Below are 230,686 nucleotides of genomic sequence, written 5' to 3'. Positions count from 1 at the left end.
GGACCACCCCGTCCGCCCCCGCCAGGAAGACGGGCGTACCGGACCCGCCCAGGTCCCGCACGGCGGCCAGGTCCTCGGCGCACAGCGCCTCCGCGCCGGAGACGACCGCCGCCGCCTCCAGGGACTCCGCCCCGGACGCCACCGCCATCGCCACGGCCGTACGCAGGGCGGAGAGCTCGAGGGAGGCGAGGGACACGGTCCCCGCGACATACGTACGGCCCGTCTCGTCGCGTACCGCCGCACCCTCGGGCACCCCGTTGCGGGCACGCGCCGAACGGGCGAGGGTGACGATCTTCTGGTCCTCGGGAGCGAGGTCGGTGCGCTCAGTCATGGCACGAGCATAAGGAGCCGCCCCGGACGCGCGCCCGGCGGCCACCCCGCGCACAGCCGACGCGCGGCCGGCGGCGGAGTCACGCCGCGTCCCCCTCCTCGGGGCCCGAGCCGGAGGCCCGCACCGGCTCCACGAGAACGGTGACGATCTTGTTGCGCCGCCCGGCCGCCGCCTCCGCCGTGAGCTTCAGGGCACGCCCGTCCGGCAGGTCCACCACGGCCGCCGCCCCGGCGATGGGCACCCGCCCGAGCGCCTTGGCGAGCAGTCCGCCGACGGTCTCGACGTCCTCGTCGTCGTAGGCCTCGAGGCCGTAGAGATCGCCGAGGTCGCCGATGTCGAGGCGGGCCGTGACGCGGTGGCAGCCGTTGTCGAGCTCCTCGACGGGCGGCAGCTCACGGTCGTACTCGTCGGTGATCTCGCCGACGATCTCTTCGAGGATGTCCTCGATGGTGACGATGCCGGCCGTGCCGCCGTACTCGTCGATGACGACGGCGACGTGGTTGCGCTCCTGCTGCATCTCCCGCAGCAGATCACCCGCGTTCTTCGTGTCGGGCACGAACGCCGCGGGCCGCATGGCCGTCGACACCAGTTCGTTCTCGGCGTCGCGGTTGATGTGGGTCCTGCGGACGAGGTCCTTCAGATACACGATCCCGACGACGTCGTCCTCGCTCTCGCCGGTCACGGGTATCCGTGAGAAGCCGGAGCGCAGGGCGAGGGTGAGGGCCTGGCGGATGGTCTTGAAGCGTTCGATGGAGACCAGGTCCGTGCGCGGCACCATGACCTCGCGGACCAGGGTGTCGCCCAGCTCGAAGACGGAGTGCACCATGCGGCGCTCCTCGTCCTCGATCAGGGACTCCTTCTCGGCGAGGTCGACCATCGCCCGCAGCTCGGCCTCGGAGGCGAAGGGTCCGCGCCGGAAGCCCTTGCCGGGCGTGAGGGCGTTGCCGATGAGGATCAGGAGGGCGGGCACGGGGCCCATGACGCGGGCCAGCGGCAGCAGGACGTACGCCGCGGCGGTCGCCGTGTTCAGCGGGTGCTGGCGGCCGATGGTGCGCGGCGAGACGCCGACGGCGACATAGCTGACGAGCACCATCACGCCGATGGCGATGGCGAGCGCCTCCCAGGTGACGTCGACGGCCTGGAGGCAGGCGTACGTCACCAGGGCCGCGGAGGCCATCTCGCACGCCACGCGCACGAGCAGGGCGACGTTCAGATAGCGGGTGGGGTCGGCGGCGACCTGCGCGAGCTTCGCGCTGCCGCGCCGCCCGGAGCGCACGGACTCCTCGGCGCGGAAGCTGGAGACACGGGCGATGCCCGCCTCGGCGCAGGCGGCGAGCCAGGCCACCACGACCAGGGCGACGGCCCCGGCGATCAGTTGGAGGGACATGGCGTCAGGAGACGGTCGGCGCCGGGGACGGGCCGGTCAGGCCCCGCTCCGCGCGCCAGCCGTCGACGATCGCCGCCTGCAATCCGAACATCTCCGCCTTCTCGTCCGGTTCCTCGTGGTCGTACCCGAGCAGGTGCAGCACTCCGTGGACGGTGAGGAGCTGGAGCTCCTCGTCCATGGAGTGCTGCGTGGGGGCCTCCTGGCCCTGCTTCAGGGCGACCTCGGGGCACAGCACGATGTCCCCGAGGAGGCCCTGCGGCGGCTCGTCGTCGTCCTTCATGGGCGGGCGCAGCTCGTCCATCGGGAAGGACATCACGTCCGTGGGGCCCGGCAGGTCCATCCACTGGATGTGCAGCTGCTCCATGGCGGCGGCGTCCACGACGATCACCGAGAGCTCGGAGAGCGGGTGGATCCGCATCCGCGCCAGTGCGTGGCGGGCGATGTCGAGGATCGCCTGCTCGTCGACCTCGGTTCCGGATTCGTTGTTGACGTCGATCGACATGGTGCTGTTCCGCTACTTCCCTCTGGACCGGCCGCGGCTGGCGTGCGAGCCGTTCTCCGTGCCGTTCTCGTTGTCGTACTTCTCGTACGCGTCGACGATACGGCCGACGAGCTTGTGCCGTACGACATCGGAGGACGTGAGCCGCGAGAAGTGCACGTCGGGTACGCCGTCCAGGATGTCCTGGACCTGACGCAGGCCCGACTTCGTGCCGTTCGGCAGGTCGATCTGCGTGACGTCGCCCGTGATCACGATCTTCGATTCGAAGCCGAGGCGGGTGAGGAACATCTTCATCTGCTCGGCGTTCGTGTTCTGCGCCTCGTCCAGGATGATGAACGCGTCGTTCAGCGTCCGGCCGCGCATGTACGCGAGCGGGGCGACCTCGATGGTGCCCGCGGCCATCAGGCGCGGGATGGAGTCGGGGTCGAGCATGTCGTGCAGCGCGTCGTACAACGGGCGGAGGTAGGGGTCGATCTTCTCGTAGAGCGTGCCGGGCAGGAAGCCGAGGCGCTCGCCCGCCTCCACCGCCGGGCGGGTCAGGATGATCCGGTTGACCTGCTTGGACTGTAGGGCCTGGACCGCCTTGGCCATGGCCAGATACGTCTTGCCCGTACCGGCGGGGCCGATGCCGAACACGATCGTGTGCTTGTCGATCGCGTCGACGTACCGCTTCTGGTTGAGGGTCTTGGGGCGGATGGTGCGGCCGCGCGAGGAGAGGATGTTCTGGGTCAGGACCTCGGCCGGGGTCTCCTCGCCGTCGGCCTCTCCGCTGTCGTCCGCCCGGAGCATGGCGATCGAGCGTTCCACTGCGTCCTCCGTCATCGGCTGTCCGGTGCGGAGCACCAGCATCATCTCGTCGAACAGGCGCTGGACGAGGGCGACTTCGTGGGCGTCTCCGACCGCGCTGATCTCGTTGCCCCGGACGTGGATGTCGGCCGCCGGGAAGGCCGTCTCGATCACGCGGAGGAGCGCGTCCCCGGAGCCCAGGACCGTCACCATGGGGTGCTTGGCGGGGACGGTGAAGTGGGCCCTGGCGGACTGGGGCGCGGTCGGCTGCGCGGGGGTCTGAGCTGTCGGTGTCTGCGTCATGGGCCGGCTCTGAAGGCCTGCTCATCCTCCTCGTCACGGGGCTCGCCGGGAAGCGGCGTCCTGCACTGCCCAGGGTACGACGGGCCACTGACAAGCCCTAAGCCCTTTTCCCGGTCCCGCTCGAGGCCGCCGCATCCGCCCGGGCGGGGAACCGGTCCCGGCCGGGCCCTGTCCCGGCCCCGGACCCTTTCCCGGCCCCAGCCCCTGCCGGGGCCCGCGCCCTACAGGGACCTGCCGAACCCGATCGTGGGCACCGCCCTGCGCAGTGGCCAGGGGCGGGACGTCTCGGGCAGCAGGGCCTCCAGGAAGGCGTAGCGGCGCAGGGCGACCGGGTCCTGCTCGTCGACCTCGCACACGCGCCGCCACCACGCGGCGACCTCCGACCAGCCGGGCGCCGAGAGGGACCCGCCGAACTCCTGCACGGACAGCGCGGAGGTCAGGCCGGCGAAGGCGATCCGGTCGGCGAGGGACCACCCGGCGAGGGTGCCGGTCACGAAGCCCGCCACGAACACGTCGCCCGCGCCGGTGGGGTCGAGCGCCGCCACCTCGATGGCGGGCACGGAGGCGGTCTCGCCGGTGCGCCCGTCCACCGCGTACGCCCCTTCGGCCCCGAGGGTCACCACGGCCACCGGGACGTGCGCGGTCAGCGCGTGCGCCGCGGCCCGCGGGCACTTCGTGCCGGTGTACCGCATGGCCTCCTGGGCGTTCGGCAGGAACGCCTCGCAGTGCGCCAGGTCGGGCAGGGCCGCGAGGTCCCAGCGCCCGGAGTCGTCCCAGCCCACGTCGGCGAAGATCCGGGTGCCGCGGGCCGCCGCCGCCGCGATCCACGGCGCCCGCGCGCCCGGTTCGAGGGAGACCACGGCGGCACGCGCGCGGGGCGGGCAGCTGGGCGCGCCGCCGTCGGGCAGGGCGGTGTCGAAGGGCGGCTCGTGCCCGTGGCTGATCATGGTCCGTTCGCCCTCGTACGCCATGGAGACCGTCACCGGGGAGTGCCAGCCGGGAACGGTCCGTGACGAGGACAGGTCGATGCCCTCGCCGTGTTCGAGGGCGTCCCAGCAGTACTCCCCGTAGTGGTCGTCCCCGAAGGCCGCGGCCAGTGAGGTGTGCAGGCCGAGCCGGGCGAGGGCGGTGGCCATGTTGGCCACGCCGCCGGGGCTCGACCCCATGCCGCGCGCCCAGGACTCGGTGCCGCGCACCGGTGCCGAGTCCAGGCCGGTGAAGATGATGTCGAGGAAGACCGTCCCGGTGAGGTACACGTCGCACGGCGGGTCGCCCGCCCTGCGCGCCGACTTCAGTGGATCGACGAGGGTCTCCGTGCCCGCGGCGGAGGTGTGATGGGGTGCGCCTGGTGGTACAGCCATGAAGGCAACGTAACCCAGGCCTGTGACAGGACCGAGCCGCTACCAGCGCGGCACGAGCGGAGTTGTCCACTCCGGATCGAGTCATCGCGGCGAGGCTGATGCCCAGACGGGTGTTGGAGTGCATGGGCCGTCGCGCACCTTGCCGCCGAGCAGCGCGTGCACGGGCAGGCCGAGCGACTTGCCGAGGGCGTCGAGGCAGGCGACCTCGAAGCCGGACACCACGGTGAGCCGCAGCTTGTCGGCGGTCCGGGCGCCGCGCAGGCCGCCGACGCCGACGGCGGTGTCGACACGGGTTCGCGCCCGCCTCCCCGTACGCCTTCGCACCCGCCTGCCCGCACACCCCCGACCGGCTACGGGAACTCGTACGCCGCGACCTCCGCCAGATACCGCGCCCGCAGCGCCTCCTCCTCGGGGCCGCCGTCCAGGAACGCCGCCTCGAAGGAGTTCCTCGCCAGCTCCCGCAGCGCCTCGTGGTCCAGGCCCAGGGCGTCGCGCACGGCGCGGAAGTTGTCGCCCGCGTAGCCGCCGAAGTAGGCCGGGTCGTCGGAGTTGACGGTGCAGACAAGACCGGCGGCCATCATCCGCGGCAGCGGGTGCTCCGCGAGGACGTCGACGGCGCGCAGGCGCACGTTCGACAGCGGGCACAGCGTGAGCGGCACCCGCTCCCGCACCAGGCGCTCCACCAGATCGGGGTCCTCCATGCAGCGGAGCCCGTGGTCGACGCGTTCGACGCCGAGCACGTCCAGGGCCTCCCGCACATAGGCGGCCGGGCCCTCCTCGCCCGCGTGCGCCACCTTGCGCAGGCCGAGCGCCCCCGCGGCCTCGTACACGGCCGCGAACTTGGCCGGGGGGTGGCCCACTTCGGCCGAGTCGAGGCCGACGCCGGTGATCCGGTGCAGATGCGGCTTCGCGGCCTCCAGGGTCGCCATGGCCGAGTCGGCGGACTGGTCGCGCAGGAAGCACATGATGAGGCGGGTGCTGACGCCGTGCCGCTCCTCGCTGCGGTCGAGGGCGCGGCCGAGGCCCTCGACGACCGTGGCGAAGGGGACGCCGCGCGCGGTGTGGGCCTGCGGGTCGAAGAAGATCTCGGCGTGCCGCACGCCCTGGGCCGCGGCCCGCGCGAGGTAGGCGTCCGCGAGCTCCTCGAAGTCGGCCTCGGTGCGCAGCACGGCCATCAGGCCGTAGTAGAGGTCGAGGAAGGACTGGAGGTCGTCGAAGAGATAGGCCCTGCGGAGCTCCTCGGTGTCGGCGTACGCGAGGGAGATGCCGTTGCGCGCGGCGAGCGCGAAGGCCAGCTCGGGTTCGAGGGTGCCTTCGATGTGCAGGTGCAGTTCGGCTTTGGGAAGGGGCATGTGGTGCTTCTGTTCTGTGTTCGGGCCCGAACCGGGGGTCGGTTCAGGCGTTGCGCCTGGGCAGCGGGATCCGGTCCAGGTCCCGGGCCACGGTCAGCTCGCCGGTGAACCCGGCGGCGCGCGCCTGCTGTGCGAAGACGGCGGGGTCGGCGTACCGCTGGCTGAAGTGCGTGAGCACCAGGTGCCGGACACCGGCGTCCCGGGCCGCGGCGGCGGCCTGTCCCGCGGTGAGGTGGCCGTGGTCGGAGGCGAGCCGGTGGTCCTCGTCCAGGAAGGTCGACTCGATGACGAGCATGTCGCAGCCCTCGGCGAGGGCGTGCACGCCCTCGCACATCCGGGTGTCCATCACGAACGCGAACCGCTGCCCGCGCCGCACCTCGCTCACCTGGTCGAGGGTGATGCCGCGCAGGCTGCCCCCGCGCTGGAGCAGGCCGACATCGGGGCCCCTGACGCCGTGCTCGGCGAGCAGCGCGGGCAGGATGCGCCGCCCGTCGGGCTCGACCAGGCGGTACCCGAACGACTCCACGGGGTGGGAGAGCCGCGCCGTCTCCAGGCGGTAGGACGGCGTGGCCGCGACGACGCCGTCGGCGGCCACCGGCGCCTGCACCAGGTCGACCGTCTCGCGGTAGGCGGTGGCGTACCGCAGGCGGTCGAAGAAGCGCTGCCCGGAAGCCGGGTAGTGGGCGGTCACGGGGTGCGGCACCCGGTCGAGGTTGACGCGCTGGATGACGCCCGCGAGGCCCAGGCTGTGGTCCCCGTGGAAGTGGGTGACGCAGATGCGGTTCAGGTCGTGCGCGGCCACGGAGGCACGCAGCATCTGCCGCTGCGTGCCCTCGCCCGGGTCGAAGAGGATGCCCTCGCCGTCCCAGAGCAGGACGTACCCGTTGTGGTTGCGCTGCCGGGTCGGGACCTGGCTCGCGGTGCCGAGCACCACCAGTTCACGTACGGACAAAGGAGACTGTCCCGGTCAGCCGGGCGGCCACTGGAGGCCGCGGCCGCCAAGGACGTGGGCGTGCGCGTGGAAGACGGTCTGCCCGGCGCCCGCGCCGGTGTTGAAGACGATGCGGTAGCTCTCCGACCCCTCCTTGGCGGCGACCTCGCCCGCCTCGCGCAGCACGTCGGCGGCGATCCCCGGCTCGGCGGCGGCGAGCGCGGCGGCGTCCGGGTGGTGCGCCTTGGGGATCACCAGGACGTGCGTCGGCGCCTGCGGGTTGATGTCGCGGAAGGCGAGGGTGGTCTCCGTCTCCCGTACGACGGTCGCCGGCACCTCACCGGCGACGATCTTGCAGAACAGGCAGTCGGCCTGCGGTTCTCCCGTCATGGGGGCACCCTCCCGGGTCACTGGTCGTTGCTCTTGGACCGGTCACTGATCAATACCGTCGCATGCTATCGGGGCGCCGTCCTCACGCCCGCGCCCCGCCGCCCCCGGACGGTCGGCCCCGGTCGGTGCCGGGCAGCGCGGGCGGGGTCTTCGCCGGGGACTCCTCCAGGGCGGCGACGGCGACCCGTACCGCCTCGTCGAGCTGGGGGTCGCGGCCGGCCGCGTGGTCGTCGGGGGTGGCCACGACCTCGATGTCGGGGTCGACGCCGTAGTTTTCCACCCCCCACCCCACGCCCTCCATCCAGAACGCGTACTTGGGCTGGGTCACCAGGGTGCCGTCGACCAGGTGGTAGCGGCTGTCGATACCGACGACGCCGCCCCAGGTGCGGGTGCCGACCACGGGCCCGAGGCCGAGCGCCTTGATCGCGGCGTTCACGATGTCGCCGTCGGAGCCGGAGAACTCGTTGGCCACGGCGACGACGGGGCCCCGCGGCGCGTCCCCAGGATAGCTGAGCGGACCCGAGCCGCGCGGCAGGTCCCAGCCGACGATGCGGCGCGCCAGCTTCTCCACGACGAGCTGCGACGTGTGCCCGCCGCGGTTCTCCCTGACGTCCACGACCAGGCCCTCGCGCGTCACCTCGACCCGCAGGTCGCGGTGGATCTGCGCCCATCCGGGCGCCTGCATGTCCGGCACGTGCAGATAGCCGATCCTGCCGCCGGAGCGCTCGTGGACGTAGGCCCGCCGGTCGGCGACCCACGCGTGGTAGCGCAGCGGCTCCTCGTCGTCCACGGGGACGACGACGGCGTGCCGGAGGTCACCGCCGCCCGCCGGGGACACGGTGAGTTCCACGGGCTTGTCCGCGGTGCCGACCAGGAGCGGCCCGGGCCCCGTCACCGGGTCGACGGGCCGCCCGCCCACGGCGAGGATCGCGTCGCCCGCCCGCACGGCGACACCGGGCGCCGCGAGGGGCGAGCGCGCTGCCGGGTCGGACGTCTCGGACGGCAGGACCCGGTCGACGCGCCACAGGCCGTCGTCGCCGCGCGAGAGGTCCGCGCCGAGGAGCCCCTGCCGGGTGCTTGCGACGCTCCAGTTGCCGCGCGGGAAGACGTAGGCGTGCGAGGTACCCAGCTCGCCCTGCACCTCCCACAGCAGGTCCACCAGGTCGTCGTGGGTGGCGATGCGGGCGAGCACGGGGCGGTAGCGCTCCAGGACGCCGTCCCAGTCGACGCCGCCCATGTCGGGCCGCCAGAAGTTGTCCCGCATGAGGCGGCCCGCCTCGTCGTACATCTGCCGCCACTCCGCTGCCGGGTCGACGTACTGGCGTACGCGGCCGAGGTCGACGGTGATGTTCGAGTCGCTGTCCTCGTCGGCCGAGGCACGGCGGTCGCTCGGCACCACCTTCAGCTTGCCGCCCGCCCACAGCAGCACCCGCTTGCCGTCGCCGGTGACCGCGAAGTGGTCGGCGTCGCCGCAGAGTTCGTCGACGCGGTGCTGGGTGAAGTCGTAGCGCTCGAGCTCCGAGCTGGGGTCGGGGTCCGCCGGGGTGGCGCGGGACGCGCCGAGAACGCCGCGCAGGGGGTGGCGCAGCCAGAGGAGGCCGTCCTTGGCTGCCCTCAGCGTGGAGTAGCGGGCGCCCTCCACGGGGAACGGCACGACGCGCTCGGCGAGGCCGTCCAGGTCGACGCGGGTGGAAGGGGTGCCCTCGCTGTCGGGGGTCTCGGCGTGCCCGCCCCCCGACAGTTCGGAGGCGTCGAAGGGCTTGCCGTGGCGCTGCGGGCCGAACGGCGAGGGGGTGGTGGCCGCGAGCGTGATGAGGTGCGGCCGGGCGCCGCCGACGAAGGCGAGGTCGAAGACGTGGTCGTCGTAGACGGGGTCGAAGGCCCGCGCGGACAGGAACGCCAGGTGCTTGCCGTCGAGCGTGAACGCCGGGCTGTAGTCACGGAAGCGGAGCCGGGTGGCCTCCGACACCGTGAGGTCGGCGGTGTTGGCGAGCTTGAGCTGGCGCAGCGGGCGCGGCCCCGGGTGCGACCAGGCGAGCCAGGCGGAGTCGGGCGAGAAGACGAGCCCGGTGGCCTCGCCGTGCTCGGCGCGGTCCACCTCGCGCACCTCGCCGCTCTCCCGCTCCACGATCAGGACCCGCCCGTCGTGCGCGGCGACGGCGGCGCGGCTGCCGTCGGGCGCCATGGCGAGCGTGAGGACCCGGCCGAGCTGTCCGGCCGCGAGCCGCCGGGGTGTCGCACCGGGGGCGAGGCCGGTGGCGGGCGCGAACTCCAGGGCGTCGTCGCCCTCCGCGTCCGTCACCCACACCACGTGCTCCTCGCCGTCCACGCGGAACGTGCGGGGCAGTCGCGCCCGGACGCCGGGTTCGGCCGCGAGCACACGGGCAGGGCCCTCGCGGTGCGTGACCCAGTGCACGGCGCCCCGCACGGCGACGGCGCTGCCGCGCCCGGTGTGGTCGGGCGCGGCGGCACCGAACCAGCGGGCGGCGTTCACGGGATACGGTTGCAGGTCGGCGCGCTGGCCGCCGAGGGCGACGTCGAGGGGGCGCGGCGCGGCGTCCACTAGGTCGTCGAGGACGTGGAGTCCACCGGCGGACGCATACGTCACGCGGGTGCCGTCGGTGGCCGCGTGCCGGGCGTAGAAGCCGTCGAGGGGGGTGTGGCGGCGCAGGTCGGTGCCGTCGGGCAGCGAGGAGTACACGGCGCCGACGTCCTCGTGGTCGCTGAGGAAGGCGATGCGGTCACCGACCCACAGGGGGCACTCGATGTTCCCGTCGAGGCCCTCGTGGACGCGCGCGAACCCGTCCGTGGCCCCCGTGCCGCGGATCCACAGCTTGCCCGCCGTGCCGCCCCGGTACCGCTTCCACCAGGCGGCCTCGCGTCCCATCGGCGCGGACAGCAACAGGACTTGGCCGTCCGGGCCGTGCGTGACGTCCCCGACCAGGCCGTACGGCAGCAGCTCCGCGGGGCCGCCGTCGAGGGGCACCGCGTACGCCCGGGTCCTGCGGAGCGAGGCCTCGCCGTGCGTGGTGAGGGCGAGCACCCGCCCGTCGGGCGTCCAGTCGCACACCGCGGTCCTCGAACTGCCCCAGTACGTCAGGCGTTTCGCGGGCCCGCCGAGCACGGGCGCCACGTGCACCTCGGGGGCGCCGTCCCGCGTGGACGTCCAGGCGACGGTGGTGCCGTCCGGGGAGACGCGGGGGCGGCGCACGGGGACGTTGTCGGCGCTGACGCGCCAGGCGCGGCCCCCGTCGAGCGGGGCGACCCAGACGTCGTCCTCGGCGGTGAAGGCGAGCAACTCGCCGCTCGGATGCGGAAACCGGAGGTAGGAAGGCTGCGTCACGAGGTCAGCCTAAGCAGGCGCCGCGGGGGGCGGGGGCGCTTTGGATCACTTGCCCGACTCTTGGCCGGGGTGCTCGGTCACCGTGACGGTGGCGGTGGGGGCGGGGTCGGGCTCGGGCCCGTCGTGGTCGACCTGCTCGTCGTGGTCGACCTGCTCGTCCTTCCCGCCGTTCCCGTTCCCGTCACCACGGCCGTCGTCACCGTTCCCGTTCCGGTTCCCGTCACCCTGGCCGCCGCTGTCGTGCTGGTCGCCGTCGTTCCGGTCGCCGCGGTCGCAGTCGCCCAGGACGTCCGCGCGGAACCACTCCTCCTTGCCGACCTTCGCGGTCAGGTTCCCACGTACGCAGGCGCCGTTGGTGACGTCGGTGACCCGGCCCCTGACAGTGACGACCTTGTCGTCGTCGGTCTGGCCCCGGCAGTCGACCTCGGCCTTCCGCTTCTTGTCGGACTCCCCCGCCTCCTTGTCGCCGCCGACGTACGAGGCGTGGCAGGTCAGCCAGTCCACCTCGGCGTGCTGCCGCTCCAGTTCGCGGGTGGCCGTCTTGTCGGTGGTGATCGCCACGGCGGACGTGCTCATGGTGCCCTCGACCGGGTCGCAGCCGGTCAGGCCCGCACCGGCCGCGGCCACGACGCCGAGGGCGAGCAGAGCCCGCCGCGGTGCCGCCGGTAATCGCCTGGATGCGCTCATGGGCGTGAGGGTGCCACTGCGCGCCCCGGTCCGGTAGACCGCGTACGGCCATACCGCTGGGCAGCGTACGGTCACCAGGGGCTCGGGGCCGGGTCAGGACCAGCGTCCCGTCCTGCCGAGGAGCAGGGCCGCCGCCGCGGTGCCCGCGGTCGACGTGCGCAGCACGCTGCGCCCGAGCCGGTAGGGACCGGCGCCCGCCCGCGCGAACGCCGCCAGCTCGTCCGGGGACACGCCGCCCTCGGGGCCGACGACGAGGACGAGGTGCCCCGCGGCGGGCAGCTCGGCGGCGGCCAGCGGTGCGCTGCCCTCCTCGTGCAGGACCGCGGCGAAGTCCGCTTCGGCCAGGAGGGCGGCGACCTGCTTGGTCGTCGCGAGCTCCGCGACCTCGGGGAAGCGCACGCGCCGCGACTGCTTGCCCGCCTCGCGTGCCGTCGCCCGCCACTTGGAGAGCGCCTTCTGGCCGCGCTCCCCCTTCCACCGCGTGATGCAGCGGGCGGCGGCCCACGGCACGACGGCGTCCACACCGGTCTCGGTCATGGTCTCCACGGCCAGCTCACCGCGGTCGCCCTTGGGCAGGGCCTGGACGACGGTGATACGAGGGGCCTCCGCGGGCTCCTCGCGTACGCCGCCGTCGCCGATGGACACGACAAGACGGTCCTTGCCCTCGGTGTCGGCGACGACGCCCCGCGCCCAGCGTCCGGCGCCGTCGGTGAGGACGACGTCCTCGCCCGCCCGCAGCCGCTTCACGGACACGGCGTGCCGTCCCTCGGACCCGTCGAGGACGTACCGGCCTCCCGCGGCCGCGTCCCGGAACTCCTCGACGACGAAGACCGGGGCCGTCACCGCGCACCCCACGCGGCGAACGCCGCCTTCGCCTCGTCCAGCTCGGCCACCAGGACCTCCACCAGCTGCGCCGCGGGCAGCTCCCGCGCGAGGCGGTGCCCCTGGCCCGCCCACAGCGCCATGGCCTGCGGGTCACCGGCCTTGGCCGCGGCCTTGCGCAGCCCGGCCGTCAGGTAGTGGACCTGCGGGTACGCGGCCGGGGCGTACGGGCCGTGCTCGCGCATGAAGCGGTTCACCAGGCCGCGCGCGGGGCGGCCGGAGAAGGCCCGCGTCAGCTCCGTGTGCACGAACAGCGGGTTCGTCATGGCCTGCTTGTGCAGCGGCTGCGCGCCGGACTCGGGGGTGACGAGGAAGGCGGTGCCGAGCTGGGCGAGGTCGGCGCCCGCGGCCAGTACGGCGGCGATCTGGCCGCCGCGCATGAGGCCGCCCGCCGCGATCACGGGCAGCTCGACGGCCTCGCGGACCTGCGCGATCAGGCTGAGCAGGCCGAGCCCCGCGCTGTCCGTCTCCGGGTTGTCGCGGTGCGTGCCCTGGTGGCCGCCGGCCTCGATGCCCTGCACGCAGACGGCATCGGCGCCCGCGAGCTGGGCCGCCTGGGCCTCCTCCGGCGTGGTGACGGTGACGACCGTGCGGGTGCCGACCCGGTCGAAGGCCTGGACGACCTGCCGGGTGGGGCAGCCGAACGTGAAGGACACGAGCGGCACCGGGTCGTCGAGCAGGATCGCCAGCTTGGCGTCGTAGCCGTCGTCCCGCTTGCCGTCGGTGTCGCCGAGCTGCGTCTCGTACCAGGTGGCCTCGCCCGCGAGCTGGTTGCGGTAGACCTCCACCGCGGCGGGGTCGGCGTACTCGGGCTGCGGCATGAACAGGTTCACGCCGAACGGCCGCGCCGTCAGGCCGCGCACCTGTTTGATCTCCTGGTACATGCCGTCGGCGGTTTTGTACCCGGCGGCGAGACACCCGAGCCCCCCGGCCTCGGAGACGGCCGCCACCAGCTGCGGCGTCGAGGCCCCGCCCGCCATCGGGGCCTGCACGATCGGACAGCGACAGAGATCGTTGAACGCGGAGGACATACCGGCATCGTGCCACGTCTGGCGGGGGCGCCTTGTGCGGGGGCTGGCCGGGGGCCCTCTGCGGTTGGGTGCGCCGTGCCGGCGGCGTGCGTACCGCTCCGGCGGCGTGCGTACCGCTCCGGCGGCGTGCGTACCGTCCCGCCGCTTCGCGGCGGGTTCTCCCACCCACCCACCCATGATCCCCGGGGCGGCTTGATCCCGGGGCGGGCGTGATCTCCGGCGCGGGCATGATCCCCGGGGCGGGGGTGATCCCCGGGGCGGGGGTGATCCCGGCGCGGGCGTGATCCCCGGCGCGGGCCCCGACCGCTCTGCCCCCCGGCTGTGGGCAGCTGGTCCGCCAGGGGTGGAACGGTGGGCGCAGCCCACGGTGTACGGGACCGTCAAAGCGGGGGAAAGCGGAACGGCCCGGGGTGAGATCACCCCGGGCCGTCCGCTCAAGGCGTCACCGCCCGTTGAACGCGTCCTTCAGGCGCGAGAACAACCCCTGCTGCCCGGGCTGGAACTGCCCGGTGGGCCGTTCCTCCCCGCGCAGCTGCGCGAGCTCCCGCAGCAACCGCTCCTGCTCGGGATCGAGCTTGCTCGGCGTGAGCACCTCGACGTGCACGATTAGGTCACCGCGCCCGCCACCGCGCAAGTGCGTCACACCCCGCCCGTGCAACGGGATCGACTGCCCCGACTGCGTACCCGGACGGATGTCCACTTCCTCGGTGCCGTCGAGCGTCTCGAGCGGCACCTTCGTACCGAGCGCCGCAGCCGTCATCGGGAGCGTGACGGTGCAGTGCAGATCGTCCCCGCGCCGCTGGAACGTGGGGTGCGGCAGCTCGTGGATCTCCACGTACAGGTCACCGGCGGGACCACCGCCGGGGCCCACCTCGCCCTCACCGGCGAGCTGGATCCGCGTGCCGTTGTCGACACCGGCGGGGATCTTCACGGTGAGCGTGCGCCGCGACCGCACCCGTCCGTCGCCCGCGCACTCGGGGCACGGCGTGGGCACCACGGTCCCGAAGCCCTGGCACTGCGGACACGGGCGGGAGGTCATGACCTGGCCGAGGAAGGACCGCGTGACCTGGGACACCTCGCCGCGACCGCGGCACATGTCACAGGTCTGGGCGGAGGTACCGGGCGCGGCACCCTCACCGGAACAGGTCGTACAGACCACCGCCGTGTCGACCTGGAGGTCCTTGGTGGTGCCGAAGGCCGCCTCGTCGAGGTCGATCTTCAGGCGGATCATGGCGTCCTGCCCGCGCCGCGTCCGCGACCTCGGGCCGCGCTGCGACGCCGTACCGAAGAACGCGTCCATGATGTCGGAGAAGTTGCCGAAGCCACCCGCTCCGAAGCCGCCTGCCCCGCCGGCACCGCCGGACTGGGACAGCGGGTCGCCGCCGAGGTCGTAGACCTGCTTCTTCTGCGGGTCCGACAACACCTCGTACGCGGCGTTGATCTCCTTGAAGCGCTCCTGCGTCTTCGGATCGGGGTTGACGTCCGGATGCAGCTCGCGGGCGAGCCGCCGGAATGCCTTCTTGATGTCGTCCTGGGAAGCGTCGCGGCGCACGCCGAGTACGGCGTAGTAGTCCGTGGCCACTTACGACTCCGCCAGGATCTGTCCGACGTAACGTGCCACTGCGCGTACTGCTCCCATCGTTCCCGGATAGTCCATGCGGGTCGGTCCGACCACGCCCAGCTTGGCCACTGCCTCGCTCCCCGAACCGTAGCCGACGGAGACCACCGACGTGGAGCTGAGCCCCTCGTGGGCGTTCTCATGCCCGATCTTGACCGTCATGCCCGAATCGGTCGCCTCACCAAGCAACTTGAGGAGGACGACCTGCTCCTCAAGGGCCTCGAGCACCGGCCTGATGGTGAGGGGAAAGTCATGTCCGAAGCGGGTGAGATTGGCCGTACCGCCGATCATCAGCCGCTCCTCGGTCTCCTCGACCAGCGTTTCGAGGAGCGTGGACAGGACCGTGGCCACCGTGCCCCGGTCGTCCTTGTCGAAGGACTCGGTGAGGTCCTGCACCAGCTGCGGCACGTCGGAGAAGCGGCGGCCCGCGACCCGGCTGTTGAGCCGTGCCCGCAGATCGGCGAGCGAGGACTCACCGAACGGCGCCGGGCAGTCGATCATGCGCTGCTCGACCCGTCCCGTGTCCGTGATCAGGACCAGCATCAGCCGGGCGGGAGCCAGTGAGAGCAACTCCACATGCCGCACCGTGGAGCGGGTCAGGGACGGATACTGCACCACCGCGACCTGCCGGGTCAGCTGCGCGAGCAGCCGCACCGTGCGTCCCACCACGTCGTCGAGGTCCACCGCGCCGTCCAGGAAGTTCTGGATCGCGCGGCGCTCCGGCGCCGTCATCGGCTTCACACCGGCGAGGCGGTCCACGAACAGGCGGTAGCCCTTGTCGGTCGGGATGCGTCCGGCACTGGTGTGCGGCTGGGCGATGAACCCTTCCTCCTCGAGCGCGGCCATGTCGTTGCGGACCGTGGCCGGGGAGACGCCGAGGCGGTGGCGCTCGGTGAGCGCCTTGGAGCCGACGGGCTCCTCCGTGCCGACGTAGTCGTGGACGATGGCGCGCAGCACTTCGAGCCTGCGTTCACTGAGCATCGCGCACACCTCCACCTGTCGTCCCGCGCCCTGAGCCCCCGCGGCGGCCCCTCACCCTGGCACTCACCCGCGGGGAGTGCCAGCCTTCGACGAATCAGTGTACGGCCGACGGGTACAGACCCGGCAAGGGCCGACGCCCTGTCGTGCCGGAGGGCGGCCGCCGCGGGGCCCCCGCGGCCCGCCGTGGCCCCTGGCGTTAGCGTCGTGCCATGGACACCTGCCCGCCCGCCCCGGCCGTGACCCCTGCCTGGGCGGAATCCGGCTGGGAACGGCTCACCGCGCGCGTGGGGCGGTGCCGCCTTCCCGTGTGGGACTGCACCGCCGGGCTCGTCGCCGGCACCGACGCCGCCCTGATGATCGAGGCGGGGGCGAGCCTGCGCGAGGGCTCCCGGCTGCGCACCGGGGCCCGGCACCTGCTCGGCGGCGACCGCCGCGTCACCCATCTCGCGCTCACCCACCCCCACTTCGACCACGTCCTCGGCGCGGCGGCGTTCGCGGGCGTCGAGGTGTTCGGTGCCGTCGGCGTCGACACCGTCCTCGGCGCCGGACGCGACGCCCTGCGCGCCGACGCCGTCGCCCACGGCCTCGACCCGGCCGCCGCCGCCGAGGCCGCCGACCTGCTCGTCCGCCCCCGGCACCTGGTCGCCGGGGAGCGGACGCTCGACCTCGGCGGCGGCACCCGGGTGCTGCTCGCCGCCGTCGGCCCCGGGCACACCGCGCACGACCTGGCCGTGCTCGTGCCCGGCGGCCCCGGTGAGCCCGGCGTCGTCTTCTGCGGCGACCTGGTCGAGGAGTCCGGCGAGCCGCAGGCCGGGCCCGACGCCGTGCCCGCGCGGTGGCCCGCCGCCCTGGACCGGCTGCTCGACCTGGGCGGCTCCGACGCCGTGTACGTGCCGGGGCACGGGGCCGTCGTCGACGCCGCCTTCGTCCGCGCCCAACGCGACACCCTCGCCCACCGGTTCGGCGTCGCCTGACGGCATGCCATAACGTCTGGTCCATGCGCAGCTACAACCCGGACCTGACCCCGCCGTGGAAGAAGCCGAAGGCCGTCCCGGAGGTGCCCGCCGAGACCGACCTGGTCGTGGAGGAGGTCGGGACCGGCTTCTGCGGTGCGGTGATCCGCTGCGAGAAGACGGCCGAGGGGCCGACGGTCACCCTGGAGGACCGCTTCGGCAAGCACCGGGTGTTCCCGATGGTGCCGCGCGGGTTCCTTCTGGAGGGGCGCGTCGTCACCCTCGTGCGCCCGTCGGCCGTCGCCGCGCCCCGGACGCCCGCCCGCACCGCCTCCGGTTCGCTCGCCGTGCCCGGCGCGCGGGCGCGCGTGGCCCGCGCGGGGCGCATCTACGTGGAGGGCCGCCACGACGCCGAGCTCGTCGAGAAGGTCTGGGGCGACGACCTGCGCATCGAGGGCGTCGTCGTCGAGTACCTGGAGGGCATCGACGACCTGCCCGCCATCGTGGCCGAGTTCGCCCCGGGCCCCGACGCCCGCCTCGGCGTCCTGGTGGACCACCTCGTACCCGGTACGAAGGAGTCCCGCATCGCCGCCTCCGTCAGCAGCGAGCACGCCCTGGTGGTCGGCCACCCCTACATCGACATCTGGGAGGCCGTGAAGCCGTCCTCGGTGGGCATCACCGCCTGGCCCCGCGTCCCCCACGGCCAGGACTGGAAGACCGGCATCTGCCGGGGCCTCGGCTGGCCGTCCCACACGGGCGCGGCCTGGCAGCACATCCTGGGCTCGGTCCACAGCTACAAGGACCTGGAACCCGCGCTCCTCGGAAGAGTGGAAGAGCTGATCGACTTCGTGACGGCTCCCTGAGCCGGTTCTCGCCGTGGGCAACCGGCCCGCTCCCCCGCCCTCTATGGGCAGCCCCCCCCAGGACCAGGGGGAACGTCAGTCCACGAGGTCCCGCACCACGGCGTCGGCGAGCAACCGCCCCCGCAGGGTGAGCACGGCCCGCCCAGCATCGAAGGGCCGGGCTTCGAGCAACCCCGCAGACCGCGCCCGCAGGGCCGCGTCGAGCCCCGCGGGCTTCAGCAGCGCCAGCGGACACCCCTCCCGGAGGCGCAGCTCGAGGAGGACCCGCTCGACCCGCCGGTCCTCGTCGGCGAGCACCTCACGCCCGGCCCCGGGCGAGCGACCCCCGGCGAGGGCCGCCGCGTACGCACCGGGATGCTTCACGTTCCACCACCGCACGCCCCCCACGTGGCTGTGGGCCCCCGGCCCGGCCCCCCACCAGTCGGCGCCCCGCCAGTACAGCTCGTTGTGCAGACACCGCCCCGCCTCGGAGGTGGCCCAGTTCGACACCTCGTACCAGTCGAACCCGGCACCGCCGAGGACCTCGTCGGCGATCAAGTAGCGGTCCGCGTGCACGTCGTCGTCCGTCATGGGCACCTCCCCGCGCCGGATCCGCCGTGCGAGCTGCGTGCCCTCCTCGACGATCAGGGCGTACGCCGACACGTGGTCGGGCCCCGCCCCGATCGCCGCGTCCAGGGAGGCCCGCCAGTCGGCGTCGGTCTCCCCGGGGGTGCCGTAGATCAGGTCGAGGTTGACGTGGTCGAAGCCCGCCGCGCGCGCCTCGGCCACGCAGGCCTCGGGCCGCCCCGGGGTGTGCGTACGGTCGAGGATCCTCAGGACGTGCTGCTTGGCGCTCTGCATGCCGAAGGAGATCCGGTTGAAGCCGCCCTCGCGCAGGGCGCCCAGATAGGCCGGGTCGACCGACTCGGGGTTGGCCTCCGTCGTGATCTCCGCGTCGTCCGCGAGCCCGAACTCGTCGCGTACGGCCTTCAGCATGCGGACGAGGTCGTCGGCGGCGAGCAGCGTGGGCGTGCCGCCGCCCACGAAGACGGTCCGTACCGGCCGCGGGTCGTCACCGAGGACCTTCCGGGCGAGGCGGACCTCGTCGGCGAGGGTGTCCGCGTAGTTGTCGCGGGAGGCGAGGACGCCGCCGGTGCCGCGCAGCTCCGTCGCGGTGTACGTGTTGAAGTCGCAGTAGCCGCAGCGGGTCGCGCAGTACGGCACGTGCAGGTAGAAGCCGAGCGGTCGCTCGCCCGCTCCGGCGAGGGCGGACGCGGGGAGCGTCCCGTCCTCGGGCATGGGCTCACCGTCGGGCAGTGCGGAAGGCATGTCTGCCATTGTCCCGCACCCCGTGCGTGGGGGGCGCCGTCGATCGCCCTGCCCGGCCGTGGGTGCCGTCGATCGCCCTGCGGGCCCGTCCTGGAACGCCGGACGGTCTGATACCGCACGCGCCGGTCGGGTTGGAGCTGTCGCCCCTGCCGTGTCGAGGCCGTGCGCGTCATCTCGCCTTGAGGACCAGCAGGGCCAGGTCGTCGTCGGGCGGGTGCGTCGCGTACTCGTGGACGAGGCGGCGGATGCGCTCGGCGACGAGGCCCGCGTCCAGGCCCGCGCAGCCCGCGAGGGCCTTCGCGAGGCCGTCGCCGTCGTCGAAGAGGTACCGTCCCGAGCGGCGCTCCGTCACACCGTCCGTGACGCACAGCAGCGTGTCGTCGGCCTTCATGTCGAAGGTCTCGCTGATGTACGTCTCGTCGTCGACGACGCCCAGGAGCATCTGCGGGGAGGCGACGGACCTGACCACCCCGTCGGCGCCGAGCAGCAGCGGCAGCGGGTGCCCGGCGCACGCCACGGTGCAGCGCACACCGCCCTCGTAGGGGACCAGCTCTCCGTAGAGGAGCGAGAGGAAGCGTGAGGTCGGGCCCTCCAGCGGGTCCCCCTGGCCGCCGGCGACGGCGAGGACGGCCGCGGCCGCGTCGGCCGCCTCCGTGGCGTCGTCGAGCAGGAGCTGGTTGAGGCGGTCGAGGACCTCCGCGACGTGGTAGCCCTCACGGGCGAGCAGCCGCAGCCAGGGCCTGGCGAGCCCGATGAGGACCGCCGCCTCGGGGCCCTTGCCCTGGACGTCGCCGAGCGCGAAGCACCAGCGGCCCTGCCCGGCGGGGAACACGTCGTAGAAGTCGCCGCCGGGGCCGCCCTGCTCCCGCGGCTCGTACACGATGCCGCTCTCCACGCCGGGGATCTCCGCGAGGGCGCCCGGCAGCAGACCGCGCTGGAGCACCTTGCTGATGGTGGCCTGGCGCTGGTAGCGGCGGGCCGCGCCGATCGCGAGGGCCACCCTGCGGCTGAAGTCCTCGACGAGGCCCGTGGCCTCGTCGGGGAAGCGCACGAGGCCGGCCCGGCCGATCACCAGGGTGCCCAGCTGCCGCCCGCCTGCCACCAGGCGGTACGCGAGCGCCGCGCCCGCCGACTCGCCGGCGCTCAGCGCCTGACCGGGCCACGGTACGGACACCGCGCCCGAGCCCGCGGCCTCGGTGAGCCGCGGCGGATCCTTCTCCAGGAGCCGGCGCAGTTCCTCCATGCGCTGTTCACTCGTGTGCCAGACGCGCGCGAGGCGTGTGCCGGGCGCGCGGCCATCGAGCGCGCGCCCCGCTCCCTCCGCCTCGTCGTCGAGCCACACCGCGCACCAGTCCGCGAGCCGCGGCACGAGGAGCTGGCCCGTCAGGGCGGCGACCAGGTTCTCGTCGAACTGCCCCGCCAGCAGGTCGGAGGCCTCGGCGAGGAAGGTGAGCGCGCCCCGGTTGATCCAGTCCGTGTCGTGCGGGGCTCTCCTGGGCAACGGCGCCAGTATCTCGGCGGCGCGCAGTTCCCGCCGGGTCGACTCCTCGTCGCCCGCGTCCGGGTCCTGCGCGGCGTCGGCGTCCACGTCGACGGGCAGGCGCGCCCAGACCGTCTTGGTGCCGGAGCGGTAGGTGATGCCCCAGGCCTCGGACAGCAGGGCGACGAGTTGCAGGCCGCGGCCGTACTCCGGGGTGCCTGGCTGGGAAGGGCGCGGTTCGTTGCGGACCGCGCGCGCCGGGTGGTGGTCGGACACCTCGATGACCACCGCGTCGGTGCTCTCGCCCGGCACCCCCGGGTCGAACCGGCACAGGATCTCCACCGCGGTGCCCGCGTGCACCACCGCGTTCGTCGCCAGCTCGCTGACCAGGAGCACCGCGTCGTCGGCGAGGCGGTCCGTGCGGCCGGTGGCCGCGGGCGTGCCCGGCTCGGCCCGGTCGGCGAGGGCTGCGCGCACGAACTTGCGGGCCGCCGCGGGTGCCAGCGGGTTCCCGGGCAGCGACGTGCGCACCACCGACGGCGGCGCGGAGCGGGCCGCGGCCTCGCCGGCAGCGCGGAACGCGGTCTCCGGTTGCATCGGTACGGCCCCCACAGAGTGGCTCCTGAGCAGTTCGGACGAATACGCCTCAGGCGACACGGACAGAGTGACAGACTGGTTGAGCCCGTAAGCACCGAGTCACCGAAGTGGGCCACCATGAGTGAGAACAGTGCTACGCCCCCGCTCGGACGCGGTCAGATTCCGTCAACCGACGCCGCGGCGGGTTCCGCGCCGGTTCCGGCTCGGGGCCCCGCGCCCGGACCGGCCCACCCGCCCCCACCGGCCACCACGGATCCCGCCGCGCGGAACGAGGCCCCGGCGGCGGCTCCGGCGTCCGACGGGTTCCGGCCAGTCGCCACCGGGCAGGTCCACTCGGCCGTGTCGCCCCTGCCGTCCGGGGTTCCTGACAGTCCGTTACCGACAGGCCCGGGGGCATCGGCAGATCCAGCGGCCCCGCCGAGCCCGGCGGTCCCTGCCCCGCGGTCGGCTCCCCGGCGGGCCGCCAAGCCCACGCGAGCGGCCAAGCCCACGCGGGCGGCCGGGTCCACGCGGGCCCCCGAGCCCGGCGTGGCAGCCGGGAGACCGGGCGCGGGGGCGCCCTCTGCGGGGCGCCGCCGGGCGGGTGCGTCCACCGAAACCGGCTCAGGCACGGGCACCGGCACCGGTACCGGATCCGACGCCGATTCCGAGCTGCGTGCCCTGCTCGCCGCCATGCGGGCCGCCCGCGACGGCAACTTCACCAAGGCTCCGCACACCGGCTCCGGCGTGGTCGCGGAGCTGGTCACGGTGTTCAACGAACTGGTGGACCGATCCACCCACTTCGACCACGAGCTGATCCGCGTACGCCGGGAGATGGTCCGCCACGGACGGCTCGACGAGCGGTTCACGGCGAGCCCGGGCCAGGGCAGCTGGGCCACCCGCATCATCGAGGTGAACTCGCTCCTCGACTCCCTGGTCGCGCCCGCCACGAACGCCACCCGGGTGCTCAACGCCGTCGCGGGCGGCGACCTCACCCAGCGCGTCGACCTGCACGACGGCTCCCGCGAGCTGCGCGGCGACCTGCGCCGCCTCGGCCGCGCCGTCAACACGATGGTCGACCAGCTCTCCCTGTTCACGGGCGAGGTCACACGCGTCGCCCGCGAGGTCGGCACCGAGGGGCGGCTCGGCGGGCGCGCCAAGGTCCGCGGCCTGTCCGGGAGCTGGCGGGACGTGACGGAGGCCGTGAACACCATGGCCTCCCGGCTGACCGCGCAGGTGCGTGACATCGCCCTGGTGACCACGGCCGTGGCGCAGGGGGACCTGACCCGCACAGTCACGGTCGAGGCCACCGGTGAGCTGCTCGAACTGAAGCTCACCGTGAACACCATGGTCGAACAGCTGTCGGCGTTCGCGGCGGAAGTGACCAGGGTGGCGCGGGAGGTCGGCACCGAGGGGCGGCTCGGCGGCCGGGCGCAGGCCCGGGGTGTCTCGGGCGTGTGGAAGGACCTCACCGACAACGTCAACTTCATGGCGTCGAACCTCACCTCCCAGGTGCGCAACATCGCCCAGGTCACCACCGCCGTCGCCAACGGCGACCTGAGCCAGAAGATCACGGTCGACGCCCGCGGCGAGATCCTGGAGCTCAAGGACACCGTCAACACGATGGTCGACCAGCTCTCCGCGTTCGCCGACGAGGTGACCCGCGTCGCCCGCGAGGTCGGCACCGAGGGCAACCTCGGCGGCCGTGCCCACGTACGCGGTGTCTCCGGGGTGTGGAAGGACCTCACCGACAACGTCAACTTCATGGCGGACAACCTCACGTCCCAGGTCCGCAACATCGCCCTGGTGTCGACGGCGGTCGCCCAGGGCGATCTGTCGAAGAAGATCACCGTCGAGGCCAAGGGCGAGATCCTGGAGCTGAAATCGACGATCAACACGATGGTCGACCAGCTCTCCGCGTTCGCCGACGAGGTCACCCGCGTGGCCCGCGAGGTCGGCACCGAGGGCAACCTCGGTGGTCAGGCGCAGGTGCGCGGCGTCAGCGGCGTCTGGGAGGAGCTGACGGACAACGTCAACTTCATGGCGTCGAACCTCACCTCCCAGGTGCGCAACATCGCCCAGGTCACCACCGCCGTCGCCAACGGCGACCTCTCCAAGATGATCACGGTGACGGCGCGCGGCGAGATCCTGGAGCTGAAGGACACCGTCAACACGATGGTGGAGCAGCTGCGCGCCTTCGCCGACGAGGTGACCCGCGTGGCCCGCGAGGTGGGCACGGACGGCAGGCTGGGCGGCCGCGCCCAGGTCCTCGGCGTGTCGGGCGTGTGGAAGGACCTCACCGACAACGTCAACTACATGGCGGACAACCTCACCGGGCAGGTCCGCAACATCGCGCAGGTCGCGACGGCGGTGGCGCAGGGCGACCTGTCGAAGAAGATCGACGTGGACGCCCGCGGCGAGATCCTGGAGCTGAAGACCACCATCAACACGATGGTGGACACGCTGTCGTCGTTCTCCTCCGAGGTCACCCGGGTGGCCCGCGAAGTCGGCTCCGAGGGGCAGCTCGGCGGTCAGGCCAGGGTCGAGGGCGTGTACGGCACCTGGAAGCGCCTGACCACGAACGTCAACGAACTGGCGCTGAACCTCACCACCCAGGTCCGCGCGATCGCCGAGGTCGCCTCCGCGGTGGCGCAGGGCGACATGTCCCGCTCCATCACCGTGGAGACGCGCGGCGAGGTCGCCGAGCTCAAGGACAACATCAACCTGATGGTGTCCAACCTCCGCGAGACCACGCGCGCCAAGGACTGGCTGGAGTCGAACCTGGCCAGGCTCGCGGGCCTGATGCAGGGCCACCGGGACCTGATGGAGGTCGCGGACCTGATCCTGCGCGAGCTGACCCCGCTGGTGAACGCCGGGTACGGCGCGTTCTTCCTGGCCGACCCGGATGCCGACGGCACGGTGCCGCTCCAGACCTCGCCCGCCAAGGGCCTCGCCTTCATCGCCGGGTACGGCTCCGCCCAGGACCGCGGCACCGAGGAGGGCTTCCTCGTCGATACCGGGGGCATGCCCGCGCACGGCCTGGTGCGGCAGGCGGCCCTGGAGAAGAAGCGCATCCTCCTCGACGAGGTGCCGCCGGACTACATCAAGATCCACTCAGGTCTCGGGGACGCCTCACCGGCCAGCGTCGTCATCATCCCCATCCTGTTCGAGGACAAGCTGCTCGGCGTCATCGAGCTGGCCACGTTCTCCCGCTTCTCCGACGTCCACCTGGCGTTCTTCGACCAGTTCGTGAACACCATCGGCGTCGCCATCAACACCATCATCGCCAACTCCCGTACGGAGTCGCTGCTCAGCGAGTCCCAGCGGCTCGCCACCCAGTTGCAGGAACGCTCCGACGAGCTCCAGCGCCAGCAGGCGGAACTGCGCCGCTCGAACGCCGAACTGGAGGAGAAGGCGGCCCTGCTCGCCACGTCCTCGCAGTACAAGTCGGAGTTCCTCGCGAACATGTCGCACGAGCTGCGCACGCCGCTGAACTCCCTGCTCATCCTGGCCCGGCTGCTCTCCGACAACCCCGACGGCCACCTCTCCGACCAGGAGGTGCAGTTCGCCACCACCATCCACCGCTCGGGCTCGGACCTGCTCCAGCTGATCAACGACATCCTCGACCTGTCGAAGATCGAGGCGGGCCGCATGGACGTACGCCCCAAGAAGCTGCCGCTGATCAAGGTCCTTGACTATGTGCACGCCACGTTCCGGCCGCTCACGCTCGACCGCGGGCTCGCCTTCGACGTGCACGTCGGCACCGACGTACCGCGGGAGATGTTCACCGACGAGCAGCGCCTCCAGCAGATCCTGCGGAACCTCCTGTCGAACGCGGTGAAGTTCACCGCCAACGGCCGCGTCGAGCTGCGCGTCCAGCACGCCGACCAGTCGTCCGACCCGCTCATGAGCGACCGCGGCGACGTGCTGAGCTTCACCGTCAGGGACACCGGCATCGGCATCCCGCCCGAGCAGCTGCCGGTCATCTTCGAGGCGTTCCAGCAGGTCGACGGCACCACCAACCGCAAGTACGGCGGCACGGGCCTCGGCCTGTCCATCAGCCGCGAGATCGCCGGGCTGCTCGGCGGCCGCATCACCGCGCACAGCAGGCCCGGCGAGGGCTCCACCTTCACGCTGTACGTCCCCGTGGTGCACCCGGGCCACGGCGCGGCGGCCGTGGCGTACGCCTCCTCGCGCACGCTCCCCGCGCCCACGCCCCACCCGCACAGCGTGGCGGACGCCCCGCCCGCGGACACCGTGCCCGAGCCGGAGGACAACTGGCCCGCGCCGACCAAGCTGGAGGCGTGGAAGGAGGGCCGGGCGGGGCAGACCCTGCCGGGCCGCAGGGTGCTGATCGTCGACGACGACATCCGCAACGTCTTCGCCCTGACCCATGTCCTCAGCCGGGTCGGCCTGGTGGTGCTCTACGCCGAGAACGGCCGCGAGGGCATCGAGACCCTGGAGCGCAACCCCGACACCGATCTGATCCTGATGGACATCATGATGCCGGAGATGGACGGCTACGAGACCATCGCCGCCATCCGCCGCACCCCACGCTGGACCGGCCTGCCCATCGTCGCGCTGACCGCCAAGGCCATGCCCGGCGACCGCGAGAAGGCGATCTCGCAGGGCGCCACCGACTACGTACCGAAACCGGTGGACGTGGACCAGCTGCTCACCGTCGTCTGCTCACTCCTCGACCCCGAGGGTGCGGCCGTTTACAAACAGCCCGCTGCCCAGGACGAGCCCGCGGAGCCCGACGCGCCCGCGGAGCCCGCTCCCGCGCTCCCGCCCGCGGTCCTCGACTCCTTCGAGCGCCCGCAGACCCCAGCCGACCCGGAACGGCACGGCGCCCCGGAACAGTACGGCACCCCGGCGGAGCCGGCCGCTCCGCCCACGACCGAGTGAGGCACTTGCCACCATGAGCACAGAGGCGGCGACCGAAAGCCGCGCGAGCATCCTCCTTGTCGACGACATGGAGGACAACCTGATGGCCCTGGAAGCGGTCCTCGGCTCCCTCAACGAACCGCTCGTCCGGGCCAGGTCCGGGGAGGAGGCGATGAAGGCCCTGCTGCGGCAGCGCTTCGCCGTGATCCTCCTCGATGTCCGGATGCCGGGCATGGACGGCTTCGAGACCGCGACCAACATCAAACGGCTCGACCAGACGAAGGACGTGCCCATCATCTTCCTGACGGGCACCGACAACGACTCGGGCTATGCGTTCAGGGGCTATGCGACGGGCGCCGCGGACTATCTCACCAAGCCCTTCGACCCCTGGGTGCTGCGCGCCAAGGTCACCGTCTTCCTCGAACTGCACCGCAAGAACCAGCAGCTCGAACGGATGCTGGCGCGCGAGCAGGCGCAGTTCGACGAGCTGTCCGCGCGGCTCGCCGCGGTCGAACGGCAGCTGGCGGCGAGCAGCCTGAACGACGTACTCGCACTGCGCCACCACGTCACGCACATGGAGGAGCTGCTGCGGGAGATGCGGCGCGGGCGGGCGGGGTGAGCGGCCCGCCCGCGTCCGCGGGCCGGGTCAGGCCTCGCGCGAGCCCGCGTACATCTCCTCGATGAGTTCCTTGTACTCGCGCTCCACGACCGGCCGCTTCAGCTTCAGGCTGGGGGTCAGCTCGCCGTGCTCGACGTCGAGGTCCCGCGGCAGGAGCTGGAACTTCTTGATGGTCTGCCAGCGCTGGAGACCGTCGTTGAGCTGCTTCACATACCCCTCGACCAGCGTGATCGTCGCCGGGTCCGCGACCACCTCGGCGTACGGCTTGCCGCCGAGGCCGTTCTCCTCGGCCCAGGCCATGATGGCCGGTTCGTCGAGGGCGATGAGGGCGGTGCAGAAGTTCCGGTCGGCGCCGTGCACGAGGATGTTGGAGACGTACGGACACACGGCCTTGAACTGGCCCTCGACCTCCGCCGGCGCGATGTACTTGCCGCCGGACGTCTTGATCAGGTCCTTCTTGCGGTCGGTGATCCGCAGATAGCCGTCGACGGACAGCTCACCGATGTCCCCGGTGTGGAACCAGCCGTCGGACTCCAGGACCTCGGCGGTCCTCTCCGGCTGGCCGTGGTAGCCCTCCATGATGCCGGGGCCGCGCAGCAGGATCTCGCCGTCGTCCGCGATCCGCACCTCCAGGCCGGGCAGCGGCTTGCCGACGGTCCCGGTGCGGTAGGCCTCGCCGGGGTTCAGGAAGGACGCGGCGGAGGTCTCGGTGAGGCCGTAGCCCTCCAGGATGTGGATGCCCGCGCCCGCGAAGAAGTACCCGATCTCGGGCGCGAGAGCCGCGGAGCCCGACACTGCCGCCCGCAGCCGGCCGCCGAAGGCCTCGCGCAGCTTGGCGTAGACGAGCTTGTCGGCGACCTTGTGCTTGGCGGCGAGCCCGAACGGCACCGAGGCGACGCCGGTGCGCCGGAAGTTGTCCTGGCTGGTCCTGGCGTACTGCCGTGCGACCTCCGCCGCCCACTGGAAGATCTTGTACTTGGCGCCGCCACCGGCCCGTGCCTTGGCCGCGGCTCCGTTGTAGACCTTCTCGAAGATGCGCGGCACCGCGGCCATGTACGTCGGCTGCACCACCGGCAGATTCTCGATGATCTTGTCGACGCGGCCGTCGACGGCGGTGACGTGCCCGAGCTCGATCTGGCCGCTGGTCAGCACCTTGCCGAAGACATGCGCGAGCGGCAGCCACAGGTACTGCACGTCATCGGGGAAGAGCAGCTCGATGGCCGCGATGGCCTTGGCCATGTACGACCAGTTGTCGTGCGGGAGCCGCACACCCTTGGGGCGGCCCGTGGTCCCCGACGTATAGATGATGGTCGCGAGATGATCGGAACGGATCGCCTCGATGCGCTCCTTGACCGCGACCGGGTTCTTCTCCAGATGCGCGGTGCCGCGGGCCTCCAGGTCGGCGAGCGTGAGGACCCACCCCTCGGGGTCCTCCGCGGCGGGCTCGACGCCCTCGGGGTCGAAGACCACCACGTGCTTCAGCTCGGGCAGGTTCCCCCGCTGCTCGCGCGCCTTCGCCAGCTGCTCGGCGTTGTCGGCGATCAGGACCCGGCTGCCGGAGTCGCCGAGGATGAACGCGGACTCCTCGGCGTTGGTCTGCGGATACACGGTCGTGGTGGCCGCGCCGGCACAGAGGATGCCCAGGTCGGCGAGGATCCACTCGACGCGCGTCGCGGAGGCGAGCGCCACCCGGTCCTCGGGGCGCAGGCCCAGGTCGACGAGGCCGGCCGCGATGGCGAAGACCCGGTCCGCAGTCTGCGCCCAGCTGAGCGACTTCCAGTCGTCGGGCCCCTCGCCCGATGCCGCAGGGACGGGATAGCGGTAGGCCTCGGCGTCGGGTGTGGCCGCCACCCGCTCCAGGAAGACGTGCGCCACGGAGGGCGGTCGGTCATCGATCAAGGTCTGTGTGTCGCTCACGACATCCTCCGGGCCCGCGACGGTGCGTGCGTCTGTTCTCTCTGGCTGGCTGGCTGCCCAATCACTGACTGCGGCTACCACGCTCGCGCGCCTCTTCCGGCGCTTGTTTAACTTGCGAGTAACCTCCGAGCAGTGATCAGAGTAAAGGCCGGGCGGCCGGTGCGTAAGGGGCTGCCGCCTGTCACTTCGTACGGGTTCTTTCTCACAGGGGGCGGGGTGGGGTCGCGCCGGGGGCGCAGGTCGTGGGGCGGGCCGGGGGCGCGGGCCGTGGGGCGGGCGGGGGCGCGGGAAACGGGAAGAGCGCCTGGCCGGGGGCGGGCAGGCGCTCTTCCGTGTGACGGTGCTCGATGAATCCGTGTGACGTGCTCGATGAATCCGTGTGACGGTGCCCGAGGAATCCGTGTGACGGTGCCCGAGGAATCCGTGTGACGGTGCCCGAGGAATCCGTGTGACGGTGCCCGAGGAAAACGGGTCGCCACTCGTGGCTGCGGGTGGCTACTGGTGGCTACTTCTTCTTGGGGGAGCTCTCGTCGCTGGAGAGCACCGCGATGAAGGCCTCCTGCGGGACCTCCACGGAGCCGACCATCTTCATCCGCTTCTTGCCCTCCTTCTGCTTCTCGAGCAGCTTGCGCTTACGCGAGATGTCACCGCCGTAGCACTTGGCGAGGACGTCCTTGCGGATGGCGCGGATGGTCTCGCGGGCGATGACCCGGGAACCGATGGCGGCCTGCACCGGCACCTCGAAGGCCTGCCGCGGGATCAGCTCGCGCAGCTTGGCGACGAGCCGCACCCCGTACGCGTACGCCTGGTCCTTGTGCGTGACCGCCGAGAAGGCGTCGACCTTGTCCCCGTGCAGCAGGATGTCGACCTTGACGAGCTGGGCGGACTGCTCGCCGGTGGGCTCGTAGTCCAGCGAGGCGTACCCCCGCGTCTTGGACTTCAGCTGGTCGAAGAAGTCGAAGACGATCTCGGCGAGCGGCAGCGTGTACCGGATCTCGACGCGGTCCTCGGAGAGGTAGTCCATGCCGAGCATGACCCCGCGCCGGTTCTGGCACAGCTCCATGATCGAGCCGATGAACTCGCTGGGCGCGAGGATCGTGGCGCGCACGACGGGCTCGAAGACCTGGTCGATCTTGCCCTCGGGGAACTCACTCGGGTTGGTGACCGTGTGCTCGGTCCCGTCCTCCATGATCACGCGGTAGACCACGTTGGGGGCGGTCGCGATCAGGTCGAGCCCGAACTCGCGCTCCAGGCGCTCGCGGATCACGTCCAGGTGCAGCAGGCCGAGGAAACCGACGCGGAAGCCGAAGCCGAGCGCGGCGGACGTCTCGGGCTCGTACACGAGCGCGGCATCGTTGAGCTGCAACTTGTCCAGGGCCTCGCGGAGGTCCGGGTACTCCGAGCCGTCCAGCGGATACAGGCCCGAGAACACCATCGGCTTGGGGTCCTTGTAGCCGCCGAGCGCCTCCGTGGCGCCCTTGTGCAAGGAGGTGATCGTGTCGCCGACCTTGGACTGCCGGACGTCCTTGACGCCGGTGATGATGTAGCCCACCTCACCGACGCCGATGCCGTCCGCCGCGGTCATCTCCGGCGAGGAGACACCGATCTCCAGCAGCTCGTGCGTGGCGCCGGTGGACATCATCCGGATCCGCTCACGCTTGTTGAGCTGGCCGTCGACGACTCGTACGTACGTGACCACGCCACGGTAGGAGTCGTAGACCGAGTCGAAGATCATCGCGCGGGCGGGGGCGTCGGCGACGCCGACCGGCGGCGGAACCTCGGCGACGACCTTGTCGAGCAGCGCCTCGACGCCGAGCCCGGTCTTCGCGGAGACCTTCAGGACGTCCGCGGGGTCGCACCCGATGAGGTTGGCCAGCTCCTCGGAGAACTTCTCCGGCTGCGCGGCCGGAAGGTCGATCTTGTTGAGGACCGGAACGATCTTGAGGTCGTTCTCCATGGCCAGATACAGGTTGGCGAGGGTCTGCGCCTCGATGCCCTGGGCCGCGTCGACGAGGAGGACGGTGCCCTCGCAGGCCGCGAGCGAACGCGAGACTTCATAGGTGAAGTCCACGTGGCCCGGGGTGTCGATCATGTTCAGGATGTGCGTCCTGTTCTGATCCGGGCCCTCGGACGGGGCCCAGGGCAGACGCACCGCCTGGGACTTGATCGTGATACCGCGCTCGCGCTCGATGTCCATGCGGTCGAGGTACTGGGCGCGCATCTGCCGCTGCTCGACCACGCCGGTCAGCTGCAACATGCGGTCGGCGAGCGTGGACTTGCCGTGGTCGATGTGCGCGATGATGCAGAAATTGCGGATCAGAGCCGGGTCGGTACGGCTCGGTTCGGGCACATTCTTAGGGGTCGCGGGCACGCAGGGTCCTGTCTCTTGAGGCGCCTTATGCCTCGGGTCGGATCGATACGTAGCCTCCATCGTCCCACGGGTGGGCCGCGGGGACCGGTTTGGGCCGGTCGGACAGCGGCTGGTACCGTGGGCAGCTGTGTCTCGTAGCCCTCTCAGCGCGAGGCGCTTGTCAGAAAACTCGGCAGTACCTGAACCTGAAAAGGCTCTTTCGTGGCGAACATCAAGTCCCAGATCAAGCGGAACAAGACCAACGAGAAGGCGCGCCTGCGCAACAAGGCCGTCAAGTCCTCGCTGAAGACCGCTGTCCGCAAGGCCCGCGAGGCCGTTGCCGCCGGCGACACCCAGAAGGCGACCGAGCTGTCCCGTGAGGCCGCGCGCCAGCTGGACAAGGCCGTCTCCAAGGGTGTCATCCACAAGAACCAGGCCGCCAACAAGAAGTCGGCGCTTGCTTCGAAGGTCGCGACCCTCAAGGGCTGAGCAGTGATGTGACCGCTGGCCGGACCAGAGCGGGCCCTCTCTCTTCCGCTCCCGCCCAGCACCCCGATCCACACGCGGCCTGCGTTCGCCACGCGGGTGTGGATCTTTCAAGAGCTTTGAACCCGGGGCCCCCGTGTCCTGTCCTTTCGGACGGAGGCGGGGGTTTTGGGTTTTTGGTTTGTTGGTGGGTTGGGCTTGGCCGGTGGGTTGGGCTTGGCCGGTGGGTTGGGCTTGGCCGGTGGCCGAGCCGGGCCGAGACGGGGCCGGGCCTGGCCGTGGGCCGGGCCTGGCCGTGGGCCGGGCGGGGCGAACCGGGCGGGTCGGGGCGGTGGGCCGAGACGGGCCGGGCGAACCAGGCGGGCTGGGCCGGTGGGCCGAGCCGATGGGCCGACCCGGTGGGCCTAGCCGGTAGGCCGGGCCGGGCGAATCCGGCGGGTCGGGCCGGGCGAATCCGGCGGGTTGGGGCGGTGGGCCTATCCCCGGCCGGACCGGGCCGCGCGGGCGATGGCGACGACGGCCTTCTCGAGGGCGTACTCGGGATCGTCCCCGCCCCCCTTGACCCCGGCGTCAGCCTCCGCACAGGCCCGCAGGGCAACGGCGACCCCGTCCGGGGTCCACCCCCGCATCTGCTGCCGCACCCGGTCGATCTTCCAGGGCGGCATCCCCAGCTCACGGGCAAGATCGGCGGGCCGCCCACCACGGGCCGACGACAGCTTGCCGATGGCCCGCACCCCCTGCGCCAGGGCCGACGTGATCAGTACGGGCGCGACCCCGGTCGACAGGGACCACCGCAGGGCCTCGAGGGCCTCCGCCGCCCGCCCCTCCACGGCCCGGTCGGCCACGGTGAAACTGGAGGCCTCCGCCCGCCCCGTGTAGTACCGCCCGACCACCGCCTCGTCGATCGTGCCCTCGATGTCCGCGACGAGCTGCGCCGCCGCCGACGCCAGCTCCCGCAGATCACTGCCGATGGAGTCCACCAGGGCCTGACACGCCTCGGGCGTCGCCGAGCGCCCCAGGGCCCGGAACTCACCCCGCACGAAGGACAGCCGGTCCGCCGGTTTGGTCATCTTCGGGCAGGCGACCTCCCGCGCCCCCACCTTGCGCGCCGCGTCGAGCAGCCCCTTGCCCTTGGCGCCGCCCGCGTGCAGCAGCACGAGCGTGATCTCCTCGGCGGGCGCCCCCAGATACGCCTTCACGTCCTTGACCGTGTCCGCCGTCAGGTCCTGCGCGTTGCGGACGACGACCACCTTGCGCTCGGCGAACAGCGAGGGGCTCGTCAGCTCCGCGAGGGTGCCCGGCGCCAACTGGTCGGGCGTGAGGTCCCGCACGTCCGTGTCGGCGTCCGTCGCCCGCGCGGCGGCGACGACCTCCTGCACGGCACGGTCGAGCAGCAGATCCTCCTGCCCCACGGCGACCGTGACAGGAGCGAGCGGGTTGTCGTTTGCGTTCTTCCTGGCCATCGCCGCCAAGCATCCCACGCCCCACTGACAGCCCGTCGCGCCCCGATCCTCCGGTACCGGAGAATGTGCAGGTGACCGACGTACGACATGTCCTGGTGCTGCCCGACCGCGATGCCGCGGAACAAGTCGCCGAAGAGCTCCCCGACCGTTTCGGCGTCCGCGACGAACCCCAGCTCGTCCGCGACGCCCTCGCCGGTGAGGACGACGCCGAGGACGCCCAGTGGCTGGTGGTCGTCGAGGACCCCGAACGGCGCCTCGACGTGAGGGAACTGGACGCCCTGGCGGCCGAGTTCGAAGGCTGGCTGGAGGCACCGTGACCGGGCCCGCACAGCTCCTGGGCGCCTCCGCCCTGCGGCCCGCGCAGCTCCGCGGCCCACCCGGCCCTGGGCCGCGCGGCTCCCGGGCCCCACATGCCCTGCGGCCCGCGTGACTCCCGGGCCCACGTGCCCCGGCCTTCGGCCCGCTCAGCTCTTGGGCAGGACCTGGATGTCCAGTTCAATGGTGATGCTGGCGCCGACCGCTGCGATACCGCGGGCGAGCATCGTCTGCCAGGTGATGGTGAAGTCGTCCCGGTGCAGCTCGGTCGTCGCCCTGCACGCCGCCCGCGTCTCGCCCTCCAGGCCGTGCCCCACCCCGAGGTACTCCGTGTCCAGCGTGACCGTCCGCGTCACACCGTGCAGCGAGAGCGCCCCGGTGATCGCCCAGCGCGTACCGCCCTTGTGCACGAAACGGTCGCCGTAGAACTCCATCGTCGGAAACCGCGCCACGTCCAGGAAGTCCGCCGAACGCAGATGGTCGTCGCGCATCTTCACGGCCGTGTCGATGGAGGAGGCGTCGATCACGACGTGCATCGCGGAGTCCTCCATCCGCTCGGCAAGACGTATCGCCCCCGCGAACGTGTTGAACCGGCCGCGGATCCGGGCGAGGCCGATGTGCCGCGCCGTGAACGCGATCGAGGAGTGCAGCGGGTCCAGGTCCCAGTCCCCGGGCTCGGGCAGCGCCGCGAGCTGCGCGACCTGGAGCGTCACATCCCCCATCGACGCATGCGCGCCCTCACTCACCGTGACGTTCGCCCGGTACGGAGTGAACCCCTCCGCCGACACCGCCAGCCGGTACTCCCCCGTCGGCACCGTCGTGACGAACGACCCGAACGGATCCGTACCCCCGGTGACCACCTTGCGGCCCATGGTGTCGCTGAGGGACAGCTCAGCGTGCTGAACCGGCTCGTTGACCGGGTCGAGCACCCGACAACTGAGCACTCCCGCGCCGGTGGGCACCGTCACCGCCGACAGCAGCCCGGACCTCCCGCCTCGGCCCGAAAGATTTCCCAGCCATCGGCCGAACACTGCGACACACCCCCGAGGGCCTTGACAACACAACACCTGCAACGAAGAGGCATTCGATCACCGTTGCGGCTTTCGATGCAAACGCACACGGTTCAGCAAGAACATTGCGGAAACGACCCGACCACCCCAGACCGCCCCCACTGTCCCCCTGACCCCAATTAATCGTTCCGCCCCACTTCGCCTTCCCGCTCCTCCCCGCGGTCGGTTACCGGCCGTAATCACCGACCCTTTCCCCCCTCCCCTCCCCTCCCCACCCCCACCCCCTTCCTCCCCTCCCGCCCTCACCTCCGCGTCGTCACCCGCAACACAGGCACCCCACCGCCGCCCGCCACCCCATCGCTGCCCGCCGCCCGGCCCGGTGGTCCCCCTCGCGCCCCGGCCCGCCCACCGGTCACCGCGACCGCGCCGCTCGTGTCGGTCCGCACCACCCGCGCGCCCCCGGCGCGCAGCGCCGCCACCGTCCGGGGCGAGGGGTGACCGTACGGGTTGTCCGCGCCGCACGAGATCAGCGCGAGCCGCGCTCCCGTCCGACGCAGCAGCAGCGGGTCCTGGTACGCCGAACCGTGATGCGCCACCTTCAGCACGTCCACCCGCCCCAGCGCCGCGCCTTCCGGAGTACGCAACAGGGCTCGCTGGGCCGGTGGTTCGAGGTCGCCGAGCAGCAGGAGCGTCAGCCCCGCGACCCGCACCAGCAAGGTGACGCTCGCGTCGTTCGGCCCCTCGGCGCGAGCCGTCCCGCCGGGCGGTGGCCACAGCACCCGCCACTCCAGCGCCCCCGCCCGCCGCCGCTCCCCCGCCACGGCCGCCGACAGCGGAATCCCCCGCCCGGCCGCCTGCCTCCGCACGAACGCGGCCTGTCCCGGCGGCTCCTGAAACCCCGTCGTCTGGATAGCGCCCACGGAACGCCCCCGCAACACCCCGGGCAGCCCCGCCACATGGTCCGCGTGGAAGTGCGTGAGCAGCACCAACGGCACCCGTGTGACCCCGAGCGACCGCAGGCACCGGTCGACGAGCACCGGATCGGGGCCCGCGTCCACCACCACCCCCGCGCCCCCGCCCGCCGCTAGCACCGTCGCGTCCCCCTGCCCCACATCGCACATCACCAGCCGCCACCCCGGCGGCGGCCACCCCGCGATGACCCTGGTGAGCGGCGGCGGTTGCACGACCGCCAGCAGGAGCAGCAGCACACAGACGACACTCAGCCACGGATGTCTGGCCAGCCTTCCGCAGGCCAGGACCACCCCGACGGTGACGACCACCAGCAGCAACGCCCCGCCCCAACTGCCCGGCCAGTCGACTCCGTTGCCGGGCAGGGCCGCCCCGGTCCGCGCGATCCCCGCGATCCACTCCGCCGGCCACCCCGCACACCACGCGAGCCCCTCCGCCACCGGCATGGCCACGGGCGCCACCGCAAGCGCCGCGAACCCGAGCACCGTCGCGGGCGCCACCGCGAACTCCGCCAGCAGATTGCACGGCACCGCCACCAGACTCACCCGCGCCGCGAGGACCGCCACCACCGGCGCGCACACCGCCTGCGCCGCCGCCGCAGCCGCCAACGCCTCGGCCGGGCGCCCCGGAACCCCCCGCCGCCGCAGCGCCGCACTCCACCTCGGCGCCAGGACGAGCAGTGCGCCCGTGGCCAGCACCGAAAGCAGGAACCCGTAACTCCGCGACAGCCACGGGTCGTACAGCACCAGCAGCAAGACCGCGGCCGCCAACGCGGGCACCAGGGACCTGCGCCGCCCGGTACCGATCGCCACCAGCACGATCAGCCCGCACGCCGCCGCCCGCAGCACACTCGGCTCCGGCCTGCACACCACGACGAACCCGAGCGTCAGTCCGCCACCGAGCAGCGCCGTCGTCCGCAGCGGGATCCCCAGCCTCGGGGCCAGGCCACGGCGCTCCGCGCGGTGCGCGGTACCGGGCGGGCCGATCAACAGGGCCAGGACGATCGTGAGGTTGGCACCGCTCACCGCCAGAAGGTGCGTGAGGTCCGTGGCTCGGAAGGCCTGGTCCAGGTCCGGCGGGACCCGTGCGGTGTCCCCGATCACCAGTCCCGGAAGCAGCGCCCGGGCGTCGTCGGGCAGCCCGTCCGTCGCTCCCCGCAACCCCGCCCGCAACTCCCCCGCGAACCGCTGCACCCCCGAGGGCGCCCCGACGACCTGCGGCGCCTGCCCCTCGGACACCCGCAACACCGCCGCCGTCCGCTCGCTCCCCGGCCACGGCGCCGCGAGGCTGCCCCGCACCTGGATCCGCGTCGACGGCAACAGGTCCAACCACCCCGCACCGCCTACCCCCGCACCCCCTTGTCCCGCACCACGCTGCCCCTCCCCTCCTCCGGCCGCACCGCCATCCCCCGCACCACGTTGCCCCGGCCCTCCTGCCTCCGCGCCGCCTTCGCCAGGGCCTCCTCCGCCCACCGTGCCGCCCTCGCCAGAGCTTCCGTCCCCCGTGCCGCCTTCGCCGAGGCCTCCTTCCTTCGTGCCGCCTCCTGCCGCGCTCCCCTCCCCGACGTCGCCTCGCCCCTCGCCCTCTTCGCTCGCCCGGCCGCCACCTCGCCTCCCTTCCTCCTCCCGCACTACGACAAGGACCGGCGCCCGCGTCCTCCTCGTCGTGCCGTCGGTCTCCCGGACCCGCACCACCTCGCCCTCCAGCACGATCGACGGTGGCGCCGCGCGGTCCCCCGTCACCCGGGGCCGGGTACGGCGCGGGTCCGATGTCACCTCCACCTCCGCCGTCACCTCCGCGTACCGCTCGGCGAGCGCGGGGACCGGGCCACGGTGCAGGTCCGCTCCGTGCAGACCGGCTACTGCCGCTGCCGCCGCGGCGCACAGCAGGACGGCGGCCACACCCACCCGGTACCCGGGCGCGGGCGCCACGCGAAGGCCTGGGCCCGCGCGCCCGTGGGTGAGTCCCCTGCCGAGCCCGGCGTGGAGGGCGCCGCCGCGTCCCCGCGCCGTCCACGACACCAGGAGGACTCCGGCCACCACCACACAGATCACGACCACGGCCGCCACCGTGTGGGGCGGAGCCGTCAGCGCTAGGGCGGCCGCCGCCCAGGCGCCGAGGGCGGGCGGCACCAGACGCAGGTCCATGGGGCCTTCGTCAGGCGGTCGCGCACCACCGTGTGCTCCCTGAGCAGGGCGCCGCCCGGGCCCGGACTCCCCATGCCCTGAGGGGGCGGGGCCGGGGGCCGTCGGCCGTCGCACCCCGCTCCTCATGGCCGCACGAGGTTCCGCAAGTCGGCGAAGCGCTTCTCGCCGATGCCGTTCACTTCCCTGAGCTCGTCAACGGAACGGAATCCGCCGTGCTCCGTGCGGTAGTCGATGATGTGCCGCGCCAGGACCGGGCCCACGCCGGGCAGTGTGTCGAGTTGTTCGACGGTGGCGGTGTTGAGACCGACGGGCCCGGCCGCCGCTCCGGTGGTTCCGCCCGGCCCCGCTACCGGGCCGTTCGGCATCGGCCCCGGGACGCCGCCCGGCACGGAGTCCGCGCCCGCCTCCGTGGGGGCACCCACCACGAGTTGCTCGCCGTCCACCAGGAGCCGGGCCCGGTTGAGGCCGTCGGTCCTCGCGCCCGCACGGGCCCCGCCCGCCGCCCGGAGTGCGTCGGCCACCCGGGAGCCGGCGGGCAACCGCTGCACCCCGGGGTCGTGGACCTTGCCCCGGACGTCCACGACGACCCCGCCGGTCGCTGCCGCGGGGGTGCCCGCGTCCGGCCCCGGTGGCGTTCCCAACGGTGCTCCCGGTGGTGTTCCCGGTGCGGGGGACGGCTCGGTCTCGCCGCCCGGGGACGCCGCCCCGCCCACCACCTCAGGCGCCGGGACCGACTGCGTGCGTCCGGACCAGAAGTGCTGCGCCGCGAAGACGGCGGCCACGATCAGGACGAGGCCGAGCGCGACAACGCTCCGGCGCTCCACGCCACACCGCAACCGCAACCAGACCGGCAAGCGCTCCCGCACCGCGAGCCCGGCCCGTGTCCGCCACGAGGTCGCATCACGGGGCGGCTCGGCCTGGGGCGCATGGGGCGGCTCGGGGAACGGATCAGCCTGTGGCACGGGGATCGGCTCAGTCGGCAGCTCGGGGAACGGCCCAGCCCGGGGCTCGGAGATCGGCCCAGTCGGCAGCACAGGGAGCGGCCCAGCCTGCGGTTCGGGGAACGGATCGGCCCGCAGCACAGAATGCGCCCCGACCCGCGGCTCAGGGAACAGATCGGCCCGCAGCACACGTGACGGCTCCGCCTCCGGCTCAGGAGACAGCCCGGCCAGTAACCCGCTCGCCAGCCCGGCGTGCGTCGTAGCACCATTCCCGGCGCCGTCATCCGTCCGAACATCGGTGCCTACGGCGGTCGCCGTTCTCCGCGCGGCCACCGTCCTCTGCCTCCGCGCGCCCACCGTGCCCGCCAGACCCCCCGCGCCCGCGGCAACGGCGGCCCCCACCGCACCCACCGAGGCAGACGCAGGGACCTCCCCCGCGCCCGACACCCCCGCGCCGGGCCCCGTCTCGGCGAACAGCGCCTCGGCCCGCAGCCGTGTCCGTGTCACCTCCGTCGCCGCGCGCCTGCGTCGGGCTCGTCGCCAGGCGTGGTGGCGGGTCAGGTGTCCGACGGCCACGCGGTGTTGAGCGCTGCGCCTCCCTTTCGCGAGGGCGCCGTCGGAGCGGCCGTCGCTCCCCGCACCCATCGGTCCCGCGGTGGCGTCCGCCGTCCCCGAGCCCCTGCGTTCCGTCCGTGAAAGTGATCGAAGTGTCATGCGGAAAACGCTAGGCACCTCGACGACACCGCGTCGATCTTGGTCAATTCCCGGGGATTACTCGGCAGTTGTGGATAACGTCGTCACTCACAGGAGTGACAAGCTCACCACCCGGGGCCAGCGCACCCAAGGCGCAGCCCACCCCAGGTGCAGCCCACCCGAGGGGCAGCCCACCCGAGGGGCAGCCCACCTGAGGGACAGCCCCACCCGAGGAACAACTCACCCAAGGAAAAGCGGCCCCCGCCGCCCAGAGGGAACGCCGACCTGAGGGCCGCCTCAGCGAGGTGAGACCACAGCCCCCAGCAGCCCCGGACCCGTGTGCGCCCCGATCACCGCGCCCACCTCACTGACGTGCAGTTCCGCCAGGCACGGGACCCGGTCGCGGAGGCTGTCCGCGAGGGTCGCCGCGCGTTCGGGAGCCGCCAGGTGGTGGACCGCGATGTCCACGTCGTGGGTTCCCGCCCGCTCGACCACGATCTCCTCCAGGCGGGCGATCGCCTTCGACGCCGTGCGCACCTTCTCCAGCATCTCGATGCGGCCGTCGTCCAGGGAGAGCAGCGGCTTCACCGCGAGCGCGGAGCCGAGGAGGGCCTGGGCGGCGCCGATGCGGCCGCCGCGCCGCAGATAGTCGAGCGTGTCGACGTAGAAGTACGTGGACGTGGCCGCGGCCCGCTTCTCCGCGGTCGCCACCGCCTCGTCCATCGAGCCGCCCGACTCCGCCGCCTCGGCGGCGGACAGCGCGCAGAAGCCGAGGGCCATCGCCACCATGCCGGTGTCCACGACCCGTACCGGCACCGGCGCCTCGCGCGCCGCGAGGACGGCGGCGTCGTACGTCCCGGAGAACTCGGCCGACAGGTGCAGCGAGACGATTCCGGTGGCCCCCGCGTCGGCGATCTTGCGGTACGTCCGCGCGAAGACTTCGGGGCTCGGCCGCGAGGTGGTGACGGACTGGCGCTTCTGCAAGGCGAGCGCCAGGGAGCGGGCGGAGATCTCCGTACCCTCTTCCAGGGCCTGCTGGCCGAGGACCACGGTCAGCGGAACCGCGGTGATGTCGTGCCGCTCCATCGTCCGTTGCGGCAGGTAGGCCGTTGAGTCGGTGACGATTGCGACATGGCGGGACATGAGCTGGAGATTACCCGCAGGAACCCCGGTGCCGCAGTCCGGCCCCTGTACGCGAAGGCCTGGAGGGGCCGACCGGTCGGGCGGGGCCCGCGAGTCCCGGCCTCGGCTCGGCGCTCGACTCAGGTGGTGCTCTCCGGCTTGGGTTTCTTCTGCCACGCATAGGTCGGCTGCGGTGCCGGCGGGGCGATGGCGGGCCGGGACGGCTCCTGCGCGGCGGTGCCGGGCTCCTGCGCGCTGGCGGACGCCTGTGGCTGCGACGCCGCCTGCGCCGGGTCGGCGGCAGGCTTCGAGCCGGTCTTCGCCGGGCCCGTCGCCGCGGTCGTGGCGGTGTCCGTCCATGACGTGAGCGGCCGGTCGTCCGGCGGCGGCGTCGTCGTCCAGTGCCGCAGGGCGCCCGTCTCCATGTCGATCTGCTCCTTGAGCAGTTCCAGGTCGTCGTCCGCGAACTTGCCTGCGCGGTCGCGGGCCGCCCAGCGGAGCGAGTCGGACGCCTTGACGATCTGCTCGGTGCGCTCGCGCAGGGCGGGCAGACGCTGGCTCAGCTCGATCCGGTCGGGCTCCCGCTCCAGGCGCTTGAGCTCGTCGTCCAGCTCGTGGCCATGGGCGCTCAGGCGCTGGAACAGGGCCAGGGACTCGTGCAGGGATGCGTCATCGGCGACGCCCGCGCGCAGCGAGTCCTGGGTCGCCCGCATCGACGTGCGGAGCTTGAGGCGCAGCTGGGCCAGCTCGCCGACGGCCCCGGGCTGTGCGAGGGTCCTGGCGCGCAGCGTGGTGTCCTCCACCGTGCGGCGGGCCTGCGTGATCGTGCGGTCCATGCCGCGGCGCGCGGCGCCGACCACCTTGACCGTCGCATACGCGCCCACCGCCAGGAACAGCAGGAAGAGCAGCGCGACCACTGCGATCACGGCTTCCACGATGCGTCTCCTTCGGCCCGGCTGATCGGCATGTCGGGTGTATCCAGCGTGTGCGGCACGCTCCGTCGTCCCCATGGACTTCTCCACGGTAAACGCAGCGGGCAGCCCGAGGGTTCCAGCGGAACCCCCAAGCTGCCCGTAGGGGACTACCCCGATACGCGGCGGCCGACGACCAGTTGCCCCGGCCAGGACGCGGGCTGGACCTGGACCTGGACCAAGCCCACCCCGGCCCGAGCCCGGGTCCGGCCCAGCCCCGGTCCGGACCTGGGCCGACGCGGCCCGGACCTAGGCCGGAACGATGTTCACCAGCTTCGGCGCCCGCACGATGACCTTGCGGATCCCCGCACCGGCCAGCGCCGCCACCACACGCTCGTCGCCCAGGGCCACCTTCTCCAGCTCGTCGTCGGAGATGCCCGGCGCGACCTCCAGGCGGGCCTTGACCTTGCCCTTGATCTGCACGACGCAGGTCACGGTGTCGTCCACGACGTACGCGGGGTCGGCTACCGGGAAGTCCTGGTGGACGACCGAGTCGCTGTGACCCAGCTTGCGCCACAGCTCCTCGGCGATGTGCGGGGCCAGCGGAGCGATCAGCAGCACCAGGCTCTCGGCGACGGAGCGCGGCACCGGGCCCGCGGCCTTGGTCAGGTGGTTGTTCAGTTCGGTGATCTTGGCGATGGCGGTGTTGAACCGCATGCCGTCCAGGTCCTGGCGCACACCGTCGATCGCCTTGTGCAGCGCGCGCAGCGTGTTCTCGTCCGGCTCGGCGTCCGCGACGGACAGCTCGCCGGTGGCCTCGTCGACGATCAGGCGCCACAGGCGTTGCAGCAGCCGGTACTGGCCGACCACGGCGCGCGTGTCCCAGGGACGAGAGACGTCCAATGGGCCCATGGCCATCTCGTACAGGCGCAGCGTGTCCGCGCCGTACTCCTCGCAGATCTCGTCCGGCGTGACCGCGTTCTTCAGGGACTTGCCCATCTTGCCCAGTTCGCGCTTGACCTGCTCGCCCGCGAAGAAGAACTTTCCGTCGCGCTCCTCGACCTCGGCGGCGGGAACCGGGAAGCCCCGGCTGTTGCGGTAGACGTAGGCCTGGATCATGCCTTGGTTGAACAGCTTGTGGAACGGCTCGGCCGACGAGATGTGGCCCAGGTCGAACAGGACCTTGGACCAGAAACGCGCGTACAGCAGGTGCAGCACGGCGTGCTCGGCGCCGCCCACGTACAGGTCGACGCCGCCGGTCGGCTGTCCCTCCCGGGGGCCCATCCAGTACTGCTCGATGTCGGGGGCGACCAGCTTCGCGTCGTTGTGCGGGTCCAGGTAGCGCAGCTCGTACCAGCAGGAACCGGCCCAGTTGGGCATGGTGTTGGTCTCGCGGCGGTAGCTCCGCGGGCCCTTGCCGTCGCCCAGGTCCAGGGTGACGTGTACCCACTCCTCGTTGCGGGAGAGCGGGGTTTCCGGCTGGGTGTCGGCGTCGTCCGGGTCGAAGGTGCGCGGGCTGTAGTCGTCGACCTCCGGCAGTTCCAGGGGCAGCATCGACTCGGGCAGCGAGTGCGCCACGCCGTCCTCGTCGTAGACGATCGGGAAGGGCTCGCCCCAGTAGCGCTGACGGCTGAACAGCCAGTCGCGCAGCCGGAAGTTGACGGTGCCCCGGCCGATGCCCTCGCGCTCCAGCCACTCCGTGACGCGCGCCTTGGCCTCGGCGACCACCAGGCCGTCCAGGGAGATGTGATCGCCCGCCGAGTTGATGATCTTCGCCTCGTAGGAGTCGAACGAGTCGTCCCACGTGGAGGGGTCGGTGCCCCGGCCGTCGGAGGGCTCGACCACGCAGCGCAGCGGCAGCTCGAAGGCGCGGGCGAAGGCGAAGTCACGGCTGTCGTGGGCCGGGACCGCCATGATCGCGCCGGTGCCGTAGCCCATCAGTACGTAGTCGGCGATGAAGACCGGGACCTGCTCGCCGCTGACGGGGTTGGTGGCGTACGCGCCCGTGAAGACGCCGGTCTTCTCCTTGGCGTCGGCCTGGCGCTCCACGTCGGACTTGGCGGCGGCGAAGGCACGGTACTTGGCCACGGCCTCCGCCGGCGTCGCGTGCCCGCCGGTCCACACGTCGTGCGTGCCCTGCGGCCAGGCGGCCGGGACGATGCCGTCGACCAGCTCGTGCTCGGGCGCCAGAACCATGTAGGTGGCGCCGAACAGGGTGTCCTGGCGGGTGGTGAAGACGGTGATCGCGTCGCCTTCGGAGCCGACGGGGAAGACGACGCGGGCGCCTTCGGAGCGGCCGATCCAGTTGCGCTGCTGGAGCTTGATGGCCTCCGGCCAGTCCAGCGCGTCCAGGTCGTCGATCAGGCGGTCGGCGTAGGCCGTGATGCGCATGTTCCACTGGCGCAGCTTGGACTTGAAGACCGGGAAGTTGCCGCGCTCGGAGCGGCCGTCGGCGGTGACTTCCTCGTTGGCCAGGACGGTGCCGAGGCCGGGGCACCAGTTCACGGGGGCGTCGGAGGCATAGGCCAGGCGGAAGCCGCTCAGGACGTCGGCGCGCTCCTTGGCGTCCAGCGCGTGCCACGCGCGCGTGGAGCCCGGTACGGCGCGTTCACCGCTCTCGAACTGCGCGATCAGGTCGGCGATCGGGCGGGCCTTCTTCGCCTCGTCGTCGTACCAGGAGTTGAAGATCTGGAGGAAGATCCACTGGGTCCACTTGTAGTAGTCCGGGTCGATCGTCGCGAAGGAGCGGCGCCTGTCGTGTCCCAGGCCCAGGGCGCGCAGCTGCGCCTTCATGTTCTCGATGTTGGCTTCCGTCGACACGCGCGGGTGCGTGCCCGTCTGCACGGCGTACTGCTCGGCGGGCAGGCCGAACGCGTCGAAGCCCAGGGAGTGCAGGACGTTGTGGCCCGTCATGCGCTGGAAGCGGGCGAAGACGTCGGTGGCGATGTACCCCAGGGGGTGGCCGACGTGCAGACCCGCACCCGAGGGGTAGGGGAACATGTCCATGATGAACTTCTTGGGCCGCTCGACGGCCGCCGGGTCACCGGCCAGGTCGCCGCTCGGGTTGGGCGCCTCGTACGTGCCGTCGGCGTCCCAGAAATCCTGCCAGCGCGCCTCGATCTCGGCCGCAAGGGCGGCCGTGTAGCGGTGCGGTGCGGCCGCCTCGGCAGCCGAGGGGGTGCCTCCCGCGCCTCCCGCGCCTTCAGCGGTGGCGGAGGAATTCGTCTCGCTCATGGTCTTCAAAGCTCCATCGATCGTCTCTGCCTGCGGACCTGGCCGGACGGCCAAACAAAAATGCCCCTCGCACAGGAGGGGACGCCGCGCCGATTCCGACCGTGTTCACTCACGGTCGGGACTGATCAGCGCGGCCCGCTAAGCAGAAGGCGTACGGCACGCATGGCGTCAGGGTACCGCAGCGCTCCGGAGGCGGGCGACGCGCTTTGTCGGGCATGCGCCCCGGCCCCGCGGAGGCGGGACGGCACCCTGCCCCACTCCGCCCCGACCCCAACCTTGGCCAATGGTTACCCCGCGTACCGCCCACTATCGGGGCAACACCAAGATCGAGTCGCGCTTTGATAACAACGCAATAACTCAAACCCCGTACCCATCGGTATGGCGCGACCTAGCATGCGGCGATCGGACCATTTCGGAGTCGCCCCATGAACCCTGCGAACCCGCACCGCAAGAGTCCCGAGCGTTCAGCTCCGCCCGGATCGTCCTCACCCTCCCCCCGGACCGCCCCCCGGACCGCCCCCCGGTCCTCCACCCCCTTCCCGCCCCCCGGACCCTCGTCCTCCTCCGCGTCGTCGCCGGCCTTCCCCGCCTTCCCAGGACCGAGCAGAGCGGCCCGCTCCCTCGTCACCGTCGCCGCGCTGCTGCTCATACCCCTGGTCGTGCTCGCGGGCGGCGACGGCTTCCGCGCCGCCCTCGACTTCACCACCGGCGTCCTGTCCCTGGTGGCCCTGACCGCATCCGTGATGTGGGGCCTTGTCGCATCGGACCGGCTCTTCCTGCGCCCGCGCCAGCGACTGCTCGCCCAGGCCGTGCACCGGGGCACAGCGATCGCGTCCGTGGGCTTCCTGCTCCTGCACGGCACGGTGAAGCTCGCGCTCGACCACGTGTCCTTCGTGGGCGCCCTCGTGCCCTTCGGCCTCGGCGTGACGGGCGGCGACGGGCTCATCGGCCTCGGCTCGCTCGCCGGCCTCCTCATGATCACCACCAGCGTCACCGGCGCCCTGCGCAGCGCCTTCGCCGCACCCGTCCAGGTCGCGTCCCGATGGCGGGCGCTGCACACGCTGGCCTACCCGGCCTGGTGCGCCGCCCTGATCCACGGCCTGTACGCGGGCCGCCCCCCGAAGCCGTGGGTGGTCGCCCTGTACTGCCTGTGCCTGGTCGCGGTGGCCGGGGCGGTGGCGCTGCGCGCGGCCCCGCGCACGGTCAAGCGCGAGGTGGCCGCCCGGATCTTCGCCTTCCTGGAACCGGACGAGCGGCTGTCGCCGTCCGGGACGCGGCGCCGCCGCAGCCACGCCCCCGTACGGGACACCGCCTCCACCCCACTGCCCGGAACGGCGTCGGGCCGCTTCACCACCGCACCGCCCGACAAGGCCCCCGTCTCCGGCATGGCCGCCGCCTACCGCGCACTGGCCACACCCTCCGGCCACGACACCGCCCTCCCCCTCGACCTCCAGCCCACCGAAGTCCCGCCCACCGTGACCCCCCGCTGGCCGACCCCGTCTCCCCCACCACCGGCCGAGGCTCCCTCGGTTCCACACCCGCACGCCTCCGTAGACAGCGGACACGACTCCATGGACGGCGGGCACGCCTACGGAGACGGCGGGCACGCCTACGGAGACAGCAGGCACGCCTCCACGGACGGCAACTACGTCTCCCCAGCGGGCCGGTACGACCACCAGGACGCCCAACACGACTACGGAGACGCGGCATACGGCCCCACCGCCGATCCGTACGGCACCGGGCCGCAGCCCGTCCACCACCCGCCCGCGCCCGGCACACCCCCGCGCCCGTGCGCGCCGCCCCCGCCGCCGCACGACCCCGGCGCTCCCCCGCAACAGCTACTCGGCCCGTTCCAGGCGCCCAGCACCGGCGAGCCCTGGCACGCCCCCACCGGAGGCAGCAAGTGAACGCGTCCCTGCCGGACGTCCCCGAAGTCCGCGTCGTCGGACTTCCGCTCCTGACCTCGGGCTTCGACCTGGTCGAGCGGCTCGACCCCGCCATGCACCTCAAGGTGCACGGCCCGCTGGAACCGATCGCGGGCGAGCGGCTCGCCACGCTCGCCGAAGAGATCTCGCTGCGCGGCCGCGGCGGCGCGGGCTTTCCGTTCGCCAGAAAGCTGCGGGCCGTCGCCGAGGCCGCGATCCGGCGGGGCGTGCGCCCCGTGGTGGTCGTCAACGGCAGCGAGGACGAGCCCGCGTGCCGCAAGGACACCGTCCTGCTCAACCGCGCCCCGCACCTCGTCCTGGACGGTGCGCTCCTCGCCGCGGAGGCGCTGGGCGCACGCACGCTCGTCGTCGGTGTGACGCGCGACTCCACGGAGGCGTCGACGCGGTCGGCGCTGGCGGAGCGCGGCCTCGGCAACCGGCGCGGATCGACCCTCCGCGCGCGCGTGCAGCGCAATCCCGTCCGCATGGTCACCGGCGAGTCGTCGGCCCTCGTGCGGTCCGCGGACGGCGGGCCGCCCCTGCCCCCCGGGCGCAAGGTGCACACGTCGGACTCGGGCGTGGGCGGCGCGCCGACGCTCCTGTCGAACGCGGAGACCTTCGCGCAGCTCGCCGTCGCCGCCCGGATCGGGCCGGACCGCTACCGGCGCACGGGCCTGCGCGACGAACCAGGGACCGTGCTGCTCACCCTCTCCGGCGCGGTCGCACGGCCCATGGTCCTCGAAGTCCCGACAGGAGTGCCCCTGCGGTACGTTCTCCAGCTCGCCGGCGCGCCACCGCTGCCGCAGGGCGTCCTCACGGGCGGCTACCACGGCAAGTGGCTGGACGCGGTCACCGCCCAGGACGCGGTCGTCTCACGGGCCTCCCTGGAGGCCTGTGGGGGCGCGCTGGGGGCGGGCGCGGTCCTGCCCATCGGCCCGGGCACCTGTCCCCTCGGGGAGTCCCTGCGTGTGGCGCACTGGCTCGCCGCCGAGAGCGCGGGCCAGTGCGGCCCCTGCTACCTGGGGCTCCCTGCCGCCGCGCGCGGGCTCGCGGACGTCCTGGACGGCGGCGGGCCGACCGCCCTCGAGGCGCTGCGCGAGGTGACGCGGGCGGTGAAGCGGCGGGGTGCGTGCAAGCACCCGGACGGCTCGGCGGCGTTCCTGGAGTCCACGCTCGCCGCGTTCACCGACGATCTCGCCGCCCACGTGCTCGGCGACGGCTGCGGGCGGCCTGTGGAGGGCGTCCTGCCGCTGCACGACGAGAGCCCGCGGGAGGGGGCGTCCAGCGGCCGCAGGCTCGCCATCGACTGGACGCTGTGCCAGGGCCACGGCTTGTGCGCGGACATCGTCCCGGAGCTGATCCAGCTGGGCCCGGACGGATTCCCCGCGGTCGCGGAGGCCGCGGTTCCGCGTTACTCGGAGGCCCGCGCCCAGCGTGCCGTCCGCCGCTGCCCGGCCCTCGCCCTGCGCGTCGAGGACGACCGGCCGGCCGCCCCGGCACCGCCCACGGCTCTGCCGATGCTGCCCCGTGGCCGTGTCCGCAGGGCGCTCGGGAGCGGGCGGCAGTGACGGTGTGACGCGTCGTCGCGACCCGGGTCACACCTTCGGGTGCCGTGTGGCCCGAGTCACCCCTGCCGGGCGCGCAGAAGGCGAGGGGCGCGCACGAGGCGAGGCGCCGGGATGGCGAGGCGTCCGGGATGGCGAGGCGCCGGGAACACGAAGAAGCAGGCCACCCGATCCGGGTGGCCTGCCATCTGTTGTGGAGCTAAGGAGAATTGAACTCCTGACCTCCTGCATGCCATGCAGGCGCTCTACCAACTGAGCTATAGCCCCTTGCCGCTCCGCCCGGTTTCCCCGGCGGCTTCGCCAACATTACACGGTCACCCCCGTGGTCCACCAAATCGTTTCCCGGGCGTACGCACAGGCCCATTACCGTCCGCCCTCGTGACCGTGCTCGCCCTGACCGTCGCCCGCCGCCAGGTACCCATCGCCGCCGTGGGCTGCCTGCTCTCCTTCGTCCTCTTCTGGGCCGCGCAGCGCGCGGCCCACGTCTCGATGATCGACCTGATGGTCTACCGCACGGAGGGCCTGGCCGCGCGCTCGGGCGTCGACCTGTACGCGCTGCGGGCCACCGAGGCCGACCTGCCCATGACGTACCCGCCGTTCGCGGCCCTGCTGTTCACGCCGCTGACCCTGCTGGACCCGGTGGACCTGCGCCCCCTCGCCACGCTCGGGAACCTGCTGCTCCTCTTCGCCTTCGTACGGCTGTCCCTGCGTCTGGTCGGCGAGCAACGGCACGCGGGTGTGGCGACCGCGCTGTGGGCCTCGGCGCTCGCCGTGTGGACGGAACCGGTCTGGACGACGCTGCGCTACGGGCAGATCAATCTGCTGCTCGCCGTCCTGGTGATGTGGGACCTGACCCGGCGGCCCGGCCACCGGTGGGCGGGTGCGGGCATCGGGCTCGCCGCGGCGATCAAGCTCACTCCCGCCCTGTTCGCCGTCTTCCTGCTGCTCGTCGGTGTCGTCGTCGCGGCACGGCGGGGCGTGTGGCGCCCGCCCGTGCGGCACGCGTGCGTGGCCGCCGCGACGTTCCTGGGGGCGACGCTGCTCGCGGCCCTGGCGCTGCCGGAGGACTCGCGGAACTTCTGGACCCGGGTGGTCTTCGCGGCGGGCCGGGTCGGGCGCGCGGAGAACACCGCGAACCAGTCCGTGCGCGGGGTGCTCGCCCGGCTCCTGCACACCACGGACCCGGGGGCCCTGTGGGCGGTGGCCGCGGCCCTCGTCTGCGTGGCGGGGACGGCCGTGGCGGTGGCCGCCGCGGTACGTGGGGAGCGGGCCTGGGGCGCGGCCGCGTGCGCGGCGACCGCGCTGCTCGTCAGCCCGGTGTCGTGGTCGCACCACTGGGTGTGGTGCGTGCCGATGGTGCTGCTGCTGTGGTCGCGGGCCACGCGGCGGGGCGGCGCGGGACGCTGGGCCGCGGCGGGCGGGTTCGCCCTGGCGTTCTGTTCGTACGCCCTGTGGTGGGTGCCGCACACCCCGGGTCGTCCGGAACTCGCCCAGAACTTTGGCCAGATGACGCTGTCCGCGATCTACCCGCTGGCCGCCGCCGGCTTCCTCGCGCTCACCGCCGCCTCTCTCAGGCGCCTGCCTCAGGCGGTGGCGAACGAGTAGAACCGTTTGAGGGTGCAGTGCTCGTCCAGGAGGCGGCCGTAGATCGGCTCGCCCTCGAGTTCGCGGTACGTCTCGATGGGGTCGCCCTTTATGATCAGCGCCCGCGCGCACTCCTCGCACCAGTACTGATAGTCCGGGTTGACCGGTTCCATGTCGCGGACGATCGGCGTACCACTGCCGCACCAGTCGCATTTACGCCTGTGTGCACCCATCGATCAGCTCCAGCTGTGGCCGCAGGCCGTGCACACGTAACTCACTCCGCCGTTGTCTCCGAGGACTTGGGCCACATGGACCGAACCGCAGGAAGGGCACTGGAGGAGCGCGGCGGCACCGGCTCGTGCGGCCGCCGCTTCGAAGAGACTTCGCGTCTCTTCGAGGATGCTCGCAGGCATCGCGCTCTCCCTCCCGTCGGGTCACCGTCGGCGCTCTGGTGCAGTCCCCTTCCGGCCCCGTCGATTCTGCCACGACCACGGCGAGCCGGTCAGCGACGCATACGTACCAGTCCGGACACGGCGCCCAGGGCGGCCGCCGCGGCGAGCGCGTAGAAGCACACCAGGAGCGCGTCCGCCGATGTATACGCCCCAGGAGCCCCCTGTGACTCAAGGCCGGCGAGGTAGATCGCGCCGAAGGCAGCGACGCCCGTCAGCTGTCCGAGCTGGGTGACGGTGGCAAGAAGTCCACTGGCGTCGGCCGCGTCCTGTTGGCCGACCGTCGCCAGCGCGCGCGTGAGGGTGGGGCTGAAGCCGAGCGCGAGCCCCACTCCGCCGACCGCGAAGGCCGCGTACAGCAGCGGACCGCCGTCGTCGCCGTCCCGCAGCAGCAGGCCCACCGCGAGGGCCGACACCGCTGCCAGCGCGAACCCGCCCGGGATCAGCGCCCGTTGCAGCGCGGCGGGCCACGCGCGCCAGGTCAGACCGACCACTCCGAAGACCATCGCCATCGGCGCGAAGGTGAGCCCGGCGCGCAGCGCGCTGTAGCCGAGCCCGCCCTGGACGTGCAGGGACAGCACGAAGAGGAAGCCCGCGTTGACGGCCATCACCGTGGCGAGCCGGAAGACCGCGAGGCCCATGCCCGGCACGCGCAGGACGCGCGGCGAGATCAGCGGCGCCCCGCCGCGCCGGGCGAGCCGCCCCTCGTACCCGCAGAACGCCGCGAAGACCACGGCCGCGGCGCCGAACGAGAGCCAGGTCCACAGCGGCCAGCCCTCCTGTTCGCCGAGCACCAGCGGCACCGTGAGCGCCGACACGGCGGCGCCGAGCAGCAGCAGGCCCGGCACGTCCAGGGCGCGCGCACGGCCGGGCGCGCCGTGGTCGTCGCGGGGCAGTACGCGGGCGGCGAGGACGAGGAGCACCACGCCGACCGGCACGTTCACCAGGAAGACCGGGCGCCAGCCGGTGCCGAACAGGTCGGCGCTGACGAGGACGCCGCCGACGACCTGCCCGGCGGCGGCCCCGGTCGCAAGGACGGCCGAGTACGCGCCGAGGGCCTTCATCCGCGCCTCGCCGGTGAAGTTCCGCTGGATGAGGCTGAGTACCTGCGGGATCATGACCGCGGAGCCCGCGCCCTGGACGAGCCGGAAGACGATCAGCTGCCCGGTGCTCTGGCTCAGTCCGCAGGCGAGCGAGGCGGCGGTGAACAGGGCGAGGCCCGCCAGATAGACACGGCGGTGGCCGATCCGCTCGCCGACCCGGGCACCGGTGATCAGGAGCACGGCGTAGGTGATGGTGTAGCCGGCGATGACGAGTTGCAGCCCGGCGCCGGACGCGTGCAGGTCGGTGCGGATGGAGGGGGCGGCGACGTTGACGATGAACACGTCGAGCAGGGCCATGAACTGGGCGGTGAGGACGGCCGCGAGCAGGCGACCGCGGCCGTTGTCAGTGCCAGGGTCTTTACTGGACGCAGGAGTTGGGGCGGGGGCCGCCGGGGCCGGGGGCGATGTGGTCATGCCCCTGAGCGTGGCCCCGCTCCGATACGGGGAGTGAGAGTCCGCTGATGCTGGTACTGGCAGTACCTGGCAAGGGCCGGGGCGGGAGCCGAGGATGGGGGGCGTGACGACGATGGACATGCTGAGGACCACGACGACGGCACCGACGGGACCGCCCGCGCCCACACAGGTGCCCACACTCGCGCCCACGCCGGTGCGCACACCCGCGCCCACGCCGGTGCCCGCATCCGCCCCCGCCCCCACCTCGGCACCCGCACCCACCGCCTCACCCTCACCCTCACCGGCACCGGCACCCGCACCAACCCGCCGCCGCACAGAACTGGCCACCTTCCTGCGCAGTCGGCGCGCCCGCGTCACCCCCGCCGACGTGGGCATGCCGCCCGGCCCCCGGCGCCGCACGCCGGGCCTGCGCCGCGAGGAGGTCGCCCAGCTCTCCGGCGTCGGCGTCACGTGGTACACGTGGCTGGAGCAGGGCCGCCCCATCAACGCCTCCGCCCAGGTCCTGGACGCCGTCGCCCGCACCCTGCGTCTCGACAGGGCGGAGCGCGAGCACCTGTACCACCTCGCGGAGGTCCCGTACGTCACACGGCACCAGATGGCCGCGACAGCGGTGGACCAGGAGATCCAGGGCATCCTCGACGCCCTGGACCCGCACCCGGCGGTGGTCTACAACTCGCGGTACGACATCCTCGCCACGAACGCCGCCTATCGTCACCTCTTCGTCGTCCCGGAGGTGGCGGCGATAGGCGTGGCGAACGTGCTCTGGACGCTGTTCGTCGTGCCCGAGCCGCACTGCCCGCTGGTGTTCCGGGACTCGGAGCTGCCGGTCATGGTGGCGACCCTGCGCGAGGCGTACGGCAGGCACGTGGGCGAGCCCGCCTGGGAGGACTACCTACGGGAACTGTCCGGGGCCAGCCCGATGTTCGCGCGGCTGTGGGCGAGCGGTGACGTGGTGCCGCCGGGGCCACGGGTCAAGACGTTCCGGCACAAGGCGGTCGGTGAGCTGCGGATGACGTCGGTGTCGCTGTCCATCAACGGCATGCCGGAGTGCCGCATCGTGGCGTACACACCGGACGACGAGCGCACCCGGGAGCGGATGCGGCGCATACGGGCGCGGGCCACGTGCGGAGCGGGGGACGAGAGAAACAGGCCACGAGAGGAGCGGGAGCTGGGTGAACAGGCCAGGTGAGGAGCGGGGCGGCCGAGCAAAGCGAAGTCCCGCCCCCTGGACGGGGACGGGACGGAGATTGTGGAGCTAAGGAGAATTGAACTCCTGACCTCCTGCATGCCATGCAGGCGCTCTACCAACTGAGCTATAGCCCCTCGCGCCACGCGGCGGAGCCGCATGGTGTCCGTCCCGCTCGGCGGGCGAACAAGAAGAACTTTAGCCTGCGACCTGCCCGAATGCGAAATCCGGGTCCCGGCAGCCGACCGGCGCCCGCCGCCCCGGGGCGGCGGGGTCCGCGGCGGCCCCGCGCGGCCGCAGGGCTAGTCGTCGTCGCCGAGCACCGGCTCCGGCAGCGTGCCCGCGTTGTGCTCGAGCAGGCGCCAGCCGCGTGCGCCCTGGCCGAGGACGGACCAGCAGCAGTTGGAGAGCCCGCCGAGGCCCTCCCAGTGGCGCGGGTCGAGGCCGAGGAGGCGGCCGATGGTCGTACGGATCGTGCCGCCGTGGCTGGCCACGACGAGGGTGCCGTTGTCGGGCAGCTTCTCCGCGTGCGCGAGCACGACGGGTGCGGCCCGGTCGGCGACCTCGGTCTCCAGCTCACCGCCGCCGCGGCGCACCGGCTCGCCGCGCTTCCAGGCGGCGTACTGCTCGCCGTGCGCGGCGATGATCTCGTCGTGGGTCAGGCCCTGCCAGGCCCCGGCGTACGTCTCGCGCAGGGCCTCGTCGTACGTGATGTCCAGGCCCGTGATCGCGGCCAGCTCGGCGGCCGTGGCGGCGGCCCGCTTCAGGTCGGAGGCGATGATCGCGTCCGGCTTCAGCGAGGCGAGCAGCCGGGCGGCACGCCGGGCCTGGGCGACGCCCGTGTCGGTCAGCTCGATGTCCGTGGTGCCCTGGAAGCGCCGCTCCAGGTTCCAGGCGGTCTGGCCGTGCCGCCACAGGATGATCCGGCAGCCGCGGTTGTTCACCGCAGCTCACCGCCGAGATCGCGCAGCACCCCGGCCTCCTCCGCCGCCTGCTGCCGCTCGGCGTACTCGGCGCCCTTGCCGCGGGTGGCCTTGGCGTCGTCGGGCAGGGCGATCTCGGGGCAGTCCTTCCACAGGCGCTCGAGGGCGTAGAAGACGCGCTCCTCGCTGTGCTGGACGTGCACCACGATGTCGACGTAGTCGAGGAGGACCCAGCGGGCCTCGCGGTCGCCCTCGCGGCGCACCGGCTTGGCGCCGAGCTCCTTGTTCAGGCGCTCCTCGATCTCGTCGACGATCGACTTGACCTGGCGGTCGTTGGGTGCGGAGGCGAGCAGGAAGGCGTCCGTGATCGACAGCACGTCGCTGACGTCGTACGCGATGATGTCGTGCGCGAGCTTGTCGGCCGCCGCCTGGGCGGCGACGGTGATGAGCTCGGTGGAGCGGTCCGTGGCGGTCACTAGAGAGCTTTCCTTCGATGGGCAATACCCCTCAAGGGTCTCACGGACCGCCCACGGCTCCCCAGAAGATTGTTCCCGGGCCGCGGGCGGGCCCGTCAGTAGTCCCCGCCGAGCACCACCGACACGTCCGCGTTCGGTGCCGCCTCGCCCTCGCGGACCGCGCCGGCGGGCAGGCCGAGGGTCTTGGCGACCTCTTGTGCCTCCGCCTTCTTGGCCGCGTCGGCATAAGTGACCTGCGACGTCGCCGACGACCCGGAGCCGGTGCCGGAGTCGACGAAGGTGTAGCCGCCGTTGACCAGGGCGATGCGGGCCTTCTGGGTGGCGTCCTTGTCGCCGGTGGCGTTCTTCACACCGACCCGTACGGCCGCGCCCTGCTCCGGGCTCTTCACCGCGCCGCCGAGCACGTCCTTGACCACGCTCGCGCCGGTCTTCTCGGACAGCGTCCCGTCCTGCCGCACGGGGAGCAGCGCCGTGGCGTAGTCGCCGCCCTTGGCGCGGTCGGCGAGCCTGGCGAGGAAGGAGCCGAGGTCCTTCTCCTTCAGGGACGGGTCGAGGATCTGCGCGAGCGACTGCACGGTGACGGTCGCGGCCTGCGGGTCGGACGACAGCTTGCGCAGCACGCCCTGCACGACCTGCCCGAACCGGGTGAGCTGCGCGTCCTCGGCCTCGCCCGGCGCGCGGTAGGTGGCGTACGCGACGGCCATGGGTCCGCTGAGGGTCTGCTGTTCGCCCTTCTTGACGAGTGGTGCCCCGCCCTTCTTCTTCGCCTTCGGGTCGGGGACGTCGGCGTCGGTGTCGATGTCGATGTTGCCGACGAGTTCGACGAGGTTGTTGAGGTAGGGGGTGTCCAGGCGCCAGGTGCCCTCGACATGGGTGCCGAGCGCGGTGTCGATGGCCTCGCGGGTCCCGGTGGAGCCGTCGTCCTCGACGGACTTGGCGAGGGTGGTGCCGGTGCCGTCGTCGCCCGTCATGGCGAGGGAGTTGGGCAGCAGGACGGTGGTGCCGCGCTTGGTGGTGGTGTTGTTCACCAGGAGCGCCGTGGACGTGCCGCCGCCCTTGGTGTTGTGCAGGTGGACGACGACCACGTCCCGCTTCTGCGGGCCCGCGGCGGCCTGTGCGCCGGACTTCTCGTCCGCCTGCCCCGGCAGGTCGCCCGCCGCCCACAGATAGCCGACGCCACCGACGACGGCGAGCACGAGCACCACCACTAGGGCGACGACGCGGGAGCGGCCGCGCCGCTTGGCCTCCTCGCGCCGCTCGGTGCGGCTCTCGGTGAACTTCAGCCAGTCGATGACGTCTTCGGACTGCTCGTCCGGTTCCTCTATGAACGAGAACTGCTCGGTGCGGTACTCAGGGGGGTCCTGGGACGCGTGCGGTTCCTGGAATTCGTGCGGTTCGTGGGGGTCTTGGGGCGCGTGCGACCCGCGAGGCTCGTGCGGGCCCTGGTGCTGCTGCGACTGGTGCTGCTGCTGCGACTCGTGCTGCTGCGGCTCGTGGTGCTCCTGCTGCGGCGCCTGCTGCTGCGGGATCCACCCGCCCTGCTGCCCCGCGTCGTACTTGACCCCGGCGTCGTACGAGGCCCCGGCGTCGTACGACTGCGGCGGCAACGCCCCCGAGGCGTACGGGTCGTAGCCGTAGCCCTGCGGCTGGGACTGGGACTGGGGCCGGGACTGGGACTGGGGCTGCGCGGCGTACGCGTCGTACGAAGGCTGCGCCTGCGGGGGAACCTGGTGCTGCCGCACCAGTTGGTACACCGGCTGCCCGTACTCGTCGTACCCGACGACCTCGTACTGGTCCACCGGGGCACCCGCGTACTGGTCCGCGGCACCCGCGTACCGGCCCGCGTACGGGTCCTGGCCCGCATACGGGTCGTACTGTCGGTCGTTCACCGGTGCCCCTCTCGGCTCACTCGCCGCGGTACAGCTCGCGCTTGTCGATATAACGCACCACGCCGTCCGGCACCAGGTACCAGACGGGATCCCCGCCCGCGACCCGTGCGCGGCAGTCCGTGGAGGAGATGGCGAGGGCGGGCACCTCCACCAGCGAGACCCCGCCCGCGGGCAGGCCGGGGTCGGCCAGGGTGTGGCCGGGCCGGGTGACGCCGATGAAGTGGGCCAGCGAGAACAGCTCCTCGGTGTCCCGCCAGGTGAGGATCTGGCCGAGCGCGTCGGCGCCCGTGATGAAGAAGAGGTCCGCCTCGGGGTTGAGGCGGCGCAAGTCGCGCAGGGTGTCCGTGGTGTAGGTGGGGCCGCCGCGGTCCATGTCGATGCGGCTGACCGAGAACTGCGGGTTCTCGGCGGTCGCGATGACCGTCATCAGATAGCGGTCCTCGGCCGGTGAGACCTTCTTGTCACTCTTCTGCCACGGCTGCCCGGTCGGTACGAACACCACCTCGTCGAGGTGGAAGCGGGCGGCGACCTCACTGGCCGCCACCAGGTGTCCGTGGTGGATCGGGTCGAACGTTCCGCCCATGACGCCGAGGCGGCGCTTGGCCGCGCTCGCCGGTCCTGTGCCCGGGCCGCTCGGCGGGCCGGTCGGCATGTCCTGCTCTCCCATGCGTGCAGACACTACCGGCCCCGCGAGCGGGTCCTGCCGTCAGCCGTCCGGGTGCCGGGCCCGGGCCGGGCGGGGCTCAGCGGTCGCGGTTGAAGCGCGTGGTGATCCACAGCAGCAGGAGGAGCGCGAGCAGGGCGCCGCCGCCGGTGACGTAGGCGCTGAGGCTTTCGTGGCCGCCGCTGTGCTCGCCGCCCTCGGACGCGAGGGAGACCAGCTGGGCGGCGGCGGTGCTGTGGAGGCTCATCGTCAGCAGGACCTATCCGGTGTGTGGGATCGGGATAAAGACTCGGGGCCATCGTATGCGGGCACCCGGGCGGCGATCACGCCGACTCCGCCGTTGCGGTACGAGACACGCACGCGCGCGGGCACCCGTTCCGCCCGCACCCGGCTCACACGACCGCGCACACGACTGCCCACGACCTAGTCACGCGGCTGCTTACGAACACCTCACGCGCCCACCCGCGAACGCCTCACGCGGCCGCCCACGAACACCCCACGCGACTGCCCACGACCAGGTCACGCACCCGCCCGCGATCACCTCTCGCGGTCCCCCTCGGACCCACCCCTCGGCGCCCGGTCCTCCGTGCCGCCCACCGAGTCGCCCGCCGCGCGACCCCCCGCACCCTCCCGGGAACCACCCCCACCCGAAGGCGCGTCCTCACCCCCGCTCCCCCGAACCTCGTTCCCCTGCCGGTACCCGCGCAGCAGCAGCCAGGCCGCCAGGACGCAGCCCACCACCATCACGATCAGCACGACGCGTAGCAGGTTGCCCGGGCCCTGCTTGCCGGCCGCGCGGGCGGCGAGGGTGAGGGCTTCGGCTGCGGAGATGTGCTCCATGGCGGATGACTCCTTCTGTGTGCTGCCTCGCCACGGTATCTCCGCCTAGGCTGGGGTTCGTCTCGGGGGCAGGGATCGGACCGGCGTCGGCCGGAGCCGACACGACGTCGGACCAGAGCCGACACGACATGGACACGACATGGGGGACGCGGCATGACCGACGGCAACCACAACGGCGCGGGGCACGAGCGGGAGAGCGTGCCGAGCCGGCAGCGCAGGCGCTTCCCCGGCATCTCGTCCCGGGCCTACGAGCACCCCGCGGACCGCTCGGCCCTGGTGGCCCTGCGCAAGCTCACCGGCTTCGACACGGTCTTCAAGGCCCTCAGCGGACTGCTGCCCGAGCGCAGCCTGCGCCTGCTCTTCCTCTCGGACTCCGTCCGCGTGTCCGACGCCCAGTTCGCCCACCTGAACACCATGCTCAGGGACGCCTGCTACATCCTGGACCTGGAGAAGGTCCCGGCGATGTACGTCCAGCAGGACCCGAAGCCGAACGCCATGTGCATCGGGCTCGACGAGCCGATCATCGTGGTCACCACGGGCCTCGTGGAGCTCCTCGACGAGGAGGAGATGCGGGCGGTCGTCGGCCACGAGGTGGGCCACGCCCTCTCCGGCCACTCGGTGTACCGCACGATCCTGCTGTTCCTGACGAACCTCGCCCTGAAGGTGGCGTGGATCCCGCTCGGCAACGTCGCGATCATGGCGATCGTGACCGCGCTGCGCGAGTGGTTCCGCAAGTCCGAGCTGTCCGCGGACCGCGCGGGCCTGCTCGTCGGCCAGGACCTCCAGGCGTCCATGCGCGGCCTGATGAAGATCGCGGGCGGCAACCACCTGCACGAGATGAACGTGGACGCGTTCCTGGAGCAGGCCGAGGAGTACGAGGCGGGCGGCGACCTGCGCGACTCCGTACTGAAGATCCTGAACGTGCTGCCGCGCTCGCACCCCTTCACCACCGTGCGCGCCGCCGAGCTGAAGAAGTGGGCCGCGACCCGCGACTACCAGCGCATCATGGACGGCCACTACCCGCGCCGCGACGAGGACTCCGACACCTCGGTCACCGACTCCTTCCGCCAGTCCGCGTCGGCGTACGCGGAGGACGTGCGCACCAGCAAGGACCCGCTGATGAAGCTGGTCTCCGACATCGCGGGTGGCGCGGGCGACCTGGGCGGCAGACTGCGCGGGAAGTTCACCGGGCAGGCGGGCGGCGGCAGCGCTCCCGGAGAGGCCGGGGGCAGCGCCTCGGACCGCCCCGCCGGAGGCACCGGCGGCCCTGGCAACCCCGACGGCACCAACGGCACCGAGTAGGCGCTCACAGCCTGGGCTGGGCCGCCCCCGCCAGCGTCCCGCACAGCGCCGTCGCGTCCCCCGTCGCGTACGGGTCGGTGCCCGCGGGCCCGCCCGCCTTCGCCCGCTGGTCCGCGAGCAGCGGCCGCAGCACGCGGGTGGCGTCGGTGGCGCAGGCGAGCGGCCCCGCCTGGAGGTGGGAGACGAGCAGTTCGGCCTGGTGCATGCGCAGGTCGTCGCGGTCGAAGCGGAAGTGCAGCGCGCGCCGGACGGTGAACAGGGAGGCCCGCGCGCGCTGGTCGGTGCGAGCCGGCCGCAGCGCGTACACGAAGGTGTGGTCGGAGGAGACCTCCAGGGTCTCCTTGTCCGTCTCGGCGGCCCGCAGGGTGCCCTGGACGCGCACCCCCGGGTCGGCGAGCGCCGTCTTCGCCGGGTCGAACCGCACCATCCAGCCGGTGGGCGCGTGCCGGCCGTCGGCCGCGGGGCGGGCGAGGCTCCGGTCGAACTGGTCGAGCTGGCCCGGGTCGAGCAGGACGCGGGGCGAGCGCACGGCGCGGCCCATGAGCACGTCCGGGTCGAGGGAGGACTCGACCAGATAGTCCTTGGCCGTGGTGAGCGCGGAGAGGACCTGGTCCTCGGAGAAGTGGTCGGTGCGCCGGGTGGTGGGCAGGTTGATGCCGCCTGCGCCGAGGCGGAACTGCGCGGCCGGGCTCTTGGCGAACAGATCGGCCACCTTCGCCGAGCCGGGCACACGGCCCTGGGGCGCGAGCGGTACGACGGTCATCCGCAGCGGGTCGGGGCGCTTGGCGGCGGGGCTGCCGTAGGGGTGCCGTACGCCCATGTAGATCGCGGTGCCGAAGGCGAGGGCGATGAGGACGACGAGGACGACGAACTGGCGGGAGAGGCGGCGGTGCGGGCTCGGCCTGCGGCGCACGGCGCGCGCGTGGTCGCTCATGCGCTCGCGCGCGGAGAGCTCCTGGAGTCGCGCAGCGCGCACGAACGACTCGTCGAAGACGACGGATCGGTACTCGTCCTCACCTCCGGGAGCGCCCTCGGGTGTCCCCGCAGGTGGTTCTCCTGGACCGCCCATACCTTCAGGGTAGGTCTCCGGGCGTCGAGGTAAACGCCCTGGTGCACGACAACTTCTGACAACTCCTGGTGACTGCGGCGCAGTTGGGCGCACCGGCGCGGCGAGGGCGCGAACGGGCGGCGGACCGGGCGTGCGCAGGGCGCGGACAGGGGTTCTCGCCGTCAGGGCGTACGGGGTTGCGCCGGCACCGGGGACCGGCCGAGCTCCGCCGACGCGGAGGGGGTGCCGGCGTCCCGGGGGCCGGCGTTCTGCTCGATCTCGGTGGTGGCGGGCGGTGGTATCCGGTCCTGGCGGCCGGACGCCGCTCCGCGGTACACCGCGGCGAAGGCGAAGGCGACCATGCCTATGCCGAGGACGAGGGCGAGCATCCAGGCGACGGGGCGGTGCCAGCGGACCTGGAGGTTGCGGCGGCCGTACCGGCCGTATCCGCCGTGGCGCCCGTGGCCGTCCTCGAGGAGGTCCCGGTCGTCGACGTACTCGCCGTAATCCCCGTATCCGGAGTAGTCGGGTCCGAACCCGCCGTTGTCGTCGGGTCCGTACCCGTCGTGGTACGGACGGTCGTGGTCGTCGCCCGTTCTTCGCGTGCCGCGGCGCCTGGTGCGGCCGCGGCGGAACTCGGTCTCGGACGCCTCGGCGCGTGCCTGGGCGGCGGCGAGCAGCCGCTCGACCGCGGTGGGCTCATGGATCTCGGCGGCGCGCACGAAATCCTCGTCGAAGACCACGGAGGCGAACTCCTCGTCCGCATCCCCGTGGTCGCGGTCGTCGTCGGGCTCCCAGCCGTCGGGAAACGGCATGCCCCCCACGTCCTCCGGCACGCGTCCAGCGTAGACCTGAAGTGGGCGATCTGGGCAGACGGCAAGGGAATTCAGGCGACTGTCATCGCACGTGCCCGTCGCCCGTGACGATGTACTTCGTCGACGTGAGTTCCGGCAGGCCCATCGGTCCCCGCGCGTGCAGCTTCTGCGTGGAGATGCCGATCTCGGCGCCGAAGCCGAACTGGCCGCCGTCGGTGAACCGCGTCGAGGCGTTCACGGCGACCGTCGTGGAGTCCACGAGCTGCGTGAACCGGCGCGCGGCCTGCTGCGAGGTGGTGACGATGGCCTCGGTGTGACCCGAGGTCCACAGCCGGATGTGTTCGACGGCCTGCTCCAGGGAGTCGACGACGGCGGCCGCGATGTCGTACGAGAGGTACTCGGTCTCCCAGTCCTCGGTGGTCGCGGGCACGACGGTCGCCTTGGAGCCCCCGGCGTACGCCTGGACGCGCTCGTCGGCGTGCACGGTGACGCCGGCCTCGGCGAGCGCGTCGAGGGCGCGGGGCAGGAAGGCGTCGGCGATGTCGGCGTGCACGAGCAGGGTCTCGGCGGCGTTGCAGACGCTGACGCGGTGCGCCTTGGAGTTGATGAGGATCTCGACGGCCATGTCGAGGTCGGCGTGGGCGTCCACGTACACATGGCAGTTGCCGGTGCCGGTCTCGATGACGGGGACGGTGGACTCCTGGACCACGGTCCTGATCAGGGAGGCACCGCCGCGCGGGATGAGCACGTCGACGAGGCCGCGGGCCCGCATCAGCTCGCGTACGGAGTCCCTGCTCTCGCCCGGCACCAACTGCACGGCGTCGGCGGGCAGTCCCGCGCCGTGCACGGCGTCGCGCAGGACCCGCACCAGGGCGGTGTTGGACTCGTACGCCGACGACGAGCCGCGCAGGAGGACCGCGTTGCCGGACTTCAGGCAGAGGGCGGCCGCGTCGACCGTCACGTTGGGGCGGGCCTCGTAGATGATGCCGACGACGCCGAGGGGGACGCGGACCTGGCGCAGGTCGATGCCGTTGGGCAGGGTGGAGCCGCGCACGACCTCGCCCACCGGGTCGGGCAGGGTGACGACGTCCCGCACGTCGGAGGCGATGGCGCGGACGCGCTCGGGGGTGAGCGTGAGGCGGTCGACGATGGCCTCGCTGGTGCCTGCCTCGCGGGCCCGCGCGACGTCCTTGGCGTTGGCCTCGACGATCTCCGCCGTGCGCACTTCGAGGGCGTCGGCGACGGCGAGCAGGGCGTCGTCCTTCTCGGCGCGCGGCAGTGGCGCGAGGGTGGCCGCGGCGGCGCGGGAGCGGTAGGCGGCCTGGGCGACCGGGGACATGTTGTCGTACGGCGAGAGCGGCGAGGGCGCGGTCATGAGGGCAGCGTAACCTCGCGCCGGCGGGCGCCCGGACGGTGTTCCGCAGTGCGAGACGTCACACGGGAGGGCGCTCCGGGGCCCGGTGGAAGCGATGAGACTGGCCGGTATTGGACGGCCCCGGAAGCGCCCCGTGACCCGGGAGGGCGTCGGGCGCGTCCCGGAGGGTCCCGGTGCGCCCCGCAGGCCGTGGGGGGTCCCCGCGGGTCCGGGACGTCACCGCGGACCCGGCTAGAACGGGTGGACGCCGACCGGCGTCGCGGGCAGGGGTCCGTACCCCTCGGCGATCCGCTGGTGATACGTGTCGCGGTCGATCACTTCGAGCCCGACGATCTCCCACGGCGGCAGCTTGGCGCTCTGCCGGTGCTCGCCCCACAGGCGCAGCGCCACCGCGGCGGCGTCGTGCAGGTCACGGGCCTCCTCCCAGTAGCGGATCTCCGCGTGGTCCTGGGCGTATCGGCTGGTGAGCAGGAAGGGGTGGTCGTGGGCGAGCTGTTCGAGGCCGCGCCGTACCTCCGCCAGCGGTGTCCTGGCACCGGACACGCTCAGCGTGACGTGCCAGAGGCGGGGCGCGTCGGACGGCTCGCCCTCGCGCGGCTGCTCGTGGGTCAGGTGGTCGCTGCTCACGTCCGCGTCACCGGCGTACGCCGCCCCCGCGGCGACGCTGGTCAGCGCGCGCTCAGCCGGTCCGCGGGACGCCGCCCCCGGGCGCACTCGTCTCACGACGGCCTCCTTCAACCAGTGGTGATGCGGACATACGACGGTCGTTATGCAAAGGTCATGCGGAACTGCCCTCGCAACAAAGTTGAGCAGGACAAGAGGTCCCGCGGGGCGGTTTCGCGGAGTTTCACCTCACGCGTGCCCGCGGTGACACGGCGTTCGCGCCTGTTTTCGGCCTGTTTTGCGCTGGTGTCCGCGAGGCCGCCGGGGATAGTGGTGCACCTCCCGCCGGGCCGGGTGGTGCACCGCTCGCCGTCGGCGCGGTGCACCGCCGTCAATGGGTCAGGGCTGGAGCAGGACGAGGTCGTCCCGGTGCACCACTTCGCGCTCGTAGGCGGGGCCCAGCTCGCGGGCGAGCTCGCGCGTGGAACGGCCGAACAGGCGCGGCAGCTCCTTGGCGTCGAAGTTCACCAGGCCGCGCGCCACGGCCCGCCCCGCGGAGTCCCGCAGCTCCACCGGGTCGCCCGCGATGAACTCGCCCTCCACGGCGGCGACGCCCGCGGGCAGCAGCGACTTGCGGCCCTCGACGACCGCCCGCACCGCCCCGTCGTCGAGGGTGAGCGCCCCGCGCGGGGCGGACGCGTGTTGCAGCCAGAGCAGGCGGTCGGCGGAGCGGCGTCCGGTGGGGCGGAAGTAGGTGCCGGTGTCGCGGCCCGCGAGCGCGTCGGCGGCCCGGCTCGCCGAGGTGAGGACCACGGGGATGCCGGCGGCCGCGGCGATCCTGGCCGCCTCCACCTTGGTGACCATGCCGCCGGTGCCGACACCCGCCTTGCCCGCGCTGCCGATCTTGACGTGTGCGATGTCGGCGGGCCCCGCGACCTCGGCGATCCTCGCTGTGCCGGGGGCCGCGGGGTCGCCGTCGTAGAGGCCGTCCACGTCCGAGAGCAGGACGAGCAGGTCGGCGCGGACCAGGTGGGCGACGAGGGCGGCCAGGCGGTCGTTGTCACCGAAGCGGATCTCGTCGGTGGCCACCGTGTCGTTCTCGTTGACGACCGGCAGGGCGCCCATCGCGAGCAGCTTGTCGAGGGTGCGCGACGCGTTGCGGTGGTGGGCGCGGCGGCTGGTGTCGTCGGTGGTGAGCAGCACCTGGCCGACGCGTACGCCGTAGCGCGCGAAGGACGCGGTGTAGCGGGCGACGAGCAGGCCCTGGCCGACGCTCGCCGCGGCCTGCTGGCGGGCCAGGTCCTTGGGGCGGCGGCGCAGGCCGAGCGGGGCGAGCCCGGCGGCGATGGCACCGGAGGAGACGAGCACGACCTCGCGCTCGCCGCCGCTCCCGCCCCGGACACCGTCCCTGCTACTGGCGAGTACGTCCACGAGCGCGTCCACGCGGTCCGCGTCCAGACCGCCCGTCGCGGTCGTCAGGGACGACGACCCGACCTTGACGACGACGCGGTGCGCCCCGGCGACGTCCGCCCGTTCTGCTGCCCCTGTCACGTGTTTCCCCAATGATCCCCGTGTGCTGTGGACCAGCAATGTACGTGAGCGGGCGACGGCCGCGCCCGCGCGTTTCGCCGGCCGGACGGCGCCTTCGCGGAGCCGGAAGCAGTCAAGGGGGCCGCGTTCGGGCCCCGCGGGTTCATGACCTTTGCCCCTGTATTCGGTGATTGGCGTCACGGAAGATTGCTCCGGAGGCACCGAGCGTCATACGGTCAGGGGTCTCCCACTCATCAGCAGCTCCCCCGAGCTTCCCCCGTCCTTCTCCCTGCGGACCCCTTTCCTTAACCTTCTGACACCTTCTGCCCCCATCCGTACTCCTTCTGATCCCTTCCCTACTCCTTCCGCCCCCTTCCGACCGCCCCCGCCAGGAGCCCAAGCCCGTGCCCTCCGCCGGACTCGCCCCCCGCCGCGTCGTACAGCTCGTCGCACTGCTGTCGATGCTCGCACTCTTCGCGGCGCAGCTCGTGACCGCGCTCGTGCCGTACGTCCCGGTGTTCGTCGCCGCGTCGGCGGCCAACCTCGCGCTCGACATCTACTTGCAGTACAAGCAGCCGGGGCTGCTCTCCCTCCTCGGCAAGATCCGCTTCGATGTCACCGTCCGGCAGCTCCTGCGCGACATGCTGGTCCTGGTGGGCCTGCTGCGCATCGACGGCATCGAGCCGCTCGCCGAGCAGTCGCCGCTGACCGTCGCGCTGCTCGCCTTCTACGCTCTGCACTTCGGCTGCCAGGCCGTCGCCGTCGTGGTGCGCCGCGCGCGTACGCTGCCGATCGTCACGCGCAACATCGACGCCTCCGCGCTGCGCCTGAGCGCCGCCCCGCCGCGCATCCTGGCCCGCCAGCAGGCCCGCAGGCTGCTCACCTTCTCCGTGCCCGCGACGGCGGGCCTGCTCGTGACGGCCGCCACCGCCGACGTGTACGGGGGCGCCATCGGCCTCGGTGTCTCCCTCGTCCTGATGGGCGGCGGCGCGGTGTACCTGGCGACCTGGATGCTGCCGAAGAAGCGGGCGAAGGCCGACGAGGCCGTCATCGAGTGGCTCGACCACTGGCTCTCCGACTACAAGCCGACGGTCGCGATGTACTTCTCCGGCGGCACCACGTCCGCCTACCAGGCGAACATGTGGCTCTCCACGCTCTCCCAGCTCGACGGCAAGCCGCTGATCGTGCTCCGCGAGCGCTTCATGGTGCAGAAGATCGACTCCACGGACGTGCCGATCATCTGCTTCCCGAAGGTCGCCACGATGTTCTCCCTGGAGACGTCGACGCTGAAGATGATGCTGCACCCCGCGAACGCGGCGAAGACCTCGCAGGTCCTGCGCATCCCCTCGCTCAAGCACGCGTTCATCAACCACGGCGAGAGCGACAAGCTGTCCTCCTGCAACCCGTACGCGAAGGCGTACGACGAGGTGTGGGTGGCGGGCCCCGCCGCCCGCGAGCGCTACCAGCTCGCCGACATCGGCGTCGAGGACAAGGACGTGGTCGAGGTCGGCCGCCCCCAGCTGTCCCCGATCCGGCCGTACGCGGGCGCGCCCACGGGTGCGTTCACGACCGTGCTGTACGCCCCGACCTGGGAGGGCTGGGACGGCAACCCCGGCAACACCTCGGTCGTCCTCGCGGGCGAGAACATCGTCCGGCACCTGCTCGCCGACCCCGGTGTGCGCCTGATCTACAAGCCGCACCCGATGACCGGCTCCCAGGTCCCGGCCGCCGGTGCCGCCAACGAGCGCATCAAGGCCATGATCCGTGAGGCCAACACCCGGCGCCCGGGCGCCCGCCCCGGCCCCGAGGCCGCGGCCGAGCTGGCCCGTCGCACGGACGCCCTGGACCTCCTCACGGCCAAGTCCTTCCGCAGGAGCGCGGACGAGATGGAGCGGATGATGCTCCAGGGCACCCCGGACGGCGACAGCCGGTCCGCGATCGCCGAGGCGACCGCGGCGTGGGATTCGGCGTACTGGGCCTCGCTGCCCGAGTGGGAGCACCAGGTCGTCACCGAGTCCCGCCCGGCGATCTTCTCCTGCTTCAACCAGGCCGACCTGCTGATCAGCGATGTCTCCTCGGTCGTCTCGGACTGGCTCAGCAGCGAGAAGCCGTACGCCGTCGCCAACACCTCGGGCCTGTCCGAGGCGGACTTCCGTGCGGGCTTCCCGACGGTGCGCGCCGCGACGGTCCTGACCCCCGAGGCGGACGGTATGCCCGCCCTCCTCGACGCCGTGCGCTCCCCGGAGAAGGACGTGTACGCGGAGTCCCGCGCCGAGCTGAAGGAGCACCTCCTCGGCCCGTCCGACCCGCCCTCCCTCGTCCGCTTCAACGCGGCGGCCCTGGCCCTGTGCGCCCGCTCCGACGCCCGCCGCGCCCGCGCCGAGGCCCGGGTGGAGGCGGGGATCCCCGCCCAGCGCGACGAGTCCACGGAGACGGTGGACGCGGCGGAGGCCGCGATGGACGCGGATCCCACGGAGGAGCTGGAGTCGGCGTGACCGGCCGTGGGCCCCGGAGCGGACGGCAACCGTAGGGCGACCGCTCCGCGCCGGGGCTCCCCCGCCCACCCGTGACTGTCGGACCCCGCGTCACTGTCCGCACCCCGCGTCACCGCTTCACCGTACGAACCCCGCGTCACCGTACGAACAGCGAAGGCCCCGGAACGAGACCGTTCCGGGGCCTTCGCCGACCCAGTGGTGCGCCCGGGGGCGGCTGCCGCCCCCGGGCCGGGCCGACCGGCCCGGAGCAGCCCTAGAAGGGCTTGAAGTCGTCGTACTCCTGGTCGGCCTCGTCGCGCTCCGCGTCCCGGTCCCGGCGGCGCTGGGCGGCGGGGCGGGGCGCCTCGAACCGGTGGTCCTCACCGCGGCGTCCGAGCATCTCGGCGCCCGCGGACATCGTCGGCTCCCAGTCGAAGACGACGGCGTCGTCCTCGGGGCCGATGGCCACGCCGTCGCCCGCCCGGGCACCGGCCTTCATCAGCTGGTCCTCGACGCCGAGCCGGTTCAGCCGGTCCGCGAGGTAGCCCACGGCCTCGTCGTTGTTGAAGTCGGTCTGGCGGACCCAGCGCTCCGGCTTCTCGCCGCGCACGCGGTACACGGCCTCGCCGCCGTCCTCCTCGCGGGTGACGGTGAAGCCCGTGTCGTCGACGGCCTTCGGCCGGATCACGATCCGCGTCGCCTCCTCCTGGGGCTTCGCGGCCCGCGACTCGGCGACCAGCTCGGCGAGCGCGAAGGACAGCTCCCTGAGGCCCTTGTGGGCGACCGCGGACACCTCGAAGACGCGGTAGCCGCGCTCCTCCAGGTCGGGCCTGACGAGGTCGGCGAGGTCCTGGCCGTCGGGGATGTCGACCTTGTTGAGGACGACGAGCCGCGGCCGGTTCTCCAGCCCCGCGCCGTACTCGCGCAGCTCCGCCTCGATCACGTCGAGGTCGGAGACGGGGTCGCGGTCGGACTCCAGGGTCGCGGTGTCCAGGACGTGCACGAGGACGGAGCAGCGCTCCACGTGGCGCAGGAACTCCAGGCCGAGGCCGCGGCCCTGGCTGGCGCCGGGGATGAGGCCGGGCACGTCCGCGATGGTGTAGACGGTGGCACCGGCCGTGACGACGCCCAGGTTGGGCACCAGGGTCGTGAACGGGTAGTCGGCGATCTTCGGCTTGGCCGCGCTGAGCACGGAGATCAGCGAGGACTTGCCCGCGCTCGGGTAGCCGACGAGCGCGACGTCCGCGACCGTCTTCAGCTCCAGGACGACGTCACCGCCGTCGCCGGGCTCGCCGAGCAGCGCGAAGCCGGGCGCCTTGCGGCGGGCGGAGGCCAGCGCGGCGTTGCCGAGGCCCCCGCGGCCGCCCTGGGCCGCGACGTACGAGGTGCCGTGGCCGACGAGGTCCGCGAGGACGTTGCCCTGCTTGTCCAGGACGACCGTGCCGTCAGGCACCGGCAGGACCAGGTCCTGGCCGTCCTTGCCGGAGCGGTTGCCGCCCTCGCCGGGCTTGCCGTTGGTGGCCTTGCGGTGCGGGCTGTGGTGATAGTCCAGGAGGGTGGTCACGGACTGGTCGACGACCAGGGTGACGTTGCCGCCCCGGCCGCCGTTGCCGCCGTCGGGGCCGCCCAGCGGCTTGAACTTCTCACGGTGGACGGAGGCACAGCCGTGGCCCCCGCTACCCGCGGCGACGTGCAGCTCGACGCGGTCCACGAAGGTGGTCATGGTTCGGTGCCTCCAGTGCCAGTGGCGCGGCGTGCACGCCGAATACGTACGTACGAAATGTCTTCACTGCAACACGCGAAAGGCGGACCCGCTTCCCGGAATCCGGGAAGTCAGGTCCGCCCTCGCGAAGAAAACCGCTCTACGGAGCCGTGAGCCCTTGAAGTCCTGAGGACGAAGGGGTCAGGCGACCGGAACGATGTTCACGACCTTGCGGCCGCGGTGGGTACCGAACTCCACCGCACCGGCGTCCAGCGCGAACAGGGTGTCGTCCTTGCCGCGGCCGACGCCCGTGCCCGGGTGGAAGTGGGTGCCGCGCTGGCGGACCAGGATCTCACCGGCGTTGACGGCCTGACCGCCGAAGCGCTTCACGCCGAGCCGCTGAGCATTGGAATCGCGCCCGTTCCGAGTGGACGATGCGCCCTTCTTGTGTGCCATCTTGTCTCAGTCCCTTACTTCGCAGCCGTGGGGATGCCGGTGACCTTGATCGCCGTGTACTGCTGGCGGTGACCCTGGCGACGGCGGTAGCCGGTCTTGTTCTTGTAGCGAAGGATGTCGATCTTCGCACCCTTGTGGTGGTCGACGACCTCGGCCGTGACCTTGATGCCGGCAAGGACCCACGGGTCGCTGGTCACGGCTTCGCCGTCCACAACGAGCAGGGTCGAGAGCTCGACCGTGTCGCCAACCTTGGCGGTGGAAATCTTGTCAACCTCAACGATGTCGCCGACAGCAACCTTGTGCTGGCGACCACCGCTGCGCACGATGGCGTACACGCGGATCTCTCTTTCGCTCGGAACGGGGCCCCCGCAGTCCAGCCGCCCCGCGCCGAGGGCACGAGCGGCCTCTCCCGGGATCCGGGAGGAATGAGGTTTACAGGGGTTGGGCGTGCATAGGAACACGCCGACGGTCAAGGTTACGGGGCTCGTCCGTACGGGTCAAACCGGGCCCGTCCCGCTCCCACCCTGCGGGCTTTTCTCACCCTGTCCCACCCAGTGTGCCTTTCTCACCCGGTGGGCTTCTCGCCGTCCGGCGGCAGTGGCTTCACGCCCCGGCACAGGTCCGTCCTGTCGGCGGTGCCCGGCCAGGCCGCCTTCCGCACCCGGTCGAAGTGGGCGCGGTAGGTGTCGTGCACCGAGTCGTCGTCGACCTTCACGATCACCTCGTCGTTCTCGCGCAGCGCGGGCGCCGTGTAGTTCTGCGAGCCGGTGAAGGAGACCTTGTTCCGCCTGCCGTCGTACACCCCGTCGATGAGGACGTACTTGCTGTGGATGATGTACGGAGTGGTGAGCTTGCGGCCGGGTGCGAGCGGGTCCCGGTCGTCGTTGTAGCAGCGCAGGGACGGGCCGCCGGGCCTGTGCAGCGCCTCCCAGGTGCCGGGGGTGCCCCCTTGGCTCCTGGCGCTGTCCGTCTCGGCGTACACCAGGTCGACGGCGCACCCGGCCTTCTTCAGGGACACCAGCTTGTCCGCGATCCGCTTGCGCGTGATCTTGAAGACGGAGGCCCGGACCCTGGTCCGCCGCTCGACGCCGTTCGCGTCCTTGTAGGCGCACGAGACGTTGTTCAGGACCTCGTACAGGGTGTCGGTCTCGTCGAGAGTGCCCTCGCGCGGGAAGAAGTACGTCTTGTAGAGCCCGCTGCTCGCCGTGCGGTAGTCCCAGCCCCGCCAGTCCCCGCGCAGCATGTCGTCGAAGTACGCGGCGAACGCGTCGTACAGCGCCGGGTTGCCGGGGAGCAGCAGGGCGTCGTTGAAGAACTTGGTGTGGGCGGAGGGCGTGGAGTTCGACGTGGTCTGCACGACGACGTCCCGGGCGCCCGCGACGTCGCCCGCGACCTCGCTCGCGACCTCGGAGAACAGCCAGAACTTGTTGTGCATGATCGACTTGCCGTGCCGAGGGTCGCCCAGGCAGGACTTGTCCGCGGGGCACAGCGAGACGAAGGACTTCTTCCTCCGGTCGGTGCCGAGTGACGTCGCCAGCCTGGAGTACGCGGGGTTGTTCGGCCGGTCGGTGCGGCTCGTGGAGTCCAGCAGGACCTGTACGTCGACGCCGCGCTCGCGGGCGTGCAGGAGCGCGTCGACGACCGGGGCCTCCCACAGGTGGTGGACGGCGGCCTTGACGGTGGAGCCGGGCACCGCGGCGTCGGTGAGTCGGACCAGGCGGGTGCGGATGGTGTGCTGGGCCTTGTCCGTGCCGAGCGGGTCGTTGAAGACGGGGCCTTCGGTCCAGGGCGGGGTCGCGCGGGTCGCGGGCGCGGGGGGTGCGTGCCTGGGGGGCGCGTGCCTGGGGGGTGCGTGCCTGGGGGGTGCGTGCCTGGGGGGTGCGTCTGCGCGGGTCGCGTCCGCGGGGGTCACGTCCGCGCGGGCGGTAGCGGGCAGGGTGGCCATCGCCGGGGTGGCTGCCGCCGGGGCCGGGCCGGTCGTGGCTTGCAGGGTCGCTGCCGCGGAGAGTGCCGTGGCGAGTACCGCGGCTCGGCCTCCCGCCTTACGGGGGGTCGTGGCGCGGTGGCGGCTCGTGCCGCCCGGGCGCGGCTGCGCCATGGTTGTTCCTCCTCTGACGCGGCGCGCGGTCTCCCCTCGGCGCGCCCTCGTCATGTCCTCCGTGGTCGACCGACCGCACGTGTCCTACCGGTAGGGCCCTGCGTTCCCAGTGACGGACGAAATCCTTGCGGGGGCGGGGAGTTGGCGGCACTTGGTGGCACATTGGCGGCGCGTGGCCGTGGTGGGGCCGGGTTTGTCCGTGTGGCGGCTGGGATTGTTTGCACCTCGCGGGGCGCCCCAGTCCCGCCCCTTTCCCTGAACCATGGGCTGCCGCCCCTGGACCCCGCCGGGGTGGGTGTTCCGTGCGGGTGGGTCCCGTCACCGTCTGTCGCGCTGCGCGCTCGTCCTCAAACGCCGGACGGGCTGGAATTGCCCATGCCTTGCGTCACGCCGCCGACAGGGCCGGGACTCCTGGCACCCGCACCCGGCCAACCGGAAAGAGATGCGTAGCAGCACGTACCTAGCCGCCCCGGACAGGGACCCCGTAGCGCACCGCGTACCTAGCCGCACCGGACAAGGACCCCGTGGGACCCCGACACACCGCGTACCCAACCGCCCGAGGGGTCCCAACGCACCGGTGCCCCCGCACGGCAGGTTCGCCGTGCGGGGGCACCGGTCGGGTGGCGGGTGGCCGGGGTCAGCCTGCGTCGGCCGGGGCCGTGGCCTCGGGCTGCTGCTGCTCCGCCGCGACAGCCTTCTTCGCGGTCTTCTTGGCCGGTGCCTTCTTGGCAGCCGCCTTCTTGGCCGGTGCCTTCTTCGCCGCCGTCTTCTTGGCGGTCGCCTTCTTGGCGGCCGTCTTCTTGGCAGCGGGCTCCTTGGTGACCGTCTCCGAAGCGGTCGCCTCCGAAGCAGTGGCCCCCGTAGCGGTGGGCTCCGCAGCGGTCGCCTCCGTGGCGGGCGGCTCCGAAGTGGCCGTCTCCTTGGAGGCGGCCTTCTTCGTCGCCGTCTTCTTGGCCGCGGTCTTCTTCGTCGCGGCCTTCTTGGCGGTCGCCTTCTTGGCCGTCTTGCGGGCGGCCTTCTTGGCCGCAGGAGCGGCTTCCTCAGCGGTGTCGGCGGCAGCGGCCGGCTGCTCCGCGGTGGACCCGGCAGGTGCCGGGGACTCCGTGGCAGCCGCCGGCTTGTCCGGCGACGGTACGACCATGACGGCCGCCTCCGCGGACGCGGTCGGCGCGGTCGCCCTGCGCACCGCACGACGGCGCGGACGGGCCGCGGGCGCCTCGGTGGCCGGCGCGGCCACCGCTTCCGGGGCCACCGGCTCGGCCTCCACGGGCTCCGGCCTCGCCGGCTCCGCGATGATCACCTCGGCGCTGTCGGCCGCCGCCTTCGGCGAACCCGCCGGAGCCGTCGCCTTACGGGTCGCACGCCGACGCGTACGCCCCTTGGGAGCCGCGTCGTCCTCGACGGCCGCGGGAGCCTCCGCCTCGGCCACAGCCGCGGTCGGGGTCGGGGTCGGCTCCGCGACGGGGGCGGCGGGAGCCGCAGGGGCCGCGGGGGCCTCCACCGCATCCACGGGCTCGGCGGGCTCCACCTGCTCCTCAAGGGGAGCCGGAGCCTCCACGGCGTCCGCCTCCGCCCTCGCCCTGGCCCTGGCCGCACGGGACTTGGCCTTCTTCTCCGCCCGTCCGGTCTTCTCGGCCCGCTCGGGGCGTTCGGCGGACGGCGTCGGCTCCGTAACCTCGGCCGCCTCCGTCTCCGACTCTGACTCCGACCTGGGCGCACCCGCCGGAGCGGACGCACGGCGCGTGGCACGGCGCCGCGAACGACCGCGGGAAGCGGCGGCCTCGGCCTCGGCCGGGCTGCTGTACAGCTCCTCGTCGGGCACGAACGCCGGCTCGGGCAGCGCGATCGGCTCCGCGATCTCCGCGGCGACCTCGGCCACCGTCTCGGCGGTCCCGGCCCCGGCTGTGTCGGCGGCCTCGTGCGCGTGCTCGTGGGTGTGCTCGTGCGGACCGGCCTGGTCGCCGCCGCGCCCGCGCTTCTTGCGCTTGCCGCCGCCACCGCCCGGCGCCGTGGCCTGGTCCATGTGGACGATGACGCCGCGGCCGTTGCAGTGCACGCAGGTCTCGGAGAAGGACTCCAAGAGGCCCTGGCCCACCCGCTTGCGGGTCATCTGGACCAGGCCGAGCGAGGTCACCTCGGCGACCTGGTGCTTCGTCCGGTCCCGGCCCAGGCACTCCAGCATCCGCCGCAGGACCAGGTCCCGGTTGGACTCGAGGACCATGTCGATGAAGTCGATGACGACGATGCCGCCCAGGTCGCGAAGGCGCAGCTGGCGCACGATCTCCTCGGCCGCCTCCAGGTTGTTCCTGGTGACGGTCTCTTCGAGGTTGCCGCCCTGACCGGTGAACTTGCCGGTGTTGACGTCGATGACCACCATCGCCTCGGTCTTGTCGATCACGAGGGAGCCGCCCGACGGCAGCCACACCTTGCGGTCGAGCGCCTTGGCGAGCTGCTCGTCGATCCGGTACGTCGCGAAGACGTCGACCTCGGACGTCCACCGCTGGAGGCGGTCCGCCAGGTCGGGCGCGACGTGCGCGACGTAGCCGTGGATGGTCTCCCACGCCTCGTCACCGCTGACGATGACCTTCGAGAAGTCCTCGTTGAAGATGTCGCGGACCACGCGGACGGTCATGTCCGGCTCGCCGTACAGCAGGCTCGGCGAGCTGGTCGTGGACATCTTCGACTTCTTGAGGATGTCCTCCCACTGCCCTTGCAGGCGCTCGACGTCGCGGCGCAGCTCGTCCTCGCTCGCGCCCTCGGCGGCGGTGCGCACGATGACGCCCGCGTCCTCGGGGACGATCTTCTTGAGGATGGTCTTCAGGCGCGCGCGCTCGGTGTCGGGCAGCTTGCGGCTGATGCCGGTCATCGAGCCCTCGGGCACATAGACCAGGTACCGGCCGGGCAGCGAGACCTGGCTGGTCAGGCGGGCGCCCTTGTGGCCGATCGGGTCCTTGGTGACCTGTACGAGCACGGACTGGCCCGACTTCAGGGCGGACTCGATGCGGCGCGGGCCGTTGGCCATGCCGAGCGCCTCGAAGTTGACCTCACCGGCGTACAGGACGGCGTTGCGGCCCTTGCCGATGTCGATGAAGGCGGCCTCCATCGACGGCAGGACGTTCTGCACCTTGCCCAGGTAGACGTTGCCGACGTACGACGTCGACTGCTCCTTGTTGACGTAGTGCTCCACGAGGATGTTGTCCTCGAGGACGCCGATCTGGGTGCGGTCGCCGTTCTGCCGGACGATCATTTCCCGGTTGACCGCCTCGCGGCGGGCCAGGAACTCGGCCTCGGTGATGATCGGGACACGGCGGCGGCCCTGCTCGCGGCCCTCGCGGCGGCGCTGCTTCTTCGCCTCCAGACGCGTGGAGCCCTTGATGGACTGCACCTCGTCCGACGGGGCGTCGTCGCCCTTCTTGCGCGGCTCGCGGACCTTGACGACCGTACGCTCCGGGTCGCCGTCGCCCGGCTCGCTCTCGGCGCTGTCACCGGCACGGCGGCGACGGCGACGGCGGCGACGGCTGCTGCTCGAGCCCCCGCCGGACTCCTCGGAGTCCTCGACGTCGTCGGGCCGGTCGGCGCTGTCGGCGTCGTCGGCCGCCTCGTCGGCTTCGTCGGTGTCCTCGGCGGACGGGGCGTCCTCGTCCGCGTCGGCGGACTCACCGCGACGGCGGCGCCGGCCACCGCGGCGGCGGCGCCGACCGTGCCGCTCGGAGCCTTCCTCGCTGTCCGCGCCGTCAACGCCGTCGGCGCCTTCGGCGTCATCTGCGCCGTCCGCGGTGTCGGCGGAGTCGCTGTCCGCCGTGTCCTCGGCCGCGGAGGCCTCGTCCACGGCGCCCCCGGTCTCCGTTGCGGGCTCCTGGACGGCGGTCGCGGCGGGCTCGTCGACGGGCGTCGCTGCGGCGGGCTGCTCGTCCGCGGCGCGACGGCGGCGACGGCGGCGCGGAGTGGTCTCCTCCTCGGCGGCGGGCGCGGCCTCGGCGGGCTGCTCGGCCGCTTCGGCGGCGGCCGCGGCGGCGGCGCGCTCCGGGGTCTGGAACATCGGCTCGGCGAAGACGGGCGCCTGGAAGACGGCGACAGCGGGCCGCGCGGGGCGCCGCTCGGAGCCGTCACCGGACTGCGCGTCAGGACCGGCGGGAGCCGTGAAACCGGCGGCGGCCTTACGGGTGGCCCTGCGGCGCGCACGGCCACGCGGCGCGTCGGCCTCGGCCTGCTCGGGGGCGTCGGCCGCGCGGGCGGCCCGCCGCGGGGCGGTTTCGGCCTGCTCCGCCTGCTCCGTCTGCTCCGGCACCTCGCTCCGCACGGCCTCGGCGGCCTGCGCCTCGGCGCGGGTGGCACGACGCCGGCCACGACGCGGCGCGGCGTCCGCCTCAGCGGCGGGGGCCTCGTCGGCCTTGGTCTCGGCGGCATCCGTGGCCTGCGGGGCCTCGGCGGCCTGCGCGGTGTCCGCGACCTGCGCATCGGCAACAGGCGCCGACGCACCACGCGTCGCACGCCGACGCGAACGACGCGGCCCGCCATCCTCGGCAGCGGCAGCGGGGACCTCGTCAGCCCCGGCCTCGACGACATCCGCAACCTGCGAAGCCTCGGCGCTCTGCGCGGTGTCCGCGACCTGTGCATCGGCAACAGGCGCCGACGCACCACGCGTCGCACGCCGACGCGAACGACGCGGCCCCCCATCCTCGGCAGCGACAGCGGACGTTTCCGCCTGCGCGGCGGGCGCCGTGACGCTCTCGGTGCCACCGGTGCTCTCGGCAGCGGCGGCCACCGGCTGCTCGGCCGCCGAGGCGGACTGCGGCGAACCGGCGGGGGCGGAAGCGCGGCGGGTCGCACGACGACGCGTACGCGCGGGCGCGGCCTCCTCCGCGGCCACCGGCTCGGCGGCGGCAGGCTCGGCGGCGGGCGTCTCGGCCGCAGCAAGCTCGGGGGCAGGCTCGGCCACGACCGGCTCGGCGTTCGGCACCGCGGCGGAACCCGCCTCGGCGGACTGCGGCGAACCAACGGGCGCCGACGCGCGGCGGGTCGCACGACGACGCGCACGCGCGGGCGCAGCCTCCTCCGCGGCCACCGGCTCGGCGGCGGCGGGCTCGGCGGCGGGCGTCTCGGCCGCGACCGGCTCGGCCGCAGCAGGCTCGGCGGTCGGCACCGCGGCGGAACCCGCCCCGGCGGACTGCGGCGAACCGACCGGCGCCGACGCCCGGCGAGTCGCACGACGACGCGCACGCGCGGGCGCAGCCTCCTCCGCGGCCACCGGCTCGGCAGCGGCAGACTCAGCGGCGGCAGACTCGACGGCGGGCGTCTCGGCCGCAGCAGGCTCAGCCGCAGCAGAATCGGCCGCGACCGGCTCGGCAGTCGGCACCGCGGCCGAACCAGCCCCGCCGGACTGCGGCGAACCGACCGGCGCCGACGCCCGGCGGGTCGCACGGCGACGCGTACGCGCGGGCGCGGCGGGCGCCGCCTCCTCGGCGGCGGCCACCGGCTCGGCGGCGGACTCAGCCGCAGGAGCAGCGGTCGCAGAGGCCTCGGAAGGCGTCTCGGAAGGCGCAGCGGACGCCGCGGCGGCCGCGGCCGTCTCGTCCAGTTCCTCGGCGTCCACGTCGGCCACCTCGGGGTCGACGGAAGCGGCGGCGGGGGCGGCCGGTATGGCCGGCGCGGCGTCCGTGGCGCTGCCCGCGGGCGGGCCCGCGGGGCGCGACGCCGCCCGGCGCCTGCGGCGCGGGGGCAGGGTGTCGCTGGGGGTGCTGTTGTTCGATCCCTCGGTGGGGTCGTTCGGCTCAAGCATGCGGGCGGTTCTCCCGTCACGCTCCCGGGCGCCGCGCCTGTACCGGAGGTATCCGCGGCTCGCGCTTGCTGCGCGGGGCCGCCGTCCGGGGGCGTGGGCGCCGCACGGGAGCTCTCTGTGTCTTGTCACCGGTTCCGTATGCCCCGTGGGCGTACGGCCTGGCGAAAGTCTTCTGTCGGTGCGCCGCCCGACCCAGGTGGCTCCCGAGTACGAGGGTGGCGCTGCGGTGTTTCCGGCGAGCGTCCCCGCGCGGGACCTTCCTTACGCCGGCGCCGTCGCGGTGGCAGAATCGGCGGCCCCTGATCGGGGGTGCCGATCGGCCGGGGCGGCCGTGACTGCCTCGCGGTCGGGCGCGAGCGGGTCGGTCACCGTGCCGGTCTCGTCATCGAAAAGCCCCTGCGCCAGCCTGGTCACCGCTGCGGGGACCGGCGGCGCCAGGTCGGCCACAGCTCGGAGACCGGACAGGACGTCGTCGGGTCGGACGGCAGGTGTCACGTGCCGTACAACCAGCCGCAGTATCGCACAGGGCTTGTCGCTCGGCCTATCGGCACGGGAGGCGAGCGCCTCCGCGCCGACGGTGTCCAGGCTCACCACGGCGGCGCGGGCGTCGAAGGTCCGCATGCCGTTCTTCGTACGGCGCTGGACCTCGACGGTGTCGGCGGCGCGGAAGGCGGCCGCGGCGCGCTCGGCGGCCGCGGGCTCCACGCCGTCCAGCCGCAGCTCCCACACGGAGGCGGTGAGCCGGTCGGCGAGGCCGGAGGTGCGGGCCTCGACGGCGTCCGTGATGTCGAGTCCGTCGGGCAGCGACTCGTCGAGCAGCTCCCACAGCGTGCGCGGGTCGCGGTGCTCGGTGAGCGCGATCTCCAGATACTCGGCCTCACTGCCCGTGCCGGTGGGTGCGGCATTGGCGTACGACACCTTGGGGTGCGGGGTGAACCCCGCCGAGTACGCCATGGGCACCTCGGCGCGGCGCAACGCCCGCTCGAAGGCGCGCTGGAAGTCACGGTGGCTGGTGAACCGGAGGCGGCCGCGCTTGGTGTAGCGCAGACGGATGCGCTGCACCGCGGGTGCGGGCGGCGGGCCTTCGGGCTGTCGCTTGCCCAGGGGAACTTCTCCTCGTGTACGCGGTCCGGGACGCCGTCCCCGCAGTCGCGGGGAGCACGCCCGGGCTGGCGCTTGCCCAGTGGTCGGTCCGGACCGCCCCCACGCTCGCGGGGACATTTCGCGCCGGACCCTGTGTCCTAGAGTACGCGCTTCACGTCCCCGGGTCCCCGCCGGGCCGACGGCACCTCACCCACCGGTACCCGCTCCTTCGGTGCGCCGAACAGGGCCCGCCGGACATCGGCGCGGGCCTGGCGCACGCTCTGCCGGGCGGCGGCGACGGCCTGGCGGGTGCTGCGGCCGACGGCCCGTGCGGCGTCGGCGGCGGGCCGCCACACCAGGTCGCGTACGGCGTGTCCGACCGGGGTGAGCGCGGTGCGGTACACCCAGCGGGCGGGGTCGACGAAGATCCACCCGAGGAGCTGTCCCAGGAACCGCCGGACGGCCCGCGCCACGTACCCGGCGACCCGCCAGGCGTGTCCGAGCGCGTCCCCGACCTCCCGCGCCACGACGGCGACACCCCGCCCGAGGGGCGCGAGCACCCACCGCCACAGGGCCACTGCGGGCACCACGAAGATCCACCGCAGCAGTGTCCCCACCACGAGCACGACGCCCCGCAGCAGCCACACGACCCCGGCGGCCACCCCGCGGGCGACCCACGCGAGCGCCCGCCCCACCGGAACGAGCACCCAGGTGCAGAGCGCCACGGCAGGCACCACGAGCAGCATCCGCAGCACCCAGAGGACGCCACGCCCGAGCCCCGCGGCCCCGGCGCCGAGCATCCGCGCCATCCAGGCCAGACCGTGTCCGACGGGGGTGAGGACATACGCGTACAGCCACACCGCGGGCACCACGAGCAGCATCCGCAGCAGCCATCCGACGCCGACGGCGACCGGCACGGCCACGAACCGCCACAACCCCACCCAGGGCCAGACGAAGAGGCACTTGCCGACGAACACCGCGGCGAAGCCGAGCGCCCGGCCCACCGGAGCGAGGACGTACCGCCACAGCGCCCCCAGCGGCACCACCACGAGCGTGTGCCCCAGCCAGGCGAGCGCCCGGCCGACGGGCCGCAGGACGGTGTCCCGCAGCACGCGTCCCACGACGACGAGGGCGTCCCACAGCAGCCGCACCGGCACCACGAGGACCAGCGCGAGGAGCCGCACCGGCAGTCGGATCGCCACCACGAGACAGCCCTCCGCCCGCGCGGCGGGCCGGTCGGGCAGCGGCGCGGGAGGGGGTGCGGGGGCCGACTCCGCCGGTGGCGCCGCGGGCCGTGTCCTCGGATCCGTCGCGGGCCGTTTTTCCAGGTCCATGTCGTCCTAGACGCACGCGGAGCCGCCACGGCTCCACAGATCCGCGCCCACCTCGGCGGTTGCCGAGGTGGGCGTCGTGTGCGGGAGGTGCGGGAGGGTCAGCCGGTCACCGGCGTCCTGTCGACCACGGTGAGCGGCAGCATCTTCTTGCCGGTGGGGCCGACCTGGATCTCCGTCTGCATGGCGGGGCACACACCGCAGTCGAAGCAGGGCGTCCAGCGGCAGTCGTCGACCTCGGTCTCGTCGAGCGAGTCCTGCCAGTCCTCCCAGAGCCAGTCCTTGTCGAGGCCGGAGTCCAGGTGGTCCCAGGGCAGGACCTCTTCGTAGGTGCGCTCGCGGGTGGTGTACCAGTCGACGTCGACGCCCATCTCCGGCAGCGTCTTGTCGGCGCAGCTCATCCAGCGGTCGTAGCTGAAGTGCTCGCGCCAGCCGTCGAAGCGGCCGCCGTCCTCGTAGACGGCGCGGATGACGGCGCCGAGGCGGCGGTCGCCGCGGGAGAGCAGGCCCTCGACGATGCCGGGCTTGCCGTCGTGGTAGCGGAAGCCGATGGAACGGCCGTACTTCTTGTCGCCGCGGATCTTGTCGCGGAGCTTCTCCAGGCGGGCGTCGGTCTCCGCGGAGGAGAGCTGCGGGGCCCACTGGAAGGGGGTGTGGGGCTTCGGCACGAAGCCGCCGATCGACACCGTGCAGCGGATGTCGTTCGAGCCGGAGACCTCGCGGCCCTTCTGGATGACGTTCATCGCCATGTCGGCGATCTGGAGGACGTCCTCGTCGGTCTCGGTGGGCAGGCCGCACATGAAGTACAGCTTCACCTGGCGCCAGCCGTTGCCGTAGGCGGTGGCGACGGTCCTGATCAGGTCCTCTTCGGAGACCATCTTGTTGATGACCTTGCGCATGCGCTCACTGCCGCCCTCGGGGGCGAAGGTGAGGCCCGAGCGGCGGCCGTTGCGGGTCAGCTCGTTGGCGAGGTCGACGTTGAAGGCGTCCACGCGGGTGGAGGGCAGGGACAGGCCGATCTTGTCCTCTTCGTACCGGTCCGCGAGGCCCTTGGCGATGTCGCCGATCTCGGTGTGGTCGGCGGAGGACAGGGAGAGCAGGCCGACCTCCTCGAAGCCGGTCGCCTTCAGGCCCTTGTCGACCATCTCGCCGATGCCCGTGATGGAGCGCTCGCGCACCGGGCGGGTGATCATGCCCGCCTGGCAGAAGCGGCAGCCGCGCGTGCAGCCGCGGAAGATCTCCACGGACATGCGCTCGTGGACGGTCTCGGCGAGCGGGACCAGGGGCTGCTTGGGGTAGGGCCACTCGTCGAGGTCCATGACGGTGTGCTTGGACACCCGCCACGGGACACCGGACCTGTTCGGTACGACACGGCCGATGCGGCCGTCGGGGAGGTACTCGACGTCGTAGAACCCGGGGATGTACACCGAGCCCGTCCTCGCGAGGCGCAGGAGCACCTCATCGCGCCCGCCGGGGCGGCCCTCGGCCTTCCACGTGCGGATGATCTCCGTCATGTCGAGCACGGCCTGCTCGCCGTCGCCGATGACCGCGGCGTCGATGAAGTCGGCGATGGGCTCGGGGTTGAAGGCCGCGTGGCCGCCCGCGAGCACGATCGGGTCGTCGACCGTGCGGTCCTTGGACTCCAGCGGGATGCCCGCGAGGTCCAGGGCGGTGAGCATGTTGGTGTAGCCGAGCTCCGTGGAGAAGGACAGGCCGAACACGTCGAAGGCCTTCACCGGGCGGTGGCTGTCCACCGTGAACTGCGGGACCCGGTGCTCCCGCATCAGCTCCTCGAGGTCGGGCCACACGCTGTACGTGCGCTCGGCGAGGACGCCCTCGCGCTCGTTGAGCACCTCGTACAGGATCATGACGCCCTGGTTGGGCAGGCCGACCTCGTACGCGTCCGGGTACATCAGGGCCCAGCGGACGTCGCACTCGTCCCACGGCTTGACGGTGGAGTTGAGTTCACCGCCTACGTACTGGATCGGCTTCTGCACATGCGGGAGCAGGGCTTCGAGCTGCGGGAAAACCGACTCGACAGACATCGCTGGACCTTCGTGAGCTGACAGGGGTGACCCTCAAGCCTAACGTGGCCGCGGGCCACCTCTCGTCACGCGATCGGACCAACGCGGATCAGCCGCCGAGCGCCGAGCGCACCTTCGGCCGCGCCGCCCGCTCCCACACCTCGGGCAGCTCCCGCTCCCCCGCCGCCGCGTCCGCCTCCTCCCTGCCGTACAGCAGGCCCCAGACGAACGCGGACTCCCCCGCGGCGTGCGCCTGCACGGCGAGGTCCCGCAGGGTCCCGCGGGCCACCACGCTGTCCTGGTGCTCGCCGAGCACCGTCTGCACGGCCTTCATGCGCTTGGCGAAGCGGGCCGCGGGCCCGCCGAGGGCGGGCTTCGCCGCCTCGCCCGCGTACCGGGCGCGCTTGGCGGCCTTGCGGGCCTCGTGCAGGGCCGTGTCCCGCTCCTGGCCGGGGGCGAGGGAGAGGGCGTCGCCGACGCGTCCCGCGAGCCGGCCGTAGTCCTTGAGCAGGACCCCCGGCAGGACGTCGGCGGCGGGGGCCGCGGCGGCCTCGCGCAGCGGCGGGTCGGCGAGGAGGGCGTCGAGGCGGTCGACGAGCCGCAGATAGCGCTCGCTGTCGAGGACGGCGAGCGTCAGCTGCCTGGCGTCGGCGCGGCCCGCGACCCCCCAGACCTGCAACCGGGCCCGCACCGGGCCGAGGAGCAGGGTGCGGGGCACCTCGTCGACGGCGGCCGTGAGGCGTTCGAGGAGGACCTCGCGGTCGCGGTCCACGCCCAGTTCGGCGGCCAGCCACTTCAGTTCGTCGCCCAGGGGGTCGGTGACCGTGCGGTCGAGGACCTTGCGGTACGACTTGAAGGCGCTGCGCAGGCGGCGCGTCGCCACCCGCATCTTGTGGACGGAGTCGGGCAGGTCCTGGCGCGCGGCGACGTCCCAGGACAGCAGGGCGTCGCGCTGCTTGCGGCAGTAGGCGAGGACGTGGCCGCCCGCCGTACCGTCGGTGGTCCGTGGCTTCTCGCGCGCCGCGGCGCCGCCCGCCCGGCCGGGTCCGCCCGTCGCCGTCTCGGCCAGGGCCCGCGCCAGCTTCGACGCGGCCGCCGAGGGTTTGACGCCCGCCTTGCGCAGCTTCTTGTCCACCTTGTCGAGCAGCGCGGGGTCGCCGCCGTCGGCCAGTTCGACCTCGATCTCCGTCCAGGCGACGGTGCCGGAGCCGGTGCCGAGCCGCTCGGCGAGTACGCCGTCGACGCTGATCTCGGCGAGCACGGCGCCGTCCCCGCCGAGGAGGTGGTGGACGTCGCGGGCGGAGCGCAGGCGGACGACGGGGGCCAGGTCGGCGCCGCGCACATGGGCGCGGACGAGGTCGCGCAGGGCCTCCGGCACCTCGTCGGAGCCGCCGGAGTCACCGGAGTTGCCGGAGAGCGGCGCGTGCACCTCGTCGCGGGTGCCGTGGGCGACGGGAAGTTTCAGGTGCCAGCCCGCCTCGGCACCGCCGGTGCGGCGGCGCAGCGTGATGGAGGCAGCGGCGAGGCGCTCGTCGGGAGTGTCGTAGTAGACGGCGTCGAGGTCGGTGACGCCCTGGCCCACGACGTCGGCGATGCCGCCGACGCCGGTGAGGTCGGGCAGCGTGCCGTCGGCCGCCGCGTCGTACTTCCGCTCGATCTCGCGCTTGGTCCTGGTACCGGTTCGGGGCTTCCTGTCCGCTTCGCTCTTGGTGTCCGCCATGACATGAACCTAGACGGGATCCGGGGACCTAAACAGGTGCGGTACGGACGGCCGTGTCCGGGACGCCCCCGGTGGGCGTCCCGGACGCGGTCCTCAGGCGGACAGCGGCCGCTCCACCTTGATCGACTGGAGTAGGCCGACCGCCACCCAGACGGCGAACATGGAGGACCCGCCGTACGACACGAACGGCAGCGGCAGGCCCGCGACCGGCATGATGCCGAGCGTCATCCCGATGTTCTCGAAGGCCTGGAAGGCGAACCAGGCGATGATCCCGGCGGCGACGATCGTGCCGTACAGCTCGGTCGTCTCTCGGGCGATGCGGCAGGCCCGCCAGAGCACGACGCCGAGGAGGAGCAGGATCGCGCCCGCGCCGACGAAGCCGAGCTCCTCGCCCGCGACCGTGAACACGAAGTCCGTCTGCTGCTCGGGGACGAACTGGCCGGTGGTCTGGGAGCCCTTGGTCAGGCCCGTGCCGGTCAGGCCGCCCGAGCCGATCGCGATGCGGGCCTGGTTGGTGTTGTAGCCGACGCCCGCCGGGTCCAGGGCGGGGTTGGCGAAGGCCGCGAAGCGGGCGATCTGGTAGTCGTCGAGGACGCCGAGCTTCCATATGGCGACACCGCCGAGGACGCCGGCGCCGAGCAGGCCGAAGACCCACCGGTTGGAGGCGCCGGAGGCGAGCAGCACACCGAGCACGATCATCACCATGACCATGACCGAGCCGAGGTCGGGCATGAGCAGGACGATCATTATCGGCACGGTCGCGAGGCCGAGCGCCTGCACCACGGTGCGGTGGTCGGGGTGCTCCCTGTCGCCCGCGTCGACGCGGGCCGCGAGCAGCATCGCCATGCCGAGGATGATGGTGATCTTGACGAACTCGGAGGGCTGGAGCGAGAAGCCCGCGATCACCAGCCAGGCGTGGGCGCCGTTGATGGTGGCGCCGAGCGGGGTGAGGACGAGCAGCACCAGGAAGACGGAGAGGCCGTAGAGGATCGGCACGGCCGTGCGCAGGGTGCGGTGGCCGAGCCAGATCGTGCCGGCCATCAGGGCGAGTCCGATGCCGATGTTCATGACGTGCTTGAGCACGAAGGCGTACGGGTCGTCGCCGACGAGTTCCGTGCGGTTGCGGGTCGCCGAGTAGACGAGCGCGGAGCCGATCACGGACAGCGCGAGGGCGCAGAGCAGTATCACCCAGTCGAGCCGGCGCAGTATCGAGTCGCGGGCGAATAGACGGGACATCGTGGAGCGTTCGGGACCGTAGCCCGAGACGGAGAAACCTCCGGTGCCGGCCATGGCTAGTCACGCCTCGCATTCGCCGGGGGCCCGGCAAGTCCGGTCTGCTCGGTCGGTTCCTCGGGCTCGGCGGGTTTGAACGGCTTGATCTTCGGGGCGTCGATGGAGCCGTCGGGCTGGATCTTGGGCAGGGTCTTCTGCGGCTCGGGCAGCAGGGCCTTCTTCAGGTCCTGCTTGCCGCTGTCGTCCAGGCCGTAGATCGCGTCGTAGATCTTGCGCACGGCGGGTCCCGACGCGCCGGAGCCCGTACCGCCCTGGGAGATCGTCATCACGATCGAGTAGTCCTTGGTGTACGTCGCGAACCACGACGTCGTCTGCTTGCCGTAGACCTCGGCGGTGCCGGTCTTGGCGTGCATCGGGATCCTGTCCTGCGGCCAGCCGCCGAACCGCCAGGCCGCGGTGCCCTTGGTGGCGACGTCCGCGAGGGCACCGTCTATGTCCTTGCGCAGCGCCGCGTCCATGGGCAGCTTGCCGTGCGCCTTGGGGGCGATCTCCTCGACGCGCTTGCCGTCGGCGCTGATGATCGCCTTGCCGACGGTGGGGTCGTACATGGTGCCGCCGTTGGCGATGGCGGAGTAGATGGTGGCCATCTGTATCGGCGTGACGAGGGTGTCGCCCTGGCCGATGGAGTAGTTGACGGAGTCACCGGCGCGCATCTTCATGCCTTCGAGGCAGTTCTCGTAGGCGATGCGCTCGGCGTACTCGCCGCGCTTCTTGCCCTGCTTGCACCAGGCGTCCTTGTTGGCCTTCCAGTAGTTCTTCTTCCACTGGCGGTCGGGGACGCGGCCCGTGACCTCGTTGGGGAGGTCGATGCCGGTCTCCTTGCCGAGGCCGAACTGGTGCGCGGTCCTGTAGAACCAGTCGGCGGCGTCCTTCTTCGGCTTGTTGCCGCCGTCCTTGGCCCACTGGTCGTGCGCGAGCTTGTAGAAGACGGTGTCGCAGGAGACCTCGAGGGCCTGGCCGAGCGTGATGGAGCCGTGGCCCTGGGACTCGAAGTTCTTGAAGACCTGTCCGCCGATCGAGTACGAGCTGGGGCAGGGGTAGCGGCCGTTGAACTCGTAGCCCGCGTTGACGGCGGCGGCGGTCGGGATGACCTTGAAGATCGAGCCGGGGGCCGCCTGGCCCTGGATGGCCCGGTTCAGGAGCGGGTAGTTGGACTTCTTGCCGGTGAGCTTGGCGTAGTCCTTGCCGGAGATGCCGCCGACCCAGGCGTTCGGGTCGTAGCTGGGGTTGGAGGCCATGGCGACGACGCGGCCCGTCTTGTTCTCCATGACGACGACGGCGCCCGCGTCGGCCTTGTAGTTCTCGCCGGTGTTGTCGTCGAACTCGTCGCGGGCCTTCTTCATCGCCTCGTTCAGCCAGTACTCGGACACGGCCTGTACGCGCGCGTCGATGCTGGTGACGACGTTGGAGCCGGGCCTGGCCCGATCGGAGTCGGCCTTCCCCATGACCCGGCCGAGGTTGTCGACCTCGTAGCGGGTGACGCCGGCCTTGCCGCGCAGCTGCTTGTCGTAGGTGCGCTCCAGGCCCGAGCGGCCGACCTGGTCGGAGCGCAGGTACGGCGAGTCGGAGTCCTTGGCCTTGTTGATCTCCTCGTCGGTGACGGGTGAGAGGTAGCCGAGCACCTGGGCGGTGTTGGACTTGCCAGGGGCGCCGTAGCGGCGTACGGCGGTGGGTTCCGCGGTGATGCCGGGGAAGTCCTCCGAGCGCTCCCGGATCTGGAGGGCCTGCTTGGGCGTGGCCTCGTCGGTGATCGGGATGGGCTGGTAGGGCGAGCCGTTCCAGCAGGGCTGGGGCGTCTTGGAGTCGCAGAGGCGGACCTTGTCGGCGACGTCCTTGGGGCTCATGGCGAGGACGCCTGCGAGCTTGTCCAGGACGCTCTTGCCGTCGTCCTTCATCTTCATCAGGTCCGTGCGGGACGCGGAGACGACGAGCCGGGTCTGGTTGTCGGCGATGGGCACGCCGCGGGCGTCGAGGATCGAGCCGCGCACGGCGGGCTGGACGACCTGCTGCACGTGGTTCCCCGAGGCTTCCTCGGCGTACTCGCTGCCGTTGCGGACCTGGAGGTACCACAGCCTGCCGCCGAGGGTGAGGAGCAGCGAGACGACGAGGATCTGGATGATGACGAGGCGGACCTGGACGCGGGGGGTGCGGCCCGTCTCGGGGATGTTGGTCACTGCTGCGGGCCCTCCCCGTGGTGCGTCGGCTGGTACGGCTGGTACGTGGGCTTCGTCGCGCTCACAGGCGCTTGACCCCCTTGATGCGTCCGGCGCGGGCCACCCGGGCCCTGGCCGCCTTCATCCTGAGGCCCGCGCCGCGCTGGTTGCCGATGCTCAGGCCGGTGCCCGAGGAGAGCCAGCCGGAGGAGACGTCGGCGGCCTTGGCGCCCGTGGTGGAGTCCCCCAGCGGGTCGTTCTCGGCGCGCCGGGCGAGGGCGATGATCAGCGGGATGGTGAAGGGCGCGAGCAGCAGGTCGTAGAGGGCGGCCGTGAAGAGCAGTCCGCCGAGGCCCACGTGGCGGGCCGCGTCGTCGCCGACGAGGGCGCCCACACCGGCGTACAGGAGGGTCGAGCCGACGGCGGAGCCGACCACGACGAAGAGCGGGCCGCCGGCCGAGCGCAGCCGCCCGGTCTCGGGTTTGGCGAGGCCCGCCAGATAGCCGATGACGCACAGGACCAGGGCGTAGCGCCCGGCGGCGTGGTCGGCGGGCGGCGCGAGGTCGGTGAGCAGGCCCGCGCCGAAGCCGATCAGGGCGCCGCCCACATGCCCGTACACCAGGGCGAGGCCGAGGACGGTGAGCAGCACCAGGTCGGGTACGGCGCCGGGCAGCTGGAGCCGGGCGAGGACGCTGACCTGGACGACGAGGGCGACGACGACGAGGGTGCTGGAGAGCAGGATCCGGTTGAAGCGCATGGGGGTGTCAGTGCTCCTACTGCTCGTTGCCGTTGTCGTAGCCGTTGCCGTCGGCTGTGCCATCGCCGGTACCGTCGGCCGTGCCATCGCCCGTGCCATCGCCCGTGCCGTCGCCCGTGCCGTCGGCCGGGGCGTCCCCGGACGGCGTGGCGGTGACCGTCACCGTGGGGGCCGGCTTGGGTTTCCCGGGCTTGCGCGGCAGGACCGTGTCGCGGGGGTCCTTGCGCGGGGCCTCGACGACGACACCGACGACGTCGAGCTTGCTGAAGCCGACGTAGGGCCGGACGAAGACGTTGCGGGTCAGGTCGCCGCCGGAGGGGTCGACGCGGACGACCTCGCCGACCGGGACGCCCGGCACGAACGGCTTGTCGGCCTGCGAGCCGAAGGTCACCAGGCGGTCGCCCTTCTTGACCTTGGCCTTGCCGTTGAGCATCTGCACGCGCAGCGGGCGGTCGCCCTGGCCGGAGGCGAAGCCGAGCTCGTCGGTCTTCTCCATGCGGGTGCCGACGGTGAAGTCGGGGTCGTTGGCGAGCAGCACCGTGGCGGTGGACGGGCCGACGGTGGTGACGCGGCCGACGAGGCCGTCGCCGTTGAGCACCGTCATGTCGCGCTTCAGACCGTCGTCCGCGCCGGCGTCGATGGTGACCGTCCAGGAGAAGCCCTGGGCCGCTCCTATGCCGATGACTTCGGCGCCCTTGATGCCGTACTGGCCCGCGCCCGCCGTCTTCAGCATCGAGTCGAGCTGTCTGACGCGGCTGCGGTTGCGGTCGTCGCTGCCGAGCCTGGCCTTCAACGCGGCGTTCTGGCGCTCCAGTTGGGCGATGCGGTCGTGGCGGTCACCGGAGTCGCGGACCGCGCCGATCGCGTTGCCGATGGGGTCGACGGCGGACGACATGCCGTTCTCGACCGGGCCGAGGACCGTGGCGGCGGCCTGGCGGGCACCGTCGACCGGCGAATCCTCACCGCCGCGGATGTCCACCGTGATCAGTGCGAACGCGATGGCGATCAGCAGCACCAGGAGCAGCCGGCTCTCTCGTGTGTCCCTCACGTGCGGCGGCCGTGCCTTCCTCAAGTCGGAATCTACGGATATCCACGGAATCCCCCGACAGGAACATCCATATCCCTGACAGGGAAACCCATGAAACCGCGGGCAGGCGAGTGCTCCGCGGAATGGTCATCTCTCTGTATTGCTTCGTTGCCTCTATATCAACGATCCGCCGCACGAAGTGGCAGGCACTCGTACGGCGGACCCACTCTCAGGGTGTTCGCGCCACCTTCACCGGCGCGGCTGGGCGTCGAGGACCTGCTGGAGGGCCTCGAACTCCTCGACGCACTTGCCGGAGCCGAGCGCCACGCTGTCCAGCGGGTCCTCGGCGATGTGGATGGGCATGCCGGTCTCGCGGCGCAGCCGCTCGTCCAGGCCGCGCAGCAGCGCGCCGCCGCCGGTCAGGACGATGCCGCGGTCCATGACGTCGCCCGAGAGCTCGGGCGGGCACTTGTCGAGGGTCGTCTTGACCGCGTCGACGATGGCGTTGACCGGCTCCTCGATGGCCTTGCGGACCTCGGCGGCGGAGATCACGACGGTCTTCGGCAGGCCGGAGACGAGGTCGCGGCCGCGGATCTCGGTGTGCTCGTCGGCGTCCATGTCGTACGCGGAGCCGATGGTGATCTTGATCTGTTCGGCCGTGCGCTCACCGAGGAGGAGGGAGTACTCCTTCTTGATGTGCTGGATGATCGCGTTGTCCAGCTCGTCGCCCGCCACCCGGATGGACTGTGCCGTGACGATTCCGCCGAGGGAGATGACGGCGACCTCGGTGGTGCCGCCGCCGATGTCGACCACCATGTTGCCGGTGGCCTCGTGGACCGGCAGACCGGAGCCGATGGCGGCGGCCATGGGCTCCTCGATGATGTGCACCTGGCGGGCACCGGCCTGCGAGGAGGCCTCGATGACGGCGCGGCGCTCGACCCCCGTGATGCCGGAGGGCACACAGACCACGACGCGCGGGCGGGCCAGATAACGGCGCTTGTGGATCTTCAGGATGAAGTAGCGCAGCATCCGTTCGGTGATCTCGAAGTCGGCGATCACGCCGTCCTTCAGGGGGCGCACCGCGACGATGTTGCCGGGCGTGCGCCCGATCATCTTCTTCGCTTCGGCGCCGACCGCGAGGATGCCGCCGGTGTTGGTGTTGATCGCGACGACGGACGGTTCGTTGAGTACGATCCCCCGACCCCTGACGTACACCAGCGTGTTGGCGGTCCCGAGGTCGACAGCCATGTCACGGCCGATGAACGACATGTTGTTCCCCATGAGGATGCGTCTGGCCTTCCCTAGTGGAGCGTGTGATGGCTTGTTAGGTAGGCGAGGTGGGTGCTGAGTGGCGTGGAGGCTTCCATCGTAGTCTCGACCGCACGAAGACGGCGCGAGGGTCTGCGCCATTGTCAGCAGATGATGAGCCGCCCCGCTTCTGGAGACGTGCCATCAGGGTCACGGGTTCCCCCGATCGGGCCGCATGTGGCGAGGGACGGCCGGTCTGGACCGGCCGTCCCTGGAGGAACTGACGTCGTGGCCGTCAGTCGCGGGCGTCCGTCAGACCAGGCCCGGGAAGAAGATCTTCAGCTCGCGCTCGGCGGACTCGGTGGAGTCGGAGGCGTGGATCAGGTTCTCCCTGACGATGACGCCGAAGTCGCCGCGGACGGAGCCGGGCGCGGCGGCGATCGGGTCGGTCGGGCCCGCGAGCCGGCGCACGCCCTCGATGACGCGCTCACCGTCGACGACCAGGGCGACGACGGGGCCGGAGAGCATGAACTCGACGAGCGGCTCGTAGAAGGGGCGGCCGACGTGCTCGGCGTAGTGCTGCTCCAGGGTCGCGCGGTCCAGGTGGCGCAGTTCGAGCGCGCTGATCCTCCAGTCGGCCTTGCGCTCTATACGCCCGACGATCTCGCCGACCAAACCTCGACGTACGGCGTCGGGCTTGAGAAGGACGAGAGTGCGCTGGCTCATGTGCGGCTCCAAGCAGTGGCTTTACGGTCACGTGGGATTGCGGAGCACGATACCCACCCGGGGTCGGCCGCCGTCGCGCAGGGCGTGACAGCGGCCGCACCCGCGGTCACCGTCCGGCCGGGTCAGGCGGTCTCCCCTTCGGCGGCCTGGGCGGCGAACCTGGCCCTCGCCTCGTCGATCTTCCGCCCGAAGTGCACCGAGGCCCACCACAGGGCGGCGAACATCGCCCCCATGAAGAACATCATCGGCACGATGAAACCGCTGGAGATCAGCGCGACCTGGAGCGCCCAGCCGAGCTGGACGCCGCCCGGACGGGTGGCCATACCGCACAGCAGGACCGAGAGGGCCATGGCGATGCCGCAGACCGTCCAGACCGTGCTCGTCTCCAGGTCCGGGTCCTTCATGGCGACGAGGCCCGCGAACCCGATGACGAAGAACTCACCGATCAGCGTCGACGAACAGAGCGTGCGCACAGCTGTCAGCCCTTCCCCAGGAGCAGTCGGGCCTCGCCGACGGTCATGACGGAGCCGGTGACGAGGACACCGCCGCCGGCGAACTCCCCCTCCTCCTCGGCCAGGGTGATCGCGGCCTCCAGGGCGTCGTCGAGACGCGGCTCGACCTGCACCCGGTCCTCGCCGAAGACCTCCACCGCGAGCGCCGCGAGCGCGTCGGCGCTCTGCGCGCGATGGCTGGAGTTCTGCGTGACGACGACCTCGGTGAAGATCGGCTCGAAGGCCTCCAGCATGCCGCGGGCGTTCTTGTCGTCGCTGACGCCGACCACGCCGATGAGTCGGCTGAAGTCGAAGACCTCACCGATCGCCGCGGCGGCGGCGCGGGCGCCCGCGGGGTTGTGCGCGGCGTCGAGGACGACGGTGGGCGAGCGCCGGACCACTTCGAGGCGGCCGGGCGAGGCGACGGAGGCGAAGGCCTTGCGGACGGTGTCGATGTCCAGCGGCCGGGTGTGCTGGGCGCCGACGCCGAAGAAGGCCTCGACGGCGGCGAGGGCCACTGCGGCGTTGTGCGCCTGGTGCTCGCCGTGCAGCGGCAGGAACACCTCGGTGTACTCGTTGGCCGCCCCGCCGAGGCCCCGCAGGGTGAGGAGCTGTCCGCCGACGGCGACCTGACGGGCCGTGACCCCGAACTCCAGGCCCTCGCGCGCGACCGTCGCGTCCACCTCGACGGCCTTCTTCAGGAGCACCTGGGCGGCGTCGACCGGCTGCTGGGCCAGGATGACGGTGGCGTCCTGCTTGATGATGCCGGACTTCTCGGCGGCGATCTCCGCGGCCGTGTTGCCGAGGCGGTCGGTGTGGTCCAGGTCGATGGGGGTGACGACGGCGACGGAGCCGTCGATGACGTTCGTGGCGTCCCAGGTGCCGCCCATGCCGACCTCGACGACGGCGACGTCCACGGGGGCGTCCGCGAAGGCCGCGTACGCCATGCCGGTGAGGACCTCGAAGAAGGAGAGCCGGACGTCGTCCTTGGCGTCGATCATCTCCACGTACGGCTTGATGTCCTCGTACGCCTCGACGAAGCGCTCGGGGGCCATGGGGGCGCCGTCCAGGCTGATGCGCTCGGTGATCGACTGGACGTGGGGGGAGGTGTACCGGCCGGTGCGCAGGTCGAAGGCGCCGAGGAGGGCTTCGACCATGCGGGCCGTGGACGTCTTGCCGTTCGTCCCCGTGATGTGGATCGACGGATACGCCCGCTGGGGCTCGCCGAGCACGTCCATCAGGGCCGCGATGCGGCGCAACGACGGCTCCAGCTTCGTCTCGCCCCAGCGGTCGGCGAGCTCCGTCTCGACCTGGCGCAGCGCCCTGTCCACCTCCGGGTCGGCGGGGCGGGCGGGCACGTCGGCCTCGGGCGGGCCCGCCTGGGTGCGCAGGGTGCGGCTGCCCGCCTCGATCACGGCGAGGTCGGGATCGCGGCCGGTCTCGGCCGCCACGAGCTCGTCGAACTCGTCGATCTCGTCGCTGGCGTCGGCGGGGCCGCGCTCGTCGTCGCGGGGGCTGTCGTTCGGGGGGAGGTCGCTCACACGCCCAGTCTACGGAGGCGGTGTGACAGTGCCTGGGGGGACCGGGCCGGGAGGGGGACGGGGGCGTGGGCGGGAGGGGGAGGCGGGCAGATCGGTAGCGGGCCGGGAGCGCGCCGGGGGTGGCTCCGAAGCGGGACGGGGCGGCTCCGGAGCGGGACGGGGCGGCTCCGGAGCGGGGCCGGGCCTCGGGTGCGGGCCGCGCGGCCTCCGGCCGGGTCCGCCCGGCACGGCTGCCCGCCACCTCCCCGCCCCCTGTCAGGACTTTCGGCCCGTCCGATTCGGGACCTTGGTCCCTCCGGACCCGGAGGGCGCCGGGCAAACTTGGCGATCATGGACATAGGCATCGACCTCGGCACCGCCAACACCCTCCTCTACGTACGCGGGCAGGGCATCGTGCTCAACGAGCCGTCCGTGGTCGCCGTCAAGGAGGGCGCGCGCAGTGCCCTGGCCGTCGGCACGGAGGCCAAGGAGACCATTGGGCGCACCCCCGGTTCGATCACCGCGATCCGCCCCCTGAAGGACGGCGTGATCAGCGACTTCGAGGCCGCCGAGGAGATGATCCGGCACTTCGTGCGCAAGGCCCTGCCGGGGCGCAGGCCGCGTGCGCGGATGGTGATCTGCGTGCCGAGCGGTGTCACTCAGGTCGAGCGGCGGGCCATCGTGCACGCCGCGCAGGGGGCGGGGGCGCGCGCCGTCCACCTCGTGGAGGAGCCGATGGCCGCGGCGATCGGCGCGGGCCTGCCGGTGGCCGACCCGCGCGGTTCGATGGTCGTGGACATCGGCGGCGGCACGTCCGAGGTCGCCGTCATCTCGCTGGGCGGCATCGTGACGTCGCAGTCCCTGCGGGTCGGCGGGGACCGCTTCGACACCGCGATCACCGACTACGTACGCCGGGAGCACGCGCTCCTCATCGGTGAGCGCACCGCCGAGGACGTCAAGGTCGCCATCGGCTCCGCGTGGCCCGTGCCGGGTGAGGACGCCTTCGAGATGCGGTCGTTCACCGTGCGGGGGCGCGAGAAGGTCGCCGGGCTGCCGAGGACGGTGGATCTGACCGTGCGGGAGGTGCGGGCCGCTCTCGACGAGCCCGTCGAGGCCATCATCGCCGCGGTACGGGTCACCCTGGAGGAGTGCCCGCCGGAGCTGTCCGGCGACGTCATGGAACACGGCATCGTCCTGACCGGCGGCGGCGCCCTGCTCCCCGGTCTGGACCTCCGCCTCGCCTCCGCCACCGGCATCCCCGTCTTCGTCGCCGACGACCCGCTGGACAGCGTGGCGCTGGGGTGCGGCACGTGCGTGGAGGACTTCGACGGCCTGGTCCGCGGGATGTCCGCATAGTCCTCCGGGCGGGGAGAAAAGCCCGTCCGGCGACTGCGGGCGAGCCCGGAGGGCGATCGACGCCCACCCCCACCGGGGGTCAGGCCAGGTCACCGGACGGAAGGTCGGCCTCCACCACGTACGCGCCCCCGCGCGCCCCCGCGGAGAACGTCCCCCCGACGGCAAGCACCCGCTCCGCCATCCCCGCGGTACCGGTCCCGGCGGACACCGGCGCCGCCGGGGCCCCCGCCCCGGAGCCCCCCGCCCCCGTGGGCAACGGGTTGCCGACCCGCACCAGGAGCCGCCCGGCGGCAACCCGCACCCGCACCTCCACCCGCTCCCCCGGAGCGTGCTTCGCCGCGTTCGTGAGGCACTCCCGCACCACCCGGTGCACCGCGGCCTGCCGCAGCGGCGAGAGCCGGTACGCGGCGTCGTCGACGTGCAGGTCCACGGAGCTGCCCGCCCGCGCACCCTCCTCGGCCAGCTCGGGGAGCGCCGCGAGCCCGGGGGTCGGCGTCCCCTCGACCCCGCGCCGCACGACGATCTCGTTGAGCATCCGGTGCGCGGACCGCGCGGTCTCCGACAGCTCGTCGAACCCGTCGGCCCACGGCGTGTCCCCGGCCCGCCGGGCGAGCACCTGCGAACGCACGCTGAGCAGCGTCAGCTCGCGCCCCACGAAGTCGTGCACGTCCCGCGCGATCCGGGCCCGCTCCTGCTGCACGGCCTGCAACGCCTGCGTCTCGGCCCGCTGCTCCTGCAACGCCCGCACCAGGTCCTGCCGGTTGGCGGCGACCCCGACCCCCGCCGCGAGCGCCCCGATCGGCACGACCAGGCTGAGGAACTCGCCGAGCGTGTCCCCCCTGTGCACCGGCCACCCCGGCAGGGTGAACATCACGTACGCGAAGGCCACATAGGTCACCACTCCCGCGGCCCCGGCCGTCCGCCCCCGGTAGCGCGCGAGCGAGTACAGCGCGAACTGCGCGAGCGTCAGCTCGTGCAGCCAGCCGAGCAGCACGAGCGCGACCAGGAAGGGCACCCAGGGCGCGACGCGGCGCAGCATGAGCGTCGCCGCGCCCGCCGCGAGGACGAGGGTGGCCATCAGGCCGTTGAGGGAGTTGTCCTCGGCGGCCAGGCCCGGTACGTCGAGGGCCATCAGGGCGAGACAGGAGAGCGCGGTCAGCAGATCGAGCGCCCAGGATTCGCGGGTGCAACGTCGAGCGAGGCGGCGGGTCGCAGCCGCCGCCTTGCGCAGCGCCTCGGCGGCGGGCAGGTCGTCCATGGTCCTCCCATCATCCCCGCCCCCGCGGTGCACCCGCCCCGGGAGATCCGTGACCTGCCGCACCCGCCGCGCTCCCGGCGGTGGCGCTCCCGGCCGAACGGGTGTGGGCACCGGCGCGGCGAAACGGGTGTACGCACCGGCGCGGCTGCCCCGCCACCGCGCGTCCCGGAGTTCCAATCGGACCATGTGGTTTGCCCAGAATCCGGGTCGAAGGACCCGTCAGCTCGCCGGTGACGCCGCGGTCCTGCTGTGGACCGCGGCGTGGACCGCCGCCGCGGTCGTCGCGTACCGCATGGCCCTGCTCCTCACCCGTCCGGGCCCCGACTCCGGTGTCGCCTCCTCCGGCTCGCCCGCCGCCCGTCTGCCCCTCGTCGGCGAGCAGGTGGGCGCCGCGCTGCGCTCGGTGGTGGGCGTCGTCGACGACATCGACCCGGTGACGATGCGGGCCGGACTCGTGGTGAGCGCCGTCGCGCTCTTCCTCGTCCCGGTCGGCCTCGTCCTCGCGGGCTGGCTGCCGCGCCGGCTGCGCTGGGTACGGCAGGCCGCCGCCGCGCGGGACCTCGCCGAGTCCGACGACGGCCGTGAGCTCCTCGCCCTGCGCTCCCTGCTGCGCCCCCTGGACGAGGTGGCCGCCACCGCCGCCGCCCTCGCCCGCACCCCGGGGCTGCCCGACGCCACGCCCGGCAGCCTCGCCGAGGGCTGGCGCAGCGCCGACCCCCGGGTCATCGCGGCCCTCGCGGACGCCGAACTCGAACGCCTCGGCCTGGCGCCCGGCCAGGGCCCGGCCTGGCTGCCGGTGGCCGAGCCCGCCCTCTGACGGCGGGGCCGCGGGGGCAGGGCAAGCAGCGCGGGCCCGAGGGACGGGACGGCGAAGGCGCCCGGAACGATCAGTTCCGGGCGCCTTCGGCTGTCCTCGGGTGTTACGCCGCCGGGAGGCTGTCCAGCTGCGCCTGGAGGCGGGCGATGTCCTCCTCGGCCTTGGCGAGCCGGCCGCGGATCTTGTCCACCACCTGGTCGGGCGCCTTCGCCAGGAACGCCTCGTTGCCTAGCTTGCCGGTGGCCTGGGCCTTCTCCTTCTCGGCGGCGGCGAGGTCCTTGGCGAGCCGCTTGCGCTCCGCCGCCACGTCGATCGTGCCCGACAGGTCGAGGGCCACCGTGGCGCCCGAGACCGGCAGGGTCGCCGTGGCCGCGAAGCTCTCGCCCTCCGGCTGGAGGCGCAGGAGCTGGCGGACCGCGGCCTCGTGCGGCGCGAACGGCGTGCCGTCCAGGGTGAGGCGGGCCGGGACCTTCTGGCCGGGCTGGAGGCCCTGGTCGGCGCGGAACCTGCGGACCTCGGTGACCAGGTCCTGGAGGGAGCGGATCTCCCTCTCGGCGGCGGCGTCCCGGAAGCCCGCGTCGGTGGGCCACGGGGCGATGACGACCGACTCACCGCCCGTGAGCGTCGTCCACAGCGTCTCCGTCACGAACGGCACGACCGGGTGCAGGAGCCGCAGCGTCACGTCGAGGACCTCGCCGAGGACGCGCTTGCTGACCTCGGCCGGGGCGCCGCCCGCCATGAACGTGGTCTTGGACAGCTCCACGTACCAGTCGAAGACCTCGTCCCAGGCGAAGTGGAACAGGGCGTCGGACAGCTTCGCGAACTGGTAGTCCTCGTAGTACGCGTCGACCTCGGCGACCACCGTGTTCAGACGGGAGAGGATCCAGCGGTCGGTCGCGGACATCTCCGCCGCGTCCGGGAGCGGGCCCTCGACCGTGGCGCCGTTCATCAGGGCGAAGCGGGTGGCGTTCCAGATCTTGTTGGCGAAGTTGCGGGAGCCCTGCACCCAGTCCTCGCCGATCGGGACGTCCACGCCCGGGTTGGCGCCGCGGGCGAGGGTGAAGCGCAGCGCGTCGGAGCCGTACTTGTCCATCCAGTCCAGCGGGTTGACCGCGTTCCCGAAGGACTTCGACATCTTCTTGCCGAACTGGTCGCGGACCATGCCGTGCAGGGCGATGGTGTGGAACGGCGGGGTGCCGTCCATCGCGTACAGGCCGAACATCATCATCCGGGCGACCCAGAAGAAGAGGATGTCGTAGCCGGTGACCAGGACGGAGTTCGGATAGAACTTCGCGAGGCTCTCGGTGTTCTCGGGCCAGCCGAGGGTGGAGAACGGCCACAGGCCGGAGGAGAACCACGTGTCGAGGACGTCGGTGTCCTGCGTCCAGCCCTCGCCGGTCGGTGCCTGGTCGTCGGGGCCGACGCAGACGATCTCGCCGTTCGGCCCGTACCAGACCGGGATGCGGTGGCCCCACCACAGCTGGCGCGAGATGCACCAGTCGTGGAGGTTGTCGACCCAGTCGAAGTAGCGCTTCTCCATCTCCTGCGGGTGGATCTTGACCTGGCCGTCGCGGACCGCGTCGCCCGCGGCCTTGGCGAGCGGGCCGACCTTGACCCACCACTGCAAGGAGAGACGCGGCTCGATCGTCGTCTTGCAGCGCGAGCAGTGCCCCACGGAGTGCGTGTACGGGCGCTTCTCGGCGACGATGCGGCCCTCGGCGCGCAGGGCGCCGACGATCGCGGAGCGGGCCTCCAGGCGGTCCAGGCCCTGGAAGGGGCCGGAGACCGTGATCACGGCGTGCTCGTCCATGACCGCGATGTTCGGCAGGTCGTGGCGGCGGCCGATCTCGAAGTCGTTCGGGTCGTGGGCGGGCGTCACCTTGACGGCGCCGGTGCCGAACTCCGGGTCGACGTGCTCGTCCGCGACGACCGGGATGGTCCGGTCGGTGAGCGGCAGCTTGATCTGCCTGCCGACCAGGTGCCGGTAGCGCTCGTCCTCGGGGTGCACGGCGACGGCGGTGTCACCGAGCATCGTCTCGGCGCGGGTGGTCGCGACGACGAGGGTCTCGTCGCCGTCCCCGTACTTGATCGACACCAGCTCGCCGTCGTCGTCCTGGTACTCCACCTCGATGTCCGAGATGGCGGTGAGACAGCGCGGGCACCAGTTGATGATGCGCTCGGCGCGGTAGATCAGCTCGTCGTCGTAGAGCCTCTTGAAGATCGTCTGGACGGACTTGGAGAGCCCCTCGTCCATGGTGAACCGCTCGCGCGACCAGGCGACGCCGTCACCCAGGCGCCGCATCTGGCCGGAGATCTGGCCGCCGGACTCGCCCTTCCACTGCCACACCCGCTCGACGAAGGCCTCCCGGCCGAGGTCGTGGCGTGACGTGCCCTCCTTGCCGAGCTCGCGCTCGACGACGTTCTGCGTGGCGATGCCCGCGTGGTCCATGCCCGGCTGCCACAGGACCTCGTAGCCCTGCATGCGCTTGCGGCGGGTCATGGCGTCGATGAGGGTGTGCTCGAAGGCGTGGCCCAGGTGCAGGCTGCCGGTGACGTTCGGCGGCGGGATGACGACGGTGAAGGGCTCCTTGTCGCTCCTCGCGTCCGCGTCGAAGTAACCGCGCTCTACCCAGCGCTCGTACAGCACCCCTTCCACCTCGGACGGCGCGTACTGCGTCGGGAGTTCGGGGGTGGTCGCTGGCGGCTGCTGCTGAGCGTTCTCGGTCACGGGGTCAGTTTAGTGGTGTCACAGAGTGGTCCCGAAACCCGAATCTTCAGTAACGGTTGCCGCCCCGGTCCCCACGGCGGGCTTTCGGTCAGTCAGGATGTCGGAACCACATAAGCGCGCGGGAGCATGAGGGCGCGCTCAGGCGTTCGAGGGGATCCCCAGTAATGAGCTACAACCAGCCGGGCCCGTACGGCGGGCAGCAGCCCCAGCAGCCCGGGCCGTACGGCGGCGGTCAGCCGCAGCAGCCCGGCCCCTACGGTCAGCCGCCGCAGGCCCCGCAGCCCGGCTACGGCTACCCCCAGCAGCCCCAGCAGCCCGGTTACGGCTACCCGCAGCAGCCCCCGCAGGGCGTCCCGCCGCAGCAGCCGTACGGTCAGCCCGGCTACGGCCAGCCCCAGCAGCCCGGACCCTACGGGCAGCAGCCCCAGGGCCCCTACGGCCAGGTCCCGCCGCCGGCGGGCGGGGGCGGCGGCAAGAAGACGGGCCTGATCATCGGGGCGGTCGCGGTGGTCGCGGCGATCGGTGTGGGCGCGTACTTCGTCCTCGGCGGCAGCGACAGCGGCGGATCCGGCAAGGTCAAGGACGACGGCCCGCACAAGCTGACCACGCCCGAGACCGTCCTCACCGAGTACAAGAAGAAGCCGGGCGGCTCCAGCGGGGGCAGCGACATGTCCTCGGAGCAGACGAAGAACGCCGCGAAGTTCGGCGTGAAGAACCCCAAGGAGATCGCCGCCCAGTACGGCACGGGCAGCGAGGAGAACCCGCTCGCGCAGAAGATCCTCCAGATCAACGGCGTGTACGGAGAGATCGAGGACCCCTCGGCGGTCGTCGACAAGATGTTCGCGGAGGCCAAGAAGAAGTCCGAGGAGAGCGACGGCAGCAGCACCGGTCAGAAGGTGACCGTCGTCGGCGAGCCCAAGTCGTACAACCCGTCGGCGCTCGACGGCGCGGTGATGAAGTGCCAGGAGATGAAGTACTCCATGGGCTCGTCGTCGTCCTCGACCAGCCAGGGGCCCAAGGAGATGTCGATGGCCACCTGCATCTGGGGCGACAACAGCACGATCGGCGTGGTCGTCACCACGACCGTGGCGGACGCGCTCGCCAACAAGGGCGCCGACCTGGAGGGCGGCGCGGAGAAGGCGGCCGAGTTCCGCAAGGAGTCCCGCGTCAAGCTCTGACGTCCTGCGACGTGACGGCGTGATGGTGTGACGGCGTGGCGGCGTGGCGGCGTGATGGCGTGACGACGTGGCGACACATCGACGCGGGTCGCGTACGCGCAGCGGGCCCCGGCTGTCACAGCCGGGGCCCGCTTCCGTCACGATGGGTGGCGCAGCACCGTATCCCGAAGGGGGAACCGAGGAATGAGCCACAACCAGTCGGGTCCGTACGACGGGCAGCAGCCCCAGCAGCCGGGTCCCTACGGCGGCGGTCAGCCGCAGCAGCCCGGCCCCTACGGTCAGCCGCCGGTGGCCCCGCAGCCCGGCTACGGCTACCCGCAGCAGCCGCCCCAGCAGCAGCCGGGATACGGATACCCCCAGCAGCCCCCGCAGGGCCTGCCGCCGCAGCAGCAGCCGTACGGCCAGCCCGGCTACGGCCAGCAGCCCCCGTACGGGCAGCAGCCCCCCGCCCCCTACGGGCAGGTCCCGCCGCCGACCGGCGGAGGCGGCGGCAGGAAGACGGGCCTGATCGTCGGCGCGGTCGCCGTGGTCGCGGCCGTCGCCGTGGGCGCCTACTTCGTCCTGGGCGGCAGCGACAGCGGCTCCGGCGGGGTGAAGGACGACGGCCCGCACAAGCTGACCACGCCCGCGACCGTCCTCTCCGAGTACGAGAAGGAGTCCGGTGGTGGCGACGGGGGCATGTCCGCCGGCGACATCAAGGAAGCCAAGAAGTTCGGGGTGAAGAACCCCAAGGACGTCGGCGCCCAGTACCAGGCGGGCGACAAGGAGAACCCGCTCAGCCTCAAGCTGATCGAGTTCGGGGGTGTGTACGGGGAGATCGACGACCCCGAGAAGACCCTCGACGCCATGCTCGCCAACATGAAGAAGGAGTCCCAGAAGGACAAGGACGGCGGTTCGGGCAGCCGGGACATCGAGTTGGTCGGCGACCCCAAGTCCTATGAGCCGGACTCCCTGGACGGCGCGATCCTCAAGTGCCAGGAGGCGAAGGCGTCCAACATGAGCGCGGGCGGCTCCGGCGGGCCCAAGGAGATGAGGGTCGTGTACTGCCTGTGGGCGGACCACAGCACGCTCGGCTTCACCGCTCCCATGGACGTCGCGAGCATGGCGTCGGGCAAGGCGGCGGACGCCGAGGCGGCGGCGGAGACCACCGCCAGGCTGCGCGAGGAGATCCGCGTCAAGATCTGACCCACGGGGGTCGGACGGACGGCGCGAGGGTCCCGGCTCCGGCCGGGATCACCCCGGCAACGACGTGGGGGGGCCCGCGGGGGGGACACGCCCGGCGCCCCCCCGCCGTGGCGGCCTGTGGGCGGAGCGGGCATGGGGGCGGGCGGGCCCGGGCGCCCCGCCCCGGGCGGGCCCCCCGCGGCAACCGGGGGGGGGCGCCGGGCGTCTCCCACCCCGGGGGCGCCCCACGTCGTTGCCGTCGTGTCGGCTACGCGGACTTCTGCTCGCCGGGCCCGGAGCCCCGGACGTCGCGCGGCACCAGGGTCGGGTTCACGTTCGAGTGGACGACGTCCGCCGTGATGACGACGCGGGCGACGTCCTTGCGGGACGGGACCTCGTACATCACCGACTGGAGGACTTCCTCCATGATGGCGCGCAGGCCGCGGGCGCCGGTCTGGCGGAGGATGGCCTGGTCGGCGATGGCTTCCAGGGCCGCGCGCTCGAAGTCCAGCTCCACGCCGTCGAGTTCGAAGAGGCGCTGGTACTGCTTGACGAGGGCGTTGCGCGGCTCGACCAGGATCTGTAGGAGTGCCTCGCGGTCCAGGTTGTGCACGGACGTGATGACCGGGAGGCGGCCGATGAACTCGGGGATCATCCCGAACTTCACCAGGTCCTCCGGCATGATGTCCTCGAACTGGTCCTTCTCCTCCAGCTCCCGCTTGGAGCGGATGGTGGCGCCGAAGCCGATGCCCTTGGCTCCCGCCCGCGCCTCGATGATCTTTTCGAGGCCCGCGAAGGCGCCGCCCACGATGAACAGCACGTTCGTCGTGTCGATCTGGATGAACTCCTGGTGCGGGTGCTTGCGGCCGCCCTGCGGCGGCACGGAGGCCGTCGTGCCCTCCAGGATCTTCAGGAGCGCCTGCTGGACGCCCTCGCCCGACACATCGCGCGTGATCGACGGGTTCTCGCTCTTCCGGGCGACCTTGTCGATCTCGTCGATGTAGATGATGCCCGTCTCGGCCTTCTTGACGTCGTAGTCGGCGGCCTGGATGAGCTTCAGGAGGATGTTCTCCACGTCCTCGCCGACATAGCCCGCCTCCGTGAGCGCCGTGGCGTCGGCGATGGCGAAGGGGACGTTCAGCATGCGGGCGAGCGTCTGGGCGAGCAGTGTCTTGCCGGAGCCGGTGGGGCCGAGCAGCAGGATGTTGGACTTCGCCAGCTCGATGGCGTCCTCGCGGCCCTGTGCGCCGCCGTTCTCCCCGGCCTGGACGCGCTTGTAGTGGTTGTAGACCGCCACGGAGAGCGCCTTCTTGGCGGGTTCCTGGCCGACCACATACCCCTCGAGGAACTCGTAGATCTCGCGGGGCTTGGGCAGTTCCTCCCAGCGGACCTCGCTCGTCTCGGCGAGTTCTTCCTCGATGATCTCGTTACAGAGATCGATGCACTCATCGCAGATGTACACGCCGGGGCCTGCGATGAGCTTCTTGACCTGCTTCTGACTCTTTCCGCAGAACGAGCACTTGAGCAGATCGCCGCCGTCACCGATGCGTGCCACGGTGTGCTTCCCCTTCGCCTGGGAGACGCCGTTTCTCCAGCGGCTCCTGGTGCCTTGTATCCGACGGTACCTTGCCCGGGCCCCCGTTCGGGCCCCCCTTGGCGTGGTTCGCTTCGCCGGGGGCCGTACCGAGGGGTGGGCGGATGGTGCTGCGGTGCCCCGGGCGAGGCCGGCGGGCGGTCTCGTCCGGGGCTCGGCCGGGACTCAGAGAACCGAGTCGTTGTTCATCTTCCGGGTGGAGATGATCTGGTCCACCAGACCGTACGCCAGCGCGTCCTCGGCGGTGAGGATCTTGTCGCGCTCGATGTCGTCGCGGATCTTCTCGATCGGCGTCGTGGAGTGCTTGGCCAGCATCTCCTCCAGCTGCGTACGCATACGGAGGATCTCGTTGGCGGCGATCTCCAGGTCGGAGAGCTGCTCACGGCCCGTACCGCCGGACGGCTGGTGGATGAGCACGCGGGCGTTCGGCAGGGCCATGCGCTTGCCCGGCGTGCCGGCGGCGAGGAGCACGGCGGCCGCGGAGGACGCCTGGCCCATGCAGACCGTCTGGATGTCGGGCTTCACGAACTGCATGGTGTCGTAGATCGCGGTGAGCGCCGTGAAGGAGCCGCCGGGGCTGTTGATGTAGACCGAGATGTCCCGGTCGGGGTCCATCGACTCCAGGCAGAGCAGCTGCGCCATGACGTCGTTGGCGGAGGCGTCGTCGATCTGCACGCCGAGGAAGATCACGCGCTCTTCGAAGAGCTTCGCGTACGGGTCGTACTCGCGCACGCCCTGCGAGGTGCGCTCGACGAAGCGCGGGATCACATAGCGGTTGTCCACCTGGGGGCCGGTGTGCAGGCCCGCGGCCTGGCCGTAGGCGGGGAAGGTGTTCATCAGAAGGCGTTCCGTCCTGGGTGTGAGCGTGGGCTGGGCCGACCGGGGTGCCTGTGTCAGGCGCCCGTGCCGCCGCCGCCCGGAACACCCGAAGCGGCGCTGATGATCTCGTCGATGAGGCCGTACTCCTTGGCCTCCTCGGTGGTGAACCAGCGGTCGCGGTCACCGTCGCGGATGATCGCCTCGACCGTCTGGCCGGAGTGGCGGGCGGTGATCTCGGCCATGCGCTGCTTGGTGCGCAGCAGGTACTCCGCCTGGATCTTGACGTCGGACGCGGTGCCGCCGATGCCGGCGGAGCCCTGGTGCATCAGGATGTCCGTGTGCGGCAGGGCGAAGCGCTTGCCGGCGGTGCCGCCGGTCAGCAGGAACTGGCCCATGGAGGCGGCCATGCCCATGCCGATGGTGACGACGTCGTTCGGGATGTACTGCATGGTGTCGTAGATCGCCATGCCTGCGGTCACCGAGCCGCCGGGGCTGTTGATGTAGAGGTAGATGTCCTTCGAGGGGTCGGCCGCGAGGAGGAGCATCTGCGCCGTGATCTTGTTGGCGATGTCGTCGTCGACCTGCTGCCCGAGGAAGACGATGCGCTCGCCGAGCAGCCGGTTGTACACATGGTCGCCGAGGCCACCACCGATGGACGGCTCACCGGCTGCGTTGGGCATCAGATTCGTCACGTATCCACCTGCTCGTCTCTGACGGCACCGGCCGTCTCAGCATCTTCGTTCCGAGGGCAACGAGTCCGCTGCCCTCGTATTCATGGACCCTAACGCGCGGCCCCCTTCGGGGAATCCCGCACGGGCAGCTGTTCGCTGTGAGCGCAGGTAGGGCACCCCCCGCAGGGGCGAGCGCGGGCGCGCCCCCGCAGGGGCGCGGGGAACTGCGCGACCGGCCACAGCGGCCCCGCGGTCGCCGATGGCGCGGCATCGGGCAGACGCGTCTGCCAGGTCCCGCGCCATCGGCCTCTGCGGGCCTTCGTCGGTTGCTCGCGCAGTTCCCCGCGCCCCTGACGGGGCCCCCAGAACAGAATGCTGGGCCCCCGGACACATGTCCCGGGAGCCCAGCGGTCACGGCAAAGAAGATCAGGCGTCCGACTTCGTCTCGGCGGCGTCGGCCTTCTCGCCCTCGGCGGCGGCCGCACCCTCGGCGGAGGCCTCCGCCTGCTCACCCTCGACGGAGTCGTCCTCGTCCTCGAGGTCGACCACCTCGCCGTTGGTGTCCTTGACGGTGGCCGCCTCGACGACCACGGCGAGCGCCTTGCCGCGGGCGACCTCGCCGACGAGCATCGGCACCTGGCCACCCTCGACGACGGCCTGGGCGAACTGGTCGGGGCTCATGCCGGAGGACTGCGCGCGACGCATGAGGTGCTCGGTGAGCTCCTCCTGGTTGACGTTCAGCTTCTCCTTGTTGACGAGCTCGTCAAGGACGAACTGCGTCTTGATGCCCTTGACCGCCTGCTCGCGGGTCTCGGCGTCGAACTCCTCCTCGGTCTTGCCCTGGATCTCCAGGTACTTCGCGAGGTCGAGGCCCATCTGGCCGAGCTGGTGGTGCTCCAGGTTGTGCTTGCGGGTGCGGATCTCGTCCTCGAGCAGCTTCTCGGGGACGGGGACCTCGACCAGCTCGAGGAGCTTCTCCAGGACGCGCTCCTGGGCCTGCGTGGCCTGGTCGAACTGGCGGGCCGTCTCCAGGCGCTTGCGGCTGTCGGCCCTCAGCTCGTCCAGGGTGTCGAACTCCGACGCCAGCTGCGCGAAGTCGTCGTCCAGCTCCGGCAGTTCACGCTTGGCGACCTGGGTGACCTTGACGGTGACCTCGGACTCCTTGCCGGCCGCCGAGCCGCCCTTCAGCTCGGAGGTGAAGGTGGCCTCGCCACCGGCCTCCAGGCCCTTCACGGCGTCGTCGATGCCCTCGAGCAGTTCGCCGGAGCCGATCGTGTAGGAGACGCCGGACGCGACGCCGTCCTCCAGGACCTCGCCCTCGACCTTGGCCTCCAGGTCGATCGTCACGACGTCGCCGTCCTCGGCGGCACGCTCGACCGGGGAGGTGGACGCGAAGCGCTCGCGCAGCTCCTCGACGGCCTTGTCGATGTCCTCGTCGGAGATCTCGACGGCGTCGACCTCGACCTCGATGCCCGAGTAGTCCGGGATCTCGACGGTCGGACGGACGTCGACCTCGGCGGTGAAGTTGAGGGTCTCGTTGTCCTTCAGCTCGGTGATGTCCACCTCGGGCTGGCCCAGGACGTTGAGCTCGGCCTCGTTGACCGCCTCGGTGTAGAACTTCGGGAGGGCGTCGTTGACGGCCTCCTCCAGCACCGCACCGCGGCCGAACCGCTGGTCGATGACGCGGGCCGGGATCTTGCCCTTGCGGAAGCCCTTCACCGTGACCTGCTGGTTGATCTTCTTGTACGCCGCGTCGAGGCTGTCCTTGAGCTCCTCGAAGGGCACCTCGACAGTGAGCCGAACCCGGGTCGGGTTCAGGGTCTCCACGGCGCTCTTCACGGTTCGGTCTCCTTGGGGGGCTGACTTCTGGGTTTCTGCCCGGTTGAGAGACACACGGGCACGCAGCTTGCATAGTAACGGCACGCGGGAGCCGACCCACAATGCGATCTTGGAAGGGGCCGTGCCGCCGGGGCCGCGCGGGTGCTCCCACGCCGCGGGAAAAGGGCGGGGAGGCGCGGTGAGGACCCGGGGACGGCGCGGGGGCGACGTCGGGACGCCGCCCGGAACCCGCGGGCGACAAGCCACACGGGCGGGGGACCGTACTGGTCGGGGTGGCGGGATTTGAACCCACGGCCTTCCGCTCCCAAAGCGGACGCGCTACCAAGCTGCGCCACACCCCGTCGGTGCGACACGTAGGGTACATGCCCGCAGGCGGTGCGACTCCCGGTTCACGGACGGCGCACGGAGGCGGTGTGCGGGGGTCCGCTCCGACCCGCTACGATGCTTGCCGTGCAGCGGTCACCGGCCTCCGTCGGGATCGGCGGTGCTCAGCTGTGCGAAGCGTGCGGGCGTAGCTCAATGGTAGAGCCCTAGTCTTCCAAACTAGCTACGCGGGTTCGATTCCCGTCGCCCGCTCCAATGCCTCCGGCCCGGCCCCCGAACACTCGGGGACCGGGCCGGACGCGTTCACGCCGCCGGGACCGCGCACCCGGCGTCCGGCCGGGGACCCCGGAGAGGGCCCGCCCGGGCACGCACGGGCGCGCGGACCCGCACGGGCACGCGCGCACCGCGGCGGCGGACACACCCGTGCCCGTCGCCCGTCAGAACTGTATGTCTCCGATGGTGTTCGCGAGGGAGTCCAGGAGTTCCTGGATGTCGTCGGCCATTCCCGTCGAGGCGAGGACGAACCCGAACAGGGCCGCGACGATGGCGGGCCATACCTTGATGTTCCCCTGACGAATCATCATGACAAGGACGATCGCCAACAGCAGTACCACTGACAGCGAGATGGCCACACTCATCACACCCTAGGTCGGTCGCTTGCCCACCCGGGGGGTACGACCCGCACTCCCCCGCCAGAACCATCGTGCCACCAACAGGACCCGGTCATGCGGCCGGTGACACATCGTCGGCCAAGCCTTGACCAGGACCGGCCCCTTCCCACGCGGCACTTGGAGGGCCGCGGCCCACCGGTCACACGGGAACCACTATCACCCGTACGGGAATTCGAGGGTCCACCCGCAGCCGAATTCGACGTGATCGCTTCCCTGGCCGGACAACGCTCCGACACCACCGAGACACCGTCCCGTCACCCGTACACGCGGACGTTCGCACAAGTTCCTCACAGGAATTCGAATGGTGGCCGAGAGCACACCGAATGGGTCGCCATATTCCGCCACGCCCCCTTCAACCAGGACATTCCGCCTGAGTCCCCCGCGGACGTTATGCACGATTTAAGCGGTACGAGCTATGACGTACCGGACAGTTGGATCGGGCGGCACAAAGGTCAGCGGCAAGCGAATTCGGCAGCGGTGACCGGCCGACTCCGTCGAAGTCCAGCGAATTCGTACGGGCACCGGACGTTGAACGGCATGAATGAATTGAGGGTTTTACGGGAACGCCACGGCGACGCTAGGGTGCCTCAGATGTTCCACGCTGCCACGACCCCCGCAAGCGCAGTGCGGTCCCGGATCGTCCCACCGAGTTCATGGTGGGAGGGCCTGTGACGAACTCCGTTCAACCGCACGGCAGGCACCGGGCGCCCCTGCCTCCCGTACAGCCCCCCGTACCGGAACCGGCCGACGGAATGCCCGCCCCGCGCGACCCCCGCTCCACCGTCCCCGGAGTTCCCGGGGCCGCGAACGTCCCGAGATCCCCGACGGCGTACGCGGCGCCCCCGGCGCCCACCGGGCGCGACACCCGGGCCGCGGACAAGCCCGCCAAGCAGCGCGACGCCTTCTTCGACAACGCCAAGTACCTGGCGATCGTGCTCGTCGCGATGGGGCACGCGTGGGAACCGCTGACCGACCACAGCCGCAGCGCCGAAGCGCTGTACATGACCGTCTACACCTTCCACATGCCGGCGTTCATCCTGATCTCCGGCTACTTCTCGCGCGGCTTCGACATGCGCCCCGACCGGCTCAAGCGCCTGGTGACCGGTGTCGCCGTGCCGTACGTGATCTTCGAGGTCGCGTACACCCTCTTCAAACGGTGGGGCGACGACGATCCGACGCAGCCGATCAGCCTGCTCGACCCGTGGTACCTCACGTGGTTCCTCATCGCCCTGTTCGTGTGGCGGCTGACCGTTCCGCTGTGGAGGATCGTGCGTTGGCCCGTGCCCCTGGCCCTCGCCATCGCGGTGCTTGCCGTGATCTCGCCCGATATGGGCGACGACCTCGACCTGCAACGCGTCCTCCAGTTCATGCCGTTCTTCGTCCTCGGCCTCTTCCTCAAGCCCGAGCACTTCCAGCTGGTGCGGCGGCGCGAGGTACGGCTCCTGTCGGTCCCGGTGTTCGCGTGCGCGGTGGCGCTCGCCTACTGGGCCGCGCCGCGGATGACGTCGGTGTGGTTCTACCGCCGTGACAGCGCGCAGGAACTGGGCGTCCCGTGGTGGGCCGGGATCGTCATGGCCCTCGCCCTGTTCGGCTGCTCGGTGCTGCTCACCGCGTGCTTCTTCGCCTGGGTGCCGCGGCGGAAGATGTGGTTCACCGTCCTCGGCGCCGGCACGCTGTACGGGTATCTGCTGCACGGCTTCCTGGCCAAGGGCTCCCGGTTCTGGGGCTGGTTCGACGCCGACCCGTGGCTGCGCGAACCCGCGGGCGAGGTGCTCGTGACCGTGCTCGCCGCCGCCGTGGTCACCCTGCTCTGCACGCCACCGGTGCGACGGCTCTTCCGCTTCGCGATGGAGCCGAGGATGGAGTGGGCGTTCCGCAGGGACGCGGCCGCCCTCGCCCGCGAGCGAGGTTCGTCCGGGCGCTAGCCGAGTCCCAGCAGCGCGCGCAGGTGCGCGTACTTCGCCGTCAGGCGGTCCCGGGTCGTCCCGTCCAGTGCGGACAGGCGGCCCGGGTCCGCGTTGTGGGCCAGGTCGGCCTCCTTGACCAGGAGCGCGCCCGGCGTCCTGAGGATGCGGGCGGCGTACGCCTCCGCGTTCTCGCCGGGCCGCCTGGTGAGCGCGAGGACGATCGCCCTGGTGGCCGGGGTCAGCGCCGCGCCCGCCAGCCACTCGGCCGACAGGACGTCGTCCTCCACCGCGTCGTGCAGCCAGGCCGCCGCGATCTGCTCGTCGGACCCGCCCCGCTCCCGTACCCCCGCGGCGACCGCCGCCAGGTGCTCCGCGTAGGGCCGCCCCGCCTTGTCGGTCTGCCCGGCGTGCGCCCGCCGGGCCACTGCCTCCACCTCGGCCGGGGTCATCGGGGTCGGGGGTGTGGGCGGCGTCGGCGGTGTGGGGGGTGTCGGCGGTGTGGGGGGCGTCGGCGGTGTCATGACCGCGACCCTAGCGCCGCCCGTGCGGGCACCGCCGTCGCCACCAGGCCGAGCACCACGGCCGAACCGGCGAACGCCCCGTACAGAAGCGGCGGGATGTACGGGCCCTCGCCCGTGAGGCCCCGCATCATCGGGACGAGGGTGGCCAGGGCGATCGCGGTGCCGATGACGACACCCGCGCCCGTCACGAGCAGCGCCTCGAAGCGCACCATCCGCAGGACCTGGCTCCGGGTGGTGCCGATGAGCCGCAGGGTGCCCAGCTCGCGCCGCCGGTCGAGGACCGTCATGACGAGCGTGTTGGCGGCGGCGAGCGCGGCGAAGCCGCCGAGCACGGCCGCCATGGTGGTGTTCGCCCAGGCGCTCAGCTCCCGGTCCTTGGACTGGGCCGTGGTGTAGTCGTCGCGGTCGAGGAGCGTGCCGTGGGACGTCAGCTGCTTCAGGGCCGCGGCGGAGGCGCCCTTCGTCCAGACCTCCGTGGCGAACGCCGAGGTGACGTGCTGCCTCAACTCGTCGGCTGACAGGGTGACCTGGGCGAGGCCGAGGCCCCGCTCGTACGTCGCCACGACCGTCGGCCTGGCCTTGGTGCCGTCGGGCAGGCGCAGCACGACGCGGTCGCCGGTCTCGACGCGGGCGGAGTGGGCGAGGTTCGCGTCCAGGGCGATCCGGCCCTTGCCGAGAGCGAGTCCACCGGTCTTGACCTTGAGGTCCTGCACCTTCGCGAGGTCGGCGGCCGTACCCGCGATGCCCTGGGTGCTCGCCGACTCGAGCCGGCGGTCGCCGCCCGAGCCGACGGACAGGAGCACGGAGGTCTTGACCACGCCGACCGCGGCGCCGTCCCGGGCGAGGGCCGCGCGTACGGCCGGCGCGTCGAAACCGGTGTCCGACGTCACGATGTGGTCCGCCGTGATGCCGTCCCGCTGCTGGTCGGCCGCCACCTTGTCCTCGCTGGTGTGCATGAAGACGAGGGTGGAGGCGAACGCCATGGCGAGGACGATGGGCGTGATCGCGGACGCGAGGCGCCGGGAGTTGCTGCGGGAGTTCGCGGCGGCCAGCGACGCGGACGCGCCCGCCCCGCGCAGCGGCAGGCCGAACAGCGCCGCGCAGCCGCGTGCCACCAACGGCCCGAGCAGCGCCACCGCCAGCATGAACAGCATCACGACGCCGAGCGCCGCGTTCGCCGCGTCCTCGCCGGTGGTGGTGGCGGCGACCCGCGCGAGGACCACACCGCCGACCGTCGCGGCGACACCGAGGGGCGTACGGATCCAGCCCACCGGCAGCGGCTCCACGGAGGCCTCGCTCAGCGCCTGGCCCGGCTTGATGCGGGACGGGCGGCGCGCGGCCATGTACCCGGCGAGCAGGGCCGAGAGCACCGCCGTACCGGCCGCGGCGAGCAGCGGGAGCCCGGAGACGGAGAGCTCCACGGCCTGCGGGACCGCGCCCTTGTCCTTGAGCTGCCCGAACCACCAGCGTGCCAGGGCGATGCCGGGCAGGCAGCCGAGCACGCCCGCGAGCGGCGCGACGAGCAGGGACTCGGTGGCGATGGTGCGGCGGATCTGGCGGGGCGTGGTGCCGATGGCGCGAAGCAGCGCGAACTCGCGGGCCCGCTGGCTGACGGAGAGGGCGACGGTGCCGGCCGCCGTGAAGACGGCGACCGCCGTGGCGACGCCCCCGAAGGAGCCGCCGATGCCGGTGAGCATGTCCTTGGCCTCGGCGAGGTCCGGGTCCTCGACGCCGCCGCGCGCGTCACCGGTGTACACGTCGATCTCGTCCCCGAGGGCCTTCGCCACCTGGGACTTCAGCGCGGAGGTGCTGACGCCGTCCTTGGGCAGTACGGCGACGGCGTCGACGCGTCCCGGGTGTCCGGAGACCCGTACGGCGTCGGAGTCGGTGAACCAGGCCGTCGGCGCCGCTCCCGCGGCGATCCCGGAGACCCGGAAGTCGCGGGGGCCCTGCGCGGTGGTCAGCGTGACCTTCTGGCCGGCGCGGGCCCCGGGGGCGCCCGCGAGCACCACCTCTCCGGCGGCGGGGGCACGGCCCGTGGTGAGCTTCTCGCCGGTGAAGGCGGTGGAGCCCCAGCCGTGTGCCGTCAGGGCCTTGTCGCCGTGCTTGACGGGGAAGGTGACGTCGGCGACGGCGGTACGCGCGCCGGGCACCGCGGCCGCCTTCGCCACCACGGACTCGGCGATCCTGGCCCGGTCGGGCACGACCTGGCTCTCGGTCGTGCGGTCCTCGCCGCTGCCGGTGGTGTAGTGGATCCTCTGGTCGTCGGCGGCCACCACGGGCGCGTTCGCGTAGCGCACCGGCGGTACCGAGGCGCGCAGCCCCGTCTCCAGGAGGATGCCGCACGCGGCCACGATCAGGGAGGCCATCATGAGGGCGACGAACGTGCCGACGAACGCGGCGGGCTTGAAGCGGACGGCCGCGCGGGCCAGGCCGTTGGGTGCGAAGCTCACGCGGCGGCTCCCACGTACGCGGGCGCGGTGAGCGTGGTCATGCGGTCCGCGATCCGGGCGGCCGGGGCGCGGTCCAGGTGGTCGACGATGCGGCCGTCGGCGAGGAACAGCGTGCGGTCGGCGTGGGCCGCGGCGGCCGGGTCGTGGGTGACCATCACGACCGTGGCGCCCATGCCGTCCACGGCCGAGCGCAGCAGGTTCAGGATCTCGGTGGCCGTGGTGGTGTCCAGGGCGCCGGTCGGCTCGTCGGCGAAGACCACGTCCGGGGCCGTGACCAGGGCGCGGGCGATGGCCACGCGCTGCTGCTGGCCGCCGGAGAGCTGGCCCGGGCGGCGCCCGCCCTTGTCGCCGAGGCCCACCCGGGCCAGGACGGCGGCGGCCTTGCGGCGCTCGGGGCGGTGGCCCGCGAGGCGCATCGGCAGCAGGACGTTCTGCTCCACGGTGAGCGAGGGGAGCAGGTTGAAGGCCTGGAAGACGAAGCCGAGGCGGGTGCGGCGCAGGGCCGTGAGCTTGTTCTCGCTCATGCCGGTGATCTCGGTGCCGCCGAGGCGGACGGTGCCGGCCGTGGGGCGGTCGAGGCCGGCCGCGCACTGGAGGAACGTGGACTTGCCCGAGCCGGAGGGGCCCATCACCGCGGTGAAGCTGCCGCGCGGCAGGTTCAGGTCTATGCCGCGCAGGGCGTGTACGGCGCCGGAGCCGCGGCCGTACTGGCGGCGCACCCCGCCCAGCTCCACGGCCCAGTCGCCCGTGCCGCCGCGGGGGTCCCCCGTCGCGTCCACGGGGGCCGTGACCGCCTCGCCCCGCTGCTTCTTCTTGCGCAGCCCCATGGCGTGCACCCTCTCCGTCGTTCTTGCTTGGTCGATGCAACGAACTTACGGAGTCCGGGGTGGGCCGGACCATGAGGCGTCCCGGCCAGTAGGGGGTGGGGTTTCCCCCACCTCGGAGGTAGTGGCTGGTGGAGGCCCTGGCGGGGCGCCCGGGACCCACCCCTGCATCGAAACCGGGGCTCCGCCCCCGGACCCCGCTCCGTGAACGCCGAAGGGGCTGGGACTCGCCGTCGTTCCCGCCGGATCAGTCCCGGCAGATCAGCAGCAGCGCCCGATCGTCGTTGACGTCCTTGGCGACCGCCTCGATGAGGTGCCACGCGGCGCCGTGGAAGCCGCCGGGGACGTAGCGGTCCGCCTCCCCGGTGAGGCGGTCGATGCCCTCGGCGATGTCGCGGTCGGCGGCCTCGACGATGCCGTCGGTGAAGAGCATCAGGACGTCGCCGGGGCCGAGCGAGCCCTTGACGGGGTCGAACTGGGCACCGTCGTAGACGCCGAGGAGGGGGCCTTCTGCGGCCTTCTCCTCCCAGCGGCCGGTGCCCGCGCTGAGCTGGAGGGCGGGGAGGTGGCCCGCGGAGAGGAGTTCGTAGTCGCCGGTGTCCAGGTCGAGGACGAGGTGGATGGAGGTGGCGAAGCCCTCGTCCCAGTCCTGGCGCAGGAGGTAGCCGTTGGCGGCGGGCAGAAAGGCGTGCGGCGGCAGCGAGCCGAGCAGGCCGCCGAAGGCGCCGGACAGGAGCAGGGCACGGGAACCGGCGTCCATGCCCTTGCCGGAGACGTCGGTGAGGACGACCTCCAGGGTGCGCCCGCTGTTCGTGCGGGCGGCCACGACGAAGTCGCCGGAGAAGGACTGGCCGCCGGCCGGCCGCAGCGCCATCTCCCGGTGCCAGCCGCGCGGCAGCTTCGGCAGCTTGCTCTGCACCCGGATGCGTTCACGCAGGTCGAAGAGCATGGTGCCGCCGCCGCGCCAGGGCACGCCGACGCGGCTGCGGAACTGGGCGATGAGGAGCCCGAAGAAGCCGCAGGCCGCGACGGTCAGGACGGTGCCGGGAGTGACCCGTGCGGGACCTTCCGTGTAGGGGCCGAGCCGGGCGGACTCCACGATCAGGGCGGCGGCGGAGGCGGCGTACAGACCGAGCAGGCTGGAGGGGCGCAGGAGCAGGCCGCCCGCGACGATGGGCAGGACGAGCGTGGACGGCGAGAACCACACGGGGTTGACGATCGTGCAGGTGGTGATGACGGGGACGGTGAGCAGCAGTGCCGCGAGCGCCACCCAGTCGGAGCCGTCCCCGCGGAAGTAGTCGACGCCGGATTTGCGCAGCCCGATCCGGGCCCGGTGCAGCCGCTTCCGCATCCGGGCCGGGAACGTCTCCGCTTCGGCGCGCCGCACACGCTGCTCGCGTCGCGCGCGCCCTTCTCGTCGTACCGCCATTGCTCGTGGACCCTATCCACCGGGCCAGGCGCTTCGCACGGGAGGTACCTCTTGTCCCCCTTCAGGGGCACCTCTCCCGTACCTCCGCACCCGGCGTCCACACGCGCATTCCGGTGCGCGGAAAACCGTTCGCCGCGCCCTGGGAGCCCTGGTAGGCATGGCATATGACAGCAGAATTGCGGGAGTTGGGCCAGAGCGACTGGGAGCAGTGGTACGCGACGCTGGAGCGGGCCTTCGGTGTTCTCGCCGAGTCGCGGGAGAAACGTGAGCTGTGGCGGGATCTCACGGAGTGCGAGCGCTCGATCGGGGCCTGGGACGGTGACGCCTGCGTGGGCACGGCGGGCGCGTTCAGCTTCCGCGTGTCCGTGCCGGGCGGCGCCGTGCTGGACTCGGCCGCCGTCACGATGGTGAGCGTGGCGGCCACGCACCGGCGCCGCGGGCTCCTCACGGCGATGATGCGGCGCCAGCTGGACGACGTGCGCGCGCGGGGCGAGGCGGTGGCGATCCTGACGGCGTCGGAGCCCGCGATCTACGGCCGGTTCGGGTACGGCACGGCGTCGTACAGCCTCCGCCTGGACATCGACACGAGCCGCGTGGGGCTTGCCGTCCCGCCGGGCACGGACGAGGTGCGGCTGCGTTACGCGGTGCCCGTCGAGGTGGGTCCCGCCCGCGAGGCGGTGTACGCGCGGCGGGTCGCGGGCCGTCCCGGCATGCCGGCGCGGCGGCCCGGCTGGGAGCGCCTGATCACCCTGGACCCGCCGGGCGAGCGCGACGGCGCGTCGCCGCAGCAGTGCGTGCTCGCCGAGCGCGACGGCGAGGTCGTCGGGTACGCGCTGTTCGCGGTCAAGCCCGAGTGGGGCGTCCAGGGACCCAGCGGCACGGTCCGGGTGCAGGACGTGGAGGCCCTCGACCCGGTGGCGTACGCCGCGCTGTGGCGCTTCCTGTGCGACATCGACCTGACGTCGACGGTCCTCGCGATGAACCGGCCGGTGGACGACCCGGTGGTGCAGCTCGTATCCGACGTACGCCGCTGCGACCCCCGCGTCCGGGACGCGCTGTACGTACGCCTGGTGGACGTCGGCGCCGCCCTCGAAGCGCGTACGTACCAGGCGCCGGTGGACGTGGTCCTCGACGTGGAGGACGCCTTCTGCCCCTGGAACGAGGGGCGCTGGCGGCTCGTGGGTGACGTCAAGGGCGCGTCCTGCGAGCGGGTGGACGCGGGCGGCACGGCCGCCGACCTCGCCCTGTCCGTGCGGGAGCTGGGCTCGGTCTATCTGGGCGGGGTGCCGCTCACCCAGCTCGCCGGGGCGGGCCGGGTGCGGGAGCTGCGCCGGGGCGCGGTGGCGGAGGCGTCACTGGCGTTCGGCTCGGCGGCGGCGCCGTGGCTGCCGCACAGCTTCTAGGAGCGGTTCGCGGGCGGCTGGCAGGTGGGGCACCAGAACAGGTTGCGGGCGGCTAGCTCGGCGGTGCGGATCTCACCGCCACAGAGGTGGCAGGCCTGCCGCGCTCTGCGGTACACGTACACCTCGCCGCCGTGGTCGTCCACGCGCGGCGGGCGCCCCATCGCCTCCGGGGTGTGCTCGGGCCTGACCGTGTCGATGCGGTTCAGCCGCACCCCCTCGCGCATCAGCTCCACCAGGTCCGCCCAGATCGCGGTCCATCGGGCGTACGTGAGGTCCTTGCCGGGGGTGTACGGGTCGATGCCGTGCCGGAAGAGGACTTCCGCGCGGTAGACGTTGCCGACGCCCGCGACGACCTTCTGGTCGAGGAGGAGCGCGGCGACGGTGGTGCGGCTGCGGGAGACGCGTCGCCAGGCCGCGTCGGGGTCGTTGCCCTCCGCGCTTCGCGGGCGCAGGGGGTCCGGGCCGAGGCGGGCGTGTATCGCCTGCTTCTCCTCGTCGGTGATCAGGGCGCAGGTCGTCGGGCCGCGCAGGTCCGTGTACGCGGTGTCGTTCACCAGGCGGAGGCGGACCGTGTCCGTGGGCGGTGGCGGGGGTGCCGTGCCCAGGGTCACCTTGCCGAAGAGGCCCAGGTGGATGTGGATCCAGCCGGTTTCCGCGAAGCCCAGGAAGAGGTGCTTGCCATGGGCCTCCGCCGTGGTCAGCACCTGCCCGGTCACCAGGGCCGCGCTGTCGGAGAACTTGCCCTGCGGGCTGCTCGCCGCCACCGCCCGCCCCTCGAACCGCTCCCGGTGATCGGCCGCGAGACGGTGAATGGTGTGGCCTTCCGGCACGGGGGCTCCTGTGGGGGGTGGTGGGGGGCCTCGTCTCCAACTGCCGGAGGGGCTGATCTTTTCAGCCCCTCCGGCGTTTGAGGAGCGGGGTCCGGGGCGGAGCCCCGGGGTCGGGAAGGGGCGGGATCGGGGCGCCCCGCGCGGGCCCCGGGCCTCAGCCCTGCTGCGGGTGGTGGGCCGGAACGGGCCTCAGCCCTGCTGCGGGTGGTGGGCCGGAACGGCCGGAAGCTCACCGGTGGCCTCGTAGGCCGCGAGCATCTCGATGCGGCGCGTGTGGCGGGCCTCGCCCGAGTACGGCGTACCGAGGAAGATCTCGACGAACTTGGTGGCCTCGTCCTGGGTGTGCATGCGGCCACCGATGGAGATCACGTTGGCGTCGTTGTGCTCACGTCCGAGCGCGGCGGTCTGCTCGCTCCACGCGAGAGCGGCCCGCACCCCCTTGACCTTGTTCGCCGCGATCTGCTCCCCGTTGCCGGAGCCGCCGATGACGATGCCGAGGGACTCGGGGTCCGCGGCCGTCCGCTCGGCGGCGCGCAGGCAGAACGGCGGGTAGTCGTCCTGGGCGTCGTAGATGTGGGGCCCGCAGTCGACGGGCTCGTGCCCGTGCGCCTTGAGCCATTCGACGAGGTGGTTCTTGAGTTCGTAGCCGGCATGATCCGAGCCGAGGTACACGCGCATGCGTCCGAGTGTGGCATGTGCCGCGGCGGGCAGACGCCACGGGGCCGGGGCGCGGCCCGCGCACCGCCGGGCCCGCACCCGCCCATTGGTTCAGGCCAATTGGGCGGCCGGTAATCGTCCGTAACCGATCGTTCACTCAGGATTCCGGTGAATACAACGATCCGGAGACGGGCCTTTCGTCCCGTACGGCCCTGAGTTTGAATGCGGAAGCTCTGCCCGTGAACCAAAGGATCTGCTTATGACCTCGCAACCGTCCCTTGCGAAGGAAGACAGCACCCCCGGCGGGCCCGTGAATTCCCAGCCGGGGAGCGGGAACGGCGGCGGTGGCGGCGACGGCCTCCAGGCCGGTCTGAAGAATCGCCATCTGTCCATGATCGCCATCGGTGGTGTGATCGGCGCGGGTCTCTTCGTCGGCTCCTCGTCCGGCATCAAGGCCGCGGGCCCCGCGATCCTCGTGTCGTACGCCCTCGTCGGCACGATGGTCGTCCTGGTGATGCGGATGCTCGGCGAGATGGCCGCGGCCCGGCCGACGTCCGGGTCCTTCTCGGCCTACGCCGACCAGGCGCTCGGCCGCTGGGCGGGCTTCTCCATCGGCTGGCTCTACTGGTTCTTCTGGGTCGTGGTGCTCGCGGTGGAGGCCACCGCGGGAGCCGTGATCCTGGAGGGCTGGGTGCCCGCGGTACCGCAGTGGGGCTGGGCCCTGATCGTGATGGTGGTGCTCACCGCGACGAACCTCGTCTCGGTCGGCTCCTACGGCGAGTTCGAGTTCTGGTTCGCCGGGATCAAGGTCGTCGCCATCGGCGGGTTCGTGCTCATCGGGATGCTCGCCGTGTTCGGTGTGCTGCCGGGCTCGGACAACCCGGGCAAGGGCTTCGCGCACCTCACGGACGCGGGCGGCTTCATGCCGGAGGGCGCGGGAGCGATCCTCACGGGTGTCCTCATGGTCGTCTTCTCCTTCATGGGCTCGGAGATCGTCACGCTCGCCGCCGGTGAGTCGGAGGACCCGCAGCGCGCCGTCACCAAGGCCACGAACAGCGTCATCTGGCGCATCGGCGTCTTCTACCTGGGCTCGATCTTCGTGGTCGTGACGCTGCTGCCGTGGAACGACAAGTCGATCGCCGAGGAAGGCTCGTACGTCGCCGCGCTGAACTCGATCGGCATTCCGCACGCCGGTCAGGTGATGAACGTGATCGTGCTCACCGCGGTGCTCTCCTGCCTCAACTCCGGTCTGTACACCGCGTCCCGGATGGCCTTCTCGCTCGGGCGGCGCGGGGACGCGCCGAAGTCCTTCGCGCGCACCGACGCGAGCGGCGTGCCGCGCACGGCGATCCTCGGCTCGGTGGTCTTCGGCTTCGTCGCCGTGTGGTTCAACTACCAGTGGCCGGACACCGTCTTCGACTTCCTGCTGAACTCCTCCGGCGCCGTCGCCCTCTTCGTCTGGCTCGTCATCTGCTTCACGCAGCTGCGGATGCGCGGCATCATCCTGCGCGAGGAGCCCGAGAAGCTGGTCGTCAAGATGTGGCTCTTCCCGTATCTGACCTGGGTCACCATCGGCATGATCTCGTTCGTGATCGTCTACATGCTGTACGACGACGCCGGGCGCAAGCAGATGCTGCTCTCGCTCCTCGTGGCGGCCCTCGTGCTCACCTTCGCCCTGGTGCGCGAGAAGATCCAGCCCCGCTCCGGCGAGGAGCTTCCCCGGGCCTGACCGCTCCGCCGTCCCGACCACCCGTCGCGGGGTGCCCCCTTGCCGGGGGGCGCCCCGCTTTTCTTCTGCCGGAAAACTTGACGTGGGGTGTCAGGTTATTGCGCCAAGGTGTGCTCCGACAGCAAGATCACACAAGGGAGGTCCCCCGTGGACAGCGGCGCCCGCAGCACCCGGCCACTCGTCCTCAGGCCCGGTGAGGCCGGGTACGACGACGAACTCGCCGGTTTCCAGACCGGGTTCGCCCAGCGCCCGGACGTGGTCTTCGCGGCCGCGGGCACCGACGACGTCGTCGCGGCCGTCACGTACGCCGCGGAGGCCTCCCTGCCCATCGGCGTGCAGGCCACCGGGCACGGACTCCCGGACGCCTCGCGGGGCGGCGTACTGATCAGCACCCGCCGCATGGACGAGGTCGCCGTGAACCCGGCGGCGCGCACCGCGCGGATCGGGGCGGGCGTGCGCTGGGGGCAGGTCGTCGCGGCCGCGGCGGAGCACGGGCTCGCCCCGCTGAACGGCTCGGCTCCGTCCGTGGGCGCCGTGTCGTACACCTTGGGCGGCGGGCTCGGCGTTCTGGCGCGCGAGTTCGGGTACGCGGCCGACCAGGTGCGCTCCGTGGAGCTGGTCACCGCGGACGGCACCGTGCGGCACGTGACGGCGAGCAGTGACCCGGAGCTGTTCTGGGGGCTGCTCGGCGGCGGCGCGAACCTGGGCGTGGTGACGGGCCTGACGTTCGGCCTGGTCCCCGTGGCGCGGCTCTACGGGGGCGCGCTCGCCTTCGACGGGCGCGAGGTCGAACCGGCGGCGATCCTGCGCGCGTACGTGGAGTGGACCGGGGGCCTGTCCGACGAGGTGACGTCGTCCCTCTCCGCACTGGTCTACCCCGACCTGCCGATGCTTCCCGCGTCCCTGCGCGGGCGTTACCTGGTGACCGTGCGCGTCGCGTCCACCGGCAGCGCTGCGGACGGCGAGCGGCTCGTGGCCCCGCTGCGCGCGATCGGCCCGGCCGCCTCCGACTCCCTGCGCGAGATGCCGTACACCGAGAGCCACACCATCCACGGCGACCCGGACTTCCCGCACGCGTACTACGGGGAGAGCCGCATGCTGGACGGCCTCGACACCGCGGGGCTAGAACAGGTCCTCGCTCGCACCGGCCCCGCCGCGGAGCGGATGCACGTGGTGCAGCTCAACCACCTGGGCGGCGCCCTCGCCCGCCCCGCGGGCAACGCCGTGCCGCACCGGGACGCGCGCTGGCTGCTGCGGGTCCTGTCCCCGCTGGACGGCACGGACCGGGAGGCCCTGCGGGAGTTCTACGCCGGGACGCTGACCGGCGTGCGGCAGCACGTCATCGGGCGGTCCCTGAACTTCACCTTCGCGAGCGGCGACCGTACGGGAGGGCTCTACGACGCCGGAACGCGCGAGAGGCTCGCCGGGCTGAAGGCCTCGTACGACCCGGCGAACCTCTTCAGGCGGAACTACGGCGTCGGTTAGCCTCGCGGTGTGCGGACAGCCTCGGGGTGTGCGTACAGCCTCGCGGTGTGGGTACAGCCGCGTGGTGTGCGGACAGCCTCGCGGTGTGCGTACAGCCGCGTGGTATGCGTACGTCAGCGCTTGTCGCCGGAGCCGTCGGCGAGCTTCCACGCCAGCGGCAGCACACCCATCGCGAGCGCCGCCTTGAGCGCGTCGCCGACGAGGAACGGCGTCAGCCCGGCCGCGACCGCCTCCGTCAGGGACATGCCGGTGGCCGCGGCCAGGTACGGCACGCCGACGGCGTAGATGATCGCGGAGCCGAGCACCATCGTGCCCGCCGTCCGCGCCACGTTCCGGTCGGCGCCGCGGCGGGCGAGCGCGCCCACCACGACGGCGGCGAGCATCATGCCGAAGACATAGCCGAGGCTCGGCGCGCCCATGCCCGCCTTGCCCTGCGCGAACCAGGGCATGCCCGCCATGCCGACGATCGCGTACACGGCGAGCGAGGCCGCGCCGCGGTAGGCGCCGAGGGAGGTGCCGACGAGCAGGGCCGCGAACGTCTGGCCCGTCACGGGGACCGGGGAGCCGGGGACCGGTACGGCGATCTGGGCGGCGACGCCCGTGAGCGCGGCACCGCCGAGCACGAGCGCGGCGTCCTTCACACGGGAGGCGGGCAGGAGGTCGGCCAGGACCTGGCCCGGACGGGTTATGGCGGCTGTGCTCATCGGGACTCCGTGATGCTTCGGGCCTGGCGGGGGGCGAGGCGTGGCGGCGGGCGAGCGGGACGCTGTGACTTTATCCCCGGGACCGGTGGCGTTCCAGGAGGTGCCGGTGACAAAGCGAGCGACCCGGCGTTGGTGGACTTCACACAAAGGGCGCGGGCCATACCTGGGTGGGCGTGACGCTCGTCACTGAGGTCAGCGCGGCGGGGGCCCAGGTTGCCCACCGGGGTGTGCAGCGGTGACACTGTTGATTCTCACCAAACTTGATTTTCACCAAACTCCTGCGCACCGAGAGCCGACTGAACGTGAAGCACGACTCCAGGCCGTCCCGGTCGGCGGTGCCCTCCGGCGCGAGTGCCGAGCCCCTCGGCGCGGCTCCCGGGGCGACGGGTACGGGACCCGAGCCGCTCGGCGCCGGTTCCGAACCCCTCGGCGTCGGTTCCGAACCCCATGGCGCCGGTCCCGAACCCCTCGGCGCCGGTCCCGAACCCCTTGGTGGCGGGCTCAAGCAGCGCCATCTGACGATGCTGGGCCTCGGTGGCGTGATCGGTGCCGGGCTCTTCGTGGGGTCGGGGGCCGGGGTCGCCGTCGCGGGGCCCGGGATCGTCCTCTCCTATCTGATCGCGGGCGCGCTCGCGATGTGCGTGATGCGGATGCTCGGCGAGATGTCCGCCGCGATGCCGGCGTCCGGCGCCTTCTCCGTGCACGCCGAGCGCGCCCTCGGCCGGTGGGCGGGCTTCTCGGTCGGGTGGCTCTACTGGTTCCTGCTCGTCGTGGTCCTCGCCGTGGAGGCGACGGGTGCGGCGCGCATCGCGAACGGCTGGGCGCCCGGTGTGCCGCAGTGGGCGTGGGTGCTCGTCTTCATGGTGGTCTTCACCGGCGCCAACCTCGCGGCGGTGAAGAACTTCGGCGAGTTCGAGTTCTGGTTCGCCGCCCTGAAGATCCTCGCGATCGTCGCCTTCCTCGTGCTCGGCCTGCTCGCGATCTTCGGCGTACTGCCCGACACCGACCCGGTGGGCCTCACCCATCTCACGGGCGACGGCGGCTTCCTGCCGCACGGCTGGGGCGGCGTCGTCTCCGGCGTGGTCGTGGTCCTCTTCGCCTTCGGCGGTCTGGAGATCGTGACGATCGCGGCGGCGGAGTCCGACGATCCGGCGCGTTCGGTGGCGCGGGCGGTGCGCAGCGCGGTCTACCGCATCCTCTTCTTCTATGTGGGCTCGATGCTCGTCATCGTGACCGTCCTGCCGTGGACGGCTCAGCGGGCCGGTATCAGCCCTTATGTCACGGTTCTGGACTCCATCGGCGTCCCGTCGGCCGGGACGCTCATGAACATCGTGGTGTTCGTGGCGCTCCTTTCGTCCCTGAACGCCAACCTGTACGGCTCCTCGCGGATGGTCTTCTCCCTGGCAGAGCGCGGGGAGGCGCCGAAGGGCCTGCTGAAGGTGTCGGACGGCGGGGTGCCGCGGCGTGCGGTGCTCGCCTCGGTGGCGTTCGGCTTCGTGTCCGTACTCCTCAATCTGAAGTGGCCCGACTCCGTCTTCCTCTATCTCCTCAACTCCGTCGGCGCGGCACTCCTCTTCGTCTGGGCCCTGATCGCGCTGTCCCAGCTGCGGCTGCGGCGGCGCATCGAGCGCGAGGCGCCCGAGACCCTGACGCTGCGCATGTGGTTCTTCCCCTGGCTGACCTGGGCGGCGCTCGCGGGGATGGCCGTGGTGGTGGTGCTGATGCTCCGGGACGACGGGGCGCGGCCGCAGCTGCTCTGGTCGGCCGGTGCCTCGGCCCTCGTGATCGCGGTGTCGTGGGTGCGGGAGTGGCGTCACGGACGCTCTTCCTCACACTTCTGACGCCTAGGTGCTCGCGAAGTGAAGCTTTCTTCACCTTGTGTGAGCGTCGTGTCCGTATATCGGTCTAGTGTTCCCTGTGAGCGGTGCCAGTGCTCACACTGTGGGCCGTTCCCCGTGCTCACGCTGTGAGCCGCTCCGCGTGCTCACCCGGTGGGCCGCTCCCCGCTCAGCTACCCCGTCTCAGCTACTGAACAGGGCACGCCCATGTCTCGGACGTCCGCGCAGGACGCACCACCCCAGGCCGAATCCCCGCTCGGACACGGCCTCAAGCAGCGCCATCTGTCGATGATCGCCCTCGGCGGCGTGATCGGCGCCGGGCTCTTCGTGGGCTCCGGGACCGCCATCGCCGCGGCCGGACCCTCGATCATCCTGGCCTATGCGATCTCCGGCGCCCTGGTCATGCTCGTCATGCGCATGCTCGGTGAGATGGCCGCCGCCAACCCGGCGTCCGGCTCCTTCTCCGTGCACGCCGAGCGGGCGCTCGGCCCGTGGGCGGGGTTCACCGCCGGCTGGTCGTTCTGGTTCCTGCTGTGCGTGGCCGTCGGCCTGGAGGGCATCGGCGCCGCGAAGATCGTGCACGGCTGGGTGCCCGGAGTTCCCGAGTGGGCCTGGGTCGCGCTGTTCATGCTGGTCTTCTGCGCCACGAACCTCGCCGCCGTGAAGAACTTCGGCGAGTTCGAGTTCTGGTTCGCCGCCCTGAAGGTGGGCGCGATCGTCCTCTTCCTCGGCATCGGCGTGCTCGCCATCTTCGGCTGGCTGCCCGACACCGACGCGCCCGGCATGACCAATCTGACCGGGCACGGCGGATTCATGCCCAACGGGGTGGACGGGTTGATCGTCGGCCTGCTCGCCTCGGTGTTCGCGTACGGCGGCCTGGAGACGGTCACGATCGCCGCCGCCGAGTCCGAGCACCCCGTCCAGGGCGTGGCCAAGGCCGTGCGCACCGCGATGTGGCGGATCGCCCTCTTCTACGTCGGCTCCATGGCCGTCGTCGTGACCCTGCTGCCGTGGACGGCTGAGGAGGTCGCGGCCAAGGGGCCCTACGTCGCCACCCTCGACCACCTCGGCATCGACGGCGCCGGCCAGATCATGAACGTGGTCGTCCTGATCGCCCTGCTGTCCGCGATGAACGCCAACATCTACGGCGCCTCGCGCATGGCCAACTCCCTGGTGCAGCGCGGCCAGGGCCCGAAGGCGCTCGGCCGCCTCTTCGGCGGTGTGCCCCGCATAGCCGTCCTGACCTCGTCGGTCTTCGGCTTCCTCTGTGTGCTGCTCAGCTACTGGCGCCCCGACGACATCTTCCAGTGGCTGCTCAACACCATCGGCGCGATCATCCTCGTCGTGTGGTTCTTCATCGCGGCCGCGCAGTTGAAGCTGCGCACCGTCCTGGAGCGCGAGGCACCGGAGAAGCTCGTGGTGAAGATGTGGTTCTTCCCGTGGCTCACCTATGTGGCCCTGGCCGGCATGGCCACGGTGTTCGCCTTGATGGCCCGCGAGTCCGAGACCCGCACCCAGCTGCTCTACACGGGCGGCCTCACCGTGCTCCTCATGGCGATCGGCTACGCCCGCCAGAAGGTCGTGGAGAACCGCGGCACCGGCACCGGCACCGGCACCGGAACCCGCGCCTAGCCCCGACCGCCCCCGTTCCCGCCCCGAGGCCCCGCTCCCCCGTGTGGAGCGGGGCCTTCGTGCTGCCTCCGCCCTCCGGCGCCCGGCTCCGGTTCCCTGCGTCCCACGCCCTAGGACCAAGGGCTGATCAACTTCACCGTACTCCTGCTGCTAGCCTGCATCTGCACATAGGTCGCAATAAGAGGTGCGAGGCGGCGCCGCGCGACACGGCGCGGCACAGCACGCAGAGCACGTCGGAGGGCTAGATCATGGCCATTTACACGCTTCCTGAACTTCCGTACGACTACGCGGCGCTCGAGCCGGTCATCAACCCGCAGATCATCGAGCTCCACCACGACAAGCACCACGCCGCGTACGTGAAGGGTGCGAACGACACCCTGGAGCAGCTGGCGGAGGCCCGCGACAAGGAGTCGTGGGGCGCCATCAACGGGCTGGAGAAGAGCCTCGCGTTCCATCTCTCCGGCCACATCCTGCACTCCATCTACTGGCACAACATGAACAGCCCGAAGGACGGCGGCGGCGGCGAGCCGACGGCCGCCGACGGTGTCGGCGAGCTCGCGGACGCCATCACCGAGTCCTTCGGCTCCTTCGCCAAGTTCAAGGCCCAGCTGACCAAGGCCTCGGCGACGACGCAGGGTTCCGGCTGGGGCGTGCTCGCCTACGAGCCGCTCAGCAACCGCCTGATCGTCGAGCAGATCTACGACCACCAGGGCAACGTCGGCCAGGGCTCCACCCCGATCCTGGTCTTCGACGCCTGGGAGCACGCCTTCTACCTCCAGTACAAGAACCAGAAGGTGGACTTCATCGAGGCCATGTGGGAGGTCGTGAACTGGCAGGACGTGGCCAAGCGCTACGAGGCCGCCAAGCAGCGCGTGAACAGCCTGCTGCTCGCTCCCTGACACCCGCGGGCCACGCCCGCGCACGACGTCCTGCCTCGTGATCGTCTTCTCAGCCTTCACGCGGGCAGGCGGATGGAGGAAAGGCCCCCGCGAGGACGTGACTCGCGGGGGCCTTTCGGTGTGCCGGGTTCCGGCCGAAGGCACCCGACCCGCGCACCGGCTCCCACAGGAAGCCCTTCTCCGGGCCGGGCGGCTCCCGGACCCCGGCGGGGACTCAGTCGAAGACCGGGCCCTGCGTGCGCGTGCGCTTGATCTCGTAGAAGCCCGGTGTGCCGGCCACGAGGAGGGTGCCGTCCCACAGGCGGGCCGCGGCCTCGCCCTTGGGGGCCGGGGTGACGACGGGGCCGAAGAAGGCGACCTCGTCGCCGTCGGGTCCCGGTACCGCGATCACCGGGGTGCCGACCTCCTGGCCGACCTTCTCGATGCCCTCCTTGTGGGAGGCGCGCAGGGCCGCCTCGTAGGGCGTGCCGTCCCAGTGGTCGAGGAGCGAGGCGGGCAGCCCGACCTCCTCCAGGGCGCCGGCCACGGCCTCCTTCGTGGGACCCTCGCCCCGGTTGTGGACGCGGGTGCCGATGGCTGTGTAGAGGTCGCCGAGCACCTGGGCGCCGTGCTCCTCCTGGGCCGCGACGACGACGCGGACGGGACCCCAGGCGTGCTTCTCCAGCCACTCGCGGTACTCGTCGGGGAGTTCGTCCAGCTTGTCCTCGTTCAGGACGGCGAGGCTCATCAGGTGCCAGCGGACCTCGATGTCGCGGAGCTTCTCCACTTCCCCGACCCAGCGCGATGTCATCCAGGCCCACGGGCACGACGGGTCGAACCAGAAATCGACCGGGGTCCTGCCGCTCGTGGCGTTCTCAGCCATGTCTCTCCCTAAGGAATGTGTTCGAGGACTGGCCGAGAAACGTCGGGGGCGGGCCGGGGCATTCCCGGATGTCCGCCGTTCGGGACGCATGCGAGGATCTGAGTCATTGAGAATCTTGACGTCAGCGTCATGCGAGCCACAAGGGAGTGCCGCCCGTGCCCGGTGAGAATCTGTCCCGTGACGAGGCCCAGGAACGGGCCGCGCTGCTGTCCGTCGACGGGTACGAGGTCTTCCTCGACCTGCGCTCGGCGGTGGGCGAGAGCAACGGCGACGAAGGCGCCCCGCGCACGTTCAGGTCGGTGACGACCCTCCGCTTCCGCTGCGCCGAGCCCGGGGCCGCCAGCTTCGCCGACCTGATCGCACCGAGCGTCACGGCCGTGTCCCTGAACGGCAAGGATCTGGACCCCTCCGAGGTCTTCGACGGCGCCCGCATCACCCTCGAGGACCTCCGCGAGGAGAACGAACTCGTGGTGGACGCCCAGTGCGCCTACAGCCGCACGGGCGAGGGCATGCACCGCTTCGTCGACCCCGAGGACGGCGAGGTCTATCTGTACACGCAGTACGAGCCCGCGGACTCCCGTCGCGTATTCGCCAATTTCGAGCAGCCCGACCTGAAGGCTCCTTTCCGCTTCTCCGCGCAGGCGCCGGAGGGCTGGACGGTGTGGAGCAACGGCGCGGGGGAACTGTCCGACGGCTGCTGGCAGTTCGCGGAGACCAAGCCCATCTCGACCTACATCACGGCGGTCGTCGCGGGCCCCTATCACTACGTCGAGGATTCCTACGAGCGCGTCCTCGAGGACGGCACCCGCCTGGAGATCCCGCTCGGCGCGATGTGCCGCAAGGGCCTCGCCAAGCACTTCGACGCCGACGACATCTTCCTCGTCACCAAGCAGGGCCTGGACTTCTTCCACGACAACTTCGACTACCCCTACCCCTTCGGGAAGTACGACCAGGCCTTCGTCCCCGAGTACAACCTCGGCGCGATGGAGAATCCGGGCTGTGTCACCTTCCGCGAGGAGTTCATCTTCCGCGGCCGCGTGACCCAGGCGTCGTACGAGCGCCGGGCCAACGTCATCCTGCACGAGATGGCGCACATGTGGTTCGGCGACCTCGTCACCATGCGGTGGTGGGACGACCTGTGGCTGAAGGAGTCCTTCGCCGACTTCATGGGGTCCTTCTCCATGGTCGAGGCGACGCGTTTCAGCAGCGGCTGGATCACCTTCGCCAACAACCGCAAGGCCTGGGCCTACCGCGCGGACCAGCTGCCCTCCACCCACCCCGTCACGGCCGACATCCGCGACCTGGAGGACGCCAAGCTCAACTTCGACGGCATCACCTACGCCAAGGGCGCCTCGGTCCTCAAGCAGCTCGTGGCGTACGCGGGCCGGGACGCCTTCCTCGAGGGCGCCCGCCGCTACTTCAAGCGGCACGCGTACGGCAACACCCGCCTCGGCGACCTGCTCCGTGTCCTTGAGGAGACCAGCGGCCGCGACATGACGGCCTGGTCGCGGGCGTGGTTGCAGACGGCGGGCGTCAACTCCCTGACCCCGCAGGTGACCCTCAACGCCGAGGGGCGCGTCACCGAGCTGGCCGTGGTCCAGGAAGCCGCCGCGTCCGCCGCGTCCGAGGACGGGGGCCGATCGCGTGGCGAGCTGCGTCCGCACCGCGTGGCCGTCGGCCTCTACCGCCGCGGGGCGGGCGGCGCGCTCGTGCGGTACGCCCGCGCGGAGGTGGACGTCGAGGGCCCGCGGACCGCGGTCGCCGAGCTCGCCGGGGCCGAGGCGCCGGAGCTCGTCCTGGTCAACGACGACGACCTGACGTACTGCAAGATCCGCTTCGACGAGACCTCCCTCGCCACGCTCCGCGCCCACCTCGGCGACATCACGGACCCGCTGGCCCGCGCCCTGTGCTGGTCGGCGCTGTGGAACCTCACGCGGGACGCGCTCATGCCCGCCCGGGACTTCATCGGCCTGGTCCTGCGCTTCGCCGGGCAGGAGTCCGACATCGGCGTCTTGCAGATGCTGCACGCCTGGGCGAACTCCGCGAGGACGCACTACGCCGCGCCCGACTGGCGCGCGGAGGGCGGCAGGCTGCTCGCCGAGGGCGCCCTGCGGGAGCTGCGGCTCGCCGAGCCGGGCAGCCAGCACCAGCTGACGTGGGCACGGTTCTTCACCTCGGTGGCGTCGTCGGCGGCCGACCTCCAGCTCCTGCGGGGCTTCCTCGACGGCACGGCCAGGATCGACGGCCTGGAGGTGGACCAGGAGCTGCGCTGGACGTTCCTCGGCGCGCTCGCGTCCCGCGGCGAGGCGGACGAGCAGGCGCTCGCCGCCGAACTGGCCCGTGACGACACCGCGTCCGGGAAGCGGCATCAGGTCCGCTGCCTGGCCTCGCGGCCGTCCGCCGCGGTGAAGGCGCAGGCCTGGGCCAGTGTGGTGGAGTCCGACAAGCTGTCCAACGCGCTGGTGGAGGCGACCATCGCGGGCTTCCAGCAGCCCGACCAGGCCGAGCTGACGGCTCCGTACGCGGCGCGGTACTTCGAGGCGATCGAGCGGGTGTGGGCACAACGGTCCATCCAGATCGGCATGGACGTGGTGCGGGGGCTCTTCCCGCACTTGCAGGACAGCCCCGGGACGCTGGCGGCGACGGACGCGTGGCTCGGCTCGCACGAGCAGGCGCCGCCCGCCCTCCGGCGCCTTGTCCTGGAGTCGCGGGACGATCTGGCGCGGGCGCTGCGGGCGCAGCAGTGCGATGGGGCCGCGGGCCCCGTTTAGGGGGTAGGTCCTGTGGGCCAAGGGGGTGCTGCCTCCTTGGCCCACCGCCCATCGCGCTGCGCGCTCGTCCTCAAGCGCCGGACGGGCTGGAAACAGGGCGTCGGGCGGGACTTGACTGCGTCGGGCTAGCGGAGGACCTCAGCCGATCTCGGCGCCGTAGTGGGTCAGGGCGTCGGTGACGGGGGCGAAGAAGGTCTGGCCGCCGCTGGTGCAGTCGCCGGTGCCGCCGGAGGTCAGACCGAGGGCGTCGCGGTCGGCGAACATGGAGCCGCCGCTGTCGCCCGGTTCGGCGCAGACATCGGTCTGGATCAGGCCGTGGACGGTGCCCTGCGGGTAGCTGACGGAGGTGTTCAGGGCGAGGACGGAGCCGTCGTGGAGCTGGGTCGTGCTCCCGCTGCGCTGCACCCGCTCACCGACGACGGCCTCGCGGGCGCCGGTGATCTCCTGGGCACTGCCGTTGTAGAGGTTGACCTCGCTCGGGTGCTCCACGTCGGCGACGTACTCCACGATGGCGTCGTCGCGGCCCGGGAAGCGGTAGTCCTCGACCACGCCGATGACGGGGCCGCCCTCGGTCTCGGACCAGATCCGGCCGGCGAGGGCGGCGCAGTGTCCCGCGGTGAGGAAGTACGGCGCGCCGTCCTTGACGACGTTGAAGCCGAGCGAGCAGCGGCTGTCACCGCTGTAGATGGCGTCGCCGCCGCGGACGAGGGGCCGGAAGGTGCCCGCGGTGCGCTTGAGCACGGCCTTGTCGCCCTGGTCGGCGACGTACTGCTTCAGCCGGTTCAGGGCCGCGCCCCCGACCGTGCTGTCGGCGGTGACGACGACCTTGTTGAGCATCGGGTCCACACCGCGCGCGGTGCCGGGGACGGCGCGCTCGCCGACACCTCGCTGCACGGCGTCCAGCTGGGCCTGGGAGTGCTTGACGTGCCGGGGCTCGGCGCCGGCGTCGCGGACCCGGTCGGCCTCGTCGTCGTCGAGGACGTTGACGACGAGCTTCTTGCCCGGCGTGTCGTAGTAGGCACCGGCCGTCCTGGCGGGGTCGGCGGTCAGGGTGTGCGCGAGTTTGCTCGCCGATGACGAGGTGAGGGTGGCCGGGGTGGGCGCGGGGTCGGCGGCGCTGGTGTTCGCCGTCGTCAGAGGACCGGCGACCAGCGCGACGACTCCGACTCCGATGAGAGCCAGGCTGCGCCTGCTCGCTCGTTGGGTGCTCACTCAGTTCCTCCATGGGGGGTTGGGCCGCTCAAGTGGGGGGGCGGCCTGGGGAGTTACCGAAACCTGGCGCGGCGCACGGCCGGATGCCGCTCGGCCGCGTCGCGTCCATGCCAAGCATCACACCGAGTATGACAATACTGACCATTGGCTACAAGAGAGCATTATTCATCTGAAGGCGCCCCCTTTTCACCTCCCACGCCCCCCGAATCCCCTCTTTTCGGCTCTCGAACGCCCGTACTTTAGGACGGGCTTGTCCGGTTTTGTCGACGAGACGGTAACAGCGGTTAGCGGGCCGAGCGGGTGCGGGAATGGCCCCGTCATGAACCCCGACACCCCGCTTCACCCCCGCCCGCTGCGCCACCTCACCACCGCCCAGCGGCGCGTCATGAGCACCGCCCAACTGCGCGCGCACGGCGTGTCCGGCGCCGAGGCCTCCGCGCGCTGCCGCCCCGACGGGCCCTGGCAGCAGTTCCTGCCCGGCGTCGTCCTGCTCCACCCCGGCCCCGCCACCAGCGAGGAACGGCTGCACGGTGTGCTCCTGTTCGCCGGCAGGCCCCTGGCCGAGAGGGCCGGGGCCGTCCCCGCGCAGCCCGGGCCCGACGCACCGCACGCGGCGTACGCGGACGCGATGATCACGGGACTCGCCGCCCTCGCGCTGCACCGCTTCTCCTGCGTACCACCGCTGCCCTCCCTGGACCGCGTCGACGTCCTGGTGCCCCGCACCCGGCGGTTGCGCTCCACCGGCTGCGCCCGGCTCGTACGTACGCATGCGCTGCCCGCCGCGCAACAGATCAGCGGGCTCCCGGTCGCACCGGTGGAGCGGGCACTCGCCGACGCGGTGGCCCTGCTCCGCGACGCGGGCGAGGTACGGCGGCTGCTCACCGAGGCGGTGCGCGGCGGGCACTGCGAACCCGCGTCCGTCGTACGGGAGTTGACCGCCGCGCGGCTCCTCACCCGGCCGCACGTGGTGGACGCCGTGGACTCCCTGCTCGCCGAGGGGCGGGCGATCGCGGAGGACCGTCTCCACGCGCTCGTCCGCGAGCACGGGCTGCCCGACCCGCTGTGGAACGTCGACCTGCGGCTGCCCGGGGGCCCGCGCCTCGGTGGCGTCGACGCCTACTGGCCCGCGCACGCGGTCGCCGTCGAACTGGACACCAGGGCGCCCCGCCAGGGCGAGGAAGGATCGGGGTGGTCCCGCACGGAGCGGAGCGGGGAGTTCGGCGAGTGGTCCGAGTACGTCCGCAAGCGCGAGCGCTTGGAGCGCCTCGGGGTCACCGTCGTCCACATCACCCCGAAGAAGCTCCGCGACACCGCCGAGCAGCAGGCCACGGTCGTACGGACGGCCCTGATGGCAGCCGCCGACCGGGAGCCCGCGGCGTACCTCGTGGTGCTGCCCAGATAGTTCCCCGCCGGCCGCCGCGGTGTCCGGCGGAGAGCCGCGGACTCAGCCCTTGCGCAGGACGAGTTCCGTGTTGCGGTCGCCCGGGTCGCCGCTCAGGGTGGAGCGGGCGCCCGGTGCGTTGAAGGACAGTTCGCGGTACAGCGCGGCGAGGCCGGTCTGCGACAGGTCGGTGAAGTCCGTGCGGTGCGGGGCGGCGGACTCGATGAGGGTGGTGAAGAGGGAGAGCGTCCCGTCGCGGTTGTCGACCAGCTCGATCACGCGGGCGAGCTGCGGGAAGTCGATGTGCGAGGCGGTGGAGACCTCCCAGAACGAGCCGTTCTCCGTGCGGTGCGGGGTGATGGCGTTCTTGTGGCTGTGCCCGTTCACCCAGGCGAGCACCGACCGGTGCCTGCCGAGCAGCGCCGCCACCTCGTCCCCGCCGTGCCGCTTCTCGCGCGGGCGCCGCGGGTCGGTGTGCAGATTGCGCATGGACCGGCTGGTGTGGTGGCTGAAGACGATGGCGTACGAAGCGTCACCGCTCCTCTCCACCTCCGTCAGGGTCCGCTCCAGCCAGCGCAGCTGGGCCGTGCCGAGGGAGCCCTCGTAGTGGCCGCCGGGGTCGGTGGTGTCCAGGCTGATGCCGAGGACGTCGTCGCTGATGCGGAAGGAGTAGTACTGGGTGTCCTCCGCCAGGTTCCGGCGGGTGTAGCCGTGGCCGACGGGGCCGCGGCCCGTGTGGGCGGCGTCGAGGTGGGCGCGGACGTACTCGGCGGGGGTGAAGGGGGCGCGGGCCTCGTCCGGGGTGACCGCCCGCATGTGCCGGGCCTCGGACTTCAGGATGTCCCTGAAAGTGGAGCCCTTCGGGTCGTGGCCCTTCTTGACGGTCTCCCACACGGCCGCGCCCCGCGACTCGTCGAGGGACATCAGCTTCCTCCCGCCGACGGCGAACTCCGCGAAGTAGGGGTCACCCGGCGCGTAACAGCCGCCGGGCAGGCTGTCGTGGTTGCCGACGGTGGAGTACCACGGCAGGTTGAGGCCGGGGCTGTTCACCTCGCGGATCGCCGCGTCCAGGAAGCCGGGCAGCCGCGGGAACCCGACGCCCTTGTCGGCGTCGCGCAGGGCCGCGTCCGGGTGCCAGTAGAGCTTCAGGCCGCTGTCCTGCACGCCTTCGTAGTGGCGCGGGTCGCCGGAGTTGGGGGTGACGCGGCCGCCGCTCATCACCTTCAGGAACCAGTCGAGCTCGTTGCGGGAGTTGTTGTCCGTGTTGTCGCCCGTCGTCATGACGAAGTGCAGCGGGGCGCCCGTGGCGGGTGCGCCGCGCATCGCGTTGACCTGCTCGACGAGCGCGACGGCCCCGGCGACGGACAGCGCCTCCTGCGGACGCCAGGCGCTCGCCGTCTGCGCGCGCAGGTACTCGTAGCGCAGCGGGTGCTGGACGTCCACCAGGTGCAGGTCGGTGAACTGCACGAAGGCGGCGAGCGGGATGCGGCGGGCGGCGCGGTTGCCGGCCGCGTCCGCGAGGTCCGTGCGCACGACGCGGTCCCAGGCCGGGCCGTCGCCGAGCCGGCGGTAGCCCCCGCGGGGTCCGCGGGGTGCGGAGACCGTGGCGAGGGTGGTGCCCGAGCGGTAGGGGGCCAGCGGGGCCGCGGGGGCCCTGCGGGACATGGGGACGGGCGCCCTGCCCGGGGTGGCCTCGCCGGAGCCCGCCCCGGGGCCGAGGGCGTATCCGGCTCCCGCGGAGAGGGTCACGGCGCCGGTCGCCGCGAGGAACGCGCGGCGGTTCACCCTGGCGGCGGCGGACGTGGTGGCAGTGGCTGCGGCGGTGGCCACAGAGCGTATCCGCGACATGGCGCGTCTCCCCGGGTGCGAACGCGTCGGCAGTGGGCGCGGGGGGCTTCGGCCCTGGTTCGGCCGCGGCTTCCCGCTCGTACTGGATCGTTGGCAGTGGGAGTGGCCTGTGCGTGAACGACGCCGCAACATGCGGCGCCGATCACCGTAAGTGGATCTGGGAGCACCCTGGGTGTGCACGGTTTGCTCGTTGGGGGGTGGGGGTGGTGTCGCTCCGTGTTCACGTGGCGGGGCAGTGGCCCTCGCGGGGCGCCCCAGGCCCGCCCCTTCTCCGAAACCGGGGGCTTCGCCCCCGGGCCCCCTCGTCGGCGCTCCGCACCTCGTCCTCAATCGCCGGACGGGCTCAAATAAGCCCGTCCGGCGATTGAGGACGAGCGCGTCAGCGCGACCCCCCGCCGAGGGCCCACGGCCTACCCCAAGTGGCCGTGCGGCGGCCGTGCGTGCCACAGGGACAGGCCGATGTCGACCAGGCTCACGCGGTCGAGGGTGGCGACGTCGTCCAGGGGGTGCCATGCCGCCAGGTCCGTCGACCCCGACGTCTCGTGCCGCAGGGCGCCCCCGGTGACTCGGCCCTCGTAGACGATGCGTACGCCGTGGAAGTCCGCGAGGGCCCCGAGCCGCCTCGGGTAGCGGCGGCGCAGGGAGTCCACGCCGAGGAGGGCGACCGGTTGCACGGCGTACCCGGTCTCCTCGTCGGCCTCCCTGATGACGGTGTCGTACGGGTCCTCACCGTGGTCCATGCCGCCCCCGGGCAGCGTCCACCGCTTGCTGCCGTCCCCCGCCACCCAGCGGGCGAGCAGCACGGACCCGTCGCGTACGCATACGGCGTAGGCCGCCACCCTGAGTTCCTTGTGCACGGGCCGACGTTAGACCGCGTACACCGGTCAGTCACGCCCCGTTACTCGAACCGGTGACTTACCCTTAAGGGGTTAGATGCCCGCGGACGGACCGCGGCGGACGGACGGAAGGAGCGGGCATGCCCGACCCTCGCCCCCTCACCGGTGAGCCCCTCGCCCTGGATCTGCTCAACACCCGCTGGGTGCAGGACGGGGCGTGGGAGGACCTGCTCGACGGTGTCGAGGGACTCTCGGTGTGGCTGGCGGCGAACGGGCTCGACGAGCGGTTCGGCGCCGACGGCTCCACCCTGGAGCACCTGCTGCGGGCCAGGGACGCCCTGGCCGGGGTCGTCGACCTGCCGGGGAAGCCGGGCGGCGAGGCGGGTGCGGTCGCGCGGGTCGACGCGGTCCTCGCGCACGGCCGCGTCCGTGCGACCCTGACGACGGCGGGTCCCGCCGAGGTGCCCGAGTTCGACGACCCGTCCTGGGGACCCGCGTGGCTCGCGGCCCGGAACTACCTGACGCTGCTCGACAGCGCGCCGGACCGCATCCGCGGCTGCGCCCACGAGGCGTGCGTCCTGCACTTCTTCGACACCTCGCGGAACGGCACCCGCCGCTGGTGCTCCATGGCGCTGTGCGGCAACCGTGCGAAGGCGTCCCGCCACTACGCGCGCTCACGGGAGGGCTGACACACATCCGCACGGACGCGGCGGCACCCCTGTACGGACACCGCGTCGCCGTCAAGTCCCGTTATGCACCGCCTTGTTCCCGATGGCGTATGGCGGAAGTACGCCACCGGCGCATCCCGTGCCGGGCGACTCTCCCCAAACAGGCACCCCTTACGTAAAGCTGAGCGGTCATCCGGCCCCGTATTCCGGACTCTCACCGCATCGGCTCGACCAGCCGGTCTTTACGTACAGGGATGCTGATGACCCTCGATCCACGCGCGCCCGAGCCGGGTGCGAGACGCGACGACCGCGCCAGACGCACCGCACGTCTCGCCACCGCGATAGGTGTGGCCGCCGCTCTGTGCGCGGCGGCCCCGCTGCCGCTGGCCTTCGCCGCCGACGCCCCGTCCCCCGCGCCCGTCGCCCCGGCGCCCAAGGACGCCGCCGCCAAGCTCGGCGCCGCGGACGCCGAACTGCTCGCCGACGCCAAGGCGGAGGGCGTGAAGACCGTCACGATGATGGTCGCCACCGCGCCCGGCGCGACCGAGCAGGTCGCCAAGCAGCTCGACGCCGTCAAGGGCGGCTCCGTCGGCCGCACCTACGACAAGCTCGGCTACGTCCGCGCCGCCGTACCGACCGCGCGCGCCGACGCCGCGATCGAGGCTGCCACCAAGCTCCCCTCCGTGCACGGCATCGACCTGCGGCACGAGATCGAGCTCGACGACCCGAAGCCGCAGAGCCCGAAGGGCGCGAAGAGCGCCACGGGCCGCGCCGCCCACCCGGCCCCCGGCAAGAACACGCCCGCCAAGAACCCGTACAACCCGTCCTTCGAGACGGGCGCCGTCGACTTCGTGCAGAAGAACCCGAAGGCCGACGGCCGCGGCGTCACCATCGGCGTCCTCGACTCGGGCGTCGACCTCGGTCACCCGGCGCTCCAGAGGACCACCACCGGCGAACGCAAGATCACCGACTGGGTGACGGCGACCGACCCGATCGTCGACGCCGACGCGACCTGGCGCCGCATGACCAACCCGGTGTCCGGTCCCGCGTTCACCTTCGACGGCGACTCCTGGAAGGCCCCCGCGGGCTCCTACCAGATCAGCCGCTTCCGCGAGGCCGCCACCACCGGCGGCGACGCCAAGGGCGACCTGAACCGCGACGGGGACACCACCGACAGCTGGGGCGTCCTGTACGACCCGGCCGCGGGCACCGTCCGCGTGGACCTGAACGGCGACAAGGACTTCGGCAACGACAAGCCGATGAAGCCCTACGGCAAGAACCACCAGGTCGGCTACTTCGGTAAGGACGACCCGGCGACCGACGTCGCCGAGCGGGTGCCGTTCGTCGTCGAGATCCGCAAGGACGTCCCCACGGACCCCTACGGCGGCGACTGGGTCGGCAAGAAGGCCGACTTCGTGAACATCGGCGTCATCGAGTCCGAGCACGGCACGCACGTCGCGGGCATCACGGCCGCCAACAAGCTGTTCGGCGGCAGGATGAACGGCGCGGCGCCCGGCGCCAACCTCGTGTCCTCCCGCGCCTGCACCTGGACCGGTGGCTGCACCAACGTCGCGCTCACCGAGGGCATGATCGACCTCGTGACGAAGCGCGGCGTCGACATCGTCAACATGTCGATCGGCGGCCTGCCCGCGCTCAACGACGGCAACAACGCGCGCGCCGAGCTGTACAAGCGTCTCATCGACACCTACGGCGTGCAGCTGGTCATCTCGGCGGGCAACTCGGGCCCCGGCGCCAACACCATCGGTGACCCCGGGCTCGCCGACCACGTCATCTCCGTGGGCGCCGCGGTCTCCAAGGAGACCTGGGCCGCCAACTACGGCTCGGAGGTGACCAAGAAGTACGGCATGTTCAACTTCTCCTCGCGCGGCCCGCGTGAGGACGGCGGCTTCCAGCCCCTGGTGACCGCGCCGGGCTCGGCCATCAACACCACCCAGACCTGGCTGCCGGGCTCCCCGGTCGCCGAGGCGGGCTACCGGCTGCCCGCCGGCTACTCGATGCTCCAGGGCACCTCGATGTCGTCGCCGCAGACGGCGGGCGCGGCCGCGCTGCTCCTGAGCGCCGCCAAGCAGCAGCGCCTCGACCTCACCCCGGCCGAGCTGCGCACCGCGCTCACCTCGACCGCGCACCGCATCCCGGGTGTACAGGCCTACGAGCAGGGCACGGGCCGGATCGACGTCGTGGACGCCTGGGCCGCGATCAAGGGCGGCGCCAAGGCTCACGAGTACACGGTCAAGGCGCCCGTCGACACGGCCCTGGACCAGGAGCTGAAGAAGCCCGGCACCGGCCTGTACGACCGCGAGGGCGGTCTGAGGGCGGGTCAGAAGAAGACGTACGACGTGACGATCACGCGGACGTCGGGCTCCAGCCGCCCGCTGCGCCACAAGCTGGCGTTCGCCAACAACCACGAGAAGACCTTCAAGCTGCTCGGTGACGCCGCCGACGGCGAGGTCTACCTGCCCCTCGACCGGCCGGTCAAGGTGAAGGTGCAGGCGAGGCCGGAGTCCGCAGGCGTCTCCAGCGCCAAGCTGACCGTCGACGACAAGCGCACCCGCGGCATCGACCACCAGATCATGACGACCGTGGTGGTCGCCAAGCAGCTGGCGAAGCCCTCCTTCACGTACAAGGCGTCCGGTTCGGTGCAGCGCAACGGCACCAAGTCGTACTTCGTGAACGTGCCGAAGGGCGCGAAGTCCCTGGAGGTCGCGCTCGGCGGGCTCGCGGACAAGAGCCAGACGCGCTTCATCTCCATCCACCCGTACGGGCTCCCGGCCGAGTCGACGTCGTCGCTCGTCTGCTACCCGAACTTCCCGAACCCGGACAACACCTGCCGCCCCGACGCGCGCTCGTACCCGAACCCGACGCCGGGCGTCTGGGAGATCGAGGTCGAGGCGCGCCGCACCTCGCCGGTGCTCGACAACCCGTTCGAGCTGGAGGTCTCCGCGCTCGGTGTGGCCTTCGCCCCCGAGCCCCTGAAGGTCGCCGAGGCCAAGGCCGGCTCGGCCACCCCGGTCACCTGGAAGGCGCGGAACGACTACGCCGCCGTGGACGGCAGGCTGAAGGGCGGCTCGCTCGGTTCGGCCGCCACCTCGCGGCCCACCATCAAGCAGGGCGAGACGCAGACCACCACGGTCGTCGTGCCCGAGGGCGCCGAGCGGCTCGACGCCGTGATCGGCTCCACCACGGACTCCCGTGCCGACCTCGACCTGGCGCTGTTCAAGGACGGCCAGCTCGTCGTGCAGTCGGCGGACGGCGACTCGGAGGAGTCCGTGAGCGTCACCAAGCCCGCAGCGGGCACGTACACGCTCCAGGTCGCGGGCTACTCCATCCCGTCGGGGCAGACCGCGTACGACTACCGTGACGTGTTCTTCTCCGCCTCCCTCGGCCAGGTCAAGGTCGACGAGGGCAAGTCGGTGAAGCTCGCCCACGGCGCGACCGCGGACGTCTCCGCCGAGCTGGTCGTGGGCTCCCCCGGCGCCTCGGGCCGGGTCCTGTTCGGTGAGGTGAACCTCCTGAACGCGCGCGGCACGGTCGCGGGCACCGGCAGCGTCACGCTGGAGAAGGTCACCGAGTGACCTCGGCGGCCTCGCGCTGACGACAGCACGAAGACGGGGGCGGACACCGAAGTGCCCGCCCCCGTCCCGCTGCCCGGCTCAGCGCTTGAGCGAGCTGAGGTCCTGCGCGTAGGTGCCCACCGCGTGCGCGATGACGTCGATGTTCACGTCGAACGCCTTGCGGTTGATGTTCTTGATGTCGTCGCCCTTGGCGTGGTAGTTCGGGTCGTAGGGCTGTCCTGCCCTGCCGCCCGCCCTGGCCGCCTGCTCCTCGGTCTTGAGGCCCTCGGCGCCGGTGAAGGTGCCGCCGGCCGGGATGCCGGTCGCGATGAACGCGCCGTAGTCGGAGCGGCCGTCGAAGTCGGTGCCCCAGTGCGGGACCTTCTTCTTGTCCAGGAAACCGTTGATCAGCTTCTCGATCTGGGCGGAGCCCGCCGGGCCCGCGCCCGCGCCCGTCTTGTCGGAGTCGTCGCCGTCGTAGACGAGTTCGGCCGCGTTGGGCGAGGCGATCATGTCGAAGTTCAGGTAGAGCTTGATGTTCTTCTTCTGCTCGGTGCTCAGGGTCTTCACGTAGTGGTCCGAGCCGAGCAGGCCGAGCTCCTCGGCCGACCACCAGGCGAAGCGGACCTTGTGGGCGAGCTTCTTGCCGCCCTTGGTCTCCTTGGCGAGCTTCTCCGCGACCTCGATCAGACCGGCTGAACCCGAGCCGTTGTCGTTGATGCCAGGACCCTCCTCCACGGAGTCCAGGTGCGCGCCGAGCGCCACCACGCGGTCGGCGCGGCCACCGCGGGTCTCCGCGACCACATTGCGGGTCTGGTGCGGGACCGCCTTGGTGGCGACGTCCAGGGAGAGCTTCACCTCGCCCTGCTGCACCTGCCCGGCCAGCTTCTCGCCCTCGGCCCTGGTGATGCCGACGGCGGGGATGTGCGCGTTGTCCGGGGTCTCCAGGTTGCCCTTGACGGGCGCGTCGCCGGAGTGGTTGTAGAGCACGAGGCCGATGGCGCCCGCCTTGGCCGCCGCTGCCTCCTTCTCGGCGAAGGTGCAGGTGCCGCGCTTCACCAGTGCGATCTTTCCGGTGAAGGTGTCCGAGGTGTAGTCGTCGGCCTCGCAGCCCGGGCTGTCGTCGACGCGGGCCGCGGCGACCGGTGCCGTCAGACCGCCCTCGGGCGTGGACTTGCTGAAGTCGAACGCCAGGGCGTTCAGCTTGCGCGCCTCCGGCGTAAGGACGCTCGCGCCCTCCCGCAGCGTCTGCGAGGTGTAGAACGTGAAGTCCTGGTACGAGACCTGGTAACCGGCCTTCTTCAGGCGGTCGTACACGTACCTGGTGGAGGCCTTGTGACCCGGGGTGCCCGCGGCGCGGTTGCCGCCGTGGGCGTCGGCTATCTCCTGGAACTTCTCCAGGTGGCGGTGGGCGCTCTTGCCGGTGGACTTCTTCACCAGCTTCTTGGCGAGCTGCTGCGCCTTCTCGGCCTGCGTCGTCCGGTGCCCGTCGGGCCGGGCGGCGTCCTGCGCGCCCGCGGGGGACGCGGCGGCGAACAGGACGGGGGCGGCGACGACGGCGGAGAGCAGAGCGGCCGTCGTCCGGCTGCGGGGTGCGCGCACGGAGGTCCTTCCTTGCGTGGTCGGTGAGTGGCGCCAGTGATCACCGCGGTCGGGCACCGGCCGGGTACTGGTCAGGTACGCGACCGCCGTGTGCCAGTGATCACCGGCTGGCGGTGGAAGGACCGTAGCCCGGTGAAATCGCAGGTCGGGCTGTTCGCCCGGTTCGCAACCGCGTCTTCACGGAGTTGTCACCGGAACTCAGTAATCCGCCCCGGCGCGGCCCGCGCGCTCAGCACTCCATGCCGCGCGCCCGGGGCAGCGCCCTCTCGATCCACGCCCGGTTCCCGGCGCGGCGCCCGCCGGTGGACCAGATGTCGGGGGACTCCTCGCCCTCGGGGATGCCGATCAGTACGTGGTCCCCCGCCCGCAGCCGCGGGTCGGCGGAGGCGTCCATCACGAAGGTGACCTGCTTCTCGCCCTCGGCGGGCTTGTAGCGGCGGGTCACGTCGAGCGTGACCCTGTCCCGGGTCCCGTCGGGCAGCGGCTCGACGCTCCGTACGGTGCCCTCGACGATGAGCCGGGCGCAGGCGACGTAGCCCTCCGGTGACTTCTTCGCGTCCTCGACGGCACCTCCCGGCCGGTCGTCGGCGAGGCTCGGCGCGCCCTTCGCGGAGTCGCCGCTCGTCCGCGAGTCGAGGTCGCCGGTGCTCATGCCCGCGCCGAGCCAGCAGAGCCCGCCGAGCAGCCCGGCACCGAGCACGGCGGCGAGGGCGAGCACGGCACGGCGGCGGGCCACGCCAGGGGGCCGGGAGGTGCCGCGTGAACCGGCGGGGCCGCGCGAACCGGCGGGGCTGCCCGAACCGGACGCACCGCGCGAACCGGACGGTGGGCGCGGCCCGCCCCCCGCCAGTGTCTCGCCCACGATCCGCAGCTGGGCCCGCAGCACCTCGACGTCGGCGACGGCCGCCGCGTACTCGGCCATGAAGCGCTCGTCGGCGCGGGCGGCCCCGGGCACCGGCTCGTCCGTGACCGCCCGCGTCAGCGCGTCGACGGGGTCGTACGGCTTCTCGTGCGCCACGGTCACACCACCTCACCCTCGTGCAGCCGCGTACGCAGCACCCGTACCGCCGCGTGCAGCCTGCTCTTCACCGTGCCCTCCGGAACGCCCAGTGCATCAGCGATGTCGCGGACCGGCAGATCGGCGTAGAAGCGCAGCACGACGACCTGGCGCTGGCTGTCCGGCAGCTCGTCGAGGCCCTGCGCCACGGCGAGCGACAGGACCCGCGACTCGGCGCCGTCCTCCTGGGGCTCCGCCGGGCGCAGCGCGGCGAGCCGCTCGCCGAGCCGTTCCTGGCGGCGCCGGGCGCGGTGGTAGTCCATGGCCCAGTTCGAGGCCACGACGGCCGCCCACGCCGACACCTCCCGGGGCGCCTCCTGCCCGCGCGCCGCCCGCTCCAGGAGCCGCAGCCTGACGTGCTGCACCCCGTCCTGGAGTTCCCCGTGCGGGACCCCGCCCAGCGAGAGCACGGCCCGCACCCGGTCCTCCTGGTCCGCGTCGAGCGGGTCGGCGGGTGCCCGCCCCCGTGGTCCGCGGCGCGTGCTTCTGCGCAGCAATGGCCTCCCCCTCGTCCCGTCCCTCGGCCCGCGCGTTCCCGCGTTTCCCCTAGGACGCGGGAAGCCGCGGAAACGTTCGGCTGCCGGACCCGCAACGGGGCGCCGGTTCCGCCCGGCGTCACCTGTGGTGTTCCGCACCTCGGACAACGGATTGGACAAAGCGGCCTCGGACAGACGCATGATGGAGCGAGCGGCAGAACGCCCAGGCCGGACGGCCGCGCGCCAGGCACACACCTACGGAGGAACCCTGTGAAGGTCGGAATCGTCGGAGCCACCGGTCAGGTCGGCACGGTCATGCGCACCATCCTCGCGGAGCGCAAGTTCCCGCTCGACGAGCTGCGTCTGTTCGCCTCGGCCCGCTCGGCCGGCACGGTCCTCGACGGGGTCACGGTCGAGGACGCCTCGACGGCCGACTACACGGGCCTGGACATCGTCCTGTTCTCCGCGGGCGGCGCCACCTCCAAGGCGCTCGCCGAGAAGGTCGCGTCGCAGGGCGCCGTGGTGATCGACAACTCCTCCGCCTGGCGCCGCCACCCCGAGGTGCCCCTTGTCGTCTCCGAGGTGAACCCGCACGCCGTCGCGGACCGCCCGAAGGGCATCATCGCCAACCCGAACTGCACGACGATGGCCGCGATGCCCGTCCTGAAGCCGCTGCACCTGGAGGCGGAGCTGACCTCGCTGGTCGTCGCCACCTACCAGGCGGTGTCCGGCTCCGGGCTCGCGGGCGTCGAGGAGCTCTTCGAGCAGGTCAAGAAGGTCGGTGACGAGGCGCCGAAGCTGACGCACGGCGGCGACAGGGCCGAGTTCCCGAAGCCCGACAAGTACGTCGCGCCGATCGCGTACAACGTCCTGCCGATGGCGGGCTCCCTCGTCGACGACGGTCTGAACGAGACCGACGAGGAGCAGAAGCTGCGCCACGAGTCCCGCAAGATCCTGGAGATCCCCGGGCTGAAGGTCTCCGGCACCTGTGTCCGCGTGCCCGTCTTCACCGGCCACTCCCTCCAGATCAACGCCCGCTTCGCGCGGCCGCTGTCCCCGGAGCGCGCCACCGAGATCCTGGCCGGCGCGGAAGGTGTCGTGCTCACGGACGTGCCGACGCCGCTGGTGGCCGCGGGCCGCGACGAGTCCTTCGTGGGCCGCATCCGCGGCGACGAGACCGTCGAGAACGGCCTCGCCCTCTTCGTCTCCGACGACAACCTCCGCAAGGGCGCCGCGCTGAACGCGGTGCAGATCGCGGAGCTGGTCGCGGCGGAGCTCTCGGGCGCCTGAGGCGCCGCAGGGACCACCGGAAACGCCCGGCTCGCGAAAGATCGTTTCCGCAGCCACGTACGAGTGATACGGCGCATGCCCCCCGGGCGTGTCCGGGCAGTGATGGGGTGCATCAACCGCACCACTCACAAGGGAAGTTCATGCGCCGTATCGCCGCCGTGACCACCATGGCCATCGGAACCCTCGCCCTCGTCGGCGCCCTCGCCTCCCCGGCGAGCGCCATCCCGGACCCCCTGGCGACCGTCGACTGCGCCGTGCAGGAGGTCACCGGCCTCGTCGACCTGGCCAGTCCTGGTGTGCCCACCGAGGTCCCCGCCACCGGGTGCCTGGCGCCCTGAGCCGAGGGGTCGAACCCTCCCGGGACGGCAGCCGCGGGGGGGGGGGGGCGCGCCCCCGCCGCGGGGGCGGCGGGGGGGGGGGCGGGGGCGCGGGGCACGCACCGACGCCCACGCCCGCGCCCCGGGCGGCAGACGACCGCGCACCTCACCACCCCCCCCCCCCCCCCCCCCCCCCCCCCCCCCCCCCCCCCCCCCCGCCGGCCCCCCCCCCCCCCGCGGCTGCCGTCGTGTCCCCGTGTCACCTCCCCTCGCGTGCCGCGAGGGCGATCACGCCGAGCGAGATCACGGCGAGCCCGCCGCCCACCCAGAGCACATCGGTCACCCCGGTGCCGTCGGCGACCCGGCCGCCGGTCAGCGCGCCGACCGCGATGGCCACGTTGAACACCCCGGCGAACAGCGCGGACGCGGCCTCGCGGGCGGCGGGCGCCGCCGCCATCACCCAGTTCTGCGAGGAGACGGACACTCCGCCGTAGGCGAGCCCCCACGCGACGAGCAGCACCACGGACGCGGCCAGGGAGCCGCCCGCCGGTCCCAGCAGGAGCACCACGCCACCGAGCGCGGCGGAGATCACGAGGAGCGCCCGGCGCGGATCGCGGGCCGCCAGGGAGCCGCCGAGGAAGTTCCCCGCGATCCCGGCGACGCCGTACGCGAGCAGCAGCCCACTGACGAGGCCGGGGCCGAGGTCCGGCACCCGTTCGAGCACCGGCCGCACATAGGTGTACGCGGAGAAGTGCCCGACCACGAGCAGCGCCACCGCGATCAGGCCGACCCGCAGCCGGGGCAGCCGCAGCAGGCCGGGGAAGGCGCCGAGCCGCACCGGCTCGTCGGCGGGGAGCGGCGGCAGGACGGCGGCGAGCAGCGCGGCGACGGCGAGCCCGAGCACCGCGACGGCGGCGAACGCCCAGCGCCAGCTGCTGAGTTCACCGAGGAAGGTTCCGGCGGGCACACCGAGCACCGACGCCACGGCTATGCCGCTGAAGATGACGGCGGTGGCCCTGCCCACGGACTCGGCGGCGACCAGCCGCACCGCGAGGGAGGCGGCGACGGCCCAGACACCGCCGATGCACAGGCCGACGACGATCCGGGCGCCGAGCAGCACCGCGAAGGACGGCGCGAGCGCGGAGAGCACATTGGCCGCGCCGAGCAGCAGCATCAGGGCGCACAGCACCCGCTTGCGGTCCGCGCGGCGCACGGCGACGGGCAGCAGCAGGGCGGCGAGCGCGGCGACGACTCCGGGCAGGGTGACGGTGAGACCCGCGGTGCCGTCGGAGACGTGCAGGCCCGAGGACAGGGAGGTGAGCAGCCCCACGGGCAGCATCTCCGTGGTGACGACCGAGAAGGTGGCGGCCGCGACGGCGACGACGGACAGCGGCGGGGACCGCCGTCCGGTGGGGGCGGGCGCGGATGTGGTCACGGGTTCCATGGCCCCACCCAACGCCCGCGCGGCGGCGGGAACAACGCCGGAGTTCTCATCCTTGAATGAGCGTGGCTAATCGATCGCAGGACGCGCGGGACGCACGGGACGCGCACACGGCGGGACAGCGGAACGGACGGACCGGAGCGGTGAGCGGTCTGGAGATACGCGAGCTGGAGTGCTTCCTCGTCCTGGCCGAGGAACTGCACTTCGGCCGCGCTGGTGAGCGGCTCTACGTCTCCCAGAGCCGCGTCAGCCAGCTCCTCGCCGCCCTTGAGCACCGCATCGGCGCCCGTCTGGTGGAGCGTACGAGCCGCCGGGTGCGGCTGACCCCGCTCGGTGTGCGGTTCCGTACGGAACTCTCCCCGGCCTACGAGGAGTTGGCGACCGTGGTGGAGCGGGCCAAGGAGTCGGCGCGCGGCGTGTCGGGACGGATCAGGGTGGGTTTCCAGGGCACGGCCGACGCGCGTCTGATGGAGGCGATCACGGCGTTCCAGGAGCAGCACCCCGGTTGTGTCGCGGAGATCGCGGAGGTGCCGTTCGCGGACCCGTTCGGGGCGGTGCGGCACGGCGAGGTGGACGCGGCGATCGTGCTGCTCCCGGTGGCGGAGCCGGACCTGGTGCTCGGCCCGCTCTTCTCCCGGCAGCAGCAGACGGTCGCGGTCTCCGTACGCCATCCGTTCGCGGCCCGTGCGTCCCTGACCGCCGACGACCTGGCGGACACCCCGCTGATCTCGGCGGCCCCGCCGGCCCCCGCGTACTGGCGTACCGCCCAGGCGCCCTCCGCGGTGCCCGCGCCCGCCGTGCGCACCCTCCAGGAGGGTTTGACGCTCGTGGCCGCGGACCGCGGGGCGATGCTGCTGTGCCGGCCGACGGCGGAGTACCACGGGCGGCAGGACGTGGTGTTCGTCCCGGTGCGGGGCGTGCCGGACTCGGTGCTCGGGATGGTGTGGCACCGGGACGGCGAGACGGCGCGGGTGCGGGCGCTCGCGCGGGCGGTGGCCGGGGCCGGGGACCGGGCGGGCGACGCCGCCGCGTCGGTGGCCTGAGCCCCGGGGGCCCGCGCGGGTTCACACCGGGCGGCGCACCTCGAAGTGGAAGCAGCCGTACTCCACGGCGCGGACGTGTACGAGGGCGACCTCCGGGTCCGCGAACGCCTCGGCGAAGGCCGCGTCGAAACCCGGTGCCGGGTGCTCGGGGATCTCGAGGAGGCGGCCGCCGACGATGTGGCCGCGGGCGTCGTAGCGGCGCAGGGTGCGCAGGGCGCCCGCCCTCACGAACGGGTAGTCCTCCCTGGTCTCCGCCGGGGCCGGGCCCTCGCACGGGTCCGCGTGGATGAAGACCGGGCCCTGCTCGTCGTACGCGCCCGGCGTGGCGCCGGTGGCCGCCGCCCAGCGGCGGAGGGGGGCGTAGGCGACAAGGGCCAGGCGTTCGCCCTGGCGGGCGGGGCGCAGGCAGCAGCGGAGGGGGGAGCCGCCCTCGCCGTCCGTGAACGGGGTGCACGGGCGGCCCGCGTCGTCCGTGTGCCGCAGTTCCCCGAGGGTGTCGGGGGCTATGGGGTTCGGGGTGTATGCGGTGGTCATGGGGCCAAGGTTCGCGCGGGCGCGGGAGGGTGCGCTGGCGGTTTCCGGACGTGGTTCTCCCCCGGCCCGCCCCTTCCCGAAACCAAGGGGCTTCGCCCCCTGGACCCCCTTTGTCGGCGCTTCGCGCCTCGTCCTCGAACGCCGGACGGGCTGGGATGTCCCCGGGCCCGGCGAGGACTCCTGGACGCCTACACCCCCCACGACCCCCGCCCGTTCAGCTCCGCCACGTCCGTCCCGGTGGTCCAGCGGTACGCCGCGTCCAGCTCCGCGATCTCCTCCTGCGTCAGGACGTCCTCCACCCGGTGGAAGCCGTCGGGTGCCCGCTCGGCGACGGCCTGGAGGAGCCGGTCGGCGGGCATCCGGCGGTTGGCGAGGACCAGGGCGGCCGTGGCCTCGCGCCGCAGTTCCTCGTACGCCCGCAGACCGGCCACCCGGTCGGGCTCGTGCACGGCGAGGCAGTGGGCGAGGACGCGGGCGTCGAGCACCGCCTGCGAACCGCCGTTGGAACCCACGGGGTACATGGGGTGGGCGGCGTCGCCGAGCAGCGTGACGGGGCCCCTGCCCCAGTGCGGCAGGGGCTCCCTGTCGACCATCGGGTACTCGAGGATCCGCCGGGTCGCGGCGAACATCGCGGGCACGTCGAGGTCACCGATCCGCCACCCGGCGAAGTGCGGAAGGACCTCGGACAGGCGCCCGCCCCGGTTCCAGTCGGCCGCGCCGGACATGGCGCCGTGCTCGGGCGGGACCCGGACCTCGGCCACCCAGTTGAGCAGCGCGCGGCCGCGCTCCTCGGCCTCCCGCGAGATGGGGTAGACGACGAGCTTGGCGTGCGCGTTGCTGCCGGCGACGGTGACGGTGCGCTCGCCGAGCACGGGCTCCCACTCCGTGAGGCCGCGCCACATCCGGATGCCGTTCCACAGCGGCGGCCCCTCCCCGGGGTGCAGCCGCGCCCGCACCGTCGAGTAGAGCCCGTCGGCGCCGATCAGGGCCCGCACCGGCACGGTGTGCTCACGCCCGCGCGCCAGGTCGCGAAGGACCACCCGGAGCAGGGGGCCCTCCGTTTCGGCGTAGCGCACGAACGAGGTGCCGGTGACGACGGCGCGTTCGCCGATGCGGGCGCGCACCGCGTCGAGCAGGAGCATCTGCAAGGCACCGCGGTGCAGGGAGTACTGCGGCCAGTGGTAGCCGAGGGCGAGGCCGCGGGGCTCGCCCCAGATGCGGTTGCCGTGCCGGTCGTAGTGGACCATCGCGGCGGTCGGCAGGCCGGTCGCGGCGAGGGCGTCGCCGAGGCCAAGCTCGGTCAGCTCGCGGACGGCGTGCGGCAGCAGGTTGATGCCGACGCCGAGGGGTCGCAGCACCTGGACCGGTTCGACGACCCGCACCCCGATGCCCGCCGCGTGCAGGCTCAGGGCCGCGGTGAGCCCGCCGATGCCCGCGCCCGCGATCAGGACGTCGACGCTCGCGCGCGTGGCGTTCATGGCGTGCACGGGCGTCGCACCGCCCGCCCGACCTCGGTGCGCAGGCGTACGAACGCGGGCAGGGCGCGGGTGCCGATCTGGTCGCGGGGCGCGGGCAGTTCGACGGGGTGTTCGCTGTGCACGCGGCCGGGGGCGCCGGTGAGGACGACGACGCGGTCGGCTGCGTACACGCTCTCGTCGATGTCGTGGGTGACGAGGAGGATGGTCATCCCCTGGGTGGCGGGTCCTCCGGTGCCGGGAGGGTGCGTGCCGGGGCCGCCGCGGACCGAGAGCAGCAGGTCCTCCAGGTCCTCCCTGGTCTGCGCGTCGACGGAGCCGAACGGCTCGTCCATCAGGAGCAGTGCGGGCCGGTAGGCGAGCGCGCGGGCGATGGCGACGCGCTGCTGCATGCCTCCCGACAGCTGCCACGGATACTTGGCCGCGGTGCCGTCGAGGCCGACCTGCGCGAGCGCGCGCAGGGCCCGCGCGCGGCGCTCCGCGCGGTCGAGGCCGCGGCGGCGCAGCGGCAGGGCGACGTTGTCCCGCACCGTCAGCCAGGGGAAGAGCGAGCGCGTGTAGTCCTGGAAGACGACGGCGAGGTCGTCGGGCACGCCGTCGACGGCCCTGCCCGCCACGGTGATGTCGCCCGCGCTCGGCCGGAGCAGGCCCGCGACGCAGCGCAGCAAGGTGGACTTGCCGCACCCCGAGGGGCCGACGACGCTCACCAACTCGCCGCGGCCCACGTGCAGTTCGACGCCCTCGACGGCCTGGTGCCCGTCGGCGTACCGATGGCTGAGCCCCACGATGTCCAGCATCCCCTGGTCCCCCTGTCCCCCTGCTGCCGACTGCCGGCTTCCGTGCGGTCTACGTGATGTGAGTGCCCGAGGGCCTCGGGCGTTCCCGTTGCGCCCCGCGAGATCCGGCCGGTCCTGCCGTCGCGGTCCTTCAGGTTCAGGTTCAGGTTCAGGTGCCCGTGCGCCGCGCGCCCCGGTGCCAGGCGAGCACGCCGCGCTCGACGAGCAGGAACAGCGCGTTGAGTACGCAGCCGATGGCGCCGAGCAGCACGATCCCCGCCCACAATTGGTCCGGCCTGAACTCGCGTTCGGCCGCGTTGAGCCGGGAGCCGATGCCCTCGCCGGAGCCCATCAGCTCCGCCACGACCATGAGGATCAGAGCGAAGCCGAGCGCGACCCGCAGCCCCGCGAAGATCCTCGGCGCGGCCGCGGGCAGCACGACGTACCACAGCCGGGCCCATCCATCGAGGCCGAAGACACGGGCGGAGTCGAGTTGCAGGGGCTCCACGGACCGTACCCCCTCCGCGGTGTTGAGCAGCACCGGCCACACCACGCCGAAGACGATGACCGCCAGCTGCATGGACGTACCGAGTCCGAAGGCGACCATGAGGAACGGGATGAGCGTCGGCGGCGGCACCGCCCGCCCGAACCGCAGCACGGGGTCGGCGAGGTGGAACGCCACCCGGGAGAGGCCGATGCCGACGCCCACGACGATGCCCGCCACCCCGGCGAGCGCCCAGCCGGTGAGCAGATGGCCGACGCTCGGTACGAAGTCGTCGACGGCCAGGTCGCTGAGCCACAGCCGGGACGGCGGCCCCGACCACCACAGCTCGCGCATGGTGCGCACGATCCGGGTCGGCGGCGGGAAGTACAGGTCCTGCGCCCGCCGGGCCGCCGCCTCCCAGGCGAGGAGGAGCAGGACGAGCAGCCATCCGCGGGCGAGGGCGGCGCCGAGGACCAGGCGTGGTCGTGAGGTCACGGGCCCGCTCCCGCCGCGGTCCCGCGCGGGAACAGCCTGCGTCCCGCCAGGACGAGGACCGCGTCGGCGGCGACGCCGAGCGCCCCCGCCCAGCAGGCCCCCGCCACCATCAGGTCGGGGCGCCCGCCCCCGGACTGGGTTCCCAGGAGATACACGCCGAGCCCGCCGTCGCCCCCGGCCCGCAGCTCCGCGCTGACCGCCACGACCAGGCCCACCGACGCGGCAATCCGCACGCCCGTGACGACGTGGGGTCCCGCACTCGGCAGCGACACCCGCCACGCCACCCCGAACGGCCCGAACCCGAAGGAGCGCAGCGCCTCCTTGGCGACGGGGTCGACGTCGCGCAGCCCGTACAGGGTGTGCAGGAGGACGGGCCACAGCGCGGCGTAGCAGACGAGGGAGCGCTCCACCCGGCCGGGCTCGACGAACACGAGGATGGCGAGCGGGATCAGGGCGACGGACGGCACGGGCCTCGCCAGTTCGACGACGGCCAGGGCGGCGGCGTCGAGGCGGGGCAGCGAGCCGAGGAGCAGCCCCGCGGGCACCGCGAGGGCGACGGCGACGGCGAGGCCGCCGAGCCAGGCGGAGACGGTGGTCCACAGCTGGCCGAGGAACCCGTCGTCCACGGCCATCTCCACGGCGCGGGCGAGCACGGACGAGGCGGGCGGCAGCGTCCGGTCCTCGAACGCCCCGCCCCGGGCGAGGAGTTCGGCGAGCAGCAGCGCCCCGAGGACCCCGGCCGCGCCGAGGACGGCCCGCCCCCAGGCGCGTCCGGTCAGCCATGGGGCATGCCGGGTGAGCCGCGGGGCACCTCCGGCCCGCCGTCCGGCGCGGGAGCGGGTCCGCGCCCCGGGCCCCGGCCCCGGGCCGGGACCGGAGCGCGCGGCAGGCCTCACGGCGCCGTGCGCACGAGGAGTGGCTCCACGTCGATCTCCTGTTCCAGGTAGCCGAACTCCCGCATCAGGTCGACCACGCGTCGCAGCCGGGCCGGGTCGAGGGCCACGGGGTAGCCGCCGAGGCGCAGTTGGGCGGCCTCCTCGGCGGTGATCTTCGTGTAGTGCGGGAGCGCGGCCACGACGTTGGAGCGGTGGCCGGCCTGCTGCTGCGCGCGGGCCATGGCGCGCTGGAACGCGGCGACCGTCTTCGGGTTCTTCTCGGTGAACGCTGCGGTGCCGGCGTAGCCGGCGATCGGGAAGCCCGCGGTGGGCGGCTTGCCGAGGTCGGCGACGACCCGCCCGGCACCGGACTTCTCGATCGCCGTGACGAACGGCTCCACGGCCTGCACGGCGTCGACGCTGCCGGACTCCAGGGCGGTCCCCATGTTCGGCATGTCGATCTCGACGAAGTCCTTGTCGTCGTCGAAGGCGGCGCCCTCCGCCTTACCCGCCTTCTGGACGAGGAGGGCACTGATGTTCCGTTTGGTGTTGACACCGATCTTCTTGCCCTCGAGGTCCTTCAGGGACCTGACCGGCGAGTCCTTCGGTACGAGGACCGCGTGCGTGCCGGGTGCCGACTGGAAGGCGTCGGACACGATCCGCAGGTCGAGGGCCTTGTTGGCGTGCGCGAGGAAGTACGAGACGTAGTTGCCGAAGGAGACGTCGATGGCGCCCGCCCGCAGCCTGCTGACCGACTCGGCGCCCCCGCTGAGGGTGGTCGTGCGGACGGTGAGGCCCTCCGCCTTGAAGAAGCCCTTCCTGATCGCGATCTGGAGCGCCGCGGTGTCGGCGACCGGCATGGTGCCGACGGTGATCCGGGTGCGCTCCGGACCCTTGCCGTCGGCCGATCCGCCGTCGGAGCCCCCGGACGCGCCGCACCCCGCGGTGGCCGCGCCGGCCAGCACGACGGCGAGGGCCCGCGACGTCACTGCGCGTAACCGTGCGGCCTCCCGGGTCGACTGCGGTCTTCGCGGCCCGCGCGGGAACCGGACACCGCGTGCCCCCCTTGCGCCCCTCGTCATATCCATCCGCCCCCCGGCCGTGCACCGCCGCTCCAGGCCGCTCCGGACCGCTTTTCGGGCCGAACCGACGCGCGGATGCTAACGGCCGCGCGACCTGAGAACAATGGCCCGGCCCGGGCCGCGACGCCACGTGCAAGGATGGCGAGAAACATCGCAGAAACTACGCAAGTCGTACCGAGGAGATGACCGCGTGCCCGGCACCAATCTGACCCGCGAAGAGGCGCAGCAGCGGGCGAAGCTGCTCACCGTTGACTCGTACGAGATCGATCTCGACCTCTCCGGAGCGCAGGAGGGAGGGACGTACCGGTCGGTGACCACGGTCCGCTTCGAGAGCGCCGAGGCGAACGCAGAGACCTTCATCGATCTCGTCGCCCCCGCCGTCCACGAGGTCGTCCTCAACGGACACTCGGTGGACGTGGCCGCGGCCTTCCGCGACTCGCGCATCGCCCTGAAGCACCTGCGCGAGGGCGCCAACGTGCTGAAGGTCGTCGCGGACTGCGAGTACACCAACACCGGTGAGGGCCTGCACCGCTTCGTCGACCCCGTCGACCAGCAGGCCTATCTGTACACCCAGTTCGAGGTCCCGGACGCGCGCCGCGTGTTCGCCTCCTTCGAGCAGCCGGACCTGAAGGCGACGTTCCAGTTCACCGTGAAGGCACCGAGCGGCTGGACGGTGGTCTCGAACTCGCCGACGCCCGATCCCACGGGCCCCGGGGGCGACCTCTGGGTCTTCGAGCCCACGCCGCGCATCTCGTCGTACATCACGGCCCTGATCGTCGGCCCCTACCACGCGGTGCACTCCTCGTACGAGAAGGACGGGCAGCGCGTGCCCCTCGGCATCTACTGCCGTCCCTCGCTCGCGGAGTACCTGGACGCGGACGCGATCTTCGAGGTCACCCGGCAGGGCTTCGACTGGTTCCAGGAGAAGTTCGACTACGCCTACCCGTTCGCGAAGTACGACCAGCTCTTCGTGCCGGAGTTCAACGCGGGCGCGATGGAGAACGCGGGCGCGGTGACGATCCGCGACCAGTACGTGTTCCGCTCCAAGGTCACCGACGCCGCGTACGAGACGCGCGCGGAGACGATCCTGCACGAGCTAGCGCACATGTGGTTCGGCGACCTCGTGACGATGGAGTGGTGGAACGACCTCTGGCTGAACGAGTCGTTCGCGACCTACACCTCCATCGCCTGCCAGGCGTACGCGCCGGGCTCGCGCTGGCCGCACTCCTGGACCACGTTCGCCAACTCCATGAAGACGTGGGCCTACCGGCAGGACCAGCTGCCGTCCACGCACCCGATCATGGCGGACATCCGTGACCTGGACGACGTGCTCGTCAACTTCGACGGCATCACGTACGCCAAGGGCGCGAGCGTCCTCAAGCAGCTCGTCGCCTACGTGGGCACGGACGAGTTCTTCAGCGGCGTGCAGGCGTACTTCAAGCGGCACGCCTTCGGCAACACCCGGCTGAGCGATCTGCTCGGCGCCCTGGAGGAGACCAGCGGCCGGGACCTGAAGACCTGGTCGAAGAAGTGGCTGGAGACGGCGGGCATCAACGTGCTGCGCCCGGTCGTGGACGTCGACACCTCCGGCACCATCACCTCCTTCGCCGTCAAGCAGGAGGCCCCCGAGCTGCCCGCGGGCGCCCAGGGGTCGCCGACGCTGCGCCCGCACCGCATCGCGATCGGCCTGTACGACCTCGACGCCGCGACGGGCAGGCTGGTGCGCACCGAGCGCGTCGAGCTGGACGTGGACGGCGAGCTGACGGCCGTGGACGCGCTGGTGGGCCGGGCCAGGCCCGATGTCGTCCTGCTCAACGACGACGACCTGTCGTACGCCAAGGTCCGCCTCGACGCGGACTCGCTGGCCTTCGTCACCGAGCACCTCGGTGACTTCGAGGCCTCGCTGCCGCGGGCGCTCTGCTGGGCGTCGGCGTGGGACATGACGCGCGACGCGGAGCTGCCCACGCGGGACTACCTCTCCCTCGTCCTGTCCGGCATCGGCAAGGAGTCCGACATCGGCGTCGTGCAGTCGCTGCACCGCCAGGTGAAGCTGGCGCTCGACCTGTACGCGGCCCCCGCCCACCGGGACGCGCTGCTCACCCGCTGGACGGAGGCGGCCCGCGAGCAGCTGCGGGCCGCCGCGCCCGGCAGCGACCACCAGCTCGCCTGGGCGCGGGCGTTCGCGGCCACCGCCCGCTCGGAGTCCGACCTCGCGCTGCTCGAAGGGCTGCTCGACGGCTCCGAGGCCGTCGAGGGCCTCGCCGTGGACACCGAGCTGCGGTGGGCGTTCGTGGCGCGGCTCGCGGCGACCGGGCGGCTCGACGAGGCGGGGATCGCCGCGGAGTTCGAGCGGGACCGGACGGCCGCGGGTGAGCGGCACGCGGCCGCCGCGCGGGCCGCCCGGCCCACCGCCGAGGCCAAGGCCGAGGCCTGGGCCTCCGTCGTGGAGTCCGACAAGCTGCCCAACGCCGTGCAGGAGGCGGTGATCTCCGGCTTCGTCCAGACCGATCAGCGGGAGCTGCTCGCTGCGTACACGCAGAAGTACTTCGACGCCGTGGCCGGGGTGTGGGAGTCCCGTTCGCACGAGATGGCGCAGCAGATCGTGGTGGGTCTGTACCCCGCGCTCCAGGTGTCGTCGGGGACGCTGGAGGCGACGGACGCGTGGTTGAAGGGGGCCGAGCCCTCCGCCGCGTTGCGGCGACTCATCACTGAGTCGCGCGCGGGCGTGGAGCGGGCCCTGCGGGCCCAGGCCGCCGACGCCTGACCCGCCGCTGCCGCTCCGCGACGCGGGGGTTTCCCACCCACCCACCCGTCACCCCGCATGCACGGGTGCACGGGGGGCGGGTGGGGGCACCGCCCGTGCGCAGGGGGCGGGCGGGGGTGCCGTAGCTTGCGCCCCCGCCAAGGGGCGCGAGGAACTGCGCGCGCAACCCACAAAAACCCGCAGACGCAACCGCACAGCCCCCAGCAGACGCGTCAGCAGCCTCTGCGTGGCTGACCGCGCAGCTCCCGTAAGGGGCGCGAGGAACTGCGCGCGCAACCAACGAAAACCCGCAGACGCGACCGCACGGCCCCGGCAGACGCGTCAGCAGCCTCTGCGTGGCTGACCGCGCAGCTCCCGCAAGGGGCGCGAGGAACTGCGCGCGCAACCAACGAAAACCCGCAGACGCAACCGCACGGCCCCGGCAGACGCGTCAGCAGCCTCTGCGTGGCTGACCGCGCAGCTCCCGTAAGGGGCGCGAGGAACTGCGCAGGCAACCCATGGCTGACCGGGCAGCCCCACGCCCCTCACCGGCCAGGCGGCACCGCCCGCAAAGCCCCCAGCACATGGGAAAGCGCCGGGGCGGCCTCCCCGCCCCGGCGCGTCGCGGCTATCACATGGCGGCGGGGGCGAGCCGCCCCGAGGTCACGCATCACCACGCCCCCCTGCCCAAAGGCCCCCCGGCCAGAAACCGCCATGCGGGGCACGAGAGCCACCCCCATGCCCGCCTCCACCATCGCCAGGATCGCCGCCCACCCGGCCGCACTGTGCGCCGCCTGCGGCACGAACCCCGCCGCCTCGCACGCCGCCAGCGTGATCTCCGACCAGAGTCCCGACCCCCCGAAGATCCACTCCTCCCCGGCCAGATCGGCCAGCCCGAGCCCGGGCGCGTGGGCCAGCGCATGCCCCGCGGGCAGCGCGACGTCCAGCGGGTCGGCGAACAGCGTCACCCGCGTGAACCGCCCGTCCCGCCCCGGGCCCCCCGCCTCCCGCGGGGCCCGCGCCGCCAGCGAAAGGGCAAGGTCGACCTCCCCCGCGGCCAGCAACTCGTACGCCTCACCCGCCTCGGCCTCCCGCACCCGCACCCGCACCCCGGGGTGCGCGACCCGCAGGGCCCGTACCGCGGGCACCACCAGGGCCGGCACCGCCGTGGAGAACGCCCCCACCCGTACCTCACCGGCCTCCCCCTGCGCATAGGCGGCCAACTCCGCGTCGGCCCGCTCCAGTTGGGCGAAGACGGCGTCGGCGTGCCCGAGCAGGAGCCGGGCGGCGCCGGTGAGTCGCACCCGGCGCCCGTGTGCCTCCAGGAGGTCCACACCCACCTGCCTGGCGAGGTTGGACAGCTGCTGGGACACGGCCGAGGGGGTCATGAGCAGGGCGCGCGCCGTCGCGGTGACGGTGCCGCGCTCGTCCAGGGTGCGCAGGATGTGCAGCTTCTTGATGTCCCACTCGGTCATGGCGTCAACGTACCCGCAGGTCGCACGCACTTGCGTGCCGTCGAACCCAGCACCACCCCGCCCAGGATCAGGCCCATGCACACCACCCGCAGCCACCCCATGCCCTCGCCGAGGAGCGCGAAGGACAGCAGGGCCACGCACACCGGCTGGAGGTAGTAGACGACGCCCGCGCGGGCCGCGCCGATGAGGGAGATCGCCCGGTTCCAGGCGAAGAAGGCCACCGCCGACGACACCACGCCCACGTACAGGAGCGGCGAGACCGTAGCCGCCGTCGGTTCGAAGCCGCCCTGGACGGCCAGGCTGACGACGTACACCGGCAGCAGCATCAGGGCGCCGAGGACGAAGGTGGCGAAGAGGAAGGGGAGGCCGGAGATCTCCGCGGGCCTGCGGCGCAGCAGGGCGCTGTAGGAGCCGAAGGCGACGGCGGCGCCGATCACCCAGAGGTCGCCGACCGCCAGGTCCATGGCGAGGGAGCCGCCGCTGACCAGGAGCAGCACCCCGGCGCAGGCGACGAGCATGCCCACGATGCGCCGCGCTCCGAGGCGGACCCCGCCGAGGCGCTCGTACACCGCCATCAGGACCGGCGAGGCAGCCATGATCATGCCCATGTTGCCCGCGGTGGTCGTCACTCCGGCCTGGTTGACGAGGGTGTTGTAGACGGTGACGCCGAGCAGGGACGCGGCGAGCAGGAAGCGCGGATGCCGTCGGAGCAGGGCGCGTTGCCGCCAGGTCCGACGGGCGGCGAAGGGTGCGACGGCCGCGATCGCGACGATCCAGCGCCAGAAGGCGTGCTGGACGGGCGGGACGCTGTCGGCGAGGGCGCGGGAGGTGACGAAGCTCCCCGACCAGACCACGGTGGCGAGCGCGGCGAGCGCGATACCGACCCCGAGACCGTTAGCCCGCACGCTCCCCTTCTCCGCCCGCGCCCTCGCCCTCCCCCTCCCCCTCTCCACCCGCGCCGTCGTCCTCGACTTCTCCACCCGCGCCGTCGTCCTCGACTTCTCCGCCCGCGTCCTCCTCGTCGACGCGGTCTCCGCGCTCCCGCGGCCCAGGACGGTCGCCACTGCTCCCCCTTGCCTCTCCCCTGGCTGCGTCAGGGGCTCGGTGATCTCTGCCGGGCTACCGTCGCACCGGCCCACCCTCCAGGTCCATCGAATCTTTTCGCTCGGTCTTTGAAGCTGAACTGAACGTTCTGGGGTCGGTAGCGGGCCGTGCCGTCCGCAGCTGGCCGAACACCGTGGCCCCGAACGCCAAGGCCATACCGCCCACTTGCACCGCCGTCAGGGACTGACCGAGCGCCGCCCAGCCGATGACCGCCGCCGTCAGGGGCGAGAGCGGGCCCAGCAGGCTGGCCTGGGTCGCGCTGAGGCTGCCGATGCCGCGGAACCACAGCCAGTACGCGAGAGCCGTACCGGCCAGGGCCAGATAGACGTAGCCCGCGACGTTCCGGCCATCGAGGGCGGGCGGCGCGCCCTCGACGAGGAGGGCGACCGGGGCGATGAGCAGACCGCCCGCCGTCAGCTGCCAGCCGGTGAGCGCGAGCGGGCCCACGCCGTCCGGGCGGCCCCACCGCTTGGTGAGCACGGTTCCTGTCGACATGGACGCCGTCGAACCAACGGCCGCCAGCAGGCCGACCGCGTCGAGCGCCCCGGCCCCCTTGAGGACGACGAGGCTGACTCCGAGCGCCGCCGCGGCGCCGGTGAGCAGGGTGCGCGGGCTCGGGCGGTCGGCGAGGAGCAGCGCCGAGAGCCCGGCGACGAAGAGCGGCCCGACGGAGCCGACGACCGCGGCCATGCCACCGGGCAGCCGGTAGGCGGAGAGGAAGAGCAGGGGGAAGAAGGCGCCGATGTTCAGCGCCCCGAGGACGAGGGACTTCCACCACCACTCCCCCCTCGGCAGCCGTCTGGCGAGCAGGAGCAGCAGCAGTCCGGCGGGCAGGGCCCGCATCAGGCCCGTGAACAGCGGCCGGTCGGCGGGCAGGAACTCGGTCGTGACCGCGTACGTGGAACCCCAGGTCAGCGGGGCGTAGGCGGTGAGCAGGATCGCGGTGGCACGCTTCATGACGTATCTCTCCGAGGGTTCGCCGGGGGTGCGCGGCCCTTCCGGGTGCGGCTGGACCGTGCACGGCTGCACGCCTGCGCACAGCCGCACGGCTGCACGACCACGCGGGCCAGACAGCTTGACGATAAGTAGCTTAGCTCTAAGCTACTTATCGTCAAGCCACTTACTCGTAAGCATCTGAAAGGCGTTGGATACTTCTCCCATGGACGCCACGGACCACGCCACGGACCACTCCACGGACCCTGAGAACACGGCCGCTCCGCTCGATGCCGTCGACGCGATCATCGGGCAGTGGGCCACCGTCCGGCCGGACCTGGAGACCACCCCCATGGAGGTCTTCGGCCGCGTCTACCGCGTCGCGCAGGCGGTCGGCGACCGCGTGGAGAAGGCGTACCGCCGTCTCGGCACCACCCGCGGGGAGTTCGACGTGCTGGCGACGCTGCGCCGCTCCGGGGAGCCGTACACGCTCTCACCGCGCCTGCTGTCCTCGACGCTGATGCTGACCACGGGCGGTATGACCGGGCGGCTCGACAAGCTGGAGCGGGCCGGGCTGCTCCGCCGCTCCCCCGACCCGCACGACCGGCGGGCGCTTCAGGTGACGCTGACCGGGGAGGGCCTGGCCCTGGTCGAGGAGGCGGTGGCGGCGGGCCTCGATGAGCAGCGCGCGGCGCTCATGTCCGCGGGCCTCGACGCGGCGGAGACGGCGCGACTGGCCGCCCTGCTGCGGAAGCTGCTCGCGGGGGCGGGACCCGGGGACGGGGCATGAGGACACGCCGAGGGCGCCCCCCGGCCGCGCGCACGGTCATCTGTGCGTACGGTCGAGGAGCGCCCTCGGCGGAAAGAAAGCGAGAAGCTGAGAATCGGTGCGCGGGGACGATCGGTGCGCGGGACGGCCAGCGAACCGGACGCCCGGTGGACCGGATACCGGACCGGTGGCGTCAGCCCTGCTTCTGCTGCTTGCGGGACTTGTCGCCGACCATGACCAGACCGGCGATCACGAGGAACAGCACGATCGGCGCGGCGACGTACAGGCCGAGCGTCTCCATCACGCTCAGGCCGGAGCCCGGGTCGTCACCGTCGTCGCGGTGGAGCGACGCGGACGCGGGGGACGTCATGAGCAGCATCATCAGCGTCGTACCGGCAGCCAGGGCACCGGCGCGCAGGGCGTTCTTCTTGTCCACGGTGCCAACGTAGCGAACGGCTCCGCGGACCGCGCGCCCGGGGTGGCGTACGGGGCCTCTCACCCCGGAGGGCTCTGCGGTCCCCGGTGCGCCTTGAACACCTCCATGAGGGCGTGCAGGCGCGGCGTTGCGGCGAGATCCTCCAGGGTGACGGGACGGCCGGTGGCGTCGGCGACGGGCAGCCGCCAGTTGGGGTACTGGTCCCAGGTGCCCGGCAGGTTCTGCGGGCGGCGGTCGCCGACGGTGTCCGGCAGCCAGACGCCGACCATGCGGGCGGGTGTCGCGAGCAGGAACCGGTGCACGGCCCGGACGGCGTCCTCCTCGTCCCCTGCGCCGCCCGGCAGCATCCCGAGCCGCGAGAGCAGGGCGAGCCACGTGTGCACATCGGCGGCGGCCTCGGCGCGTTCGGCGGCCTGCGGCCTGGTCAGCAGGCCGAGGTCGTGGCGCAGGCGCACGTGGTCGCCGGTCATGCGGGCGGCCGTGGACGGCAGGTCGTGGGTGGTCGCCGTGGCCAGGCAGTCGGCGCGCCACCGCGCGGGCGGCAGCGGAAGGCCCGACCCCTCCCAGTCGCGCTCGAACCACAGCACGGACGTGCCGAACACCCCGCGCTCGCGCAGCGCCTCCCGCACGCCGGGCTCGACGGTGCCGAGGTCCTCACCGATGACGAGGGCTCCCGCGCGGTGCGCCTCTAGGACGAGGACGGCCAGCATGGCCTCGGCGTCGTAGCGTACGTACGTGCCCTCCACGGGGGTGCGTCCTTCGGGCACCCACCAGAGCCGGAAGAGGCCCATGACGTGGTCGATGCGCACGGCGCCCGCGTGCCGCAGCGTGGCGCGCAGCAGTTCGCGGAACGGGGCGTAGCCGGACGCGGCAAGGCGGTCGGGGCGCCACGGCGGCAGCCCCCAGTCCTGCCCCAGCGCGTTGAAGGCGTCCGGTGGCGCGCCCGTGGACATGCCGGTGGCGAAGTACCGCTGCTGGGCCCAGGCGTCGGCGCCGTCCGGATGCACGCCGACGGCCAGGTCGTGGATGAGGCCGATGCCCATCCCCGCGTCGTGCGCGGCCCGCTGGGCGGCGGCGAGCTGCTCGTCGGTGAGCCAGGCCAGGCGCCCGTGGAAGTCGACGCGGTCCATCGCCTCGTTGCGGGCGCGGGCGGTCTCGGGGGACGCCGGGTCCCGCAGGGGCGCGGGCCAGGTGTGCCAGTCGGGGCCGTACCGCTCGGCTAGCGCGCACCAGGTGGCATGGTCCTCCAGGGCCTCGCCGCGCTCGGCGAGGAAGTCGCTGTAGCCCGCGTTCCTGCCGGGCCCGAGCGGCACGTCGCGGATCAGCTCCAGGGCGGCCGACTTCAGCTCCCACACGGCGTCCCGGTCGATGAGGCCGCCCTCGCGCAGGACGGCCCTGCGCAGCACCGCGGCCCGCTCCAGACAGAGGCCCGCCCGTTCGCGGGCCTCGCCCCGCAGCCTGCCGAACTCCGGTACGTCCGTGACGCGCAGGTGCACCGGGTCCGGGAAGCGTCGGGACGAGGGGCGGTACGGGGAGGGGTCACCGGCGCCACCGGGGGGCTTGGGCACGGCCGAGTGCAACGGGTTCACCTGGACGAAGCCGGCGCCGAGCGCCCGCCCCGACCACGAGGCGAGTTCCGCGAGGTCACCGAGGTCGCCCATGCCCCAGGAGTGGTGACTCAGGAGGGAGTACAGCTGTACGAGGAACCCGTACGTGCGCGGCGGCGGCGCGGGCGCCCGGCGCGGGGCGACGATCAGATGGGCCTCGGCGGTGGCGCCGTCGGGCGTGGCGGCGCGGAGGCGGTGGATTCCCAGCGGCAGGGCGGGGGCCGCCGGGGGCGGGCCGAGGGCCGGGGGCGGCTCCTCGGACGCGGGGGTGCCTTCGGACGCGGATGTCTCTGCGGACGCGGGCGTGCGGACCTCGACGAGGTCACCGGCCTCCGTCTCGACGGTGACACGGCTGCCCGGGGGGAGGGCGGTGAGGGCGTCGAGGGCGGCCAGGGAGGTGAGGGCCGCCGTCTGGGAGGAGGGGGCGGGGTGCGTCGCCTCGGGACCGGGGGCCCCGCTCCCGGGTGCCGCGTCCGCGACTTCGGGCGGGGGCTTCTCGTCGGCCCACAGGACCACGGTCGGGGGCAACAACCGTTCCCGCAGAGCCCGTTCGCGGGCCGTCACCGCGTCCTGCACCGCCTCGGGTGTGCTCGCGTCGACGTCGAGCGCGGCGAGGGCCGCGACGACCGCGGCCTCGGATGCCTGGACCGTGCGGTCCGGGGACGGGGAGTAGGAGGTGGCCACGCCGTACAGGGCGGCCAGCCTGGCAAGGGTCATCTAGACCCCCATGGGGTCCAGGCCCGCGGCCGTGCCCATGGAGGTGGGCTCGCTGGTCAGCGGGGCGGCGTCCATCAGGGACGGCTCGCTGGTGAGGGGGGCGGCGTCGGCGAGCGGCGGCTCGCTGGTGAGGGGCAGCTCCAGGCAGCCGCAGGAGCAGGACCCCTCGAAGCCGGGGCCGGGGTGCGGGACCTGTTTGGACAGGGCGGACAGGAGGAGGTTCGCGGAAGCGGGCATGGAGTTGCTCCTTGGTCGCGGATGCCGGTGCGGGAGCCCTACCCACTGCGGTGGGGCGCATCCGTATACCGTCCGGGAACGTGACGCTGGTCACAAAATCGACTCAAGGCCGGCGTGCCGGACGGCGCACCTCCGCGCATTGACTCGCTGCGCGCGAGAGTGATGGGCTTTCGGAGCTGTGCGTGACAGTGAGTGTGCCCACAGTAATGGCTACGGGACGCTCCCGCGTACGCACCGTACGCCCGCGTACGACAGGAACCCACGTACGCCCCCGTACGACAGAGACGCACGTACGCCCCCGTACGGCAACGGACCGCGCACGACGAGGCCCGGATCGTTTCTAGGCGGAAATGCCGTCGATCCGGGCCATCGCGTCGTCCGCGCCGAAGGGCTGCAAGTACGGCAGCCAGCGCGGATCCCTGTGCCCGGTGCCGATGATGCGCCAGGCGAGGCCGGTGGGTGGCGCGGGCTTGTGGCGCAGGCGCCAGCCGAGCTCCAGGAGGTGCCGGTCGGCCTTGACGTGGTTGCAGCGGCGGCACGACGCCACCACGTTGTCCCAGACGTGCTGACCGCCGCGGCTGCGGGGAATGACGTGGTCGACGCTGGTTGCGACGCCACCGCAGTACATGCACCGGCCGCCGTCGCGGGCGAACAGGGCACGGCGGGTCAGGGGCACGGGGCCCCGGTAGGGAACCCGCACGAAGCGCTTGAGCCGGACCACGCTGGGTGCGGCGACGGTGCAGGTCGCGCTGTGCATGAAGGCGCCGGACTCCTCGAGGCAGAGTGCCTTGTTCTCGAGGACGAGGACGAGCGCGCGGCGGAGCGGTACGACGCCGAGGGGCTCGTACGACGCGTTCAGGACCAGGACATGCGGCACGGATGCCTCCTATAACGCCGGCGGCGCGTGGCTCGCGCCGGGACGATCTGGAGCCAGTCTCCCCTCATGCCTGGTCGGAACGCCAGCATGAGCTGGTAACGGCCCTGAAGTGTTTTCGACCACACCTCGATCGGCGGGACGTTTCCGCGCAGGTGAGCACCGACTCTCCATCGAACATGACAACGATCCCCACACAATGCCCCGTTAGTGTGGTGGGTCTGCCCGGGGCATCTACTGGGCAGGTCGCTATGCCTGGAGGTACCAGCCGTGTTCCTGTCCGTCCTGTCGGTTGCCGGAACGGACCCGGACCCGACACCGTCACCGTCACCGACGCGCAAACCCGTGACGCTCGACGACGCCCAGGAGAGCGCCACGAACGCCGCGAGCTGGGTGGAGCAGAACTGGTCCACCTGGCTCGCCATCGGCCTGCGCATCCTGTTGATCGTCGTCATCGCGATGACGCTGCGGGTGCTCGTGCGGCGCGCCATCACCAAGTTCATCGACCGCATGAACCGCACGGCGCAGGCCGTGGACGGCACCGCGCTCGGCGGGCTCCTCGTCAACGTGGAGCGTCGCAGGCAGCGCTCGCACGCCATCGGTTCGGTGCTGCGCTCGGTGGCGTCGTTCCTCATCCTCGGCACGGCCGCGCTGATGATCCTGGGTACGTTCCAGATCAACCTGGCGCCGCTGCTCGCCTCGGCGGGTGTCGCGGGCGTGGCCATCGGTTTCGGCGCCCGGAACCTGGTCACGGACTTCCTCTCCGGCGTCTTCATGATCCTCGAAGACCAGTACGGGGTCGGTGACTCCATCGACGCCGGGGTGGCTTCCGGCGAGGTCATCGAGGTGGGCCTGCGCGTGACCAAGCTGCGCGGCGACGACGGCGAGATCTGGTACGTGCGCAACGGCGAGGTCAAGCGCATCGGCAACCTCTCCCAGGGCTGGTCCACGGCCGGGGTGGACGTGACGGTCCGCTCGGACGAGGACCTCGACAAGGTCAAGAAGGTCCTGAGCGAGGTCGGCGAGCGGCTCGGCAAGGACGAGCCGTGGAACGAGCAGCTGTGGGGCCCGGTCGAGGTGCTCGGCCTGGACAGCGTGCTCCTGGACCAGATGGTGGTCCGGGTCGTCGCGAAGACCATGCCGGGCAAGTCCCTCGGCATCGAGCGCGAGCTGCGCTGGCGCATCAAGCGGGCCTTCGACGCGGAGGGTATCCGCCTTGTGGGCGGCCTTCCCATCGCGCTGGACGGCGGCGTGGTCGCCGCCCCCGACCCGACGGCGGGCATGGCGGCCCCGTCCGCCTACGCCTCCGCGACGTCCCCCCAGTCCCTGGCCGCGTCCCCTATACCGCAGCCCCCGCCGAACCTGTCGAAGTAGGAGCCCGCCCCCGAGCGCGTACGCCGGTTCCGCTCAGCGGGTCCAGTCCTTGAGCGGCTCCGTGTCGAGGGTGATGCCGACCGGGTCGGGCAGGGTGACCTCCTTGCCGAACGGCAGCGTCCGCACCTGCTCGTAGCGGACGCCGTCCGGCTGACTGTGCACCTTGATCTCGCAGGTGTCGCGGTCGACGAGCAGATAGACCGGGATACCCGTCTCGGCGTACGCGCGGGGCTTCTCGACCCGGTCGCGGTGATCGGTGTCGGAGTCGTACGAGGTGACCTCTACGATCATGAGGACGGGGGTGGGGTCGGCCCATGTGCCCGCGCCCGCGAAGGCATCGCTCGGCGCGAGGATGCCGTCGGGCCGGGCGCGGCCTTCCCGGCGGGACTCGATCACCAGCCCCTGCTGGGTGTCGAGCCACAGCTCCGGCCTGCGCCGCACGCACACGCGCGTCAACCATTGGAGGACGCACCCCCGGTCCCCGTACGGCACGGCCTTGGCTCCGAGTCGTCCCCGCAGCAACTCGACGCGTGCTCCCTCCATGACCCGGGCTGCGTGCAGCGCGATGGCCTCGAATGTGCCGACCGGCATCCGTGGCGTACCGGCGCGCGCTCGTCCGCCCGCGTTCACCACCTCAGCTCCGCGTACACCGTCTTGCCCACGCTCCTCGGCTCGCAGCCCCACCGGTCGGCCAGCGCCGCCACCAGGACGAGGCCCCGGCCGAACTGGTCCGTGGTGGCGGCCGTACGGGGCTCCGGGAGGCGCTCGCCGCGCGGGTCCGCGACCTCGATGCGGAGGGTGTCCGCGGTAAGGGTGATCCGTACGCGGATCAGGCGGTCCCGGAGGCTGCCGTGCAGCAGGGCGTTGGTCATCAGCTCGGAGGTGATCAGTGCGGCGTCCCCCGCGAGGGCGGGGTGGCCCCACTCGCCGACGAGGCGGGCGGTTCTGTGCCGGGCCAGGGAGACGCTGCCCGCCTGGGGGAGGTAGTCGAGCCGGTCCTCCCGAAGCACCGGTTCGGGTGGGGCTGGCGTGGGGGGTTGCTCGGCCATGGACACGCACCTCCTTGTGCGGTCGGAGTCGAGGACTCCGCCAGCTGATGCCGCCGGGTTAGCGGTTGAGTACCGAACGTAGCTAGTGGTCAACTCTGAGTGCAATCAACCTCAGGAAGTTCTTCCTGAAAGAGTGAACTGCGTCGCTCCAGTGACGGTGGTGGGACAGACTGTGACCGTGACGCGATCAACACAGTCCCGACAGGGGCAGGTATCAACTGTCCTGGCCCGCAGGCTCGGTGGGGAGCTGCTGCGCCTCCGCGACGCAGCGGGGAAGACTCAGCAGCAGGCTGCGGAGTCCATCAACGCGACAGGCACGAAAATCGTGAAGATGGAGCGCGGCTGGGTCCCGATGCGGGACCCGGACATCCGGGTGCTGTGCGAGTTCTACGGGGTCGAGGACCCCAAAGCCCTGGGAAGGCTCCTGGAGCTGGCCAAGCTGGACCGCGAACGCCGCAAGGCCAAGGGCTGGTGGCAGAACACGCCCGGTACCGGCTCCCTGGCCGAGTACATCGCCATGGAGGACGTGGCGAGCCGCATCCGCAATTGGCAGTCCTCAATCATCCCGGGCCTCTTTCAAACACCTGCTTACACCCGCGCTCTTGGCGTGACGGAGGAAAGCTGGACGGACCCAGCAGAGATCGAACCCTTGGTGCAGGTCAAACAGAAGCGCCAGAGGCGGTTGCTGGGTGAACACCCCCTTCAGGTGTATGCGGTCGTCGGGGAAGCTGCGCTGCGACAGCAAGTTGGCGGCCCCAGCGTCATGCGCGCCCAGTTGGAGCGCATACTTGAACTCTCGGAGCTGCCGAACGTGCGCCTCCAGGTGCTTCCGTTCAGCGCTGGCGGACATCCCTGCATCGCGGGCCCGTTCAGCATCATTTCCTTCGAGGAGGCCGACGCCCTGGACGTAGTGCAGACCGACAGGGTGTTGGGCTCAGCCTGGGTGGAGAACGAAGCCGAGAGCGCGAAGTACAGCACCCTCTTCGACCGCACTGCTCGACAGAGTCTGGCTCCTCATGCTTCGGTGGAACTCATCGACAGCCTGTGCAAGGAGCTGTGACCTGTGCCCGAGTTCAAGTTCGCGAAGTCCAGTCACAGCCAGGTGAACGGCGAGTGCGTCGAAGTGGCCATCAACGTCCCCGGCACTGTCGCCGTCCGCGACTCCAAGGGCACCCACCCCGTCGCCCCAGTGGTCCACCTCACCCCGGCCGCCTGGTTGAACTTCACCGCCTCCCTGCGCTGACGCGCCCCAGGTAACGACTTGGTTGCCGCCGAGGCGCCATCCCTTGACGCCCCCCTCACGGGGACTTACGTTCCTCGCATCCAATAGGAAGCCTTCCTAACAGTGAAGTGAGGGAGGCGGGCAGGCGAAGGGCAGGTGTCGACGAACGATGGCTGGGACCACCCCGCCCAACGGGTCCCCCGGCGTGCCGGGAACCCCGGGAACCCCCGGCACCCCCCGGGTGCTGCGGGCCATGAACGACCGCGCCGCCCTGGACCTCCTCGCCGCCCACGGGCCCCTGACCCGTACCCGCATCGGCGAGCTGACGGGGCTGTCCAAGCCGACGACGTCGCAGTTGCTGAGCCGCCTGGAGGCGGGTGGGCTCGTCCGCACCACCGGCAGGGAGAGCGGCCGGCCGGGACCCAACGCGGTCCTGTACGAGATCGACCCCTCGGTCGGGCACGTGGCGGCGCTGTCGGCGGACCCCTTCGGCCTCACCGCCCTGGTCGCCGACATCACCGGCCGCGAGGTGGGCCGCTTCCGCATCGAGGCGGACGCGGTCGCGGAGGACGTACGCAACCGCACCGCCCAGCTGGTCGTGGAGGCCGTCGACGGGGCCCTCGCCGAGGCCGGGGGGCTCGGCCACGACGACCTGCGGGCCACCGTGATCGGCACGCCCGGCGCCATCGACCCGCACACGGGCCAGCTCCGCTACGCCCCGCACCTGCCCGGCTGGCACTCCCGCACCCTGCGCGCCGAACTCGCGGAGGTCCTCGGGACGCCGGTGACCATCGAGAACGACGTGAACCTCGCCGCCATCGCCGAGCAGTACGAGGGCGCAGCCCAGGACCACGACGACTTCGTGCTCGCCTGGCTCGACGAGGGCGTGGGCGCGGCGATCGTGCTGGGAGGCGTGCTGCTGCGCGGCGCGACCGGTGGCGCGGGCGAGATCGGGTACATGCCGGTGCCCGGAGCCCCCCTGCTGCGCGGCGCCCCGGACGGGACCCCCGGCTCGTACCGGGGCGGCTTCGAGAGCCTCGTCGCCGGTGCCGTGATCCGCGAGCGCGCGGGCGGCAAGCCGCTCACGGACGCGCTCGCCGACCCCGCCGTGCGGGACGAGGTGGCCCGGCACATCGCCACCGGCCTCGCCGCCGTCGTGGCGGTCGTCGACCCCGAACTCGTCGTCCTGTCCGGCCAGGTGGCCCAGGCGGGCGGCGAGGAGCTGCGCCTGCGCGTCACGGAGGAGATGACGGGCCTCGCCCTGCCGCGCCCGCTCCTGCGCATCAGCGAGCTGGACGGCGACCCGATCCTCACCGGCGCGCTGCGCACCGCCCTCACCCAGGCCCGCGACACGCTCTTCGACACGGCCTGAGCACGTCCCTCCCCTGCGACACCGCCGGCGACACCGCCGGAAACACCCCTGGTCACCCTGGTCACTCCTGGTCACACCCCGGACAAGTCCCCTCCCCGCAAAGGAAGTCCGCCATGCCGCGATGGCGCCCACGCACCCGCGTACCGGTCGTGCTTGCCGCCGCCGGACTGCTCCTGTCCGGCTGCGCCAACCCGAGCACCGGCAGTGCCGACGACGACCCGACCAAGCCGGTGACGCTGAAGTTCTGGCACGGCTGGGCGGCTCCCAGCGAGGTCGAGGCGATCAACGCGAGCATCGAGCGGTTCGAGAAGCTGCACCCGAACATCGACGTGAAGGCCACCGGGAACGTCACCGACGAAACGATCAACCAGGCGCTGCGTGCGGGCGGCGGCGAGGCCCCCGACGTGGTGTCCTCGTTCACCACGAACAACGTCGGCCAGTACTGCGACTCCGGCATGTGGGTCGACCTCGACCCCTTCATGAAGAAGACCGGCGTCGACAAGAAGAAGACGTTCCCGAAGACACTCCTCGACTACACGAGCTACGAGGGCAACCAGTGCGCCCTGCCGTTCCTCGCGGACGCGTTCGGCATGTACTACAACAAGGACGCCTTCAAGGAGGCGGGCATCGCACGCCCGCCGCGCACCATGTCGGAGTTCGAGGCCGCCGCGAAGAAGCTGACCGTGCGCAGCGGCAAGGACTCGTACGAGCGCGTCGGCTTCATGCCCAACTTCCGGCTCTACCAGAACAGCCCCGACCGCCTCTTCGCCCAGTGGGGCCCCCGGTACTTCGACGCCGACGGCAAGTCCCGCCTCGCCGACGAACCCAAGACGTACGACTACTTCAAGACCACCAACCAGCTGATAGAGGCCCAGGGCGGCTACGCCGACCTGGAGAAGTTCCGCGCCACCTTCGGCGACGAGATGTCGGGCCAGAACGGCTTCCTCACCGGCAAGCTCGCCATGCACCTCGACGGCGAGTGGCGCGGACTGATGCTCGACGAAAAGAAGGCGAAGTTCGACTGGGGCGTGGCGCCGCTGCCGGTCCCCGACGACCAGGCCGACACCTACGGGCGCGGCTTCATCACCGGCACCGTCCTCGGCATCGCGCACAGCAGCAAGCGCCAGAACGCCGCCTGGGAGCTGGTCAGGTTCCTCACGGCCGACACCGACCAGGTCGTCGACTTCGCCAACGACATCCACAACGTGCCGTCCACCTTCGCGGCCCTCAAGTCGCCCCGCCTGGACGCCGACCCGCGCTTCCGCACCTTCTTCAAGATCCTGGAGAACGAGCACAGCCAGGCGCTCCCGCCCTCCACCAACGGCGGCGCGTACGTCGTCTCGTTGCAGGACTTCTCGTACTCCGTCGAGGCGGGCGGCAAGAAGAACCTGCGCGCGGAGCTGAAGAAGCTCGACGACCAGATCGACGCCGACAACCTCCAGGCAGAGAACTGAGGAGCCCCCGCCATGGCCCTGTCACTCTCCAACCCCGCACGCCGCAGACTGCGCGTGCTCGGCTTCCTCTCCCCCTGGCTGATCGGCTTCAGCGCCTTCTTCCTCTACCCGCTGATCGCCACCGTCTACTTCTCGTTCATGCACTACAACCAGATCAAGGAACCCACGTTCGTGGGCCTGAAGAACTGGCGGTACGTGTTCGAGCAGATGCCGCTGTTCGGGCCCGCCCTGTGGAACACGCTGTGGCTGGTCGTGGTGATGGTGGCGCTGCGGGTGGTCTTCGGGCTCTCGCTCGGGCTGCTCGTGACGAAGCTGAAGAGCGGCGTCGGCTTCTTCCGCACCGCCTTCTACCTGCCCTACCTCGCCCCGCCGGTGGCGGCCACGGTCGCCTTCGTGTTCCTCCTCAACCCCGGCAGCGGCCCGGTCAACGAGATCCTCGGCAGGATCGGCATCTCCGCGCCCACCTGGTTCAACGACCCGAACTGGGCGAAACCGTCCCTGGTGATGCTGTCCCTGTGGGGCATCGGCGACCTGATGGTGATCTTCATGGCCGCGCTGCTCGACGTACCGAAGGAGCAGTACGAGGCGGCCGACCTCGACGGCGCGGGCGCCTGGGCGAAGTTCCGGTACGTCACCTGGCCCTCGATCACCCCGATCGTGATGTTCGCGGTGGTCACCGGCGTCGTGCAGACCATGCAGTACTACACGCAGGCCCTGGTCGCCGGAAAGATCGCCTCCGGTGTCTCCATCGGCCCCGGCACGGTGATCCAGCCCGGCTATCCGGACCACTCGACCCTCACCGTGCCCCAGCTCGTCTACTCGATGGGCTTCCAGAACTTCAACACCGGTGCGGCGTGCGTGCTCTCGCTCGTGCTCTTCGCCATCGCCATGGCCGTGACGATGCTGCTCATGCGCAAGCGCTCCGGGCTGCTCTCGGCGGAGGACTGATCCCACCATGACATCCACGACACTCGGCGCGCCCACCGCGCAGGCCGTCGCGACACCCGTCAAGCCGCGCGGCCCCGAGGCCGCCCGCGCCCGCCGCAGGCGGATCCTGCACTGGATAGCCGTGCACAGCGTCGCCATCGCCGTGGCGCTCCTGTTCGTCCTCCCCTTCGTGTTCGTCTTCCTCACCTCCGTGATGAGCGACTCGCAGGCGATGAGCGGCGACCTGTGGCCCTCCTCCTGGCACTGGGAGAACTACCGGACCGTCTTCGAGACCGACGGCTTCCTCACCTGGTGGCGCAACTCCCTGATGTACGCGGGGCTCGGCACCCTCTTCACGGTGTGCTCGGCGATACCGGTCGCGTACGCGCTCGCCAAGTTCCGCTTCCGGGGCCGGCGCACCGCCATGCTGCTCGTCATCTCGACGATGATGCTGCCGCCCCAGGTCATCGTGATCCCGATGTACCTGGTGTGGGCGCAGCAGTTCCACCTCTCGGGATCGCTGTGGCCGCTGATCATCCCGATGGCGTTCGGCGACGCGTACTCGATCTTCCTGCTCCGCCAGTTCCTCCTGACCATCCCCAAGGAGTACATCGAGTCGGCGCGCGTCGACGGCTGCGGCGAGTTCAGGACCCTCCTCACGATCGTCGTCCCGATGGCCAAGCCCGGCATCGCGGCGATCGCGCTGTTCCAGTTCTTCTACTGCTGGAACGACTACTTCGGCCCGCAGATCTACGCGGCACAGGACCCGGGCGCCTGGACCCTCAGCTACGGCCTGGAATCCTTCAAGAGCGCCCACATGGTGAACTGGAACATGACCATGGCGGCGACGCTCCTGGTCATGGCTCCGGTCATCGTCATCTTCTTCTTCGCACAGAAGGCCTTCGTCGAAGGCGTCACCCTCACCGGAGTAAAGGGCTAACGCAAATGAAGCTCGCAGTGGTCGGCGGAGGCTCGACCTACACACCCGAACTCATCGACGGGTTCGCCCGGTTGAGGGACACCCTGCCGATAGCCGAACTCGTCCTGGTCGACCCGGCGGCCGACCGCCTGGAACTCGTCGGCGGCCTCGCGCGGCGCATCTTCGCCAAGCAGGGCCACCCCGGCAGGATCGTCACCACCTCCGACGTCGACGCGGGCGTCGCCGACGCCGACGCCGTCCTGCTCCAGCTGCGCGTCGGCGGCCAAGCCGCCCGGCAGCAGGACGAGACCTGGCCGCTCGACTGCGGGTGCGTCGGCCAGGAGACCACCGGCGCGGGCGGCCTCGCCAAGGCGCTGCGCACGGTGCCCGTCGTCCTCGACATCGCCGAACGCGTCCGCCGCGCCAACCCGAACGCGTGGATCATCGACTTCACCAACCCCGTGGGCATCGTCACCCGCGCCCTGCTCCAGGCGGGGCACCGGGCCGTCGGCCTGTGCAACGTCGCGATCGGATTCCAGCGGAAGTTCGCCGCGCACCTCGGCGTGGACCCGGCGCAGGTGCACCTGGACCACGTCGGCCTCAACCACCTCACCTGGGAGCTGGGCGTGCGCCTCGGCGGCCCCGAGGGTGAGAACGTCCTGCCGAGGCTGCTCGCCGAGCACGGTGAGGCCGTCGCCGACGACCTGCGCATGCCGCAGACGCTCGTGGACCGCCTCGGCGTGGTCCCCTCCTACTACCTGCGCTACTTCTACCAGCACGACGCCGTGGTGGAGGAACTGCGCACCAAGCCGTCGCGGGCCGCCGAGGTGGCCGCGATGGAGGCCGAGCTGCTGACGATGTACGGCGACCCGTCCCTGGACGAGAAGCCGGAGCTGCTCGCCAAGCGCGGCGGCGCGTTCTACTCGGAGGCGGCGGTCGACCTCGCCGCGTCGCTCCTCGGCGGCGGCGGAAGCCCGTACCAGGTGGTGAACACGTACAACAACGGCACGCTCCCCTTCCTCCCCGACGACGCGGTCGTCGAGGTACAGGCGTCCGTGAACGCCTCCGGCCCCACCCCGCTGGCCGTCCCGGCCCTTGACCCGCTGTTCTCGGGCCTGATCGCGAACGTCACCGCGTACGAGGACCTGGCGCTGCACGCCGCCCTGCACGGTGGCCGCGACCGCGTCTTCAAGGCCCTGCTCGCCCACCCCCTGGTGGGCCAGTACGCGTACGCGGACCAGCTCACCGACAAGCTGATCGCACACAACCGGGAGCACCTCGCGTGGGCCTGAGCACTCCGCACGGCACGGGTTCCGGGGCGCCCGGGACGGTGCTCGCCATCGACGCGGGCAACAGCAAGACCGACGTCGCGGTGGTCACGGCCGAAGGGCGGGTCGTCGGCGCGGCGCGCGGCGGCGGGTTCCAGCCCCCGCAGATGGGCGTGGAACCCGCCGTCGACGTCCTCGCCGAGGCGGTGTCACGGGCCCTCGCCGAGGCGGGCGTGTCCTCCGTCGGCCATGTCTCGGCGTGCCTGGCCAACGCGGACCTGCCGGTCGAGGAGCGGGAGTTGGCGGACGCCGTGCGCCGGCGCGGCTGGAGCGCCGACGTCCACGTGCGCAACGACACCTTCGCGATACTCCGCGCGGGCCTCGTCGAGGACGCCGAGCCGCGCGGGGTCGCCGTGGTGTGCGGGGCGGGCATCAACTGCGTGGGCATGCTGCCCGACGGGCGCACCGCCCGCTTCCCCGCGATCGGCAGGATCTCCGGGGACTGGGGCGGGGGCGGGGGGCTCGCCCTGGAGGCGCTGTGGCACGCCGCGCGCGCGGAGGACGGGCGGGGCGGGCCCACCGCCCTCATGGGCGCGCTCCCCGCCCACTTCGGGCTGCCCTCCATGTACGCGCTCATCGAGGCGCTGCACCTGGGGCGCATCCCCGCCGTCCGGCAGCACGAGCTGACGCCCGTCCTGTTCGGCGTGGCCGCCGAGGGTGACGCTGTCGCCGGCTCCCTGGTGGACCGCATGGCCGAGGAGGTCGTCGCCATGTCGGTGGTCGCCCTCGACCGCCTCGGCCTCCTGGACGAGACCGTTCCCGTCCTGCTCGGCGGCGGCGTGCTCGCCGCTCGCCACCGCCGTCTGGACGACGGCGTCCGGGCCGGTCTCGCCGAGCGCGCCCCCAAGGCGGTGCCCCGCGTCGTGACCGAGCGGCCCGTTCTGGGCGCGATCCTCTTGGGCCTGGACGAGGTGGGCGCCCCCGCGCCCGCGTACGCCCGGGCCCGCGCCCATTACGCCCCTGCGGCGAGCGGCACCTGACGCCTCCCGGGGGGCGGTACTTGCCCTCCCCCCGGCGGGCGGTAGCTGGCCCCTCCCGGGGGGCGGTACCTGACCCCGCAACGGCAGGGCGCGCCTGCCCTCACATCGGCAGGGCGTGCCTGCCGCCACTTGGGCAGGGCGTGCCTGCCGCCACCTGGGCAGGGCGTGCCTGCCGCCACCTGGGCAGGGCGTGCCTGTCGGCTCATCGGCGGAGCGCACGTGCCCCCTTATCGGCGCTCCGCGCCTCGTCCTCAATCGCCGGACGGGCTTTCCTTCCCCACCCGCCCGCCCTTTCCCGCGCTGACGCGCTTGTCCTCAAACGCCGGACAGGCTGGAGCTCTCGCCGCTGCGGCGGAGTTTCGGCTCGTCCGCTGCGAGAGAGGCTCGTGCACTGAAGGCCAGGCTCGTCCGGCGGGATCGCAGACCCCCCGGGGCCTCAGACCGGGAGGCGCGGTCCTTCGAGGCCTCCGGTGGGGAATCTTCAGCCCGTCCGGCGTTTGAGGACGAGGCGCGGAGCGCCGATGAAGCGGGGGTCCAGGGGGCGGCAGCCCCCGGTTTCGGAGAAGGGGTGGGACTGGGGCGCCCCGCGAAGGCCCGCCCGGACCCAGGCCACCCCGGAACCGAACACACCTGCGCAGCGTGTTCAAAGGTGCCCGGTGGGCACCAATCCGTACAAGATCCAGTCAAGGCATGTGCGGATGCCAGTCCTGGCGGCGATACTTGCGCCCGAACACCACTTCCGCAGCCACCAACCACCCGGCCCGGAAGGAAGGACCGTCCGAAGACCGAGAAGACCAAGGGGGAGGTCAAGGTCAGGTGACACACCCACCACAGGCACAGGCCCCACCGCAGGCACCCGCACCGACCCGCCCACAACTCCCGCCCCAGCCGAAGCAGAAGCAGCCGCGCCAGACGCCCCCGCCCGCGAGAAGCACGGCATGGTCCGAGGGCGTGGACCGCCTGCGCGCGGCGGCGACCACGGAGCCGGGCAGGCTCCGCGCCATCGGCGCGCTCCTGGCGGCCCTGCTCCTCGCGTTCGGCGCGGTCACCACCTGGCAGACGACCACCCGCGCGGACGCCGCGGACCGCGTCCTGAACCGCAGCCAGCCGCTGAGCAACGACGCCGCGGCCATCTACCGCTCCCTGGCGGACGCCAACACGGCCGCCTCCAGCGGCTTCCTGGCGGGCGGCCAGGAGCCCGCGAAGGTCCGCGAGCGCTACCGCCGCGACATCGACCGCGCCGGCGAGAAGCTCGCCACCGCCGCGTCGAACGCGGGCTCGGACTCCTCGTCGGCAGCCGCCGTGAGCCGTCTGAACACGCTCCTCCCCCAGTACACGGCCCTGATCGAGCGCGCCCGCGCCAACAACCGCCAGGGCCTGCCCCTCGGCGGCGCCTATCTCCGGTACGCGAACGACACGATGCAGACACGGATGCTCCCGGCCGCCGAGAAGCTCTACAAGGCCGAGAACGCGCGCCTGGCCGACGACTACGCCGACGCCAAGCCCTACCCCTGGCCCGCCATCGCCCTCGGCGTCCTCGCCCTCGCGGCACTCGCCCTGGCCCAGCACCGCAACTACCGGCGGACGAACCGGGTGTTCAACACGGGCCTGCTCGCCGCCACCACGGCCACCGCGGCGGCGCTCCTGTGGCTGCTCGCCGGGCACACCTTCGCCCGCTCCGGCCTGAACGAGTCGTACGACCACGGAGTGAAGTCCCTGAACGTGCTCAACGACGCCCGCATCAGCTCCCTGAAGGCCCGCGGCAACGAGAACCTGACCCTGGTCAGCAGGGGCGCCGAGACCGTCGCCGTGGGCGGCGCCACGAAGGACAAGTTCGACGTGGCCTACCAGCAGCAGATGCAGCGGCTCGCCGGTGCGAACGGCGAGAGCGGGCTTCTCGGCGAGGCGGCGGAGCTGGCCGACGACGACGCGGGCAGGACCCCGCTGAAGGCGGCCGCGGACAACGTGACCGAGTGGCAGGACCGCCACAGCTCGGCCCGCGCGAGCGACGACTCGGGTGACTACGAGGGCGCGCTCGACAAGGTCATAGGCGCCGACGGCGCCGAGCCGACCGGCGAGTCCTTCGACAACGTGGACGCGGCCCTGGACACCGCGCTCGCGCACGAACAGGGCGAGTTCCAGCGCGCCGCCGAGGACGGCAAGGGCGCCATGGCGGGCCTGCCCGTGGGCGTCGCCGTGCTCGCGGTGCTCGGCGCGACCGCCGCCGTGCTCGGCATCGGCCGCAGGCTTTCGGAGTACCGGTGATAGGGGGCGCGCGGACCATGCGTACGCGACCTGGCAGGAGCGGACGGCACGGCGGCCCCGGGCGCGGGACGGGTGGCGTCGCGGTCCTTCGCGGCTGGGGCGGGGTGGCCACGATGGCGGTCGCCTGCCTGCTCGCGGCCGCGCTCGTGCTCGCCCTGCCGCACTGGCGGGGCGACAACGGGTCGAGGGGCGCGGCGGGCGCGGGCGGCGACCGCGGCCCGGTGTCGCAGGCCGCGCCCGCCCGCGCGGACGAGTGCGAGGCACCGGAGCGCAGCCTGCGGCCCGACAGCAAGGACGGGCCGACGCTGGAGAAGATCAAGCAGCGCAAGGTCAAGAAGCTCGTCGTCGGCGTGGACCAGAACAGCTACCGCTGGGGCTATCGCGACCCGAACAAGGGCGTCGGCAAGCTGGAGGGCTTCGACATCGACCTGGCGCACGAGATCGCGGAGCGGCTGCTCGGCGACCGCGACGCCGTGGTGTTCCGCGCCATCCCCACCAACCAGCGCGTCCCCGCGATCCAGAGCGGCCAGGTCGACATGGTCGTGCGCACGATGACGATCAACTGCGACCGCATCAAGGACGTCGCCTTCTCCACCGCGTACTTCGAGACCGGGCAGCAGGTCCTCGCCCCCAAGTCGTCCGCCATCACCGGCTACGACGACTCCCTGAAGGGCAGGAAGGTCTGCTCCGCCGCCGGTTCGACGGCGGAGGCCGCGCTCAAGGAGAACAGCTTCGGTGCCGACATCAAGACCACGGTGCCCAATCAACTCGACTGCCTGGTAAGGCTTCAGCTCGGCGAAGTGGACGCGGTGGTCACCGACAGCGCGCTCGCCGCCGGTCAGGCCGCCCAGGACCCGACGGTGGAGCTGAAGGGAGCCGAGCCGTTCACCACGGAGTACTACGGCGTGGCGATGAAGAAGGACGCCGACGACCTGGTGCGCCGGGTGAACGCGGTGCTCGACGACTTCCGCAACGACAAGAAGGACGGCTGGCAGGCCTCGTACGACAAGTGGCTCGCCGCCGACCTCGGCAGGTCGGCGGGCCCGCCGAAGCCGACGTACAAGGACTGACCACGAGAAGTACCGAGCAGGACAAGGACGGACCACCAGTGGAGCGGAGAGGTGATCGATGAGCGTCGCGGGACCCCCCGGCTCTGTGATGGACCGGGACGAGGTGGACCGTGCGCTGGTGCGGCTCGACGCCGAGCACGAGGCGATCGAGACGTCGCTCCTCGCCCTCCAGGACCACGCGGGGCGCCGCCTCCTCGAAGGCGCGGAGCTCACCGGCACCACACAGGAGCGCTGGCTCGACGCCGAACACCGGATCACGCTCCTGTGGACGTACTTCGACGCGTACGCGGGCACGCTGCGCACCGCACGCGAGGTCCGTGAGCGCAGGCGCTGGCCCAACCGCGACGACCTCCAGGAGCTGACGCGGCTCCTGCGCGGGCAGAGCGTCACCGTCGCGGGCGGCTCGGTGTCCGGCGCCGCGCCGTCGCTCACGGGTCCCGCGAAGCTCACCGAGCACTTCACCCTCGAAGAGCTCGTCGCCCGTATGAACGACCTGTACGCGCACTCCCTCGACGTGGTCGTCGCCGCCGACGCCGTGTGGTCCGCGCTGCCCGCCCGCATCGACCTCCTCGCCGCAGAGCTCCAGCGCACCCGCAGGCTCGCGCACTCCGTGGGCGTGCGCCCCGGGGAACACACGTCGGGCGACGACCTGGAGCAGATCACGCGCGAGCTGACGGCCCTGCGCGCGCAGGTGATCTCCGACCCGCTGGCCTTCTGGCGTCCGGCCAAGGGCAGTTCGGCCCCCGGCGGCGGCCGCCCGCACACCGACCGCTACGACCACGCGGCCCGCGCCCTCGAGGACGTGCGCCGCGAGATCGACGCCGTGCTCACGGTCCGCCAGGACGCCGAGGCACGCCTCGGCAGGCTGCGCGACCTGCTGTCGCGCGCGGACCGCACGCTCGCCGAGGCCCGCTCCGCGCGCGGCGAGGTGCTCGCGAAGATCGCCGCCTCCGAGGTGCCCGCGGTCTCCGGGCCGCCCACGGCGCTCCAGGAGCAGCTGGCGACGGCCGCCGACTACCGCAGGAACGCCCAGTGGCACCGCCTCTCGCCGCTCCTGGAGTCCCTGGAGGAGAAGGCCGAGGACGAGCTGCTGCGCGCCCGGGAGTCGCTGACCGCGGTGACCGCGCCGCTCGCGGTGCGCGCCGAACTGCGCGGCCGCCTCGACGCGTACAAGGCGAAGGTCGCCCGGCACGGCCTCGCCGAGGACCCGTTCCTGATCGAGCGGTACGACGCGGCGCGCCGCATGCTCTGGAGCGCGCCCTGCGACCTGCGCGTGGCCGAGCAGGCGGTCCTGCGCTATCAGCAGGCGGCGGCCGACGCGCTGGCGTCCAGGGTTCCGCAGCAGGGCGGACCCACCGACCGGAGGGGGGAAGCATGAGTGAGCGCACCGGCGGACAGCAGCCCTGTCAGCGGCCCGGGTGCACGGGTTCGTACGAGGACGTGGGCGGCGGCGAACTGTACTGCGACACGTGCGGCCTCGCCCCGGTCGTGTCCGCGAGCGGCATGGTGGGCTCCCCCGCGACGGGCATCACGGTCGGCGGCCGCAGCGGCCGCAGCGGGCGCAGCGCGCGTGGTTCGGCGAGCGTCGGCACCCGCGGCAGCACCCGCTCCTCGCGTTCCGCGTCGTCGCGCCGCTCCGTCTCGGGGCGGCTCTCTCGCTCCCTGTCGGGACGGTCGGCAGGCACGTCGGCGCGCTCGGTCTCGGTGCGCAGCTCCGGCTCGGCGGCGGCCTCCTCCGGCCGCAGCGCGCTCGGCGTCGGCCTGGTCTCCGTACCGCAGGTGCCGCGCCCCGACCCGCGCGGCGCGGTGCAGGAGAAGCCCGAGGTGCCCGAGAGGAAGCGGTTCTGCTCGCGCTCCGACTGCGGCGCCCCCGTGGGCCGGGCCCGCGGCGAACGCCCCGGGCGCACGGAGGGCTTCTGCACCAAGTGCGGCCACCCGTACTCGTTCGTGCCCAAGCTGCACCCGGGCGACGTCGTGCACGGCCAGTACGAGGTCGTGGGCTGCCTCGCGCACGGCGGGCTCGGCTGGGTGTACCTCGCCGTGGACCGCGCGGTGTCCGACCGCTGGGTGGTGCTCAAGGGCCTGCTCGACACGGGCGACCAGGACGCGATGGCCGCCGCGATCTCCGAGCGGCGCTTCCTCGCCGAGATCGAGCACGCCAACATCGTCCGCATCTACAACTTCGTCGAGCACCTGGACCAGCGCACCGGCTCCATGGACGGCTACATCGTCATGGAGTACGTCGGCGGCAGGTCCCTCAAGGAGATCGCCAACGGCCGCCGCACCAAGGACGGCAGGCGCGATCCGCTGCCGGTGGAGCAGGCCTGCGCTTACGGCATCGAGGCCCTGGAGGCCCTCGGCCATCTGCACAGCCGCAACCTCCTGTACTGCGACTTCAAGGTCGACAACGCCATCCAGACCGAGGACCAGCTCAAGCTCATCGACATGGGCGCGGTCCGCCGCATGGACGACGACGAGTCGGCCATCTACGGCACGGTCGGCTATCAGGCCCCGGAGGTCGCCGAGGTCGGTCCCTCCGTCGCCTCCGACCTCTATACGGTCGCCCGCACCCTGGCCGTCCTCACCTTCGACTTCCAGGGGTACACGAACGTCTTCGCGGACTCCCTGCCCGACCCCGACCACATCGAGGTCTTCCGCACGTACGAGTCGTTCTACCGGCTCCTCGTGCGCGCCACGGACCCCGACCCGGGCCGCCGCTTCTCCTCCGCGCAGGAGATGGCGGAGCAGCTGACCGGTGTCCTGCGGGAGGTCGTCGCGGTGCAGAGCGGCCGGCCGCGGCCCGCCCTCTCCACCCTGTTCGGTCCGGAAGTGAAGGTCACGGACACGGAGTTGTTCGCGGAGCTCGCGGGCGAGGTGTCGGTCTTCGGGGCGCGTGGGCTCGGGACGCGCGGCGCCTCCGGTGCGCCGGGCGGCATCGAGCTCCCGGGCCGGGGGGCCGTGAACGCGCTGGGGCTCCCCGCGCCCGGGGGACCGTCCGCGGGTGCCGGTGCGCTGTCCGGCGGGTCCGGCGGCGGGTCCGGCGCTGGGTCCGGCGGCGTGGTGGGGGCCGCCGGTGCCGGGGAGGCCGCCCGGGCGCCGGGGGCCGGGGAGCCGGGTGGCACTCCCGCGTCCATGGTGCGTCCGCTGGACGCCGCGGCGGCGGCCATCGCCCTGCCCGTGCCCCGGGTCGACCCCGGCGACCCCAACGCCGGCTTCCTCGCCGGGCTCGTGGACTCCACGGGCAGCGAGCTGATCGCCGCGCTCGGGGCCGCGCCCGCGAGCTCCCCCGAGCTGCGCCTGCGCGAGCTGCGCGCCCATCTCACCCTGGCCGAACACGCCGCCGCCGCGCGGACCCTGGAGACCCTGGAGATAGACCACCACGACGACTGGCGGGTGATCTGGTACCGGGGTGTCGCCTCGCTCACCACCGGCGACCACGAGATCGCCGCGCTCTCCTTCGACGCGGTGTACGACGCCTTCCCCGGCGAACCCGCCCCCAAGCTCGCCCTCGGCGTCTGCGCGGAGGTGCTCGGCCAGCTGGACAACGCCGCCGAGTACTACCGCCTGGTGTGGGCGACGGACCCGAGCTACGTCAGCGCCGCGTTCGGCCTGGCCCGGGTGCAGCTCGCCGCGGGCGACCGCAGCGATGCCGTACGCACCCTGGAGTCGGTGCCGGAGTCGTCGATCCACTACACGGCGGCCAGGGTGGCGGCGGTGCGGGCGCGGTTGCGGCAGCGTATGAGGTTCGACACGGAGGCCGGGCCCGGGACCCGGTTCCTCGACGACCTGACGGCCGCCGCGGGGCAGGTGGAGGCGCTCGCGGGCTTCGGCCTCGACGCGGTGCGCAGAGAGCGCCTGTCGACGGAGGTGCTCGGCACGGCGCTCGACTGGGTACTCTCCGGTAGCCACTCCGGCAGCCGTTCCGGCGGCGCCTCCGGGCCATCGGCACCGGGTGCGACGCGTACGGGGACCGTGCTGCTCGGCAGCGAGCTGGACGAGCGCGGCCTCAGGTTCGGCCTCGAACGGTCGTACCGGACCCTTGCCCGGCTCGCACAGGGTGGCGAGGAAAGGATCGAACTGGTGGAACGGGCAAACCGTTTCCGCCCTCGGACGTGGGTGTGAAGATGTCGCAGATGCACCAACCAGCGGCCTTGTCGACGTGTCCCAGCTGCGAGGAGCCCCTGGAGTCGGGCGACTTGTTCTGCGGCGCGTGCGGGTACGACCTCTCCGCGGTTCCCGAGCCGCCGGTGGACCGCCCCACCCTCGCGATCAACGGGCTGCCTCCGGGGCCGCCGCCGGCCGCGCCGCCGCCTCCTCCTCCTCCGGCTACGCCTCCTGCCGTGGGTCCGGCTCCGGCTCCGGCTCCGGCTCCGGCCGAGTGGCCCGTGGCGCCCGAGGTGGACAGTTCCGACGTTCCGGCGCCGACCCACCGGTCCGCGGACCTGCCCGGCACCGACTCCGCGGGCGGTGAACTCCCGGGAGCCGTACCGGGGGAGCACGCGTTCCCCGGGCGGGCCGGGCGGGACGCTCCCGGCGGGGGGCCCGCCGAGCCGGACGAGTATCCGCTGCCCGCTCCCGGCGCGCCGGGAGCCCCGGGAGCTACGGGCGCCCCGGGAGCTACGGCCGCCGAGGGGGCGGAGGCCGGGACGCCTACGGCGCCAGCGGGCACCAAGCTCTGTGTCGCCTGCCGGTCCGGGCACGTCGCCCCGGACGGCTACTGCGAGAACTGCGGCCACGCACAGCCGCGCGAACGGGACCACATGGAGCAGGAACTCGACAGCGTCGCGGCCGTCAGCGACCGGGGCCTCAGGCACCAACGCAACGAGGACGCGTTCACGATCTCCTCGACCGCGCTGCCGGACGGCTCACCCGCCGTCGTCGCCATCGTCTGCGACGGCGTCTCCTCCGCGACCAGGCCCGACGATGCCTCCATGGCCGCGTCGCGCGCCGCCGACCTCGCGCTCAAGGACTCCCTGCCGCGCGGTACGCATCCGCAGCAGGCCATGCACGAGGCGATCGTCGCCGCCGCCGAGGCCGTCAACGCCCTCGCCGAGGAGCCGCACGGGGCCCGCGAGCACCAACCGCACCAGAACGCCCCCGCCTGCACCCTCGTCGGTGCCGTCGTCGCGGGCGGTCTGCTGGTCATCGGCTGGGTCGGCGACAGCCGCGCGTACTGGGTGCCGGTCGACCGCACGGGTCCGGCCGTCCGCCTCACCGAGGACGACTCCTGGGCCGCCCAGATGGTCGCCGCGGGCCTCATGAACGAGGCCGAGGCCTACGCCGACGAGCGGGCCCACGCCATCACCGGCTGGCTCGGCGCGGACGCCTATGAACTGGAGCCGCACACCGCTTCCTTCAAACCGGACCGTCCGGGTGTAGTGGTGGTGTGCACCGACGGCCTGTGGAACTACGCGGAGGCAGCCGAGGAGATGGCCCGCGCCGTGCCCGCCGACGCCGCCCTGCGCCCGCTGCACAGCGCCAGGGTGCTCGTCGGCCACGCCCTCGACGGCGGCGGCCACGACAACGTAACAGTGGCGGTCCTGCCGTTCCCCGCCGCGCCGCGAGGGGCAGGATCGGCCTAGCGCGGGCGGCGGGGGGGCACGGCGTCCGGCGGGACGGGGCCTGGTCCTACGGGGTCTGGTCCCACGCGGTCCGGTCCCACGAGGTCCGGTCCCGCGGGGCTGGTCTCAGGAGACCCGGCCTCACGAGGCCCGGTCTCACGAGATCCGGTCTCACGAGATCCGTTCTCACGAGGTCTGTGGAAGAAAGTCCTAGGGGGGAGCAACGTCCATGGCCATTTTCTCCAAGTCGAACGTGCCACAGTTCACGGTCGACGTGTACCAGAACGAGTACCTGCCCGAAGGCGGCCGCGAGGTCAACGCCATCGCCACGGTCACCTCGACCGGCGGCGGCACGGTCGGCTCCGCGGTCGGCGCGCCCCACCTGTACTCCGCCGCCCAGGGCCCGGACGCGGCAGTCGCGATCATGGTCGACTGCTCGGGCTCCATGGACTACCCGCCGACGAAGATGCGCGGCGCGCGCGACGCCACCGCCGCCGCCGTCGACGCCGTACGCGACGGTGTCCACTTCGCCGTGATCGGCGGCACCCACGTCGCCAAGGAGATCTATCCCGGCGCCGGCCGCCTCGCCGTCGCGAGCCCGCAGACGCGCGCCCAGGCCAAGGAGGCGCTGCGCAAGCTCAGCGCGGGCGGCGGCACCGCCATCGGCACCTGGCTGCGCCTTGCCGACCGGCTCCTGGCCACCGCAGACGTCTCCATCAGACACGGCATCCTGCTCACCGACGGACGCAACGAGCACGAGTCACCCGAAGATCTGCGCGCCTCCCTGGACGCGTGCGCGGGCCGGTTCACCTGTGACGCCCGCGGCGTCGGCACCGACTGGGAAGTGAAAGAGGTCACAGCCATCGCCTCGGCCCTGCTCGGCAGCGCCGACATCGTCGCCGACCCCGCAGGGCTCGCCGCCGACTTCACGCACATGATGGAGGCGGCCATGGGCAAGGAGGTCGCCGACGTCAGCCTGCGGCTGTGGACACCCATGGGCGTGGAGATCATGTTCGTCAAGCAAGTGGCTCCCACGGTGGAGGAGTTGACCGACCGCCGCACCGAGGCGGGCCCGCGCGCGGGTGACTACCCCACGGGGTCCTGGGGCGACGAGTCCCGCGACTACCACGTCTGCGTCCGCGTCCCCGGTGCCGAGCTGGGCCAGGAGATGCTCGCGGCCCGGGTCTCGCTGGTCGTACCGGCCGCGGACGGCACCGTACAGACCCTGTCCCAGGGCCTGGTCAGGGCGGTCTGGACGGATGACATGGCGTCCTCCACCTCCATCAATCCGCAGGTCGCGCACTACACAGGCCAGGCGGAACTGGCACAAGCCATCCAACAGGGTCTGGACGCCCGCAAATCGGGCGACTTCGACGGCGCAACCGCCAAGCTGGGCCGCGCCGTTCAGCTCGCGAGCGCCTCCGGCAACGAGGACACCGCCAAGCTCCTTTCCAAGGTGGTGGACGTGGTCGACGCCGCGACAGGTACTGTTCGATTGAAGGCGCGGGTCGCCGAGGCCGACGAGATGACGCTCGAGACGCGCTCGACGAAGACGGTCCGCGTGAAGAAGTAGTACGCCCTGCCAGTCCCGCGCAAGCAACGCAACGCAAGCAGTGCCTACGGCCCTCGGGCCGGAGAAGGAGAGGGGGAAGCGCCGACATGCCGACCTGCCCGAACGGACACCAGTCGGGTTCCGACGACTGGTGCGAGGTCTGCGGTCACCGCATGGCCGGTGCCGTACCGCCCCCGCCTCCCCCGCCGCCTCCGGCCGCCGCCGGGTACGGGTATCCGCCGCCTGCGGGGGGTCAGCACGGTGGGCCTGGGCAGCCGGGCGGTTCCGGTCAGCCGGGTGGGCCTGGTCAGCACGGTGGGCCCGGTCAGCCTGGTCAGCCGGGCGGTCCCGGTCAGCCCGCCGGGTACGGGTATCCGCCTGCGCCGGGGCAGTCCGGTGGGCCCGGGCAGCACGGTGGGCCCGGTGGGCCCGGTGGGCCGGGTGGTCCTGGTCAGCCTGGCGGTCCCGGGCAGCACGGCGGGCCTGGTCAGCCGGGTGGTCCCGGTCAGCCCGCCGGGTACGGGTATCCGCCTGCGCCGGGGCAGTCCGGTGGGCCGGGGCAGCACGGCGGCCCTGGCGGTCCCGGGCAGCGTGGTGGTTCTGGTGGGCCCGGCCAGCCTGGTGGGCCCGGCCAGCACGGAGGTCCGGGTGGCCCCGGCGGCCCTGGTCAGCCTGGTGGGCCCGGTCCGTACGGTGGGCCCGGTGGCCCTGGTCAGCACGGAGGCCCCGGTGGTCCCGGTGGTCCCGGCCCGCACGGAGGCCCCGGTGAGCCTGGTGGGCCCGGCCCGCACGGTGCCCCGGGCGGCCCCGGCCAGCCCGGCCGCCCACATCTGTCCGCTGTCCCGGACCGGGGCGGCGAGCCCGAGCTCTGCCCCCAGTGCCGTACGCCCCGCGAGGCCAACGCGCCGTTCTGCGAGGAGTGCCGGTGGAACTTCCTGACGGGTACGGCCACGTCGTACACGCCCGCCGCGCCTAACCCGCCGCTGCCCACGGGCGGACCCGGTGGCCCCGGTGGACCGGGCAGGTTCGGTCCCGGTGGCCCTGGCGGCCCCGGCAGCCCCGGCGGGCCCGGCTTTGGCGGTCCCGGTGGTCCGGGCGGACCCGGCGGTCCTGGTGGGCACAACCCCGGCCCCGGCGGCCCGGGAGGCCCCGGCTTCGGTGGTCCCGGGCCGGGTGGCCCCAGCGGGCACGGTGGTCCTGGCGGCCCCGGTCCGACCGGCCCCGGCGGACACGGCCCCGGCCCCGGCCCCGGCGGCCAGCCGTTCCACCAGAACCCGCCCGGCCCGGGTGGCCCCGGCGGCCCGGGCGGTCCGAACGCCCCCGGCACCCCCGGCACCCCTGCCGACAGCGGCCGGCCCGGCCCCGGCCAGGAAGGCCTGGACTACCAGGGCTCCCGCCCCTCACAGATGAACCGCCCGGCCGAGCCGCTCCCGCCGTTCGGCAACGGCGGCGGCAACACCGGCGGCCCCAACGGCCCCAACGGCCCCGGCGGTCCCAACGCCCCCGGCGGCCCGGGTGGCCCCGGTGGCCCCGGCTCGAACCCGCCCGGTGCCCCACAGGCCTTCCACCAGCAGGGCGGCCCCCCGGCACCCCCCGCGTACCCGCAGGAGACCACCGCGCCGCAGGGCCCGCCCCCGCCCGGCCAGGGCGGGCCCGGCGGCCGGTCCGCGCAGCCCTTCGGCGGGGGCGGCGGAGGCGGCGGTGACGACTGGATGATCTCGCCCCCGTCGTCCACGGCCCCCGGCCAGGGCGGTCCCGGTGGTCCGGGCGGTCCCGGCGGCCAGGGCGGCCAGGGCGGCCCCGGCCAAGGCGGCCCCGCGCAGCAGTCCCAGCAGGGCTACCCCGGCCAACAGCAGTCGCAGGCGCCGCCCTCGCAGCCGCAGGGCCCCGGTACCTGGACGGCGACCATCGGTCCTGACCGTGAGTACTTCATGGCGATGATGCAGCGCAGCGGCCCCGAGGCCGCGGGTCTGAACCTGCCCGCGTACTCCCCGGAGCAGCAGCGTCCGATGATCGGCAACCAGATCACGATCGGCCGCCGCCGCCACTCCACCGGCGACACCCCCGACATCGACCTGTCGGTGCCGCCGGAGGACCCGGGCGTCTCGCACCAGCACGCGGTCCTGGTCCAGCAGCCGGACGGCGGCTGGGCGGTCGTCGACCAGAGCTCGACCAACGGGACCACGGTCAACGGCGGCGAGGAGCCCATCCAGCCCTTCGTCCCTGTCCCCCTCCAGGACGGCGACCGGGTGCACGTGGGTGCCTGGACGACGATCACCGTACGCCGCGACTGAGAACCGACCCCTACGGGTCCCCGAAGGGCCGTACACCCGGCAACCGCCTCACAGCGGCCAGGCGTACGGCCCTTCGGGGTCGTCCAGCCACGCCCACTCGTACGCTCCGCTGATGGTGACCCCGAAGCGCTCCCGCGCCGGCCGCCGCTCCCGCTGCCACAGCGCCAGCGCCTCGTACGGATCGAGACTGCCCGCGGTGAGTTCGAGCAGGAACCGGAACAGCTCGTTCGCCAGCGCGCGCCGCGGCAGCCCGTCGACGGGCTGCTCGGGCCGCCTGCGGCCGCTGCCGCCGCGCAGCGGCACGAAGTACGCGGGCGTGTGCAGGAACCGCCCCTGGGCGTGCTCGGCGTCCGTGACCCGCAGGGCGATGAGCCCCGTCGCCAGCGGCGCGAGCACCCGCGCGCCCGGACGGCACTGCGCGAGCCAGGCCCGCGGCACCGCGTCGAGCGAGCAGGTGGCGATGATCCGGTCGAAGGGCGCCCGCTGGGGGCAGCCCGCGGCGCCGTCACCGGTGACGACGGCGGGGCGGTACCCGGCGGTCCTGAGGTGCTGCCGCGCGGACTCCGTGATGTCGGGGTCGAGGTCGACGGTCGTGACGTGCTCGTTCCCGAGCCGGTGGGCGAGCAGCGCCGCGTTGTAGCCCGTACCCGCGCCGATCTCCAGTACGTCGTACCCGGCCCCGTCGCCGACGGCCAGCTCCACCAGCATCCTGGCCATCAGCGAGGGCTGGCTGCTGGAGGAGACCAGCTCGCCGTCCCGTACCCGGGTGGCGAGCGGAGCGTCCGCGTACGCGCCGCGCAGCCACCGCTCCCGCCGTACCGGATCGGGGTCCTCGCCCCACAGCCGCTCGTACTTACCGGTCGTGCTCACGTAGTAGTACGGCACGAAGAGGTGGCGCGGCACCGCCTGGAACGCCTCCCGCCAGGCCGGGTCGTCGTCCCAGGCCCCGCCGGCCTCGATCTCCCGCACCAGTGCGGCCCGCGCCTCCGCGGCCTGCGCGGGGTCGGGTTCCCTGCCGAGCGGAGCGTGCGCACCCATACCCCTACTGTGCTGCCCGTGGCCGCCCGATGCGAGTGGTCCTAAGCCTTCCGTCCTCGTCCTGCGCGTCTGAGACCATGGAGGGGTGAATGAGATCCCGCGCGGCACGCTTCAGGAGCAGACCTTCTACGAACAGGTCGGCGGCGAGGAGACCTTCAGGCGCCTGGTGCACGTGTTCTACCAGGGAGTCGCGGAGGACCCGCTGCTCCGGCCGATGTACCCGGAGGAGGACCTCGGCCCGGCCGAGGAGCGCCTCGCCCTGTTCCTGATGCAGTACTGGGGCGGCCCCCGCACCTACAGCGACAACCGCGGCCACCCGCGCCTGCGCATGCGCCACGCGCCGTTCACGGTCGACAGGGCGGCACACGACGCCTGGCTCAAGCACATGCGCGCGGCCGTCGACACCCTGAACCTCTCCGAGGAACACGAACACACCCTCTGGAGCTACCTGACGTACGCGGCGGCCTCCATGCTGAACACCCCCGGCTGAGCGCCTCACCTGCACGGCTGTGCCCGCCCGTCCCGCAAGGCGGAACGGGGTAGGCACAGCCCCGGTCGACGGTGCCGCTATGTGGGCGTGACGGACAGCGCCCCGACGCCCGCCCGGCGCAGGGCGACGGACCCGTAGGGCGTACGCACCCGCAGCCAGGGCCCGGCCGACAGCAGGTCGACGACGTCGCCGCGCAGGAACCCCAGGGCCTGCGCGGCATGCGCGGCCCGCACGGGCACCTCGGTCCCGGCCAGTCGCCGGGACCAGATCTCCCGCCCCACCCGGTCCAACTCGGCCCGCACCCGCCGCTCGGGCGCCAACTCCTCGACCCGCGCCCGGAATTCGGCGACGGCCGCCTTCACCAGGGCCCGTACCTCCCCCATCGGGGGCAGCCCGGGCAGCTGCCGCCACCCGCCGCGGGGCGGCAGCACACCGGCCCACGGCGGCCCCGTGACGGCGGCGGGCACGACGACGGTCCCCGCCGTCTCCACGGACGTGTCCGCGTCCGCCACGCGCTCGAGGAACTCGCCCGCGGACACGGTGCTGTCGAGCGACGTGTCGAGTCCGTGCTCGTACGGTTTGGCAAGGCGCGCCGTACGGATGGCGAGCACCTCGAACGACGGCGGCCGTCCGAACACCGCGAGGGCGTCCCCCATGGCCTGGAGCCGCACCGCGGCCGCCTTGTCGTAATGGATCAGCCGGGCCAGGAAGGCGGCGACGTCCGCCGCCTCCCCGGCATCGACGAGGTGCAGTCGCACGGTCATGCGACGAGCGCCCCCGAACCGCCGGGGCCGCGCACCGCCGCGGAGCCCACGGCTCCGGCGGCGCTCTCGGGGCGGTACTCCTCGAGGACGGCCCGCTCCTCGGTGGTGATCCGCCGCGGACGCTGCGCCTTCAGGTCGAAGGGCACGACGACCGTCGAGGCCCGCACGTACACCTGCCCGTCCGGCTCGGGGTCCTTGATCTCGTACGAGACCGTCAGCGAGGCGGCACCGATCTTCGTGACCCACGACTCGATGGTCACCGGCTCGTGCCGGTGCACCAGGGGCCGTAGGTAGTCGATCTCGTGCCGCGCCACGACGGACCCGCCGGAGAACGAGGGCCCCTCGTCCTCGGTCGAGAGCCGGAACATGAAGTCGATCCGCGCCTCTTCCAAGTACCGCAGGAAGACGGCGTTGTTGACGTGCCCGAAGGCGTCCATGTCCGACCACCGCAGTGGGCAGCTGTAGAGGTGTCGGGCCATGTCAGCCCCGGGTCAGCTTCTTGTACGTGGCGCGGTGCGGCCGGGCCGCGTCCGGGCCGAGGCGCTCGATCTTGTTCTTCTCGTACGACTCGAAGTTGCCCTCGAACCAGAACCACTTGGAGTCGCCCTCGTAGGCGAGGATGTGCGTCGCCACCCGGTCCAGGAACCACCGGTCGTGGGAGACCACGACCGCGCAGCCCGGGAACTCCAGGAGCGCGTTCTCCAGCGACGACAGGGTCTCGACGTCGAGGTCGTTGGTGGGCTCGTCGAGGAGCAGGAGGTTGCCGCCCTGCTTGAGGGTCAGCGCCAGGTTCAGCCGGTTGCGCTCACCGCCGGAGAGCACGCCCGCGGGCTTCTGCTGGTCCGGGCCCTTGAAGCCGAACGCGGAGACGTAGGCGCGCGAGGGCATCTCGACCTGGCCCACGTTGATGTAGTCCAGCTCGTCCGACACGACCGCCCAGAGCGTCTTCTTGGGGTCGATGTTGGAGCGGTTCTGGTCGACGTAGGAGATCTTGACGGTGTCGCCGACCTTGATGTTCCCGGAGTCCGGGGTCTCCAGGCCCTGGATCATCTTGAACAGCGTGGTCTTGCCGGCGCCGTTCGGACCGATGACGCCCACGATGCCGTTGCGCGGCAGCGTGAACGACAGGTCGTCGATGAGCACCTTGTCGCCGAAGGCCTTGGAGAGGTTCTCGACCTCGACGACGATGTTGCCGAGGCGCGGGCCCGGCGGGATCTGGATCTCCTCGAAGTCCAGCTTCCGCATCTTGTCGGCCTCGGCGGCCATCTCCTCGTAGCGGGAGAGTCGCGCCTTGGACTTGGCCTGCCGCCCCTTGGCGTTGGAGCGGACCCAGTCGAGCTCTTCCTTCAGGCGCTTCGCACGCTTGGCGTCCTTCTGGCCCTCGACCTTGAGGCGGGTGGCCTTCTTGTCGAGGTACGTGGAGTAGTTGCCCTCGTACGGGTGCGCGCGGCCGCGGTCCAGCTCGAGGATCCACTCGGCGACGTTGTCCAGGAAGTACCGGTCGTGGGTGACGGCGACGACGGTGCCGGGGTACTTCGCGAGGTGCTGCTCCAGCCACTGCACGGACTCGGCGTCCAGGTGGTTGGTGGGCTCGTCGAGCAGCAGCAGGTCGGGCGCCTCGAGGAGCAGCTTGCACAGCGCGACGCGGCGGCGCTCACCACCGGAGAGGTTGGTGACGGCCCAGTCGCCGGGCGGGCAGCCGAGGGCGTCCATGGCCTGCTCGAGCTGGGTGTCCAGGTCCCACGCGTTCGCGTGGTCGAGGTCCTCCTGGAGCTTGCCCATCTCCTCCATGAGGGCGTCGGAGTAGTCCGTCGCCATCAGCTCGGCGACCTCGTTGAACCGCCTGAGCTTGCCCATGATCTCGGCGGCGCCGTCCTGCACGTTCTCCAGGACGGTCTTGGACTCGTCGAGCGGCGGCTCCTGGAGGAGCATGCCGACCGTGAAGCCCGGGGAGAGGAACGCGTCACCGTTCGACGGCTGCTCGATGCCCGCCATGATCTTGAGCACCGTGGACTTGCCGGCGCCGTTCGGACCCACGACACCGATCTTCGCGCCGGGCAGGAAGTTCAAGGTGACATCGTCGAGGATCACCTTGTCGCCGTGCGCCTTGCGCGCCTTGCGCATGGTGTAGATGTACTCAGCCAAGAGGAACCGTCCGGCAATCAGTGTGTGGGCAGATACACCCCATCTTGCCTGACAGCCACCTCCCGGAGGAAACCAGTAGGCCGTGGAGCCGCCTACCTGGACCTTCCCCGCACCAGGCCCGTGATCGACCTGTCACTGGCTGTCAGAGAGGCGGGGCCTTCCTCTCAGTCCTCGGACGAGGCCGCTCGCGCCGGGCCCGCCGTGTCGTTCTTCCTGCGCAGGAAGAACACCGCGCCGCCGCCGACCACGACCATGACGACCGCGATGCCCGCTATCAGCGGCGTCGCGTTCGACCCGCCGGTGTCGGCGAGGTCGCCGCCCCCGGAGGTACCGCCCGCCGAGGCGGGGCTCGGCTCGGACGCGGGCTGTGCCTTGCCGCCGACGTCCACCGCGCTGCCCTCGGTCCTACAGTCGAGGACCCCCGCGAACCGCTTCTGGAACCCGCCGGGCCCCGTGATCGTGAAGTCGTAGGCCTGGTCCTCCTGGAGCGGTATCGTCACCGTCCGCTTCGCACCGGCCCCGATGGTGTGCTCGACCCCCATCAGGCGGAAGGTGAACGGGGCGTCTCCCTTGTTGCTCGCCGCGATGTCCACGCCGCGCTCGGCGCAGTTCTTCTCCGCGGACAGCGCGGGTATCGCACCCTTCTGCGCCCAGTGCGCGGTCGCGACGGCGGACACCGTCGACTCGCTGGAGCCCGCGAGTATCTGTGTCTGGCTGCGGGTCTCGGAGGTGAAGGCCCGCCCGACGGGCACGGTCGTCGACGCCTGCACCTCGAGGGCGGCCATGCCGTCCGGGCTGCCCTTCGGCACGTCGAAGAAGAGCCTGCTGCCGTCGCGCGCCGCCTCGACCGGCTTGCCGTCCTTGCCGACGACCCGCACGCCGCTCGCCGAGTCCGCGGGCGGTGTGACGCTCACGCCCTCCGCGCCGGTCCGCACGGTCACCGGACCGATGCGCTCGCCCGCGCGCCCGGCGACGGCCGGTGGTTCCAGCGTCAGCGACGCCTTCGGCTCCGGGGTGTTGCGGGCGCTGCGCTGGAGGTAGTCCGCGAGCTTCTCCGCCTGCGGGTCGACGGCCCGCACGTCGGCCTTGTCGGAATACCGCCAGATCGCCACCTGCGTGCCGGCCGCGGCCGCCTCCGCGGTGAGCGACTTCGCTCCGGCCTTGCGGGCGAGCTGCGCGAGGTCGTTCACCCGGGGGTAGGAGTGCTGGAGGATCCAGCGGATCCTGCCCGCCCCGGCGTTGCCGTTCAGGGACGTGCCGCGCCAGGGCGTCTCCCGGTACTTCGCGTCCTTCTGCGTGGGGTTGTGGACATCGACGCAGTACGTCTGGAGGGTGCCGCCGTTGTCCACGGACATCTCGAAGAGGCCCGCGGGTATCCGGTGGCTGGCGCCGTCCTCCCGTACGACCGCCTGGCCGTGCGTCCTGAGGTCCGTGAGGGTCGCACTCGCCCCGCCCCGGTACTGCGGGGTGTCCGCCACCGTGGTCCCGGCCGCGGGGACCGTCAGGCCCGCCAGGGCGAGCCCGGACACGGCCGCGACGGCGGCGAGACGGCCCGCACTCCGACGGCACGGCGACGACTTGGCGAGCGCCTTGACCGCGGGGCGCTCCGAGAACGCAGAAAACACAGAATTCCCCTCCGGGCGGGACCCATTCACATGAGGGGGGACTGGTCCCGCCAGCAGATTCAACCGAGCAGAGTCATCTGCCGATCGCCCCGTCCAGGCCTCAACCGCCATACAGAGCCTCGCCCGGCATCCTAAGGACGTGGCGCATCGCGCTTCCCAGGAGTTCGGCCCCACAACCGATCCGAATCGGAATCGTTATCGACAACCCCCCTTCTGAGCTGGGTATATCGACAAATCGTTGGTTCCGTTTCGATCTTCGGCCGACCTCCGCACACCATGCTCACGCGGTCCGTGCGGGGCCCTCACCGGACCTGTGCGGCCTCTTCACCCGGCCGCCGCGGCGTCCAACTCCCGCTCGGTCCCTTCCGCGTCCGTATCCGAGTCCGCACCCGGATCCGCTTCCGGGTCCGGCCCCGCTCCCCCTTCCCCACCCGTCCTCCGCGGCGGAGGCAGCTCGAACTCCGGCTCGTCCGCGGCCTCCGGGGCGGCACTTCGGTCCTGCTGGAGGAAATGGGCCGGTTTGCCCGCGCGCCGGAACGCGGACGTACCCCGCGCGAGGTCGTGTCCGATCGCGTGGGCGTCGATGTCCGCGGATTGCCAGTGCTGTCCGCCCCGCTCCTCGTCCCGCACCCGCAAGCGCCCCCGCACGATCACTGGTTCACCCACGGAGAGCGAGCCCTGCGCGTTGACGCCGAGTGCGCGCCTTGCCCACACCGTGAAGAAGTTGGTGTGCCCGTCCGACCAGACGTTCCGTGTCCGGTCGAAGTGCCGTGCCGTCACCGCGATGCGGAAGCGCGTCACCGGTCCGGACGGCAGCTCGCGGAACACCGGCGTCGTCGCCACGTTCCCCACCACCGTCACCATCGTGTCGTTCATGCCGACCCCTCCCTCGTCCCCGGTCGTGCGGGCCTGTCCCGCACGGCTTCGGCGACCGCGGATCCAGATTGCCCCCCGGCGTACCGAGCCCGCTGAGACCTGTGCGCTACCGCCCGGTTGTGGACAACTCCGCCACCCGAAGGCGCACTTCCGCACCCGCCGTCCCCACCCCCGACTCCGCCTCCGCTCCCGCCCCCGCCAGGGCCCGCCCCGCCCAGGAACCCTCACCCCCGCTGAGCCACCCGCACGTACTGCTCCCGCACCTCCCGATACCGCAGCAGCTCCGCCGCCACCGGATCGAGGACCCGGGCCCGGCCGCACCCGGCGGCGGCCTCCCGCAGCCGCCGCTCGGCCTCGTAGCCGTACCGCCGTGCCGGACCGCGCGCCGCCATCCGGCTCGCCCACTCCACGAGGGGGCCGCCGACGATGCCCAGGACCATCAGGAGCACCGGCACACCCAGGTTCGGCTCCGAGATCCCGACGATCTGCCCCATCAGCCACAGCCCGCCGACGACCTGGAGCATCGTCATGGCGGCCTGCGCGAGCACCGCGACCGGCCACCACCCGGGCCGCGGTGGCCGTCCGCCCGGCAGTGCCGCGCGCAGGGCCAGCTCGTCGAGGGCTTCGGGCAACCCCTGGGCGCCGCGCGCGGCCGCTTCCCGTACGGCCTGTCCCCAGGGTGTGGGCAGTCCGGTCGCCGCCGCGTCGGCCACGGTGCGCACGGCGTGCTCCACGCGCGCGCGTGCCGTGGCCTCCTTGTCCACGGGCGGCGGCACCACGTGCTTGCCGGTGTGGTAGGGGAAACGCTTCGCCTCGTACCAGCGCCACAGCCGCAGCCAGGGCGCGGAGCAGGCCTTGTTCGCGTGTCTGCGCCAGGCACGCTCGGCGGCCTGGCCTGCGGCCGCCGCGCCCACCGCCTCTCCGAGCCGGTCGGCGAACTCGTCGCGCGCCTCCTCGCTGAGACCGATCGCGCCCCGCGCGGACGCGGATCCCACTCCCGAGGCGTACACGGGCCGCAGACGGGCCGCCGCGGCGTCCAGGTCCGCCTCGACACGCCGCGCGGCGGCACCCCGCTCGCGCGTGAACTGCCCGAGCGACTCTCGGAGTTCCCCGACGCCGTCACCGGTCAGGGCGGACAGCGCGAGCACGGTGGCGCCGGGTTCGCCGTGCTCTCCGAGGGCGATGCCGTCCTCGTCGAGGAGCCGCCGCAGATCGTCAAGGACCAGGTCGGCGGCGTCTCCCGGGAGCCGGTCCATCTGGTTGAGCACGATGAACATGACCTCGGCGTGGCCCGCCATGGGCCGCAGATAGCGCTCGTGCAGCATCGCGTCGGCGTACTTCTCGGGGTCGACGACCCAGATCACCGCGTCCACGAGCCCGAGGATCCGGTCGACGTGCTCGCGGTGGCCGTCGGCCGCCGAGTCGTGGTCGGGCAGATCGACCAGTACGAGGCCCTGCAACGCCTGCGCGTCGGGGCCCTGGAGGGGCCGTCTGCGCAGCCTCCCCGGGATGCCGAGCCGGTCGAGCAGCGGGGCCGCGCCATCCGTCCAGCTGCAACCGATCGGGGCGGCGGTCGTAGGCCTGCGGACGCCGGTCTCCGAGATCGTCACTCCCGCCAGGGCGTTGAACAGCGTCGACTTGCCGCTGCCGGTGGCACCCGCCAGGGCGATGACGGTGTGCCGGTCGGAAAGGCGCCGGCGCGCCGCGGCCTCGTCGAGCACCTGCCCCGCCTCCGCGAGCGTCGCGCCGTCGAGCCGCGCCCGGGACAGCCCGATGAGCTCGCGCAGGGCCTCCAGGCGGCCCCGCAAGGAGCCTTCGTAGGCGACGGTGGTGTGCGCCGAGGAGGTGGCGGCGCCGCTGTGCGAGGAGCTGTACGAAGTGGAACTGTTGTACGAGGAGGACGATCCCGTGGCGTACGGGGACGACGTCCCCACGTTGTACGGGGACGACGGCCCTGCGTCGTACGAGGTCGACGGTCCCGCGTCGTAAGAGGTCGACGTTCCCGCGTACGAGGACGCCGACCCGGCGGTGTACGACGCGGGCGCCGCCCCGACGGTGTACGTGGACGACGTGTCGGCGGCGTACGTGGACGATGTCCCCGTGGACGGCGGAAGGGCCGCCACCGGCCCGGCGGACGGTTCGAGGGCGCGGGCCGCCCTGGCTCCCATGGCCGCCCGCAGCTGCCCGTCCGCGTCCGCGGCAGCCGTGCCCGGCGTCACCCTCCGGGCGATGAGCCCGTCGTCCCAGACGACTCCGGCGGCCCGTTCGCGGTGCCCCGCGCGGGTGCCGTTCTCGCCGCCGTCCTGTCCGGCACGGGCGGCACGCGCCTCGCGGGCGACTGCGAGGTCGCCGGGACCTCCGGGCCCCTCGGGCCCCCCGGGCCCCCCAGAGTCGGCGGTACCGGTGGTGTCCGCGGAGGCACGGGCGGGCCGGGCGGTGGACCCGGCGGCGTCCCCAGCCCCACCAGGACGCCCCTCGGCGTGTTCCCCGCGTCCAGCGCGATCGGTGCACGAGAATTCATCCGAACGGTCCACTTGATCGGTGCGATCGGCCGGATCCGCGCGGTCGGTGTGACGCGTGCCGGCGGCGTGACACGTGCCATCGGCGTGGTCGGTGTGACCCGTGCGATCAGCGCGACCTGTGTAGTCCTTACGACCTGTGTGATCACTGGGACCTGTCTGGCCAGTGCGACCTGTCTGACCTGTCTGACCTGTCTGACCGCTGGGACTTTTCTGATCGCTAGGACTTGCCTGATTGCTGGGACTTGCCTGATCGGTGTGATCTGTCTGATCGGTGTGATCTGTCTGATCGGTGTGACCTGTCTGGTCGGTGTGGCCCGTGACGGCGGTCACCGCGGTCACCTCTCCTTCTGCAATAGGGACAGCGCGGCGATGAGCTCGGCCTGCGGCTCCGGGGTGACATCGAGGGCGTCGAGGGGGGCGAGGCGCCGCTCCCGCTCCGCGCCGAGGACCCTGTCCAGGTAGTCGGCGAGGAGCCGGCTGCCGCGGTCGCGCAGCCGCAGAGCACCGTGGGCGCCGATGCGCTCGGCCAGGGTCTCCCCCGCGGAGCGCGCCCGCCGCCCGCCGAGGACGGCGGTGGCGAGAAGCGCGGCGACGACGTCGGCGTCGGGCAGGGCGCCCTTGTCGATGCGGTCGAGGGCGCGCACCTCGTCCTCGGCGTGCTCCTCCAGTTCGCGCCGCCAGCGCCGTACGGCCACGCCGATGCGGTGTTCGGGTCTTTCGGCGTCTTCGTAGGGGGCACTTTCGTAGCGGCCGTCGCGGCGGGCGAGTCCGGGGGCGCGGGCTGCGGGCTCGCGCCGCCAGGCGTCGTCGATGCGTTCGTCGGCGGCGGTGACCGCGCACAGGAGCAGCGCTTCCAGGCTCTCGGAGATGGCGTCGAGGAGCTCGTCGGGACCGCAGTCCAGCGGGTAGGCGCGCCAGCGTTTCAGGGCGTCGCCGGCGAGCACGGCACCTGCCCCCAGCCGGTCACGTACGCGCGCGTGCTCCCGTTCGTAGGCGTCGTCGACGGCGGAGGTGAGTCGCAGGGCGGCGGCGTACTGGGCGGCGACGGCGCCGGCCAGTTCCGGCATGCGGGCGTTCAGCGAACCGATGACTCCGTAGGCAGTGCGTTCGATGGCTTGCCTACGGGAGGACGGGTCCTGCGCGCGGTGGGCGAGCCAGACCCGGAGGGGCTCCACGGCGCTGGCGGGCAGCAGTCCGCCGCCGCCCGCGGACTCGGGCAGTTCGGGGACGGTGAAGCGGGGCACTTCGCCGAGTCCGGCCTTGGTGAGCAGGGCGCCGTACTGGCGTGACACCTCGCCGACGACCTGGTGCGGGACGCGGTCGAGGACGGTGACGAGGGTGGCGTCGTACTCCTTGGCGGTGCGCAGCAGGTGCCAGGGCACGGCGTCGGCGTACCGGGAGGCCGTGGTGACCATGACCCACACGTCCGCGGCGCAGATCAGCTCGGCGGCAAGGACACGGTTGTCGGCGAGGAGGGAGTCGATGTCGGGGGCGTCGAGGAGGGCGAGGCCGCGGGGCAGCGTGTCGGCGGTCTCGACGCGCAGCGCCCGGTCGTTGTCGCCGCCCGCGGTCGCGGCGGCCCTGTGGTGTCCGTCACCGTCCTCCCGGGTCACCCACACGCGCGTGAGGTGGGGCAGGACGCGCACTCCGGAGAACCAGTGCTGGTCCTCCGGGTGACACACCAGGACGGGCGTACGGGTGGTGGGGCGGAGCACGCCCGCCTCACTGACCTGCCGCCCGACGAGGGAGTTCACGAGCGTCGACTTGCCGGCACCGGTGGAGCCCCCGACGACGGCCAGCAGGGGCGCTTCGGGGGCCCGTAGCCGGGGCACCAGATAGTCGTCGAGCTGTGCGAGCAGCTCGTCCCGGTTGGCCCGCGCGCGTGGCGCTCCCGGCAGGGGGAGCGGAAAGCGTGCGGCGGCGACACGCTCACGGAGGGCGGAGAGCGCGTCAAGCAGTTGAGGCCGTACGTCCAAGGTCGCCACATGCGAAGAATGCCCAATTTTGACGGCTTTCTGAAGCATATGGACACCCCTGCGCGCCGATCGGATCACCCGCGAGGGGAGGGGCGACTGGGGCGCAGGCATAACGAGTGCACAACACCCGGGGCGCCAGACGCCAAAAGCGATGCGCGATTCGCACCTGCCTGCGATTATCGGGATCGCTTCACCGAACCTCCACATCGCGCGGCGGAGGTGAAGCACCGGGGACAAGCCACCAGGAGCCCTATCCTTGACCCCGGCCCACGGTCCACGGCCCCGGCAGGCCACAGACCAGGCCACACCGGGCTCCAGGCCACCGGCCGCCACCCGGCCCCCGTAGCTCAGTGGATAGAGCAGGCGCCTTCTAAGCGCTTGGCCGCAGGTTCGAGTCCTGCCGGGGGCGCTTCAGCCCATCCTTGTTCGGCCCTCCACCTCGGAGGGCCTTATTGCTGGACGGCAACGTAGCGGGTTGTGGGTAGCGGACACGTAAGCGCCGGACCGCCCCCAGGTCAGGGCGGGGAGGGTCCGGCGCTGTCCGGCTGTCACCGGGTTTCTGAATACGCGGGGAAGTTCTCCGAGAGCACCGTGAGCCTCACAAGGGGATCTCCGGGAGGTCTCCCCTCGCTTCGATCCGCTTCTTGAGGTCCGTGAGCTGCCCCGAGACGCATCGGGTGTAGATGGCGAGCAGCACCGGAACACTGTTGCCCGCCCACTCCGCTACCTGCGCGGCCGGCACTCCGTCGTTGAGCCAGTTCGTGAGGCAGGTGTGCCGCAGGTCGTACACCCGCTTCCCGAGCGGCGAAGCGAACTCCTCGGGCGTGAGGACCTTGAGCCGTGCGGTTCGCCACGCACGGCGGATGACCGATCCGGCGAGCATCTCGCCCTTCTCGCCCGGAAACAGCAGGTCGCCCGGCTTGAGCTCTTGGGCCTTGATGTGCTCGCGAAGAACCTTCGTGAGGGAGGGGTGCCCCGGCACGATCCGGGTGTCGTCCGCGACCCGTCCCTTCAGGCCCCGCTTTTCGTGGATCGCTCCCGTGTCGGTCCAGTTCTTGCCGACCTCCGGCTGAGCGGTGTGGAACACAAGTTCACTCCACTGATCGTGTCTCGCCCGTCAGGTCGACATGGCGGGTTTCAGCGCACCACGACGGCGTGTACAGGTCGCAGGCCGGAAGCACCGGCCCAGTCGTCGAAGACGTCGAGCCGCCTTCGTCCCCGCTGAATGGCGGGAGCGCGGCCGTCCTCACAGGCGGGACCCGCGCGGGCCCCACTCAGACCGCTGCTCGAGCAATGCCCGGCCGAGCAGAAGGTCGATGATGAGATGGTTTGCCTAAGGAGAGTCCACTTCTTACTAGGAATGACCAACTGTGGCGCGCGGCCGATTCTCATACCGTTGTCGACCAGGCCCGGGATTTCCTGAGTGCCGCCTGTGGCGGGGTGGGAGGCCCTGAGGGGCATCTCCCAGCGCCCGAACACCACACTGCGCGTCATCACCATCCGCGCCGTCCATAAGGCCGCCCTCAGCCACACTCGGCACCGGGGTGCACTGCCACCGCCCATTGGCCTGCACCACCGAGGCCGCGCCCCTGCCCCCGGCCGGAAAGTCGTACCTCCAACTGGGCCTTGTGACTATCTAAGCGACCAACTGCCCTTGCAATGTGCGTGGTTGAGCCAATCAGACGGGCGGCGACTACCGTGCCACACAGCGGCGCCCAGGACTCACTGCATGAGCGACCACGCCCGCACGAAAAAAGCCAGGCCCGCAGCGCATTGCCATGAGTGCGGGCCCAGCTTGCCCCCATGCCATCAACTCGGAGGAGCACCCTTACGCTACGCCCGGTTAGGGCCACAGCCCACTCCACAGAGCCACCCTCCGCCTGGCACGGGCTGCTCGTCACCCTGCTGGCCAGCTGTCCCACTGCGCCTTCCTCCCTCACGCCCTTGGTATGGGGCGGAGTTGTTGTAGTTGTCGTGATCTTGATGCTGATGCGACCACTGCCGCATGGCCACCTCGCCCAACCCTCCTAAAGAGGTGAGGCCCGGCACCGTCGCGCGGACGGTGCCGGGCCTCAGCTTCGCTCTCATGAACTGGACCTCCTCGTACGTAACGAGGAGTCGCCACTACTGCCACCGCCGTGTCCGGCTCAAGCACCGGACCATCCCCGCAGCGATGACTTCTGCACAGAAGGCCATGCCATGCCCAACATGCCTGCGCTTCCATCTGAGTCCGTCAGAAAGGCGACGTTCTCCCAGCTGTCTGCCGCCGCACGCGCTGTGTGGGCGAAGCACGATCGCAAGACGGATGGCTGGTTGCCGCTCTGGCGGCACATGGCTGACAGTGCGGCAGTAGCCGGGAAGCTGTGGGACGACTGGCTGCCCCGCAGCATGAAGGGGCTCGTGGCCGAAGCTCTCCCTGAGGGGGAGGCGGATGCCCGGCGGCTCGCTGTCTTTCTTGGCGGTGTACATGACATCGGGAAGGCTTCTCCCGCCTTCGCCTGCCAAGTGGATCTTCTCGCTGAAGGCATGCGTACTGCCGGACTCGACATGCTCTCCCGCAAGGAGTACGGCACCGACCGCCGCCTGGCCCCACACGGGCTGGCTGGACAACTGCTCCTGCAGGAGTGGCTGGAATCGAGACATGGGCTGAACCCACGGGCGTCCGGGCAGTTCGCGGTCGTGGCGGGCGGGCATCACGGGACGCCTCCTGAGCATCAGCAGATCCATGATCTGCAGCTGCGATCGCGGCTGCTGCGGCATCCCGGGTCCAGTGAGGCCGAGTGGCGGCGTGTGCAGTATGAGCTGCTGGACGGGTGCGCCGAGATGGCTGACGTGGGGTCCCGGTGGGCGTCCTGGGGCGCGGCCCGGTTGCCGCAGCCGGTTCAAGTGGTGCTGACAGCTGTCGTAATTCTCTCCGACTGGATCGCCAGTGCTCCCGAGCTGTTCCCCTACGACCCCGCGTCCTGGCAGCCAGCAGGTCCACTCGGCGAGACACGTCGCCTTCACGCCGCGTGGCGGGGACTCGAGCTCCCCGGGCCCTGGTCTCCGAGGGAGCCGGAGCAGGCGGCAGAGACGCTCTTCGCGGAGCGGTTCACTCTGCCGGAGGGAGCACGGATCAGGCCCGTTCAGGAGGAAGCGGTTCGGGTGGCGCGGGCGATGCCTGCGGCCGGGTTGTTGATGATCGAGGCGCCAATGGGCGAGGGCAAGACCGAGGCCGCCTTCGCCGCTGCGGAGATTCTGGCGGCGCGGAGCGGAGCAGGCGGCTGTCTGGTGGCGCTGCCCACCCGGGCCACGGGAGATGCCATGTTCCCGCGCTTGCTGCGATGGCTGGACAAGCTCCCACTGGACGGACCGCAGTCCGTCGTCCTAGCGCATGCCAAGGCCGCGCTCAACGACGTGTGGGCGGGCATTATGCGACGGGACCGCCGGGCGATCGCCGCGGTGGAGCTGGACGGACGCCAACAGGTAGACGCGGAGCACGCCGCCGAGCGCACCGAGCCCGCTGGGCTGCACGCCCACCAGTGGCTGCGTGGTCGCAAGAAGGCGTTGCTGGCCTCATTCGCGGTCGGCACTGTTGATCAGGTGCTGTTCGCGGGACTCAAAAGTCGGCACCTGGCACTGCGTCATCTGGCGGTGGCGGGCAAGGTCGTCATTATCGATGAAGTACACGCGTACGACGCCTATATGAGTCGCTATCTCGACCGTGTCCTGGAGTGGCTCGCCGCCTACCGGGTGCCGGTCGTGCTGCTCTCGGCCACGTTGCCAGCTGATCGCAGACGTTCACTGGCTGCCGCGTACACAGGGCAGCCGACGGAGGCGGACGGGCTGGGGCCGGAATCGGTGCCTGATGACGCCTACCCGCTGATCACTGCGGTCGCCCCGGGCGCAACGACTCAAGTGGCACGGCCTGCGGCGGCCTCTGGGCGCCGTACAGACGTGTGCTTGGAACGGTTGAATGATGATCTCGACCGCCTTGCCGACCGGCTGGAGTCGGAGTTGGCGGGCGGGGGCTGTGCGTTGGTAGTGCGTAATACCGTCGACCGTGTACTGGCGGCGGCGGATGTGCTGCGGGAGCGGTTCGGGGACGGCGCGGTGACCGTGGCACACTCACGCTTTCTAGCCGCCGACCGTGCCGCGAGGGACATGGAGTTGCGGGAAAGGTTCGGTCCCGGCAGCGACCCGGTGACGGGGCCGCACGTTGTGGTAGCCAGCCAAGTGGTCGAACAGTCGCTCGATGTGAATTTCGACCTGCTGGTGACCGATCTCGCCCCCGTCGACCTGTTGTTGCAGCGTATGGGGCGTCTGCACCGCCATCCGCGTGAGCGGCCTCCACGCCTGGCGCAAGCCCGGTGTCTGGTGACGGGAGTGGCCGATTGGCCGTCCGCCACACCGCAGCCGGTCAAGGGCTCGGCCTCCATCTATGGGGAATACCTCCTACTGCGCACGCTGGCGGTCTTGGACACGCATCTGGAGGGAGAGCCGCTGGTACTGCCGGACCACATCAGCCCGCTGGTCCAAGAGGTGTACGGGTGCGCCGAAGTCGGCGCTCCCGAATGGGCCGAGAAACTGGCTGAGGCCCGCGCGGAGCATCTACAGATCCTTGCGAGAAAACGCGAGAAGGCCGGCGACTTCCTTCTGGGACCAGTGCGCCGGGCAGGGCGGCCGGTGATCGGCTGGCTGGAGGCCAACGCCGGGGACGCGGACGACAGCCGATCCGGACGGGCGCAGGTGCGCGACACTTCAGAGAGCTTGGAGGTCTTGGTCGTCCAGCGGCTGCGGGACGGCCGTCTGATCACCGTGCCGTGGCTGGACGGCGGGCGGGGCGGCCTGGATCTGCCGACCGATTTCCTGCCGAGCCGACGTGCCGCCGAGGCAGCCGCGGCGAGCGCCATCACGCTGCCCTGGCAATTCTGTAAACCCTGGGTGATCGACCGGACCATCGAGGAGCTGGAGCGCTTCTTGGTCGAAGCCTGGCAGGTGAAGGAATGCCCCTGGCTGGCTGGGGAGTTGCTTCTCGTTCTCGATGAGGATTGTCAGACCCGTCTGTCAGGCTTCGTTCTCAGCTACAGCAAGGACGACGGGCTACGGGTACTGCCTCCTACCGAACCCGCAAATGTGACGGGCCCGGAAAGGGCAGCGACTTCGCCTGAGGACGGAGACAATCATGGGCGTGCTGCGGACATCGGAGTTACGAGCCCTGAGCCGACAACAGAGCTGGTGGACCGGCCCGAGGAGCTCTCAGCCCAGACGGCGACAACTGGTACTCCGAGTCTGCACGAGGGTCCGCAGGAGGTGGGCCCGTTGACGCCCCGCACGACCCGCACCGACGCTGCTGGCCCGCCATCCTTCGATCTGGTCACCCGTCCGTGGCTGCCGGTACAGCGTCTGGACGGCAATACCGTGGATCTGTCGCTGCAAGCTCTCTTCGCGCAGACCCGTGAGCTGCGAAGGCTCGTAGGTGACGTGCCGACGCAGGAGTTGGCGCTGCTGCGGCTGCTCCTTGCTGTCGCGCACGACGCTTTCGACGGGCCGGTGGGTCTGGAGGACTGGGAGGAGCTGTGGCAGGCGAAGGAGCCCTTCGCTCCGGTGCTGGACTACCTTCGCCGATACAGTGATCACTTCGACCTACTGGACGCCGAGCGGCCGTTCTACCAGGTGAGCGGTCTGCGTACGGACAAGGACGAGGTCGCTTCGCTGAACCGGTTGGTCGCCGACGTCCCCAACGGTGACCCATTCTTCGCCATGCGCCGCCCCGGCGTGGACCGGCTCTCGTATGCCGAGGCGGCCCGGTGGCTGATCCACGCTCATGCCTACGACACCTCCGGCATCAAGTCCGCCATGGCCGGTGACGACCGTGCCAAGGCGGGCAAGGTCTACCCCCTCGGGGTGGGGTCGGCAGGCAATCTGGGCGGGATCTTCGCCGAAGGGGCGACCCTCCACGAGACTCTACTGCTGAACCTCATCGCTCTCGACGAAGGCATCGCCGAGGTGGCGGACCACGCGAGCTCGCCTGACGCTGACCGGCCCGCCTGGCGACGGGAGGAGCCGTTCGGCCCGGGGCCGCGCGGAACAGCCCCCGATATCATCCGGCCGGACGGGCTGCGGGACCTGTACACCTGGCAGTCCCGCCGGATCCGCCTACATGCCGAGGACGGCACCGTCACGGGTGTGGTCCTGGGCTACGGCGATCCGCTGACGATGTCCGCGCCGTGGAAGCTGGAGCCCATGTCGGGGTGGCGGCGCAGCCAGGCTCAGGAGAAGAAGCAGGGCCGCCTGCCGGTGTACATGCCGCAGCAGCACGATCCGAGCCGAGCTGCCTGGCGGGGCCTGGACAGCCTGCTGCGCACCCGACGCGCCGCCACGGACGACAGCGGGCGAGGGGTGCCCGAATCGCTGCCGTCCGGAGTCGTGCGCTGGTCTTCCATGCTCACCACCGAGCACATCCTCGATCCGCAGATGCTGATCCGGCTGCGGCTCATCGGCGCCCAGTACGGCACGCAACAATCCGTCGTGGACGAGATCGTGGACGACTCGGTAGTCCTCCCCGCAGTGCTGCTGCACCAGGAACGCGCGGATTTCCGTACGGCGGCGGTCGACGCTGTGGCCGACGCGGACGAAGCCGTACGTGCCCTGGGCCACCTCGCCGGGAATCTGGCGCGAGCCGCCGGAACCAACGCGGCACCCGCCACAGACACCGCCCGTGACCTCGGCTTCGGGACGCTGGATGGCCCCTACCGCCAGTGGCTGGCCACATTGGCCACGTACTCCGACCCGGAGGCGGCCCGCAAGCAGTGGCAGGCCACAGTGCGCCGCCACATGCTCCGGCTCGGCCGGGACCTGCTGAACTCCGCGGGCCCGGCCGCATCGGAAGGCCGCGTCATCGACCTCCCCGGGCACGGCCCGACCTGGGTCAACGACGCCCGCGCGCAGACGTGGTTCCACCGGCGGCTGAACAAGATCCTGCCCGACACCGTGAACCGGCCCGGCGGTACCCAGGCCACCAGCTGACGCTCCTCGCAACCCGAACCCGAACCTGACCCACCACCCCGGTGCCGGCACCTGCGTCCACGCATCGCGACGATCATACGGAGCACACCTCATGACCACTGACCCGCAGACGCGCACAGGTCGCCGAACGGGGAAATCCGAGCGGCCGGAGCGCCTGAGCGCGTACCCGCGCGGCGCCCCAGAGGTGGCCACCGCTCGCTGCATCGGACGGCTTCAGAGCCTCTACCACCAGGACGTGCCGTCCGCCGTCGCGGTCCTGGCGCGGCTGCGGCGAGCTGCTGGGCGGACCGTGCACGAGACCCCGGACATCTGGGGCATCGACGGGCTGGAGGACCTCGCACGGGTCTGGGACGAGCGCCGGGAAGCGAACCGGCCCGACCCGGCAGGAAGCGAAGCGGCACCAGAGCTGTACCACCAGGAAGCACGCGGCAAGCGGGAAATGAGTACGCGGGCTGAGGAGGACGCCGTTCACGTGGCGGTCACCCTGTGGGCGCTGCATCAGCAGTCCGTCAGGGATGCGGACATGCATGCGCCCGGCTGGAGCCTGGGACGTGCCGTCCGGACTCTTGCACAAGGTGACGGGGACCTCACCCGTACCGCCGACGACGGGTCCGGGGCGGACCGCCAAGAGAGCCCTTCGACTCCTCGGCTGGACAATGAACTCAACGAGACGCTGCGCAAGCGCTTCGTGCGCATCGGCACCTCCACCTCGTTCGACATGCTCACCGTGCGCTTGCGCGAAGTCGTACTGTTGCTGCGCACCGCACGCATCCCGCTCGACTACGCCCGGCTCGCCGATCAGTTGTACCGCTGGCAGCACGAGGATCTGCGTGCGGACGTCCGCCGCGCCTGGGGACGCGAGCTGTACCTGTCCTACGAACGGCAGGCCCGTCCTGGCGACGAAGACGAGGACAGCGCCGTGGACCCACCGCGCCTCGCCGAGACCGACGGGCCTGATCCCGGTCTGTGAACCACCATCAGCGATCGACGCATCGCGCCGCCGTGTCCCTCTGGCATACCGGCGCAGTCGTCACGGCATCCGGCACACAAAGGGCCCCTGCGGCCCACGCCCTGTCGCGAAAACCGCACCTGACCCACCCATCAGCGCCAGAACGGAAGCCCCCGATGAGCCGCACGATTCTCGACATTCACATCCTCCAGACCGTCCCGCCGAGCAACATCAACCGCGACGACACCGGAACCCCCAAAACCGCACTGTACGGAGGGGTGCGGAGGGCGCGAGTATCCAGCCAGGCGTGGAAGCGTGCCACCCGCAAAGCCTTCGATGACCTGTTGCCCCCTTCGGAGCTGGGCGTGCGCACGAAGAAGGTCGCCGAGGCACTGGCTGAGCGGATCACGGCCCTGGCCCCGACGACGGACCCGGCCCACGCCGTCGACCTGGCCACCGAGATCCTCTCGACCGCCACCGGCTCCAAGATCGAAGTACCCAAGCGCAAGTCGAAGAAGGAGGACCAGGAAAGTACGGAGGGATCAAACGGCGCGCTGCCGGAGTCCTCGTACCTGATGTTCCTCAGCGCGCGGCAGCTCGACGCCCTGGCGACCCTGGCCATCGAACTGGACACTGGCGATGGCCTCAAGAGCTTCCAGGCAGCCTTGAAGAACAAGGAGAACAAGGCTGCGGCACGACAAGCGGTCGATACTAGGCATTCGGTGGACATCGCCCTGTTCGGTCGGATGGTCGCCGACTCCACCGACCTGAACGTTGAGGCCGCCACCCAGGTCGCCCACGCGATCAGCGTCCACAAGTCCGAGATCGAATCGGACTACTACACCGCGGTCGATGACAGGAACACGGACGCCGAGGCGGGTGCCGGAATGATCGGCTCCATCGACTTCAACTCCGCTACCCTCTACCGCTACGCCGCTGTCGACGTCGACGCACTGCACCTCACTCTGGGCACCGGTCTCCGTACGGGCGAGACACCGTCCACTCCCGCCCAGAAGGCCGTGGCCGCCTTCCTCGAAGGGTTCATCTCCTCGCTGCCCACCGGGAAGATCAACACCTTCGGCAACCACACGCTGCCGTCCGCCGTGATCGTCAAGCTCCGCACCCGCCGACCCGTCAGTTTCGTCGGCGCTTTCGAGCAACCGGTCCGGCAGGGCCCGAACGGCGGTTTCCTGACGGAGGCGTGTGAACGCCTGGGCCGTTACGTGCCACAGCTGGAGAAGGCGTTCGGCGTACCGGACGGCGAGCAGAGCTGGGTCCTGCGTGTGGGCGAGGAAACGCAGGCCCTCAAGGACCTCGGCACCTGCGTGACATTGGAGGAACTGGTCAAGGACGTGAAACTGGCTGTCGCCGGGCGTCTGGAGTCCGGCGTATGAGCGTGCTGCTCCTGCGGCTCGCCGGCCCGCTGCAAGCCTGGGGCTCCGCAGCCCGATTCGCGCGCCGCAGCACGGAGAACGCCCCGACGAAGAGCGGCGTCCTCGGCCTGTTCGCCGCGGCTCAAGGCCGCCCGCGCCAGGCGGACCTCTCCGACCTGTCCGCGCTGCGCTTCGGCGTGCGCATCGACCAACCCGGCTCACGGCTACGCGACTTCCACACCGCCCATCACGCCGACTCCGGCAAGGCCATGCCGCTGTCCGAACGTTTCTACCTGGCCGACGCCATCTTCGTCGCCGGCGTCGAAGGCGACGCGCGGCTGCTGCAGCGGCTTTACGAAGCACTGATGCGCCCCCACTACCTGCCCTACCTCGGGCGCCGCTCGTGCCCCCCGTCCCAGCCTCTCTCCATGGGCCCACCGCAGGACACCACTTTGGAAGAGGCTCTGCGCCTCGCCGAGTGGCAGGCATCGCGATGGTACGTGCGACAGCTACAGCGCACCGCTGGACAACAGCCCCCAGCCGTGCCGGAACTCCTGGACGTACTCCTCGACAGTTCACCCGCAGAGACCCCCGACTTCTCTCTGCGTGACACTCCCGTGAGTTACGACCCCCATCACCGCCGATACGCGCTTCGCGGCGTACGCAGCACGCAGGTCACCGCCGTGCACCGGACTGCTACCGCCCCGGCCCACGATCCGACCGCCGGGCTCGTGCCCGCCCCCCTCGAGACACCGGCGACGTCCACTCCTCCGAGGACCTCCTGATGTACCTGACCCGCTTCCGCGTCAACACCGGCCGCACCGAGGCCCGCCGACTGCTCGGCTCCCCCCACTTGATGCATGGCGCCGTCAACATGGGCTTCCCCGACCGCCCGCCCCGCGATGGCCAAGGCCCACGCATCCTGTGGCGCGTCGACCGCACCACTGCCGCGGAAACCGCCCTGTTCATCGTCAGCCCCACCCGCCCGGACCTGACCCACCTCGTCGAACAAGCCGGCTGGCCCGCTCTGGAAAGGCCCGGGTGGACCACGTTCGCCTACGGACAGTTCCTCGACGCCCTGGCAGCCGGGGACATCTGGGGCTTCCGGCTGACCGCCAACCCCGTCCACCACATCCGCCTGCCCCAGGACGCCCCGGGTGCCCGGACCAAACGCGCTGCTCACGTCTCCCCGCGCTACCAGATGCAGTGGCTCCTCAAGCGCCAGGAGAAGGCAGGCTTCGAAGTGCTCCCCAAGCCCGCCGACCGACAACTGACGCAGTATGGAGACGCGTACGAGCTGATCGTGCGCGACCAGCAGCCGCTCCAGTTCCGCCGCCCCCCGGCCCAGCGGGCCGGGCAGGACGTCCGCTTCACCCGGGTCACCTTCGACGGCCGCCTGCGCATCACCGACACCGACGCCTTCCGCCGCACCCTCACCCACGGCCTGGGCAAATCCAAAGCGTACGGCTGCGGCCTCATGACGCTGGCCACGGCAGGCGGACAATGAGCACCGTCAGCCGCCGCAGTACCTCGACCCCCCGAGAGCTGGCCCGCGTCGGCGACCGGCTCTCTTTCATCTACCTGGAGCGGTGCACTGTACACCGCGACGACAACGCCATCACTGCAACCGACGCGGACGGCACCACGCACATCCCCGCCGCCACCATCGGCACCCTCCTGCTCGGCCCCGGCACCCGCATCACCCACCAGGCCATGTCCGTTCTGGGTGAGTGCGGCGCCGGCGTGGCCTGGGTAGGCGAGCACGGCGTGCGCTACTACGCAGGCGGCCGCGCCCTGACCCGCTCCTCCGCCCTGGCCGAAGCCCAGGCCAGCGCCTGGGCCAACCGACGCACCAGGCTGGAGGTGGCCCGGGCCATGTACCGCCTGCGCTTCCCCGACGAAGACCCCGCCGGACGCACCCGCCAGGACCTGCTGTCCATGGAAGGCCGCCGTCTCAAGGACTGCTACCGCCGCGAATCCGCCCGCACCGGCGTCCCCTGGAAGCGCCGCGACTACCACCGCGACAACTTCGCCGCAGGCGACGCCCCCAACCAGGCCGTCACCGCCGCCGCGCAGTGTATGTACGGCATCGCCCACGCCGTCGTGACCGCCCTGGGCTGCTCCCCAGCCCTGGGCTTCGTCCACTCCGGCCACGAACGCTCCTTCGTCCTGGACATCGCCGACCTCTACAAAACCGACATCGCCATCCCCGCAGCCTTCGACGCCGCCGCCGACGGCCCCGACGACGTGGCCTCCCGCACCCGCCGAGCCCTGCGCAATCGCATCAACGACACCAACCTCCTCGACCGCTGCGTCAACGACATCAAAACCCTCCTCCACCACGACGACACCAGCGACCACCAGGACCGCGTGACCCTGCAGTCCGACGGAGACGCCCACCTCGAAAGCGGTCGAAACTACAGTGACGAGGTGCTGTGGTGACCGTCATCATCCTCGCCAACTGCCCCGCCGGCCTGCGCGGATTCCTCACCCGCTGGCTCCTGGAAATCTCCCCCGGCGTCTTCCTCGGCTCCCCCAGCGCCCGCATCCGCGACCACCTGTGGGACGAAGTCCGCCAGTACGCCAACCAAGGCCGCGCCCTCCTCGTCCACCAAACCGACACCGAACAAGGCTTCACCTTCCGCACTCACAACCACGCCTGGCACCCCACCGACCACGAAGGACTCACCCTCCTCCACCGTCCAGCCCTTCAAACCGCCCAGCCGGGAACCGACCGCCAGCCCCAGCCTCCGAAACAGAACTGGAGCAAGGCCGCTCAACGCCGTAAATACGGCCGTCGCTAACCGATCAAGCCCACACCCGCACAGACAGATCGGCGCTATTCATGCGTGAAGAGATGCGAGTTATGTCGGAGTTTCGGGAAGTAAGTAAAAACCACCACCTCGCCTGACAAAGCCGCTGGTCACGGCCTGTCGTCCCCGCGCCTGCGGGGCTGTTCCCCCGCTGCGGCCGGTCAAGAACGGCGGGTACGGGTCGTCCCCGCGCCTGCGGGGCTGTTCCCGTCCAGTCGACGATCTCGTTCCCGTACCGGTCGTCGTCCCCGCGCCTGCGGGGCTGTTCCCAGGTCTGCGTTGTCGTTACCGAAGATTCCCATGTCGTCCCCGCGCCTGCGGGGCTGTTCCCCAGACCGTTCGGCGCTGGCTCGCCGAACAGGAGTCGTCCCCGCGCCTGCGGGGCTGTTCCCTGGATGTACCCGTACGTCGCCGTGCTGCCGATGTCGTCCCCGCGCCTGCGGGGCTGTTCCCCCGTACACAAGGCCGCGCATCCGAAGTGGACGGTCGTCCCCGCGCCTGCGGGGCTGTTCCCAACGCCACAGGCGCCCAGACCCGCTACACCAAGTCGTCCCCGCGCCTGCGGGGCTGTTCCCAGGCGTTTGTGCAGGTCAGGTGTACGTGTAGAGTCGTCCCCACGCCTGCGGGGCTGTTCCCCCAGCCCGGCACCCATCAGGTCGTCGTAGGCCGTCGTCCCCGCGCCTGCGGGGCTGTTCCCCTCACCGACGGATGGGCCGGGAAGCTCGACTAGTCGTCCCCGCGCCTGCGGGGCTGTTCCCCCGCGCGCGTACTGGCCGATGGAGGAGGACCGGTCGTCCCCGCGCCTGCGGGGCTGTTCCCTGGTCGATCGCGCAGAGCACTTTCCCGTTGGAGTCGTCCCCGCGCCTGCGGGGCTGTTCCCCCGACCCGTGCCGAGCGGCGTCCGGCGGGCGTGTCGTCCCCGCGCCTGCGGGGCTGTTCCCGGGTTGGTGAACCCGAAGTCGACCGCGCCCCAGTCGTCCCCGCGCCTGCGGGGCTGTTCCCACGTCGTGGGACTGGTTCGCGGCGTCGTTGAAGTCGTCCCCGCGCCTGCGGGGCTGTTCCCCGCGCGTCGACCCGGAGGAGAGTGCGGGGAGCGTCGTCCCCGCGCCTGCGGGGCTGTTCCCCATGGACGCCGAATCGCTGCAAGCCCGGGTCGGGTCGTCCCCGCGCCTGCGGGGCTGTTCCCCCGCCCCGCCAAGGTGCGGCGGGTGCGGCGAGGTCGTCCCCGCGCCTGCGGGGCTGTTCCCGGTGCCGATGCCGATCTGGTGGCCCGATGGAGGTCGTCCCCGCGCCTGCGGGGCTGTTCCCCTGACCGTCACCGGCAACTCGATCTCCGCCTCGTCGTCCCCGCGCCTGCGGGGCTGTTCCAGGGGCGGGCAGGTCGTCCAGGCTGATGCGTCCGTCGTCCCCGCGCCTGCGGGGCTGTTCCCTTGACGCCGCCGACCTGGACAACTTCACCGAAGTCGTCCCCGCGCCTGCGGGGCTGTTCCCCATGTCGTGGGACTCAGGCATGCAGCGCAGGGGTCGTCCCCGCGCCTGCGGGGCTGTTCCCACAAACTGGCGTGCCTGCCGCATCCATGCCCGGCCGTCCGTCGTCCCCGCGCCTGCGGGGCTGTTCCCGCACGCCACGCCACACGTGAAGCGTGCTGAGGTCGTCCCCGCGCCTGCGGGGCTGTTCCCGCGACCGCCGCCGGCACCGGATGGGTCTTCGGGTCGTCCCCGCGCCTGCGGGGCTGTTCCCGTAGGCGTGGGGGTCGGGGACGGAACAGTCACGTCGTCCCCGCGCCTGCGGGGCTGTTCCCACGATCGAGCCCACGGCCAGCCCCCCCCCATCACGTCGTCCCCGCGCCTGCGGGGCTGTTCCCCAGCCAGCCCCGCCCCGGCGCCGGACGCGTGGGTCGTCCCCGCGCCTGCGGGGCTGTTCCCGTGGAGGACGAAGAGGGCCGACCTGTCCCCGCGTCGTCCCCGCGCCTGCGGGGCTGTTCCCGACACGCCGTACTGGTGGCTCCTCATCCGCCGGTCGTCCCCGCGCCTGCGGGGCTGTTCCCGCGATCAGCTCGCCGTCGAGGTCACTGACGGTGTCGTCCCCGCGCCTGCGGGGCTGTTCCTCCTCGACGACTTCGGCGAGCGCGTACGAGACTGTCGTCCCCGCGCCTGCGGGGCTGTTCCCTTCGCACGACTCGGCGTTGAAGGAGAGGAGGTGTCGTCCCCGCGCCTGCGGGGCTGTTCCCGTCGGAGCGCTCCGAAATCGGGGACAAGCAGCGTCGTCCCCGCGCCTGCGGGGCTGTTCCCGGCATCGGCAGCCAGGGACGCGCCATCTTGAGGTCGTCCCCGCGCCTGCGGGGCTGTTCCCCCTGGAAGACCTGGCCCCGAAGACGCTGGACAGTCGTCCCCGCGCCTGCGGGGCTGTTCCCTGGATGACGCCGCGGGTCCCGGTGAACGGAATGTCGTCCCCGCGCCTGCGGGGCTGTTCCCTCGCCGGACTCGTCACCACCGCAACCGGATACGTCGTCCCCGCGCCTGCGGGGCTGTTCCATGGACCCCACCGTCGGCCGCGCCCTCGCCGACGTCGTCCCCGCGCCTGCGGGGCTGTTCCCTGGGATCCACTGGTGAGCCAGGGCGCGCCGATGTCGTCCCCGCGCCTGCGGGGCTGTTCCCGTTCAAGGCGGTGGCGACCCGTTGGACCTGCTGTCGTCCCCGCGCCTGCGGGGCTGTTCCCCGCCAGTGCGATTCCAGAGCGGGAAGGCCGACGTCGTCCCCGCGCCTGCGGGGCTGTTCCCACCAGCTCCGCAGGCGGCACCTGGTCCCAGGCGTCGTCCCCGCGCCTGCGGGGCTGTTCCCAGCACGCGGCCCGCTGTTTCCCGAGGGGGCCAGTCGTCCCCGCGCCTGCGGGGCTGTTCCCGAGGCTCTTGCTCGGCGACCATCCCGAGTCCGGTCGTCCCCGCGCCTGCGGGGCTGTTCCCGGCCGTGGCGCAGTCGACGACCGGTACCCCAGGTCGTCCCCGCGCCTGCGGGGCTGTTCCCCAGCCGGGGGCAGTGCGGATCTGCTTCGCCATGTCGTCCCCGCGCCTGCGGGGCTGTTCCCGCCCAGTACTTGGACTGGTCCACGACCAGGGTGTCGTCCCCGCGCCTGCGGGGCTGTTCCCGTCGAGAAGCTCACGTCCGCGTTGGGCAGGCTGTCGTCCCCGCGCCTACGGGGCTGTTCCCGGCCATGAAGGTCTTCGTGAGCCAGGTCTCGAGTCGTCCCCGCGCCTGCGGGGCTGTAGCGCCTGTCGCCCCTGCGTCTTTGAGGCTGTTCCAACTTGGGAGCCCGGGCCATCAGCAGTGCAGCGTGGTCCCGGCACATGTGCGGCTGTTATCTTCCTCCCTCAGCAGTTGAGTTGAAGGACGGTGTCCGCACAGGGGGGCCGCTCCCGGTTCCGGCCATGAGCATGATCTGCGTACTCTGATCCCAGCTCTTGAGCGGCTGTGCCATCGCCTTCGCTAGCTACCGTCCGCTTCGAGATGGTCCCCGCGCATGCGGGGGTGGCCCCTGGGCCTTGTGTCTAACCAAGCGGATAGCGCAGTGCTCCCCGCGCATGCAGGGATAGACGCAATTCGTGGCCGGCGGCGAGTTCCCGCTCGCGTGTGCCCTGGCTCCTCCCCGTGCCCAACGAAGAAAGCACTACCGCAGTGCTTCGCACATGCCGGTCTAGCTGGGCACGGCTACCGTACAGCGGCAAGCGACTGCAGGAATTTTGCACTCTCCGCCAGACACAGCAGTTTCAGTCTCGGCCCTCTCCTCTCCTCGGCTCGAAGCTTTGCGCAGGGCTTCTCACCCATACGGATGGTGCAGGAGATCCGTCGGAAGCCTTTGAGACGCCAAGGCTTCCCTCACTTCTAGGACTGGGAGCCCACATACGTCCCACAGCTTGAAGGGACACGGCCATGAGCTCCCGGGTTTGCGCAGGTCAGCTGCCGTAGCGCAGAAAGCAGAGCAAACGCCTTCTAAGCACTCGGCCGCAGTTTCGAGTCCTGCCGAGGGCGCACACAGCCTCTCACCTGCGGAAACGCGTGAGAGGCTTTTTTTGCCGGGATGCACACCGGCGTGACGCCAAGCGCCTCCGCCCGGCCGAGCCCAGCGGTGGCGCGGCGCGCATCCGTACCGCAGCGGTTCGCTCTCGACTTGGCGGCCCAGCACTCACATGAGCATGTCGCCCAGGCCCTCATCCGCCAAGACCGTCGCGCCGCGATCTCGGCGCGGGTGAAGAAGCCCTCCGGGCCACGGCGCGCCTCGGCATCACCTGCCGCGCCCGTAGGGCTGCCGATCAGCGGCGGTGGAGCCTCCCGATCAGCGGCGGTACAGCTCCTCAATCTCCCCCGCGAACACCTCCATCACAGCCCGGCGCTTAACCTTCATGGACGGGGTCAGCAGCCCGTTCTCCTCGGTGAAATCGCCCTCCACCACCACGAAGCGGCGGATGGACTCGGCCCGTGACACCGCCTGGTTCGTGTAGTCCACCGCCTTCTGCACCTCGGCGAGCAGTTCCGGGTCGCGGCACAGTGCGGACAGCGGGGTGTCCTTGGGGCGTTTGCGGACGGCCAGCCAGTGGGCGGCGGCCTCGGGGTCGAGGGTGACGACCGCCGCGACGTACGGTCGGTTGTCGCCGACGACGAGGCACTGGCCGATCAGCGGGCGACCGCGCAGCCTGTCCTCCAGGACGGCCGGTGAGACGTTCTTTCCGCCCGAGGTGACCAGGATGTCCTTCTTGCGCCCTGTGATGGTGAGGTAGCCGTCCTCGTCCAGTGAGCCGAGGTCTCCGGTGGCGAACCAGTCGCCGGTCAGTGCGGCGTCGGTGGCCTCCTTGTTGTTCCAGTACGAGGTGAAGACGATGCCGCCCTTGACGAGCACCTCGCCGTCGTCCGCGATGCGTACCGCCGTACCCGGTACGGGCACACCGACCGTGCCGGGGCGCGGTCCCAGCGGCGGCACGATGGTGGCGGCCGCGGTGGTCTCCGTGAGGCCGTAGCCTTCGTAGACGACGATTCCGGCGCCGTAGAAGAACAGGTTGAGGTGCTTGTCGAGCGGGGAGCCGCCGCTGATCGCGTAGCGCAGGCGGCCGCCGACCTCCTTGCGGATGCGGCGGTAGACGAGGACTTCGTAGAGCGCCCATGCCGCGTAGCCGCCGAGGGACGGGCCGGGGCCCCTTCCCAGGAACTTGTTCAGATACGCCTCCGCGAAGGACACGCCGATCCGGTCGGCGCGGTCGAAGGAGGCGCCGCGGCCGATCCTCTCGGCGGTCGCCCGTCCGGTGTCGTGGATGCGCTCGAAGAGGTACGGCACGCCCACGAGGAACGTCGGCCTGAAGGACCGCAGTTCGGGACGGAGCTCGTCCGGTCTGATGCTCGGGCAGTGGCCGAACTCGATGCGCGCCAGCATGCAGGCGATCTGGATGCTGCGGCCGAGGATGTGGGCGAGCGGCAGGAAGAGCAGGGTTGACGCGGTCTGCCCGGTGATCGCCTTGAAGACCGGGTGCATCAGGGCGACGGTGTTGGCCGCCTCCGCGTACAGGTTGCCGTGCGTCAGGACGCAGCCCTTGGGCCTGCCCGTGGTGCCGGAGGTGTAGCAGAGGGTGGCCACGGAGTCGGGCGTGAGGGCCGAGCGGCGCTCGGTGACCTCCCGGTCGCTCACCCCGTGGCCGCGCTCGGCCAGTTCCAGGACCGCGCCGTCGTCGATGACCGACACGGCGGGAGGCGCGTCGAGCCCGGCGACCGCGCGGCGCGCGGTGTCCGCGTTCTCCGCGCTCTCGGCGATCAGGAGCCGGGCACCGGAGTCCCGCACGATCCACTCGATCTGCTCGGCGGAGGACGTCGCGTAGACGGGTACGGTCTGGCCGCCCGCCGCCCATATCGCGAAGTCGATGACCGCCCATTCGTAGCGCGTACGGGACATCAGGGCGACCCGGCCGCCCGGTTCGAGGCCCGCCGCGATGAGGCCCTTGGCGGTCGCGGTGACCTCGCGGGCGAAGACGGTGGCCGTGACCGGGCGCCACCGGCCCGCCTCCTTGCGCCGCAGCACGACGGCGTCGGGGGCCTCGGCCGCGTTGGTGTACGGGATGTCCGCGGTGCTGCCGCGGACGGTTGGAGCCGCGAGCGCGGGGGTGCGGGCCTCCCGTACGACGCCGTGCTCGTCCCTGACGGTCTCGACCCGGGCACGGTCCGCCAGGTCGGTGCGGCGGCGCGCCTGCTCGAGGTCCTTGCGTACGCCCATGACGGCTCCCGGTTCGTCCACGTGACATGGGTACGGTGAACAACTCCTTACTCGGAAGTCAACTTACCGACGCGTAGGGGAAATTCAATGGTTCGAGCAGAAGTCGTACGGGCCGGTCGCCGGGCGTCCCGGCTGCCGCGCACCTCGCTCCCGTCCACCGTTCGCGGCTGCCGCGCACCTCCCTCCCGTCCACCGCTCACGGCAGTCGCGTACCGCGCTTCCGTCCACCGCTCACGGCAGCCGCCCGGGGCGCCGTTCAAGCCGTCGCCGGCCTGCGCCGAAGTACGGTGCATGACATTTACGCGTACCCCCGTACGATCCGCCCGCCCCGGTGGCGCTTCCGCAGGGGCGGACGCCGTGGGCCCGGGCGGCCGGTTCGACGCCGCCCGGGCGCCCTTGCGGTGGGCGCTCTGCCTCGCGCCCGCGGTGCTGGTCCTCATCGCCGGGTACCAGCGGCGCTGGATGTCCGACGACGGGCACATCTACGTCCGCACGGTCCGGCAGATCCTCGCGGGCAACGGGCCGGTGTTCAACGCGGGCGAGCGCGCCGAGTCGTCCACCGGCACGCTGTGGCAGTGGCTGCTCGTGCTCGCCGGGCTGCCGGGGGCCGACATCGCCACCGCGGCTGTGTACGGGGGGCTGCTGCTCACCGCTGCCGGGTTCGCGCTCGCCGCGTGGGGGGCGGTACGCCTGCACGTCGGCGGGGGTGTTCCCGGCGCCGGTGGTGCCGTACCCCGTGACCGCCGCGTCCTGCTGCCGCTCGGCGCCCTGGTCCCCCTCGCCCTGCCGCCCGTCTGGGACTTCGCCACCTCCGGTCTGGAGACGGGGCTCGCCACCTGCTGGATCGGCGGTGCCTGGCTGCTGCTCGTCGCCCGCCCCCGCTCCCTCGGCACCGCCTTCGTCCTCGGCCTCGGGCCGCTCGTCCGCCCCGATCTGGCTCTGGTCTCCGCCGTCTTCCTGGGCGCGCAGTGGCTGAGCGCGCGCCCCTCGCGGCGCGCCGCGCTGGCGGGTGCGGGGGCTGCGGGCGCGCTGCCCGTCGCGTACGAGATCTTCCGCATGGGCTACTACGGGCATCTCATGCCGTTGCCCGGCGTCACCAAGGAGGCCTCGCAGAGCCTGTGGGCGCGTGGTTTCGACTACCTGGACGACTTCACCGGGCCCTATCTGCTGTGGCTGCCCGCCCTGTTCATCACCGCGGCCCTGTTGCCGTCCCGCCGCGGGTGGCTCTCCGTACCGCTCGCCCCGGCGCTCGCGCCCGTCGTCGCCGGAGTGCTCTGCTGGGTGTACGTCATCAAGGTCGGCGGGGACTTCATGCACGGGCGGATGTTCCTGCCGGGGCTCTTCCTGCTGCTCCTGCCGGTGTTCCTCGTGCCCGCCACGCGCGCGTGGGCGACGGCCGCGGTCGGGGTCGGCGTGTGGGCCGCGGTGTGCGCGGCCGGGCTGCGGATCGGGTACGAGGGGCTCATCGGGCCCGGTGGCATCGCCGACGAACGCGGTGTGTACGTCCGGCAGAACGCCGCCGCGCACCCCGTGCACCACGGTTTCGGTGGCTACCGGGAGAACGCGGCGTACGCGCGTGAGGTGCGCGCTGCCGGGCGCGAGGGGGTGCCCGTGCTGTTCCTCGCCCGTAACCGGGTGGGCGGTGAAGCGCCCTCGGTGACCGCCTATTACGCCACCCTCGGCCTCAACGGCACCGTCGTTCCCCTCGACGGCGCCGCCCTCGACCCGATCGGCCTCGCCTACCCGCTGGCCGCGCATTCGGAGCGCATCCCCGAACGCCGCGTCGGCCACGACAAGTGGCTGCCCGACGAGTGGATCTTCGCCGACCGGGGGGCGGGGGCCCTGCCGGCCGGGTTCCGCCCGGAACGGGTGGCCGCCGCGCGGCGCGCCCTGCGGTGCGGGGCGCTCGCCGAACTTCGCGCTGCGACGCGGGCGCCGCTTACGCCGGGGCGTTTTCTCGACAATGTCACCGGTGCGGTTGAGCGGACTTCGTTTCGCTTTCCCAATGATCCGGTGCGGGCGGAGCGCCGTTTGTGCGGCGCTCCGTGAGGGTTTGGGATTGCGCGCTCCGCGCGCGACGGGCCGCGGACGCGTCTGCCCGGTGTCTCGGCAGACGCGACTGCGGCTTGTTCCTGGGCTGAGCGCGCCGTTCCCCGCGCCCCTCACGGGCCCCACCAACGCCCCCCAAGGGGCGCGGGGAACTGCGCGACCAGCCACAACAAAACCGCAGACGCATCCGCCCGCTACCTCCGCAGACGCGACTGCCGCTTGTTCCTGGGCTGAGCGCGCCGTTCCCCGCGCCCCTCACGGGGCGCCCCCCAACTCGTTCGCTCGGCGGACGGCGTCCGCCAGGGCGCGTACGTCGTCGTCCCGGGTGGCGGAGGCCAGGTTCTCGGTCCAGCCCTGGAGCTGGGCCGGAGGCGGGGCCCCGGGCAGCAGTCCCGTACCGCGGAGCGCCCCCGCGAAGTAGGCCGCGGCGGCCGCCACCTGGAGGCCGGCCCCGGCCCCGGCCTCGGCCAGGGGACGGTCGAGGGCACCCGCGGCCGCGCCCGCCGACTAGTGGTCTCACCGGTGTTGGCGAGGGCGTCCGAGAGAAGCACGACACGGTTGGTCGCGCCCTCGCGCCCTCGCGCAGTCCCCGGGCCGCGGTGTCGTAGCCGGTGGCGATCGGGCGATCGGCCTCCCGCATCGCGGAAGAGTCGGAAGGCTCGGAAGGGTCGGAAGGGTCGGAAGGGTCTCAGGTTGGTCAGGGCGCCCCGAAGGCGGCTAGGACACCACGTCCTTGCGTGCGAACCCCCGGAACGCCAGAGCGAACAGCACCAGCGCGTACGTGACCGAGATCGCCGAGCCCTGGATCATGCCGCCCCACTCGGGTGTCGGCTGGAACACGTCCGCCCACGCGAACTGCCAGTGCGCGGGCAGGAAGTCGCGCCAGCTGCCGAGGGCCGTGACCGCGTCGAGGACGTTCCCCGCGATGGTCAGGCCGACGGCGCCGCCGACCGCTCCGAGCGGGGCGTCGGTCCTGGTCGAGAGCCAGAAGGCGAGGCCCGCGGTGACCAGCTGGGACACGAAGACGTACGCCACGACGACCGCGAGGCGCCGTGCCGCCGTGCCCGCGTCCAGGGTGCCGCCGGTGGGGATCTCCAGCGGTCCCCAGCCGTAGGCGGCGGCGCCGACCGCGAGCGCGACCAGTGGCAGGAGCACCATCGCGGCGGCGCTCAGACCGAGCGCCACGGCGAGCTTGGACCACAGCAGGCGGGCCCGGGGCACGGGTGCGGCGAGCAGATAGCGCAGGCTGGACCAGCCCGCCTCGGAGGCGACGGTGTCCCCGCAGAACAGGGCGACGGGGATCACGAGCAGGAAGCCGGCCGACACGAACAGGCAGGTCGCGGCGAAGTTCGCGCCCGACGCGGTGGCCGTGTCCATCAGCGTGACCTCGTCGCCGCGCCCGTCGGGCGAACCCGCCACGGCGAACGCGACGAGCAGCACGAACGGCAGCAGCGCGAGCACGCCGCCCATCACGAGTGTGCGCCGCCGCTTGAGCTGGCGGACCGCCTCGACGCGCAGGGGCAGGGTGCGCCCCGCGCGGTACCCGGGCGCGGTGGCCCGCTCGCCGGGCGCGCGCCCCGGACCCGAGGGGCCCGCGGCTGTCGCGTCCGGCGCGTGCGGCGCGCCCGGCGTGCTCTCGGTCGCCGTCATGCGGTGCCTCCGATCAGGGTCAGGAACGCGTCCTCCAGGCGGCGGTGCGGTCCGGCGGACTCGACCGGGACGTCCAGCCGGACCAGCTCGACGAGCAGCCGGGACGCCGCGGAACCGGCCTGGCCGGTGTCGGCTGCGGGAGCGAGCCGTACGAGCAGCCCGCCCTCGGCCCGTACCGCCGACGCGATGCCCGGCAGGGACGCCACCTTCGCCACCAGCGGGTCGGGGACGTCGGCGGCGAGGCCCACCAGGAGGGTGTCCCCGGAGCCGACGATCTCGTCGACGGGGCCCGCCTGCACGAGCCTGCCGCGGTCCATGACGACCAGGTGCGTGCAGGACTGCTCGACCTCCGACAGGAGGTGGCTGGAGACGATGACGGTGCGCCCGGCCGCGGCGTACCGGATCATCACGCCGCGCATCTCGCGGATCTGCGGCGGGTCGAGGCCGTTGGTCGGCTCGTCCAGGATGAGCAGGTCGGGCAGGCCGAGCATGGCCTGGGCGATGGCGAGGCGCTGGCGCATGCCCTGGGAGTACGTGCGCACCGCGCGGGAGAGCGCGTCGCCGAGGCCCGCGATCTCCAGTGCCTCGTCGAGGTGGGCGTCCCCGGGCGGTCGTCCCGTGGCCTTCCAGTACAGCTCCAGGTTCTCCCGCCCGGAGAGGTGCGGCAGGAATCCAGCGCCCTCGACGAACGCGCCGACCCGCGACAGGACGGGCGCGCCCGGGCGGATCGCGCGACCGAAGACGCGGATCTCACCGGCGTCCGGGGTGATGAGGCCCATCAGCATGCGCAGGGTCGTCGTCTTGCCCGCGCCATTGGGGCCGAGCAGGCCGAGCACCTGACCCTTCTCGACGCGGAACGACAGGTCGCGGACCGCGTACCTGTCGGTGGACTTCGCGTACCGCTTGCTCAGGTCGGTGATGTGCAGGGGCACTTCGGCGAGCTCCGGGTCGGGTGCGGGCGCCGTGGTCCGCCTGCGGCCGAGGACGAGCAGGGCCGCCGCGAGCGCGGCGCCGGTGAGCGGCAGCCACCACACCCAGGCGGGCAGCGGCGCGGCCGCGGTGTCCACGCCGGGGGCCGTCGGCACCTTCAGGCCGCTCTTCAAGGACACGGTGTACGCGGCGGGTTCGGCCGGTGAGGCGTAGCCGAGGTCGGTCGAGGCGAGCACCAGGCGCAGCCGGTGGCCCTTCTTCAGCTCGTGGTCGACGGCGGGCAGCCGGAGGTCGACGTCCGTGCCGTCCACGGCGCCGCCGACGCGCACCGGGGCGACGAGCTGTGCGGGCAGCACCTTCTGCTCGCCGTCGGGGCCGACGTCGTAGACCTTCCCGAACAGGACCGTGTCCTCGCTGTCGGACTTCACATGGGCCCGCACGGTCGGCGCGCCGGTGACGCGCAGGTCCTTGCGGACGGGCTTCGACTCGAACGCGGCGTGCTGGCCGGGGAGGTCCAGGGAGACGCCGATGCCGAGCGACGAGAGCCGGGAGAGGCCGCCGCCGCCCGCCGCGCCGCCGATGCCGGGCAGCCCGGACACGGCGGGCGGTGCGGCGCCCGCGGGGTTGTCGAAGGTCTGCGGCCTGCCGGTGAGCGGCACCTCGCGCACGCCGCTCGCGAGGCCCGGATAGCGGTCGCCGGTGGCGCCGCGCAGGGTGGCGGCGCCGTCCGTGGAGTCGATGCCGCCGGTGCGGGTGACGCGGAAGGCGGGGCCGGTGTCGACGCCCTTGTCGTCCTTCAGATAGCGGTCGAACCAGGTCCCGACGCGGTCCGCGACCCGGTCGGTCTCCATGTCGCCGCCGTCGTGTCCACCGGCGATCCAGTCCACCGAGACCGGGGCGTGGTTGCCGCGGATCCGCTGCGCCATGGCGTCGGCCTGGTCGAGGGTGAACAGCGAGTCCGTCTGGCCCTGCACGATCAGGGCGGGCACCTCGATGCGGTCGCCGACGGCGGCGGGGCTGCGTCCGGACAGGAGCTCGCGTGCCCTCGCGTCCGGCTTGCCCGCCACCGCGACCCGCTCGTACATCGCGCACAGCTGCTTCTCGAACCGGTCGCAGCCGCCGCCCGCGCTGAGGAACATGCCGGCCCACTGCTTCTTGAACACGCCGTGCGGGAACAGCGCGTCCGCCAGGTCCCAGTACGTGATCAGTGGGGCGACGGCGTCGACCCGCCGGTCGTACCCGGCGGCGAGCAGGGAGACCGCGCCGCCGTAGCTGGCGCCGGTGAGGCCCACGCGCGGGTCGCCCGCCTTGTCGAGCCGCACCTCGGGGCGCTCGGCCAGCCAGTCGATGAGTCTGCGGACGTCGGCGACCTCGCCCTTCGGGTCGTTCAGGCCGATCCGGCCGGTCGACGCGCCGAAGCCGCGCGCGGACCAGGTCAGGACCGCGTACCCGGCGCGGGCCAGCTTCTCCGCCTGCTCGCGCACATCGTTCTTGCTGCCGCCGAAGCCGTGCCCGATGAGGACGGCGGGACGCCGCTCACCGGGGTCGCCCGCCGTGAAGTACGACGTGTCGATCCGGACCTCGCGGCCTTCGGAGGACGTGCCCATGTCGAGCCGCTGGTCCGAGCGGCGCACGCCCGGCGCGTCGTCGGACGCGAGCGCCGTCCACGTGCCCGCGCCGGCGAGCACCACGACCGCGGCCGCGGCGGCGAGCAGCCTGCGCGGTCCGCGCAGCGCGGTCTTCCAGGCTCCGGTCCTGGGCCGTCGTAGATCCATGGCGTCCACGGTACGGGGGGCCACCGACAAGCAATGCCCCCGCCGGTCGGAACCCGGCCGCCTCCCGGGGAAGTACGCGGCACGGCCCGCGTACCACCGCTGCGGTAGGCCCCGCCGCGCACCGTCCCACCGCGCCGGCCAACTGTCAGGGGCACCTACCCTCTTGACCCATGACGCCTTCGCCCGCGACCCCCACCGCATCGCTGGCCACCGGCCAGCGCTCGCTCGCCGATCCCGCCGTACGCTTCCCGCTGTGGCCGCCCCTCACCGAGGGCTGCCCGGTCACGAGCACGGACTGTGTCGCGTACCCGGTCGAGGTCGACTACGCCTACGACGAGCTGCCCGCCGACTTCTTCGCGACCGCCGCGTCCCGGCCGCGCGGGCACGAGCGGTGGGCGCCCCTCCTTCCGCCCCTGCACGCCCCCGGGCTCGCGGAGGGCGGCACTCCGCTCCTGCCCCTCGACGACGGGGTGTGGGTCAAGGACGAGTCCCGCAATCCCACGTGGAGCCACAAGGACCGCCTCAACCGCGTCACCGTGAGCGCGGCGGTCGGCGCGGGCGCGACGGGCGTCGTCGTCGCCTCGTCCGGCAACCACGGCGCGTCGGCGGCGGCGTACGCGGCGCGGGCGGGACTGCGGTGCGCCGTCGTCACCTCCGTGGACGTGCCGCCCGCCGTGGACGCGTTCCTGCGCGCCTACGGGGCCACCGTGCTGCCCGTGCCCACCCGGGCGCGATGGCCGCTCCTTCGCCGCGTCGTCGAGCGCGCCGGGTACCACCCCGTCAGCAACCTCACGCCCGCCGCGCACACCGGCCACGGGTTCGGCCCCGAGGGCTACAAGACCATCGCCTACGAGATCTTCGCGGAGCTGGGGGTCGCCCCGCGCGCGGTATTCGTGCCCACCGGCTACGGAGAGATGCTGTTCGGCGTGTGGAAGGGCTTCGCCGAGCTCGCCCGGTACGGCCTCGTGGACCGGGTGCCCCGCATGTACGCCTGCGAGCCCGCCGCCGGGGGCCCACTCGCCGCGGCCGTGCGCGCCGGGGTGCCCGCCGCGCACGTCTCCCCCGGGGCCACGGCCGCGTACGCCATCGACTGTGCCGTCGGTGGGTACCGCGGGGTGGTCGCGGTGCGGGAGAGCGGGGGGTCCGCGCTGCTCGTCTCCGACGAGGAGATGGTGGCTGCTCGGGACGAGCTTGCTCGGGGTGGGGTGTGGGCCGAGCTTTCCGCTGCCGCGGGGGTTGCGGGGGTGCGGCAGGTGGCCGGGGGCGGGCGGGGGGTCGGGGGGCCCGTGGTCTGTATCTCCACTTCCAGTGGGTTCAAGGACCGGGATCTGCTGGACTCCGGGGCGTCCGCGGCGGTGGACCCGGAGGACTGGGCGGGGGTGGAGCGGCGGCTGCGGGGGTGAGGCCGTCGCGGGGCGCCCCAGACCCGCCCCTTCTCCGATCCTGGGGCTCCGCCCCAGACCCCGTATCGGCCTTCGGCCTCGTCCTCAATCGCCGGACGGGCTCAGATGGTCGCCGGTGCGGCAGCGTCTTCCGGTGCGGCGAAGATTTTCAGCCCGTCCGGCGATTGAGGACGAGGCGCGGAGCGCCGATAAGCGGGGGTCCAGGGGGCGCAGCGCCCCTGGTTTCGGGAAGGGGCGGGACCGGGGCGCCCCGCTACGGCTACTCCCCCGGCACGCTCACCAGCCACCGGCTGTCCCTGCGCGGCCGCAGGTAGAACGCCCAGTACAGGGTCGCGAGGGCCACGATGCCCCCGGTCCACAGGAGGTACTCGCCCTCCTGCTCGCTCAGTACGTAGGCGAGGACCGCGACGAGCAGCACCGGCACCCCGGGCCACCACGGCATCCGCCAGGCGGGCGCGGCCCGGCGGGACCCCCGTCGGGCGAGCAGCGCGGCGACGGCGACCAGCAGGTACATCCCGGTCACGGACACTCCGGTCACCCCGTACAGGGTGTCGAGGTCGACGAAGCAGAGGACGGCGCCGGGCAGGCCCACCAGGAGGGTGGCGACCCAGGGGGAGCCGAAGCGGCCGAGGCGGGACAGGACGGTGTTCGCGGGCCCGGGCCAGGCCTTGTCGCGGGCGGAGGCGAACAGGACCCGGGAGTTCTGGATGACCATGACGATGCCGGCGTTGACGATGGCGAGGGCCACGCACAGGCTGATGAAGGTGCCGACCCCGGAGCTGGACCAGGCGGCGACCATCCCGCCGATGTCCCCGCTGGTGAGCGCCGCCAGGTCCGGCGCGCCCATGGTGATCGCGGCGACCGGCACCAGCAGGACGACCGCGGAGATGCCGAGGGTGAGGAGCACGGTGCGGGCGACGTTGCGCCGCGGGTTCTCCATCTCCTCGGAGAGGTAGACGGCCGTGGAGAAGCCCTGGGTGACGAAGAGCGCGACGGCGAGCCCGGAGACGATCAGCATGGCGGTGACGGCCTCGGTGCCGCCGCCGGAACCGGAACCGGCCGCGGGTCCTGAGGCCACCGTCAGGTCGACGAGGCTGCCCGCACCGCGCTCGGCGTGCGCGAACCCGAGCACCGCGACCACACCCGCGGCGACGACTTCGAGCACCAGGAAGATGCCGGTGATCCAGGCGTTGGCGCGCAGGTCGAGCAGGCCCGCGAGGGTGGCGAGGAGCATCACGCCGGCGCCCGCGAAGGACGGGTCGAGGTGGACGAGGGGCGCCAGGTAGTCGGCGGTGCCCATGGCGATCACGGGCGGCACGATCATCACGACGAGCAGGGAGAGGACGAAGACGAGCCAGCCCGCGAGCCTGCCCGCCATGGTCGACACCATGGCGTACTCGCCGCCCGCGCTGGGGATCAGGGTGCCGAGCTCGCAGTAGCAGAACGCGACGCCCACGCACAGCAGCGCGCCGATGGCGATGGTGAGGGCGGTGGCGGTGCCGAGCGAGGAGAACAGGTCGGGGACGACGACGAAGAGGGTGGACGCGGGGGTCACGCAGGACAGCGTGAGCAGGGTGCCGCCGACGACGCCGATGGACCGCTTCAGCTGCCGCGGCGCCCCGTCCGGCGCCTGATCCGCCTCCGGGGCGAGGGGCGCGGACGGAGGCGAGTGCAGCGTTTCGGTCATACGGCGGATCCGATCGGCTCGTACCAAAGGGGGACGCGGAGCCGCCAGGAAACCCCGGCGTCAACAAGACGTCAATGGCCGGTTACCTACGGAATCCGCAGCCCCGCAAGCAGCCAACTCGCCATCGAATCCCAGCCCTTCACGGCTATAGGCGAATTTCACCTGATCGATTCCATGCATGACCTTGGATGGCAAGGTTGAACACGCATGCAGCCTGCGGTACCCGATTCATCCCCTCTGCACGAGAACCGCAGCGCGGACCCCGAAAAAGAAACGAAGCCGTCCGGAATCCGGACGGCTTCGTGCCTTGCTGCGCGGTGCTCAGTGGTTGCGCGGGAACCCCAGGTCCACGCCCGCGGGCGCGTCGGAGGGGTCGGGCCAGCGGGTGGTGACGACCTTGCCGCGGGTGTAGAAGTGGATGCCGTCGTTGCCGTAGATGTGGTGGTCGCCGAAGAGCGAGTCCTTCCAGCCACCGAAGGAGTGGTAGCCGACGGGGACCGGGATCGGGACGTTCACGCCGACCATGCCCGCCTCGACCTCCAGCTGGAAGCGCCGGGCCGCGCCGCCGTCGCGGGTGAAGATCGCCGTGCCGTTGCCGAACGGCGAGGAGTTGATGAGGGCGAGGCCCTCCTCGTAGGTGTCGACGCGCAGCACGCACAGGACGGGGCCGAAGATCTCGTCCTTGTAGGCGTCGGCCGTCACCGGCACCCGGTCGAGCAGGGAGAGGCCGATCCAGTGGCCGTCAGCGCACTCGGGGTGGTCCTCGACGGTGTACCCGGTGCCGTCGAGGACGACCTCGCTGCCCTGGGCCGCCGCGCCCGCCACGTACGACGCCACCTTGTCGCGGTGGGCGGCCGTGATGAGCGGGCCCATCTCGGAGGACGGGTCGTCGCCGGGACCGATCTTGATCTTCTCGGCGCGTTCCTTGATCTTGGCGACCAGTTCGTCGCCCACCGCTCCCACCGCCACGACCGCCGAGATCGCCATGCAGCGCTCGCCCGCCGAGCCGTAGGCGGCCGAGACCGCGGCGTCGGCCGCCGCGTCCAGGTCGGCGTCGGGCAGGACCAGCATGTGGTTCTTGGCGCCGCCGAGCGCCTGTACGCGCTTGCCGTTGGCGGCGGCCGTGGTGTGGATGTGACGGGCGATCGGGGTGGATCCGACGAAGGACACGGCGGCCACGTCCGGGTGGGCGAGGAGGCGGTCCACGGCGACCTTGTCGCCGTGCACGACGTTGAAGACACCGTCCGGCAGACCGGCCTCGGCGAGCAGTTCCGCGACGCGCATCGACGCCGAGGGGTCCTTCTCGCTCGGCTTCAGGACGAAGGTGTTGCCGCACGCGATGGCGAGCGGGAACATCCACATGGGCACCATGGCGGGGAAGTTGAAGGGCGTGATGCCCGCGACGACGCCGAGCGGCTGGCGGATCGAGGAGACGTCCACGCGGCTGGCGACCTGCGTGGACAGCTCTCCCTTGAGCTGCACGTTGATGCCGCACGCCAGGTCGACGACCTCCAGGCCGCGGGCGACCTCGCCGAGGGCGTCGGAGTGCACCTTGCCGTGCTCGGCGGTGATCAGCGCGGCGATCTCGTCGCGGTGCGCGTCGAGCAGCGCCCGGAACCGGAACAGGATCGACGTGCGCTGGGCGAGCGAGGACTGGCCCCAGGTCGTGAACGCGGCCTTCGCGGCGGCCACGGCGGCGTCCACCTCGGCCGCGGACGCGAAGGCCACCCGGGTCGTCACGGCACCGGTGGCCGGGTCGGTGACGGGGCCGAACGTACCGGACGCGCCCTCGACACCCTTGCCGCCGATCCAGTGGCCGACGGTCTTGGTCGTGCTCGTCGTGCTCGTCGTGCTGGTCATGCTCGTCATGCCGAGTAGTCCCCTTTCACAGATGGCGGCGCCGGGCTGAGACGTGCCGGTCGTACTCCTCGCGTGCCGCGACCGCCGCCGTACGCGTCGCGGTCTCGGCCACGGGCACATCCCACCACGCCTGCGCCGGGGGCGGGCCCGACACTGTGTCTGCGGTTTCCGTCTCCACGTAGACACATGTGGGGCCGTCCGCTTCGCGCGCTTCGCGCAGCGCGGCGCGCAGCTCACGGACGGTCTTCGCGCGGGTCACCGGCAGTCCGAGGGAGGCCGCGTTGGCGGCGAGATCGACCGGCAGCGGGGTTCCGGTATACCCCCCGTCGGGGGCCCGGTGGCGGTAGGCGGTGCCGAAGCGCTCGCCGCCCACGGACTCCGACAGGCCCCCGATGGAGGCGTAGCCGTGGTTCTGGAGGATCACGACCTTGACGGGGATGTCCTCCTGCACGGCCGTGACGATCTCGGTGGGCATCATCAGATACGTGCCGTCGCCGACCAGGGCCCACACGGGCCGCTCGGGCGCGGCCAGGGACACCCCGATCGCGGCCGGGATCTCGTAGCCCATGCAGGAGTACCCGTACTCCACGTGGTACTGCTGCGGCGAGCGGGCCCGCCACAGCTTGTGCAGGTCGCCGGGGAGCGATCCGGCCGCGTTGACGAGGACGTCCGCGTCGGTGACGATCTCGTCGAGCAGGCCGAGCACCTGTGCCTGGGTCGGCCGTGCGTCCGGTTCGCCCGCTTCGTACGCGGCGTCGACCCGGTGCTCCCAGCGCTCCTTTCCGTCTCCGTACCCGGCCGCGTACGCGGTGTCGACGCGGTGGCCGGCCAGGGCCTCCCGCAGCCCGTCGAGCGCGGCGCGCGCGTCGGCGACGACGGTGGCGCCCGCCATCTTGTGCGCGTCGAACGCGGCGACGTTGATGTTGACGAAGCGCACCCCGGGCGCGGCGAAGAGGGTGCCGGACGCCGTGGTGAAGTCGGTGTAGCGGGTGCCGACGCCGATCACCAGGTCGGCGGTGCGGGCCAGTTCGTCGGCGGTCGAGGTGCCGGTGTGGCCGATGCCGCCGACGTCGGCGGGGTGGTCGTGGCGCAGGGAGCCCTTGCCCGCCTGGGTGGCGGCGACGGGGATGCCGGTGGCGTCGGCGAAGGCGGCGAGTGCCTGCTCGGCGGCGCTGTGGTGGACGCCGCCGCCCGCGACGACCAGGGGCCGGCCGGCGGCGCGCACCAGGCGTGCGGCGGCGGCGAGTTCGGCGGGGTCGGGGGCCTGGCGGCGCACGGTCCACACCCGCTCGGCGAAGAACTCCCGCGGCCAGTCGAAGCCTTCCGCCTGCACGTCCTGCGGCAGGGCGAGGGTCACCGCGCCCGTGTCGACGGGGTCGGTGAGCACCCGCATCGCCTGGAGCGCGGCCGGGATCAGCGCCTCGGGGCGGGTGATCCGGTCGAAGTACTTCGAGACGGGCCGCAGACAGTCGTTCACGGACACGTCGCCCGCGTACGGCACTTCGAGCTGCTGGAGCACCGGGTCGGCGGGACGGGTCGCGAAGGTGTCGCCGGGCAGGAGCAGGACCGGCAGGTGGTTGACGGTGGCGAGGGCCGCGCCGGTGACGAGGTTGGTGGCGCCGGGGCCGATGGACGTGGTCACGGCGTGGGTGGAGAGGCGGCCGCACTGGCGCGCGTACCCGACCGCCGCGTGCACCATGGCCTGTTCGTTGCGGCCCTGGTGGAAGGGCATCGTCTCGCCGTACTCGACGAGGGCCTGGCCGATGCCCGCCACGTTGCCGTGTCCGAAGATGCCCCAGGTGGCGTCGACGAGACGGCGCCGCTCGCCGTCCCGTTCGGTGTACTGCGCGGTCAGGAAGCGCACCAGGGCCTGGGCCGTGGTGAGCCGTACCGTGCCGGGCGCGCCGGCCGCGCCCCCCGTGCCGGTGTGGGTGCCGCTCATCGGTAGCCCTCCGTGTGGTCGGGGTGGAAGCAGATCTTCCACTCCCGTTCGTCCCCTGGTCCCGCCATCACGTTCAGGTAGTACATGGTGTGCCCCGGCTGGGCGACGGACGGGCCGTGCCAGCCGTCGGGCACGAGCACCGCGTCGCCGGAGCGCACCTCGGCGAGCGTGTCGGTGCCGCCCGCGCGCGAGGGGGAGACCCGCTGGTAGCCGAAGCCGTGCTCGCCCTCGATCTCGAAGTAGTAGATCTCCTCGAGGACCGACTCGACGCCGGGCCGGTGCTCGTCGTGCTTGTGCGGCGGGTACGAGGACCAGTTGCCGCCGGGTGTGACCACTTCGACGGCGATCAGGCGGTCGCAGTCGAAGGCGTCCGCCGCAGCGAAGTTGCGGACCTGCCGGGCGCAGCCGCCGCTGCCGCGCTCCTCGACGGGGACCTCCGGCGCGGGGCCGTAGCGGGCGGGGAGTCGGCGCTCGCACTTCGCTCCTGCCAGGGCGAAGCGGCCTCCCACGCCGGAGGCGATCTGGATGTGGGCGTCGCGGGGCACGTAAGCGAAGTCGGTGACTCCGCCGAACACGCTCTCGCGGCCCAGGAGTTCGATGATCTCGCCCTCCGCGTGCACCGTACAGCCGCCGGTGAGCGGGAGCACGATCCATTCGCTCTCTCCTGTGGCGAAGGAGTGCGTGCCGCCCGCCGGGATCTCCACGACGCGCAGCCCCGCGTACGTCCAGGCTGCGCTCTTCGGGTCGATGGCGACGGCGTAGGTGCCGTCGGCCGCGCTCCCTCTGGGTACGTACGTCATGCGGGCTCCTCCTGATCGCGTGGTGCACGGCGGGTACGACACGGTGCGTACGTCACGGCTACAGCAGGCCGGCGGCGGTGTCGACGGCGCCCGCGACGTCGCCGTCCGGCGGGTACAGCAGCGTCCGCCCCGCGACCAGGCCCTGCACGGTGGGCAGTCGCAGGGCCTCGCGCCACTTCTCGTACGCGGTGTCGGTGTCGCCGGGGTTCCCCGCGACGTCGCCCCCGAGGAGGACGGCGGGCAGCGTCGATGTCTCCATGACGCGCGCCATGTCGTCGGGGTTCTCGGTGACGGGGACCTTCAGCCAGGTGTACGCGGAGGTGCCGCCGAGCCCGGAGGCGATGGCGATGGAGCGGGTGACGGCGTCGGCGCCCAGGTCGTTGCGCAGCGCCCCGTCCGCGGTCCTGCGGCACAGGAACGGTTCGACGAACACCGGCAGCCTGCGGGCCGCCATGTCGTCGACGGCCCTTGCGGTGGCCTCCAGGGTCGTCAGGGAGCCCGGGTCGTCGTAGTCGACGCGCAGCAGCAGCTTGCCCGCGTCGAAGCCGAGCCGCTGGATGTCCTCGGGCCGGTGCCCCGTGAACCGGTCGTCCAGTTCGAAGGCGGCGCCCGCGAGTCCGCCCCGGTTCATGGACCCCATGACCACCCTGTCGTCGAGGGCCCCGAGCAGCAGCAGGTCGTCGAGGATGTCGGCGGTGGCGAGGACGCCGTCCACGCCGGGGCGCGCGAGGGCCTCGCAGAGGCGTGCCAGGAGGTCCGCGCGGTCGGCCATGGCCAACGGGTCGCCGCCCACGCCCAGGGCGCCGCGGGCCGGGTGGTCCGCGGCGACGATCAGCAGCCGTCCCGAGGGGCCGACGAGGTCCCGCCGCTTGCGGCGCGCGGCAGCCTCGGCGACGGCTTCCGGGTGCCGCACCCGGGTGCGTACGATCTCGCCGACATCGACGGGGGTCACGCCGTGGCCTCCGTACGTCCGCTGCCCGCGCGCCGGACGAACAGTGCCCGGAACCGTGGGCTGTGCCTGACCTTCCCCGAACTCTCGACTCCGCTCGGGCAGGGGGGACCCCAGTCGCTCACAGCACCGCCCCCGCCGCCAGCGCGGACTCCACCTCGGTGGGGTACGGCATCGCGGACGAGCACTCCAGGCGGGAGGCGACGATCGCCCCCGCCGCGTTCGCGTACCGGATCACCCGCTCCAGCTCCCATCCGGCGAGCAGCCCGTGGCACAGCGCCCCGCCGAACGCGTCCCCGGCCCCGAGCCCGTTCAGGACGGTCACGGGCAGCGGCGGCACCTCGGCGGACTCGCCCGCGCGGTTCATGGCGAGCACCCCCTTCGGCCCCTGCTTGACCACGGCGAGCTCGACCCCCGCGTCGAGGAGCAGGTGCGCCGCCTCCCGCGGCTCGCGCACCCCGGTGGCGATCTCCACCTCGTCCACGTTGCCCACGGCCACGTTCGCGTGCCGCAGCGCCGCCGCGTAGTGCGGCCGCGCCTCGTCGGGCTCGGCCCAGAACATCGGGCGCCAGTCGAGGTCGAAGACGGTGATGCCGCCCGTGCGGGCGCCGAGTGCCGCGATCGTCGCCGTCCGGCTCGGCTCCGCGCACAGGCCGGTCCCCGTCATCCAGAAGATCCGGGCCTCGGCGAGGGCGTCGAGGTCGAGGTCGGCCGCCACGATCTCCAGGTCGGGTGCCTTCGGCTGCCGGTAGAAGTACAGCGGGAAGTCGTCGGGCGGGAACACCTCGCAGAACGTCACGGGCGTCGGAAGACCGGCGACCGGGGCGACCCACCGGTCGTCGACCCCGAAGTCCCGGAGCTGCTCGCGCAGATACGTGCCGAAGGGGTCTTGTCCCGTCCGCGTGACAACGCCCACGCGCCGCCCGAGCCGCGCCGCCGCGACCGCCACGTTCGCGGCCGAGCCGCCGAGGAACTTCCCGAACGTCGTGACCTGCGAGAGCGGCACCCCGGTCTGTAGAGGGTA

General features: G+C 72.2%; 168 protein-coding genes, 5 tRNA genes, 3 pseudogenes and 1 CRISPR repeat array (2 of these 177 running past the window's edge). Of the genes and pseudogenes, 60 read left to right on the top strand and 116 right to left on the bottom strand.

Going from position 1 to position 230,686, the window contains the following annotated elements; genetic code table 11:
* From ACH4DX_RS02275 to hrcA, 15 genes and pseudogenes are all read right to left on the bottom strand, one after another.
* Positions 1-331, bottom strand: partial view of a cytidine deaminase gene (locus tag ACH4DX_RS02275; RefSeq protein ID WP_398117028.1) — the 5' portion only. Its footprint begins 23 nt before the window's first position; the window shows 331 of its 354 coding nt (coding positions 1-331); its start codon is at positions 329-331; the stop codon falls past the left edge of the window.
* Between the two features lie 79 nt (positions 332-410).
* Positions 411-1,718, bottom strand: coding sequence for a hemolysin family protein (locus ACH4DX_RS02270; protein WP_398117026.1), 1,308 nt, complete (start codon positions 1,716-1,718; stop codon positions 411-413).
* Between the two features lie 4 nt (positions 1,719-1,722).
* Complete coding sequence (gene ybeY, locus ACH4DX_RS02265; RefSeq protein WP_398117024.1) at positions 1,723-2,220, bottom strand: rRNA maturation RNase YbeY; 498 nt, start codon at positions 2,218-2,220, stop codon at positions 1,723-1,725.
* Between the two features lie 12 nt (positions 2,221-2,232).
* Positions 2,233-3,306, bottom strand: coding sequence for a PhoH family protein (locus ACH4DX_RS02260; RefSeq protein ID WP_398117022.1), 1,074 nt, complete (start codon positions 3,304-3,306; stop codon positions 2,233-2,235).
* A 221-nt stretch (positions 3,307-3,527) separates the two neighbouring features.
* Positions 3,528-4,667, bottom strand: a complete 1,140-nt coding sequence (locus ACH4DX_RS02255) for a carbohydrate kinase family protein (RefSeq protein WP_398153678.1) — start codon at positions 4,665-4,667, stop codon at positions 3,528-3,530.
* A 129-nt stretch (positions 4,668-4,796) separates the two neighbouring features.
* Positions 4,797-4,964, bottom strand: a pseudogene (locus ACH4DX_RS02250) (glucarate dehydratase); the annotation flags it as partial.
* Between the two features lie 53 nt (positions 4,965-5,017).
* Complete coding sequence (locus ACH4DX_RS02245; RefSeq protein WP_398153677.1) at positions 5,018-6,019, bottom strand: adenosine deaminase; 1,002 nt, start codon at positions 6,017-6,019, stop codon at positions 5,018-5,020.
* A gap of 43 nt (positions 6,020-6,062) precedes the next feature.
* Positions 6,063-6,971, bottom strand: a complete 909-nt coding sequence (locus ACH4DX_RS02240) for a ribonuclease Z (RefSeq protein WP_398117016.1) — start codon at positions 6,969-6,971, stop codon at positions 6,063-6,065.
* A 15-nt stretch (positions 6,972-6,986) separates the two neighbouring features.
* Positions 6,987-7,340, bottom strand: a complete 354-nt coding sequence (locus tag ACH4DX_RS02235) for a histidine triad nucleotide-binding protein (RefSeq protein WP_398153676.1) — start codon at positions 7,338-7,340, stop codon at positions 6,987-6,989.
* Positions 7,341-7,422: 82 nt separating this feature from the next.
* The gene (locus tag ACH4DX_RS02230) at positions 7,423-10,683 is read right to left on the bottom strand and encodes a S41 family peptidase (protein WP_398153675.1); all 3,261 of its coding nucleotides are present in this window, start codon (positions 10,681-10,683) and stop codon (positions 7,423-7,425) included.
* 45 nt (positions 10,684-10,728) lie between these two features.
* The gene (locus ACH4DX_RS02225; protein ID WP_398153674.1) at positions 10,729-11,370 is read right to left on the bottom strand and encodes a hypothetical protein; all 642 of its coding nucleotides are present in this window, start codon (positions 11,368-11,370) and stop codon (positions 10,729-10,731) included.
* A 93-nt stretch (positions 11,371-11,463) separates the two neighbouring features.
* Complete coding sequence (locus ACH4DX_RS02220) at positions 11,464-12,213, bottom strand: 16S rRNA (uracil(1498)-N(3))-methyltransferase (RefSeq protein WP_398153673.1); 750 nt, start codon at positions 12,211-12,213, stop codon at positions 11,464-11,466.
* Positions 12,210-13,283, bottom strand: a complete 1,074-nt coding sequence (locus ACH4DX_RS02215) for a nitronate monooxygenase (protein WP_398153672.1) — start codon at positions 13,281-13,283, stop codon at positions 12,210-12,212. Before ACH4DX_RS02215 ends, ACH4DX_RS02220 begins: the two co-directional genes overlap by 4 nt.
* Before the next feature lie 442 nt (positions 13,284-13,725).
* The gene (dnaJ, locus tag ACH4DX_RS02210) at positions 13,726-14,865 is read right to left on the bottom strand and encodes a molecular chaperone DnaJ (RefSeq protein WP_398153671.1); all 1,140 of its coding nucleotides are present in this window, start codon (positions 14,863-14,865) and stop codon (positions 13,726-13,728) included.
* Entirely contained in the window at positions 14,866-15,882 is a 1,017-nt protein-coding gene (gene hrcA / locus ACH4DX_RS02205; RefSeq protein ID WP_398117004.1) for a heat-inducible transcriptional repressor HrcA, read from the bottom strand.
* 236 nt (positions 15,883-16,118) lie between these two features.
* Between hrcA and ACH4DX_RS02200 the strand changes: the two genes are divergently transcribed.
* Together ACH4DX_RS02200 and ACH4DX_RS02195 are read left to right on the top strand one after the other, a co-directional pair.
* A complete protein-coding gene (locus ACH4DX_RS02200) occupies positions 16,119-16,856 on the top strand; it encodes an MBL fold metallo-hydrolase (protein WP_398154159.1) in 738 nt (245 codons plus the stop codon).
* A 23-nt stretch (positions 16,857-16,879) separates the two neighbouring features.
* Positions 16,880-17,698 carry a DUF3097 domain-containing protein gene (locus ACH4DX_RS02195; RefSeq protein ID WP_398153670.1) on the top strand — a complete coding sequence of 273 codons (819 nt, stop codon included), beginning with the start codon at positions 16,880-16,882 and terminating at the stop codon, positions 17,696-17,698.
* Positions 17,699-17,773: 75 nt separating this feature from the next.
* Here ACH4DX_RS02195 and hemW read toward each other — a convergent pair whose 3' ends face one another.
* Together hemW and ACH4DX_RS02185 are read right to left on the bottom strand one after the other, a co-directional pair.
* Positions 17,774-19,006: a radical SAM family heme chaperone HemW gene (hemW, locus tag ACH4DX_RS02190; RefSeq protein WP_398117000.1), complete on the bottom strand. Its 1,233-nt coding sequence runs from the start codon at positions 19,004-19,006 to the stop codon at positions 17,774-17,776.
* A 169-nt stretch (positions 19,007-19,175) separates the two neighbouring features.
* Positions 19,176-21,098 (bottom strand): SpoIIE family protein phosphatase, encoded by a 1,923-nt coding sequence (locus tag ACH4DX_RS02185; RefSeq protein ID WP_398153669.1) that lies wholly within the window; start codon positions 21,096-21,098, stop codon positions 19,176-19,178.
* A gap of 657 nt (positions 21,099-21,755) precedes the next feature.
* On the opposite strand from ACH4DX_RS02185, the pseudogene ACH4DX_RS02180 reads away from it, so the two are divergent.
* Both ACH4DX_RS02180 and ACH4DX_RS02175 read left to right on the top strand, forming a co-directional pair.
* Positions 21,756-25,748: pseudogene (locus ACH4DX_RS02180) on the top strand (HAMP domain-containing protein); the annotation flags it as partial.
* A 235-nt stretch (positions 25,749-25,983) separates the two neighbouring features.
* Entirely contained in the window at positions 25,984-26,568 is a 585-nt protein-coding gene (locus tag ACH4DX_RS02175; RefSeq protein ID WP_398116996.1) for a response regulator, read from the top strand.
* Between the two features lie 27 nt (positions 26,569-26,595).
* Here the strand turns inward: ACH4DX_RS02175 and ACH4DX_RS02170 are convergent, their stop codons facing one another.
* A complete protein-coding gene (locus ACH4DX_RS02170) occupies positions 26,596-28,485 on the bottom strand; it encodes an AMP-dependent synthetase/ligase (protein WP_398153668.1) in 1,890 nt (629 codons plus the stop codon).
* 505 nt (positions 28,486-28,990) lie between these two features.
* Positions 28,991-30,856 carry a translation elongation factor 4 gene (gene lepA / locus ACH4DX_RS02165; RefSeq protein ID WP_398116992.1) on the bottom strand — a complete coding sequence of 622 codons (1,866 nt, stop codon included), beginning with the start codon at positions 30,854-30,856 and terminating at the stop codon, positions 28,991-28,993.
* Between the two features lie 201 nt (positions 30,857-31,057).
* Here lepA and rpsT point away from each other — a divergent pair, with 201 nt between their 5' ends.
* Positions 31,058-31,324, top strand: coding sequence for a 30S ribosomal protein S20 (gene rpsT, locus ACH4DX_RS02160; RefSeq protein ID WP_398116990.1), 267 nt, complete (start codon positions 31,058-31,060; stop codon positions 31,322-31,324).
* Between the two features lie 473 nt (positions 31,325-31,797).
* Here rpsT and holA read toward each other — a convergent pair whose 3' ends face one another.
* Complete coding sequence (holA, locus tag ACH4DX_RS02155) at positions 31,798-32,784, bottom strand: DNA polymerase III subunit delta (protein WP_398116988.1); 987 nt, start codon at positions 32,782-32,784, stop codon at positions 31,798-31,800.
* A 71-nt stretch (positions 32,785-32,855) separates the two neighbouring features.
* On the opposite strand from holA, the gene ACH4DX_RS02150 reads away from it, so the two are divergent.
* Positions 32,856-33,101 (top strand): hypothetical protein, encoded by a 246-nt coding sequence (locus ACH4DX_RS02150; RefSeq protein WP_398116986.1) that lies wholly within the window; start codon positions 32,856-32,858, stop codon positions 33,099-33,101.
* Positions 33,102-33,248: 147 nt separating this feature from the next.
* On the opposite strand, the gene ACH4DX_RS02145 is transcribed toward ACH4DX_RS02150, so the two are convergent.
* From ACH4DX_RS02145 to leuS, 6 genes are all read right to left on the bottom strand, one after another.
* Positions 33,249-34,130 carry a YceI family protein gene (locus tag ACH4DX_RS02145; RefSeq protein ID WP_398116985.1) on the bottom strand — a complete coding sequence of 294 codons (882 nt, stop codon included), beginning with the start codon at positions 34,128-34,130 and terminating at the stop codon, positions 33,249-33,251.
* Between the two features lie 281 nt (positions 34,131-34,411).
* Positions 34,412-37,225, bottom strand: a complete 2,814-nt coding sequence (locus ACH4DX_RS02140) for a ComEC/Rec2 family competence protein (protein WP_398153667.1) — start codon at positions 37,223-37,225, stop codon at positions 34,412-34,414.
* A gap of 122 nt (positions 37,226-37,347) precedes the next feature.
* On the bottom strand, positions 37,348-38,355 hold the full coding sequence (locus ACH4DX_RS02135) for a helix-hairpin-helix domain-containing protein (protein ID WP_398153666.1): 1,008 nt from the start codon (positions 38,353-38,355) through the stop codon (positions 37,348-37,350).
* Positions 38,356-39,156: 801 nt separating this feature from the next.
* The gene (locus ACH4DX_RS02130) at positions 39,157-40,002 is read right to left on the bottom strand and encodes a DegV family protein (protein WP_398116981.1); all 846 of its coding nucleotides are present in this window, start codon (positions 40,000-40,002) and stop codon (positions 39,157-39,159) included.
* 119 nt (positions 40,003-40,121) lie between these two features.
* A complete protein-coding gene (locus ACH4DX_RS02125) occupies positions 40,122-40,916 on the bottom strand; it encodes a hypothetical protein (protein ID WP_398116979.1) in 795 nt (264 codons plus the stop codon).
* Between the two features lie 285 nt (positions 40,917-41,201).
* Complete coding sequence (gene leuS / locus ACH4DX_RS02120) at positions 41,202-44,126, bottom strand: leucine--tRNA ligase (RefSeq protein WP_398153665.1); 2,925 nt, start codon at positions 44,124-44,126, stop codon at positions 41,202-41,204.
* Positions 44,127-44,551: 425 nt separating this feature from the next.
* On the opposite strand from leuS, the gene ACH4DX_RS02115 reads away from it, so the two are divergent.
* Positions 44,552-46,033 carry a cytochrome b/b6 domain-containing protein gene (locus ACH4DX_RS02115; RefSeq protein ID WP_398153664.1) on the top strand — a complete coding sequence of 494 codons (1,482 nt, stop codon included), beginning with the start codon at positions 44,552-44,554 and terminating at the stop codon, positions 46,031-46,033.
* Positions 46,030-47,619 carry an NADH-ubiquinone oxidoreductase-F iron-sulfur binding region domain-containing protein gene (locus tag ACH4DX_RS02110; RefSeq protein WP_398153663.1) on the top strand — a complete coding sequence of 530 codons (1,590 nt, stop codon included), beginning with the start codon at positions 46,030-46,032 and terminating at the stop codon, positions 47,617-47,619. Before ACH4DX_RS02115 ends, ACH4DX_RS02110 begins: the two co-directional genes overlap by 4 nt.
* Positions 47,620-47,810: 191 nt before the next feature.
* On the opposite strand, the gene ACH4DX_RS02105 is transcribed toward ACH4DX_RS02110, so the two are convergent.
* Positions 47,811-47,883 (bottom strand) — tRNA-Ala (locus ACH4DX_RS02105).
* Positions 47,884-47,994: 111 nt separating this feature from the next.
* Between ACH4DX_RS02105 and ACH4DX_RS02100 the strand changes: the two genes are divergently transcribed.
* A complete protein-coding gene (locus ACH4DX_RS02100; RefSeq protein WP_398153662.1) occupies positions 47,995-49,221 on the top strand; it encodes a glycosyltransferase 87 family protein in 1,227 nt (408 codons plus the stop codon).
* On the opposite strand, the gene ACH4DX_RS02095 is transcribed toward ACH4DX_RS02100, so the two are convergent.
* From ACH4DX_RS02095 to ACH4DX_RS02085, 3 genes are all read right to left on the bottom strand, one after another.
* Positions 49,200-49,433 carry a hypothetical protein gene (locus tag ACH4DX_RS02095; protein WP_016643127.1) on the bottom strand — a complete coding sequence of 78 codons (234 nt, stop codon included), beginning with the start codon at positions 49,431-49,433 and terminating at the stop codon, positions 49,200-49,202. The two genes, ACH4DX_RS02100 and ACH4DX_RS02095, sit on opposite strands and share 22 nt — an antisense overlap.
* A gap of 3 nt (positions 49,434-49,436) precedes the next feature.
* A complete protein-coding gene (locus ACH4DX_RS02090) occupies positions 49,437-49,613 on the bottom strand; it encodes a hypothetical protein (RefSeq protein WP_398153661.1) in 177 nt (58 codons plus the stop codon).
* Positions 49,614-49,702: 89 nt separating this feature from the next.
* Positions 49,703-51,166 carry an MFS transporter gene (locus ACH4DX_RS02085; protein ID WP_398153660.1) on the bottom strand — a complete coding sequence of 488 codons (1,464 nt, stop codon included), beginning with the start codon at positions 51,164-51,166 and terminating at the stop codon, positions 49,703-49,705.
* A gap of 103 nt (positions 51,167-51,269) precedes the next feature.
* Here ACH4DX_RS02085 and ACH4DX_RS02080 point away from each other — a divergent pair, with 103 nt between their 5' ends.
* On the top strand, positions 51,270-52,355 hold the full coding sequence (locus ACH4DX_RS02080; RefSeq protein ID WP_398153659.1) for a helix-turn-helix transcriptional regulator: 1,086 nt from the start codon (positions 51,270-51,272) through the stop codon (positions 52,353-52,355).
* A gap of 61 nt (positions 52,356-52,416) precedes the next feature.
* On the opposite strand, the gene ACH4DX_RS02075 is transcribed toward ACH4DX_RS02080, so the two are convergent.
* The 7 genes from ACH4DX_RS02075 to ACH4DX_RS02045 all read right to left on the bottom strand — a co-directional run bounded on the left by ACH4DX_RS02075 (position 52,417) and on the right by ACH4DX_RS02045 (position 57,144).
* Positions 52,417-52,489, bottom strand: a tRNA-Ala gene (locus ACH4DX_RS02075).
* Between the two features lie 165 nt (positions 52,490-52,654).
* Positions 52,655-53,296 (bottom strand): histidine phosphatase family protein, encoded by a 642-nt coding sequence (locus ACH4DX_RS02070; protein WP_398116962.1) that lies wholly within the window; start codon positions 53,294-53,296, stop codon positions 52,655-52,657.
* The gene (rsfS, locus tag ACH4DX_RS02065) at positions 53,293-53,751 is read right to left on the bottom strand and encodes a ribosome silencing factor (RefSeq protein ID WP_398116960.1); all 459 of its coding nucleotides are present in this window, start codon (positions 53,749-53,751) and stop codon (positions 53,293-53,295) included. The genes ACH4DX_RS02070 and rsfS overlap by 4 nt, the downstream gene beginning before the upstream one ends.
* A 95-nt stretch (positions 53,752-53,846) precedes the next feature.
* Positions 53,847-55,640, bottom strand: a complete 1,794-nt coding sequence (locus ACH4DX_RS02060) for an LCP family protein (RefSeq protein ID WP_398153658.1) — start codon at positions 55,638-55,640, stop codon at positions 53,847-53,849.
* A 16-nt stretch (positions 55,641-55,656) separates the two neighbouring features.
* On the bottom strand, positions 55,657-56,307 hold the full coding sequence (gene nadD / locus ACH4DX_RS02055; protein ID WP_398116956.1) for a nicotinate-nucleotide adenylyltransferase: 651 nt from the start codon (positions 56,305-56,307) through the stop codon (positions 55,657-55,659).
* Positions 56,308-56,383: 76 nt separating this feature from the next.
* Positions 56,384-56,551, bottom strand: coding sequence for a hypothetical protein (locus tag ACH4DX_RS02050; RefSeq protein ID WP_398116954.1), 168 nt, complete (start codon positions 56,549-56,551; stop codon positions 56,384-56,386).
* Between the two features lie 290 nt (positions 56,552-56,841).
* Positions 56,842-57,144, bottom strand: coding sequence for a hypothetical protein (locus ACH4DX_RS02045; protein ID WP_398154193.1), 303 nt, complete (start codon positions 57,142-57,144; stop codon positions 56,842-56,844).
* A 153-nt stretch (positions 57,145-57,297) separates the two neighbouring features.
* Here ACH4DX_RS02045 and ACH4DX_RS02040 point away from each other — a divergent pair, with 153 nt between their 5' ends.
* Positions 57,298-58,446, top strand: coding sequence for a M48 family metallopeptidase (locus ACH4DX_RS02040; RefSeq protein WP_398153657.1), 1,149 nt, complete (start codon positions 57,298-57,300; stop codon positions 58,444-58,446).
* Between the two features lie 4 nt (positions 58,447-58,450).
* Here ACH4DX_RS02040 and ACH4DX_RS02035 read toward each other — a convergent pair whose 3' ends face one another.
* From ACH4DX_RS02035 to proB, 5 genes are all read right to left on the bottom strand, one after another.
* Complete coding sequence (locus ACH4DX_RS02035; RefSeq protein WP_398153656.1) at positions 58,451-59,515, bottom strand: hypothetical protein; 1,065 nt, start codon at positions 59,513-59,515, stop codon at positions 58,451-58,453.
* Positions 59,516-59,676: 161 nt separating this feature from the next.
* Entirely contained in the window at positions 59,677-60,330 is a 654-nt protein-coding gene (locus tag ACH4DX_RS02030) for a hypothetical protein (RefSeq protein WP_398153655.1), read from the bottom strand.
* Between the two features lie 61 nt (positions 60,331-60,391).
* Positions 60,392-61,684 (bottom strand): glutamate-5-semialdehyde dehydrogenase, encoded by a 1,293-nt coding sequence (locus ACH4DX_RS02025; RefSeq protein WP_398116947.1) that lies wholly within the window; start codon positions 61,682-61,684, stop codon positions 60,392-60,394.
* Positions 61,685-61,915: 231 nt separating this feature from the next.
* Positions 61,916-62,407 carry a hypothetical protein gene (locus tag ACH4DX_RS02020; RefSeq protein ID WP_398116945.1) on the bottom strand — a complete coding sequence of 164 codons (492 nt, stop codon included), beginning with the start codon at positions 62,405-62,407 and terminating at the stop codon, positions 61,916-61,918.
* Between the two features lie 279 nt (positions 62,408-62,686).
* Entirely contained in the window at positions 62,687-63,838 is a 1,152-nt protein-coding gene (gene proB, locus ACH4DX_RS02015) for a glutamate 5-kinase (RefSeq protein WP_398116943.1), read from the bottom strand.
* 383 nt (positions 63,839-64,221) lie between these two features.
* Between proB and ACH4DX_RS02010 the strand changes: the two genes are divergently transcribed.
* A complete protein-coding gene (locus ACH4DX_RS02010) occupies positions 64,222-66,312 on the top strand; it encodes a hypothetical protein (RefSeq protein WP_398153654.1) in 2,091 nt (696 codons plus the stop codon).
* Positions 66,313-66,565: 253 nt separating this feature from the next.
* Here the strand turns inward: ACH4DX_RS02010 and obgE are convergent, their stop codons facing one another.
* The 17 genes from obgE to ACH4DX_RS01925 form a co-directional block, all read right to left on the bottom strand.
* Positions 66,566-68,014, bottom strand: coding sequence for a GTPase ObgE (gene obgE / locus ACH4DX_RS02005; protein WP_398153653.1), 1,449 nt, complete (start codon positions 68,012-68,014; stop codon positions 66,566-66,568).
* 180 nt (positions 68,015-68,194) lie between these two features.
* Entirely contained in the window at positions 68,195-68,449 is a 255-nt protein-coding gene (gene rpmA / locus ACH4DX_RS02000; RefSeq protein ID WP_398116938.1) for a 50S ribosomal protein L27, read from the bottom strand.
* Between the two features lie 14 nt (positions 68,450-68,463).
* Complete coding sequence (gene rplU / locus ACH4DX_RS01995; RefSeq protein WP_016643790.1) at positions 68,464-68,784, bottom strand: 50S ribosomal protein L21; 321 nt, start codon at positions 68,782-68,784, stop codon at positions 68,464-68,466.
* A 230-nt stretch (positions 68,785-69,014) separates the two neighbouring features.
* The gene (locus ACH4DX_RS01990; RefSeq protein ID WP_398153652.1) at positions 69,015-70,547 is read right to left on the bottom strand and encodes a phospholipase D-like domain-containing protein; all 1,533 of its coding nucleotides are present in this window, start codon (positions 70,545-70,547) and stop codon (positions 69,015-69,017) included.
* A gap of 637 nt (positions 70,548-71,184) precedes the next feature.
* Complete coding sequence (locus tag ACH4DX_RS01985) at positions 71,185-76,326, bottom strand: Rne/Rng family ribonuclease (protein WP_398153651.1); 5,142 nt, start codon at positions 76,324-76,326, stop codon at positions 71,185-71,187.
* A gap of 261 nt (positions 76,327-76,587) precedes the next feature.
* Positions 76,588-77,388 carry a TIGR03936 family radical SAM-associated protein gene (locus ACH4DX_RS01980; protein WP_398116931.1) on the bottom strand — a complete coding sequence of 267 codons (801 nt, stop codon included), beginning with the start codon at positions 77,386-77,388 and terminating at the stop codon, positions 76,588-76,590.
* 179 nt (positions 77,389-77,567) lie between these two features.
* Entirely contained in the window at positions 77,568-78,743 is a 1,176-nt protein-coding gene (locus tag ACH4DX_RS01975; RefSeq protein WP_398153650.1) for a hypothetical protein, read from the bottom strand.
* Between the two features lie 98 nt (positions 78,744-78,841).
* Positions 78,842-80,785 (bottom strand): TIGR03960 family B12-binding radical SAM protein, encoded by a 1,944-nt coding sequence (locus ACH4DX_RS01970; protein ID WP_398153649.1) that lies wholly within the window; start codon positions 80,783-80,785, stop codon positions 78,842-78,844.
* Positions 80,786-80,873: 88 nt separating this feature from the next.
* A complete protein-coding gene (locus tag ACH4DX_RS01965) occupies positions 80,874-82,484 on the bottom strand; it encodes a CHAD domain-containing protein (RefSeq protein WP_398153648.1) in 1,611 nt (536 codons plus the stop codon).
* A 93-nt stretch (positions 82,485-82,577) separates the two neighbouring features.
* Positions 82,578-83,774, bottom strand: coding sequence for a rod shape-determining protein RodA (gene rodA, locus ACH4DX_RS01960; RefSeq protein ID WP_398153647.1), 1,197 nt, complete (start codon positions 83,772-83,774; stop codon positions 82,578-82,580).
* A gap of 2 nt (positions 83,775-83,776) precedes the next feature.
* On the bottom strand, positions 83,777-85,951 hold the full coding sequence (gene mrdA, locus ACH4DX_RS01955; RefSeq protein WP_398153646.1) for a penicillin-binding protein 2: 2,175 nt from the start codon (positions 85,949-85,951) through the stop codon (positions 83,777-83,779).
* A 61-nt stretch (positions 85,952-86,012) separates the two neighbouring features.
* On the bottom strand, positions 86,013-86,687 hold the full coding sequence (gene mreD / locus ACH4DX_RS01950) for a rod shape-determining protein MreD (RefSeq protein ID WP_398116921.1): 675 nt from the start codon (positions 86,685-86,687) through the stop codon (positions 86,013-86,015).
* 16 nt (positions 86,688-86,703) lie between these two features.
* Positions 86,704-87,735: a rod shape-determining protein MreC gene (gene mreC / locus ACH4DX_RS01945; RefSeq protein WP_398153645.1), complete on the bottom strand. Its 1,032-nt coding sequence runs from the start codon at positions 87,733-87,735 to the stop codon at positions 86,704-86,706.
* A gap of 228 nt (positions 87,736-87,963) precedes the next feature.
* A complete protein-coding gene (locus ACH4DX_RS01940; protein WP_030362602.1) occupies positions 87,964-88,983 on the bottom strand; it encodes a rod shape-determining protein in 1,020 nt (339 codons plus the stop codon).
* A gap of 291 nt (positions 88,984-89,274) precedes the next feature.
* A complete protein-coding gene (gene ndk, locus ACH4DX_RS01935; RefSeq protein WP_398116917.1) occupies positions 89,275-89,688 on the bottom strand; it encodes a nucleoside-diphosphate kinase in 414 nt (137 codons plus the stop codon).
* A 122-nt stretch (positions 89,689-89,810) separates the two neighbouring features.
* Entirely contained in the window at positions 89,811-90,161 is a 351-nt protein-coding gene (locus tag ACH4DX_RS01930; RefSeq protein ID WP_398153644.1) for a DUF4233 domain-containing protein, read from the bottom strand.
* Between the two features lie 5 nt (positions 90,162-90,166).
* Positions 90,167-91,720: a bifunctional folylpolyglutamate synthase/dihydrofolate synthase gene (locus ACH4DX_RS01925; RefSeq protein ID WP_398116913.1), complete on the bottom strand. Its 1,554-nt coding sequence runs from the start codon at positions 91,718-91,720 to the stop codon at positions 90,167-90,169.
* Between the two features lie 330 nt (positions 91,721-92,050).
* Between ACH4DX_RS01925 and ACH4DX_RS01920 the strand changes: the two genes are divergently transcribed.
* On the top strand, positions 92,051-93,055 hold the full coding sequence (locus tag ACH4DX_RS01920) for a rod shape-determining protein (protein WP_398116911.1): 1,005 nt from the start codon (positions 92,051-92,053) through the stop codon (positions 93,053-93,055).
* 79 nt (positions 93,056-93,134) lie between these two features.
* On the opposite strand, the gene ACH4DX_RS01915 is transcribed toward ACH4DX_RS01920, so the two are convergent.
* A complete protein-coding gene (locus ACH4DX_RS01915) occupies positions 93,135-94,313 on the bottom strand; it encodes a sensor histidine kinase (protein WP_398153643.1) in 1,179 nt (392 codons plus the stop codon).
* A 184-nt stretch (positions 94,314-94,497) separates the two neighbouring features.
* Between ACH4DX_RS01915 and ACH4DX_RS01910 the strand changes: the two genes are divergently transcribed.
* Positions 94,498-95,130, top strand: a complete 633-nt coding sequence (locus tag ACH4DX_RS01910) for a hypothetical protein (RefSeq protein ID WP_398116907.1) — start codon at positions 94,498-94,500, stop codon at positions 95,128-95,130.
* 103 nt (positions 95,131-95,233) lie between these two features.
* On the opposite strand, the gene ACH4DX_RS01905 is transcribed toward ACH4DX_RS01910, so the two are convergent.
* Positions 95,234-97,858 (bottom strand): valine--tRNA ligase, encoded by a 2,625-nt coding sequence (locus ACH4DX_RS01905; protein ID WP_398153642.1) that lies wholly within the window; start codon positions 97,856-97,858, stop codon positions 95,234-95,236.
* 164 nt (positions 97,859-98,022) lie between these two features.
* Here ACH4DX_RS01905 and ACH4DX_RS01900 point away from each other — a divergent pair, with 164 nt between their 5' ends.
* Together ACH4DX_RS01900 and ACH4DX_RS01895 are read left to right on the top strand one after the other, a co-directional pair.
* Entirely contained in the window at positions 98,023-99,036 is a 1,014-nt protein-coding gene (locus tag ACH4DX_RS01900) for a hypothetical protein (RefSeq protein ID WP_398153641.1), read from the top strand.
* 183 nt (positions 99,037-99,219) lie between these two features.
* A complete protein-coding gene (locus ACH4DX_RS01895) occupies positions 99,220-100,221 on the top strand; it encodes a hypothetical protein (RefSeq protein ID WP_398153640.1) in 1,002 nt (333 codons plus the stop codon).
* A gap of 247 nt (positions 100,222-100,468) precedes the next feature.
* On the opposite strand, the gene clpX is transcribed toward ACH4DX_RS01895, so the two are convergent.
* The 5 genes from clpX to ACH4DX_RS01870 all read right to left on the bottom strand — a co-directional run bounded on the left by clpX (position 100,469) and on the right by ACH4DX_RS01870 (position 105,464).
* On the bottom strand, positions 100,469-101,755 hold the full coding sequence (clpX, locus tag ACH4DX_RS01890) for an ATP-dependent Clp protease ATP-binding subunit ClpX (RefSeq protein ID WP_398116899.1): 1,287 nt from the start codon (positions 101,753-101,755) through the stop codon (positions 100,469-100,471).
* Between the two features lie 204 nt (positions 101,756-101,959).
* Positions 101,960-102,631, bottom strand: coding sequence for an ATP-dependent Clp protease proteolytic subunit (locus ACH4DX_RS01885; protein WP_398116897.1), 672 nt, complete (start codon positions 102,629-102,631; stop codon positions 101,960-101,962).
* A gap of 56 nt (positions 102,632-102,687) precedes the next feature.
* Positions 102,688-103,293 (bottom strand): ATP-dependent Clp protease proteolytic subunit, encoded by a 606-nt coding sequence (locus ACH4DX_RS01880; protein ID WP_058851065.1) that lies wholly within the window; start codon positions 103,291-103,293, stop codon positions 102,688-102,690.
* A gap of 417 nt (positions 103,294-103,710) precedes the next feature.
* On the bottom strand, positions 103,711-105,123 hold the full coding sequence (gene tig / locus ACH4DX_RS01875) for a trigger factor (protein ID WP_398116895.1): 1,413 nt from the start codon (positions 105,121-105,123) through the stop codon (positions 103,711-103,713).
* 264 nt (positions 105,124-105,387) lie between these two features.
* Positions 105,388-105,464 (bottom strand) — tRNA-Pro (locus tag ACH4DX_RS01870).
* 164 nt (positions 105,465-105,628) lie between these two features.
* Here ACH4DX_RS01870 and ACH4DX_RS01865 point away from each other — a divergent pair.
* Positions 105,629-105,702: transfer RNA gene (locus tag ACH4DX_RS01865), tRNA-Gly, on the top strand.
* Positions 105,703-105,884: 182 nt separating this feature from the next.
* Here the strand turns inward: ACH4DX_RS01865 and ACH4DX_RS01860 are convergent.
* Complete coding sequence (locus ACH4DX_RS01860) at positions 105,885-106,079, bottom strand: hypothetical protein (protein ID WP_030564085.1); 195 nt, start codon at positions 106,077-106,079, stop codon at positions 105,885-105,887.
* Positions 106,080-106,786: 707 nt separating this feature from the next.
* On the opposite strand from ACH4DX_RS01860, the gene ACH4DX_RS01855 reads away from it, so the two are divergent.
* A complete protein-coding gene (locus ACH4DX_RS01855; protein ID WP_398153639.1) occupies positions 106,787-108,043 on the top strand; it encodes an acyltransferase family protein in 1,257 nt (418 codons plus the stop codon).
* On the opposite strand, the gene ACH4DX_RS01850 is transcribed toward ACH4DX_RS01855, so the two are convergent.
* The 4 genes from ACH4DX_RS01850 to ACH4DX_RS01835 all read right to left on the bottom strand — a co-directional run bounded on the left by ACH4DX_RS01850 (position 108,040) and on the right by ACH4DX_RS01835 (position 113,252).
* Positions 108,040-108,474 carry an HD domain-containing protein gene (locus ACH4DX_RS01850; RefSeq protein ID WP_398154158.1) on the bottom strand — a complete coding sequence of 145 codons (435 nt, stop codon included), beginning with the start codon at positions 108,472-108,474 and terminating at the stop codon, positions 108,040-108,042. The genes ACH4DX_RS01855 and ACH4DX_RS01850 overlap by 4 nt on opposite strands.
* Before the next feature lie 68 nt (positions 108,475-108,542).
* Positions 108,543-110,999 (bottom strand): ABC transporter permease, encoded by a 2,457-nt coding sequence (locus ACH4DX_RS01845; protein ID WP_398153638.1) that lies wholly within the window; start codon positions 110,997-110,999, stop codon positions 108,543-108,545.
* A complete protein-coding gene (locus ACH4DX_RS01840) occupies positions 110,996-111,826 on the bottom strand; it encodes an ABC transporter ATP-binding protein (RefSeq protein WP_398153637.1) in 831 nt (276 codons plus the stop codon). Before ACH4DX_RS01840 ends, ACH4DX_RS01845 begins: the two co-directional genes overlap by 4 nt.
* Positions 111,827-112,070: 244 nt before the next feature.
* On the bottom strand, positions 112,071-113,252 hold the full coding sequence (locus ACH4DX_RS01835; protein ID WP_398116885.1) for a PP2C family protein-serine/threonine phosphatase: 1,182 nt from the start codon (positions 113,250-113,252) through the stop codon (positions 112,071-112,073).
* Positions 113,253-113,416: 164 nt separating this feature from the next.
* Here ACH4DX_RS01835 and ACH4DX_RS01830 point away from each other — a divergent pair, with 164 nt between their 5' ends.
* A complete protein-coding gene (locus tag ACH4DX_RS01830; protein ID WP_398153636.1) occupies positions 113,417-114,655 on the top strand; it encodes a GNAT family N-acetyltransferase in 1,239 nt (412 codons plus the stop codon).
* Here ACH4DX_RS01830 and ACH4DX_RS01825 read toward each other — a convergent pair.
* Both ACH4DX_RS01825 and ACH4DX_RS01820 read right to left on the bottom strand, forming a co-directional pair.
* Positions 114,652-115,485, bottom strand: a complete 834-nt coding sequence (locus ACH4DX_RS01825) for an Fpg/Nei family DNA glycosylase (protein ID WP_398153635.1) — start codon at positions 115,483-115,485, stop codon at positions 114,652-114,654. The genes ACH4DX_RS01830 and ACH4DX_RS01825 overlap by 4 nt on opposite strands.
* A gap of 189 nt (positions 115,486-115,674) precedes the next feature.
* Positions 115,675-116,163, bottom strand: coding sequence for a ribose-5-phosphate isomerase (locus ACH4DX_RS01820; RefSeq protein WP_398153634.1), 489 nt, complete (start codon positions 116,161-116,163; stop codon positions 115,675-115,677).
* A gap of 238 nt (positions 116,164-116,401) precedes the next feature.
* On the opposite strand from ACH4DX_RS01820, the gene ACH4DX_RS01815 reads away from it, so the two are divergent.
* Both ACH4DX_RS01815 and ACH4DX_RS01810 read left to right on the top strand, forming a co-directional pair.
* Positions 116,402-117,871, top strand: a complete 1,470-nt coding sequence (locus tag ACH4DX_RS01815) for an amino acid permease (protein WP_398153633.1) — start codon at positions 116,402-116,404, stop codon at positions 117,869-117,871.
* Between the two features lie 147 nt (positions 117,872-118,018).
* Positions 118,019-119,356: an FAD-binding oxidoreductase gene (locus tag ACH4DX_RS01810; RefSeq protein WP_398153632.1), complete on the top strand. Its 1,338-nt coding sequence runs from the start codon at positions 118,019-118,021 to the stop codon at positions 119,354-119,356.
* A 113-nt stretch (positions 119,357-119,469) separates the two neighbouring features.
* Here the strand turns inward: ACH4DX_RS01810 and ACH4DX_RS01805 are convergent, their stop codons facing one another.
* Positions 119,470-120,060, bottom strand: a complete 591-nt coding sequence (locus ACH4DX_RS01805) for a biotin transporter BioY (RefSeq protein ID WP_398153631.1) — start codon at positions 120,058-120,060, stop codon at positions 119,470-119,472.
* A 521-nt stretch (positions 120,061-120,581) separates the two neighbouring features.
* Between ACH4DX_RS01805 and ACH4DX_RS01800 the strand changes: the two genes are divergently transcribed.
* The 3 genes from ACH4DX_RS01800 (at position 120,582) to ACH4DX_RS01790 (ending at position 124,429) form a co-directional block, all read left to right on the top strand.
* Positions 120,582-121,901: an amino acid permease gene (locus ACH4DX_RS01800; protein ID WP_398154157.1), complete on the top strand. Its 1,320-nt coding sequence runs from the start codon at positions 120,582-120,584 to the stop codon at positions 121,899-121,901.
* Positions 121,902-122,105: 204 nt separating this feature from the next.
* Entirely contained in the window at positions 122,106-123,530 is a 1,425-nt protein-coding gene (locus ACH4DX_RS01795) for an amino acid permease (RefSeq protein ID WP_398153630.1), read from the top strand.
* A 248-nt stretch (positions 123,531-123,778) separates the two neighbouring features.
* A complete protein-coding gene (locus ACH4DX_RS01790; protein WP_398116869.1) occupies positions 123,779-124,429 on the top strand; it encodes a superoxide dismutase in 651 nt (216 codons plus the stop codon).
* 214 nt (positions 124,430-124,643) lie between these two features.
* On the opposite strand, the gene ACH4DX_RS01785 is transcribed toward ACH4DX_RS01790, so the two are convergent.
* Positions 124,644-125,291, bottom strand: coding sequence for a DsbA family protein (locus ACH4DX_RS01785; protein WP_398116867.1), 648 nt, complete (start codon positions 125,289-125,291; stop codon positions 124,644-124,646).
* Positions 125,292-125,446: 155 nt separating this feature from the next.
* Here ACH4DX_RS01785 and pepN (ACH4DX_RS01780) point away from each other — a divergent pair, with 155 nt between their 5' ends.
* Positions 125,447-128,062: an aminopeptidase N gene (pepN, locus tag ACH4DX_RS01780; RefSeq protein ID WP_398153629.1), complete on the top strand. Its 2,616-nt coding sequence runs from the start codon at positions 125,447-125,449 to the stop codon at positions 128,060-128,062.
* Between the two features lie 138 nt (positions 128,063-128,200).
* Here pepN (ACH4DX_RS01780) and ACH4DX_RS01775 read toward each other — a convergent pair whose 3' ends face one another.
* The gene (locus ACH4DX_RS01775) at positions 128,201-129,274 is read right to left on the bottom strand and encodes a S1 family peptidase (RefSeq protein WP_398153628.1); all 1,074 of its coding nucleotides are present in this window, start codon (positions 129,272-129,274) and stop codon (positions 128,201-128,203) included.
* Between the two features lie 319 nt (positions 129,275-129,593).
* On the opposite strand from ACH4DX_RS01775, the gene ACH4DX_RS01770 reads away from it, so the two are divergent.
* Positions 129,594-130,676, top strand: coding sequence for a hypothetical protein (locus tag ACH4DX_RS01770; RefSeq protein ID WP_398153627.1), 1,083 nt, complete (start codon positions 129,594-129,596; stop codon positions 130,674-130,676).
* 42 nt (positions 130,677-130,718) lie between these two features.
* Here the strand turns inward: ACH4DX_RS01770 and ACH4DX_RS01765 are convergent, their stop codons facing one another.
* Together ACH4DX_RS01765 and ACH4DX_RS01760 are read right to left on the bottom strand one after the other, a co-directional pair.
* Positions 130,719-132,503 carry a TIGR03767 family metallophosphoesterase gene (locus ACH4DX_RS01765; protein WP_398153626.1) on the bottom strand — a complete coding sequence of 595 codons (1,785 nt, stop codon included), beginning with the start codon at positions 132,501-132,503 and terminating at the stop codon, positions 130,719-130,721.
* Between the two features lie 410 nt (positions 132,504-132,913).
* Positions 132,914-133,360 carry an NUDIX hydrolase gene (locus tag ACH4DX_RS01760; RefSeq protein ID WP_398153625.1) on the bottom strand — a complete coding sequence of 149 codons (447 nt, stop codon included), beginning with the start codon at positions 133,358-133,360 and terminating at the stop codon, positions 132,914-132,916.
* A gap of 119 nt (positions 133,361-133,479) precedes the next feature.
* On the opposite strand from ACH4DX_RS01760, the gene ACH4DX_RS01755 reads away from it, so the two are divergent.
* Complete coding sequence (locus tag ACH4DX_RS01755) at positions 133,480-134,028, top strand: CGNR zinc finger domain-containing protein (protein WP_398153624.1); 549 nt, start codon at positions 133,480-133,482, stop codon at positions 134,026-134,028.
* 233 nt (positions 134,029-134,261) lie between these two features.
* On the top strand, positions 134,262-137,600 hold the full coding sequence (locus tag ACH4DX_RS01750) for a S8 family serine peptidase (RefSeq protein WP_398153623.1): 3,339 nt from the start codon (positions 134,262-134,264) through the stop codon (positions 137,598-137,600).
* 78 nt (positions 137,601-137,678) lie between these two features.
* Here the strand turns inward: ACH4DX_RS01750 and ACH4DX_RS01745 are convergent, their stop codons facing one another.
* From ACH4DX_RS01745 to ACH4DX_RS01735, 3 genes are all read right to left on the bottom strand, one after another.
* Positions 137,679-139,181 carry a M28 family peptidase gene (locus ACH4DX_RS01745; protein WP_398153622.1) on the bottom strand — a complete coding sequence of 501 codons (1,503 nt, stop codon included), beginning with the start codon at positions 139,179-139,181 and terminating at the stop codon, positions 137,679-137,681.
* Between the two features lie 229 nt (positions 139,182-139,410).
* Positions 139,411-140,205 (bottom strand): hypothetical protein, encoded by a 795-nt coding sequence (locus tag ACH4DX_RS01740; protein ID WP_398153621.1) that lies wholly within the window; start codon positions 140,203-140,205, stop codon positions 139,411-139,413.
* Complete coding sequence (locus ACH4DX_RS01735; RefSeq protein WP_398153620.1) at positions 140,202-140,735, bottom strand: sigma-70 family RNA polymerase sigma factor; 534 nt, start codon at positions 140,733-140,735, stop codon at positions 140,202-140,204. The genes ACH4DX_RS01740 and ACH4DX_RS01735 overlap by 4 nt, the downstream gene beginning before the upstream one ends.
* A gap of 249 nt (positions 140,736-140,984) precedes the next feature.
* Between ACH4DX_RS01735 and ACH4DX_RS01730 the strand changes: the two genes are divergently transcribed.
* A complete protein-coding gene (locus ACH4DX_RS01730) occupies positions 140,985-142,004 on the top strand; it encodes an aspartate-semialdehyde dehydrogenase (protein ID WP_398116846.1) in 1,020 nt (339 codons plus the stop codon).
* Between the two features lie 140 nt (positions 142,005-142,144).
* Positions 142,145-142,342: a hypothetical protein gene (locus ACH4DX_RS01725; protein ID WP_398116844.1), complete on the top strand. Its 198-nt coding sequence runs from the start codon at positions 142,145-142,147 to the stop codon at positions 142,340-142,342.
* Between the two features lie 238 nt (positions 142,343-142,580).
* On the opposite strand, the gene ACH4DX_RS01720 is transcribed toward ACH4DX_RS01725, so the two are convergent.
* Complete coding sequence (locus tag ACH4DX_RS01720) at positions 142,581-143,765, bottom strand: MFS transporter (RefSeq protein WP_398116842.1); 1,185 nt, start codon at positions 143,763-143,765, stop codon at positions 142,581-142,583.
* A 140-nt stretch (positions 143,766-143,905) separates the two neighbouring features.
* Here ACH4DX_RS01720 and ACH4DX_RS01715 point away from each other — a divergent pair, with 140 nt between their 5' ends.
* A complete protein-coding gene (locus tag ACH4DX_RS01715) occupies positions 143,906-144,805 on the top strand; it encodes a LysR family transcriptional regulator (RefSeq protein ID WP_398118027.1) in 900 nt (299 codons plus the stop codon).
* A 21-nt stretch (positions 144,806-144,826) separates the two neighbouring features.
* Here the strand turns inward: ACH4DX_RS01715 and ACH4DX_RS01710 are convergent, their stop codons facing one another.
* The 6 genes from ACH4DX_RS01710 to ACH4DX_RS01685 form a co-directional block, all read right to left on the bottom strand.
* Entirely contained in the window at positions 144,827-145,339 is a 513-nt protein-coding gene (locus ACH4DX_RS01710; RefSeq protein WP_398153619.1) for a DUF1203 domain-containing protein, read from the bottom strand.
* 188 nt (positions 145,340-145,527) lie between these two features.
* Positions 145,528-146,817, bottom strand: a complete 1,290-nt coding sequence (locus tag ACH4DX_RS01705; RefSeq protein ID WP_398116839.1) for a flavin-dependent oxidoreductase — start codon at positions 146,815-146,817, stop codon at positions 145,528-145,530.
* Positions 146,814-147,611, bottom strand: coding sequence for an ABC transporter ATP-binding protein (locus ACH4DX_RS01700; RefSeq protein WP_398153618.1), 798 nt, complete (start codon positions 147,609-147,611; stop codon positions 146,814-146,816). The genes ACH4DX_RS01705 and ACH4DX_RS01700 overlap by 4 nt, the downstream gene beginning before the upstream one ends.
* Before the next feature lie 148 nt (positions 147,612-147,759).
* On the bottom strand, positions 147,760-148,569 hold the full coding sequence (locus ACH4DX_RS01695) for an ABC transporter permease (RefSeq protein ID WP_398153617.1): 810 nt from the start codon (positions 148,567-148,569) through the stop codon (positions 147,760-147,762).
* Positions 148,566-149,465, bottom strand: coding sequence for an ABC transporter permease (locus ACH4DX_RS01690; protein ID WP_398153616.1), 900 nt, complete (start codon positions 149,463-149,465; stop codon positions 148,566-148,568). Before ACH4DX_RS01690 ends, ACH4DX_RS01695 begins: the two co-directional genes overlap by 4 nt.
* A complete protein-coding gene (locus tag ACH4DX_RS01685; RefSeq protein ID WP_398153615.1) occupies positions 149,462-150,433 on the bottom strand; it encodes an ABC transporter substrate-binding protein in 972 nt (323 codons plus the stop codon). Before ACH4DX_RS01685 ends, ACH4DX_RS01690 begins: the two co-directional genes overlap by 4 nt.
* A 283-nt stretch (positions 150,434-150,716) precedes the next feature.
* Here ACH4DX_RS01685 and pepN (ACH4DX_RS01680) point away from each other — a divergent pair, with 283 nt between their 5' ends.
* On the top strand, positions 150,717-153,290 hold the full coding sequence (gene pepN, locus ACH4DX_RS01680) for an aminopeptidase N (protein WP_398116830.1): 2,574 nt from the start codon (positions 150,717-150,719) through the stop codon (positions 153,288-153,290).
* 524 nt (positions 153,291-153,814) lie between these two features.
* On the opposite strand, the gene ACH4DX_RS01675 is transcribed toward pepN (ACH4DX_RS01680), so the two are convergent.
* From ACH4DX_RS01675 to ACH4DX_RS01665, 3 genes are all read right to left on the bottom strand, one after another.
* On the bottom strand, positions 153,815-154,744 hold the full coding sequence (locus tag ACH4DX_RS01675; RefSeq protein ID WP_398153614.1) for a LysR substrate-binding domain-containing protein: 930 nt from the start codon (positions 154,742-154,744) through the stop codon (positions 153,815-153,817).
* Positions 154,741-155,649, bottom strand: a complete 909-nt coding sequence (locus ACH4DX_RS01670; RefSeq protein WP_398153613.1) for a DMT family transporter — start codon at positions 155,647-155,649, stop codon at positions 154,741-154,743. Before ACH4DX_RS01670 ends, ACH4DX_RS01675 begins: the two co-directional genes overlap by 4 nt.
* Positions 155,650-155,863: 214 nt before the next feature.
* Complete coding sequence (locus tag ACH4DX_RS01665; RefSeq protein ID WP_398153612.1) at positions 155,864-156,805, bottom strand: EamA family transporter; 942 nt, start codon at positions 156,803-156,805, stop codon at positions 155,864-155,866.
* 202 nt (positions 156,806-157,007) lie between these two features.
* Between ACH4DX_RS01665 and ACH4DX_RS01660 the strand changes: the two genes are divergently transcribed.
* Positions 157,008-157,571, top strand: coding sequence for a MarR family winged helix-turn-helix transcriptional regulator (locus ACH4DX_RS01660; protein WP_398153611.1), 564 nt, complete (start codon positions 157,008-157,010; stop codon positions 157,569-157,571).
* A 172-nt stretch (positions 157,572-157,743) separates the two neighbouring features.
* Here ACH4DX_RS01660 and ACH4DX_RS01655 read toward each other — a convergent pair whose 3' ends face one another.
* From ACH4DX_RS01655 to ACH4DX_RS01640, 4 genes are all read right to left on the bottom strand, one after another.
* Complete coding sequence (locus ACH4DX_RS01655; RefSeq protein WP_030563592.1) at positions 157,744-157,986, bottom strand: hypothetical protein; 243 nt, start codon at positions 157,984-157,986, stop codon at positions 157,744-157,746.
* A gap of 59 nt (positions 157,987-158,045) precedes the next feature.
* A complete protein-coding gene (gene malQ / locus ACH4DX_RS01650; RefSeq protein ID WP_398153610.1) occupies positions 158,046-160,310 on the bottom strand; it encodes a 4-alpha-glucanotransferase in 2,265 nt (754 codons plus the stop codon).
* The gene (locus ACH4DX_RS01645) at positions 160,311-160,547 is read right to left on the bottom strand and encodes a hypothetical protein (RefSeq protein ID WP_398153609.1); all 237 of its coding nucleotides are present in this window, start codon (positions 160,545-160,547) and stop codon (positions 160,311-160,313) included. It abuts the gene before it with no gap.
* A 340-nt stretch (positions 160,548-160,887) separates the two neighbouring features.
* On the bottom strand, positions 160,888-161,424 hold the full coding sequence (locus ACH4DX_RS01640; RefSeq protein WP_398116816.1) for an HNH endonuclease: 537 nt from the start codon (positions 161,422-161,424) through the stop codon (positions 160,888-160,890).
* Positions 161,425-161,691: 267 nt separating this feature from the next.
* On the opposite strand from ACH4DX_RS01640, the gene ACH4DX_RS01635 reads away from it, so the two are divergent.
* Entirely contained in the window at positions 161,692-162,795 is a 1,104-nt protein-coding gene (locus ACH4DX_RS01635; protein ID WP_398116814.1) for a mechanosensitive ion channel family protein, read from the top strand.
* 33 nt (positions 162,796-162,828) lie between these two features.
* Here the strand turns inward: ACH4DX_RS01635 and ACH4DX_RS01630 are convergent, their stop codons facing one another.
* Together ACH4DX_RS01630 and ACH4DX_RS01625 are read right to left on the bottom strand one after the other, a co-directional pair.
* On the bottom strand, positions 162,829-163,386 hold the full coding sequence (locus ACH4DX_RS01630; protein WP_398153608.1) for a Uma2 family endonuclease: 558 nt from the start codon (positions 163,384-163,386) through the stop codon (positions 162,829-162,831).
* 35 nt (positions 163,387-163,421) lie between these two features.
* Positions 163,422-163,844 carry an ATP-binding protein gene (locus ACH4DX_RS01625; protein ID WP_398153607.1) on the bottom strand — a complete coding sequence of 141 codons (423 nt, stop codon included), beginning with the start codon at positions 163,842-163,844 and terminating at the stop codon, positions 163,422-163,424.
* A 178-nt stretch (positions 163,845-164,022) separates the two neighbouring features.
* Here ACH4DX_RS01625 and ACH4DX_RS01620 point away from each other — a divergent pair, with 178 nt between their 5' ends.
* The 15 genes and pseudogenes from ACH4DX_RS01620 to ACH4DX_RS01550 all read left to right on the top strand — a co-directional run.
* Complete coding sequence (locus ACH4DX_RS01620; RefSeq protein ID WP_398153606.1) at positions 164,023-164,904, top strand: helix-turn-helix domain-containing protein; 882 nt, start codon at positions 164,023-164,025, stop codon at positions 164,902-164,904.
* A gap of 3 nt (positions 164,905-164,907) precedes the next feature.
* A complete protein-coding gene (locus ACH4DX_RS01615; RefSeq protein WP_398153605.1) occupies positions 164,908-165,087 on the top strand; it encodes a DUF397 domain-containing protein in 180 nt (59 codons plus the stop codon).
* Between the two features lie 148 nt (positions 165,088-165,235).
* Positions 165,236-166,438: an ROK family protein gene (locus ACH4DX_RS01610; RefSeq protein ID WP_398153604.1), complete on the top strand. Its 1,203-nt coding sequence runs from the start codon at positions 165,236-165,238 to the stop codon at positions 166,436-166,438.
* Between the two features lie 113 nt (positions 166,439-166,551).
* Positions 166,552-167,892: an ABC transporter substrate-binding protein gene (locus tag ACH4DX_RS01605; protein WP_398116803.1), complete on the top strand. Its 1,341-nt coding sequence runs from the start codon at positions 166,552-166,554 to the stop codon at positions 167,890-167,892.
* A 12-nt stretch (positions 167,893-167,904) separates the two neighbouring features.
* On the top strand, positions 167,905-168,840 hold the full coding sequence (locus ACH4DX_RS01600; protein ID WP_398116801.1) for a carbohydrate ABC transporter permease: 936 nt from the start codon (positions 167,905-167,907) through the stop codon (positions 168,838-168,840).
* 7 nt (positions 168,841-168,847) lie between these two features.
* Complete coding sequence (locus ACH4DX_RS01595; RefSeq protein ID WP_398153603.1) at positions 168,848-169,759, top strand: carbohydrate ABC transporter permease; 912 nt, start codon at positions 168,848-168,850, stop codon at positions 169,757-169,759.
* A 5-nt stretch (positions 169,760-169,764) separates the two neighbouring features.
* Positions 169,765-171,030, top strand: a complete 1,266-nt coding sequence (locus ACH4DX_RS01590; RefSeq protein ID WP_398153602.1) for a 6-phospho-beta-glucosidase — start codon at positions 169,765-169,767, stop codon at positions 171,028-171,030.
* The gene (locus ACH4DX_RS01585) at positions 171,021-172,046 is read left to right on the top strand and encodes an N-acetylglucosamine kinase (RefSeq protein WP_398153601.1); all 1,026 of its coding nucleotides are present in this window, start codon (positions 171,021-171,023) and stop codon (positions 172,044-172,046) included. The genes ACH4DX_RS01590 and ACH4DX_RS01585 overlap by 10 nt, the downstream gene beginning before the upstream one ends.
* Before the next feature lie 816 nt (positions 172,047-172,862).
* Positions 172,863-174,311 carry a hypothetical protein gene (locus ACH4DX_RS01580; RefSeq protein ID WP_398153600.1) on the top strand — a complete coding sequence of 483 codons (1,449 nt, stop codon included), beginning with the start codon at positions 172,863-172,865 and terminating at the stop codon, positions 174,309-174,311.
* Positions 174,312-174,424: 113 nt separating this feature from the next.
* Positions 174,425-175,381, top strand: coding sequence for a glutamate ABC transporter substrate-binding protein (locus ACH4DX_RS01575; protein WP_398154156.1), 957 nt, complete (start codon positions 174,425-174,427; stop codon positions 175,379-175,381).
* Between the two features lie 58 nt (positions 175,382-175,439).
* Positions 175,440-176,759: a hypothetical protein gene (locus ACH4DX_RS01570; RefSeq protein WP_398153599.1), complete on the top strand. Its 1,320-nt coding sequence runs from the start codon at positions 175,440-175,442 to the stop codon at positions 176,757-176,759.
* The gene (locus tag ACH4DX_RS01565; RefSeq protein WP_398153598.1) at positions 176,756-179,503 is read left to right on the top strand and encodes a tetratricopeptide repeat protein; all 2,748 of its coding nucleotides are present in this window, start codon (positions 176,756-176,758) and stop codon (positions 179,501-179,503) included. The genes ACH4DX_RS01570 and ACH4DX_RS01565 overlap by 4 nt, the downstream gene beginning before the upstream one ends.
* Positions 179,504-179,505: 2 nt before the next feature.
* Positions 179,506-180,963 (top strand): PP2C family serine/threonine-protein phosphatase, encoded by a 1,458-nt coding sequence (locus tag ACH4DX_RS01560; protein WP_398153597.1) that lies wholly within the window; start codon positions 179,506-179,508, stop codon positions 180,961-180,963.
* Positions 180,964-181,171: 208 nt separating this feature from the next.
* Positions 181,172-182,515 carry a VWA domain-containing protein gene (locus ACH4DX_RS01555; protein WP_398153596.1) on the top strand — a complete coding sequence of 448 codons (1,344 nt, stop codon included), beginning with the start codon at positions 181,172-181,174 and terminating at the stop codon, positions 182,513-182,515.
* 722 nt (positions 182,516-183,237) lie between these two features.
* Positions 183,238-184,788, top strand: a pseudogene (locus ACH4DX_RS01550) (FHA domain-containing protein); the annotation flags it as partial.
* 48 nt (positions 184,789-184,836) lie between these two features.
* Here the strand turns inward: ACH4DX_RS01550 and ACH4DX_RS01545 are convergent.
* Positions 184,837-185,826, bottom strand: a complete 990-nt coding sequence (locus ACH4DX_RS01545) for a methyltransferase domain-containing protein (RefSeq protein ID WP_398153595.1) — start codon at positions 185,824-185,826, stop codon at positions 184,837-184,839.
* An 85-nt stretch (positions 185,827-185,911) separates the two neighbouring features.
* On the opposite strand from ACH4DX_RS01545, the gene ACH4DX_RS01540 reads away from it, so the two are divergent.
* A complete protein-coding gene (locus tag ACH4DX_RS01540) occupies positions 185,912-186,316 on the top strand; it encodes a globin (RefSeq protein ID WP_398153594.1) in 405 nt (134 codons plus the stop codon).
* Between the two features lie 77 nt (positions 186,317-186,393).
* Here ACH4DX_RS01540 and ACH4DX_RS01535 read toward each other — a convergent pair whose 3' ends face one another.
* From ACH4DX_RS01535 to ACH4DX_RS01505, 7 genes are all read right to left on the bottom strand, one after another.
* Positions 186,394-187,080: a hypothetical protein gene (locus ACH4DX_RS01535; protein ID WP_398153593.1), complete on the bottom strand. Its 687-nt coding sequence runs from the start codon at positions 187,078-187,080 to the stop codon at positions 186,394-186,396.
* Entirely contained in the window at positions 187,077-187,559 is a 483-nt protein-coding gene (locus ACH4DX_RS01530) for an acyl-CoA thioesterase (RefSeq protein ID WP_398116777.1), read from the bottom strand. The genes ACH4DX_RS01535 and ACH4DX_RS01530 overlap by 4 nt, the downstream gene beginning before the upstream one ends.
* A 1-nt stretch (position 187,560) precedes the next feature.
* Positions 187,561-189,225 carry an energy-dependent translational throttle protein EttA gene (gene ettA, locus ACH4DX_RS01525; protein ID WP_398116775.1) on the bottom strand — a complete coding sequence of 555 codons (1,665 nt, stop codon included), beginning with the start codon at positions 189,223-189,225 and terminating at the stop codon, positions 187,561-187,563.
* A gap of 164 nt (positions 189,226-189,389) precedes the next feature.
* The gene (locus ACH4DX_RS01520) at positions 189,390-190,850 is read right to left on the bottom strand and encodes an LAETG motif-containing sortase-dependent surface protein (protein WP_398153592.1); all 1,461 of its coding nucleotides are present in this window, start codon (positions 190,848-190,850) and stop codon (positions 189,390-189,392) included.
* A gap of 324 nt (positions 190,851-191,174) precedes the next feature.
* Positions 191,175-191,726, bottom strand: coding sequence for a single-stranded DNA-binding protein (locus tag ACH4DX_RS01515; RefSeq protein ID WP_398153591.1), 552 nt, complete (start codon positions 191,724-191,726; stop codon positions 191,175-191,177).
* Positions 191,727-191,950: 224 nt separating this feature from the next.
* Complete coding sequence (locus ACH4DX_RS01510) at positions 191,951-193,945, bottom strand: GTPase (protein WP_398153590.1); 1,995 nt, start codon at positions 193,943-193,945, stop codon at positions 191,951-191,953.
* A gap of 638 nt (positions 193,946-194,583) precedes the next feature.
* Positions 194,584-196,233: a dynamin family protein gene (locus ACH4DX_RS01505; protein ID WP_398153589.1), complete on the bottom strand. Its 1,650-nt coding sequence runs from the start codon at positions 196,231-196,233 to the stop codon at positions 194,584-194,586.
* Between the two features lie 327 nt (positions 196,234-196,560).
* Between ACH4DX_RS01505 and ACH4DX_RS01500 the strand changes: the two genes are divergently transcribed.
* Positions 196,561-196,633, top strand: a tRNA-Arg gene (locus ACH4DX_RS01500).
* Positions 196,634-196,822: 189 nt separating this feature from the next.
* On the opposite strand, the gene ACH4DX_RS01495 is transcribed toward ACH4DX_RS01500, so the two are convergent.
* On the bottom strand, positions 196,823-197,311 hold the full coding sequence (locus ACH4DX_RS01495; protein ID WP_398153588.1) for a hypothetical protein: 489 nt from the start codon (positions 197,309-197,311) through the stop codon (positions 196,823-196,825).
* Positions 197,312-198,423: 1,112 nt separating this feature from the next.
* Between ACH4DX_RS01495 and casA the strand changes: the two genes are divergently transcribed.
* From casA to cas2e, 7 genes are all read left to right on the top strand, one after another.
* Entirely contained in the window at positions 198,424-203,232 is a 4,809-nt protein-coding gene (casA, locus tag ACH4DX_RS01490; RefSeq protein ID WP_398153587.1) for a type I-E CRISPR-associated protein Cse1/CasA, read from the top strand.
* Between the two features lie 91 nt (positions 203,233-203,323).
* A complete protein-coding gene (gene casB, locus ACH4DX_RS01485) occupies positions 203,324-204,202 on the top strand; it encodes a type I-E CRISPR-associated protein Cse2/CasB (RefSeq protein WP_398153586.1) in 879 nt (292 codons plus the stop codon).
* Positions 204,203-204,357: 155 nt separating this feature from the next.
* The gene (gene cas7e / locus ACH4DX_RS01480) at positions 204,358-205,575 is read left to right on the top strand and encodes a type I-E CRISPR-associated protein Cas7/Cse4/CasC (protein WP_398153585.1); all 1,218 of its coding nucleotides are present in this window, start codon (positions 204,358-204,360) and stop codon (positions 205,573-205,575) included.
* Entirely contained in the window at positions 205,572-206,339 is a 768-nt protein-coding gene (gene cas5e, locus ACH4DX_RS01475; RefSeq protein ID WP_398153584.1) for a type I-E CRISPR-associated protein Cas5/CasD, read from the top strand. Before cas7e ends, cas5e begins: the two co-directional genes overlap by 4 nt.
* Positions 206,339-207,061: a type I-E CRISPR-associated protein Cas6/Cse3/CasE gene (cas6e, locus tag ACH4DX_RS01470; protein ID WP_398153583.1), complete on the top strand. Its 723-nt coding sequence runs from the start codon at positions 206,339-206,341 to the stop codon at positions 207,059-207,061. Before cas5e ends, cas6e begins: the two co-directional genes overlap by 1 nt.
* Positions 207,058-207,996 carry a type I-E CRISPR-associated endonuclease Cas1e gene (gene cas1e, locus ACH4DX_RS01465; RefSeq protein ID WP_398116747.1) on the top strand — a complete coding sequence of 313 codons (939 nt, stop codon included), beginning with the start codon at positions 207,058-207,060 and terminating at the stop codon, positions 207,994-207,996. Before cas6e ends, cas1e begins: the two co-directional genes overlap by 4 nt.
* On the top strand, positions 207,993-208,358 hold the full coding sequence (gene cas2e / locus ACH4DX_RS01460) for a type I-E CRISPR-associated endoribonuclease Cas2e (RefSeq protein WP_398153582.1): 366 nt from the start codon (positions 207,993-207,995) through the stop codon (positions 208,356-208,358). The genes cas1e and cas2e overlap by 4 nt, the downstream gene beginning before the upstream one ends.
* A gap of 128 nt (positions 208,359-208,486) precedes the next feature.
* A CRISPR array of direct repeats spans positions 208,487-211,635; the repeat unit is 29 nt; unit sequence GTCGTCCCCGCGCCTGCGGGGCTGTTCCC.
* Between the two features lie 1,062 nt (positions 211,636-212,697).
* Here the strand turns inward: cas2e and ACH4DX_RS01455 are convergent.
* Positions 212,698-214,617 (bottom strand): AMP-dependent synthetase/ligase, encoded by a 1,920-nt coding sequence (locus ACH4DX_RS01455; RefSeq protein WP_398154155.1) that lies wholly within the window; start codon positions 214,615-214,617, stop codon positions 212,698-212,700.
* Between the two features lie 291 nt (positions 214,618-214,908).
* On the opposite strand from ACH4DX_RS01455, the gene ACH4DX_RS01450 reads away from it, so the two are divergent.
* Positions 214,909-216,666 carry a hypothetical protein gene (locus tag ACH4DX_RS01450; RefSeq protein ID WP_398153581.1) on the top strand — a complete coding sequence of 586 codons (1,758 nt, stop codon included), beginning with the start codon at positions 214,909-214,911 and terminating at the stop codon, positions 216,664-216,666.
* A 255-nt stretch (positions 216,667-216,921) separates the two neighbouring features.
* Here the strand turns inward: ACH4DX_RS01450 and ACH4DX_RS01445 are convergent, their stop codons facing one another.
* From ACH4DX_RS01445 to ACH4DX_RS01435, 3 genes are all read right to left on the bottom strand, one after another.
* A complete protein-coding gene (locus tag ACH4DX_RS01445; protein WP_398153580.1) occupies positions 216,922-217,104 on the bottom strand; it encodes a hypothetical protein in 183 nt (60 codons plus the stop codon).
* A gap of 279 nt (positions 217,105-217,383) precedes the next feature.
* Positions 217,384-218,316 carry an ABC transporter permease gene (locus tag ACH4DX_RS01440; RefSeq protein ID WP_398153579.1) on the bottom strand — a complete coding sequence of 311 codons (933 nt, stop codon included), beginning with the start codon at positions 218,314-218,316 and terminating at the stop codon, positions 217,384-217,386.
* Complete coding sequence (locus tag ACH4DX_RS01435) at positions 218,313-221,021, bottom strand: alpha/beta fold hydrolase (protein WP_398153578.1); 2,709 nt, start codon at positions 221,019-221,021, stop codon at positions 218,313-218,315. Before ACH4DX_RS01435 ends, ACH4DX_RS01440 begins: the two co-directional genes overlap by 4 nt.
* 170 nt (positions 221,022-221,191) lie before the next feature.
* On the opposite strand from ACH4DX_RS01435, the gene ACH4DX_RS01430 reads away from it, so the two are divergent.
* Positions 221,192-222,424: a pyridoxal-phosphate dependent enzyme gene (locus tag ACH4DX_RS01430; protein ID WP_398153577.1), complete on the top strand. Its 1,233-nt coding sequence runs from the start codon at positions 221,192-221,194 to the stop codon at positions 222,422-222,424.
* Positions 222,425-222,683: 259 nt separating this feature from the next.
* On the opposite strand, the gene ACH4DX_RS01425 is transcribed toward ACH4DX_RS01430, so the two are convergent.
* The 6 genes from ACH4DX_RS01425 to iolC all read right to left on the bottom strand — a co-directional run.
* A complete protein-coding gene (locus tag ACH4DX_RS01425) occupies positions 222,684-224,111 on the bottom strand; it encodes an APC family permease (RefSeq protein WP_398153576.1) in 1,428 nt (475 codons plus the stop codon).
* Positions 224,112-224,432: 321 nt separating this feature from the next.
* A complete protein-coding gene (mmsA, locus tag ACH4DX_RS01420; protein WP_398118021.1) occupies positions 224,433-225,971 on the bottom strand; it encodes a CoA-acylating methylmalonate-semialdehyde dehydrogenase in 1,539 nt (512 codons plus the stop codon).
* 25 nt (positions 225,972-225,996) lie between these two features.
* Positions 225,997-227,913, bottom strand: coding sequence for a 3D-(3,5/4)-trihydroxycyclohexane-1,2-dione acylhydrolase (decyclizing) (iolD, locus tag ACH4DX_RS01415; RefSeq protein WP_398153575.1), 1,917 nt, complete (start codon positions 227,911-227,913; stop codon positions 225,997-225,999).
* A complete protein-coding gene (iolB, locus tag ACH4DX_RS01410; protein ID WP_398153574.1) occupies positions 227,910-228,713 on the bottom strand; it encodes a 5-deoxy-glucuronate isomerase in 804 nt (267 codons plus the stop codon). The genes iolD and iolB overlap by 4 nt, the downstream gene beginning before the upstream one ends.
* A 58-nt stretch (positions 228,714-228,771) precedes the next feature.
* A complete protein-coding gene (locus ACH4DX_RS01405) occupies positions 228,772-229,665 on the bottom strand; it encodes a deoxyribose-phosphate aldolase (protein WP_398116730.1) in 894 nt (297 codons plus the stop codon).
* Positions 229,666-229,783: 118 nt separating this feature from the next.
* On the bottom strand, positions 229,784-230,686 hold the 3' portion of the coding sequence (iolC, locus tag ACH4DX_RS01400; RefSeq protein ID WP_398153573.1) for a 5-dehydro-2-deoxygluconokinase. It continues 72 nt past the right edge of the window; the window shows 903 of its 975 coding nt (coding positions 73-975); its start codon lies off the right edge, out of view; it ends in the stop codon at positions 229,784-229,786.

Source organism: Streptomyces sp. NPDC017940 (assembly GCF_044328435.1).
Taxonomy (GTDB): domain Bacteria; phylum Actinomycetota; class Actinomycetes; order Streptomycetales; family Streptomycetaceae; genus Streptomyces.
This window is presented reverse-complemented; position numbering and strand designations above follow the sequence as displayed.

What these genes read in the sequence shown, in the direction of transcription:
- ACH4DX_RS02270 (WP_398117026.1), bottom strand. Translation starts at nt 1,718, where the DNA reads ATGTCCCTCCAACTGATCGCCGGGGCCGTCGCCCTGGTCGTGGTGGCC.
- ybeY (WP_398117024.1), bottom strand. Translation starts at nt 2,220, where the DNA reads ATGTCGATCGACGTCAACAACGAATCCGGAACCGAGGTCGACGAGCAG.
- ACH4DX_RS02260 (WP_398117022.1), bottom strand. Translation starts at nt 3,306, where the DNA reads ATGACGCAGACACCGACAGCTCAGACCCCCGCGCAGCCGACCGCGCCC.
- ACH4DX_RS02255 (WP_398153678.1), bottom strand. Translation starts at nt 4,667, where the DNA reads ATGGCTGTACCACCAGGCGCACCCCATCACACCTCCGCCGCGGGCACG.
- ACH4DX_RS02245 (WP_398153677.1), bottom strand. Translation starts at nt 6,019, where the DNA reads ATGCCCCTTCCCAAAGCCGAACTGCACCTGCACATCGAAGGCACCCTC.
- ACH4DX_RS02235 (WP_398153676.1), bottom strand. Translation starts at nt 7,340, where the DNA reads ATGACGGGAGAACCGCAGGCCGACTGCCTGTTCTGCAAGATCGTCGCC.
- ACH4DX_RS02225 (WP_398153674.1), bottom strand. Translation starts at nt 11,370, where the DNA reads ATGAGCGCATCCAGGCGATTACCGGCGGCACCGCGGCGGGCTCTGCTC.
- ACH4DX_RS02215 (WP_398153672.1), bottom strand. Translation starts at nt 13,283, where the DNA reads ATGTCCTCCGCGTTCAACGATCTCTGTCGCTGTCCGATCGTGCAGGCC.
- hrcA (WP_398117004.1), bottom strand. Translation starts at nt 15,882, where the DNA reads ATGCTCAGTGAACGCAGGCTCGAAGTGCTGCGCGCCATCGTCCACGAC.
- ACH4DX_RS02195 (WP_398153670.1), top strand. Translation starts at nt 16,880, where the DNA reads ATGCGCAGCTACAACCCGGACCTGACCCCGCCGTGGAAGAAGCCGAAG.
- hemW (WP_398117000.1), bottom strand. Translation starts at nt 19,006, where the DNA reads ATGCCTTCCGCACTGCCCGACGGTGAGCCCATGCCCGAGGACGGGACG.
- ACH4DX_RS02175 (WP_398116996.1), top strand. Translation starts at nt 25,984, where the DNA reads ATGAGCACAGAGGCGGCGACCGAAAGCCGCGCGAGCATCCTCCTTGTC.
- holA (WP_398116988.1), bottom strand. Translation starts at nt 32,784, where the DNA reads ATGGCCAGGAAGAACGCAAACGACAACCCGCTCGCTCCTGTCACGGTC.
- ACH4DX_RS02140 (WP_398153667.1), bottom strand. Translation starts at nt 37,225, where the DNA reads ATGGACCTGCGTCTGGTGCCGCCCGCCCTCGGCGCCTGGGCGGCGGCC.
- ACH4DX_RS02130 (WP_398116981.1), bottom strand. Translation starts at nt 40,002, where the DNA reads ATGTCCCGCCATGTCGCAATCGTCACCGACTCAACGGCCTACCTGCCG.
- leuS (WP_398153665.1), bottom strand. Translation starts at nt 44,126, where the DNA reads ATGAGCGAGACGAATTCCTCCGCCACCGCTGAAGGCGCGGGAGGCGCG.
- ACH4DX_RS02115 (WP_398153664.1), top strand. Translation starts at nt 44,552, where the DNA reads ATGAACCCTGCGAACCCGCACCGCAAGAGTCCCGAGCGTTCAGCTCCG.
- ACH4DX_RS02095 (WP_016643127.1), bottom strand. Translation starts at nt 49,433, where the DNA reads ATGGGTGCACACAGGCGTAAATGCGACTGGTGCGGCAGTGGTACGCCG.
- ACH4DX_RS02090 (WP_398153661.1), bottom strand. Translation starts at nt 49,613, where the DNA reads ATGCCTGCGAGCATCCTCGAAGAGACGCGAAGTCTCTTCGAAGCGGCG.
- ACH4DX_RS02085 (WP_398153660.1), bottom strand. Translation starts at nt 51,166, where the DNA reads ATGACCACATCGCCCCCGGCCCCGGCGGCCCCCGCCCCAACTCCTGCG.
- nadD (WP_398116956.1), bottom strand. Translation starts at nt 56,307, where the DNA reads ATGGGAGAGCAGGACATGCCGACCGGCCCGCCGAGCGGCCCGGGCACA.
- ACH4DX_RS02050 (WP_398116954.1), bottom strand. Translation starts at nt 56,551, where the DNA reads ATGAGCCTCCACAGCACCGCCGCCGCCCAGCTGGTCTCCCTCGCGTCC.
- ACH4DX_RS02045 (WP_398154193.1), bottom strand. Translation starts at nt 57,144, where the DNA reads ATGGAGCACATCTCCGCAGCCGAAGCCCTCACCCTCGCCGCCCGCGCG.
- ACH4DX_RS02040 (WP_398153657.1), top strand. Translation starts at nt 57,298, where the DNA reads ATGACCGACGGCAACCACAACGGCGCGGGGCACGAGCGGGAGAGCGTG.
- ACH4DX_RS02035 (WP_398153656.1), bottom strand. Translation starts at nt 59,515, where the DNA reads ATGGGCGGTCCAGGAGAACCACCTGCGGGGACACCCGAGGGCGCTCCC.
- ACH4DX_RS02025 (WP_398116947.1), bottom strand. Translation starts at nt 61,684, where the DNA reads ATGACCGCGCCCTCGCCGCTCTCGCCGTACGACAACATGTCCCCGGTC.
- obgE (WP_398153653.1), bottom strand. Translation starts at nt 68,014, where the DNA reads ATGACCACCTTCGTGGACCGCGTCGAGCTGCACGTCGCCGCGGGTAGC.
- rpmA (WP_398116938.1), bottom strand. Translation starts at nt 68,449, where the DNA reads ATGGCACACAAGAAGGGCGCATCGTCCACTCGGAACGGGCGCGATTCC.
- ACH4DX_RS01990 (WP_398153652.1), bottom strand. Translation starts at nt 70,547, where the DNA reads ATGGCGCAGCCGCGCCCGGGCGGCACGAGCCGCCACCGCGCCACGACC.
- ACH4DX_RS01985 (WP_398153651.1), bottom strand. Translation starts at nt 76,326, where the DNA reads ATGCTTGAGCCGAACGACCCCACCGAGGGATCGAACAACAGCACCCCC.
- ACH4DX_RS01975 (WP_398153650.1), bottom strand. Translation starts at nt 78,743, where the DNA reads ATGGACCTGGAAAAACGGCCCGCGACGGATCCGAGGACACGGCCCGCG.
- ACH4DX_RS01970 (WP_398153649.1), bottom strand. Translation starts at nt 80,785, where the DNA reads ATGTCTGTCGAGTCGGTTTTCCCGCAGCTCGAAGCCCTGCTCCCGCAT.
- ACH4DX_RS01965 (WP_398153648.1), bottom strand. Translation starts at nt 82,484, where the DNA reads ATGGCGGACACCAAGAGCGAAGCGGACAGGAAGCCCCGAACCGGTACC.
- rodA (WP_398153647.1), bottom strand. Translation starts at nt 83,774, where the DNA reads ATGGCCGGCACCGGAGGTTTCTCCGTCTCGGGCTACGGTCCCGAACGC.
- mreD (WP_398116921.1), bottom strand. Translation starts at nt 86,687, where the DNA reads ATGCGCTTCAACCGGATCCTGCTCTCCAGCACCCTCGTCGTCGTCGCC.
- ACH4DX_RS01940 (WP_030362602.1), bottom strand. Translation starts at nt 88,983, where the DNA reads ATGTCGTTCATCGGCCGTGACATGGCTGTCGACCTCGGGACCGCCAAC.
- ndk (WP_398116917.1), bottom strand. Translation starts at nt 89,688, where the DNA reads ATGAGCCAGCGCACTCTCGTCCTTCTCAAGCCCGACGCCGTACGTCGA.
- ACH4DX_RS01920 (WP_398116911.1), top strand. Translation starts at nt 92,051, where the DNA reads ATGGACATAGGCATCGACCTCGGCACCGCCAACACCCTCCTCTACGTA.
- ACH4DX_RS01915 (WP_398153643.1), bottom strand. Translation starts at nt 94,313, where the DNA reads ATGGACGACCTGCCCGCCGCCGAGGCGCTGCGCAAGGCGGCGGCTGCG.
- ACH4DX_RS01910 (WP_398116907.1), top strand. Translation starts at nt 94,498, where the DNA reads ATGTGGTTTGCCCAGAATCCGGGTCGAAGGACCCGTCAGCTCGCCGGT.
- ACH4DX_RS01900 (WP_398153641.1), top strand. Translation starts at nt 98,023, where the DNA reads ATGAGCTACAACCAGCCGGGCCCGTACGGCGGGCAGCAGCCCCAGCAG.
- ACH4DX_RS01895 (WP_398153640.1), top strand. Translation starts at nt 99,220, where the DNA reads ATGAGCCACAACCAGTCGGGTCCGTACGACGGGCAGCAGCCCCAGCAG.
- ACH4DX_RS01885 (WP_398116897.1), bottom strand. Translation starts at nt 102,631, where the DNA reads ATGAACACCTTCCCCGCCTACGGCCAGGCCGCGGGCCTGCACACCGGC.
- ACH4DX_RS01880 (WP_058851065.1), bottom strand. Translation starts at nt 103,293, where the DNA reads ATGCCCAACGCAGCCGGTGAGCCGTCCATCGGTGGTGGCCTCGGCGAC.
- ACH4DX_RS01850 (WP_398154158.1), bottom strand. Translation starts at nt 108,474, where the DNA reads ATGACCCCGGCCGAGGTGGAGGCAGTGGCCCGGCGGGCGCACGCCGGG.
- ACH4DX_RS01840 (WP_398153637.1), bottom strand. Translation starts at nt 111,826, where the DNA reads ATGGGGCTGCGCAAGAAGAAGCAGCGGGGCGAGGCGGTCACGGCCCCC.
- ACH4DX_RS01835 (WP_398116885.1), bottom strand. Translation starts at nt 113,252, where the DNA reads ATGGCGGTACGACGAGAAGGGCGCGCGCGACGCGAGCAGCGTGTGCGG.
- ACH4DX_RS01830 (WP_398153636.1), top strand. Translation starts at nt 113,417, where the DNA reads ATGACAGCAGAATTGCGGGAGTTGGGCCAGAGCGACTGGGAGCAGTGG.
- ACH4DX_RS01820 (WP_398153634.1), bottom strand. Translation starts at nt 116,163, where the DNA reads ATGCGCGTGTACCTCGGCTCGGATCATGCCGGCTACGAACTCAAGAAC.
- ACH4DX_RS01815 (WP_398153633.1), top strand. Translation starts at nt 116,402, where the DNA reads ATGACCTCGCAACCGTCCCTTGCGAAGGAAGACAGCACCCCCGGCGGG.
- ACH4DX_RS01805 (WP_398153631.1), bottom strand. Translation starts at nt 120,060, where the DNA reads ATGAGCACAGCCGCCATAACCCGTCCGGGCCAGGTCCTGGCCGACCTC.
- ACH4DX_RS01800 (WP_398154157.1), top strand. Translation starts at nt 120,582, where the DNA reads ATGCTGGGCCTCGGTGGCGTGATCGGTGCCGGGCTCTTCGTGGGGTCG.
- ACH4DX_RS01795 (WP_398153630.1), top strand. Translation starts at nt 122,106, where the DNA reads ATGTCTCGGACGTCCGCGCAGGACGCACCACCCCAGGCCGAATCCCCG.
- ACH4DX_RS01790 (WP_398116869.1), top strand. Translation starts at nt 123,779, where the DNA reads ATGGCCATTTACACGCTTCCTGAACTTCCGTACGACTACGCGGCGCTC.
- ACH4DX_RS01785 (WP_398116867.1), bottom strand. Translation starts at nt 125,291, where the DNA reads ATGGCTGAGAACGCCACGAGCGGCAGGACCCCGGTCGATTTCTGGTTC.
- ACH4DX_RS01770 (WP_398153627.1), top strand. Translation starts at nt 129,594, where the DNA reads ATGAACCCCGACACCCCGCTTCACCCCCGCCCGCTGCGCCACCTCACC.
- ACH4DX_RS01765 (WP_398153626.1), bottom strand. Translation starts at nt 132,503, where the DNA reads ATGTCGCGGATACGCTCTGTGGCCACCGCCGCAGCCACTGCCACCACG.
- ACH4DX_RS01755 (WP_398153624.1), top strand. Translation starts at nt 133,480, where the DNA reads ATGCCCGACCCTCGCCCCCTCACCGGTGAGCCCCTCGCCCTGGATCTG.
- ACH4DX_RS01750 (WP_398153623.1), top strand. Translation starts at nt 134,262, where the DNA reads ATGCTGATGACCCTCGATCCACGCGCGCCCGAGCCGGGTGCGAGACGC.
- ACH4DX_RS01725 (WP_398116844.1), top strand. Translation starts at nt 142,145, where the DNA reads ATGCGCCGTATCGCCGCCGTGACCACCATGGCCATCGGAACCCTCGCC.
- ACH4DX_RS01720 (WP_398116842.1), bottom strand. Translation starts at nt 143,765, where the DNA reads ATGGAACCCGTGACCACATCCGCGCCCGCCCCCACCGGACGGCGGTCC.
- ACH4DX_RS01710 (WP_398153619.1), bottom strand. Translation starts at nt 145,339, where the DNA reads ATGACCACCGCATACACCCCGAACCCCATAGCCCCCGACACCCTCGGG.
- ACH4DX_RS01705 (WP_398116839.1), bottom strand. Translation starts at nt 146,817, where the DNA reads ATGAACGCCACGCGCGCGAGCGTCGACGTCCTGATCGCGGGCGCGGGC.
- ACH4DX_RS01700 (WP_398153618.1), bottom strand. Translation starts at nt 147,611, where the DNA reads ATGCTGGACATCGTGGGGCTCAGCCATCGGTACGCCGACGGGCACCAG.
- ACH4DX_RS01675 (WP_398153614.1), bottom strand. Translation starts at nt 154,744, where the DNA reads ATGACCGAGTGGGACATCAAGAAGCTGCACATCCTGCGCACCCTGGAC.
- ACH4DX_RS01665 (WP_398153612.1), bottom strand. Translation starts at nt 156,805, where the DNA reads ATGAAGCGTGCCACCGCGATCCTGCTCACCGCCTACGCCCCGCTGACC.
- ACH4DX_RS01660 (WP_398153611.1), top strand. Translation starts at nt 157,008, where the DNA reads ATGGACGCCACGGACCACGCCACGGACCACTCCACGGACCCTGAGAAC.
- malQ (WP_398153610.1), bottom strand. Translation starts at nt 160,310, where the DNA reads ATGACCCTTGCCAGGCTGGCCGCCCTGTACGGCGTGGCCACCTCCTAC.
- ACH4DX_RS01645 (WP_398153609.1), bottom strand. Translation starts at nt 160,547, where the DNA reads ATGCCCGCTTCCGCGAACCTCCTCCTGTCCGCCCTGTCCAAACAGGTC.
- ACH4DX_RS01630 (WP_398153608.1), bottom strand. Translation starts at nt 163,386, where the DNA reads ATGCCGGTCGGCACATTCGAGGCCATCGCGCTGCACGCAGCCCGGGTC.
- ACH4DX_RS01625 (WP_398153607.1), bottom strand. Translation starts at nt 163,844, where the DNA reads ATGGCCGAGCAACCCCCCACGCCAGCCCCACCCGAACCGGTGCTTCGG.
- ACH4DX_RS01610 (WP_398153604.1), top strand. Translation starts at nt 165,236, where the DNA reads ATGGCTGGGACCACCCCGCCCAACGGGTCCCCCGGCGTGCCGGGAACC.
- ACH4DX_RS01605 (WP_398116803.1), top strand. Translation starts at nt 166,552, where the DNA reads ATGCCGCGATGGCGCCCACGCACCCGCGTACCGGTCGTGCTTGCCGCC.
- ACH4DX_RS01600 (WP_398116801.1), top strand. Translation starts at nt 167,905, where the DNA reads ATGGCCCTGTCACTCTCCAACCCCGCACGCCGCAGACTGCGCGTGCTC.
- ACH4DX_RS01595 (WP_398153603.1), top strand. Translation starts at nt 168,848, where the DNA reads ATGACATCCACGACACTCGGCGCGCCCACCGCGCAGGCCGTCGCGACA.
- ACH4DX_RS01590 (WP_398153602.1), top strand. Translation starts at nt 169,765, where the DNA reads ATGAAGCTCGCAGTGGTCGGCGGAGGCTCGACCTACACACCCGAACTC.
- ACH4DX_RS01575 (WP_398154156.1), top strand. Translation starts at nt 174,425, where the DNA reads ATGGCGGTCGCCTGCCTGCTCGCGGCCGCGCTCGTGCTCGCCCTGCCG.
- ACH4DX_RS01570 (WP_398153599.1), top strand. Translation starts at nt 175,440, where the DNA reads ATGAGCGTCGCGGGACCCCCCGGCTCTGTGATGGACCGGGACGAGGTG.
- ACH4DX_RS01565 (WP_398153598.1), top strand. Translation starts at nt 176,756, where the DNA reads ATGAGTGAGCGCACCGGCGGACAGCAGCCCTGTCAGCGGCCCGGGTGC.
- ACH4DX_RS01560 (WP_398153597.1), top strand. Translation starts at nt 179,506, where the DNA reads ATGTCGCAGATGCACCAACCAGCGGCCTTGTCGACGTGTCCCAGCTGC.
- ACH4DX_RS01555 (WP_398153596.1), top strand. Translation starts at nt 181,172, where the DNA reads ATGGCCATTTTCTCCAAGTCGAACGTGCCACAGTTCACGGTCGACGTG.
- ACH4DX_RS01545 (WP_398153595.1), bottom strand. Translation starts at nt 185,826, where the DNA reads ATGGGTGCGCACGCTCCGCTCGGCAGGGAACCCGACCCCGCGCAGGCC.
- ACH4DX_RS01535 (WP_398153593.1), bottom strand. Translation starts at nt 187,080, where the DNA reads ATGACCGTGCGACTGCACCTCGTCGATGCCGGGGAGGCGGCGGACGTC.
- ACH4DX_RS01530 (WP_398116777.1), bottom strand. Translation starts at nt 187,559, where the DNA reads ATGGCCCGACACCTCTACAGCTGCCCACTGCGGTGGTCGGACATGGAC.
- ACH4DX_RS01515 (WP_398153591.1), bottom strand. Translation starts at nt 191,726, where the DNA reads ATGAACGACACGATGGTGACGGTGGTGGGGAACGTGGCGACGACGCCG.
- casA (WP_398153587.1), top strand. Translation starts at nt 198,424, where the DNA reads ATGCCCAACATGCCTGCGCTTCCATCTGAGTCCGTCAGAAAGGCGACG.
- casB (WP_398153586.1), top strand. Translation starts at nt 203,324, where the DNA reads ATGACCACTGACCCGCAGACGCGCACAGGTCGCCGAACGGGGAAATCC.
- cas7e (WP_398153585.1), top strand. Translation starts at nt 204,358, where the DNA reads ATGAGCCGCACGATTCTCGACATTCACATCCTCCAGACCGTCCCGCCG.
- cas5e (WP_398153584.1), top strand. Translation starts at nt 205,572, where the DNA reads ATGAGCGTGCTGCTCCTGCGGCTCGCCGGCCCGCTGCAAGCCTGGGGC.
- cas6e (WP_398153583.1), top strand. Translation starts at nt 206,339, where the DNA reads ATGTACCTGACCCGCTTCCGCGTCAACACCGGCCGCACCGAGGCCCGC.
- cas1e (WP_398116747.1), top strand. Translation starts at nt 207,058, where the DNA reads ATGAGCACCGTCAGCCGCCGCAGTACCTCGACCCCCCGAGAGCTGGCC.
- ACH4DX_RS01455 (WP_398154155.1), bottom strand. Translation starts at nt 214,617, where the DNA reads ATGGGCGTACGCAAGGACCTCGAGCAGGCGCGCCGCCGCACCGACCTG.
- ACH4DX_RS01450 (WP_398153581.1), top strand. Translation starts at nt 214,909, where the DNA reads ATGACATTTACGCGTACCCCCGTACGATCCGCCCGCCCCGGTGGCGCT.
- ACH4DX_RS01440 (WP_398153579.1), bottom strand. Translation starts at nt 218,316, where the DNA reads ATGACGGCGACCGAGAGCACGCCGGGCGCGCCGCACGCGCCGGACGCG.
- ACH4DX_RS01435 (WP_398153578.1), bottom strand. Translation starts at nt 221,021, where the DNA reads ATGGATCTACGACGGCCCAGGACCGGAGCCTGGAAGACCGCGCTGCGC.
- ACH4DX_RS01430 (WP_398153577.1), top strand. Translation starts at nt 221,192, where the DNA reads ATGACGCCTTCGCCCGCGACCCCCACCGCATCGCTGGCCACCGGCCAG.
- ACH4DX_RS01425 (WP_398153576.1), bottom strand. Translation starts at nt 224,111, where the DNA reads ATGACCGAAACGCTGCACTCGCCTCCGTCCGCGCCCCTCGCCCCGGAG.
- mmsA (WP_398118021.1), bottom strand. Translation starts at nt 225,971, where the DNA reads ATGACCAGCACGACGAGCACGACGAGCACGACCAAGACCGTCGGCCAC.
- iolD (WP_398153575.1), bottom strand. Translation starts at nt 227,913, where the DNA reads ATGAGCGGCACCCACACCGGCACGGGGGGCGCGGCCGGCGCGCCCGGC.
- iolB (WP_398153574.1), bottom strand. Translation starts at nt 228,713, where the DNA reads ATGACGTACGTACCCAGAGGGAGCGCGGCCGACGGCACCTACGCCGTC.